This is a genomic window from Photobacterium sp. HL06, assembly GCF_059552575.1.
Window position 1 is genome coordinate 804059 of the sequence record NZ_CM183914.1, and the last position, 230686, is coordinate 1034744.

202 protein-coding genes, 7 tRNA genes, 1 other RNA gene and 1 riboswitch (2 of these 211 cut by a window edge) are annotated in these 230686 nt (G+C 47.2%); of the genes, 115 read left to right on the forward strand and 95 right to left on the reverse strand.

Annotated features, from left to right (window positions below):
• On the forward strand, positions 1 to 2204 hold the 3' portion of the coding sequence (locus AC51G0_RS04080; RefSeq protein WP_496300784.1) for an ABC transporter permease. 247 nt of this gene lie to the left of the window's left edge; 2204 of the gene's 2451 nt are visible here — the last part of the coding sequence; the start codon falls outside the window, past its left edge; the stop codon is at positions 2202 to 2204.
• 269 nt (positions 2205 to 2473) lie between these two features.
• Here the strand turns inward: AC51G0_RS04080 and AC51G0_RS04085 are convergent, their stop codons facing one another.
• Positions 2474 to 3367, reverse strand: a complete 894-nt coding sequence (locus tag AC51G0_RS04085; RefSeq protein ID WP_496300785.1) for a TIGR01777 family oxidoreductase — start codon at positions 3365 to 3367, stop codon at positions 2474 to 2476.
• Between the two features lie 274 nt (positions 3368 to 3641).
• Between AC51G0_RS04085 and AC51G0_RS04090 the strand changes: the two genes are divergently transcribed.
• The 5 genes from AC51G0_RS04090 (at position 3642) to yfcE (ending at position 6583) form a co-directional block, all read left to right on the forward strand.
• Entirely contained in the window at positions 3642 to 4376 is a 735-nt protein-coding gene (locus AC51G0_RS04090; RefSeq protein ID WP_496300786.1) for a DUF1538 family protein, read from the forward strand.
• A gap of 11 nt (positions 4377 to 4387) precedes the next feature.
• A complete protein-coding gene (locus AC51G0_RS04095) occupies positions 4388 to 5173 on the forward strand; it encodes a DUF1538 domain-containing protein (RefSeq protein ID WP_496300787.1) in 786 nt (261 codons plus the stop codon).
• The gene (locus tag AC51G0_RS04100; RefSeq protein WP_496300788.1) at positions 5173 to 5523 is read left to right on the forward strand and encodes a P-II family nitrogen regulator; all 351 of its coding nucleotides are present in this window, start codon (positions 5173 to 5175) and stop codon (positions 5521 to 5523) included. The genes AC51G0_RS04095 and AC51G0_RS04100 overlap by 1 nt, the downstream gene beginning before the upstream one ends.
• On the forward strand, positions 5520 to 5924 hold the full coding sequence (locus AC51G0_RS04105; RefSeq protein ID WP_496300789.1) for a CBS domain-containing protein: 405 nt from the start codon (positions 5520 to 5522) through the stop codon (positions 5922 to 5924). The genes AC51G0_RS04100 and AC51G0_RS04105 overlap by 4 nt, the downstream gene beginning before the upstream one ends.
• A gap of 110 nt (positions 5925 to 6034) precedes the next feature.
• A complete protein-coding gene (gene yfcE, locus AC51G0_RS04110; RefSeq protein ID WP_496300790.1) occupies positions 6035 to 6583 on the forward strand; it encodes a phosphodiesterase in 549 nt (182 codons plus the stop codon).
• 63 nt (positions 6584 to 6646) lie between these two features.
• Here the strand turns inward: yfcE and AC51G0_RS04115 are convergent, their stop codons facing one another.
• Together AC51G0_RS04115 and AC51G0_RS04120 are read right to left on the reverse strand one after the other, a co-directional pair.
• Positions 6647 to 6922, reverse strand: coding sequence for an Rdx family protein (locus AC51G0_RS04115; protein WP_496301865.1), 276 nt, complete (start codon positions 6920 to 6922; stop codon positions 6647 to 6649).
• Between the two features lie 34 nt (positions 6923 to 6956).
• A complete protein-coding gene (locus AC51G0_RS04120) occupies positions 6957 to 7718 on the reverse strand; it encodes a sulfite exporter TauE/SafE family protein (RefSeq protein WP_496300791.1) in 762 nt (253 codons plus the stop codon).
• A gap of 387 nt (positions 7719 to 8105) precedes the next feature.
• Here AC51G0_RS04120 and focA (AC51G0_RS04125) point away from each other — a divergent pair, with 387 nt between their 5' ends.
• Positions 8106 to 8951 carry a formate transporter FocA gene (gene focA, locus AC51G0_RS04125; RefSeq protein WP_496300792.1) on the forward strand — a complete coding sequence of 282 codons (846 nt, stop codon included), beginning with the start codon at positions 8106 to 8108 and terminating at the stop codon, positions 8949 to 8951.
• 270 nt (positions 8952 to 9221) lie between these two features.
• Here the strand turns inward: focA (AC51G0_RS04125) and AC51G0_RS04130 are convergent, their stop codons facing one another.
• From AC51G0_RS04130 to AC51G0_RS04140, 3 genes are all read right to left on the reverse strand, one after another.
• Positions 9222 to 9968, reverse strand: a complete 747-nt coding sequence (locus tag AC51G0_RS04130) for a hypothetical protein (protein ID WP_496300794.1) — start codon at positions 9966 to 9968, stop codon at positions 9222 to 9224.
• A 229-nt stretch (positions 9969 to 10197) separates the two neighbouring features.
• Positions 10198 to 12336 carry a phosphate acetyltransferase gene (gene pta / locus AC51G0_RS04135; protein WP_496301866.1) on the reverse strand — a complete coding sequence of 713 codons (2139 nt, stop codon included), beginning with the start codon at positions 12334 to 12336 and terminating at the stop codon, positions 10198 to 10200.
• Between the two features lie 191 nt (positions 12337 to 12527).
• Positions 12528 to 13724: an acetate kinase gene (locus tag AC51G0_RS04140; RefSeq protein WP_496300795.1), complete on the reverse strand. Its 1197-nt coding sequence runs from the start codon at positions 13722 to 13724 to the stop codon at positions 12528 to 12530.
• A gap of 335 nt (positions 13725 to 14059) precedes the next feature.
• Here AC51G0_RS04140 and yfbV point away from each other — a divergent pair, with 335 nt between their 5' ends.
• A complete protein-coding gene (gene yfbV, locus AC51G0_RS04145; RefSeq protein WP_496300796.1) occupies positions 14060 to 14512 on the forward strand; it encodes a terminus macrodomain insulation protein YfbV in 453 nt (150 codons plus the stop codon).
• Positions 14513 to 14699: 187 nt separating this feature from the next.
• Here the strand turns inward: yfbV and AC51G0_RS04150 are convergent, their stop codons facing one another.
• The 5 genes from AC51G0_RS04150 to rlmA form a co-directional block, all read right to left on the reverse strand.
• Positions 14700 to 15494: an ABC transporter ATP-binding protein gene (locus AC51G0_RS04150; protein WP_496300797.1), complete on the reverse strand. Its 795-nt coding sequence runs from the start codon at positions 15492 to 15494 to the stop codon at positions 14700 to 14702.
• 24 nt (positions 15495 to 15518) lie between these two features.
• Positions 15519 to 16445: an ABC transporter permease gene (locus AC51G0_RS04155; protein ID WP_496300798.1), complete on the reverse strand. Its 927-nt coding sequence runs from the start codon at positions 16443 to 16445 to the stop codon at positions 15519 to 15521.
• A 71-nt stretch (positions 16446 to 16516) separates the two neighbouring features.
• Entirely contained in the window at positions 16517 to 17485 is a 969-nt protein-coding gene (locus AC51G0_RS04160) for an ABC transporter substrate-binding protein (RefSeq protein WP_496301867.1), read from the reverse strand.
• A 436-nt stretch (positions 17486 to 17921) separates the two neighbouring features.
• Positions 17922 to 18872 (reverse strand): ChaN family lipoprotein, encoded by a 951-nt coding sequence (locus tag AC51G0_RS04165; RefSeq protein WP_496300799.1) that lies wholly within the window; start codon positions 18870 to 18872, stop codon positions 17922 to 17924.
• A 283-nt stretch (positions 18873 to 19155) separates the two neighbouring features.
• Positions 19156 to 19971: a 23S rRNA (guanine(745)-N(1))-methyltransferase gene (gene rlmA / locus AC51G0_RS04170; RefSeq protein ID WP_496300801.1), complete on the reverse strand. Its 816-nt coding sequence runs from the start codon at positions 19969 to 19971 to the stop codon at positions 19156 to 19158.
• A gap of 429 nt (positions 19972 to 20400) precedes the next feature.
• Here rlmA and AC51G0_RS04175 point away from each other — a divergent pair, with 429 nt between their 5' ends.
• Positions 20401 to 21039, forward strand: a complete 639-nt coding sequence (locus AC51G0_RS04175) for an oligogalacturonate-specific porin KdgM family protein (protein WP_496300802.1) — start codon at positions 20401 to 20403, stop codon at positions 21037 to 21039.
• Between the two features lie 58 nt (positions 21040 to 21097).
• On the opposite strand, the gene AC51G0_RS04180 is transcribed toward AC51G0_RS04175, so the two are convergent.
• The 4 genes from AC51G0_RS04180 to AC51G0_RS04195 form a co-directional block, all read right to left on the reverse strand.
• Positions 21098 to 22372, reverse strand: a complete 1275-nt coding sequence (locus AC51G0_RS04180; protein WP_496300803.1) for a sigma-54-dependent transcriptional regulator — start codon at positions 22370 to 22372, stop codon at positions 21098 to 21100.
• Complete coding sequence (locus AC51G0_RS04185) at positions 22359 to 24722, reverse strand: ATP-binding protein (protein ID WP_496300804.1); 2364 nt, start codon at positions 24720 to 24722, stop codon at positions 22359 to 22361. The genes AC51G0_RS04180 and AC51G0_RS04185 overlap by 14 nt, the downstream gene beginning before the upstream one ends.
• Positions 24722 to 25978, reverse strand: a complete 1257-nt coding sequence (locus tag AC51G0_RS04190; protein WP_496300805.1) for an ABC transporter substrate-binding protein — start codon at positions 25976 to 25978, stop codon at positions 24722 to 24724. Before AC51G0_RS04190 ends, AC51G0_RS04185 begins: the two co-directional genes overlap by 1 nt.
• A gap of 366 nt (positions 25979 to 26344) precedes the next feature.
• Positions 26345 to 26845 carry a YfbU family protein gene (locus tag AC51G0_RS04195; protein WP_496300806.1) on the reverse strand — a complete coding sequence of 167 codons (501 nt, stop codon included), beginning with the start codon at positions 26843 to 26845 and terminating at the stop codon, positions 26345 to 26347.
• A gap of 243 nt (positions 26846 to 27088) precedes the next feature.
• On the opposite strand from AC51G0_RS04195, the gene AC51G0_RS04200 reads away from it, so the two are divergent.
• Positions 27089 to 27748 (forward strand): hypothetical protein, encoded by a 660-nt coding sequence (locus tag AC51G0_RS04200; protein ID WP_496300807.1) that lies wholly within the window; start codon positions 27089 to 27091, stop codon positions 27746 to 27748.
• A gap of 396 nt (positions 27749 to 28144) precedes the next feature.
• Entirely contained in the window at positions 28145 to 29398 is a 1254-nt protein-coding gene (locus AC51G0_RS04205; protein WP_496300808.1) for a NupC/NupG family nucleoside CNT transporter, read from the forward strand.
• Between the two features lie 85 nt (positions 29399 to 29483).
• Here AC51G0_RS04205 and AC51G0_RS04210 read toward each other — a convergent pair whose 3' ends face one another.
• Complete coding sequence (locus AC51G0_RS04210; RefSeq protein WP_496301868.1) at positions 29484 to 31238, reverse strand: formate--tetrahydrofolate ligase; 1755 nt, start codon at positions 31236 to 31238, stop codon at positions 29484 to 29486.
• A 249-nt stretch (positions 31239 to 31487) separates the two neighbouring features.
• Positions 31488 to 32960: a formate transporter FocA gene (gene focA / locus AC51G0_RS04215; RefSeq protein ID WP_496300809.1), complete on the reverse strand. Its 1473-nt coding sequence runs from the start codon at positions 32958 to 32960 to the stop codon at positions 31488 to 31490.
• Between the two features lie 218 nt (positions 32961 to 33178).
• Between focA (AC51G0_RS04215) and AC51G0_RS04220 the strand changes: the two genes are divergently transcribed.
• Complete coding sequence (locus AC51G0_RS04220; protein WP_496300810.1) at positions 33179 to 34084, forward strand: LysR family transcriptional regulator; 906 nt, start codon at positions 33179 to 33181, stop codon at positions 34082 to 34084.
• Between the two features lie 555 nt (positions 34085 to 34639).
• Positions 34640 to 35599, forward strand: a complete 960-nt coding sequence (locus AC51G0_RS04225; RefSeq protein ID WP_496300811.1) for a hypothetical protein — start codon at positions 34640 to 34642, stop codon at positions 35597 to 35599.
• Between the two features lie 89 nt (positions 35600 to 35688).
• Here AC51G0_RS04225 and pflA read toward each other — a convergent pair whose 3' ends face one another.
• Positions 35689 to 36429: a pyruvate formate lyase 1-activating protein gene (pflA, locus tag AC51G0_RS04230; RefSeq protein WP_496300812.1), complete on the reverse strand. Its 741-nt coding sequence runs from the start codon at positions 36427 to 36429 to the stop codon at positions 35689 to 35691.
• Positions 36430 to 36852: 423 nt separating this feature from the next.
• On the opposite strand from pflA, the gene AC51G0_RS04235 reads away from it, so the two are divergent.
• Positions 36853 to 38472: a methyl-accepting chemotaxis protein gene (locus AC51G0_RS04235; RefSeq protein WP_496300813.1), complete on the forward strand. Its 1620-nt coding sequence runs from the start codon at positions 36853 to 36855 to the stop codon at positions 38470 to 38472.
• A gap of 118 nt (positions 38473 to 38590) precedes the next feature.
• On the opposite strand, the gene pflB is transcribed toward AC51G0_RS04235, so the two are convergent.
• The 3 genes from pflB to ycaO all read right to left on the reverse strand — a co-directional run bounded on the left by pflB (position 38591) and on the right by ycaO (position 44845).
• On the reverse strand, positions 38591 to 40867 hold the full coding sequence (pflB, locus tag AC51G0_RS04240) for a formate C-acetyltransferase (RefSeq protein WP_496300814.1): 2277 nt from the start codon (positions 40865 to 40867) through the stop codon (positions 38591 to 38593).
• A 210-nt stretch (positions 40868 to 41077) separates the two neighbouring features.
• A complete protein-coding gene (locus tag AC51G0_RS04245) occupies positions 41078 to 42592 on the reverse strand; it encodes a DUF3360 family protein (protein WP_496300815.1) in 1515 nt (504 codons plus the stop codon).
• Between the two features lie 507 nt (positions 42593 to 43099).
• Positions 43100 to 44845, reverse strand: a complete 1746-nt coding sequence (gene ycaO, locus AC51G0_RS04250; RefSeq protein ID WP_496300816.1) for a 30S ribosomal protein S12 methylthiotransferase accessory factor YcaO — start codon at positions 44843 to 44845, stop codon at positions 43100 to 43102.
• 483 nt (positions 44846 to 45328) lie between these two features.
• Between ycaO and AC51G0_RS04255 the strand changes: the two genes are divergently transcribed.
• On the forward strand, positions 45329 to 46684 hold the full coding sequence (locus tag AC51G0_RS04255; RefSeq protein WP_496300818.1) for a M20 family metallopeptidase: 1356 nt from the start codon (positions 45329 to 45331) through the stop codon (positions 46682 to 46684).
• Positions 46681 to 48162, forward strand: coding sequence for a YfcC family protein (locus AC51G0_RS04260; protein ID WP_496300819.1), 1482 nt, complete (start codon positions 46681 to 46683; stop codon positions 48160 to 48162). Before AC51G0_RS04255 ends, AC51G0_RS04260 begins: the two co-directional genes overlap by 4 nt.
• A 115-nt stretch (positions 48163 to 48277) precedes the next feature.
• Here AC51G0_RS04260 and AC51G0_RS04265 read toward each other — a convergent pair whose 3' ends face one another.
• Complete coding sequence (locus AC51G0_RS04265) at positions 48278 to 49198, reverse strand: permease (RefSeq protein ID WP_496300820.1); 921 nt, start codon at positions 49196 to 49198, stop codon at positions 48278 to 48280.
• Between the two features lie 140 nt (positions 49199 to 49338).
• On the opposite strand from AC51G0_RS04265, the gene AC51G0_RS04270 reads away from it, so the two are divergent.
• The 5 genes from AC51G0_RS04270 to AC51G0_RS04290 all read left to right on the forward strand — a co-directional run bounded on the left by AC51G0_RS04270 (position 49339) and on the right by AC51G0_RS04290 (position 53747).
• Complete coding sequence (locus AC51G0_RS04270; RefSeq protein ID WP_496300821.1) at positions 49339 to 49641, forward strand: ArsR/SmtB family transcription factor; 303 nt, start codon at positions 49339 to 49341, stop codon at positions 49639 to 49641.
• Positions 49642 to 50532: 891 nt separating this feature from the next.
• Positions 50533 to 51303, forward strand: a complete 771-nt coding sequence (locus tag AC51G0_RS04275; RefSeq protein ID WP_496300822.1) for an ABC transporter ATP-binding protein — start codon at positions 50533 to 50535, stop codon at positions 51301 to 51303.
• Positions 51304 to 51386: 83 nt separating this feature from the next.
• Positions 51387 to 52163, forward strand: a complete 777-nt coding sequence (locus AC51G0_RS04280; RefSeq protein WP_496300823.1) for an ABC transporter substrate-binding protein — start codon at positions 51387 to 51389, stop codon at positions 52161 to 52163.
• A 162-nt stretch (positions 52164 to 52325) separates the two neighbouring features.
• Positions 52326 to 53066 (forward strand): ABC transporter permease, encoded by a 741-nt coding sequence (locus AC51G0_RS04285; protein ID WP_496300824.1) that lies wholly within the window; start codon positions 52326 to 52328, stop codon positions 53064 to 53066.
• Between the two features lie 3 nt (positions 53067 to 53069).
• Positions 53070 to 53747, forward strand: coding sequence for an ABC transporter permease (locus tag AC51G0_RS04290; protein ID WP_496300825.1), 678 nt, complete (start codon positions 53070 to 53072; stop codon positions 53745 to 53747).
• A 180-nt stretch (positions 53748 to 53927) separates the two neighbouring features.
• Here the strand turns inward: AC51G0_RS04290 and grxB are convergent, their stop codons facing one another.
• Entirely contained in the window at positions 53928 to 54578 is a 651-nt protein-coding gene (gene grxB, locus AC51G0_RS04295; RefSeq protein WP_496300826.1) for a glutaredoxin 2, read from the reverse strand.
• A 27-nt stretch (positions 54579 to 54605) separates the two neighbouring features.
• Positions 54606 to 55412, reverse strand: a complete 807-nt coding sequence (gene xthA / locus AC51G0_RS04300) for an exodeoxyribonuclease III (protein ID WP_496300827.1) — start codon at positions 55410 to 55412, stop codon at positions 54606 to 54608.
• 171 nt (positions 55413 to 55583) lie between these two features.
• On the opposite strand from xthA, the gene AC51G0_RS04305 reads away from it, so the two are divergent.
• The 3 genes from AC51G0_RS04305 (at position 55584) to AC51G0_RS04315 (ending at position 58939) form a co-directional block, all read left to right on the forward strand.
• Complete coding sequence (locus tag AC51G0_RS04305; protein WP_496300828.1) at positions 55584 to 56576, forward strand: LysR family transcriptional regulator; 993 nt, start codon at positions 55584 to 55586, stop codon at positions 56574 to 56576.
• A gap of 198 nt (positions 56577 to 56774) precedes the next feature.
• Positions 56775 to 57839, forward strand: coding sequence for an alanine racemase (locus AC51G0_RS04310; RefSeq protein WP_496300829.1), 1065 nt, complete (start codon positions 56775 to 56777; stop codon positions 57837 to 57839).
• Positions 57840 to 57976: 137 nt separating this feature from the next.
• Positions 57977 to 58939 (forward strand): glutathione S-transferase family protein, encoded by a 963-nt coding sequence (locus AC51G0_RS04315; protein ID WP_496300830.1) that lies wholly within the window; start codon positions 57977 to 57979, stop codon positions 58937 to 58939.
• Between the two features lie 12 nt (positions 58940 to 58951).
• Here AC51G0_RS04315 and AC51G0_RS04320 read toward each other — a convergent pair whose 3' ends face one another.
• The 8 genes from AC51G0_RS04320 to AC51G0_RS04355 form a co-directional block, all read right to left on the reverse strand.
• Complete coding sequence (locus tag AC51G0_RS04320; protein ID WP_496300831.1) at positions 58952 to 60682, reverse strand: response regulator; 1731 nt, start codon at positions 60680 to 60682, stop codon at positions 58952 to 58954.
• A 160-nt stretch (positions 60683 to 60842) separates the two neighbouring features.
• Positions 60843 to 60927, reverse strand: a tRNA-Tyr gene (locus AC51G0_RS04325).
• A gap of 80 nt (positions 60928 to 61007) precedes the next feature.
• Positions 61008 to 61092, reverse strand: a tRNA-Tyr gene (locus tag AC51G0_RS04330).
• An 80-nt stretch (positions 61093 to 61172) separates the two neighbouring features.
• Positions 61173 to 61257 (reverse strand) — tRNA-Tyr (locus tag AC51G0_RS04335).
• 80 nt (positions 61258 to 61337) lie between these two features.
• Positions 61338 to 61422, reverse strand: a tRNA-Tyr gene (locus tag AC51G0_RS04340).
• Positions 61423 to 61502: 80 nt separating this feature from the next.
• Positions 61503 to 61587: transfer RNA gene (locus AC51G0_RS04345), tRNA-Tyr, on the reverse strand.
• 80 nt (positions 61588 to 61667) lie between these two features.
• Positions 61668 to 61752, reverse strand: a tRNA-Tyr gene (locus tag AC51G0_RS04350).
• 87 nt (positions 61753 to 61839) lie between these two features.
• Positions 61840 to 61924, reverse strand: a tRNA-Tyr gene (locus AC51G0_RS04355).
• Positions 61925 to 62160: 236 nt separating this feature from the next.
• On the opposite strand from AC51G0_RS04355, the gene AC51G0_RS04360 reads away from it, so the two are divergent.
• The 4 genes from AC51G0_RS04360 (at position 62161) to aroC (ending at position 69085) form a co-directional block, all read left to right on the forward strand.
• Entirely contained in the window at positions 62161 to 63246 is a 1086-nt protein-coding gene (locus AC51G0_RS04360) for an efflux RND transporter periplasmic adaptor subunit (protein WP_496300832.1), read from the forward strand.
• A complete protein-coding gene (locus AC51G0_RS04365) occupies positions 63246 to 66383 on the forward strand; it encodes a multidrug efflux RND transporter permease subunit (RefSeq protein WP_496300833.1) in 3138 nt (1045 codons plus the stop codon). Before AC51G0_RS04360 ends, AC51G0_RS04365 begins: the two co-directional genes overlap by 1 nt.
• 222 nt (positions 66384 to 66605) lie before the next feature.
• A complete protein-coding gene (gene rluF, locus AC51G0_RS04370; protein ID WP_496300834.1) occupies positions 66606 to 67691 on the forward strand; it encodes a 23S rRNA pseudouridine(2604) synthase RluF in 1086 nt (361 codons plus the stop codon).
• 308 nt (positions 67692 to 67999) lie between these two features.
• A complete protein-coding gene (gene aroC / locus AC51G0_RS04375) occupies positions 68000 to 69085 on the forward strand; it encodes a chorismate synthase (protein ID WP_496300835.1) in 1086 nt (361 codons plus the stop codon).
• Between the two features lie 444 nt (positions 69086 to 69529).
• On the opposite strand, the gene AC51G0_RS04380 is transcribed toward aroC, so the two are convergent.
• From AC51G0_RS04380 to AC51G0_RS04400, 5 genes are all read right to left on the reverse strand, one after another.
• Entirely contained in the window at positions 69530 to 70174 is a 645-nt protein-coding gene (locus AC51G0_RS04380) for a trimeric intracellular cation channel family protein (RefSeq protein ID WP_496300836.1), read from the reverse strand.
• Positions 70175 to 70407: 233 nt separating this feature from the next.
• Positions 70408 to 71664, reverse strand: coding sequence for an outer membrane protein transport protein (locus tag AC51G0_RS04385; RefSeq protein WP_496300837.1), 1257 nt, complete (start codon positions 71662 to 71664; stop codon positions 70408 to 70410).
• Positions 71665 to 72008: 344 nt separating this feature from the next.
• Complete coding sequence (locus tag AC51G0_RS04390) at positions 72009 to 73262, reverse strand: outer membrane protein transport protein (protein ID WP_496300838.1); 1254 nt, start codon at positions 73260 to 73262, stop codon at positions 72009 to 72011.
• 296 nt (positions 73263 to 73558) lie between these two features.
• Positions 73559 to 74272, reverse strand: coding sequence for a DUF3379 domain-containing protein (locus tag AC51G0_RS04395; protein WP_496300839.1), 714 nt, complete (start codon positions 74270 to 74272; stop codon positions 73559 to 73561).
• Positions 74259 to 74831 carry a sigma-70 family RNA polymerase sigma factor gene (locus AC51G0_RS04400; RefSeq protein ID WP_496300840.1) on the reverse strand — a complete coding sequence of 191 codons (573 nt, stop codon included), beginning with the start codon at positions 74829 to 74831 and terminating at the stop codon, positions 74259 to 74261. The genes AC51G0_RS04395 and AC51G0_RS04400 overlap by 14 nt, the downstream gene beginning before the upstream one ends.
• A gap of 662 nt (positions 74832 to 75493) precedes the next feature.
• On the opposite strand from AC51G0_RS04400, the gene fadI reads away from it, so the two are divergent.
• Both fadI and fadJ read left to right on the forward strand, forming a co-directional pair.
• The gene (gene fadI, locus AC51G0_RS04405) at positions 75494 to 76804 is read left to right on the forward strand and encodes an acetyl-CoA C-acyltransferase FadI (RefSeq protein ID WP_496300841.1); all 1311 of its coding nucleotides are present in this window, start codon (positions 75494 to 75496) and stop codon (positions 76802 to 76804) included.
• Positions 76804 to 78918, forward strand: a complete 2115-nt coding sequence (gene fadJ / locus AC51G0_RS04410; RefSeq protein ID WP_496300842.1) for a fatty acid oxidation complex subunit alpha FadJ — start codon at positions 76804 to 76806, stop codon at positions 78916 to 78918. Before fadI ends, fadJ begins: the two co-directional genes overlap by 1 nt.
• A 69-nt stretch (positions 78919 to 78987) precedes the next feature.
• Here the strand turns inward: fadJ and AC51G0_RS04415 are convergent, their stop codons facing one another.
• Positions 78988 to 81753: an insulinase family protein gene (locus tag AC51G0_RS04415; RefSeq protein WP_496300843.1), complete on the reverse strand. Its 2766-nt coding sequence runs from the start codon at positions 81751 to 81753 to the stop codon at positions 78988 to 78990.
• A gap of 366 nt (positions 81754 to 82119) precedes the next feature.
• On the opposite strand from AC51G0_RS04415, the gene sixA reads away from it, so the two are divergent.
• The 3 genes from sixA to AC51G0_RS04430 all read left to right on the forward strand — a co-directional run bounded on the left by sixA (position 82120) and on the right by AC51G0_RS04430 (position 83673).
• Entirely contained in the window at positions 82120 to 82593 is a 474-nt protein-coding gene (sixA, locus tag AC51G0_RS04420; RefSeq protein ID WP_496300844.1) for a phosphohistidine phosphatase SixA, read from the forward strand.
• 146 nt (positions 82594 to 82739) lie between these two features.
• Entirely contained in the window at positions 82740 to 83099 is a 360-nt protein-coding gene (locus tag AC51G0_RS04425; RefSeq protein WP_496300845.1) for a hypothetical protein, read from the forward strand.
• Positions 83100 to 83316: 217 nt separating this feature from the next.
• Positions 83317 to 83673, forward strand: a complete 357-nt coding sequence (locus AC51G0_RS04430) for a four helix bundle protein (protein ID WP_496300846.1) — start codon at positions 83317 to 83319, stop codon at positions 83671 to 83673.
• An 87-nt stretch (positions 83674 to 83760) separates the two neighbouring features.
• Here AC51G0_RS04430 and smrB read toward each other — a convergent pair whose 3' ends face one another.
• Positions 83761 to 84291 (reverse strand): endonuclease SmrB, encoded by a 531-nt coding sequence (gene smrB, locus AC51G0_RS04435; RefSeq protein WP_496300847.1) that lies wholly within the window; start codon positions 84289 to 84291, stop codon positions 83761 to 83763.
• A gap of 53 nt (positions 84292 to 84344) precedes the next feature.
• Between smrB and prmB the strand changes: the two genes are divergently transcribed.
• Complete coding sequence (gene prmB, locus AC51G0_RS04440) at positions 84345 to 85277, forward strand: 50S ribosomal protein L3 N(5)-glutamine methyltransferase (protein WP_496300848.1); 933 nt, start codon at positions 84345 to 84347, stop codon at positions 85275 to 85277.
• Between the two features lie 91 nt (positions 85278 to 85368).
• Here the strand turns inward: prmB and queC are convergent, their stop codons facing one another.
• Positions 85369 to 86067: a 7-cyano-7-deazaguanine synthase QueC gene (gene queC, locus AC51G0_RS04445; RefSeq protein WP_496300849.1), complete on the reverse strand. Its 699-nt coding sequence runs from the start codon at positions 86065 to 86067 to the stop codon at positions 85369 to 85371.
• Positions 86068 to 86272: 205 nt separating this feature from the next.
• Entirely contained in the window at positions 86273 to 87337 is a 1065-nt protein-coding gene (locus AC51G0_RS04450) for a PLP-dependent cysteine synthase family protein (protein WP_496300850.1), read from the reverse strand.
• 169 nt (positions 87338 to 87506) lie between these two features.
• Here AC51G0_RS04450 and AC51G0_RS04455 point away from each other — a divergent pair, with 169 nt between their 5' ends.
• The 3 genes from AC51G0_RS04455 to AC51G0_RS04465 all read left to right on the forward strand — a co-directional run bounded on the left by AC51G0_RS04455 (position 87507) and on the right by AC51G0_RS04465 (position 91784).
• Complete coding sequence (locus AC51G0_RS04455) at positions 87507 to 87968, forward strand: Lrp/AsnC family transcriptional regulator (RefSeq protein WP_496300851.1); 462 nt, start codon at positions 87507 to 87509, stop codon at positions 87966 to 87968.
• 283 nt (positions 87969 to 88251) lie between these two features.
• The gene (locus tag AC51G0_RS04460; protein WP_496300852.1) at positions 88252 to 89994 is read left to right on the forward strand and encodes an ABC transporter transmembrane domain-containing protein; all 1743 of its coding nucleotides are present in this window, start codon (positions 88252 to 88254) and stop codon (positions 89992 to 89994) included.
• Entirely contained in the window at positions 89991 to 91784 is a 1794-nt protein-coding gene (locus tag AC51G0_RS04465; protein WP_496300853.1) for a SmdB family multidrug efflux ABC transporter permease/ATP-binding protein, read from the forward strand. The genes AC51G0_RS04460 and AC51G0_RS04465 overlap by 4 nt, the downstream gene beginning before the upstream one ends.
• A gap of 114 nt (positions 91785 to 91898) precedes the next feature.
• On the opposite strand, the gene tesB is transcribed toward AC51G0_RS04465, so the two are convergent.
• Positions 91899 to 92759 carry an acyl-CoA thioesterase II gene (tesB, locus tag AC51G0_RS04470; protein ID WP_496300854.1) on the reverse strand — a complete coding sequence of 287 codons (861 nt, stop codon included), beginning with the start codon at positions 92757 to 92759 and terminating at the stop codon, positions 91899 to 91901.
• Positions 92760 to 92881: 122 nt separating this feature from the next.
• Here tesB and AC51G0_RS04475 point away from each other — a divergent pair, with 122 nt between their 5' ends.
• Positions 92882 to 93301 carry a YbaY family lipoprotein gene (locus tag AC51G0_RS04475; protein WP_496300855.1) on the forward strand — a complete coding sequence of 140 codons (420 nt, stop codon included), beginning with the start codon at positions 92882 to 92884 and terminating at the stop codon, positions 93299 to 93301.
• A 47-nt stretch (positions 93302 to 93348) separates the two neighbouring features.
• Here AC51G0_RS04475 and AC51G0_RS04480 read toward each other — a convergent pair whose 3' ends face one another.
• On the reverse strand, positions 93349 to 93654 hold the full coding sequence (locus AC51G0_RS04480) for an MGMT family protein (protein ID WP_496300856.1): 306 nt from the start codon (positions 93652 to 93654) through the stop codon (positions 93349 to 93351).
• A 90-nt stretch (positions 93655 to 93744) separates the two neighbouring features.
• Between AC51G0_RS04480 and AC51G0_RS04485 the strand changes: the two genes are divergently transcribed.
• The 3 genes from AC51G0_RS04485 to AC51G0_RS04495 all read left to right on the forward strand — a co-directional run bounded on the left by AC51G0_RS04485 (position 93745) and on the right by AC51G0_RS04495 (position 97417).
• Positions 93745 to 94479, forward strand: coding sequence for a VP0952 family biofilm-associated protein (locus AC51G0_RS04485; protein WP_496300857.1), 735 nt, complete (start codon positions 93745 to 93747; stop codon positions 94477 to 94479).
• 170 nt (positions 94480 to 94649) lie between these two features.
• Positions 94650 to 94746, forward strand: an RNA gene (ffs, locus tag AC51G0_RS04490) — signal recognition particle sRNA small type.
• A 1054-nt stretch (positions 94747 to 95800) separates the two neighbouring features.
• Entirely contained in the window at positions 95801 to 97417 is a 1617-nt protein-coding gene (locus AC51G0_RS04495) for a lipase family alpha/beta hydrolase (RefSeq protein ID WP_496300858.1), read from the forward strand.
• 738 nt (positions 97418 to 98155) lie between these two features.
• Here the strand turns inward: AC51G0_RS04495 and AC51G0_RS04500 are convergent.
• On the reverse strand, positions 98156 to 99052 hold the full coding sequence (locus AC51G0_RS04500) for a KpsF/GutQ family sugar-phosphate isomerase (RefSeq protein ID WP_496300859.1): 897 nt from the start codon (positions 99050 to 99052) through the stop codon (positions 98156 to 98158).
• Between the two features lie 321 nt (positions 99053 to 99373).
• Here AC51G0_RS04500 and srlA (AC51G0_RS04505) point away from each other — a divergent pair, with 321 nt between their 5' ends.
• The 13 genes from srlA (AC51G0_RS04505) (at position 99374) to AC51G0_RS04565 (ending at position 110208) form a co-directional block, all read left to right on the forward strand.
• A complete protein-coding gene (gene srlA / locus AC51G0_RS04505; protein ID WP_496300860.1) occupies positions 99374 to 99922 on the forward strand; it encodes a PTS glucitol/sorbitol transporter subunit IIC in 549 nt (182 codons plus the stop codon).
• Positions 99923 to 99933: 11 nt separating this feature from the next.
• Complete coding sequence (gene srlE / locus AC51G0_RS04510; protein ID WP_496300861.1) at positions 99934 to 100938, forward strand: PTS glucitol/sorbitol transporter subunit IIB; 1005 nt, start codon at positions 99934 to 99936, stop codon at positions 100936 to 100938.
• 33 nt (positions 100939 to 100971) lie between these two features.
• The gene (locus tag AC51G0_RS04515; protein WP_496300862.1) at positions 100972 to 101328 is read left to right on the forward strand and encodes a PTS glucitol/sorbitol transporter subunit IIA; all 357 of its coding nucleotides are present in this window, start codon (positions 100972 to 100974) and stop codon (positions 101326 to 101328) included.
• Positions 101329 to 101425: 97 nt separating this feature from the next.
• Positions 101426 to 102199, forward strand: coding sequence for a sorbitol-6-phosphate dehydrogenase (gene srlD / locus AC51G0_RS04520; protein WP_496300863.1), 774 nt, complete (start codon positions 101426 to 101428; stop codon positions 102197 to 102199).
• Positions 102200 to 102245: 46 nt separating this feature from the next.
• Positions 102246 to 102602, forward strand: a complete 357-nt coding sequence (locus AC51G0_RS04525; RefSeq protein WP_496300864.1) for a transcriptional regulator GutM — start codon at positions 102246 to 102248, stop codon at positions 102600 to 102602.
• Positions 102603 to 102634: 32 nt separating this feature from the next.
• A complete protein-coding gene (locus AC51G0_RS04530; protein ID WP_496300865.1) occupies positions 102635 to 103393 on the forward strand; it encodes a DeoR family transcriptional regulator in 759 nt (252 codons plus the stop codon).
• A gap of 414 nt (positions 103394 to 103807) precedes the next feature.
• Positions 103808 to 104161, forward strand: coding sequence for a transcriptional regulator GutM (locus AC51G0_RS04535; protein WP_496300866.1), 354 nt, complete (start codon positions 103808 to 103810; stop codon positions 104159 to 104161).
• A gap of 83 nt (positions 104162 to 104244) precedes the next feature.
• A complete protein-coding gene (srlR, locus tag AC51G0_RS04540) occupies positions 104245 to 105015 on the forward strand; it encodes a glucitol operon DNA-binding transcriptional repressor SrlR (protein ID WP_496300867.1) in 771 nt (256 codons plus the stop codon).
• Positions 105016 to 105199: 184 nt separating this feature from the next.
• Positions 105200 to 105757, forward strand: coding sequence for a PTS glucitol/sorbitol transporter subunit IIC (gene srlA / locus AC51G0_RS04545; protein WP_496301869.1), 558 nt, complete (start codon positions 105200 to 105202; stop codon positions 105755 to 105757).
• Positions 105758 to 105762: 5 nt separating this feature from the next.
• The gene (gene srlE, locus AC51G0_RS04550) at positions 105763 to 106734 is read left to right on the forward strand and encodes a PTS glucitol/sorbitol transporter subunit IIB (protein ID WP_496300868.1); all 972 of its coding nucleotides are present in this window, start codon (positions 105763 to 105765) and stop codon (positions 106732 to 106734) included.
• A 9-nt stretch (positions 106735 to 106743) separates the two neighbouring features.
• Complete coding sequence (locus tag AC51G0_RS04555; protein WP_496300870.1) at positions 106744 to 107103, forward strand: PTS glucitol/sorbitol transporter subunit IIA; 360 nt, start codon at positions 106744 to 106746, stop codon at positions 107101 to 107103.
• 1335 nt (positions 107104 to 108438) lie between these two features.
• The gene (locus tag AC51G0_RS04560; protein ID WP_496300871.1) at positions 108439 to 109113 is read left to right on the forward strand and encodes a hypothetical protein; all 675 of its coding nucleotides are present in this window, start codon (positions 108439 to 108441) and stop codon (positions 109111 to 109113) included.
• A gap of 630 nt (positions 109114 to 109743) precedes the next feature.
• Positions 109744 to 110208: a hypothetical protein gene (locus tag AC51G0_RS04565; RefSeq protein WP_496300872.1), complete on the forward strand. Its 465-nt coding sequence runs from the start codon at positions 109744 to 109746 to the stop codon at positions 110206 to 110208.
• Between the two features lie 179 nt (positions 110209 to 110387).
• Here AC51G0_RS04565 and AC51G0_RS04570 read toward each other — a convergent pair whose 3' ends face one another.
• Together AC51G0_RS04570 and AC51G0_RS04575 are read right to left on the reverse strand one after the other, a co-directional pair.
• On the reverse strand, positions 110388 to 110558 hold the full coding sequence (locus AC51G0_RS04570) for a hypothetical protein (protein WP_496300873.1): 171 nt from the start codon (positions 110556 to 110558) through the stop codon (positions 110388 to 110390).
• A complete protein-coding gene (locus AC51G0_RS04575; protein WP_496300874.1) occupies positions 110558 to 111106 on the reverse strand; it encodes a hypothetical protein in 549 nt (182 codons plus the stop codon). The genes AC51G0_RS04570 and AC51G0_RS04575 overlap by 1 nt, the downstream gene beginning before the upstream one ends.
• Before the next feature lie 241 nt (positions 111107 to 111347).
• Here AC51G0_RS04575 and AC51G0_RS04580 point away from each other — a divergent pair, with 241 nt between their 5' ends.
• From AC51G0_RS04580 to AC51G0_RS04600, 5 genes are all read left to right on the forward strand, one after another.
• A complete protein-coding gene (locus tag AC51G0_RS04580; RefSeq protein WP_496300875.1) occupies positions 111348 to 112193 on the forward strand; it encodes an MBL fold metallo-hydrolase in 846 nt (281 codons plus the stop codon).
• Between the two features lie 132 nt (positions 112194 to 112325).
• Positions 112326 to 113213 (forward strand): hypothetical protein, encoded by an 888-nt coding sequence (locus AC51G0_RS04585; RefSeq protein WP_496300876.1) that lies wholly within the window; start codon positions 112326 to 112328, stop codon positions 113211 to 113213.
• Between the two features lie 109 nt (positions 113214 to 113322).
• On the forward strand, positions 113323 to 113814 hold the full coding sequence (locus AC51G0_RS04590) for a DUF1993 family protein (RefSeq protein WP_496300877.1): 492 nt from the start codon (positions 113323 to 113325) through the stop codon (positions 113812 to 113814).
• Positions 113815 to 113940: 126 nt separating this feature from the next.
• Entirely contained in the window at positions 113941 to 114357 is a 417-nt protein-coding gene (locus tag AC51G0_RS04595; RefSeq protein ID WP_496300878.1) for a GFA family protein, read from the forward strand.
• A gap of 208 nt (positions 114358 to 114565) precedes the next feature.
• A complete protein-coding gene (locus tag AC51G0_RS04600) occupies positions 114566 to 115351 on the forward strand; it encodes an alpha/beta hydrolase family protein (protein WP_496300879.1) in 786 nt (261 codons plus the stop codon).
• 371 nt (positions 115352 to 115722) lie between these two features.
• Here AC51G0_RS04600 and AC51G0_RS04605 read toward each other — a convergent pair whose 3' ends face one another.
• Positions 115723 to 116031 carry a DUF1330 domain-containing protein gene (locus AC51G0_RS04605; protein ID WP_496300881.1) on the reverse strand — a complete coding sequence of 103 codons (309 nt, stop codon included), beginning with the start codon at positions 116029 to 116031 and terminating at the stop codon, positions 115723 to 115725.
• 578 nt (positions 116032 to 116609) lie between these two features.
• Here AC51G0_RS04605 and AC51G0_RS04610 point away from each other — a divergent pair.
• Complete coding sequence (locus tag AC51G0_RS04610) at positions 116610 to 117497, forward strand: LysR family transcriptional regulator (protein WP_496300882.1); 888 nt, start codon at positions 116610 to 116612, stop codon at positions 117495 to 117497.
• A 126-nt stretch (positions 117498 to 117623) separates the two neighbouring features.
• Here AC51G0_RS04610 and AC51G0_RS04615 read toward each other — a convergent pair whose 3' ends face one another.
• Positions 117624 to 119468 (reverse strand): YbhB/YbcL family Raf kinase inhibitor-like protein, encoded by a 1845-nt coding sequence (locus AC51G0_RS04615; RefSeq protein WP_496300883.1) that lies wholly within the window; start codon positions 119466 to 119468, stop codon positions 117624 to 117626.
• Positions 119469 to 119963: 495 nt separating this feature from the next.
• On the opposite strand from AC51G0_RS04615, the gene AC51G0_RS04620 reads away from it, so the two are divergent.
• The gene (locus tag AC51G0_RS04620; protein WP_496300884.1) at positions 119964 to 120452 is read left to right on the forward strand and encodes a hypothetical protein; all 489 of its coding nucleotides are present in this window, start codon (positions 119964 to 119966) and stop codon (positions 120450 to 120452) included.
• Positions 120453 to 120632: 180 nt separating this feature from the next.
• On the opposite strand, the gene AC51G0_RS04625 is transcribed toward AC51G0_RS04620, so the two are convergent.
• A complete protein-coding gene (locus AC51G0_RS04625; protein ID WP_496300885.1) occupies positions 120633 to 122015 on the reverse strand; it encodes a radical SAM protein in 1383 nt (460 codons plus the stop codon).
• A gap of 366 nt (positions 122016 to 122381) precedes the next feature.
• Between AC51G0_RS04625 and AC51G0_RS04630 the strand changes: the two genes are divergently transcribed.
• Entirely contained in the window at positions 122382 to 122990 is a 609-nt protein-coding gene (locus tag AC51G0_RS04630) for a hypothetical protein (protein WP_496300886.1), read from the forward strand.
• 102 nt (positions 122991 to 123092) lie between these two features.
• On the opposite strand, the gene AC51G0_RS04635 is transcribed toward AC51G0_RS04630, so the two are convergent.
• From AC51G0_RS04635 to AC51G0_RS04655, 5 genes are all read right to left on the reverse strand, one after another.
• On the reverse strand, positions 123093 to 124496 hold the full coding sequence (locus tag AC51G0_RS04635) for a methyl-accepting chemotaxis protein (RefSeq protein WP_496300887.1): 1404 nt from the start codon (positions 124494 to 124496) through the stop codon (positions 123093 to 123095).
• 238 nt (positions 124497 to 124734) lie between these two features.
• Complete coding sequence (locus AC51G0_RS04640; protein WP_496300888.1) at positions 124735 to 126393, reverse strand: ferric reductase family protein; 1659 nt, start codon at positions 126391 to 126393, stop codon at positions 124735 to 124737.
• Between the two features lie 57 nt (positions 126394 to 126450).
• The gene (locus AC51G0_RS04645; protein WP_496300889.1) at positions 126451 to 127497 is read right to left on the reverse strand and encodes an ethylbenzene dehydrogenase-related protein; all 1047 of its coding nucleotides are present in this window, start codon (positions 127495 to 127497) and stop codon (positions 126451 to 126453) included.
• Between the two features lie 183 nt (positions 127498 to 127680).
• The gene (locus AC51G0_RS04650) at positions 127681 to 129219 is read right to left on the reverse strand and encodes an MFS transporter (RefSeq protein ID WP_496300890.1); all 1539 of its coding nucleotides are present in this window, start codon (positions 129217 to 129219) and stop codon (positions 127681 to 127683) included.
• Between the two features lie 2 nt (positions 129220 to 129221).
• Complete coding sequence (locus AC51G0_RS04655) at positions 129222 to 130271, reverse strand: HlyD family secretion protein (protein ID WP_496300891.1); 1050 nt, start codon at positions 130269 to 130271, stop codon at positions 129222 to 129224.
• Positions 130272 to 130489: 218 nt separating this feature from the next.
• On the opposite strand from AC51G0_RS04655, the gene AC51G0_RS04660 reads away from it, so the two are divergent.
• From AC51G0_RS04660 to AC51G0_RS04670, 3 genes are all read left to right on the forward strand, one after another.
• Positions 130490 to 131089, forward strand: a complete 600-nt coding sequence (locus tag AC51G0_RS04660) for a TetR/AcrR family transcriptional regulator (RefSeq protein ID WP_496300892.1) — start codon at positions 130490 to 130492, stop codon at positions 131087 to 131089.
• 288 nt (positions 131090 to 131377) lie between these two features.
• Complete coding sequence (locus AC51G0_RS04665; RefSeq protein WP_496300893.1) at positions 131378 to 132841, forward strand: methyl-accepting chemotaxis protein; 1464 nt, start codon at positions 131378 to 131380, stop codon at positions 132839 to 132841.
• Positions 132842 to 133114: 273 nt separating this feature from the next.
• Positions 133115 to 133621, forward strand: a complete 507-nt coding sequence (locus AC51G0_RS04670) for a glycine cleavage system transcriptional repressor (RefSeq protein ID WP_496300894.1) — start codon at positions 133115 to 133117, stop codon at positions 133619 to 133621.
• Positions 133622 to 133695: 74 nt separating this feature from the next.
• On the opposite strand, the gene lpxM is transcribed toward AC51G0_RS04670, so the two are convergent.
• Positions 133696 to 134634: a lauroyl-Kdo(2)-lipid IV(A) myristoyltransferase gene (gene lpxM, locus AC51G0_RS04675; RefSeq protein WP_496300895.1), complete on the reverse strand. Its 939-nt coding sequence runs from the start codon at positions 134632 to 134634 to the stop codon at positions 133696 to 133698.
• A 351-nt stretch (positions 134635 to 134985) separates the two neighbouring features.
• Here lpxM and AC51G0_RS04680 point away from each other — a divergent pair, with 351 nt between their 5' ends.
• On the forward strand, positions 134986 to 135726 hold the full coding sequence (locus AC51G0_RS04680; protein ID WP_496300896.1) for a glycerophosphodiester phosphodiesterase family protein: 741 nt from the start codon (positions 134986 to 134988) through the stop codon (positions 135724 to 135726).
• A gap of 120 nt (positions 135727 to 135846) precedes the next feature.
• Here AC51G0_RS04680 and AC51G0_RS04685 read toward each other — a convergent pair whose 3' ends face one another.
• Positions 135847 to 136263, reverse strand: a complete 417-nt coding sequence (locus tag AC51G0_RS04685) for a MarR family winged helix-turn-helix transcriptional regulator (protein WP_496300897.1) — start codon at positions 136261 to 136263, stop codon at positions 135847 to 135849.
• A 14-nt stretch (positions 136264 to 136277) separates the two neighbouring features.
• Entirely contained in the window at positions 136278 to 137225 is a 948-nt protein-coding gene (gene dmeF / locus AC51G0_RS04690) for a CDF family Co(II)/Ni(II) efflux transporter DmeF (RefSeq protein WP_496300899.1), read from the reverse strand.
• A 150-nt stretch (positions 137226 to 137375) separates the two neighbouring features.
• Here dmeF and AC51G0_RS04695 point away from each other — a divergent pair, with 150 nt between their 5' ends.
• The gene (locus tag AC51G0_RS04695) at positions 137376 to 137594 is read left to right on the forward strand and encodes a hypothetical protein (RefSeq protein WP_496300900.1); all 219 of its coding nucleotides are present in this window, start codon (positions 137376 to 137378) and stop codon (positions 137592 to 137594) included.
• 79 nt (positions 137595 to 137673) lie between these two features.
• Here AC51G0_RS04695 and AC51G0_RS04700 read toward each other — a convergent pair whose 3' ends face one another.
• From AC51G0_RS04700 to dinG, 11 genes are all read right to left on the reverse strand, one after another.
• Positions 137674 to 138210, reverse strand: coding sequence for a cupredoxin family protein (locus AC51G0_RS04700; protein ID WP_496300901.1), 537 nt, complete (start codon positions 138208 to 138210; stop codon positions 137674 to 137676).
• A 97-nt stretch (positions 138211 to 138307) separates the two neighbouring features.
• Positions 138308 to 141436 carry an efflux RND transporter permease subunit gene (locus AC51G0_RS04705; RefSeq protein ID WP_496300902.1) on the reverse strand — a complete coding sequence of 1043 codons (3129 nt, stop codon included), beginning with the start codon at positions 141434 to 141436 and terminating at the stop codon, positions 138308 to 138310.
• Positions 141433 to 142950, reverse strand: coding sequence for an efflux RND transporter periplasmic adaptor subunit (locus tag AC51G0_RS04710; RefSeq protein ID WP_496300903.1), 1518 nt, complete (start codon positions 142948 to 142950; stop codon positions 141433 to 141435). The genes AC51G0_RS04705 and AC51G0_RS04710 overlap by 4 nt, the downstream gene beginning before the upstream one ends.
• Positions 142951 to 142958: 8 nt before the next feature.
• Positions 142959 to 144227 carry a TolC family protein gene (locus tag AC51G0_RS04715; protein ID WP_496300904.1) on the reverse strand — a complete coding sequence of 423 codons (1269 nt, stop codon included), beginning with the start codon at positions 144225 to 144227 and terminating at the stop codon, positions 142959 to 142961.
• Positions 144228 to 144344: 117 nt separating this feature from the next.
• Positions 144345 to 144752: a hypothetical protein gene (locus AC51G0_RS04720; protein WP_496300905.1), complete on the reverse strand. Its 408-nt coding sequence runs from the start codon at positions 144750 to 144752 to the stop codon at positions 144345 to 144347.
• 262 nt (positions 144753 to 145014) lie between these two features.
• Positions 145015 to 146238 carry a hypothetical protein gene (locus AC51G0_RS04725; protein ID WP_496300906.1) on the reverse strand — a complete coding sequence of 408 codons (1224 nt, stop codon included), beginning with the start codon at positions 146236 to 146238 and terminating at the stop codon, positions 145015 to 145017.
• 343 nt (positions 146239 to 146581) lie between these two features.
• Positions 146582 to 146752: a pleiotropic regulatory protein RsmS gene (rsmS, locus tag AC51G0_RS04730; protein WP_496301870.1), complete on the reverse strand. Its 171-nt coding sequence runs from the start codon at positions 146750 to 146752 to the stop codon at positions 146582 to 146584.
• Positions 146753 to 146842: 90 nt separating this feature from the next.
• Positions 146843 to 147763, reverse strand: a complete 921-nt coding sequence (locus tag AC51G0_RS04735; protein WP_496300907.1) for a histone deacetylase family protein — start codon at positions 147761 to 147763, stop codon at positions 146843 to 146845.
• A 3-nt stretch (positions 147764 to 147766) separates the two neighbouring features.
• On the reverse strand, positions 147767 to 148318 hold the full coding sequence (gene priC, locus AC51G0_RS04740; RefSeq protein ID WP_496300908.1) for a primosomal replication protein PriC: 552 nt from the start codon (positions 148316 to 148318) through the stop codon (positions 147767 to 147769).
• 13 nt (positions 148319 to 148331) lie between these two features.
• Positions 148332 to 149105 carry a sulfite exporter TauE/SafE family protein gene (locus AC51G0_RS04745; RefSeq protein ID WP_496300909.1) on the reverse strand — a complete coding sequence of 258 codons (774 nt, stop codon included), beginning with the start codon at positions 149103 to 149105 and terminating at the stop codon, positions 148332 to 148334.
• A 30-nt stretch (positions 149106 to 149135) separates the two neighbouring features.
• The gene (gene dinG, locus AC51G0_RS04750) at positions 149136 to 151214 is read right to left on the reverse strand and encodes an ATP-dependent DNA helicase DinG (protein ID WP_496300910.1); all 2079 of its coding nucleotides are present in this window, start codon (positions 151212 to 151214) and stop codon (positions 149136 to 149138) included.
• A 536-nt stretch (positions 151215 to 151750) separates the two neighbouring features.
• Here dinG and AC51G0_RS04755 point away from each other — a divergent pair.
• Both AC51G0_RS04755 and AC51G0_RS04760 read left to right on the forward strand, forming a co-directional pair.
• Positions 151751 to 152728 carry a porin gene (locus AC51G0_RS04755; protein ID WP_496300911.1) on the forward strand — a complete coding sequence of 326 codons (978 nt, stop codon included), beginning with the start codon at positions 151751 to 151753 and terminating at the stop codon, positions 152726 to 152728.
• Positions 152729 to 152832: 104 nt separating this feature from the next.
• Positions 152833 to 153471: a YccT family protein gene (locus tag AC51G0_RS04760; RefSeq protein WP_496300912.1), complete on the forward strand. Its 639-nt coding sequence runs from the start codon at positions 152833 to 152835 to the stop codon at positions 153469 to 153471.
• A 96-nt stretch (positions 153472 to 153567) separates the two neighbouring features.
• Here AC51G0_RS04760 and AC51G0_RS04765 read toward each other — a convergent pair whose 3' ends face one another.
• Positions 153568 to 153930, reverse strand: a complete 363-nt coding sequence (locus AC51G0_RS04765; protein WP_496300913.1) for a beta/gamma crystallin family protein — start codon at positions 153928 to 153930, stop codon at positions 153568 to 153570.
• 401 nt (positions 153931 to 154331) lie between these two features.
• Here AC51G0_RS04765 and AC51G0_RS04770 point away from each other — a divergent pair, with 401 nt between their 5' ends.
• The 6 genes from AC51G0_RS04770 (at position 154332) to AC51G0_RS04795 (ending at position 160253) form a co-directional block, all read left to right on the forward strand.
• Positions 154332 to 154739 carry a YbaN family protein gene (locus tag AC51G0_RS04770; protein ID WP_496300914.1) on the forward strand — a complete coding sequence of 136 codons (408 nt, stop codon included), beginning with the start codon at positions 154332 to 154334 and terminating at the stop codon, positions 154737 to 154739.
• A gap of 202 nt (positions 154740 to 154941) precedes the next feature.
• A complete protein-coding gene (apt, locus tag AC51G0_RS04775; protein ID WP_496300915.1) occupies positions 154942 to 155487 on the forward strand; it encodes an adenine phosphoribosyltransferase in 546 nt (181 codons plus the stop codon).
• A 114-nt stretch (positions 155488 to 155601) separates the two neighbouring features.
• Positions 155602 to 157830: a DNA polymerase III subunit gamma/tau gene (gene dnaX, locus AC51G0_RS04780; protein WP_496300916.1), complete on the forward strand. Its 2229-nt coding sequence runs from the start codon at positions 155602 to 155604 to the stop codon at positions 157828 to 157830.
• Positions 157831 to 157894: 64 nt separating this feature from the next.
• The gene (locus AC51G0_RS04785; protein ID WP_128783987.1) at positions 157895 to 158224 is read left to right on the forward strand and encodes a YbaB/EbfC family nucleoid-associated protein; all 330 of its coding nucleotides are present in this window, start codon (positions 157895 to 157897) and stop codon (positions 158222 to 158224) included.
• A gap of 3 nt (positions 158225 to 158227) precedes the next feature.
• The gene (gene recR, locus AC51G0_RS04790; RefSeq protein ID WP_496300917.1) at positions 158228 to 158830 is read left to right on the forward strand and encodes a recombination mediator RecR; all 603 of its coding nucleotides are present in this window, start codon (positions 158228 to 158230) and stop codon (positions 158828 to 158830) included.
• A gap of 415 nt (positions 158831 to 159245) precedes the next feature.
• On the forward strand, positions 159246 to 160253 hold the full coding sequence (locus AC51G0_RS04795) for a porin (protein WP_496300918.1): 1008 nt from the start codon (positions 159246 to 159248) through the stop codon (positions 160251 to 160253).
• Positions 160254 to 160425: 172 nt separating this feature from the next.
• Here AC51G0_RS04795 and AC51G0_RS04800 read toward each other — a convergent pair whose 3' ends face one another.
• Together AC51G0_RS04800 and AC51G0_RS04805 are read right to left on the reverse strand one after the other, a co-directional pair.
• Positions 160426 to 160974 carry a regulatory protein ToxS gene (locus tag AC51G0_RS04800; protein ID WP_496300919.1) on the reverse strand — a complete coding sequence of 183 codons (549 nt, stop codon included), beginning with the start codon at positions 160972 to 160974 and terminating at the stop codon, positions 160426 to 160428.
• Complete coding sequence (locus AC51G0_RS04805; RefSeq protein WP_496300920.1) at positions 160965 to 161825, reverse strand: winged helix-turn-helix domain-containing protein; 861 nt, start codon at positions 161823 to 161825, stop codon at positions 160965 to 160967. Before AC51G0_RS04805 ends, AC51G0_RS04800 begins: the two co-directional genes overlap by 10 nt.
• A gap of 201 nt (positions 161826 to 162026) precedes the next feature.
• Between AC51G0_RS04805 and htpG the strand changes: the two genes are divergently transcribed.
• The 4 genes from htpG to AC51G0_RS04825 all read left to right on the forward strand — a co-directional run bounded on the left by htpG (position 162027) and on the right by AC51G0_RS04825 (position 167291).
• Entirely contained in the window at positions 162027 to 163925 is a 1899-nt protein-coding gene (gene htpG / locus AC51G0_RS04810) for a molecular chaperone HtpG (protein ID WP_496300921.1), read from the forward strand.
• Between the two features lie 178 nt (positions 163926 to 164103).
• Positions 164104 to 164748, forward strand: a complete 645-nt coding sequence (gene adk / locus AC51G0_RS04815; RefSeq protein WP_496300922.1) for an adenylate kinase — start codon at positions 164104 to 164106, stop codon at positions 164746 to 164748.
• A gap of 130 nt (positions 164749 to 164878) precedes the next feature.
• Positions 164879 to 165853 (forward strand): ferrochelatase, encoded by a 975-nt coding sequence (gene hemH, locus AC51G0_RS04820; RefSeq protein WP_496300923.1) that lies wholly within the window; start codon positions 164879 to 164881, stop codon positions 165851 to 165853.
• 133 nt (positions 165854 to 165986) lie between these two features.
• On the forward strand, positions 165987 to 167291 hold the full coding sequence (locus AC51G0_RS04825) for an inosine/guanosine kinase (RefSeq protein ID WP_496300924.1): 1305 nt from the start codon (positions 165987 to 165989) through the stop codon (positions 167289 to 167291).
• Between the two features lie 532 nt (positions 167292 to 167823).
• Here AC51G0_RS04825 and asnB read toward each other — a convergent pair.
• The 5 genes from asnB to nagB all read right to left on the reverse strand — a co-directional run bounded on the left by asnB (position 167824) and on the right by nagB (position 174786).
• Positions 167824 to 169500, reverse strand: coding sequence for an asparagine synthase B (asnB, locus tag AC51G0_RS04830; protein WP_496300925.1), 1677 nt, complete (start codon positions 169498 to 169500; stop codon positions 167824 to 167826).
• 322 nt (positions 169501 to 169822) lie between these two features.
• Positions 169823 to 171409, reverse strand: a complete 1587-nt coding sequence (locus AC51G0_RS04835) for a cation:proton antiporter domain-containing protein (RefSeq protein ID WP_496300926.1) — start codon at positions 171407 to 171409, stop codon at positions 169823 to 169825.
• A 206-nt stretch (positions 171410 to 171615) separates the two neighbouring features.
• Complete coding sequence (gene nagC, locus AC51G0_RS04840; protein ID WP_496300927.1) at positions 171616 to 172830, reverse strand: DNA-binding transcriptional regulator NagC; 1215 nt, start codon at positions 172828 to 172830, stop codon at positions 171616 to 171618.
• A 2-nt stretch (positions 172831 to 172832) separates the two neighbouring features.
• Positions 172833 to 173969: an N-acetylglucosamine-6-phosphate deacetylase gene (nagA, locus tag AC51G0_RS04845; protein ID WP_496300928.1), complete on the reverse strand. Its 1137-nt coding sequence runs from the start codon at positions 173967 to 173969 to the stop codon at positions 172833 to 172835.
• Between the two features lie 16 nt (positions 173970 to 173985).
• Positions 173986 to 174786, reverse strand: a complete 801-nt coding sequence (gene nagB, locus AC51G0_RS04850) for a glucosamine-6-phosphate deaminase (protein WP_496300929.1) — start codon at positions 174784 to 174786, stop codon at positions 173986 to 173988.
• A 254-nt stretch (positions 174787 to 175040) separates the two neighbouring features.
• On the opposite strand from nagB, the gene nagE reads away from it, so the two are divergent.
• Together nagE and glnS are read left to right on the forward strand one after the other, a co-directional pair.
• Complete coding sequence (gene nagE, locus AC51G0_RS04855; protein ID WP_496300930.1) at positions 175041 to 176531, forward strand: N-acetylglucosamine-specific PTS transporter subunit IIBC; 1491 nt, start codon at positions 175041 to 175043, stop codon at positions 176529 to 176531.
• Positions 176532 to 176882: 351 nt separating this feature from the next.
• Positions 176883 to 178547, forward strand: a complete 1665-nt coding sequence (gene glnS, locus AC51G0_RS04860) for a glutamine--tRNA ligase (protein ID WP_496300931.1) — start codon at positions 176883 to 176885, stop codon at positions 178545 to 178547.
• A gap of 130 nt (positions 178548 to 178677) precedes the next feature.
• Here the strand turns inward: glnS and fcrX are convergent, their stop codons facing one another.
• The gene (fcrX, locus tag AC51G0_RS04865; RefSeq protein ID WP_496300932.1) at positions 178678 to 179124 is read right to left on the reverse strand and encodes a ferric iron uptake transcriptional regulator FcrX; all 447 of its coding nucleotides are present in this window, start codon (positions 179122 to 179124) and stop codon (positions 178678 to 178680) included.
• Positions 179125 to 179321: 197 nt separating this feature from the next.
• On the opposite strand from fcrX, the gene AC51G0_RS04870 reads away from it, so the two are divergent.
• Positions 179322 to 179861 carry a DUF4442 domain-containing protein gene (locus AC51G0_RS04870; RefSeq protein ID WP_496300933.1) on the forward strand — a complete coding sequence of 180 codons (540 nt, stop codon included), beginning with the start codon at positions 179322 to 179324 and terminating at the stop codon, positions 179859 to 179861.
• A 47-nt stretch (positions 179862 to 179908) separates the two neighbouring features.
• On the opposite strand, the gene fldA is transcribed toward AC51G0_RS04870, so the two are convergent.
• From fldA to AC51G0_RS04885, 3 genes are all read right to left on the reverse strand, one after another.
• On the reverse strand, positions 179909 to 180436 hold the full coding sequence (gene fldA / locus AC51G0_RS04875; RefSeq protein WP_496300934.1) for a flavodoxin FldA: 528 nt from the start codon (positions 180434 to 180436) through the stop codon (positions 179909 to 179911).
• Between the two features lie 255 nt (positions 180437 to 180691).
• On the reverse strand, positions 180692 to 180913 hold the full coding sequence (locus AC51G0_RS04880) for a DUF2788 domain-containing protein (protein WP_496300935.1): 222 nt from the start codon (positions 180911 to 180913) through the stop codon (positions 180692 to 180694).
• Between the two features lie 74 nt (positions 180914 to 180987).
• The gene (locus tag AC51G0_RS04885) at positions 180988 to 181752 is read right to left on the reverse strand and encodes an alpha/beta fold hydrolase (protein ID WP_496300936.1); all 765 of its coding nucleotides are present in this window, start codon (positions 181750 to 181752) and stop codon (positions 180988 to 180990) included.
• Positions 181753 to 181854: 102 nt separating this feature from the next.
• On the opposite strand from AC51G0_RS04885, the gene seqA reads away from it, so the two are divergent.
• Entirely contained in the window at positions 181855 to 182397 is a 543-nt protein-coding gene (seqA, locus tag AC51G0_RS04890) for a replication initiation negative regulator SeqA (protein WP_496301871.1), read from the forward strand.
• Positions 182398 to 182435: 38 nt separating this feature from the next.
• Positions 182436 to 184082 carry a phosphoglucomutase (alpha-D-glucose-1,6-bisphosphate-dependent) gene (gene pgm / locus AC51G0_RS04895; protein ID WP_496300937.1) on the forward strand — a complete coding sequence of 549 codons (1647 nt, stop codon included), beginning with the start codon at positions 182436 to 182438 and terminating at the stop codon, positions 184080 to 184082.
• A gap of 92 nt (positions 184083 to 184174) precedes the next feature.
• On the opposite strand, the gene AC51G0_RS04900 is transcribed toward pgm, so the two are convergent.
• A complete protein-coding gene (locus AC51G0_RS04900) occupies positions 184175 to 184966 on the reverse strand; it encodes a DUF1853 family protein (protein WP_496300938.1) in 792 nt (263 codons plus the stop codon).
• A 134-nt stretch (positions 184967 to 185100) separates the two neighbouring features.
• Here AC51G0_RS04900 and AC51G0_RS04905 point away from each other — a divergent pair, with 134 nt between their 5' ends.
• Both AC51G0_RS04905 and AC51G0_RS04910 read left to right on the forward strand, forming a co-directional pair.
• The gene (locus AC51G0_RS04905; RefSeq protein WP_496300939.1) at positions 185101 to 185307 is read left to right on the forward strand and encodes a DUF2517 family protein; all 207 of its coding nucleotides are present in this window, start codon (positions 185101 to 185103) and stop codon (positions 185305 to 185307) included.
• A gap of 49 nt (positions 185308 to 185356) precedes the next feature.
• Positions 185357 to 186115 carry a Nif3-like dinuclear metal center hexameric protein gene (locus AC51G0_RS04910; protein WP_496300941.1) on the forward strand — a complete coding sequence of 253 codons (759 nt, stop codon included), beginning with the start codon at positions 185357 to 185359 and terminating at the stop codon, positions 186113 to 186115.
• A gap of 80 nt (positions 186116 to 186195) precedes the next feature.
• Here the strand turns inward: AC51G0_RS04910 and AC51G0_RS04915 are convergent, their stop codons facing one another.
• Positions 186196 to 187485: a citrate synthase gene (locus AC51G0_RS04915; RefSeq protein ID WP_496300942.1), complete on the reverse strand. Its 1290-nt coding sequence runs from the start codon at positions 187483 to 187485 to the stop codon at positions 186196 to 186198.
• A 410-nt stretch (positions 187486 to 187895) separates the two neighbouring features.
• On the opposite strand from AC51G0_RS04915, the gene sdhC reads away from it, so the two are divergent.
• The 9 genes from sdhC to AC51G0_RS04960 all read left to right on the forward strand — a co-directional run bounded on the left by sdhC (position 187896) and on the right by AC51G0_RS04960 (position 197961).
• Entirely contained in the window at positions 187896 to 188276 is a 381-nt protein-coding gene (gene sdhC, locus AC51G0_RS04920) for a succinate dehydrogenase cytochrome b556 subunit (protein ID WP_496300943.1), read from the forward strand.
• Positions 188270 to 188617, forward strand: coding sequence for a succinate dehydrogenase, hydrophobic membrane anchor protein (gene sdhD / locus AC51G0_RS04925; RefSeq protein ID WP_128784013.1), 348 nt, complete (start codon positions 188270 to 188272; stop codon positions 188615 to 188617). Before sdhC ends, sdhD begins: the two co-directional genes overlap by 7 nt.
• A complete protein-coding gene (gene sdhA, locus AC51G0_RS04930; protein WP_496300944.1) occupies positions 188618 to 190384 on the forward strand; it encodes a succinate dehydrogenase flavoprotein subunit in 1767 nt (588 codons plus the stop codon). It begins immediately after the preceding gene.
• 16 nt (positions 190385 to 190400) lie between these two features.
• Positions 190401 to 191114, forward strand: coding sequence for a succinate dehydrogenase iron-sulfur subunit (locus tag AC51G0_RS04935; protein ID WP_496300945.1), 714 nt, complete (start codon positions 190401 to 190403; stop codon positions 191112 to 191114).
• Between the two features lie 112 nt (positions 191115 to 191226).
• The gene (gene sucA / locus AC51G0_RS04940) at positions 191227 to 194037 is read left to right on the forward strand and encodes a 2-oxoglutarate dehydrogenase E1 component (RefSeq protein ID WP_496300946.1); all 2811 of its coding nucleotides are present in this window, start codon (positions 191227 to 191229) and stop codon (positions 194035 to 194037) included.
• Between the two features lie 31 nt (positions 194038 to 194068).
• Positions 194069 to 195289: a 2-oxoglutarate dehydrogenase complex dihydrolipoyllysine-residue succinyltransferase gene (gene odhB / locus AC51G0_RS04945; protein WP_496300947.1), complete on the forward strand. Its 1221-nt coding sequence runs from the start codon at positions 194069 to 194071 to the stop codon at positions 195287 to 195289.
• A 151-nt stretch (positions 195290 to 195440) separates the two neighbouring features.
• Positions 195441 to 196607 carry an ADP-forming succinate--CoA ligase subunit beta gene (sucC, locus tag AC51G0_RS04950; protein ID WP_075768302.1) on the forward strand — a complete coding sequence of 389 codons (1167 nt, stop codon included), beginning with the start codon at positions 195441 to 195443 and terminating at the stop codon, positions 196605 to 196607.
• A complete protein-coding gene (gene sucD / locus AC51G0_RS04955; RefSeq protein WP_496300948.1) occupies positions 196607 to 197479 on the forward strand; it encodes a succinate--CoA ligase subunit alpha in 873 nt (290 codons plus the stop codon). Before sucC ends, sucD begins: the two co-directional genes overlap by 1 nt.
• Before the next feature lie 170 nt (positions 197480 to 197649).
• Positions 197650 to 197961, forward strand: a complete 312-nt coding sequence (locus tag AC51G0_RS04960; RefSeq protein ID WP_496300949.1) for a VF_A0006 family four-cysteine protein — start codon at positions 197650 to 197652, stop codon at positions 197959 to 197961.
• A gap of 58 nt (positions 197962 to 198019) precedes the next feature.
• Here AC51G0_RS04960 and znuB read toward each other — a convergent pair whose 3' ends face one another.
• Both znuB and znuC read right to left on the reverse strand, forming a co-directional pair.
• Positions 198020 to 198805: a zinc ABC transporter permease subunit ZnuB gene (gene znuB, locus AC51G0_RS04965; RefSeq protein ID WP_496300950.1), complete on the reverse strand. Its 786-nt coding sequence runs from the start codon at positions 198803 to 198805 to the stop codon at positions 198020 to 198022.
• Entirely contained in the window at positions 198798 to 199574 is a 777-nt protein-coding gene (znuC, locus tag AC51G0_RS04970) for a zinc ABC transporter ATP-binding protein ZnuC (protein WP_496300951.1), read from the reverse strand. The genes znuB and znuC overlap by 8 nt, the downstream gene beginning before the upstream one ends.
• 92 nt (positions 199575 to 199666) lie before the next feature.
• Between znuC and znuA the strand changes: the two genes are divergently transcribed.
• The 6 genes from znuA (at position 199667) to AC51G0_RS05000 (ending at position 206949) form a co-directional block, all read left to right on the forward strand.
• The gene (gene znuA, locus AC51G0_RS04975) at positions 199667 to 200560 is read left to right on the forward strand and encodes a zinc ABC transporter substrate-binding protein ZnuA (protein ID WP_496300953.1); all 894 of its coding nucleotides are present in this window, start codon (positions 199667 to 199669) and stop codon (positions 200558 to 200560) included.
• 2 nt (positions 200561 to 200562) lie between these two features.
• Positions 200563 to 201918: a murein DD-endopeptidase MepM gene (mepM, locus tag AC51G0_RS04980; protein WP_496300955.1), complete on the forward strand. Its 1356-nt coding sequence runs from the start codon at positions 200563 to 200565 to the stop codon at positions 201916 to 201918.
• A 152-nt stretch (positions 201919 to 202070) separates the two neighbouring features.
• Positions 202071 to 203975, forward strand: coding sequence for a hybrid sensor histidine kinase/response regulator transcription factor (locus AC51G0_RS04985; protein WP_496300956.1), 1905 nt, complete (start codon positions 202071 to 202073; stop codon positions 203973 to 203975).
• A 234-nt stretch (positions 203976 to 204209) separates the two neighbouring features.
• On the forward strand, positions 204210 to 204437 hold the full coding sequence (locus AC51G0_RS04990; protein WP_496300957.1) for a FeoA family protein: 228 nt from the start codon (positions 204210 to 204212) through the stop codon (positions 204435 to 204437).
• Entirely contained in the window at positions 204437 to 206710 is a 2274-nt protein-coding gene (gene feoB, locus AC51G0_RS04995; protein WP_496300958.1) for a Fe(2+) transporter permease subunit FeoB, read from the forward strand. Before AC51G0_RS04990 ends, feoB begins: the two co-directional genes overlap by 1 nt.
• A complete protein-coding gene (locus AC51G0_RS05000) occupies positions 206707 to 206949 on the forward strand; it encodes a FeoC-like transcriptional regulator (RefSeq protein ID WP_496300960.1) in 243 nt (80 codons plus the stop codon). The genes feoB and AC51G0_RS05000 overlap by 4 nt, the downstream gene beginning before the upstream one ends.
• A 62-nt stretch (positions 206950 to 207011) precedes the next feature.
• Here AC51G0_RS05000 and AC51G0_RS05005 read toward each other — a convergent pair whose 3' ends face one another.
• The gene (locus tag AC51G0_RS05005) at positions 207012 to 207440 is read right to left on the reverse strand and encodes an HIT domain-containing protein (protein ID WP_496300961.1); all 429 of its coding nucleotides are present in this window, start codon (positions 207438 to 207440) and stop codon (positions 207012 to 207014) included.
• 239 nt (positions 207441 to 207679) lie between these two features.
• On the opposite strand from AC51G0_RS05005, the gene AC51G0_RS05010 reads away from it, so the two are divergent.
• Entirely contained in the window at positions 207680 to 208285 is a 606-nt protein-coding gene (locus tag AC51G0_RS05010) for a DUF924 family protein (RefSeq protein ID WP_496300962.1), read from the forward strand.
• A 107-nt stretch (positions 208286 to 208392) separates the two neighbouring features.
• Here AC51G0_RS05010 and AC51G0_RS05015 read toward each other — a convergent pair whose 3' ends face one another.
• Positions 208393 to 209412, reverse strand: coding sequence for a GGDEF domain-containing protein (locus AC51G0_RS05015; protein WP_496300963.1), 1020 nt, complete (start codon positions 209410 to 209412; stop codon positions 208393 to 208395).
• Between the two features lie 193 nt (positions 209413 to 209605).
• Positions 209606 to 211336, reverse strand: a complete 1731-nt coding sequence (gene argS, locus AC51G0_RS05020; RefSeq protein WP_496300964.1) for an arginine--tRNA ligase — start codon at positions 211334 to 211336, stop codon at positions 209606 to 209608.
• Positions 211337 to 211771: 435 nt separating this feature from the next.
• Here argS and AC51G0_RS05025 point away from each other — a divergent pair, with 435 nt between their 5' ends.
• Positions 211772 to 212353, forward strand: a complete 582-nt coding sequence (locus AC51G0_RS05025) for a VOC family protein (protein ID WP_496300967.1) — start codon at positions 211772 to 211774, stop codon at positions 212351 to 212353.
• A 196-nt stretch (positions 212354 to 212549) separates the two neighbouring features.
• Here AC51G0_RS05025 and purU read toward each other — a convergent pair whose 3' ends face one another.
• Positions 212550 to 213383 carry a formyltetrahydrofolate deformylase gene (gene purU, locus AC51G0_RS05030; protein WP_496300968.1) on the reverse strand — a complete coding sequence of 278 codons (834 nt, stop codon included), beginning with the start codon at positions 213381 to 213383 and terminating at the stop codon, positions 212550 to 212552.
• A 153-nt stretch (positions 213384 to 213536) separates the two neighbouring features.
• On the opposite strand from purU, the gene AC51G0_RS05035 reads away from it, so the two are divergent.
• The 8 genes from AC51G0_RS05035 to rnd all read left to right on the forward strand — a co-directional run bounded on the left by AC51G0_RS05035 (position 213537) and on the right by rnd (position 221722).
• On the forward strand, positions 213537 to 214013 hold the full coding sequence (locus AC51G0_RS05035) for a group I truncated hemoglobin (protein WP_496300969.1): 477 nt from the start codon (positions 213537 to 213539) through the stop codon (positions 214011 to 214013).
• 108 nt (positions 214014 to 214121) lie between these two features.
• Positions 214122 to 216080, forward strand: a complete 1959-nt coding sequence (yoaA, locus tag AC51G0_RS05040; protein ID WP_496300970.1) for a DNA repair helicase YoaA — start codon at positions 214122 to 214124, stop codon at positions 216078 to 216080.
• Entirely contained in the window at positions 216081 to 216782 is a 702-nt protein-coding gene (tsaB, locus tag AC51G0_RS05045) for a tRNA (adenosine(37)-N6)-threonylcarbamoyltransferase complex dimerization subunit type 1 TsaB (RefSeq protein ID WP_496300971.1), read from the forward strand.
• Between the two features lie 80 nt (positions 216783 to 216862).
• Positions 216863 to 217144, forward strand: coding sequence for a hypothetical protein (locus tag AC51G0_RS05050; RefSeq protein ID WP_496300972.1), 282 nt, complete (start codon positions 216863 to 216865; stop codon positions 217142 to 217144).
• 57 nt (positions 217145 to 217201) lie between these two features.
• Positions 217202 to 217756: a Slp family lipoprotein gene (locus AC51G0_RS05055; RefSeq protein ID WP_496300973.1), complete on the forward strand. Its 555-nt coding sequence runs from the start codon at positions 217202 to 217204 to the stop codon at positions 217754 to 217756.
• A 12-nt stretch (positions 217757 to 217768) separates the two neighbouring features.
• Positions 217769 to 218686 (forward strand): alpha/beta fold hydrolase, encoded by a 918-nt coding sequence (locus AC51G0_RS05060; protein ID WP_496300974.1) that lies wholly within the window; start codon positions 217769 to 217771, stop codon positions 218684 to 218686.
• 129 nt (positions 218687 to 218815) lie between these two features.
• Positions 218816 to 220501 carry a long-chain-fatty-acid--CoA ligase FadD gene (fadD, locus tag AC51G0_RS05065; protein WP_496300976.1) on the forward strand — a complete coding sequence of 562 codons (1686 nt, stop codon included), beginning with the start codon at positions 218816 to 218818 and terminating at the stop codon, positions 220499 to 220501.
• A gap of 99 nt (positions 220502 to 220600) precedes the next feature.
• Entirely contained in the window at positions 220601 to 221722 is a 1122-nt protein-coding gene (gene rnd / locus AC51G0_RS05070) for a ribonuclease D (protein ID WP_496300977.1), read from the forward strand.
• A 74-nt stretch (positions 221723 to 221796) separates the two neighbouring features.
• On the opposite strand, the gene minE is transcribed toward rnd, so the two are convergent.
• Genes minE through minC form a run of 3 tightly spaced genes read right to left on the reverse strand, consistent with a single transcriptional unit; the run spans position 221797 to position 223563 of the window.
• The gene (gene minE / locus AC51G0_RS05075; protein WP_496300978.1) at positions 221797 to 222060 is read right to left on the reverse strand and encodes a cell division topological specificity factor MinE; all 264 of its coding nucleotides are present in this window, start codon (positions 222058 to 222060) and stop codon (positions 221797 to 221799) included.
• Positions 222061 to 222066: 6 nt separating this feature from the next.
• Positions 222067 to 222879 carry a septum site-determining protein MinD gene (gene minD, locus AC51G0_RS05080; protein WP_496300979.1) on the reverse strand — a complete coding sequence of 271 codons (813 nt, stop codon included), beginning with the start codon at positions 222877 to 222879 and terminating at the stop codon, positions 222067 to 222069.
• A 21-nt stretch (positions 222880 to 222900) separates the two neighbouring features.
• Complete coding sequence (minC, locus tag AC51G0_RS05085; RefSeq protein WP_496300980.1) at positions 222901 to 223563, reverse strand: septum site-determining protein MinC; 663 nt, start codon at positions 223561 to 223563, stop codon at positions 222901 to 222903.
• A gap of 223 nt (positions 223564 to 223786) precedes the next feature.
• Here minC and AC51G0_RS05090 point away from each other — a divergent pair, with 223 nt between their 5' ends.
• Complete coding sequence (locus AC51G0_RS05090; protein ID WP_496301872.1) at positions 223787 to 224074, forward strand: YcgL domain-containing protein; 288 nt, start codon at positions 223787 to 223789, stop codon at positions 224072 to 224074.
• A gap of 2 nt (positions 224075 to 224076) precedes the next feature.
• Positions 224077 to 225048 (forward strand): lytic murein transglycosylase, encoded by a 972-nt coding sequence (locus AC51G0_RS05095; RefSeq protein ID WP_496300981.1) that lies wholly within the window; start codon positions 224077 to 224079, stop codon positions 225046 to 225048.
• A 428-nt stretch (positions 225049 to 225476) separates the two neighbouring features.
• Here AC51G0_RS05095 and AC51G0_RS05100 read toward each other — a convergent pair whose 3' ends face one another.
• Positions 225477 to 225875 carry an H-NS family histone-like protein gene (locus AC51G0_RS05100; protein WP_496300982.1) on the reverse strand — a complete coding sequence of 133 codons (399 nt, stop codon included), beginning with the start codon at positions 225873 to 225875 and terminating at the stop codon, positions 225477 to 225479.
• A gap of 371 nt (positions 225876 to 226246) precedes the next feature.
• A riboswitch (Lysine riboswitch) is annotated at positions 226247 to 226429 on the forward strand.
• 95 nt (positions 226430 to 226524) lie between these two features.
• On the opposite strand from AC51G0_RS05100, the gene AC51G0_RS05105 reads away from it, so the two are divergent.
• Positions 226525 to 228126 (forward strand): Na+/H+ antiporter NhaC family protein, encoded by a 1602-nt coding sequence (locus AC51G0_RS05105; protein ID WP_496300983.1) that lies wholly within the window; start codon positions 226525 to 226527, stop codon positions 228124 to 228126.
• 167 nt (positions 228127 to 228293) lie between these two features.
• Positions 228294 to 228872 carry a thymidine kinase gene (locus tag AC51G0_RS05110; protein ID WP_496300984.1) on the forward strand — a complete coding sequence of 193 codons (579 nt, stop codon included), beginning with the start codon at positions 228294 to 228296 and terminating at the stop codon, positions 228870 to 228872.
• Positions 228873 to 228978: 106 nt separating this feature from the next.
• On the opposite strand, the gene hisIE is transcribed toward AC51G0_RS05110, so the two are convergent.
• The 3 genes in view from hisIE to hisA are tightly spaced (at most 18 nt apart) and all read right to left on the reverse strand, a layout consistent with a single transcriptional unit that may run on beyond the window.
• A complete protein-coding gene (gene hisIE, locus AC51G0_RS05115; protein WP_496300985.1) occupies positions 228979 to 229605 on the reverse strand; it encodes a bifunctional phosphoribosyl-AMP cyclohydrolase/phosphoribosyl-ATP diphosphatase HisIE in 627 nt (208 codons plus the stop codon).
• A complete protein-coding gene (gene hisF, locus AC51G0_RS05120; RefSeq protein WP_496300986.1) occupies positions 229602 to 230375 on the reverse strand; it encodes an imidazole glycerol phosphate synthase subunit HisF in 774 nt (257 codons plus the stop codon). Before hisF ends, hisIE begins: the two co-directional genes overlap by 4 nt.
• An 18-nt stretch (positions 230376 to 230393) precedes the next feature.
• Positions 230394 to 230686 carry the final stretch of a 1-(5-phosphoribosyl)-5-[(5-phosphoribosylamino)methylideneamino]imidazole-4-carboxamide isomerase gene (gene hisA / locus AC51G0_RS05125; RefSeq protein WP_496300987.1) on the reverse strand. 442 nt of this gene lie beyond the right edge of the window, so only the last 293 of its 735 coding nucleotides appear in the window; its start codon lies off the right edge, out of view; its stop codon occupies positions 230394 to 230396.

A 230686-nucleotide genomic window follows, 5' to 3' on the forward strand; every position in this document is an offset into this window, starting at 1 on the left:
CCTTGCTCTCTCAGGCGCGGGAGCTGGGGTTAACCGTCTCACAGCAGACCCGTTTTGGCACCATGGCTTTTAGCGAGCAGGAAATGCAGCTGGTCAGTGTGAAAGCGGTGGGGAGTGATTTCCCGTTGCGTGGTGAGTTGGTACTGCGGGGAGCGGAAGTTCAGCACCGGGTTCAGCCGGGTGAGCTGTGGCTGGCTGACCGCCTGTTCTCTTTGCTGGCTGTACAACGGGGAGATGTGATTGCCATTGGTGATGCCGAGCTTAAGGTCGCGGGAAAAATTGCCCAGGAGCCGGAACTCTCTTTCAACCCATTCAGTCAGATGCCTGCGGTATTGATCCATAACAGCGACCTAGCCAAAACCGGTGCGATACAGCCGGGCAGCCGGGTACAGTTTCGCGCTTATTTCAGTGGCTCCGATGACAAACTGAACCAACTGCAGCAGAGCGTTAGATTACAGCCCGGCCAGCGTTGGATCAGTGAAACAACCCAGGGGCGAACTGGTGACTTGATTGAGCGAGCTAGGCAATACCTTTCCTTGACTCTTATTTTAGTGATCCTGATGGCGACGGCAACATTGGTGCTGACCTGCTTGCATTACACCTCGACCCGGGTCGAGACGGTTGCCATGATGAAAAGCCTCGGCGCCAGCAAACGCTGGCTGTGGCGCTGGCTGGCCAGGCAGTTAACCATGCTGTTTGCCATCGCGGCGGTGGCTGGATTAACCATTGGCTGGCTGCTCGAGTTTTTATTGAGGCTCCCTCTAGCTGATGTGCTACCCGAGCCCTTACCGGAAATAGGCATCACTCCCCTGGCAGTTAGCTTGATGGTGGCATTATTGGTGGCCATCCCCGGGGTGGGTATTTCTTTATTGCGTTTAGTTGATGCACCTGCAATATCGGTGATCCAGCAGCAGGTTGACTGGCCGGCCAAACGACATGGTTATGCCTTGGTGCTGTTACCTGTTTTCGCGGCCTTGATTTGGTTTGGCGGAAACAAATTCATGTGGTTGACCCTTGCCGGGCTGGCTGCCTTGCTGGGCATACTGGCGTTGTTGGGATTACTGGTTGTCGCCTTGCTTAAACGGGGAAAATGGGGAGCCGCTATCAAACTGGCGCTGAGCCGGATCAGTCGCAGCCCATTGGCTACCGGAGCCCAGTTGGCAGCCCTGACCAGCTCCTTGATGCTGCTGGCAGTGATCTGGCTGCTGAGAACCGATTTGCTGGCAGATTGGAAGCAAACCCTGCCGGTTGATGCTCCTAATGTGTTTGCACTGAATATTAGCCCTGAGCAGCAGCAGGGCTATTTGGCTGAGCTGGACCGCAATCAGGTTGTACGCTCAGAAAGCTACCCGGTGATCCGTGGGCGACTGACCGCTATCAACCAGCAAGATTTGTTGGCGGAAAGGAGAAAAGGTGAAGAGCGGGATGAGTCGCTCCGAAGGGAGCTTAACTTTACCTGGCGCGACACCATACCGGTACATAATGAGCTTCTTGAGGGCGAATGGTCTAAGTTGTCCGGTGTCTCGGTTGAGTCTGGTATCGCTGAACGGTTGGGGATCAGATTGGGCGATGAGCTGACATTCAATGTCAGCAGCCAGCCATTTAGTGCCATCGTAACCAGTATCCGCCAGGTAGAATGGCGTAATATGCGGCCGAATTTTTACTTTATTTTTACGCCAGATATCATGGCAGATCTGCCCGCAACCTGGCTGGTGAGTTACCGGATTGAAGCCGACCGGAATGCATTGGTTAACCAGCTTGGGCGTGACTTCCCGACGGTAACGTTGTTGGATCTTCGAACCATGGCAACCCGGATCCAGGCAATCTTACAGCAGGTGTCCCTGTCACTTTCGGTACTGGCTGTCCTTGGGGTCAGCAGTGGCCTGCTGCTGGTACTTACCTTGCTAAGGCTCAGCTTGTCACAGCGTGAAACGGAAATTAAGCTCTACCGCACACTGGGTGCGAGCCGCAAGCGTATTTCCGCCACCGTATGGGGGGAGTATGGGATCATGGCATTGATCGCAGGTGTCATGGCGGCGGCTGGTGCAGAAACGGTGGTGGCTGCCTTGGTGAAATGGGGCTTTGAGCTGCCGGTGCAAGGGCACCCGTGGCTGTGGGCTATTCTCCCCCTATTGTCGCTGGCGCTGGTGGTGGTGATTATCCGCTCGATGATCAAGCAGCTGTTATTGCCGTTGAAAGGGTAAAAGCAGTAGCTAGAACCTAGAACCTGGATCCTGGATATAGAGCAGGAGTGGGTTCCTTGAATCTAGTTCCTAGAGCAAGAGCTTGATTTAGCTTTTAGGCTCGACGAGTCTGCCTTGCAGGAACCAGGAACCAGGAACCAGGAACCAGGAACCAGGAACCAGGAACCAGGAACCAGGAACCAGGAACCAGGAACCAGGAACCAGGAACCAGGAACCAGGAACCAGGAACCAGGAACCAGGAACCAGGAACCAGGAACCAATTTCTCGCTTTATCCTAGCGTCTCTTCCAGCGCATGTTCCAGCTTAGGAAAGCTAAAATGGAATCCTTGTTCTTGTAGACGGGAAGGCAGTGCACGCTGGCTGTCGAGCAACAGTGACGAGGATTCGCCCAACCCCACCTTGAGCAACCAGGCTGGTGTTTTGAAAATATGGGGGCGGTGCAGTACCCGCGCCAGCGTTTGGCTGAACTCTTTATTGGTGACCGGGTTGGGGGCGGTAAAGTTGTAGGCGCCGCTGGCTTCGGGATGTTTGAGCAAGAATAGGATCCCTTTCACCATATCTTGCATATGGATCCACGGGAAATATTGCTCGCCGTTGCCGAGGGGCCCACCTAGCCCTAGCTGGTAGGCGGGCAGCATGCGTGCCAAGGCGCCACCTTGCTTGGCGAGTACGATACCGGTTCGGAGCAGGCAGACCCGGGTGCGATCGGATTGCGCAGCGAGCGCTTCTTCTTCCCACTTCCGACAGACAAGGTGAGCAAAATCCGTATTTTTGACTTCCAGGCTTTCATCAAAGCTGGCTGACTTTTGGTCCCCGTAAATGCCAACCGCCGAACCACTGATAAAGGTGTGAGGCGGGTTGGTACTGGCCTTTATTTTTTCTACCAGCTTACGGGTGATCTCCCAGCGGCTCTGGCAGATAACTTTCTTTTGCTTGTCACTCCAGCGTTTGTTGACGATAGGTTCGCCTGCCAAGTTGATAACAATATCAATGTCATTGAAGTCAGGTAGTTCATCCAGGCAACTAATGACTTTGATATGGTGTCCTAGCTGCTGGTAGGCTCGGTTGGGGGTTCGGCTGAGTACCGTTAAATGCTCATGGTTAAAATGCGGTAGGAGTGCTTTTCCGATAAATCCCGTGCCACCAGTAACTAATATATTCATTCCATCCATTGTCCTGTACCAAGCAATCAGAGCAAAACACAACCTAGCTGAATAGGTTCAACGTAATACTAGTATAAACGATCAATAGAATATTCCTTCAATCAAAGGGTTGTGATTAATCGGACAACCTTTTCTATCCACGGTAATTGCAAGGTTTTTTATTGCGAATATTCAATAATGTGCCTAGCTTCTCGACTTGTGCAATAAAGTTTGTTTCTAAATGTGAATGACCATTACTGTTATAGATAACAATGGAAGTGGCGCAGGAGGCAGCATGACATCGATTCTGGCAATGCTCAAAGCAATGCTTTCTAGCCTGCGTGACTTGCTGCCTATTATTGTGGTCATTGGCTTTTTTCAGCTAGTGGTATTGCAACAGCCCTTACCGCACTTGGGGTCGATTTTGCTTGGCCTTGTATTGGTGGTGATGGGGCTGACTTTCTTTATTTTTGGGTTGGAAATGGGACTGTTTCCGATCGGAGAGTCGATGGCCCGATCCTTTGCCAGTAAGGGGAGTGTGGTTTGGTTGCTGATCTTTGCTTTTTGCCTGGGATTCGGCACGACCGTTGCGGAGCCTGCGTTAACGGCAGTGGCAGCCGAGGCGGCTGAAGTGGCGGCTGAAGGCGGGCTGATTTCAGCCGACGAAGAAATGCAGGATGATTATGCCAATGGGTTACGGCTGACGGTGGCTTTTTCGGTCGGGATTGCGATTATGCTCGGGGTGACTCGGATACTGAAGGGCTGGCCAATCCACTGGATGATCATTAGCGGCTACGTACTCGTGATGATAATGACCTGGTTTGCGCCACCAAGTATCGTCGGTATTGCCTATGATTCAGGTGGGGTGACGACATCAACCATTACCGTCCCATTGGTGACGGCGCTTGGGGTCGGGCTCGCCTCCTCAATCAAAGGCCGTAACCCTATGGTGGACGGCTTTGGCCTCATTGCCTTTGCCTCGCTGACTCCGATGATTTTTGTTATGGGTTACGGCATGCTGGTGCATTAAGTGAAGGGTGCATGATCGAGTTATCGTCAGTATTAATACATTTTTACAATACCCTAGGAACAACAGTGCGCGATGTGCTGCCGATCGTGATCATTATTTTTGGCTTTCAGCTTGCGGTACTGCGACGCCCCGTAGCCCATTGGCATAAGGTTCTGCTGGGGTTTGTCTATGTGGTTCTCGGGCTATCGCTGTTCTTGATGGGGCTGGAGCTGGCACTGTTTCCGCTCGGTGAGTCGATGGCCGCTCAGCTGACCGCGCTTGATTTCCTGTTTAGTGAAGGGGAAACCATTCCGGCCCAGGTGCCCTGGGAAGAATATTATTGGGTGTACCTGTTTTCAGCCGCAATAGGGTTTAGTACCACGGTGGCCGAGCCATCGTTGATTGCGGTTGCCATTAAGGCCAATCAGGTTTCTGGTGGCACGATAAAGGTCAACGGATTGCGGATCTCGGTGGCTTTGGGCGTCGCGTTTGGCATTGCATTGGGTAGCTACCGAATTGTTGCCGGTGATCCGCTGCACTATTACATTATGGCGGGCTATATCGTGGTAGTTGTCCAAACCTATTTTGCCCCCAAGACGATTGTCCCGCTGGCCTACGATTCGGGTGGAGTGACTACCTCTACCGTGACGGTACCGATTGTGACTGCGCTGGGGCTGGGGCTGGCATCTACCGTACCGGGGCGCAACCCGGTGTTGGATGGATTTGGTTTGATAGCATTTGCCAGCTTATTTCCGATGATCACGGTAATGGGCTATGCCCAATTGTCGATATGGCAAGGCCATAAGGAGATAGACTAATGCGATTTAAGTTGTTAGTTGCTTTTGTGGAAGATACAAAAACGGATGCCGTCCTGGATGCGGCACGCGAGGCCGGCGCAACCGGTGCCACCGTTATCAATAATGCTCGGGGAGAAGGGTTACACAAGAAGAAAACCTTTTTCGGGCTGAGCCTGGAAGTCCAGCGTGATGTGCTGCTGTTTGTCGTGGAGGAGCACCTGGCACGCTCGATTTTGGAAACGATAGAAAGAGTCGGTGAGTTTGATTCTGGCCCCGGGCAGGGGATTGCCGTTCAGTTGGATGTCGAGGATGCGATTGGGGTAGCCCACCAGGTAGAGACATTGACGAAGGTTGTGGAGGATAAGCTATGAGCCCTGAAACGGTGGTCAGAGTAAGAGATGTGATGATGAATACCTACGCTATTGTGGAAGGCTTAACCACGGTAGCCGAGGCGGTGGAGATTGCCAAACATCGTCAGGTAAAGGCCCTGATTGTCAACAAGCGCAATGACGATGACGAATATGGCATTGTGCTGATGAATGACATTGCTAAGAAAGTACTGGCTATCGATCGTTCGCCGCGGCGGACAAACGTATACGAGATCATGACAAAACCCGCATTGTCTGTCAGTGCCACCATGGATGTCCGTTATTGCGCCCGATTGTTTGAACGTTTTGGCATTAGCCGGGCTCCTGTGATTGAAGACGGGAAAGTACTGGGAATGGTGAGCTATAACAATATTGTGCTAAACGGTATGCTGCGGGACGATTAATGCTTGTTCGGTAGCCATATAACAGAACGGCATTGCGGTTAGAAATGTTTAACTGATAAGTGTAATATCTTGGCATCCTGTTGTAGTAAGTTCTGGTAAGTAATCATCCTATGAAACTGTTTTTTGCCTCTGATATCCATGGCTGTGCCGAGAGTACCCAAGCCATGTTGGCAGCCTTCGCACAAAGTGGTGCAGAGCATCTGATCCTGCTTGGTGACGTGCTTAATCACGGCCCGAGAAATGCCCTGCCTGCGGGGTATGCACCGATTGAGGTTGCTGAGCAGCTTAATCAATACGCCGATCGTATTACTGCTGTTCGTGGCAACTGTGACAGTGACGTTGATCAGATGCTACTCGATTTCCCGATGATGGCTGATTATAACCTGGTACTGCTAGCCAATGGCCGCCGCCTGTTCCTGACCCATGGCCACCTGTATAACGGAGGCAAACATCCGCGTTTGCGTGCTGGCGATGTGATTGTGTCTGGCCACACCCACCTGCCTGTCGCGGAACAAAAGGATGAGCTGTACCTGTTCAACCCGGGCTCTATTACCATTCCTCGCGGAGAGCATCAGGCGAGCTATGGCCTGCTTGAAGACAATACTTTGAAGGTTATTGCTTTTTCTGGCGAGGTCATTTGCCAGGTCGAGCTAGTGTAAAGGGGCTTGCCCTTGCTGATTGAAACAAGGTGGCTATTGGCCGCCTTGTGCATTCCTGCCATTTTATCGGTCTACATGACCTAGATCCCGCTCAGGATCGATGACATCTCTGACTCGCTGCTTTAGTTGCTTGGCATCAGGAAAGCCACCCTCTGCCTTGCGTTCCCAAATCAGTTGCTGATTGCAGTACACCTCAAAGCGACCGCCGGTATCGGGGTGAAGGCTGAGGGTATCAATCTCTTCGCTGAAAGTATGGAGCAGCTCTTGTGCCATCCAGCTCGAACGTAGCATCCAATTGCATTGGCGGCAGTAATAAATGTCGATTTTCGCTTTTTCCATCATCGTGTGATCCCCAAATTATTGAAGTGCTCGGTTAAAAGCCTAGCAACAGCTTAAAGCCGATGAGAAAGGTTAACACCTCAAAGCAGCGCTTGATAAGGGCATTGCTTTTCTGGGCGGCCAGGTGAGCACCAAGGTAGCCGCCAAGGAGGGAGCCGAGTAACAATGCCGGGATCCAGGGCCAGTATATATCAGCCCCGGCCAGATACATGGTGGCAGCCCCAATACCATTCCAAAATAGCCCGACGCTCACCAAGGTAAGGGCGACGGCCTGCTTGTAGTCAAAGCCAAACCAGCGGATCAGAAACAAGGTAACGAACAATCCCGTGCCAGCGGTGAGTGAACCGTTTAATATGCCAATCAAGGTCAGTCCGATCCCGCCAATAACCATACCTTGCCAGTGGCGGTTGCGAGGCTGATCTTGCTGGCCAAGCTCCGCCTTGGTGAGAGAGTAGATCCCAAGCCCCAAGATCAGTAACCCGAGCATCGCTTCAGCCGCTCTGCCGGGGACAAATAAAATAATATTGGCCCCAAGGATGACACCTAGCATGCCGGCCACAATGACATATAGGGTCAATGTCCAGTTCAGGCTCCCGGCTCGAATGTGCTTGATAGCGGCACCTAACCCTAAGGCCACACTGGCAACTTTGTGGGTAGCGAGCGCAATACCAAATGGCAGGCCAAGGAAAATAAGCAGCGGAAACTGGATCAGGCCAGCGCCCCCTCCAGAGAGAGAGGCAAGTGTGTTGGAAAATAATGAGCCGAGAAACAGTCCGAAGGTATTTAATATATCCATGAAATGTAGGTGATTCCGTTTACCTGCAAGTGTATTGCATCTTAACAACTTCACCTATTATATGCACCAAGGTATTCAGCGGCCATTAGTCACTCGAAGATAGCTGCCATAGGCTGAATCCTTATTGAACTGGCTGCTCAATAGCTATGGTGTACAGGCAGGCTGAACTGCTTTTGGAAGGCTGTTGTGAGGTTTTTTTGAATGAATTGATCAATAGGATTACTGAAATGTTGAATGATGTTTACCAAATCTGTTGATTCGGAAAACTCGAGGTATACACTCGTTTTTATCGAGTTTTTGTCAGGTTCGAGCCTTGTATTTCCGCTGATTTAGGTTCACTATCCGGCATCGCTTTTTATGTGTTTCAGTATGTTCGGGTGCAGAATTATGAGTCAGGGTCAGTTCGATTCTCTATTACCGCCGCAGATGGCCGAGAAGGCTGCTGAGGTAGGGGTTGGCAAAGCCACAAAAGATCCAGTGAAGTCGCTTTTGCTGGCCATTACGGCTGGTATGCATATCGGCATTGCATTTGTATTTTACACGACGGTAACCACTGGCACGGGTGACATGGCGTGGGGGATGGCCCGCTTTGTCGGTGGCCTGGCATTCAGCCTGGGGCTAATCCTGGTTGTAATTACGGGTGGTGAACTATTTACCAGCTCTGTGCTGACGCTGGTTGCCCGCGCCAGCGGTAAAATTAGCTGGAAGAGCCTCTGTTTGAACTGGGGCGTGGTATATATCGGTAATCTCATCGGTGCTTTGCTGCTGGTGGGTATTATGCTGATTAGCAAACAGTATCTGTCCGCTGATGGCGCACTGGGGATCAACACGATGCAGATTGCCCAGCACAAGCTTCATCATGGTTTCTTCCAGGCGGTGGCGCTGGGGATCATGTGTAATGTATTGGTTTGCGTGGCGGTATGGATGACATTCAGCGGTCGTACCCTGACGGACAAAATTATCGTGATGGTTTTGCCAGTAGCAATGTTCGTATCTGCCGGTTTTGAGCACTGTATTGCGAATATGTTCCAGGTACCAATGGCGATTGGTATTAAAACGGTGGCATCACCTGAATTCTGGCAAATGAGCGGGATGAACCCGGCTGATTTTGCTGATTTGACGATGAGTAATTTTATTATCAATAACCTTATCCCGGTGACTATCGGTAACATCATCGGTGGTGGGGTGTTTGTGGGGATGGGTTACTGGATTATTTATTTGCGCGGTAAGTAAATTTGACCCCCGCCATACACGTTCTACGTTTACTCACGTATATTTCTTGTTAGATATTCGAGTCTGACACTGGCCGTCGCAGGTTACTGTGGCGGTCTTTTTTATTTATATTTGTTTGGATTGGACTAACGCTGTGGTTGGCTTATTGCCTAATGATAGATTTCAGGAAGAAATAAGCATCAACTCACTATAATAGAAGAGATATAAACCAATTTATTCTGCTCATACATGATGCAGTATTTGCTAAATAAAACGTGAATATATAATCACTTAGACAAAGCACTCAATAGCCGTTGAGTATGCGTCATTGATTTTATCCATATCTAATAGCTCTAATAATTCCTGTCCCTGCGCATTTATAGGTGTTGATTTCAATATTTTACCAGCTTTAATATTATTTGATGTATCACCAAGACCACCTTTACCAGTATCACTATAAACATCATACCCCTCGGTAAGAGGTTTCGACAGAGATAAGAACTCAGAAACTTCAAGTAATAAGTCACTTGTATTTTCAACCAGCTGTTCCGAAGATATAAATATCTTTTCTCCTTTTAATTCAATCCAGTATTTTATCATGGCATCTATACGATTCAGATAGTAATCTTCAAGCTTATAAATTGTGTCTTTCGTATTTTTGTTCCCTAGATGCATTTTTATCATACTACTCATTGTACGCTCAGGATTTCGTAAGAGAAAAATATACTTAGGTGGTGTATTAAAAATATCCTCATTAATTATAAGCTGATTGTGCAATAGCTTATCTAATAAGTAATCAGCCTGTTCGTAGCTTTCTTTTTCTACGTATAATGCTGCTCTGGTTTTAATAAGATGCTTACGATCTGTATAAGAAGAATGAAGCTCATTGTGCCCACATATTTGTTCATGTGACGATAACACATGGCTTAAGAGCGAGCTTGTGGAACGCATATGACTTAATATAAAGACATTTTTTTTAGGAGCTAATGATTTTGGAGTGTTGATAAAAAAACTGAAGTAACGTTTGAACTTTTTCATAGCTTTCTCTTCCTTAAGAGCGCTCCGGGGGCTTGTATATCCCATATAAAGGTGATTGAGTGTCCAATTAACACACATAGTATAGAATAAGTTACACTCTTCGTAGCATGATTATATTGAATAAAGAAAGTAGAAAGCAGTGATTGAACGAGTTGCTACTTTATTAAGCTTCGCATAAAAAAACGCCCCCGCAAAGCGGAGGTGTTTGATGTTTTGAGCTAATCAGTGATTACTTGCTAGCATCTTCAGCTTGTTTCGCCTGAATAGCAGTTAGTGCAACGGTGTAGACGATATCGTCAACCAGTGCGCCACGAGACAGGTCATTAACCGGCTTGCGCATGCCCTGAAGCATTGGACCGATTGAAACTAGATCTGCTGAACGCTGTACCGCTTTGTACGTCGTGTTACCCGTGTTTAGATCAGGGAATACGAATACAGTCGCTTTACCTGCTACTGGAGAGTTTGGCGCTTTAGAAGCCGCTACGTTTTCCATGATTGCAGCATCGTACTGTAGAGGGCCATCGATGATTAGATCAGGACGTTTCTCTTGAGCGATCTTAGTTGCTTCACGTACTTTATCTACGTCTGCACCTTTACCAGAAGTACCGGTAGAGTAAGAGATCATAGCAACGCGAGGTTCGATACCGAACGCTTTTGCAGAATCTGCAGACTGAATAGCGATTTCAGCTAGCTGCTCAGCGTTTGGATCCGGGTTGATTGCACAGTCACCGTATACCAGTACTTGATCAGGCAGAAGCATGAAGAATACTGAAGATACGATAGAGGCATCAGGTGCCGTCTTGATGATCTGGAACGGCGGTACGATTGTGTTAGCCGTTGTGTGTACAGCACCAGAAACAAGGCCATCAACTTCGTTGTTTTCTAGCATCATTGTGCCAAGGAAAACAGAATCTTGTAGCTTTTCACGAGCAACAACATCAGTCATGCCCTTCGCGCCACGAAGCTCAACCAGGCGGGCTACGTAGTTTTCACGTACTGCTGCAGAATCGATGATCTTAACGCCAGCACCTAGTGTAACGCCTTGCTGCTCTGCAACACGCTTGATTTCTTCTGGGTTACCAAGAAGCACACATTCAGCAATACCACGCTCTGCACAGATAGCTGCCGCTTTAACGGTACGTGGTTCGTCACCTTCAGGTAGAACAACGCGCTTAGCTGCTTTACGTGCAAGCTCAGTTAGCTCGTAACGGAATGCTGGTGGGCTTAGGCGACGCTCTTTGGTTGAACCTTCAGTGAGTGATTCAATCCACTGGCCGTCGATGTGGCTTGCCATGTATTCGTTAACTAGCTCTACACGCTCTTTATCGTCTGCTGGTACTTCTAGGCTGAAGCTCTGAAGGTTCAGAGATGTCTGCCAAGTGTTACCAAGTGCCGTCATTACAGGTAGGCCTGTTTCGAATGCACGATCACATAGATCCATGACTGGCTTAGGAAGCTCGTAACCGCCAGTAAGCAGTAGGGCACCGATTTCAACGCCGTTCATCGCTGCAAGACATGCTGCAACGATTACGTCTGGGCGGTCTGCAGAAGTAACTAGCAGAGAACCAGGACGGAAGTGTTCAACCATGTGCGGGATAGAACGTGCACAGAACGTGATGCTCTTGATACGGCGAGTAGCGACTTCACCTTCGTTGATGATTTCAGCGTTTAGGTGCTTCGCAATGTCAGTTGAACGTGTCGCGATCAGCTCTGAGCTCCATGGTGCACAGCCTAGTACACGGATTGGGCTTGAGTTGAATACCTGCATCACTTCAACGTTTGAAGGTACCGTTGCTTCTGCATCGTCAAAGATTTCAGACAGATCAGGACGAGTACGGCCTTCAGCATCTACAGGCGCGTTTAGTTTGTTAACGATAACGCCAGAGATTTGCTTGTTTTTGATGCCGCCGAAGTTAGAACATGCTACTTCGATACGCTCTTTAAGCTGTGCTGGGTTATCTGTGCCCGGCGCAACAACGAATACGATTTCCGCATCCAGCGTTTTAGCGATTTCATAGTTAATCTGGTTCGCGAACGGGTGCTTGCGAGTTGGAACCAGACCTTCGATCAGCGCAACTTCAGCATCAGCCGTTGCATCTTTGAAGCGAGCAACGATGTCTTCTAGCAGTACATCGCTCTTATCATTACGGATAAGCTCTTCGGCACGAGCCATTGAGAATGGTTCTGCAACCTGCATATTGCTATTAGCGGTAATGATAGTGGTTGTCAGATCTGGCTGCTCACCGCCGTGGCGTGGCTGAGCGATTGGCTTGAAGAAAGAAACGCGAACACCTTTGCGTTCCATTGCGCGTAGCACACCAAGGCTAACGCTCGTAAGACCAACTCCGGCACCAACCGGAATAAGCATAATAGTACGGGACACTATGGATTCCTCAACTATTGAACACGAAAGCACTGTTCGATAACGATTTGGTAACCGGTATTGAACAGCACCACAAAAAGGTCATAAACATTGAAACACCAACGTTTATGAAAAAACGGCTGGCCTAAGCCAGCCGTTATTTGCTGTGCCGAAGGGCACAGCAGAGTATCGCCAGATTAGATTTCAGCTAGACGCGCTGTATCTTCTGCGATTACTAGTTCTTCGTTAGTTGAAACAACCATTGCAGGAACACGGCTGTTTGCAGCAGTGATCACACCTTCTTTACCGAAGCGTGCTTTCAGGTTTGCTTCGCTATCAACTTCAACACCTAGGATAGCTAGACGGTTAAGAACCATCTCACGGATAGGTGCTGAGTTTTCACCGATACCACCAGTGAACGTGATTGCGTCTAGACGACCTTCAAGAGAAGCTGTGTAGCCAGCAACGTACTTAGCTAGACGGTGACAGAATACGTCCATAGCACGAGTAGCTTCTTCTTTCTCACCGTAGTTGTCTTCAACGAAACGGCAGTCAGAAGTCACTTGGGTTAGACCTTGAAGACCTGACTCTTTAGTTAGCATAGTGTTGATTTGCTCAACAGAGTAACCAAGGTTGTCGTGTAGGTGGAAGATGATAGCCGGATCGATATCACCACAACGCGTACCCATTACTAGGCCTTCAAGTGGAGTCAGACCCATAGATGTATCTACAGACTTACCGTTTTTGATTGCACAAACAGAGGCACCGTTACCTAGGTGACAGTTGATGATGTTTAGTTCATCTTCTGGCTTGTCTAGTAGGGTAGCTGTTTCACGAGTGATGAACAGGTGAGAAGTACCGTGCATACCGTAACGACGGATCGCGTGGTCTGTGTATAGGTTGTACGGAAGTGCGTATAGGTACGCTTCTTCAGGCATAGTCTGGTGGAAAGCAGTATCGAATACAGCAACATTTTTAAGTGCTGGGAATGCTTTTTGAGCCGCTTTAATACCGATGATGTGAGCAGGGTTGTGAAGAGGTGCAAGTGTTGCACAGTCTTCGATACCTTTAAGTACTGCTTCGTCGATAAGTGCAGACTGAGTGAACTTCTCACCACCGTGAACAACACGGTGACCGATTGCTGCTAGGTTTTCAGATAGTTCTGGCTTAGAAGCAAGAATAGTGTCAACCATGAACGCTAGCGCTTCTTCGTGAGCTGCGCCGTTACCTAGTTGAGCTTCGTGCTTGCCGTCAAGTTTCCACTTGATACGTGCTTCTGGAAGGTGCAGACATTCTGCAAGACCTGTCAGGTGCTCTTCACCTGATACCGCGTCAACAACAGCGAACTTAAGAGAAGAACTACCGCAGTTAAGAACTAAAACCAGCTTAGACATGAGAGTGACTACCTATAATCTGTCTGAAAGTTGATATTCAACTGAATAAAAATTACCCATAGGATAGACGACTTTTGATTGGGTCGATCTAATCTGGGTCAAATTCGTATTACGTCCGTATACTAGAGAATTGAGGAACCCACAATTCTGGGCCATCCCTGGAGGCTGCCTTAGGTTGCCAGAACGATGATTACAGGCAACAATTACTTTAGGCGCGCTTAGGATAGCGATTGTTACGCAATATAACAAAAAGATTTTTAGAAAAATTTAATTTGAATCAAGTTTATTATTGCTAAATTTGAATTTTTACTGTTTTTTTTGAAGTTTGGTGCTTTATGAGTCAAAAAAAATCGATCTGGCAGTCTTTCCAAAATGGCCAGCAGTACATGGCGACATGGCCGATGAGAAAAGAGCTGACAATGATGTTCCCGGAGCCGCGCTACATCAAGGCGACGAAATTTGCGACCCGAGTAATGCCTGCTGTTGCAGTAATGAGCGTATTGAGTCAGATGGCATTTAACAACTACGATGCTTTGCCCCAGGCGATAGCCGTAGCGTTTTTTGCATTGAGTATGCCGCTGCAGGGGCTATGGTGGCTGGGCAAACGTAGCCGGACTGTTCTGCCGCCCTCACTGGCGAGCTGGTACCGCGAAATTCATGACAAGATCACCAGTGAAGGCTATGCGCTGCAGCCGTTGAAATCACGACCGCGCTATCTTGAACTGGCCCAAGTGTTGAATCGGGCGTTCAAGCAGCTGGACAAGACGTCGCTGGAGCGGTGGTTCTAGGACACTTCGTGTGGAGGCGGGTTACGCTTCGCTTTGGGAAGCGAGGAAAAGCGGTATAAGTACTGTGGAGGAGCAAGAATTGCTCCTTCATCATATTTTTGCAAAACCCTATAGCAGGACCTCAGAAATCAAAAAAAGCGCCGGAGTGATCCCCGGCGCTTTTTTAATGAGCATTTCAAATAACGCGCTAGCCTAACAAAAGGCTATCATCCGCCAGTTCTTCGCCGCGTACCTTGCTGAACATCTCGAGCAGATCCTTGACTCCCATCTGGGCTCGCTCTTGCCCATCAACATCAAGGACAATTTCGCCCTGGTGCAACATCACGGTGCGGTCGCCATAGGCGAGGGCGTCTTTCATTGAGTGGGTGACCATCATGACGGTGAGATCAAATTCTTCGACCACTTTCTTGGTCAAGGCCAAGACAAAGGCTGCCATGCGGGGATCAAGGGCAGCAGTGTGCTCGTCGAGCAGCAGTAATTTGCTGTCGGCCAGTGAGGCCATAACTAAGCTGACGGCTTGACGCTGGCCTCCGGATAGCAGGCCGATGTTATCACCGAGGCGATCTTCCAGGCCGAGGCCAAGAATACTGATGCGCTCCTGAAACAGCTTGCGCCGTTGTGATGACAGGGCAAGCTTCCAGCTTCGCTTGCTGCCGCGTTTGTAGGCCAATGCCATGTTTTCCTCGATAGTCAGCGAGGCACAGGTGCCAGCAAGCGGATCCTGAAATACCCGTGCAGCGTATTGCGCACGCTCATGTACCGATTTCTGGGTGACATTGATATCATCGATGATCACCTGGCCACCTACCATCGGTGTTTCACCGCTGACAGCTCCCAGCAAGGTCGATTTGCCGGCCCCATTAGAGCCGATAACAGTGACAAACTGTTTTTCAGGTACTGTCAACGATACGTCCCGAAGCGCCTGGTTTTCCAGAATCGTGCCTTCATTGAAGGTAACGCGGATGTCATTTAATTCAATCATCTTTTATTTTACCCTCTGAACCGCTTAGGCTAGCTTTTTTGCAGCAACCGCTTGTTTTTTCTTACGCTGAATGGTGGTTTTCATCTTCGGCGCGATAAGTGCGACCGCTACCAATAGCGCGGTGATCAAGTTCAAATCCGAGGCCTGCAAGCCGAACATACCGCTGCTTAACGCAAAGGCGACTGCTAGGCGATACAGTACCGAGCCGAGGATAACGGCGACGACAGCCACCCAGATCTTGCGCCCCGGGATCAGTGTCTGGCCAAGGATCACCGCTGCCAGGCCGACCACAATGGTACCGACCCCTGAAGTGACATCGGCGAAACTGTTGGTTTGGGCAAAAAGTGCACCGGAGAAACCGACCAGCCCGTTGGAGAGTGCCAAGCCAAAATAGGTGTACAGCGCGGTGTTGCCACCTTGGGCGCTGACCATCCGGCTGTTGACCCCGGTCGCCCGCAACCCTAGCCCGAAGTCACTGGCAAGCAGGCGGGTAATGAACCAGGCACTGAAGACGACGAGCAATAACACAACAGCTAGGCGTACGATTCCGGAATCAATGCCGAGATCCATTGCCAGCAATTCGAATGGGGTCAGAATGGTATCTTCTCCCAGTAGGGCCAGGTTTGGACGACCCATAATACGAATGTTGATTGAGAAAGCGGCAATCATGGTCAGGATACTGGCCAGCAGGTGAAGAATACCGCAGCGGATCGCCAGGAAAGCGGTGACTAAACCACACAGGCCGCCGGCAAAAATAGCCAGCAAGGTTGCTATCCAAGGGTTTACACCGGCAACAATGGCAGTGGCAGCTACGGCGGCCCCCATTGGGAAGCTACCGTCGACGGTTAGGTCGGGGAAATCAAGCACCCGGAAAGTCAGATAAACGCCCAGGGCGACTAGGCCATAGACCAAACCGATTTCCAGTGTTCCCAGAAAGGCAAAGAAAGACATCCAAAACACTCCTTGTCTTATGTCGAGGAGGCGAGAATTAAAAAACTAGTTCATTCTCGCCACTTTAATAATTACTTCGCTACTGACGTCGCGCGTTCAAGTACAGATTGCGGGAAGGTGATCCCCAGTTTTTTGGCGGCTTTTTGGTTAAGCGCAAGATCAGAGCCTTTTGCGATTTTAACCGGAAGCTCGGCGACTTTTTTTCCTTTCAGCAGGGCATCAACATAATCTGCTGTTTGTACGCCGACCTGGTAGTAATCAAAGCCCAGTGCTGCCAGGGCGCCGTTTTCAATATAAGTTGTTGAGGCGCCAACAATCGGCTTATTCGCCTGATTCGCAGCGTTAACCAGGCCATCAATGGCACTGGCAACCGTGTTATCGGTTGGGGCATAAATCACGTCAGCCTTCGAGGCAACAATTTGTGCGGCAGACTGTACGTCAGCACTCTTGAGAGCGGTTCCTTCGATGACGTTCAACCCTTTGGCATTCGCTGCTTCTCGAAGCAGTTCAACCAGCGCAACGGCGTTCGCTTCGCCAGGATTGAATACCACTCCAATATTTTTGACATTAGGAAGAAGCTCTTGCATCAGTTCAACATGCTGGGCAACAGGAGAGAGATCAGACAGGCCAGTGACATTTCGGGCTGGCTTATCCATATTTTTAACCAGCTTTGCACCTACAGGATCGGTAACCGCGGTAAATACAACTGGAATCGAGCGAGTAGAAGCTGCAAGCGCTTGAGCGGTAGGCGTTGCGATACCGACCAATACATCCGGGCGCTCACCGACGAACTGTTTGGCAATCTGAACAGCAATCGCAGGGTTGCCCTGGGCTGTCTGGTAGGTGAATTCTAGGTTTTCACCTTCGACATAGCCTTTTTCCTTCAGGCCATCTAGCAGGCCCTGGCGGGCAGCATCAAGTGCAGGGTGCTCAACAATTTGTGACACTGCGACTTTGGCGACATCAGCGAAGACTGAAGGTGAAGATAGAGCCAGAGAGGCAGCAACACAGGCTGCGGTAAGCAGTTTATTTTTTTTGATTTTCTTGAATTCCATATCACAAGCTCCTTGCCTATTAATTATGTTCAATGAGAGAGCAGCAAGCTGGGTACTGTTTACTCTCTGGAATAATGTTTTAGCGCAATGAGGAAAGAAAGAACATCTATATTTTAACAATTATGAAACAATGCGAAGGTGATATATGTTGGTTTTGGTTTGATGTGTAGAGTTAATTGCTGATCTAGAAGGTTTGCGTAGATTGAATTTCGATCGGTTGGATTCTGGATGGCATTATATTCTTAATTCGAATTATGCTGGTTATGAACGCGTCAGTTTGTCTAATGATGGAATTATAAAGCACAGCGTTCAGCCTGCAGACAGATATTGGCAGATAGTATGCGCTTAAGGAGATATTAGCTGTATCTCTCCCTTTAGAACCCCACAAGCTTGGCCGCCGGTGGGGTTCTGTTCTATCTGCCTATGGGTAACATTTCAACGTATTGTTCCTGCCATGAATTCTACTCATCGCCGCCATCATTTTGTCATTGTCGACATAGCTTGTAGGTAGCGCCATGACTTGTACGCGATAGTCTGGTGCTGATTCGGCAAGATCAGCCCCATCGGTGATCGGGGTGACCATCATTACCTTTAAATTTGGGTTCCGCGAAGTAATGCGTGAGGCCGTCCCCAGCCCCTCTGCAACATGGAACCGGCCAGCAACGTGAATGATCTGCTTGGTTGGGTACAGAGCGAGATAATTCACCATGCTCTCGGCCATCGTATCGTCCCAGGCTGTCTGGGCGGCAAACTGACGCTGGGTTTTGGCTTCGTCACCGTGGTGCATGGATGCAATGAATTGCTTTTGATAGGCATCGTTGGTTAGTGTCAGTGACTCGGCTACCCACTGACGTTCGACATTAGGCAGGCGGTCGAGGTATTCGGCACCATTTTTTCCGATACAACGTACAATGGATTTGGGTGCATTGGCAGCAATAACGTCTAACTGGTGCTGCTTGGCAAGTTCAACAAGCGGACGGTAGTCACTACTGTAATTTGGCCAGGCATTACCTTCCTTGATCAGGGTTTTTTCACCAATTTCCCCTGCAAGATACTGGTTAACCACGTGTTGCTTGTCACGGGTAAACTGCTCCATTGACAGGGCTATGTTTGAATTGAGGCTATATAGCTGGGCAAAGAGTTGCGCTTGCATCAGGTGGGCACCGGGGTGGCCATGCCACTCGCCGACCAGAATGATATCGGCTTCCTGCAATGCTTGGGCTAGCTCGGTCAGACTCAAGGGCGTGCCTTGAGGCGAGGTGACCGAATAATCATAGAACGTCTGAGGGAGTGGTTCTGATAGCGTTGTGGCTGGCTGGGTAGCGCATCCCATTAGTAAGCTTACCAACCCTAGGGAAAGCCAATTCTTCATTATTTTCACCACTATGGTTTGAAAAGCACCAAGCTTGCAGTGATAGGCAAATATCACTTCAGGGCATAGATACTTGATATTGATATAACTGTAGACGGTGCAAAATGATAAGAGAGATGAAATCACCATGCAATGGTAATGATAATTAATTTCATTTTAGTGTGTGGGTTGAGTTAGACGCCCTTGACGTCGTCATGTTTGGCGATAAGAGGGCTAACTAGCTGTTGTATGGAACGACCACAGGCTTTGGCTTGAATCGTTCCATACTAATTTCGCGAGGAAATTAAAGCTTACGGTATACTCGGATTGAAAAGTCGGCCTCACAGCCGAATTCACGGGTACTGCGAAGTTTTTGCCACACTTCTTCGGAGGTCTTCCAGGCAAAAGGGGTCATCTGCATCAATGCCGTGGCTTCCTCGCCTGACAGGTTCATTTCATAATGCAGCTGCTGGTCGGCGATCAGCTCAAAACCTTCAATGTCTTCCGCTGCCATTTCATGCAGGCGTACACCGTCGTAGATAAGTTCTTTGAGTTGGTACAAGTGGCGAGCCGCAGGGGTTACCGTCAGCAATATCCCTCCAGTTTTCACTGCTCGGTTTAACTCGTCGTCTTTACAAGGTGCGTAGATGCGTACTACACCATCGAGAAGGTTGTCGCCAAATGGCAGTCGATGGCTGGAGGCGACGCAGAAGTGGCACTCCGGATAACGTTTAGCCGCATAGCGTATAGCCACTTTCGAGATATCTAGACCATGCACAGAGAGAGCTGGATATACTTGATTTAATTTAGCAAATTCAGATGTGTAATAGCCTTCGCCGCAACCTATGTCGAGCAGATTTTTCGATTGTTCTGGTAGGTACTTAGTTAGTTGTTCGACAACATGGTGGCGCAGGGGCTGATAATGCTCGGTGTTGAGAAACAGGCGGCGTGCCTGCATCATTTCCTTATTATCCCCCGGGTTTTTTGACCCTTTGTGTTGGGCCGGCATGAGGTTCACATAACCTTCTTTGGCCTGATCAAACTGGTGATTATTTTCACAGCGCCACGAGTTAGCTTGAAGGCTAAGCGCTGAATGACAAAGTGGGCATTGGTAAGACATGGTGTAAACCGGACGATTTAAGAGACAGCGGGTATTGTAAACATCCCTATATACGCCTGCAAGCAAGCAGTGTGAAGGAGATTGATCACATATTTCGCCTCTCGAAAATAGAGCCGGTTCACAGTTAATATTTAAACAATTAACTCTGTTTTTTGTTCAGCTTATGTTCAGCCTCTCAGGATATTTTGTGACTCAAAGGAAGATTGCTTTATATTGCTATCTCTTTGTTTTATGGGTTTATTTGCTGTCATTTGTTTCATGTATGGTTTGTTATTTTGCTGCTGAATGATTTTGGTGTGTTGGCCTAAATAATAATGACCTTTGTTATTCTAGGTGACTGGAATGGTTGTTTTTTTGAGTTGTGAAAAATGAACGCTGAGGAAAAATGATGGCAGGTGCCACTTTGAATTACACATTTAGGAATGTTAGATGAAACGTTTAGTACTAGGTTCGGTTGCTCTACTAATGGCTCAAAGCGCTTTTGCTTCTTCTTATGTAACCGGTAATGTTCAGTTCCACGACAGCGAACTGCATGGCTCAAGCGCGACGTCTACACTGGAGGCAGGCCATACTTTTACTAACTCTTTTGGTGGCTTGACGGTTTATACTGAATTTGACGGTATCCAGATTGGCGATATTGACCGCATTGATTCTGCTTATGTTACTGTGGGCGGGGAGCAAGCATTCAGCCTTACAGATAACCTATGGGTTGCTGCGGGTTACCAGCACCTTCTGCATCAAGGTTCTACGCTACAGTATCGCCCTTTGGTTAAAATTGGCTACAACATGGACAAGGTGTCAATCTCTCACCGTTCCCGTTTCCAGTTTGATGACGAGGGTGATTACGGCTCAACACGTACTGACACCAATGTTGCTTATCAGCTAAATGAAAATGTAAACCTGAAATATAACCTGGTCTATACCATTGTAGATGAAGGTGACAATTCACAGGATCACGAGCTACGTGCAACCTGGACTCGCAACGGTGTGCAGCCATATTTTGAGTACCGTAACCAAGCCGATAACGAAAACAATGCCATTGTGTTTGGTGCTTCTTACGGTTTCTAATTGAACCAATAAGTGGCTAGGAACAAGGGAGGCAATAGCCTCCCTTTTGTTTTAGCGTTTAATTGAGGCTAACTTTATATTCCGCCTTATCAAGGCTGTGTTTTTTCATTCTCAGGTAGAGTTTTTTGCGAGGGATTTGCAGATAGTTTGATACTTCATTGATCCGCCCTGCAAACAGGTAAAGGGCATCTTCGATGACCTGCTTTTCGTAGCTGTCGACAAGATCATCAAGAGGACTACTCATCTGATCGAGTGGTTTTGTCCTCTCCTGGCCGGTGAGCTTTACTATACCGATAGCATAGAGTTCTGCTACATTTTTCAGTTCTAGCACATTGCCGGGCCATTCGTGGCGGTTTAGAGTATTGATGTACGCTTTGTCGACGGCTGGTATGATCTTATTGAGCTTTAGGCAGCTACTCTTAAGGAAATGGCGGAATAGCGGGGTGATATCGCAATTACGCTGCTTTAACGTGGGAAGGCTGAAACGTATCTGGCTGAGGAAGTAGAATAGCTCTGGTAGCAGCTTATCTTGTTCAACTTGGGTTTCAGGTGAGCCAGTAATTACAGCCAGGACACGGACTTCTTTTTTCCCCTGACGTTCCTGTTCGAGCAGAAAACGACACAACCATTGCTGGGCTTCTATCGGCATATCTTGCGGGTTACTCAGGCACAGGCTTCCGCCGCGAGCGGAAATCATACTTCTTTGCAAATCAGCAGTGCAGTTGATGGCTTGGCCTAATGCATTGGCATAGGGCCCCTCGCATAGTTGGCTATTTTGATGCAGCAGCTTGGCAACCGTGTGGCGACCTGTGCCATTTTCCCCTTCAAGCAGTACATCCTTGGTTGTTTGGGCTATTTGGGTTAACTGTTCCCGAATTTTACAGATCAGCGGGCTTTCGCCCAGAAGCACTTCAGCCGTAGAGTGGGTTAGGTTGGTACGCTGTTGAATTTTATGCTTCCGTAGTGGCAGGTGTTTTTCAAGCAGAGTAAGTAGCTCTGCAGGCTGGAGAGGTTTCTGCAAGAAATCAAGAGCGCCTTTTTTGACGGCATCTACTGCCATAGGGATATCCCCGTGGCCCGTGATCATGATAACAGGCAGTTCAGGATCCAGAGCTTTGACTCTCTCAAGTAGCTCCATGCCACTCAATCCCGGCATGTACATATCCGTTACCACAACCCCCGGCCAATTTTTATGCAGCATAGAGATTGCTACCGTAGGATCTGTGGCGGTATAGGCTTTATAGCCTGATATTTCAATAAGATGCTGATAGGCATCGAGAACATCTTTATCATCATCGATGATTACAACTTCAATCTCATCATTCATTATCATAATTGTTTAACTCCAATACGACCATTGCACCTCCTTGAAGGTTTGAGGCAAGAAAAATATCACCATCAAAGCGGGTCATAATTGAACGACAGATGCTTAGCCCCAGACCAAGTCCGACGTCCTTTGTTGTGGTAAAAGGAATAAAAAGCTTCTCGATAATATCGGTAGCAAATCCACTACCGCTGTCGCTAACAGCGATACGCAAGCGGCTGCTGTTGCTATCAAGTGCACTAATCGTGATTACGCGCTGTTCACTTCCTGCGACAGCATCACAGCTATTTACCAGTAAGTTGACGAGTACCTGTTCTAACTGCACTTGATCGGCAAGGGCATTCAGCTGGCAATCAATCTGACTGGTGATGGTTGTTTTTTGGACTTTAGCCCGGCTTTCAACAATGAGCATTGCTTGATGGAACGATGCTTGGATATCAACGGGGATGAGCGGGCTATTGGCTGATTGTTTCTTTGAAAAACTACGTAGGCTGGCAATAATGCTTCCCATGCGGGAAGTTAGGCTATTAATTTTATCCAGGCTAGCTGGGAGCTGGGTGTAGTCATCTTTGCCGATGGCTATTTGGGTCGCAAATACATGGGTTGAAATCGCCGAGAGAGGCTGGTTGAGCTCATGGGCTAACGAGGTCATCGTCTGGCCAACGATGGCCATTTTGGCTGCCTGGATCAAGTCATCCTGCGCAGCCAGTAAGTCGGCTTCTACCCGTTTGCGATCGTCGATCTCGGCTTTTAATTGACGGTTCCGGCTGGTGAGTGACTGGGTTTTTTCTCTGACCATATTTTCTAGCCAGCGTGCAGCGTTTTCTTGCTCGGTAATATCCGTCATCGTGATGATGACCTTGTCGTGGTTCCCTTGTTTGAACAGGCGAAAATCCAGCCGTAGATAGAGGCTATTCTCCTGATCCTGCCTGTGTTTTAGCGTCAGGTTGCAGGCCCGGTTATTGAATAGCTGGCTGCTGCCTGAGAATAGAGATTGTAGTCTCTGTTGCATATTGTCGCTAAATAACGTCCATATCGTTTGCTGGACAGGGGATATGTCATAGCTGAAAAGGGTCTGCGCACTGGGGTTGACCGATTCAACTACGCCCTTCAAGTCGCAGGTGATAATACAGGCCTGGGTGTTATTGATCAGGTTGAGTGCGTTGCTTTGTTGCATTTCTTGCATTTGACGGCAGAAGTAGCGCAAATTATCGCCCAGCATACCGATTTCGTCATTTCCCGAGACCTGAATATTGGCGTTGTGCTGATTATTGGCGACGGCATATAAATCTTGTGATAGCAAGTTGAGTCGTTTGACAATACCGCGCCCGACCAGATAAATAGAGAGCACGATGGTCAGGAAAATAGACAGGATCACCACACCAATCAGGATGATATTACTGAGCCGGATCGACTTGCTGGTTTGTTCGTTGAGCAGTTTAAGTGAGGCGTTTTCCTGCTCAACCATGGTTTGAATTAACTCTTCTTGGTATTTCAGGCGGGTCTGGATCTGCTCTTTGTACAGTTTGATCGCATTATGCAATTCGACAGCAAGCCTTAACTGCTGTTCCAATATCCCCTCAGGCTCAACAATGGTGATCAGCTCCTGTAGCAGCTGGCGGTACGAGATGGTCGATGGGTAATGGTTCAGGTTCTGGCTCATTTTGCTGACTTCTTCGGTTTTGTAGCCAATGAAGTAAAACGCATTGCCAAGATCCCGGTTTTGTCGCTGCTGGATAATCTCATGTACTAACTGATTCAGCTCATTTTCCTTCACGGTAATAGATTGGATAAAGGAAAACTCGGTCATCACGTCCGTAATTGCCTCTGTATTAATGGCATTGGGCAGCATCCGGGTTAATTGCCATTCAACTTCTTGGAGCAGAGGGGTCAGTTCATCAACCAGATCCTGATGCAACCACTTGATGGTGTTTTCTGTTTGAGTTAGAGAGTACCCGTGGGTATTACGTCGATATAGCAAGTTGGTATAGACAGAGATATCTGTCAGCAATGTCTGATGTTCATTTTTGATCGCTGGGTGAAACTTTAAACTGGCTGTGTCCGAAATCGCGGGTGTGATTTGATCCAGCTTGGTGGTAAGGGTTTGCATGAGTCTTGCGTGCTGAATCGGGTCGGTATTATCGCTTAGCATGTTTAGAGCTGCTTGCAGCCCTGCCGTATTCCGTTCCAGCTGATAGCTAATTCGCAACGTTGGCATATTCTTTTCGATAATCGTATTAACCTGGCTATCAAGGGTTTCCCAGTTAACCACGGCAATCAGGCTTACACTGATGGTGAGTAAAGCCATAAAGCCGATGGATGCTATCAGGCGATTACCGATGGTGTTCCAGCGCCGCATTATTTCGCCCCTTTGTTGTCGGCAAGGATCTGCTCACTGATGAGAATCGATCTTTCCAGCTGCCTGCTCATGGCATAGCGCCAGTTATCAAGGCGTTTCGCGGTATGAATATCAGTTCGGGATAGGGTCAGTGCTTGGGTATCATCGGCATTATCAGCTTGGACCTCAGTAACCGGCGGGGTTGAAGCCAGCTCGATAGCGAGGTTGTACAGCTCTTGCTGGGCGTTACTCAGGTGTGTTTTTGTGCCGATTTGGTGGATTAGCTGCCATGCCTGGTTCAGTAAAACCAGTTGATGGTTGATCACTTGTTCAAATAACTGTTTGATTAAGATAGCACGGTGTTGCATTAGGGAGTGATTGATTGGCAGTATTGAATAGGGTTGGCTGGTTTTCTGGTGTAGGCCATATTTGTTCAATGAGCTGGTAGATAGGTTGTGTTGTACCTTGCCTGATAGCAAATACTCAATAAAAGCTTGGCTGTGAGTTGCCTGGTTAATATTTTTGACGGCGGCGATATAGCTGGGCAGCAGCGGGCTTTGGTTTTGATAGTGAAACCCAATGAAAGGAAATTGTTTTTGGTCTTCATAGGCAAAACTATCAATGACAGGCCCGATCCCGGCAAGGCCGCGAGAAATTGCATCACTGACACCAAAGCTTCGAGCCGAAATGGATGCGAGGTTGCCACCAATCTGGAGCAGTAATTTCCAGCCTTCTTTCCAGCCATACTGTTGCAAAATATTTTCTACCATCAGATGAGTGGTTCCTGAGCGGGCTGGGCTACTCATAATGATATGGCGGAAATATTGTGGTTGTACCAGGCTTTCCCATGTTGCGGGAATATCAAGTTGATGTTTTGCCAGATAGTTTTTGTTCCACATTAGGCCGTAGCCAGAATACCCGAAGATAGCGACATTTTCTGGGGCCTCTAGCAGAAAGGCTTGCTGCTGGGCATTTAAGTCATGGCTTAGCTGACTCAAAGGCAGCAGCCTGTTTTGCCTGATGAGAGGTAAAAATAAGGAACGTGAGGAAGAAATTACAATGTCAATATCATGATCATTCTTACTCAGCAGCCGGAGCCCTGATTCCTCCCGTCGATGAAGCACTTTGATTGTCGCGTGAGGAAACTGTTGTTGGAATTGTTTCGTGATCGGTGTAATTGAGGGTTCTGGAAAGGTGGTTAATATAATCAACTTATTCGTAGGTGCTGCAATACAAGCTGACGAAAATAGTAGAATTACTAGAATAAATCGAATCATGATCTTTTAAAATTACCTTGTATTGACAGTTCTTATATACAAGGTTGCTCCGCAGGATTGTAGTTAATTAAATTAAGCTTTTATGAACTTATAAGATGCTAGCGCTTTTATACTTAGAGAAATTCACTATCGGACAAAAGTGACCCATTGCGATATTGAAGCCCGTTTAATATCACATTTTATCGTTGCAGAGTAGAAGGGGAAAGTGGTGTGAGGAAAATAATAAGGAAAAGGGATTATTATTTGGAAGTGGAATAACAGGTATGGGAATAACAAATATCTTTGCTTTGATTTATGCGGGGGAGTGATGGTACGGGATAAAAACCGGAGCTGTTGCTCCGGCTTCATGTTCTCAATATTTACGACCTAGGCATTTTGAATTTGCTGAATTTCAGTCGCTGACAAATGGTATTGGCGTGGGCAGTTGCGCCAAGTTTGCAGCATACGCTGGTATTTTTCCTGCATTGGAACCTGGCTGTTGAACATATGCTCAGACTTGTCAAATTGAGGGTACAGGCCCTCTTCTTCTGTTAGGAAACGAACGTAATGTACTAGCTGGGATTCTGTTGCAGCATCAAAACCCAGGAACTGAAGGCGGCGCGGATCAACTTGGTTCTGGTTGTCTTCGCTTAGCATTTTGAATGACTCCTGCATCGCGTGATACATTTCCATGAAATCAATCACATTGCGGCAATCTTCTTCAGCTAGGCAACCAAAGTCTTTATCTAGTTCACGCATCTGCAGGCCGTAGCCGCGCTCGACAATGGTTTGCAGGCGACGGTATTTCGCGGCATTCTCTGGGTTCATCTGAGACATCAGGTAGTACTGGTTAGAAAGAATAAGACGTTGTGCGTTAGTCATTTCCATAATGATTGGCCTTTAATATTGTATTGAGCTGGCATTGAGATTATCAGGTTGGTTACAAAAAAACTTGATCTGACGCCGTCTTGCTGGCGATTTATTGTTAATTGAAATTGACAGGCTAAAGCTTGTGCAACCAGGTTTGCAGGTGCTGATTTAACAAAAATAGTCCTTGTTCTTTACAAGGTTATTGGTGAGCTATCCTATTGATATAAGTTTAGCTTATTTGGCATAGAAGGCGGTGCACGGATGACGATGTTACAGTGGGTAGGCTATCTAATTTGGTTAGCTATTTTGGTTGTTAGCTTTCCACGTGAATTTTGGCCTAAATTCAAATTAGAGAAAGATTACCAACACCTGGTATTGGCAAGTGTTGTGGTGTTGTTTCTGCTCTGGAGCTTAAGGGCCGGGATCGCTGAGGGATTGCAGGTCCATTTTTTGGCGTTAACTGTGCTGGTTTTATCCCACGGCTGGCAGATTGCAGGGATAATTGGTTCAATACCTGTTGTGCTGTTAATGGCTATTGGTGTCGTGAACTGGCCTGATGGGGGGATGTATGCGTTAACCGGGCTCATTATTCCCGCAATGTTTAGCTTTGCGGTATTTCTATTTAGCTATCGATTTATGGCAAGACACCTGTTTATCTATATATTTGTCGCCGCATTTCTAAATGGTGCGCTGACCATGATAGCCCACTTGTTATTGACCAGTGCCTGGATGTATATGGGTAATCATTACTCGTGGATATATATTGTTGACAATTATTTGGTGCTGCTTCCTTTATTACTATTTCCTGAAGCCCTAATCAATGGAATGGCAATCACTTTGCTGGTGGTTTATAAACCTGAATGGGTAAGAACTTTCGCTGATCGTGATTATATTTATTCCTCCAATAAAAAAGATGAATAGTTTCTTTATTGTTTATTTATCCGTGTTGTTGTTTAAATTCATTTGCGAGATCGGGCTGTTTCATATTTCTCCACCTTGCCAGTAAAGCCAGCGGTTGAGCGGCTTTTGCTTGCGATATGTTTGTAAACTTTCTACTCTTTGCGCGATTTATTACACGGCGTGATCGTGTCCACTCGCATATTGCGCGAGAATCCCCGTTTTTATTCAGAAAAGAGCACTCGATGAGATGACGTTCTCCTTTTTTGACTGATATAAGCAAACGATTGCCAGGAGGCGTGGATTCAAAGCAGAGGGAAACCGAGTGCATTTGGTGTCGGCAGCAGGGCTGCCAGGCAGAGGTGTACCAGAAAGTAGCGATGCTAATTAGGCTACTTTCATTGTTCTTATGAGTTTGAAATGCAAATTGTTTCTGGTGTGATCGGTATTCTAGTACTGATCGTGATTGCTTACTTCCTTTCTGAAAAACGTGCTCACATTAACTGGCGTACGGTATTAGGTGCACTGGCTATTCAAATCAGCTTTGCGGCTTTGGTGCTGTACAGTGATGTTGGGCGTAGTGCGCTGGGTGCGTTCTCCGGCGGCGTACAAAATGTGATTAACTTCAGCAATGACGGGATCGGCTTCCTGTTTGGCGGCTTGGTCTCCGATAAGATGTTTGAAGTGTTTGGCGGTGGCGGTTTTATTATGGCGCTGCGCGTATTGCCTGTGGTGGTGTTCTTCTCGGCACTGGTGTCGGTGCTTTACTACCTGGGGATCATGCAGCTGTTGGTAAACACGCTAGGCAAGGCGCTGTCGAAAGCGTTAGGGACGAGCCGTGCCGAGTCGATTTCAGCGACAGCCAATATTTTCCTCGGTATTTCTGAGGCGCCGCTAACGGTTCGCCCATTCATTGCCAAGATGACCCGTTCGGAGTTATTTGCCGTAATGGTAGGGGGAATGGCCTCGGTAGCGGGTTCGGTGTTAGTGGGATATTCACAAATGGGCATTCCATTGGAGTATCTATTGGCAGCCTCGTTTATGGCGGCACCTGCTGGGCTGATGATGGCTAAGCTGCTGATCCCGGAAACCGATACGCCGCAGTCTGTGGCTGATGCGGAGGTAGACGCTCAAGACAAGCCTGTCAATATTATCGATGCTGCTGCACAGGGGGCGATACAGGGAATGCAGCTGGCGCTGAATATTGGTGCTATGTTGCTGGCATATGTGGGGTTGATCGCGCTGATCAATGGCGCGTTGGGTGGTGTCGGCCAATGGTTTGGTATGGAGAACCTAAGCCTGGATTTGATCTTTGGTTATTTGTTCCTGCCTTTTGCCTATATTGCCGGGATCTGGGACTTCGATGCTGCGCAGCAGATGGCTGTTATTTTTGGTACTAAAACCACGATCAATGAATTTGTGGCTTTCTCTCAGCTGGCTCCGTTGATCAGCAGCGGGGCACTGGAGCCTCGGGTGGAAGCGATTATTGCTTTTGCTCTGTGTGGTTTTGCCAACTTTGGCTCGATTGCCGTGCTACTCGGTGGTGTTGGACTGATGGCGCCAAGCCGTTATAACGAAATAGCCAAGCTGGGGATGAAGTCCTTGGTAGCAGCGACGCTGGCTAACCTACTCAATGCGACGGTTGCTGGCCTGTTTATTTCACTAGCTATGTAACGTCAGTGAGCGGTAGGATTATCGCCAAATAAAAAGCGCCGGCTATTTGTCGGCGCTTTTTTGTTTGGAGCTATGTTAGCGATAGCTAGCTGAGTCCGACGATATTCCCGTCAGCGTCAATATCCAGTGCCATGTAAGCGGGTTTTTCTGGTAAGCCAGGCATTGTCATGACATTGCCACATAGGGCATAGACAAATCCGGCACCGGCACACAGCTTGAGTTCACGGACTGGAACAATGAAGTCTGTTGGTGCACCTTTCTGGCTTGGATCGTGAGTAATAGAAAGCGGTGTTTTGGCCATGCAAACTGCTAAGTTGTCATGCCCTTGTGCCTTTAGTTCCATGAGCTGTTGCTTTGCTTGTTCTGATAGCTCCACTCCGCGTCCGCCATAGCCCACTTCGGCCACGGTCATCAGCTTTTCTTCCAGGCTTTGTTCTAGTTGGTAGAGCGGCTTGAAGTTGGCAGGTTGCTTACATGCATCGACCACAGCCTGAGCTAGCTCAGTTGCCCCTTCACCACCTTTGCCGAAAGCTTCGCTGATCGCAACATTCACATAGCTACCGAAGTTTTCCGCGGTGATCATGGCTTTCAGTTGGTTTAGCTCAGCCTCTGTGTCTTGAGGGAAACGGTTGATGGCAACCACAACCGGGATCCCGTATTTGGCAGCATTACGGATATGCCACTTCAGGTTCGCAAAACCACCCAGCAGTGCTTTTTCATCCGGCGCAAAGATAGCATCTGGCAGGGCTTGTCCCGGCCTTAGGTCATAGAGACCGGAGTTGGCTTTAAGACCGCGCAGAGTCGCAACGACAACGGCACAATCAGGGCCGCGATCTGCTTGTTGTGCCTTGATATTACATGCTTTTTCAAACCCCATATCTGAACCGAAGCCGCCCTCGGTGATCGTATAGTCACTCAGTCTTAACGCAATTCGATCAGCAATAATCGAGGAGTTTCCATGGGCGATGTTGGCAAACGGCCCTGCATGGATAAGGGTAGGAACCCCTTCTAGGGTTTGCATCAGGGTCGGTTCGATAGCTTCGCACATCGTGACGGCCATCGCTCCCGCAACCTGGAGATCTTCGGCGGTGACAGGCTGGCCATCCAAGTTATAGGCCAGGACAACGCGGCCAAGGCGCTGGCGCATATCGGCCAGATCTTTAGAGAGGGCTAAAATCGCCATTAACTCGGAGGCGGCTGAAATATCAAAGCCGTCGTCACGGGCAACGCCGTTAATTGTCTTACCTGGCTCATTGTTACCAACGGTGATCATCCGCAGGGCACGATCATTATGGTCCATGACCCGTTTCCAGCAGATACGATTAATATCAATCCGCAGAGCAGTGAGGCCAGTTTTTTCTGCAAATGCCTCATAGCCATGGCGTTCTTCATGATACAAGCGTGCGTCCAGTGCCGCTGCCGCAAGATTATGGGCTGCGGTGACGGCATGGATATCACCCGTTAAATGCAGGTTGAGCTTTTCCATCGGTGCAACTTGGCTGTAGCCACCACCGGCGGCACCGCCTTTCACCCCAAATACCGGCCCCATCGATGGCTGGCGGATACATGCCATTACGCTTTGGTTGATTTTGGCCAGCCCTTGCGACAGGCCGATAGTCGTGACGGTTTTGCCTTCGCCCAATGGGGTTGGGGTAATGGCTGTTACCAGCACCAGTTTTCCTTCTGGCCGGTCATTCAGGCGTTTGAGAATTGAGGGTTTAACTTTCGCTTTTAGAGTGCCTTGTGGGGTTAGATCGTCCGGCAGTATGCCGGCTTGTTGAGCGATTTGATCAATTGGGGTGAGTTGGGTATCACGACAAATTTGAATATCACTGTTCATGGGCGGCCATAACCTCGCATCGGTAGCAATAAAGATATACTGCATAGAGCTGCATTTGCAGGTCACGCAATCGTTTGCGCTTGGTTTATACCACAATTTTATCATGTATATGTAGAAAAAATCCGAGATATGTGTGGTTATTTTGCTATTTGTCAGGAGAGGGGCAACAGCGGTGAATCGGTTGAAAGGCGACAGACTTGGTATGAATACAAGGAAACCTGCCAGCTAGACTGGCAGGTTATTGATTAGTTAAGCAATTTCAACTGCTGGTTGGCTATTGTCAATCTCTGTAACAGAAACAAGGCTGCCATATACTGGGCGAAGCGCTTTGACAATTTCGTGGCGGCTGATCATCCCAACCAGCTGGTTGTCTTTTACGACAGGGAAGCTGTGAGGGCGGTTTACTACCATGGTACGTGCACGTTCATTCAGTGAAAGTGTGGTTAGCTGAGTGGCAATCCCCCCGCTGGTGACAGGGTACAGGATGTTCTTGTCGATGCTCATGTATTCGGCAATTTCAAGGATTGAGTTATCTGGGCTGACGGTTTGAATTTCATGCTTCATCAAGTCTTGCACCTTGCACTCGGCATCAGGCATGTAGTCAGTGCACCAAAGATCAACCAGCGTATCGTGGATGGAGAAGAAGCCGACCAGGCGCTGGTCGCTTGATAGGACAGGCGCCCCTGTAAGTTCTTCTTTGATAAGGATATCAAGCGCTTCAGCGACAGGCATACCAGGCTGGAGTGTGGTGGTCGCCGGGCGCATGTAGTCGTTTACAAGTAGGTTTTCCTGAAGCATGGTGTTGTCCTTATAGATAGTGTTAGTCATTGAAAAGTCAGGTGTAATGATAGTTGCCGTTGGGTGTTGCACTTTAGGTGTGCTAAAAATTGCCCAGTAGCTCAGCCCGACAAGCACCCCGCCGCCAACGATGTTGCCTAGCGTGACGGGAATAAGGTTGGCAAAGATAAAGTTATGGATATTGAGATCGGCGTATTGCTCTGGCGATACGCCGAGGCCTAGCCAAAATGACTCCGGTGCGATGTTCTGGATGGTGATGCCCAGCGGCACCATAAACATGTTGGCAACGCTGTGCTCGAAGCCTGTACTGACAAACATCGCGACAGGCAGCACCATCATCGCCATTTTGGTCATCATGTTGGTTGAGCAGAAAGTCATCCAGATAGCCAGGCATACAAGCAAGTTACAAAGAATACCCAAGGCGAAGGCTTCCAGCGGCTGGTGGTGTAGTTTGTGCTGGGCGATGTTGAGTGCATTGAGCCCCCACTGGCCGCCGTCAAGCTGGTACAGGCTGGCCATTGAAACCAGTGCCAATAGCAGCATTGCGCCTAGGAAGTTGCCGAAATAAACTTTGGCCCAGGTGCCAAGCATACGGCCGGTAGTAATGTGCTTATTGGCCCTGGCGATTGAAGACAGCACTGTGCTGGTAAATAGTTCACCGCCACAGATCACAACAAGGATCAAGCCAAGGCTGAATGCCAATCCACCAAATAAGCGATTGATCCCCCAGCTCATATTGCCGCCACCGGTTGTCACGGTGATGTAAAACACAAAGGCCAGGCCAATGAATACACCTGCTGTAATGGCCAGTGCAATGGTAGTACGGGTGGTTTTGGATGCCTTGCCAACTGCATAAGTTTCCGCTTGCTTCATCATCTCCTTCGGAGTGAAGTTGCTGCTAGTGGGGGACGTTGCCGAAGCCATTTATAAGCCTCCTCTCTGTTGGCCGACGCGTTGGCCGGTAGGGGTGAATAGGTAAGGGATTGATAACGTCATATTTCCTCCTCGTCGTGATTGGTAACTGACATCCAGAATAAGGCTGGGAAAAGTGTTGAGTAAAATTGATAATTTTTTTAACCCTCATCACAAAAGTTGATATTATTGGCGTTAGGAACCAAATTGCATTTATCGGGGAGTATTTAATGCGTTATTCGCTGAAGCAGCTTGCTGTTTTTGAAGAGGTGGCAAGCACACGCAGCGTGAGTAAAGCCGCGGAAAACCTAGCTTTAACCCAGTCAGCTGCCAGCATGGCGCTATCACAGCTGGAGAAGCTGCTGGGCCGCCCTCTGTTTGAACGCCAAGGTAAGCAAATGGCACTGACCTACTGGGGAGCCTGGCTTAGGCCAAGGGCCAAGCAGTTGTTATTTGATGCTCAGCAGATAGAGCTAGGATTTTATGATCAGCATTTAGTGAGCGGCGAGCTCAGCCTGGCCGCTAGCCAGACGGCAGCAGAGCACCTTTTACCAGAGCTCATCAGTATTATTGATAAAGATTTTCCTGAATTACGTATCCAACTCATCGTAAAGAATGCCCAAAAAGTCATTGATCGGGTCAGAAACTATGAGTGTGAGCTAGGAATTATTGAGGGGCGTTGTGATGATAGCCGGTTAGAGCAGGAAGTATGGTGTCACGATCACCTTGTGATTATCGCTTCCAAACACCATCCTTATGCCAACCTAGACACTGTTAGTTTTGCCCAGCTTGAACAGGCTAAATGGGTCCTCCGCGAGCAGGGGGCTGGGACGCGAAAGAGCTTCGAAAGTGCTTTGCATGGGATTATCGAGGACTTAGATGTATGGCGAGAGTATGAGCAAATACCCGTTCTTCGCGCCTTAGTGACTAACGGTCCTTACTTGAGCTGCCTGCCATACCTTGATGTGGTGAAGCATATCGAGCGAGGGGAGCTGGTGGCACTGAATGTACCTGAGCTTAATATGAAGCGTACCCTGTCCTTTATCTGGCGGGCTGATTCGATTGAAAACCCGCTTCGCGACTGTATTCGACGTGAAGCGATACGGATGATAAAAGACAGAAAAATGGAGATGTAGTCTAGCTATAAAAAAAATTGATTACTGGAAGTGGTTTTATAGATATGTAACTACACACCTATAAGTATTTTCTTGTATGCAAAATAGAATCAACATTGATTAAATGAATTAAAAATATGATGTTTAACTGGAGTATTCGACTTTTTACTACAAAAGTCAGTCGTTATTGCTAAAAGAGATACTTATCAAGACTGCTTTCTTATTTTTTTCCTCATCAATAATGTTTATTACCATAAGCAGCAAAAGCAATACGCATTTTGTTGCTTATCTTTTCCCTTATGACATGTGGTATGGCTAGTTTGGTATGAAAACGGTCTTCCCCAAAGTAGTGCTTTTCCTGTATATGAATATGACATTTTGTCTATTGGCGGCCTAAATTGCTGGAAAAGTCAGGGAAAAAGAGGTTGCTCCCAAAGACGGAAAAAAAGTGAAATACATCTATTTGATTTCATTTGCGACATCAATAACTGCGCAAAAAGCGAGCGGTTGATCTATAGACAAGGGTATCATTATCCTTAAAATCCGGCCGTAGTAGATATTGCTAGGGACGATAAAATGATCATCAAAGGAAAGCCGGTAAGGGATTTTTCCCTCAAGCTTAATACACTATTTCGTGGGTTAGGGTGCCTGCTGTTACTGCTATTTTTGATTAACTTACATACGCTTACGGAAACACTTTCTAACTCTGCCGTTGCTCTTCAGCAGTTGGTCTTACCGACAAGCTCTGATGAAGATGTATTGCCAGCACCACAAGAGCCGCTACCAGCGCCTTCAGTCGTGGTGGTTCAACCTGAAGTGACGGCGGCACCCGTTAACGATGAGATCGCCGAGCTTAAACAAGCGGCGCTAGTGCGTTTTGCCAATAAGTTTAATTTCCCTAACTCGGTTGAGTTCTATAGCCTGGCCAGTAGTGAAAACTGGATGTACAGCCCTGCGACGGTGAAGGAGAAAGACAATGTCCTTAACCTCACCACCTGCGGTTATTATGCGGCAAAAAATGCCATGGGCCTGGCGCGTGAAAGGGTGCCATTCATTGTTGACCTGGTGTATGACTTTTTAAACCAGAAATACAGCGTTCATGGTTATTTCAAAGATGACCGTTCTCAATATTATCAATTTGACAGCCATAAAAAACCGGTTGAGCTAGGCCGTAGTCGCTTCAATAACAAATGGGATGTTGCCTGCAAGCCACTGAATGTTGAAAAGTTTGACGACATTCTTTCGGTGGCTACCGTCGGGCGTTTTAAGCCTAATGAGGATACGGCTTTCAAGCGACAGCTTAATGCGTTTGATGGCAATGTACAGAATGAAATTATGAGCTGCGTAAAAGATGAGGAGCTCAGCGCATTAGTGCCAGGTTTAGCCGATCGTAAAAACCTTTGTCTGATCAATGCCCAGTGTAATGTCTTGGATGGGATTGCAAAGGGTCAGTGCGAGTTGGTCAACAAGACCTGCTCTGGTGACGATAAATCGCTGCTTTGCAAAACGACAACTAAGGATCTGGTTGCCAGTTAATAGGAAGTGGGTTAACTCGGATGCAGGAGCAAATAAGGATGCTGTTTTGCTCCTGCGCTCCTGCATTGATGGTCTACAAGGTTACCGTGTTAGTACATCACTTTGTGTCCATAGCTGGCAATGATGCCTTTCACTTTTTCCATGGTTTCTTTTGATGGCGGCTTCACATCTGTCAGTTGGTATTCAAAGCCCAGGGCTTCCCACTTGTGTTCACCCAACTGGTGATACGGCAGCAGTTCGATCTTCTCGATGTTGTCCATATCTTTGATAAAGTCACCGAGTAGGTGAGCAGATTTCTCATCGTCAGTGAAACCAGGAACAATGACATAGCGGATCCAGGTTTTCTGGCCGCGCTGATGCAGATAACGGGCAAAGTCCAATACACGCTTGTTTGGCACCCCAACCAGATCCTGGTGAATGCTGTCATCGAGTTGCTTGAGATCCAGCATGACCAAGTCTGTGCTATCAAGCACTTCATCTACCACGTCAGTATGCTTGCGGATATAGCCGTTAGTATCAAGGCAGGTGTGAATGCCTTCGGCTTGCGCGGCGCGGAAAAAATCGCGGACAAACTCAGGTTGCAACATCGCCTCACCACCGGAAGCCGTAACCCCACCACCTGATGCATTCATAAAGTGACGGTAAGACAGTGCATCCTTCATAATTTCTTCGACAGTCACTTCACGCCCGTCGTGGAGATCCCACGTATCACGGTTGTGGCAGTACTGACAACGCATTAAGCAGCCTTGCATAAAAACGATGAAACGGATGCCGGGTCCATCCACGGTACCGCAGGATTCAAAAGAGTGAATACGGCCTTTTACTGACATTGCTTAACTTCTCCGCATGGTGCGTGTTTACTTGTTATTTTATTACAAATTGACAGGCTAAAATAGCGAAAAAAGCGCTAAAAATGTAAGGGTAATACAATATTTACCAAGTCCGCTGCAGCATTTATGCAGTGTTCTGTTTTGCTCTGCCACCCCTTCCTCCTTTTTACTGATGTGTTTCATACCTATAACCTAAACGGTTTAAAAAATATGCATACGTACCACTAAATTATTACATTTGGTGCTTGAAGTGGGGTATGAATCTCAGCATTATGCGCGCTAAAGTGCTTATGCAATTCTTGTTTAATCAATTTCTTTCATTTGCTTAACAACTTGGCTTTTCTTTAAGTCACTCTGCAAACAGAAAGATAGGGGGAAGTGCATGGGGACAGGAAGCCTATATAAGAAGAAAAAGGGAGATTTATGTTCAGTTTAAGCAACTTGACCGTCAGGAAGAAGTTGATAGCCTTTGTTGTTACTGCTATTGGCCTGCTTGTCTGTGTCAGTGCATATAATGTACTGGAACAGAAAAAAACGGCTTATCTTGAGCGAAAAGCATCACTGCAAAGCCAGGTCGAGCTGGTTGTCAGCACTATTGGCTTCTATGCGTCACAGCAGGATTTGTTGGGTCAGCAGCGGGCACAACAGCAAGCGATTGCAATGATTAATGCAGCTCGCTATGACAACAACAATTACTTTTGGATCACAACGCCAGAGCTCGACATTATTACTCACCCTCTCAAACCCAAACTAAATGGCACCAATGCCCGCCAGTTAAAAGATGCCAACGGGAAATACCATTGGCAAGAGATGGTGACAATCAGCCAACAGACTGGCGCTGGCTACCTAGAGTACAGCTGGCGTTCACCCGATGGTGAAATCAAGCCTAAGATCTCTTTCGTGCAGCGCTTTCCACAATGGAATTGGATCATAGGTACTGGCGTGCATGTTAAAGATATTGAAGATGATTTTATGGCTTCTTCTATGAAAATAGGGGGGATGGCTGCGGTTGCAATGCTGGTACTACTTGCTGCCGGGTATTTCATCAGTCGTAATATTTCTGAGCCCTTAGGGGAATTGGTTGAAAAGTTTGATGCGATTGCTAGTGGTGATTTGAGGGTCCGATGCCCTTCAGAGCGACATGATGAAATTGGTAAACTATCGCGCCGGATGGATACCTCGATCAGTAGTATCCGGGAGGCATTGAAGGCGGCAAATACATCAGCCCACCAGTCTACGCTGATGGCGAGTAGTATTGCATCTGCCAGTGAAGAAAGCGCCCAGAGTACCCAGTCGCAGCATATGCAGTTAGAACAGCTTGCCACGGCAATGAATGAAATGACCGCGACTGTGGCTGATGTGGCTCATAATGCAGAGCAAACGGCAACAATGACGAAAGGCATTTCGCACAAAGCAACGGCCAGTAACGATAGGCTTGAAGAAACAACCCGTAATATCCAGCAAGTGGCGGAGCAGATCGCCGAGGCCGATCAACGGGTTGAGGAACTCAAGCAAGGTGTGTTGCAGATCAGCGAAGTCGCGGAGGTGATCAAAGGCATTTCTGAGCAAACGAACCTTCTGGCGTTGAATGCGGCTATCGAGGCGGCACGTGCCGGTGAGCAGGGGCGGGGATTTGCCGTGGTGGCTGATGAGGTACGTAACCTAGCCCAGCGGACTCAGAAATCCACAGAAGAAATCCAGGTGACGGTAGATGCATTGACCCGCGGGGCGCTGGAAGCTGCAACAGCAATGAAAGCGAGCCATAACAGTAGCCGCAGCAGTGTCGAGAGTGCGCAGGACAGCCAGCTTGAACTACAGAATATGGTTGAAGCACTGTATCAGTCCAATGATCGGGTCGACCAGATAGCGGCGGCTGCCGATCAGCAGGGGACGGTATCGGAAGATATCAACCGCAATGTCAGCAGCATTCATTTATCTGCCAATGAAGTGAATGAGGCCGCCCAGCACCTGGCTAACCAGAGTCAAACATTAGCTGAAACTTCAGAGGAGCTGGCCCACCAGCTACAACACTTTAAGGTTTAGCGGGTTGGCAATGCCAAACAACACGCAATAAAAAAGCCGGTCATCAGACCGGCTTTCTATTCAATGAGATAACTAGTGACTATTTCTAGCCGCTAGCTTCTTGTCACTCGATTCTCAATTATAGAGACTCAGTGAAAGTACGTGCGATAACGTCTTTCTGCTGTTCAGCAGTCAGAGAGTTGAAACGTACAGCGTAGCCCGATACACGGATAGTTAGCTGTGGGTATTTCTCTGGGTGCTTAACGGCGTCTTCAAGCGTGTCACGGTTAAGAACGTTAACGTTCAGGTGCTGACCGCCTTCGATGCCAGCTTCATGGTGGAAGTAACCATCCATTAGGCCTGCAAGGTTAGCTTTTTGAGTATCAACTTCTTTACCTAGTGCATTAGGCACGATAGAGAAAGTATAAGAGATACCATCTTTCGCATCAGCAAACGGTAGTTTACCTACAGAAGTCAGTGAAGCTACAGCGCCTTTCTCGTCACGACCGTGCATTGGGTTAGCACCAGGAGCGAAAGGAGCACCAGCACGACGACCGTCTGGCGTGTTACCTGTCTTCTTACCGTATACCACGTTTGAAGTGATAGTCAGGATAGACTGAGTCGGCACTGCATCACGGTAAGTCTTAAGCTTACGGATTTTCTCCATGAACGTTGTAACAAGTTCACAAGCGATGTCATCAACGCGAGCATCGTTGTTACCGAACTTAGGATAGTCGCCTTCGATTTCGAAGTCGATTGCGATGCCGTCTTCGTCACGAACTGGTTTAACCGTTGCGTACTTGATAGCAGACAGTGAATCAGCTGCAACAGACAGACCAGCGATACCACAAGCCATTGTGCGATAAACGTCACGGTCGTGTAGAGCCATTAGAGACGCTTCGTAGCTGTACTTGTCGTGCATGAAGTGAATGCTGTTTAGTGCAGTCACATATTGCGTAGCAAGCCAGTCCATTAGCGTATCCATGCTTGCCATTACTTTATCGTAATCAAGCACGTCGTCAGTCATTGGAGCCGCTTTAGGCGCAACCTGAAGCTTCATTTTCTCATCAACACCGCCGTTGATAGAGTAAAGCATCGTTTTCGCAAGGTTAGCACGTGCACCGAAGAACTGCATTTGCTTACCAACAACCATTGGCGATACACAACAAGCGATTGCGTAGTCATCTGAATCCATGTCTGGACGCATTAGATCATCGTTTTCGTACTGGATTGAAGACGTATCGATAGATACTTTCGCACAGAAACGCTTGAAGCCGTCAGGTAGCTGCTCAGACCAAAGAACAGTGATGTTCGGCTCTGGAGAAGGACCCATAGTGTACAGGCTGTTTAGGAAACGGAAGTTAGAACGCGTTACTAGCGTACGACCGTCAAGACCCATACCACCCATTGATTCTGTTGCCCAGATTGGGTCACCAGAGAATAGCTCATCGTACTCAGGCGTACGTAGGAAACGAACCATACGTAGCTTCATGACGAAGTGGTCGATCATTTCCTGAGCTTGTGCTTCAGTGATAGTACCAGCAGCGATATCACGCTCGATGTAGATATCCAAGAACGTAGAAGTACGGCCTAGAGACATTGCCGCGCCGTTCTGTGATTTAACTGCAGCCAGGTAGCCGAAGTAAGTCCACTGAATAGCTTCTTGCGCTGTAGTTGCAGGACCAGAAATATCACAGCCGTATTTAGCGGCCATAGTTTTGATCTGACCTAGTGCACGGTGTTGCTCTGCAATTTCTTCACGAAGTTGCATCGTCATTTGAAGGTCTTCGCCTTTCTCGAAACGCTCTTGTAGAGACGTAAACTGAGCGAACTTGTCCTTCATCAGGAAGTCGATACCGTATAGAGCAACACGACGGTAGTCACCAATGATACGACCACGGCCGTATGCATCTGGAAGACCAGTCAGAACACCAGTCTTACGGCATTTCATGATATCTGGCGTATAGATATCGAAAACGCCTTGGTTGTGAGTTTTACGTAACTCAGAGTAGATTTTAGATACTGCAGGATCTAGCTCGCGATCGTACGCTTTGCAAGAACCTTCTACCATACGGATACCACCGTTAGGGATGATTGCACGCTTAAGCGGAGCTTCAGTCTGCAAACCTACGATAGTTTCAAGATCTTTGTTGATGTAACCTGCATCATGCGCAGTGATGGTAGAGATAACAGAAGTATCAAAATCAACAGGAGCATGAGTGCTGTTTTCCTGCTTGATACCTTCCATAACCTGATCCCAAAGCTTGTTTGTCGCTTCAGTACCTTCAGAGACTAGGAAAGACTCATCACCTTCAAATGGGGTGTAGTTCTTCTGGATGAAGTCGCGAACGTTAACATCGTTCTGCCATTCGCCAGCGGCGAAACCTTCCCAAGCTTTAGCAAATTGCTCTGCCATGACATACCTACCTTTTTAGTAGAAAAAACACGTACTGATTAAATCGCTGTTGAGCTCATCACCACCAGTTGATGGTGAACAGTACACTTAAATTAACAATAATACGGATAATCAAACCATTTGTTTCAATGAAATAACGATTTCATTATTCGTATTAGCATTAACAGTTAAGGTTAATGAAGGGCAGTGCATCGCACTGCCCCAATTCAATTATAGTAACGCTGGGATGCCGTATTTGCCTTCTAACATACCTACCGCAAGCATTGCTAACAGGCAGATGACAAGCACAGAGCCAGGGATGATAACACGGTCCATGAGCGAGAGTTTTTTCGCACGCTCTTTGTCACCAATAAGGCCGTTGTTATCTAGCAGCATGGTTAGTGCCCATGCCAATACCGGGTTAGCAACCGCTGAAGCAAAGATACAGATACCAGCAGATTGTGAATCTTTGGTGTCTTTAACCATTTGCATACCGGCTTCCAGTAGTGGCAAGAATACACCCACTAGAAGAGCAATACGCATGACTGGTGGCCATACTGCAACATCCATCGGGAAACCAAGGATTGCAATAAGCATAACTAAACTACCAAGAACAATCGCACCAGCAGGGATAGGACGTTTAGCAATTGCTGCCGGGATCATGTACGTACCCCAAGAAGATGTGATGTTACCACCACCGACAGCAGTACCTACCATCTGACGGATAGAACACATAGTCATGGTGTCATCAACATCCATCAGTACTTTGTCAGTACCTTTAGGGTAGTTAAGTTCTTGGAAGATACGGTGACCCAGGAAGTCAGGTGACCACATTGCTACCGCCAGAATGGCAAATGGCAATGATGCAATAAAGTGCTGCAGGTTTGGCAGGCCAAGCATCCAACCTTCTTCAGTGCTGCCCCACCAGTATACAGGGTTCAGGTTTGGCAGACCCATTTCGGTTTCGAAAGTAAGGTCAAAGCCGGCACCAAATGCAAGAGCAACAAGTAGTCCTGTTATCGCACAAGCCGGGATAGCTAACCAACGCTTGTTGATGCGGGCAAGGAAAGCATAAAGAACGATGTTAACCGCCAGTACAACCAGGCCAACATAACCTAGGCTGCCTTTGGCAATTTCGGCTGTTTCCAGGCCGGTTGCCCAAGTTTGGATCTGGCCAATCTGGCTCATTGCCCCGGTGAAACCAAGGAAGACGAGCAAGCCACCAGCAACGCCCTCACCGGTTAGGTTGACCAGTTTCGAGCCACCTTTAAAGTAGCTAAGTAGTAGACCGAATACACCAAGAAGGATTGCAAGAGCAAGAGGGTGTGCACCAGCCAGGGCAATGGTACCGATCAATGGAATCATTGGACCGTGGTTACCTGCCAGGTTGGCGCGGGGATTGATAAATCCGGATGCTAAAATACAGAAAAGAAATGCAGGAATGAGCATTTCAACTCGTGCAACTTCAATGGCGAACTCTTTGCCAAGATTTATATGATCCCAGGCTTGAGTTAGACCGTCAGCCCAAGACATCATTACCGCTGAATACATAGCGATAATACCGATAGTACCGGCTAAAGCGGGAACCAGATCTTCCCATTCAAAGCGGAAATCACGGCCTGGCAGGTTTAAGCCAAAGCGGCGTGGTTTCATTATCTTGAGTTCGTTGTCAAGATAGTCCGATCGACTAGAGAAGTCAGAGGCAGGGCGGTGCAGCTCCTGGTAACTTCTTTCTTCAGATGACATAAGTGCCTCGTTCTACGTTTAAAATAATTCTTGTATTTAGTGGATGTAAATGTAGCGCAAGCCTGGAAATAAAACCCTCATCAGGCGAAAGCTGTCATTAAGTGTAATTATATTTCACCAAATTTTACTGAAGTGTACCGCTTGGCCTGTTTAAGGGAATTGATCTTGATCACTACGCTTAAAAAAATATAGGAAAAAAACCAAAAAAAATTGAGTGGGAAGTCCAGTTGTTATAAAAAATGAAAGAAATTATTTAATTAAAGTAAAACTGTGAATGCGCTCAAAAAAGGCGATTTTCCATTTAAGTATCTATTTTATAATGGCTTTAGCTATTGTAGCTCGAATTTAGTGGTTTACAAAGGTGGCTACACCAAAAGTAGCAGGGATCAGTACTTTATTTGAGCAGGGCGCTTAGGCTGAAAAAATAGTCATAAAAAAATGCCAGCAAATGATTTACTGGCATTTTTGTTAAGTAGGTTGCAATTTTGTAATTAAATTACAGGTTTTTTACTTTATTAGCAGCCTGAGCTTGTGGTATGACGCTAGCAGTTTCTGGTGGGCCGGGAACTGGCTCATGGTCAAATCACCGGCCGTAAGGCCATGGAAGCGAACAGTGCCTTCAATTGAGCCCCATGCTGCTGCGACGATTTCAACGCCGTACATACGTTCAAATTCTGGTTTGTGCTGTGCCGGATCGCATTCTTCATCCAGCGCCAGCTTGAGGCTTGCAACCAGACAACGGAAGAAATGCATACGATCTTTGCTATAAATAGGCTCGTTGTAATCGACGCACCAGTTAGCAAACTCCAGTGCCAGATCCAGATCGCCGCCTGCCAGTGCTAACAAACACTTCAGCTCACCAATACGTAGTGTCTGCCAGGCATCACCAGCTTGTGGAGCCAGGCCAAGGATTTCATACAGGCGGACACTGTCGTCAAAGCCTTCTTCTTCCAGAATAGAGTACATTTCAGCATATTGATCGCTGTCCCACTCCACTAGGGGTATGGCCAACAGTGTTTCACGTAGTTCCAGCGCGACATTATTGTTGGCTTCGATCAGCACCTCTACCGGATAGATTTCAGACCAACCAGGAACAATGATGCGGCAGCAGTCGACACCAAGGTGATCGTAGTCTGCGATATAGACATCAGCGCTTTCTTCGGCGAGGACGGCCATCAGGTGTGCGAATTCTTCTTCGGCTGTACCGCTGAAGTTCCAGTCGACAAAATCATAGTCAGCTTCGGCTGTTAACAGCTCCCAAGCTTTCAGGCCGGAAGAATCAATAAAGAGGGTTTCTAGGTTACGGTGACTGCTGATTGCTTCATTACTAAAAGAGGGTTCTGGGAAAGCACCCTGATCTTTCAGGTTGCAACCCTGCAGCAGTGCGGTGATCGACTGCTCTAGCGCGATCTCAAAGCGTGGGTGGGCACCAAATGAGGCAAAACAGGTATTGTTCTGCGGGTTTAGCAAGATCACACCGATCACCGGATACTTGCCACCCAGTGAGGCATCGTAGCAATGGATCGGGAACCCATTAGCTTCGAGGGCGTCGATTGACTCTTGAATGCTCGGATAGCGGCTGATCACGTGAGCTGGAATTTCCGGAAGGTTGATTTGCTCAGCCACAACGCGGTTTCTAATGGTACGCTCGAAGACTTCAGACAGACCTTTGGTACGAGCTTCAGCCATGCTGTTACCTGCCGACATACCGTGTGATCCATAGAGGTTACCGATAATATTTACCGGGATATATACCGTTTCTTTATCACTCTGACGCTCGAAAGGCAGGCAGCAGACCCCACGCTCCATGTTGCTAGATTGCAGATCAACAAGATCGGTACCCAGTAGTTCCAATGTTGGGTCGTAGAACTGGGTCAGGCGATCGTCTAGGAGCTCTTCTGGCGGCAAGTTCTCTTCCAGATCAATTGGGAACCATTTTTCATTCGGGTAGTGAACGAATTCACCTTCTGCAATGTCTTTCCCCAGATAGTAATCAGCAAAAAAGTCGTTGGTTGATAGACGCTCGAAGTATTCACCCAGTGCTGATGCCAACGCGGCTTGCTTGGTTACACCTTTACCGTAGGTAAAGTTCATTGGCGCATCAGCGTCACGAATATGGACTGACCAGACATTTGGCACAGGGTTTAGCCATGAGGCCTCTTCAATGTTAAAGCCCAGCTGTTTGAGCTGGGTTTGAAAGCGCTTGATAGACGCTTCTAGCGCGGCATCTTTACCAGGGATAAATGTTTTCATTACGGTTCCGTCAGGAGTGTAGAGTGGCGCGGAGTATACCTAATCCGGGCCCATAAGCCTAAGCACGGCAGAGGCTTCGATATCAAATCATCATTATTGGCATTAACTACTTGAGATCTTGTTTTGTGGCTATGGCAGAAGCCATAGCGCAAAATTTAGAACGGCTCTGAGATGGACAATTACTTTTCTTACTTATAGTCCGATATGGCATATGCATGGATTGTATTTAGTTGTTTTCGGCCATTTTTTGAGCCAGAGATTGTTGATTGTGAATTAGATAATGCTGACTTTTTGACCGCCATCCCATATTGAAATGACATCGAGTGAAAGTAGTCACAGTTCAATATCTCACGCTGTAGCAGAATGAATTGGCCAGATGAGGCGGAGGTGATCGTTTGTTCTGGCATTTAATTATAACTCATCATTTTAGTCCGAAATTTCTTAATGAATCAGACTAATTTGGATGTGAATAAGAGGGATACGATGAAAGCAACAATAGCATCAAAGATAGACGCTATGCGTGATGACTATATTGCCGCAGTGAAGCGTTTAGTTGCCATACCCAGTGTGTATCAGGATGACGATAGCGGTAAGCCGTTTGGCCAGCCGATTGATGATTGCCTGACAGAAACCCTGAAGCTCTGTCATGAACTGGGTTTTGCCGTCTATAAAGATCATAAAGGTTACTACGGCTACGCTGAAATTGGTGACGGTGAGCAGATGATCGGTGTGCTGGGCCACTTGGATGTTGTGCCTACCGGCGAGCCTTCTGCTTGGGATTCTGCCCCGTTTGAACCGGAAATCCGAGATGGCAGACTCTATGGTCGAGGCACTCAGGATGATAAGGGGCCAACGCTGGCTGCCATATTTGCCGTCAAGGCATTGATTGATAGTGGGATAAAACTGAACAAGCGCATCCGATTCATTTTCGGTACCGATGAAGAAACGTTATGGCGCTGTATTGACCGTTACCTAGAAAAAGAAGAAACCCCGCAATGCGGCTTTACGCCGGACTCCGCTTTTCCATTGATCCATGCTGAAAAAATGCTGATCCAGTCCTGGCTTCATGGCCCGGGTGATGATCTGCTGCAACTGGATTGTGGCGGAGCCCTGAATGCGGTACCGGAGCTGGCAAAGTACGAAGGGCCGCTTTGGGAAGAGCTAGCAGCAAAACTCGACGAACTGGGCTTTGACTTTACAGCCGAGGATGCTGAGGTCACGGTATTTGGCAAAGCCGCCCATTCAGCCGCCGCGGATATGAAAGGTGTCAATGCTATTGCCCGCCTGTGTATTGCCCTGCGCGAACTGGGCGTAACTCACCCGGCAATACGCTTTGTGGCCGAGCAGGTTGGCCAAGACGCCAATGCCAAAGAGATTTTTGGCCCGGTTGAGGATGTTAGCGGCAGATTGACCTTTAATGTCGCCCAGCTTTGCATTAACGAGCAAAGCAGTAAGCTAGGCATTGATATTCGGGTGCCAGTTACCTTTAGCAAGGACAATTTTGACAGCGATATAAAGGCTGTCACTGAGCAGTATGATCTTCAATATGAAGAATTTGATGTATTGCCATCTCTGTATATGCCAGCAGAAAGCCCGGTTATTCAGACTCTGATGGCAGCCTATCAGGACGTGAGCGGTGATCTGGAAAGCCAGCCTATGACCTCTGGGGGAGCAACCTATGCGCGCGCTATCCCTAACTGTGTTGCCTATGGGGCTATTTTTCCCGGTCGTGACAAAGTTGAGCATATGCCCAACGAGTACCTAATTATTGATGACATGCTCAGAGCGATGAACGTGTATGCAAATGCGATCTATCAATTGCAGGGAGTAAAGCTATGACGACAGCAACTGAAGCTGGCAAAGTGAAGAAATCCTTCAAGATGCCAACGGTTTACACCATTCTCTTTATTATCATTGGCCTGGTGGCATTGCTGACCTGGGTTATGCCTGCCGGTAAGTATGACTATATCGTCAACGGTACCGATCTGGTGATCCCGGCGGCGGAAGTGCTTGATTATGATGGCGGTGAGCGACTGTTGCCAATCCCTGGTTCTTACAAGGAGCTGGAATCTTCGCCGCAAGGATTTATTGATGTGCTGATGGCACCGATCAAAGGTTTCCATAAAGCGGTAGATGTTGCGCTGTTTGTCTTGGTGATCGGTGGATTCCTGGCTGTGACTATGCGCTCCGGTGCGATGGATTCAGGCGTGGCGGCTATTGTGCGTAAATTCCGTGGTCGTGAGCAAATGATGATCCCGGTATTGATCACCCTGTTCGCTATCGGTGGTTCCACGTATGGCATGGCAGAAGAAACTGTGGCTTTCTGGGCGGTGATCCTGCCGGTTATGGCTGTTGCGGGTTATGACCGTATGGTGGCTGCCGGTATTATATTATTAGGCTCAGGGGTCGGGGTACTGTCTTCAACCGTTAACCCATTTGCAACGGGTATCGCATCTGGTTTTGCTGGTTTGCCGATTGGAGATGGTATTGGTCTGCGTCTGATACAACTCGTTATATTGATCGCGATGGCTTCTTGGTATGTGATGCGTTATGCCGCGAAAGTTAAAGCAGACAAAGCCAATTCAGTATTGAGTGATATTGAGTTTGATGATGAGTTCTCTCACATAAATGAAGATACTGGTGAGTTCACCACCAAGCAGAAGCTCACCATGTCAGTTTTCTTTGGCGCTTTCATGGTGATGATTTACGGCGTGATCCCATGGGAAGATATGGGCATTACGGCGATTCCAACCTTGTGGTGGTGGTTTGATGAGCTGTCGACACTATTCCTCGCTTCAGCCATCTTGATTGCACTTATCAACCGCATGTCTGAAGGGGACTTCATTAAAACCTTCTTAGAAGGTGCCAAAGATCTGATTGGTGTGGCGTTGGTTGTCGCGGTTGCCCGTGGTATCTACGTGGTGATGGATAATGGTGTGATCATCGATACTATCCTCAACTGGGCTGAAGGGATGGTCACCGGATTGTCATCGGGTGTGTTTGTCGTGGTGACTTACTTTGTTCACATTGTATTGAGCTTCTTCATCCCATCAACATCTGGTTTGGCTACGGTCTCTATGCCGCTTATGGCACCATTGGCAGACTTCTCTGGTATTGGCCGCGACTTGATCATTACTGCCTATCAGTCTGCAAGTGGCTGGATTAACATCTTTGCTCCAACGGCAGGTCACCTTGTTGCTGGCCTAGCATTAGCGAAGATCCCTTATGAGCGTTTCTTGAAATGGGTAATGCCGTTTGTGATCATGGTGTTGGTGGTAACCGTCGTGATCCTGTTCGCTGGAGCGGCGATGGTTTAAGTTTACACTTGGTGTAGGAAGCGGGTTACGCTTCGCTTCGTGAAGTGAGAAGAAAAAGCGAGAGTTGTTGTTGACTCTCGCTTTTGTATTTCTACAATCGCCGCTTCTTCCCGCTTTACCCAAACATCACCATATATAAGTAACCTGCGCTCATTGCCATTCCCAGAATGACCACCAGAAAGGCGGCGATCATCTGATTTTTGAAAATGGATTTGAGCAAAATCACTTCCGTTAGGCTGGCACCTGCGCTACCGATGATCAGAGCCATGACAGCCCCAAGGCCCATCCCTTTTGCTGCAAGCGCTGCACTTAGAGGAATGACGGCTTCGGCGCGGATGTACAGGGGAATACCAATGACCGCAGCTACCGGAATCGCAAACCAGTTTTCATCACTGGCTACGCTGGCGACAAATTCTGTCGGCATGAAGCCGTAGATCATTGAGCCGAGCGCAATACCACCGATCAGGTACGGCAGTACTTTTTTGAAGTCAGCCCATGTTGATAGCCAGACTTTTTTCCACTTATTGACAGGGGTGGCCGTGGCGCTGCAGCTGCTGCCGCACCCACTGGTTTTTGGCGCCTCGTAAGCCTCGGGCTTGACATGTTTTTCAAACCCTATTTTTTCCAAAATATAGCCTGCAAGCACAGAGACACCCATTGCAATCACAAAGTAGAACAGGGTGACCTTAGTACCGAAGGTAACGGCGAACAGGCCAATGATAACCGGGTTCAGCAGCGGGCTGGCAAATAGAAACACCATCATGGTTCCAAATCCGGCTTTGGCTCTTAATAGCCCTTTCAGGAAAGGGATAGTCGAGCAAGAGCAAAAGGGAGTAATAGCACCTAGAAATGCTGCAATCACATACCCTTTGCCATTTTGAGAGCTCAGAATATTTTTGATCCTGGTCGGTGAAATGTACTCCTGCAGCATGCCGACCAGGTAACTGATCAGCAAAAAGAGGATGGTCAACTCTGCTGCCAGGAAGGCAAACATGCCTGCGGTTTCTTCTATCATCGTCATTATTTGAGGGGTCATACGCTTACCTGTTTTTCTTCTGTTAGACACTTAAGTGCCAAATCTATATTTCTAGAATAATCGAAATATAATCCTGGGCTCTGTGGCTGTCAATTTATTTCTACTATTATCGAAATATAAAAATCCGACGGAATTAATTTATGAAACTGGAAATTGTGGCTAAGGCCCTGAAAGAGTTAGGTCATCCAACGCGGTTGCGGGTGTATAAACATTTAGTGAAATCAGGTTATAACGGGTTGCCTGTTGGTAAGTTGCAAGAAGAGCTAGGTATTCCTGGTTCGACATTGTCACACCATATTTCTGGGCTTGTCTCTGCCGGGTTGGTTCAGCAACGACGTGAGGGCCGAACTCTGTATTGCATCCCTCAATATGACATGCTGGAAGGTGTCGTGGGCTTTCTGCAGGATGAGTGTTGTAGCGTTGAATCAACTGACGATATCTAACCGAGAAAGCGAGGGCACTTCATTTCGAGAAGCGGAAAGGAAACGTGCTGATTGGGTATACACAATGTGTATGCCACTTGTGCATTAGGTCGGTTGGGTGTGAAATACACATCACCGAATTTATGTTTGCCAGCACTTTTTACCCATTGATTTATGCCATATCAATCAAGTTTTGGGTATTTTTGTGCTGGTGAAAATGAAAAAACAACATCATTCGTGATGCATGGTTTTCCAATAAGGCTGAGTAACTTTGCCCTGAGGAGAAAAGTGATACCTTTGAGATCGTTGCCCAATCGGTTACGGGTAGTAAATCGGTACCTAGGCTTGCTGTTTTGCCGAGTATTAAAAACTTACAGCAGCTCAAAGATGAGTTCGAGTATTATTGGCATGGTTGCCGTTGAGTAATGGGCAAAGTTGGCAATGATTTTATCTATATAGTCCCACAACACTATCAGAAGACTACTCTTTATTGGTTTTGGCTTCCAAATGCCAAAATCGGATGAAAATAGTTTTAAAACAATAGGTAACAGCTTAGTTGCTCAATGGGTAATTAACTAAGAAATGATTCTAAATATATACCTATCTGCTACGCCTTACGCTATGACAATTTTAGCGCGCTAACCTACCGTAAATTGCTTCTATTCTTAAATTACTTAAAAGGGTTGATAACTGACTAATTATGCACGATATTTAACTGTTGATTCCTGGGTGTTTTAAGTTAACAAAATGTTGCCAATTGTTGTTGGTGGTGATACCTTCGATGAAGTGCTCGGAAAACAGACAATAGCTCTATAATTGATTTCATGTGCCAGATGGGCAAAACAGGCAGTTATAAGAGCGTCGTTGAAGAGCTTAATTTCCCGATTCACGGAGCAACAGGAGTTAGCGCGCATGGCAGATGTAGTGGCGCTTGATGTAAAGGAACTGCATAAGTCTTTTGGTCAGAACGAGGTCCTGAAGGGGATTTCGCTGACGGCTCATCGTGGCGATGTCATTTCAATAATTGGCTCTTCCGGCTCAGGAAAGAGTACATTCCTTCGCTGCATCAACCTATTGGAAACGCCGACTCAGGGTGAAATCTGGGTGAATGGTGAGCTGATAAAAATGAAAAATAATCGCCGGGGAGAGTTTTTACCGGTGGATGAAAAGCAGGTACAGCGGATTCGATCTAGACTTGCCATGGTATTTCAGGGCTTCAACCTTTGGTCTCATATGACGGTATTGGGTAACGTCATTGAAGCTCCCATTCATGTATTGGGCGTGCCAAAGGCCGAGGCGATTGAAAAAGCCGAAGCAATACTAAAAAAAGTCGGCTTGTACGAGCGACGTAATTATTACCCGGGCCACCTTTCAGGCGGTCAGCAGCAACGAGCTGCGATTGCCAGGGCATTGGCTGTTGATCCGGAAGTGATGCTATTTGACGAACCGACATCGGCGCTTGACCCAGAATTGGTGGGTGAGGTGTTGGGGGTAATGCAGGATTTGGCTCAGGAAGGCCGAACGATGCTGGTGGTGACCCATGAAATGGCGTTTGCTCGTGATGTTTCAAATCAAGTGATGTTTTTACATCAGGGGTTGGTTGAAGAGCAGGGGCATCCTGACAAATTATTCACGAACCCTGAATCAGAAAGGTTACAGCAATTTATTTCTTCGATTTACTAAACTGAGAGTTCGATATTTTAATTATTGCATTGGCTTTGTTTGGGGACAGGCTGATGCAGATGCAAACACAACAGGAGTAGAAGATGAAAAAATGGATTTTGGCAGCTGCCGTAGTATCAGCACTTGGAGCAACATCGGTGCAGGCAAAAGACTGGAAAGTTGTACGTTTCGGTATTGAAGGTGCCTATCCTCCATTTAGCTGGACAGAGCCGAATGGCGAGCTGAAAGGGTTCGATGTTGATATGGCAAATGCCTTGTGTAAAGAGCTGCAGGCAAAATGTAAGATCGTTGCCCAGGATTGGGATGGCATCATTCCTTCACTACTGGCACGTAAATATGATGCCATTATTGCAGCAATGTCTATTACTGAAGAGCGCAAGAAGAAAGTTGACTTTACTGGCAAATACGCCCTTATTCCAAACAAGTTTGTTGCCAAGAAAGGAACTGAAATCGAATTCACCAAAGCAGGCCTGAAAGGCGTGAAGGTGGGTGTTCAGCGTGCGACGACTCACGATAAGTACCTGACTGATAATTTCGGTGGTTCAGTCTCTATTGTTCGTTACGGCTCATTTGATGACGCTTATCTGGATCTGAAAGCTGGCCGTATTGTCACTATCTTGGGTGATGCTTCTGCCCTGGAAGAAGGTTTGCTGAATAAGACAGGCGGTGATGACTATGGGTTTATTGGCCCGTCGCTAACAGATCCGCAGTGGTTCGGTGACGGCTTCGGCATCGCGGTACGCAAGCAAGACAAAGACCTCACCAAGCAGCTGGATGAAGCTATCAAGTCTCTGCGTGAAAAAGGTGTTTACCAAGAGATCGCAGCGAAATACTTTGCTTACGATGTTTACGGTAAGTAAAACCCTTCGGGGGTAAGAGCGAGGGCCTAGGTTGCTAGGTCCTAGGAAGAGCGGTAGAGAGTGGTCCTGTGGAAAAGTTTGATAGTTATTAGAACTGTTCAAACGTTGCAGGACCCAGGACCCAGGGCCGCTCTGACCTTTGCAGTATAAAGGAGCAACCTTTTGTTAGATTTAAAAGGATATGAATGGTCACTGGCTGAAGGGGCATGGATTACCCTGCAGGTAGCTTTGCTATCGCTAGTACTGGCCATGATCTTAGGTATGCTTGGCGCTTTGGCGAAGCTTTCTCCGTATCGCTGGGCGAGGGTAATAGCCACACTTTATACCACAGTGATCCGCGGGATCCCGGATCTGGTACTGATGATGCTGATTTTCTTCGGTGGCCAGATGTTGCTCAATGACAGTCTGTATAGTGTCAATGAGTGGCTCAACAACTATTTCACTTCATCAGATCCTAATCATGAATGGACGGCTTATCTACCGGACTATATTGAAATCAGTCCGTTTTTAGCGGGTATTCTAACGATTGGTTTTATCTTCGGTGCCTATATGGCGGAAACGTTCAGAGGCGCGATTTTATCTGTCGATAAAGGCGAGCTGGAAGCCGGTAAGGCTTATGGCATGAGTGGATTTCTTTCTTTCCGCCGTATCCTGCTGCCTCAGATGATCCGTCATGCATTGCCTGGATTTGGTAACAACTGGTTGGTCTTGCTAAAAACGACCGCGCTAGTGTCGATCATTGGTCTCGATGACATGGTACGTAAAGGCGCATTGGCCGCAGGTACCACACAGATGCCATTTACCTTTTATATGACGATTGCTGTCATTTTCTTAATTTTTACCTCTTTCTCCACGTCGATACTGAAGTGGGTAGAGCGTAAATTCAGTATTCATGCGAGGTAAGTGATGGACTTTAGTATTCTGATTGAGAGCTGGCCACTTTACCTTGAAGGTTTCTATACCACAGTATGGATGGTGTTTGTTGCCTTGATTGCCGGGCTACTGATAGCGGTACCGATTGGTATTGCCAGAAACAGCAAGCTTCCGGTGGTATCAGGACCGGCATGGGCCTTTATCTACTTTTTCCGTGGTACGCCACTGCTGATACAGCTGTACCTGATTTATTATGGGCTAAGCCAGCTGATAGTGGTACAGGGGACCTTGTGGCAGGAAGCCTGGTTCTGCGCACTGGTAGCCTTTGTTCTGAACACAGCCGCGTATACGGCAGAAATTATTCGTGGTGCAATCAATAGTATGCCGAAAGGCGAAATTGAAGCGGCTAAGGCTTATGGTATGAGTACGCCACAGGCATTTCGCCGGGTGATCCTACCGAGTTCTTTACGACGAGCGCTGCCAGCCTACAGTAATGAAGTGATTTTTATGGTTCATGGCTCGGCTGTTGCCGGTATTGTCACCATCGTTGATTTGACGGGGGCAGCCCGAATTGTCAACTCACGCTACTATGCACCGTTTGAATCTTTCTTGTTTGCCGGTATGTGCTACATGGCCCTGACGTTTGTCATTATCTGGGGCTTCAGAAAGCTGGAAGGGCACTGGATGAGGCATCTAAGGCCGTTGACATAGGTTTTAGGGGGGCGAGTTCCTAGATCCTAGGCTGCTGGGAAGATCAAGTGCTGACTTGACTGTGTAGCCAGTTGAATCAGCCTTGCAGGACCCAGGCCCCTAAAAAAGCGCCGAAGATGATGACACCTTCGGCGCTTTTGATTTTTTAGGAACTAGATTCTCGTCACTCGTTTCTTTTGCTTATACCGCTACATCATCATACAGCGTGATATTTGTCAGTGTTGCTACCTCATCGATGTACTGGCGAACACGAGATGGGAATACCAGGCCTTTGATAACCGTGTAGTTGCGCAGGGTTGGGAACAGGTTTACATCATCATAGCTAAGCGTATTGCCGCGCTCTGATGGCAGAGTGAGCCAATCTAGCTGTTCTAGTACGGCATTTAACTGATTAATGTATTGCGCTGAGTTTTCAAATGCCTGTTCGAAGCTCTCATCAATCATGGCTGATTTTTTTGAATAGAACCAATCTTTTGCTTCCTGGCACTGGAATTCAGGCAAGTCTATTTTAAGCCAGCGAGGGTACAGCAGCAGTGAACCATATGGACGTGTTGTTTCAGCCCAAGCTGCGATTTTCTCCCCTTCGGTTGCTTCACCCAATACCGTTTGGCCTTCGGCATCATCGAGGTAAGCGGCTATATCCAGGCTTTCTGCCATGTAGCTACCATCCGGCTTTTGCAGGATTGGCACTAGGTTAGCACCGACTTTCTCAATCCGTGCATCGATATCGTGGTTCTGCAAGTAAACCAGCTCAACGTCCATTTTTTTCAGGCCAGCGACCATCATTGCCTTGATACAGAATGGGCAGTGATCAAAAACAAATAGCTTCATTATCATTCCTTGTAGGTGCTTCGTCTCTTACTCGAACGTCGACCAAATTGGCGCATGATCAGACGGTTTCTCGATCCCGCGCAGCTCGTAGTCGATCCCCGCTTCCACACAGCGCTCGGCCAGTGATGGCGTTGCCAGAACCACATCGATGCGCAGGCCGCGGTTATCGACAAAGCCTTTAGATCGGTAGTCAAACCACGAGAACTTGTCGTCAGCTTCTGGGTGAAGCTGGCGGAAGGTGTCGACAAAACCCCAGTCAAGCAGCGTTTTCAGCCACTCGCGTTCAATTGGCTGGAAAGAGCACTTACCCGTTTTCAGCCAGCGTTTGGCATTGGCCGGGCCGATGCCAATATCCAGATCGATTGGGCTGATGTTGATATCACCCATCACAATCACTTCTTCTTCGCTATTGTGGTGATTATTCAGGTAGGCCATCAAATCGGCATAGAATTTTTCTTTTGCTGGAAACTTGGTTTCATGGCTGATGTTTTCACCTTGCGGGAAATAGCCATTGAGTACGGTCACTTTCTTACCGTTCTCCTGCTCGAAAGTTGCCATGATCATACGGCGCTGGGCATCTTCGTCATCAGTCGGGAAGCCCTTGCGAACTTCAACGGGCTCTTGTTTGCACAGCATAGCAACACCGTAGTGTGCCTTCTGGCCATGGTGGTAGACTTTATAGCCCATCGCTTCGACATCTTCGAGCGGAAAGGCTTCATCGTGAACTTTGATTTCCTGCAGGCCAATCACATCTGGCTGGTGTTTGTCGATCAGGGCTTGAAGTTGGTGAAGGCGGGCTCGAAGGCCGTTGATATTGAAGGAGATGACTTTCATTCTATTTATTCCTAAAGATTATCAGGCTGTTAACTGGCAGTGGCCGGATTTTATCATACAACCAATGAGGCGGTGAAAGAACTGCGCTTGGGGAATCGATTTAACGTCAGGGGATATGGTGTATAAGAGTCATGTTATTTGTAATAAAGAACATGCTTTTAATGTATTTATATGTGTGATAGTTTTCGTTTTTTCTATTCATCAAACCCAATAATAATGAAACCAATTGATGACTTTGATATTCGGCTATTAAAGCTCTTTCTGATTATTGTCGATAGTGGTGGGTTTTCTGCTGCTCAATATCAATTAAATATGCACCAGTCTAGCATAAGTAAAAAAATGAGTGATTTAGAAACTCGTTTGGGTATGACATTATGCCAACGTGGAAGAGGTGGTTTTAATTTAACCAGTGATGGTTTGAAGGTTTATGAGATAAGCAAAAAGTTATTTCAACATATCAATGATTTTCAAGAAGAAATTAATGATATACGTAATGTTTCGAGTGGTAGTGTCCAGATTGGCTTTACGGATAATTTAGCGACGAACAAAAACTGTCATATACAAACCGCACTCAGTAATTTTTGTAGGAAGTATTCAAAGGTTAATATCAACACTCATATTTTTGATTCTTCCCTGATTGAAAAAAACTTACTAGAAAATAAATTTGATATTGGGATTACTTCACCAGAAGTGTTCAAGGGCGGCCTAAAATATATCTACATTTTTAATGAGCAACAGTATTTATATTGCACCCCCTTGCACCCGATACTGGCGCTAAGGCGCACAGTCACAGCAGAGGATATCCTGGCCCATCCTGTTGTTGACCGCGGGTTGGCCCATCCTGTCACACCGCTGAGCGATGCCCGTGAACATTTGTATAAATCAAAAACAACGAATATGGAAGCCACTGCACATATGATCCTTTCTGGATACTTTATCGGCTACCTTCCGGAGCATTATGCACAGATATGGATTGATCGAAAGGAGATGGTAAAAATTCCGACGACAGTAGATCTAGAGTATAAACCGAACTTTTATTTGACGGTGAATGAAAAACAGGATTTATCACGTGCAGCAGGGGCCTTGGTCTCGGCAATAATTGACGCGCATGATGTGAAAGGCTGTAGTGAGTTGGAATATCTATTAAAAAGTGTTAGCGGATAATTAAATATTCTGACTGCTAATATTAAACTAGTTGTATTTGAGTTTGAGAAATAACCATTTAATATTCTGACAGGATCGGCAATTATGTATTACTTAATTAAATCGCCAAGTAGATATTATAAAATTGCTATTTAATTATGAGGTTAAAAATATATAACTACACACTCTTTGATTGTGGTTATTTAGAGGCTGCCTCATATGCAACATCCTTCTTTGTCGGTTAACCTTAGAATAATCGAAGATAATAGTCGTATGCTGGTTCGTCTTTGTTGCGATAAAGGGGTTATTCCAGTCGGGATATCCAGCCTGGTGGAAGGTTCTGAGTCAATTGCCCGTGCGATGATATCTGGTGGGATCCAAACCATTGGGGATACGCAATTGCAAAACCTGATGAAGTTAGCCGATCTTCCGCTGCGAAGAATGTTACTTAGGCAAGTGTTACTCTCAGAAGTCGACAATGTGGTAAAGCACACTGATGTCTCTCTTCACACTGATCGTGTCGTTCTGGAGGCTTTGTCTCAGGCGGCAGTTATGAGTGGTAAGCATCATGAGGTGGTGATTATGCATGACTTGAACTACTTGTCTGCAGCCGGGCTTGATGACGCTGAGACGGAAAATCTTGCCGAGTTGGTGTTGACACTTCCAGGGCTAACACTGATTGGGATTGCTAGCCATCTGGCTTGTTACGGTGAGGTTGAGGCTGCGACCGGCAACGACAATTTGCTTGGTGAGCCGAGGCAACAAGCTGACTGGGTAAGTTGCCGCAACGTAGAAAACCTATCGGGTGCAGGTGTTGCAGGTGTTGTCTTGATGGTACCGAGAAATGGGGCGCCGCGCCTGACGCAGTTACGCTTGGGGAGCTCGTTAATTATGGGAATTGGGCTAAATGCAGCCTCAATTCCGGATATGCCCCAGTCGGCAATGAGCCTGCAGGCTGAAATTATTGAAATAAAAGAAAAGTCTTCTGTTTATGTTTATTCCATTCACGCCGACAGATTTGATGATGAACTTCAGTTTAACGATCGTGGTACCAGGCTAAGAGCACTGTGTGCGATAGGTAAACAAGAGGTCGATATTAGCCAGCTGACTCCTGCTGATGATGGCATTATGATCATTGGTGCGACAGATAACGTATTAATCCTCGACATCACAGATGCGGATCATCGCTATCAAGTTGGCGAGCCGCTGAGCTTCCACCTCTCATATCACGCTGTTTTGCAATGTATGACCTCAGGCTCGGTATCTAAACATTATCGATATTAATCCAGAACGCCTGGCCGCTGACAGTTGTGGCCAGCTTATTCAGAAACTTCGAATAATACCATCAAATCATTGGTACCGACCTTCCTGATAGAACCGCATATACTCAAAGGCAATTGAAGATATGTGAGGTGGTTGCAATGGGTAAGTTAGTCAAAGGGGTTTGGCAGGACGTCTGGTACGATACGGGTTCTAATGATGGTGAATTTGTCCGGGAAGATGCCGGGTTTCGCCATTGGCTTACTGCGGATGGTGGGCCGGGGCCAGGCGGCCAGCAAGGGTTCAAAGCCGAATCTGGACGTTACCATTTATATGTATCACTCGCCTGTCCCTGGGCGCACCGGGCCTTGATTTTCCGTCAGCTGAAGGATTTGGTTCCCCATGTTGGTGTCACGGTTGTCAGCCCGGATATGGCAGAGAAAGGATGGACTTTCAGTGAGCCTGAGCCAGTAAACGGGTTTCAGTATATGCATCAGTTATATACCAAAGCCAAACCAGACTACACAGGCCGGGTGACAGTACCAGTTCTGTGGGACAAACAGACCCAGACCATTGTCAGCAACGAGTCCTCCGAAATTATCAGGATGTTCAATACTGCATTTAACGATCTCACTGGCAACCATGAGGATTACTACCCGCAAGCATTACGGGCCGGGGTTGATGAGTGGAACGACTATATCTACCCGACCATTAATAACGGTGTGTACCGATGCGGCTTTGCGACCACACAGGAAGCCTATGAGGCTGCTTTTGGCGAGTTGTTTACAGCACTGGACAAGGTAGAAAAACATTTGGCAGGCAGCCGCTACTTAGCCGGAGAGTCGCTGACTGAAGCGGATTGGCGGCTCTTTACTACACTGGTACGTTTTGATGCTGTCTATGTTGGACATTTTAAATGTAATCTCAAGCGGATTGCCGATTACCCTAATATCCAGGGGTACCTGAAGGAGTTGTACCAATATCCAGGGGTAGCTGACACGGTGGATTTCCACCATATCAAAAGGCATTACTATTTCAGCCATACCATGATCAACCCGACGGGAGTTGTCCCGCTTGGGCCTGAGCTGGATTTGTTGTCAGCACATGGCCGTGACAGTTTGTGATTCAGCTTGGTATCAGCTGGCCAGCGCTGCCGTATCACTGGTGAGCAGAGACTTGTTGGCTCTGCGTTTATAGGCCAATGCGAGATGCATCTGGCGGGGGGAGCTTGACGGAGCACTCATCTGTGTTAGCAGTCGATCACGCCATTGTGCAAGCTCATCAGGCAGTGGCATTGATGTCACTGCCTGTAGGCTTTGTCGTATTTTCGGCTCGCTAAACAATTTCGCTTGGTATAGACACTGTAGCCGACCAATATGGGCCTCACTGCAGTAGGGATAATCGATGAGAACCTGTTCATAGAGAACCAGTGCTTGGCCTGCTTGCTGGGTATTGAGCAGCTGGTAGCAATGGGCCAGGGTTTTTTCTAGGTTTTTGACTGACTGCATTAGCGTTTCATTCGTGCTAAGTGCGTTAAGGCGATTCTGGCTATGGCCGTCAAAGCTATCTCTAAGCTTCAGAGCACGGTAGATTTCACCAATGATCCTTGTTTCTCCTAGGTGTGCCAAGGCTGGTAACACATCGGCGAGGATCACAGAAGGCAGCTTGGTGATGGCGTCAAAGTAGGTCGACAACCCAAGCATCAACCGACGTTTGGCCTTGAGTGGCTGCTCTTGGGCCAGAAAAAGTCTTGCCAGGGTGATATGGCCAAAGCTGGTCAAAAACGGCTGCTGAGTTGGCAGGAGCCTGATGTGGGCACGATGATGAATGGCTTTCAGCTCTTGCCTGAGGTGCCGGCGATTTTTGTTTGAGTGCAGAGAGAAGTAAAGCTGTTCAAAAATGGCAGTGAATTCGGCAAAACAGATAATCCAGCCAATATCAATAATTGGCAGCCTTGCTGCTAATGTTTTTCCTGCCGTAATAAGGCTGTCTTCTTTATTGAGATCGGCGGCTAACTGGGCTACGGTCAGTGACCGCTGACTGATACTTGGCGTGAAGTGCAAGGCAGTTTCAGCCGTCGCCAGCGCGTCATAGTATTGTTTGTTTTCTTCCTGGTAAATAGATAAACAGTCATAGGCGTCCATGATTAGTGGAGAGCGTTGGATCAACAGTTCGAGTACCGCGATGGCTTCTGTTACTTTGCCTTTGTGGTGTAGCAGGCGAGCTTCAATCAGGCTGACTTTATGGGTGGGATTTTCCTTTTTTAGAATATCGGTAATACGCTCAGCTTGCTCCCACTGATTGGATTCAATGAGTAGATCCAGCAACAATGCTTCGATTCTATGGTTATGCCCCAATAACCGGAGTTGTTTCTTACATTCATCAATAGCCTTGGGGATCCCGTGAACTTCAAGTGCTTCGTAGATAGGCTTGCGCTCTATGCAGGCGGTACGTACTTCAAGCAGTTTTTTCTTTAATATCGCCGGTGTAATAGGCTTGGTCATAAAGCTATCGGGCTCTACAGCCATGGAGGTCAGGATCACTTCGGTGGACGTGTCGCCGGAGATCATAATGATGCCACAGTCTGCAGAGACATATTTGCGCCGCCGGAGTAGGCAAAGCAGCTCAAAACCATTAAGAGTGGTATCTAGGTGATAGTCGGTCAGCAAGAGGTGGTAGTGATTTTTTTTGCAGCTTTCGATAGCGTCCTGATGGGTCAGTGAAATATCAATATCGTTAATATCAAGTTTGTGCAGGAGGCTTTTTAACATCAACGCAGCAGTACGTTGATCGTCAACAATCAATACCTTTAACTTGTTGAAATCAACATCAACGGGTTGCTGGCTATTGCTCTGGCTCCGGGACATTTCACATCCTTGCGTTCGTGTTAAATATGCATCTGGTTTTACTCTAGTTGTTTTCTCAAGATAGTCTGTCTCAAAAAAGAGATTCTTATTAATAGGGTAGTCTTTTTTTGATAAGGACAAAACAAAAAAAGCCAGCTGCTTTCGCAACTGGCTTGAAGAATGGTGGAGGGAGATGGATTCGAACCATCGAAGGCGGAGCCGTCAGATTTACAGTCTGATCCCTTTGGCCACTCGGGAACCCCTCCACGGGGTATTGCTAATTGTTTGGCTTTCAAAGCCAGAAAACTGTTGGCCACTCTTACGAGTTAAACAATTTTCAAAATGATGGTGGAGGGAGATGGATTCGAACCATCGAAGGCGGAGCCGTCAGATTTACAGTCTGATCCCTTTGGCCACTCGGGAACCCCTCCACGGGGTGTTGCTAGTTGTTTGGCTTTCAAAGCCAGAAAACTGTTGGCCACTCTTACGAGTTAAACAATTTTCAAAATGATGGTGGAGGGAGATGGATTCGAACCATCGAAGGCGGAGCCGTCAGATTTACAGTCTGATCCCTTTGGCCACTCGGGAACCCCTCCACGGGGTGTTGCTAGTTGTTTGGCTTTCAAAGCCAGAAAACTGTTGGCCACTCTTACGAGTTAAACAATTTTCAAAATGATGGTGGAGGGAGATGGATTCGAACCATCGAAGGCGGAGCCGTCAGATTTACAGTCTGATCCCTTTGGCCACTCGGGAACCCCTCCACGGGGTGTTGCTAGTTGTTTGGCTTTCAAAGCCAGAAAACTGTTGGCCACTCTTACGAGTTAAACAATTTTCAAAATGATGGTGGAGGGAGATGGATTCGAACCATCGAAGGCGGAGCCGTCAGATTTACAGTCTGATCCCTTTGGCCACTCGGGAACCCCTCCACGGGGTGTTGCTAGTTGTTTGGCTTTCAAAGCCAGAAAACTGTTGGCCACTCTTACGAGTTAAACAATTTTCAAAATGATGGTGGAGGGAGATGGATTCGAACCATCGAAGGCAGAGCCGTCAGATTTACAGTCTGATCCCTTTGGCCACTCGGGAACCCCTCCACGGGTTTTTTTGCCACAAGTAAATATAACTTGTTTTGGCCTGAAAGATGTACCTTACAACAAAAAAGGAACAGCTTTCAAGAATAATGGTGGAGGGGGAAGGATTCGAACCTTCGAAGGCGGAGCCGTCAGATTTACAGTCTGATCCCTTTGGCCACTCGGGAACCCCTCCACAAGTGCGGAGCGGATAATAGCAAACATTGCGTTACTGTAAACCCTTTTCCTGCGAAATTTTGTCTGCATGCTGCTATTTTCATCATATTGTTGATTGTCAGGACATTACACCACGTTTGTTAGCGCCACCTTCGCAACATATAAACGGATTATTGCTTAACTTTACATTTCTTTACCCCGTTTAAGGTTTGGTTTCGATATTATTCAATCAGTTTTCTTTAAGCGGTTTTTATCATGAAAAAAATCCTTGTAGCAGCACTGGTAACGGCTGCTCTTTCTGGTGGCGGTTTTTTGTATTTTCAGGGCGAATCCCACGCGGCAGAAAAAAAAGCAGCGCCGGGGGCTAGTCGGCTTATTCCGGTGACGACGGGAGAAGTGTCTTCACACCCTGTTGCTCAGTCGTTGGCACTGGTCGGTAAATTAGAGGCGCAGCGTTCGGTGAATGTCGCGACTCAGGTGGCAGCCAAGGTCGAGAGTATTGTGGCTGGCGTAAATAGCCAGGTTACCAAAGGGGAACTACTGGTTCAGCTTGATGATGCCAAAGCGCGTGCAGCTTACGAGGAAGCACTGGCGTATTTAAATGATGAAAAGCGTAAATACCGTGAGTATAAGAGCCTGGTTAATCGCGGCGCTATTACTCAGACTGAGCTCGATGCCCAGCTGGCCAGTGTGAGTATTGCCGATGCCAGGCTGAAGGCTGCAAAGGCCGAATTGGATGACCATGCCATTCATGCCCCTTTTGCCGGCACGGTAGGATTGATTGATATCAGTCCGGGCCACATGCTAACCGTTGGTAGTGAGCTATTCTCTCTCGATGATCTGTCATCAATGCGCTTGGATATTCAGGTTCCCGAGCAGTATCTCTCTTTTCTGATAGAAGGTATGTCGGTAACGGCAACCAGCCAGGCATGGCCGGGACGGGAATTTGTGGGCGAAATTCAGGCCATTGATTCCCGGGTTCAGGCTGATTCCCTCAATATTAAAGTCCGGGTGAATTTCAACAATATCGATAACAAGCTAAAGCCAGGAATGCTGATGGCGGCCACGATTGGTTTTGTGCCTCAGGATGCCGCGATCATTCCTGTGCAGGCACTGGAATATTCCGGCACCAAGCGTTTCGTCTACTTGGTTGATGAGCAGAATATTGCCCGCCGTACTGAAGTAACACTGGGGGCCCGGGTTGAGAATGAAGTGGTGATTGAATCGGGTATTAATATTGGTGATCGTCTCGTTGTGCAGGGGCTGGTAAACATGCGCGACGGGAGTAAGATCAATGATCTCACTGCTAAGAAGCAACTTGCATCGGGAGACAGTGCCTAATGTGGTTATCAGATGTCTCCGTTAAGCGCCCGGTTGTTGCAATTGTTTTAAGCTTGCTGCTGTGCGTATTCGGTATTGTCTCTTTTACTAAGCTGTCTGTCAGGGAAATGCCAGACGTCGAAAACCCGGTAGTTAGCATATCGACCCGCTATGAGGGCGCATCCGCGACGATTATGGAGAGCCGGGTGACCACGGTACTTGAAGATCAGTTATCGGGGATCAGCGGGATCGACAGTATAACCTCGACAACCCGCAATGGCTCCTCCCGGATCAAAATTGAGTTCGAGATGGGTTGGAACCTGACCGAAGGCGTCAGTGATGTGCGTGATGCCGTTTCCCGGGCCCAGCGTAGCCTGCCTGATGAAGCCGATGATCCCGTGGTATCAAAAGACAATGGTTCTGACGAGCCTGCGCTTTATATCAACTTGACATCAAATACCATGGATAGGACTCAGCTGACGGATTATGCCGAGCGGGTACTGATGGACCGCTTCAGCCTGATCAACGGTGTCAGCTCGGTGCAATTAAGCGGTGCCCTGTACCGGGTGATGTACGTGAAGCTGCTACCGGAGCAGATGGCAGGTCGTGGGGTAACCACCAAAGATATCGTGGATGCGCTCAATGACGAGAATGTTGAGCTGCCGGGGGGGGAAGTGCGTAATGATACGACCACCATGTCGGTACGAACCGCGCGCCTGTACCGGACGCCTGATGATTTTGCTTATCTGGTTGTGCGTACTGCCGATGATGGAACCCCGATTTACCTAAAAGATGTCGCGAAGGTGTCTATTGGGGCTCAGAACGAGAACGCCACTTTCAAAAATAACGGTGTCTCCAACCTTAGCCTTGGCATGGTAACCATGACCGATGCCAACCCGTTGAATGTTGCAACAGAGGTTCATGCAGAAGTTGAGCGTATGCAGCGGTTTGTTCCTGAAGGGACTTCACTGTATGTCGACTATGACTCTACCGTGTTTATCGACCGATCGATCAGCGAAGTTTACAGTACCTTATTTGTGACTGGTTTGCTGGTGGTGTTGGTGTTGTATATCTTTATCGGCCAGGCACGGGCAACGTTGATCCCAGCAATTACTGTACCGGTTTCATTGATTTCAGCTTTCATGGTGGCGTACTTCCTGGGCTTTTCGATCAACCTGCTTACCCTGATGGCACTGATCCTGGCTATAGGCCTGGTGGTCGATGACGCCATCGTGGTGGTGGAGAATATCTACCACCATATCGAAAAAGGTGAGCCTCCGCTGTTGGCGGCCTATAAAGGAACGCGAGAAGTTGGATTTGCTGTTGTGGCGACAACCGTCGTACTGGTGATGGTCTTTCTGCCGATCTCTTTCATGGACGGTATGGTTGGTCCGTTATTTACCGAGTTCTCTGTACTGCTGGCGGTGTCGGTGATCTTCTCGTCACTGGTGGCCCTGACGTTAAGCCCGGTACTCGGTAGCAAGTTGCTGAAGGCGAATGTAAAGCCGAGCAAATTCAACCAGTGGGTTGATAGCATGTTCGGTAAACTGGAGGCACGTTACCGTCAAGTTGTGACCTTTTCGGTGCGATATCGATATGCTGCGCCACTGATTGTTATAGCTTTCATTGGCCTCAGTGCCGTGTTGATGAAATCAGTACCTTCTCAGTTGGCACCGCAGGAAGATCGCGGGGTGATTTTTGCCTTTGTCAAAGGCGCCGAGGGGACTAGCTATAACCGGATGGTCGGCAATGTCGAAGAAGTCGAGCGTCGGTTGCTGCCGATGGTTGGTGAAGGAGTGATCAAATCGCTATCTATTCAGACTCCAGCTTTTGGCGGTAATGCTGGCGATCAGACCGGTTTTGTCATCATGCCGCTGGAGAACTGGGAAGATCGTAGTGTATCGGCTTCCGAGGCGCTGGGGATGGTACGCAAGGCATTGCAAGGGATCCCCGATGTACGGGTGTGGCCGTTTATGCCAGGCTTTCGCGGCGGATCGTCAGAGCCGATACAGTTTGTTCTTAACGGGGCTGACTACGACGAGCTGTTTCAGTGGGCAAGTCAGCTGATGGATATCGCAGAGGCCAGCCCGATGATGGAAGGGGTTGATCTGGACTATGCAGAAACAACCCCTGAGCTGGTGGTCACCGTGAATCGCCAGCGTGCTGCTGAGCTGGGTATACCGGTTTCTGACATTGCCGAGACCTTGGAAATCATGCTAGGCGGCCGCAGTGAAACCACTTTTGTTGATCGCGGTGAAGAGTATGACGTTTACCTGCGAGGTGATGAGAACAGCTTTAATAATGCAACGGATCTGAGCCAGATTTATGTCAGGGCTCGTTCCGGCCAGCTGATCACTTTGGAATCTGTCGCAGAAGTCGAGGAGGTAGCGTCGGCGCAGAAGCTGAGCCATAACCAGAAACAAAAATCGATCACGTTGAAAGCAAACCTGGTGCCTGGCTATACCCTGGGTGAGGCGCTGGAATTTCTTGATGCCAAGGCATTGGACATGCTGCCTAGTGATATCGTGATTGACTATGCCGGAGAATCAAAGGATTTCCGTGAGAACCAGAGCAGTATTCTGTTGGTATTCGGTTTGGCATTGCTGGTGGCGTATTTGGTACTGGCCGCTCAGTTTGAGAGCTTCATTAACCCGATGGTAGTGATGCTGACGGTGCCAATGGGGATATTCGGTGGCCTGGCGGGCTTGTTGATCTTGAACCAGAGCCTGAATATTTTTAGCCAGATAGGGATGATTATGCTGATCGGGATGGTAACCAAGAACGGTATTCTGATCGTCGAGTTTGCCAATCAGCTCCGCGATAAAGGTGTGGCCTTCGAGCAAGCCATTATTGATGCTTCTGAGCGTCGCTTGCGCCCGATTTTGATGACCGCGTTTACGACCTTGTTCGGTTCGGTGCCATTGATCCTGTCGACAGGGGCAGGGGCGGAAAGCCGGGTTGCCGTTGGTACGGTAGTGTTCTTCGGGATGGCCTTTGCGACTTTTGTGACGTTATTGGTGATCCCTGCGATGTACCGTTTGATGTCGGAGAAAACCGCCTCGCCAGGTCATGTTGCCGAGCAGCTGGAAAAAGCCCTGCAGCATGATTATATCGGTCGTACCAGCCACGGTGAGCTGCCGGAAGCCAGGGAAAGTTAGTCTTGGTGAAAGACTGAAGTTTTTCTTAACTAGAAACCGCCTATTTGGGCGGTTTTTTTCATTATTCCTTTTCCAGTACCCGGCGGGGTTGGTAGAATTAGGGAGTAATACCAAACTGAACAATTATCTGATCCAATCAGGCCAGATAATTATTCAGTTTGGTATAAAGCCAATTTAACTGACCTTGATCGCGTTGCGAAACGCTCATTAAAGAAGAACATCATGTCTCAGAACCAGCCTCAGAATTCAACTGACAATGCCGACCAGAATCAGGCAAAAGCAGTACGTTTAAATAAATTTATCAGTGATACGGGCTTTTGCTCACGCCGTGAGGCGGACAAGCTAATTGATCAAGGCCGAGTGACCATCAACGGCCAGGTGCCGGAAATGGGCATGAAAGTACAGCCGGGTGACGAGGTGCTGGTGGACGACAAGCCCCTGCGCGCCAAAGAGAAGCCAATCTATATCGCGCTGAACAAGCCGACCGGCATTACCTGTACCACTGAGCGCCATGTGAAAGATAACATTGTTGACTTCATTGGCCACCGTAAGCGTATTTTCCCAATTGGCCGTCTGGATAAGCCATCTGATGGCCTGATCTTCCTGACCAATGACGGTGATATCGTCAACAAAATCTTGCGTGCGGGCAACTCGCATGAAAAAGAGTATGTGGTCCGTGTTGATAAGCCGATCACCCAGGAATTTATCGACAAGATGGCTTCAGGCGTTGAAATCCTCGATACCGTGACTTTGCCATGTAAAGTCACTAAGGAAACGACGTATTCATTCCGTATCGTGTTGACGCAGGGCCTGAACCGCCAGATCCGTCGTATGTGTGAGACGCTGGGCTATGACGTATTCAAGCTGCGCCGCGTTCGCATCATGAACATCAGTATCGATGGATTGCCTAATGGTAAATGGCGCTACCTGACAGATGCCGAAATTGCTGAAATTCACAGCCTGATTTCGGCTTCCAGCGGTACGGAAGAAGCGTCGCAGGTTGATGGCAAAGGTTCATCAATCAAGAAAGCCACCGATGCCAAGCTATTTGACAGTCGCCAGCAAGATGCCGAACAGCGTAATAGCGATAAGGTGCAGTACAAAACCTATAAAGGTAAAGGTGAGTTCAATCGTAAGCGCCGCTCTGGTGAGCGCGATGAGTCGCGTTCTGATGATCGCCGTGGTTCTCGTCCTAATCGTGGTAACAAACCTGGCCACAGTAAGCCTAGCCGCGATAATGATTTCTCTCGTAGCCAGAATTCAGGTTCGAGCGGTATCAAGAAGTGGAAATCTAAAAAAAGCTCGTAATTTTGCTCAAGGCCTCTGCTAGAGTCCCTGACAGGTATTGTGACATACGATGATCAAGTAGCGAGAGATGCTTCTCTCGCTATCATCATAGTTACATCAATACTCCTGCTCCCATGTTTTCGCCTTCCTGCTCAACTGAACCCAGCAGGCTCCAATTCTTTCTCAAATATTAAGATAATTCCCCCCTTGCATTCCCTGCGACTAATTTGCACTATGTACTCATTAACGAAGTCATAATTATGAGCATACCAACTAGAAAAACACATTGAGTTGGTATCAAGAAGCATCAGAAAAACACAGAGGAAGTAATGGCAGGCAATACGATAGGACAACTTTTTCGCGTCACTACCTTTGGTGAAAGTCATGGCCTGGCACTAGGGTGCATCATTGATGGCTGTCCTCCGGGATTAGCGCTGACTGAAGCTGACATGCAGCATGATTTGGACCGTCGCCGTCCTGGTACTTCCAAGTACACGACGCAGCGCCGTGAACCTGATGAAGTGAAAATTCTATCAGGTGTCTTTGAAGGGCAGACAACCGGTACCTCGATTGGCCTGTTGATCGAAAATACTGATCAGCGCTCAAAAGACTATTCAAACATCAAAGATAAGTTCCGTCCGGGACATGCTGATTACACTTACCACCAGAAATATGGCGTGCGTGATTATCGTGGCGGTGGCCGTTCATCGGCTCGTGAAACGGCAATGCGTGTGGCCGCTGGTGCTGTAGCCAAGAAATACCTCAAGCAAGTGCATGGTATTGAAGTACGTGCCTACCTGTCCCAGATGGGCGATGTCACGATTGATAAAGTCGACTGGGATCAGATTGAGCAGAATGCATTTTTCTGTCCTGATGCTGATAAAGTTGATGCATTTGACGAGCTGATCCGCAAGCTAAAGAAAGAAGGCGATTCCATCGGAGCCAAGCTGACTGTCGTAGCCAGCAATGTACCTGTTGGTCTGGGAGAACCTGTTTTTGATCGCCTTGATGCAGATATTGCCCATTCATTGATGAGTATCAACGCAGTGAAAGGCGTTGAGATTGGTGATGGTTTCGATGTGGTTGAGCAACGTGGCAGCGAGCATCGCGATGCAATGACGCCAGAAGGCTTCAAAACCAACCATGCTGGCGGCATCTTGGGTGGGATCTCTTCCGGTCAGGATGTGGTAGCGCATATTGCCCTGAAGCCGACTTCAAGTATTACCGTACCGGGTGAAACAATTAACCGCCAGGGTGAGAGCGCAGAAGTGATCACTAAAGGCCGCCATGATCCATGCGTAGGTATCCGCGCGGTGCCGATTGCCGAAGCAATGCTAGCCATTACCTTGATGGATCATCTGCTGCGTAACCGTGGACAGAATGCAGATGTGGTCACAGAGACACCGAAGATTTGATTTTTAGGCCCTAGGGCCTAAAAAGAAGCGGGGGAAGGCTCCGCCTTGGAAGCGAGATTGCGGGTTACGCTTCGCTCCGTGAAGCGAGAAAAAGCGAGAGTTGTTGTTGACTCTCGCTTTTTGCTTTTATCATCTGCGACGCTTCACGCTTCACGCTTCACGCTTCACGCTTCACGCTTCACGCTTCACGCTTCACGCTTCACGCTTCACGCTTCACGCTTCACGCTTCACGCTTCACGCTTCACGCTTCACGCTTCACGCTTCACGCTTCACGCTTCACGCTTCACGCTTCACGCTTCACGCTTCACGCTTCACGCTTCACGCTTCACGCTTCACGCTTCACGCTTCACGCTTCACGCTTCACGCTTCACGCTTCACGCTTCACGCTTCACGCTTCACGCTTCACGCTTCACGCTTCACGCTTCACGCTTCACGCTTCACGCTTCACGCTTCACGCTTCAGCTCTTCGTTGACCTTGCCGACATCCTCAAACTTAAATACCGGCAGACTCCAGCCAAACTGAACCGCGGCAACACGTACTGCAAAGCCAAGCACCAAAGTCGTAATGGTGGTGATCGTCTCGGGCACAGCAAAGTACATCATCGCGTAGTACATTCCCCCGGCCATGAAGGCAACTGATGCATACAGCTCTTTATGCAGCACCATTGGCGGACGGCGACAAATCAAATCTCGTAACAAACCGCCAAAGACCCCGGTGACGACAGCCGCCACAATACAGATCAGCGGCGACAGGTTCATATCCATGGCAACACGGCAGCCGATGATACTAAATACAATGAGCCCCAGAGAATCGAGCAGGACAAAGATTTTATGAAAGCGAACAACCTGTGGAGCCACCATGGTGGTAAACAGGCCAGCCAGGCAAGTAATAGCAAGGTACTGAGGGTTCGCTACCCAACCGAGCGGGTAGTGCCCCAGCAGTATATCACGCACTGTACCGCCGCCAATTGCTGTGGCGCTGGCAACCAGCATGACACCAAACCAGTCCATATGGCGTTTGCCAGCAGCCAGGGCGCCAGTCATTGCTTCGGCAGTTATACCGATAATATATAGTATTGTTAAAAGCATGAGAAAAATTGATGAATTAATAAGAATGCAAAAGAAAATACGATTTTAGGTGGCAATTTTTGTGACGTCGAATGAATTGTTTTTCCTAATAGATGAATTCAATTCATGCTAATTGGTAAATTAAATAAAAAAGAGAGTGCATATCAATGCACTCTCTTTATAAACTGGTTCCTGGTTCCTGGTTCCTGGTTCCTGGTTCGAGGATCTAGGTTCTCGTCACTCGCTCCTAAGTATTAGAAACGGTAGTTTGCCTGTACGCCGACTAGCCAGATGTTACCTGTGGTTTCACCTTCGAAAGAGCCTAGTTGGTCGTCTGTTTCTTGCATTGAGGCGTCTTTAGCAAAAATGTAGGTAAAGCCTGCATCAAAGTCTAGATTATTAGACCACTTATAACCCGCTCCCAAGCTTAGCCATAAACGATCGGTTTCAGGGATTGTTTGTGTACGGTGCTCCTCGCTGACAGCTGAAGTATCGTAAGCAACGCCTGTGCGAAGTGCTATTTTATTTGAGTATTGGTAGGTTGTACCCACGGCAAAGCGGTAGTTATCTTCCCAGTTTTCTTCTTTGATCAGATCTGGGCTGCTTAAAAGTGATGGAATATTTGCTTCAAGCTTGTTAAAGCTACTCCAGTCGGTCCAGTTAAAGCTTGCATGAACGGCGACTTTGTCTGTTAGCTGGTGAAAGCTGGCAATTTCAGCGGTTGCAGGAAGTGTTAAATCCATGCTACCTGGATAATTTTTGCTGGGTGTTTTGCCTTGCATCGCAGCCGCTTTATCATAAGCAAGGCCAGACGCTTCGCCTTCAAGAGTCAGATCAACAGCGGAGCGATAGTTTACACCAATGCGGTTGTTCTCATTGATCTGCCAAGCTGCACCTAGCTGCCAACCCCAAGCAGTATCATCACCTTCCATGTATTTGAGATCAGAGCCACCCATTGCTTTAGGAAGAGCTGCGCCAAAGTGTCCTTCACCAATTACATAGCGAACACCGCCACCAATACTAAATTGGTCATTGATCTTGTAAGCAATGTTCGGGTTGATCTCCATAGACGTTACTTTCGCTTGATTACCGAAACTTGTAGCAAGGTAATCGCCACCCAGCTCAGTTTCCATGCCGTAGTTAGTTGCAAGCGCAAGCCCTAGAAACCACTGGTCATTGACTTGGTGAGAAAGGTAGAAGTTAGGGATAACCGCAGAGCTGGCAATATCTTCAGCTTTGGTCGGCATACCATTGGTTTGTCCTTCGACATCAATGTTCGGATCAACATAAATAGCACCCAAAGACACTTGCGTGCCTTTAAGGTATGTCATCATCGCTGGGTTGCGGAACTGGGTGCTGGCATTGTCAGCCATGGCGGCTTCACCGGCAAAGGCACGGCCAAGGCCTGTTGCTGAGTATTCTGCCAGCTGGAAGCCTGCTGCCATTGCATTGGCACTCATGCCCAGTGTTAACGCTGCTGCCAAAGAAAGAGTAATTTTGTTTTTATTCATCAGTCTGATTGTTCGCTGAAATGTAATGCCGCGAATCATACGCTTTAGAGTAAAAGCTTTAAGTAAATCTTTGTCTGACTCGATAGTTAAGTTTTTTATACTTTAATGGTTGGTCTTTGTGGTGGTATCTCTGGTATAAAGTAATCACACCATTCTGGTCGGATGAGATTTCAGCGTACACATGTATATCAATAAAGAGGTTTCAGCGACGTAGTGTTCACTGAAAATAGCGAAGGGAAGTTATCTTTTTTGCTAATCATCATTTATAGCAGCACATTAGCACCAAAATAAAAAAAGGAGCCAGAGGCTCCTTTTTGTTAACTCAAGCGAAATAGTTCGCTGAATTAGAATGAACGGCTGTACTGGATGCCGTATAGCCATGCGTTAGCACGGGTAGTTGCAGTTACGGTACCTAGCGCCGGATTGTTTTCTTCAACAGATACATCTTTACCTAATAGGTAAGTCACACCGACATCGATGTTGGATTTCGAATCTAGGTGGTAACTAAAGCCGCCTGAGAACCATTGACGATCTGAATCTGGCACAGAGATCGACGTTTTTTCGTCTTGTGCGCTGGTGTCATACATATAACCTGCGCGCAGTGTCCAGTCGTTGTTTAGGTAGTAAGTACCGCCCAGTGCGTAGTGCCAGCCGTCTTTCCACTCATAGCTGTTAAGGTTTGCACCGTTTGTGGTTTCTAGCTTGTCAAAGACGCTCCAGCCAATCCACTGAACGCTATAATGAACAGCAAACTGTTGATTCAGTTTGTGGAAACCAGAGAATTCAACCATATCTGGTAGAGGGATCTTCAGCTTACTATTAGAGATATCTGAAACGGCATAGCTCATATCGCCATCCACTTCTAGCTCAGGGCTGTAGCGGTATGAAAGACCAAAACGGTTATCTTCATCTAGCTCGTAAACTGTACCTAGGTTGAAGCCATAGCCAATACCGTCGGCATCGATATCTACTAGGTCAACACGAGGAGTTGTCATACCGCCTGAGTTCGGGATCTCCGCTTCAGGCATATAACGTTGCAGCTTACCTTCGCCATAAATGACATCTAAACCACCACCAACACTCCACTGCTGGTTAATGCGATAAGAGGCACTTAGGGCAAAGTTAACGCTTTTAACGTCAGTCAAGCCACCGAAGCCATTGGCTTCGTAGTCGCTGCTAAATTCAGTTTTGGTACCGAAGTTAGAATAGATGCCTGCACCAACAGTCCACTTGTCGTTGACTGGGTGGATGTAATAGATATTTGGTACGTAAGACGTGTCACCAACTTGCTGATCTTCCAAGTTACCATTTAGAAATGGGTTTGGAGAGTTGGTATAAGTGCCATCTTGAACCTTGATATCAGTATCAATTGCGTTGATACCTAGCGAGATTGCAGGCGCATCAAACAGCGACATTGCCGCTGCGTTACGTGCCATTGCCGATGCGTTATCAGCGATAACAGCATCACCCGCAAATGCACGGCCAAGACCGGTTGCAGACTGGGCGTTTAGCTGGAAACCAGCAGCCAGTGCTTGCTGTGATGCCATGGTGATTGCTACAGCAACCATAGATTTTGTAAACAGACGCTTCTTGTTCATATTTTTTTATTATTCCTAATCATATACAGCTTTTTATCTGCTATTTCCTGCAGATTGCGCACGATTGTAGGTGGGGTGTCTGAAGTATCAAATCAGACCAGTTGCTAACTCTTTGGTTGTAATTGCGAAGTTAACAACATGGCGGGCAGTGTAACGAATAATAGTGCAGTGAAGGGATGGTAAAATGCAAAATATGCAACCAAGGTAACACTTTGAATTGCATTATATTTATGGGGAATTAAAGCGACCATTAGTATTGATTTTACCAATGATCGCCGGGTTTTTGGGTTAAATTGTTAAATTTCCCAGTTTAGACCAGATTTCAGCCCCTGGGCGATAGGTGTGACGTCCTGGCCTTTTTCACCAACAACAATCAAGCTTGCGTTCTGAATCGGCATGACAACACCCTGCTTGCTATTGTCGCTAAATGAAGACATATTCGGGCTGTGTTCCGGCACAACAAAAACAGTGACTTTTCCACCGTCAGTGGCCATTACCATGTGCAGTGCATTCTTATCACCAAAACCGCAATGGTTTACATAGTAAACATGGCCAGGGAGATCATTGAGCTCTGATCCAAATGGCGTTAATTTGGCGTTAACTTGGCGCAGTGAAACTGACTCATCAATGCCATTTATAAAGGGGGCTTCAGCATAGACATGATCCAAAGCGACCTGGGCAATTTCACTGGTAGCGCTTGCTGGCACTATTTGAGAATTAAACTGGCCGACAAACAAACCGAATACAAAAGCGATAGAGGCAGCGATAGCAAGGTGGAATCGCATTTTACTTCGATTTTGTTCAGGTTGGCCTGATTGATGGAACAAGATCCGATCAGCCAGATCATCGGGTACGTCGACCTTTAATATACTTTCTAATTTGGTATCGAGCTGCAGTAGCTCATCAGATAACTTTCGGTTGGTTAGTGATGCATTTTTCGCAGCGATCATTTCCTGACTGTTGTCGTTAGGATCTGCCAGGATACGACGACGGAATTCAAGATCGTCCATTTTGTTGGCCCCTCCGCTCGGATTGCTTTTCAATTTGCTCTTTTAATTGATTTCTGGCGCGGAACAAGCGTGTCATTACGGTATTGCGGTTCAAGCTGAGGATTTCGGCTATTTCATCGCCGTTAAACCCAGCCATAACCTGCAAAACCAATGGCTCTCGGTACTCTGGTGCCAGTTTCATGATCTGCTTATGCAGGATCTGTTGCTCGACATCCATTTCGGAGCCCTGATGCTTGGTATCTGCGATGGCATAGTCATCAATGTCTACTAAATCCAGCTGCTTACGCTCAAAACGCCGTGCGTTTTCCCTGCGTAGGATAGTGATCAGCCAGGATTTGGCGGCTTTGTCATCTTGCAGGCTGTCGAGAGAGCGCCATGCCCGTAAACAGGTTTCCTGTACGAGATCTTCAGCAATGTGAGGATCATGGCACAACCAGTAGGCGTAGCGATATAAGTCTCGATGCCAGGCCCTGACAAGGGCTTCGTACCGTCTTTGCTTATTCATGTCTACAGAGACCGAGGCATCCGTCTTTTTCTTACGAAAAAATTGCTTAATCATAAATTTGCCCATCAAAAGAGAAATCGCTGTGTCGTTTTTGGGTTCGTTTTATTCAGCGATTGCATGATTCATCGGATTATCAGCACTAAAATTGATCTGGTTCAAATTGTGTCTTCGTGAGGAAGCTATAGTAGTTCACGTCATCTGATGGTAAGCATTGATTTCGGTTCTGTGGAACAGGTCTGTTTTTTGTGATTACTATCTGTTGAGCAAGATGACAACTTCCTTTTGAAGGCTGACTTTACTTTCTCCTATCAGGCTCTGCCTGATTTGCAATTGGCTTTATGTTAATTGACTTATACCTTGCATGGATTGTTATCCGTGTAAATTATAACCATACCATATCGGTATGGTTTTTTTTTGCAATTTTTACAGCTTAGGCAACAAGTTGCGTTATGCATAAATCCAGTTAAAAAAGCTTGCCTTCCTACATCTTCACATCCACACTGCGCCGCTTCCCGCTTCCCGCTTCCCGCTTCCCGCTTCCCGCTTCCCGCTTCCCGCTTCCCGCTTCCCGCTTCCCGCTTCCCGCTTCCCGCTTCTCACTTCTCGTAAATACTTAAAACAATTGTTTGAAATAAATAACAACTTGATTACAATTGATGTGGTCAGACCTCTATTGTGCACACTGAGTGCCCTGCAAATCATAATAAGGAGTAGCGATGACACGTCTCCAGAATCTCACCACTCATCAGGGTGAGCGCATCGCCGTTGTAAGTGGATTACGTACCCCGTTTGCCCGTCAGGCCACCGCCTTTAATGGTGTCCCTGCATTGGATATGGGGAAAATGGTGGTCAATGAAATGCTGCAACAGATTGATTTTGACCCGAAATTGATCGAACAGGTGGTATTTGGCCAGGTTGTTCAAATGCCTGAAGCACCAAATATTGCGCGTGAAATTGTGCTCGGTACCGGTATGAATATCGGTACAGATGCCTACAGTGTAACCCGAGCCTGTGCGACCAGCTTCCAGGCTGCAGCTAATGTTGCCGAAAGCATTATTTCGGGCACTATCGATATCGGTATTGCTGGTGGTGCTGATTCGTCCTCGGTACTGCCTATTGGGGTATCGAAGAAAATGGCGGCCACCTTATTGGCGCTGAGCAAGGCGAAAACGATGAGCAAGCGTTTAAAACTACTCAGTAAACTCAGTGTGAAAGATCTGATGCCAGTTCCACCGGCTGTTGCCGAGTATTCGACAGGCATAAGCATGGGGCAAACTGCTGAACAGATGGCGAAGAGCCATGGCATTACCCGCCAGGAACAGGATGCACTGGCCCATCGTTCTCATACCCTAGCCGCGCAGGCGTGGAAAGATGGCCTGATCCAAGACGAGGTTATTACAGCCTTCCCTGAACCTTACCGCCAGTGGATCGATAAAGATAACAACATTCGCGAAGAATCTACCCTCGAGTCCTATGCCAAGCTGCGTCCGGCATTTGACCGTAAGTTCGGCTCGGTGACCGCCGCTAATGCGACACCGCTAACCGATGGGGCCGCGGCTATTTTGCTAATGCGAGAAGGCAGGGCGAAAGAGCTTGGGCTAAAACCACTCGGCTATATCCGCTCTTATGCATTTTCTGCCATTGGTGTAGAGAAAGACATGCTAATGGGGCCATCTTACGCAACGCCAATGGCGCTTGACCGTGCCGGTTTGAGCCTGTCTGACTTAACCCTGATTGATATGCATGAAGCTTTTGCCGCCCAGACGCTGGCGAATGTGAAGATGTTCGGCTCACAGAAGTTCGCCGAAGAAAAACTGGGGCGTAGCCAGGCAATCGGTGAGATCGATATGGATAAGTTTAATGTACTGGGGGGCTCTATTGCCTATGGTCACCCGTTTGCCGCAACAGGTGCGCGAATGATCACCCAGACATTGCGTGAGCTGCAGCGCCGAGGTGGCGGCTTTGCATTGAATACCGCTTGTGCGGCTGGTGGTTTAGGCGCAGCAATGATCCTGGAGGCAGAATAATGACCCAACAAGTATCCGCATTTTCTTTATCTTACGGTGATAACGGTGTTGCTTGGCTAAAGATCGACGTGCCGGAAGAAAAAATGAATACGCTACAGTCAGCGTTTGTCGAACAAGTTTCCGATGTGCTGACTGAATTAAAAAACAAACAAGGCATTAAAGGCCTGGTTGTCTATTCAGGCAAGCCAGATAACTTTATTGCTGGGGCAGATATCCGCATGCTAGCGGCCTGCACGACAGCAGAAGAAGCACAGCAGCTGGCTGCCAAGGGACAGGAGTTGTTTGCTGAGTTGGAAGCCTTGCCATTCCATGTGGTGGCAGCTATCCATGGGCCATGCCTTGGCGGCGGGATGGAGCTCGCATTGGCTTGCCATAGCCGAGTCTGTTCGGATGATGACAAAACCCGTCTGGGTTTACCTGAAGTTCAACTAGGCTTGCTGCCAGGCTCAGGTGGCACCCAGCGCCTGCCGCGTCTTATCGGTGTGGCGAATGCACTGGACATGATCTTGACCGGGAAACAGCTGCGGGCGAAGAAAGCGAAAAAAATGGGTGTGGTAGATGAAGCCGTACCGCAGAGTATTTTACTCGATATCGCAGAGCAGCAGGCATTAAAAGCCAAGCCAAGCCGCAAGCATACCTTCCAGGACTGGGCGATGGGCGGCAATGCCCTGGGCCGCTCTTTGGTGTTTGACCAGGCTTCGAAGAAAACCAACGAAAAAACGCGCGGTAATTACCCGGCGGCAGATGCCATTCTTGAAGTCATTAAATTTGGCTTGCAGTTTGGTATGGAAAAGGGATTACAGCAAGAAGCCAAGCGTTTTGGTGAGCTGGTTATGTCACCAGAATCAGCAGCGCTGCGCAGCATCTTTTTTGCCACGACGGCGATGAAGAAAGAAGCCGGCTCTGATGCCAAGCCCGGCGAGATCAAGCAAGTTGGTGTATTGGGTGGCGGCTTGATGGGTGGCGGTATTAGCCATGTGACTGCGACCAAAGCAGGTTATCCGGTGCGGATCAAAGATATCTCGAATGACGGTATTTTGAATGCAATGGCTTATAACTATAAGCTGCTGGATAAAAAGCGTAAGCGCCGCATCATCAGCAAAGCCGAGCTGCAAAAGCAGATGATGGATATTACCGGAGGAACAGATTATACCGGCTTTAACCGTGCCGATGTGGTGGTAGAAGCGGTGTTTGAAGATCTGAAGCTGAAACACCAGATGGTGAAAGAGATTGAGGAAAACGCAAAAGCGGACACAATCTTTGCCACTAATACCTCTTCGCTACCGATACACCAGATCGCGGAAGGTGCACAGCGTCCGGAAAATGTTGTTGGCCTCCACTATTTCAGCCCGGTTGAGAAAATGCCGCTGGTAGAGGTGATCCCTCATGCCGGCACATCGCCTGAGACGGTCGCGACCGTTGTTGCTTTGGCGAAGAAACAAGGGAAAACACCGATAGTCGTCGGGGACAAAGCGGGCTTCTATGTTAACCGTATCCTTGCGCCATACATGAACGAGGCCGCATCAGTGTTGCTCAGCGGCGAGCCGATTGAGCACCTAGATAATGCGTTGCTTGATTTCGGTTTCCCTGTCGGGCCAATTACCTTGCTCGATGAGGTCGGTGTCGATATCGGTGCCAAGATCATGCCGATTATGGTCGAGGAGCTGGGAGAGCGCTTCAAAGGCCCGGATGTGTTTGACGTGCTGCTCAACGATGGCCGAAAAGGGCGCAAGAGCGGTAAAGGCTTCTACCTTTATGACAGTAAGAAAAAAGCGGTTGATAAGAGTGTCTACAAGCTGCTGAATATTAAACCGGAGAAAAAAGCGCAAGGCCTGGATTTGGCGATGCGCTGTAGCTTGATGATGCTAAATGAGGCGGCTCGTTGCTTGGATGAAGGCGTGATCCAGTCGCCGCGTGATGGTGATATTGGTGCGATCTTTGGTATCGGCTTCCCGCCATTCCTCGGTGGTCCTTTCCGTTATATGGATCAGCTGGGGATCAAGCGTGTTGTTGAGCTGCTTGATGAGCATACGAATAAGTACGGAGAGCGCTTCAAGCCTTGTGACAAGCTGGTTGCGATGGCAAATGAAGGTCAGTGCTTCTATCCTGCCTAGTTATGATGAAATGAGAAATGGCCTGCTGATGCAGGCCATTTTTTTATCTTAGCTACCTTTGTTTCTTTTTTATCGGGCGCTCTTCTGAAACTCGTCGACTGACTCAATCGGTTGGCCGATACAAAGAGGCTCGAGGTTGCTATGGGCCTGGCCTTGGCAATGCATGACTAACCGATTTGAGGTACGGGGCTTGATGATGTCGACAATGAACCGCACCATATCGGCACGGTTGAGGTTTTGCAGTTCTTCGATGACTTTCTGGCGTTGGTTAAACTCAGCATCTTTATTGCCGATACTGACCCAGAACCGCTGTGCACGAGCACGCAAGTTGGTATCCGGCTCAGAAACCTGAGCAATCAGCCCTTGTTTGCTGGCCTGCCATTGCGCTTCGTTCAGCTCCAGTAAGACGAGGGCAAAAGCATTGGTGAAGTCATCAATCGCTTCAGATAGCTGAGCGGGAGCCGCTACTGGCGACTGGATATATAAAATCAGCCCGGGGTGTCGATTAAGTGGTAGGTTTGCTGTTCCTACCATATACCCTAATTGCTGACGGGTACGAAGCTCATGGAAAAAAGTTGTCGACATCAGGTGATTAGCCAAAGTGTAAACGGCAATTTTCCGAGGTGTCGTTTTCCTTGATTGGTAGTACATCAAAATTGCCGAGTCAGCATGGTTGCAGTTTACCTCATGGCGCAGGGTGCCGATTTGGCCCAACCGAACCAGCGGTCGCTGCGACTCACCGTAAAGTTGATCTGTGACTCGGAAAGCATCTTTAAGAATTTCGGCCAATGCGAGGGCATCATCTTTTAGCCAGTTGCCGTAGATAAAGGTGTCGATGTGCAACTCTGCAAACATCGCCTCAACAAATTCAGGCAGTTCATCGACCTCGATTGACTCCAGTGCTTCGATGAGTACCGGATACGGCGGGTTATTGGGTTGCAATACCCCGGTCAGTTCATTGAAAAGCTGAGATATCGGTTTGTCTTCAGCGGCATTGCGCCAGTTACGAAGCATCTGTGCCTTGATGTTCTGAAACCTTTCTGGGTTAAACGTCCGGCCTGCGAAGCGGTCCAGGATCAGTTTCATCAATAGTGGTTGTTTCTCGCTAAACCCTGATAGCTGTAGGGTTACGCCACCTTGGTGAGCATAGAGGTTGTATGACATCCCTGCGATTTCAGCCGGATAGGCCGATTCATTAATTGCTTCTAGCAACATCTCGACGCAGAGGCGGGTTTTTACAATATTACGAGGCGTATCGACAGCATGCGGGCTATCAATGGCGACATAAACGACGCCTTTGGGAACGCGGAACTCATGTTCCTGTTTGTACCACAGGCGGAACCCAGGAAGATCTTGGATCAGTTGAGGTGGTTGCTCGGCTTCCGATGTCAGTGGATGTGGGTCAAGCTGGTCACAAATATAGGGGTTTTCCTCGGGCAGGAAAAGTTCCGGTTCTACTTCAACCTGTTGCCAACGCTTTAGCTGCTCGTCAGAGAAGGGAGTGACAGAGTACGGTGTATGATACCACTGCGCTATCTGGTCATACTCCTGTTCCTTAGCAACCAGAACCAACCGCATGTTTCCTGGTGTGAGGTAACCAAGGAGCTCATGTAATAGTGCCTCATCATAGCCTGCCATCATGTAGTCACCGTAGATAACATCTTCCGGTGCGTAGTGAAACAGGTTCATAACCAGGTAGCTGACGGTATCTAATGGGCGGCTTTTTTCCTGGTAACGGAAGGCCAGCTCCAGCACTGCTTTTTTCTCTTTGTAGCGCCACTCATCTAACCCATGCTGTTTGATGAGTTCGATATATTGAAAAACAGCTGTGACGATATCATCAATATGATCTAGCCCCTTTGGTGTTAGGTTCAGACTGATTGTGAACTCGCGGAAATTGCTGCCGTTGACCCCACCACCGGCTGCCAGGGTATTGATCAATCCTCGATTTTTCAGCATTGACATCAGGCTGCCGCTGCCTTCATTTCCCAGCAGGTGAGCGATATAAGAGAGTGGTTTCTGGCGGTAATATTGCTCAACAGAAGGCATGGAAAAAGACAGGGTGAGCTTGCGGACTTCCTTGATCGGTTCAATTTTAATGAACTGTGCATTCTCGTTGGCTGTAACCAGAGGAGCGGCGATGGCAGGCTTGGTGTTATCCGTATTGGGAACGTGGTCGAAAAATGTTGTCGCAAAGGTTTCAAGTTCGTCCAGTGATTGCGGCCCGAGCAGTACCAGACTCATTAGGTCGGCAGAATAATGAGTTTGATAAAAGGCAATCAATTCTTCGCGTATCGACGTGTCGTTACGGTCATCTAGCGTGGTCAGATCGCCGACAGAAAACTTAGCAAAAGGGTGGGATGGGTTAATGGTCTCCTTATGGACCTGGTAGAGACGGCGGACATCGTCCTTGATCTTCAGCCTATATTCGGAATCGACAGCCTGACGCTCTTTATCTACCGCCTCTTCGTTAAATAGCGGGGCTGTAAAAAATTGACCGAAGCGATCAAGCCCTTCGCGAAAGGCATGGGGGCTGACTTCAAAAAAGTATGTCGTGTTTTCTGTCCCGGTCCAGGCATTGTTGCTCCCACCGCTTTGGTTGATAAATGTCTGGAAATCACCGACTTTTGGATACTTTTCCGTGCCGAGAAACAGCATATGCTCTAGGAAGTGTGCCATACCCTGTCGCTCAATAGGATCATCAAAGTGTCCGACATTGACGGACAATGCTGCGGCAGAGCGAGGAGCGTCAGCATCATGTACCAGCAGAACCTTAAGCTTATTGTCTAAAGTCAGGTAGCGGTACTGCTTAGGATCATTAGGACTAATATGCACGTGAAGAGCCTATTTTCTAAGGAAATTAAGCTAATTATGACGCTCAATATAGAGGGTGGCAAATTAACTTCTCATTGATTCTTACTCTCATCAATCCTCCTGCGGTATTGTGGATAAAGGGTTGTTGAACCTGCCAGGGTGTTGCAGGATTTTTTTGTTCAGGCGTTTCATGGGTCACGGAACGGTAACAGAGTGTGCGGAATGGCTATTCAGCACCGGAAGGACTTGCTAGCATAGCCGCATATTAGAAGCACACTCTTGTCGTATTAACTCACAGCCGTTGTGATGACTGTTCATGCTTTCAGCAATATATTTTGGCGCTGACGGTCCGGTTAGTTAATAGGATTGGTTTATTGGAAAGGCAATATGCGAATTTATATCATGCGTCATGGTGAGGCGCAGAACTTCGCTCCCAGTGATGCGGAGCGACCTCTGACAGCGCGTGGTGAATCTCACTCCGAGCAAATGGCGACCCAACTAGCAAGCCAGTTAACAACTGGACTTGATATGGTTTGGGTGAGCCCTTATTTGCGTGCCCAACAAACCTGGCAGGCGATGGCTCAGCACCTGCCAGAGCCTAAACGCTTGATGACCATCGATGAAATAACACCTTACGGGGAAGCTGAAGAGGTTACTGCTTACTTGAAGGCGGTAATCACTGTGGAGCGCCCTGAGACGGTCTTGGTGGTCTCGCATCTGCCATTAGTTGGCTACCTAACGGCGGAAATGGTACCGGGGCTTCAGCCTCCGATGTTCCGCACTTCAGCCATTGCAGCGATTGATTATCAGCCTGATGATGAACAGGTTGAGTTTTTGTGGCAAGCCAATCCAGAAGGATAATTGTGACATCCGTCGCTAAGGAAATCGCCACAACGGCCGATACCATTCTAGAGCGCTGACTCAGGGCTCATTTTTAATCTATCAAGGTTTAACTCCCTGTTGGGTTTAGTATCATTCATCGAACGAGAATTAACAAAGTTACTGTTATGAAAGGTAAAATTTTTGCAATCTTCGCTGTTGTGCTATTAGCTGGTTGTATCCAGGGACCAAGGGCTCCTAGCATCAATGCCAATGGCGCGATTAAATGGGCAAACGGTATCAGTGAAGAAATGCACATCTCTGCATCTGGCAGTACTTTGACGTTTGCTTCCCCGCAAGGCCTCTTATCACCAGGCGGGATCACGATTTTTTCACGCATCGACAGTGCCCGTAACGGTAACTGCGAGCACTATTATAGTGAAGGCGCGGTAAAAACCCGTATGCAGATCTGTGACAGTGGGGAAGTGACGCTGATTGTGGAAGGCCAGGTGATCAACGTCGGCTCGCTGGCGAAATACGTCTACTAAAAAGAAGCGTAAGGGTGACGTTTCACTTCGGGAAGTGAGAAGCGTGAGGCGACGTTATTGATAGAGCAGTAAGGTGCTTAGGGCACTGTGCTGCTTTTTTGTTTGGAAATGCAATTAAGCAAAAGCATAATTTTGAACCCATTCTAAAAGCTCTGAAGCTATCTCAAGCTCACAATTTTCTCATGTTATTTTGGGGTTTTGATGAGTGGGTAGTGGTATGCAGTTTCAATTTGAACAGCTTGTTGTATGGCAGGAAGGTTGCGCAATAGCGAAGCAAGTCTATCAAGTATTTGGTGCTATGAAAGATTTCGGCTTTCGCGATCAGATAACTCGTTCATCAGTTTCGATTGCTTCAAATATTGCCGAAGGGGAAGAGCGGCAGTCACTGAAAGAATCTATCCATTTTCTATATATAGCGAAGGGCTCAGTAGGAGAGCTTTATACTCAACTATGTATTGCGGAGCAGCTTGGCTATATAACACCAAATGCAGCTGCTGAGCTAAAGCAACAATCCCGTCGAATCGCTTTTATGCTCGGCAAACTGATAAATGCTAAAAAGAAAAAACTCAATTAATTGCCTTTATTGACAACTTATTGGTGAGATAGAAAATTTCCCGCTTCCCGCTTCCCGCTTCCCGCTTCCCGCTTCCCGCTTCCCGCTTCACCGCTCCGGTATATCAATCAACACCAATAACGCACCCGCACCACCAAACTCCAGCGGTGCCTGGTGAAAAGCCATCACGTCCGGATGCTGTGCCAGCCATAGCGGGGCCTTCTGCTTCAGGATGTGCTTGCCAATACCGTGCATCACGCAGGCGCAGGACACACTTTCTTTAATACAGGCAGCAATCATTGCGGCCAGCTCACGCTTGGCTTCTTGTTGCGTCATGCCATGCATGTCTAGGTACATATCGGGCACATAGACCCCGCGGCGTAGCTTTTTGACTTCATATTTGGACACACCGGTGCGTGCATATTGGGTCGGGCCATGCTCGTTGAGGTGGGGTTCGAACTCGTCCGAGAAGTAAAACTCGTGGTTTTGGGTCTCTTTTTCCGAGACTTTGGGCTTAACAGCCTTTGGGCTCTGTCGGCGTGGCGCGATTATGGTATCATGCGACAACTTTTTTACGCCTTTAACCGCATCCTGAAAGAGTGTCAGGTCATCTTCCAGGGTAAGATTTTTTTTACTCATAATGAAATTCCAACCACTCTATAGCGGTATTGTAGCGTCATCCGGAGGCTATTTTGGATAAGATTTTTGTCGACGAAGCCGTCAACGAACTTCACACTTTGCAGGACATGCTACGTTGGACGGTAAGCCGTTTCAATGCTGCAGGTCTTTTTTATGGTCACGGTACAGATAATGCGTGGGACGAAGCTGTACAGCTGGTTCTGCCAACCTTGTACCTGCCGTTAGATATTCCGTCAGAAGTTCGCTTCTCGCGACTAACCAGCAGTGAGCGCCTACGCATTGTCGAACGCGTGATCCGTCGGATTAATGAGCGCACTCCTGTGTCCTACCTGACCAACAAAGCGTGGTTCTGTGGCATGGAGTTCTTTGTTGACGAGCGCGTACTGGTGCCACGTTCACCGATTGGCGAGCTGATCGAGAACGGTTTTGAACCTTTCTTGACCGAGCGCCCGACTCGCATCATGGATCTGTGTACTGGCAGCGGCTGTATCGGTATTGCTTGCGCGCATGCCTTCCCTGAAGCCGAAGTGGATCTGGTGGATATCTCTACTGATGCCCTGGAAGTTGCCGAGCAGAACATTCAGGATCATGGCCTGGAGCAGCAGGTGACTCCGCTTCGTTCTGATCTATTGCGCGATGTACCGAAAGATCAGTATGACTTGATTGTTACCAATCCGCCGTATGTTGATCAGGAAGATATGAACAGCCTGCCGGATGAGTTCCGTCACGAGCCTGAGCTTGGCTTGGCTGCGGGTACGGATGGCCTGAAGCTGGTTCGTCGTATTCTTGCTAACGCACCGGACTATCTGAAAGAGAACGGCGTGCTGATCTGCGAGGTCGGTAACTCAATGATCCATATGGAAGAGCAATACCCGCATATTCCATTTACCTGGATTGAGTTTGAAAACGGTGGCCACGGCGTGTTCATGATGACGCGTGAGCAGTTGCTTGAATACCAGGAAGAGTTCGCACTATATCGTGACTAAGCGGACTGACTGAAGTGAAGTATAAAAAACCGGAGTATGACTCCGGTTTTTTTATGGGTCTAACATTATAGCCTAAACATCGATTTGACGATTAAGCGTTGCCTTTGGCTTGTTTGCCCTGCAGCTCAGCCATGATCGTATCTTTATTACTTAGATAATCTTCCAAACCGGCACGGCGCAGATCGCACGATGGGCAATCACCACAGCCGTCACCGATGATGCCGTTATAGCAGGTGAGGGTATTCTCGCGAACGTAATTGAGCTTGCCGTACTGATCGGCAAGGGCCCAGGTTTCTGCTTTGTTTAGCCACATCAAAGGGGTTTCGATGTTCAGCGGACGATCCATACCCAGTACCAGTGACTGGTTGAGTGATTTGACGAACTCGTCACGACAGTCCGGATAACCGGAGAAGTCAGTTTCACAGACACCGGTGATCACCGCTTCTGCCCCAATTTGGTAGGCGTAAATTCCTGCCAGGGTCAGGAACAAGATGTTTCGGCCGGGAACAAATGAATTCGGCAGGCCGTTCTCCTGTAGCTCATGAGAGACGGCAATGTTGTCACGGGTCAGGGAGCTGATAGCCAGCTCATTGAGCAAACCGACATCCATCACTTTATGTGCCGCTACGCCTAGCTCTTTGGCGACAGATTGTGCTACTTCAATTTCCAGCTTGTGGCGCTGGCCATAATCGAAAGTGATGCAGTGTACTTCATCGTAGTTGGCGATAGCCTGGATCAGGCAGGTAGTGGAGTCTTGGCCGCCACTAAATACGACTACGGCTTTACGCATGTTTTTATTCCTTTGTCATTATCGTACCGAAAAACAGTCGGTAGGGACTATCTTGCCTTCACAAGATAGACCAATAGCAGGTTCTCTATTGGTAGAGCAATGCTACCGCAGAGCTGCGTGCGATAAAAGTTTCTATGGCCGGAAGATAAAAAAAGCCGCAGGCAAGCTGCGGCAAAGATGTGTAGAGAGTGGATAGGGTGACAGCTTACAGCGAACCCGTTTGCTCGAAGGCTTCTAGCTGGCTGAGATAGGCAGAGATGTCGCCAATATTGTCGGCAACCCACTGCGGGTTGAAATAGGTATCTAAGTAGCGTTCGCCACTGTCACAGAGCAGAGTCACAATTGAGCCCTTCTCGCCACGCACTTTCATTTCGTAGGCAAGTTGTAGTACGCCATATAGATTTGTGCCTGTAGAAGCGCCGGCTTTGCGTCCGAGCAGCTTTTCCAGCCAGTGTACGGTAGCGATACTGGCAGCATCAGCAATAGTGCGCATTTCATCAACTACATCAGGAATAAAGCTTGGTTCTACCCGCGGTCGGCCAATCCCCTCGATACGGCTGCCGACATTACTGGTCAGATTGAGATCACGGGATTTGAAATAGTCATGGAAGACTGAGTTTTCGGGATCGACAACGCAGAGTTTTGTCTGGTGCATTTGATAGCGGATATAGCGGCCAATGGTGGCTGATGTGCCGCCTGTTCCAGGACTCATTACTACCCAACTCGGGATCGGATGCTCTTCAAGCTGCATCTGCTCGAAGATGCTGTTGGCAATGTTGTTGTTGCCACGCCAGTCCGTCGCACGCTCGGCAAAGGTGAATTGATCCATGTAGTGGCCGTTTAGCTCTTTGGCCAGGCGGCGTGACTCGTCATAGATTTCGCTAGGGCTGTCTACGAAATGGGCGCGTCCGCCATAGAATTCAATCTGCTCAATTTTCTTGCGGGCGGTTTTACGTGGTACTACCGCAATAAACGGCAGGCCAAGCAGGCGGGCAAAGTAGGCTTCGGAAACGGCTGTGCTGCCAGATGATGACTCGATAACGGTTGTGTCCTGGCCAATCCAGCCATTACACAGGGCATACAAGAACAGAGAACGTGCCAAGCGGTGCTTCAGGCTACCGGTTGGATGGGTGCTCTCGTCTTTCAGATAGATATCGATGCCTTCAAGACAAGGAAGTTCCAGCTTGATTAAGTGGGTATCGGCAGAGCGCTGAAAGTCCGCTTCTATCTTACGGATGGCATTGTTAATCCACTGTGGGTCACGGCTCATGTTTCTTCCTTATATATCAGGCTGTTTGACAGGGAAACCCCGTCGGTAACTTTCTCGCTGGAATACTAAGCATAGTACTGGAAGCTGCAGAAAAATCTTTGCTTTGTTTGCTGCTATATCGGTAATATGGGGAAAATTTTTCTCCATATTGCGACTAAGGGGTAATTAAGTGGCTGAGTTGGATAATACAGACAGAACATTACTACGGTTGCTGCAACAAGACGGCACCTTGGCGCTGGCTGAGCTGGCGGAAGCGGTAAACCTGACGACGACACCCTGCTGGAAACGCCTCAAACGGCTGGAAGAAAACGGGATCCTCAGGCAGCGGGTAGCCTTACTTGATCCGGTGAAACTCGGGTTGTCATTTACCGCTTTTGTTCAGATCAAAACCAGTAACCACTCCAAAGAGTGGTATCACTGTTTTGTTGAAACAGTGTCGGACTTCCCTGAAGTGATGGAATTCTACCGTATGGCCGGAGAATATGATTACATGATGAAGGTGCAGGTGGCCGATATGGCAGCATTTGATAAGTTCTACAAAAAGCTGGTGAACAGTATAGAGGGGCTGACCAATGTGACTTCGACTTTTGCAATGGAGCCACTGAAATATACGACTGCCCTACCGGTATAAATAGTGCCGTAAAGGAGCGTCTATTGCTGTTTTATATACAGTTATAGTCAATGTGATTGTTTTAATTTCAATCACCGATATTTAGTTGATTTATTAACCAGCCTTCAGATAATGGCTTTGTTTACAAGGTATTTCGTAACAAAGCCAGAATGATAAACCAGCCTTTCTTTTCGCTTTGATGCGCGATCACTTCTTCCGCTAGTTGCACCGGTGGTGCAATTGCTTCTCTGACTGACTTTAATTCGTCATAAACTTTGGCTATGCCTGCTGTTGTGGAGGGGATATGCAGATTTTCTGGCAACTGAGATGGTATTTCCGCCAGCAGTGGCGCCGTTATGGCGGTGCGATATTAATATTGATCCTGGTCTCTCTGTTTGAGCTATTGCCTCCGCGGGCAATTGGCTGGATTGTCGATGGTGTCGTGACGGGGGAGATCAGCCTGCCAGTTATGCTGAGCTGGCTGGCCGGTATTGCTGTGCTGTGGTTTGTTATTTATATCCTGCGTATTATCTGGCGCGTATGGCTGTTTGGCGCAGCGGCAGAACTAGGGACGGTGCTGCGTAATCGCCTCTACCGCCACTTTTCTTCTCACCCTCCGGTATTTTTTGAGCGTTATAAAACAGGCGATCTGATGGCTCGCTCCACCAATGATGTCAACGCTGTCGTAATGACGGCCGGGGAAGGGGTACTGACAGCTGCTGATTCGCTGATTATGGGGATCGCCGTTTTGTTTGTGATGACGACGATGCTGAGTTGGGAATTAACCATTCTGGCATTGTTGCCGATGCCCTTTATGGCGGTGGCTGTGTTCCGTTTTGGGCGTCAGCTCCATACCTGTTTTTCACAATCGCAGGCGGCATTTTCTGATCTTACCGATAAAACACAGGAAACCCTCAATGGCGTGAGAATGATCCGTGCTTTTGGCCTGGAGCAGCGTCAGCAAGCCGACTTTTCCAAGGTGGTTGATAGAGCCGGGGAAAAGAATCTTGCCGTGGAGAAAGTGGATGCCAAATTCGATCCGGTGATCCAGCTGACGATTGGTATGTCTTTCTTTCTGAGTATTGCTGGTGGTGGGTATATGGTTTCGCAGGGGCGCCTGACGTTGGGGGATCTCACCGCATTTGCCCTGTACCAAGGATTGATGATCTGGCCGATGTTGGCAATGGCCTGGCTGTTTAACATTCTGGAACGGGGATCGGCTGCTTGGAAACGACTACAGCATATTTTTGATGAAGCGCCTGAAATCGTCAGTGGTGATGCGGCGCTGGAAGCAACGCAGCAGGCTTTGCAGATCAATATTGAAGAGTTTCGCTGGAACGGACAGATGCAGGCGGCGCTGACTGACGTGAATTTTACCTTGCGGGCCGGACAGATGCTTGGTATTGCCGGGCCTATTGGCAGCGGTAAGTCAACTTTGTTGTCACTGCTGCTGCGTCAGCAGGAACTAGAGCAGGGGAGCATCAGCTATGGCGGGATCAGCATTACAGAAGCCAACCTTAATCACTGGCGTAGCCGGTTTGCGGTAGTTAGCCAAAGTCCGTTTCTGTTCTCCCGTTCGATTGCCGACAATATTGCCCTTGGGATGCCGGATGCCACCTTGGAGCAAATTCGTGAGGCGGCGAAAGCGGCCTGTATCGATGAGGATATCATCCAGTTTCCGGAAGGCTATGACACCTTGGTCGGTGAGAAGGGGATCACGTTGTCAGGGGGGCAAAAGCAGCGAATTTCGATTGCTCGTGCATTGTTGCTGGAGGCGGAAATTCTGGTATTGGATGATGCTCTTTCGGCCGTTGATGGCAAAACTGAGCACCGGATCTTGGCAAACCTGAGACAGCAACAGAAGCAAACAGTGATAGTTATTGCCCACCGCCTGACCGCGCTGGAACAAGCCGATAATATTCTGGTTCTGCAGCATGGCCAGATTGCCGAGCAAGGTGATCACCAGCTGTTAATCGGAGCGGGTAGCTGGTACGCCGAAATGTACCGTTACCAGAAGCTGGAACAAGCGATTGAGGGGGCTAAATGACAGGAAAAGCCGTAAATAAAGCGGTACTCAAGCGGTTGTTGGGCTATGCGTTACATGACAAGAAGAAGCTAGCCATTGCCATCAGTCTGCTCTTGGTGGCTTCGCTGGCGGATGTTTCCGGTCCCTGGCTGATCCAGCTCTTTATTGACAACCATATCACCAAGAATGACTATCCGTTTGGGCTAGTGACAGGGCTGGCACTGGCCTATATCGGATTGATGTGCATTGCAGCCTGGTTTAAGTACATTCAGGCACTGCGGTTCAATGAAATAGCGATTGGTGTTGTCCAAACGGTCCGCAAGCAGTTGTTTGGCAAAGTACTTAACCAGCCGTTATCGGCTTTTGATTATATGCCGACCGGCAGGCTGATCTCCCGGATCACCAACGATACCGAATCCATCAAAGACTTTTACGTTTTAGTGATAGGGACGGTACTGAAGAATGTTATTTTGATCAGCGTAATGCTGGTGGTAATGAGCCTGTTGAGCTGGCGCTTGACCATGGTAGTTTTAATTTTGCTGCCAATTGTTGTTGCTGTCATGGTGTTTTATCAGCGCAAAAGTGCTGATGCATACCGCAAAATGCGTGATTTGCTGGCTGATATCAATGCCTCGATGAGTGAGTCGATTCAGGGAATGAGCCTGATCCAGCTAATGCGTCAGGAGCGGGCATTTAGCCAGCAGTTTTCAGCTCTGACCCGCCGTCATCTTGATTCTCAGATCGGGGTGATGAAACTCAATGGTTTATTGCTGAGGCCGTTGATTGATTTTCTCTCAGGGGTTGCTTTGCTGTCGATTGTCGCCTTGTTTGGTATCAGTGGAACTGAGCTGGTTGGTGTCGGGGTGCTGTATGCGTTTATTAGTTATCTCGGCCGGGTAACTGAGCCATTGATCGAGCTTACCCAGCAGCTTTCCCTACTTCAGCAGGCGCTGGTTGCCAGTGAGCGGATCTTTGGATTCATCGATGCCAAACAGCAGAGTTATGGTGATGACGATCGGCCTCTGCTAGAGGGGAGGCTTGAGTGCCATGATGTGGCGTTTAGTTATGATGGCAAACAACAAGTGCTGAAGGGGATCAATGTTGATCTGCCGCACCGGGGATTCTTGGCGTTGGTAGGCCATACAGGTAGCGGCAAAAGTACCCTGGCTTCTTTGATGATGGGGTTCTATCCGGTCAGCCAAGGTGATCTTCAACTGGACGGTAGGCCACTGGCATCCCTTGAACAGTCGGTATTGCGGGAGGGGATTGCAATGGTACAGCAAGATCCGCACGTACTTAGCGATACGGTCAGAGAAAATGTTTGTCTGGGGCGAAATGTCAGCGACGATATTATCTGGCAGGTCTTGGTGAAAGTAGGGCTGGACGGGCAGATACTCGCTTATCAACAGGGGCTGGATACCCGTTTGGGAAGTGGCGAAGCCAACTTGTCAGCAGGACAGAAACAGCTGCTGGCGATGGCGAGAGTACTGGTTGCCCAGCCTAAAATTCTGATCCTCGATGAAGCCACCGCGAATATTGATTCGGGTACCGAGCATCAGATCCAAAAAGCTCTCCATACTTTGCGTCAAGATATGAGTATCGTGGTGATAGCCCATCGCCTGTCGACCATCATGGAGGCGGATGAAATATTGGTGCTTAATCACGGAATGGTGACAGAGCGGGGTAATCACCAGCAGTTGCTCGCCCACCAGGGACATTACTGGCAAATGTACCAGCTGCAACAGGCTGGCGAGCATTTACATTTGCTAGAAGGCTCCGCTCCTGTCGAGCCTGCAGTATCGGAAAGTTGACCGGATACTGACAATCTTGAGCCCGCGTTTTTGTATAACATCCCGAAAGAACAGAGCTTTATTATCGAATAACAGAGGTTGAGCGATCAACCTCTGCTGATTAACGCTATTGGATTACAGGCCCTGACGCATTAGGCCTTCTTGAACTGCAGAGGCAACCAGTTCGCCTTTTTGGTTGTAGATTTCACCGCGAACAAGGCCGCGGGCTCCGCTGGCTGACGGGCTATCAATGGCATAGAGCAACCATTCATCCATCCGAAATGGACGGTGATACCACATCGAGTGATCAATGGTGGCTACCTTCATTTTCGGCGTCATCAACGTAACACCATGCGGTTGCAGCGCTGTGACTAGAAACCCCCAGTCAGATGCATAGGCGAGAACATATTGGTGGATGCGAGGATCATCGGGCATTTCGCCATTGGCCTTGATCCATAAATACTGCTTTGGTGCCTCGGGTTTGGGGGCCAACGGATTTACAATAGTAACCGGGCGGACTTCAATCGGTCTTTCCCGGCCAAAGGTATCGACAGCCTTTTGAGGAAGATGCTGGGCAATCGACTGCACCAGGGCTTGTTCTGAGAGCAGGGATTCTGGCGGTGGTACATCAGGCATGGTTGACTGGTGATTCAACCCGGACTCTTCGGCTTGGTAAGACGCTGTCAGGTAGAAAATAGGGCGGCCGTACTGGATGGCTTTTACGCGTCGGGTGCTGAAACTTCTGCCATCTCGAAGGGTTTCAACATCGTAGATGATCGGTTTTTGCGGATCACCTGGGCGTAGGAAGTAGCTATGAAAAGAGTGAACCTGACGGTTTTCGTCGACGGTTTCTTTGGCGGCGGATAGCGATTGGCCAATAACCTGGCCGCCATATACCTGCGGCAGCCCTAAATGCTCACTCTGGCCGCGGAACAAACCTTGCTCCAGTTGCTCTAAGTGTAACAGAGTGAGAAGTTCATTCAGTTCTTTACTCATCGGAGCTCCAAGTTCCATGTTATTATTAGCTGATTTTTACGGGTACTTAGACACAAATTCAAGTGCAATTAACGGGTAATTGCAATCTTATCAGCTCGTGTTTAGGTTGAAAGGGGAGAGGGATGAAAAAGATTTTTGCACTGATTTCAGCTTTAGCTGTGGTATTGGTTATTTCGGCTTGTACGAATTTAGTCCAGCAAGACGCTGATTTGGGTACAGTGGAAGGCTCTTTGACATACCGTGAGCGCATCGCATTGCCGGATAATGCACGTATCACCGTAACACTAGCAGATGTCTCTAAAATGGACGCCCCTGCCGACGTGATCAGCAGCCAGGCCTTTATGGCTGATGGCAAGCAAGTTCCTTTTGATTTCCTTCTGAACTTCATGAAAGAAGAAATAAAACCGAATCATACCTATTCTGTTAGTGCCCGTATCGAAGTAAACGGCAAGCTGGTGTTTATTACTGACACAGCTAACCCTGTGATCACTGGCCCAGCACTTACAACTAAGCTGAATTTAATGCTGGTGAAAGTGCAGTAGGCACTTGTTTCCTCCACTCCCTATAAAGGGGCGTGGAGGGATATTGATTACCTACCGTCCCAGCGGTATTTTGCCAACTTCAGCTTTCCTGATTCTGCCACTTCTATCCCTTCTTCTAGTAAGCAATCGCGCTGGCGATGCAAGTCATGGCCTGAGAGTGATATCATCCCTTTAGCATTTACCACCCGGTGCCAAGGTAGTTTTGAGCCTTCAGGCAAAGTCGCCATTAGGCGTCCTACCTGGCGGGCATAGCCGGGGAACCCCGCAAATATAGCAATATCACCATAAGTTGCCACTTTGCCATAGGGAATTTGGTGAACCTGGCTATAGATTTGACCTGCAAAATCGTCCATATTTATACCTGAGCCGAACAAAACATCCCGATAGTTGCTGAGTTTAGAGTTTCTCCTTTGCACTATCGGTTAACGCAAGGAGGTGCTGCCATGTTGTATGCCGCGTTACTTGTTGTGGTTAGCATTGCGCTGACCGTGTTGGGTGTCAGTGCACTAGGTTACAGCCAAGGAGAGCTCCCCGCACTGGCACTAGCAATTCCTGCCTTATGGTTGCTGCCGCAAGGTGGCCTTCATGCCTGGCTGTTATTGCTTGGCCTGGGTGCTTATGGTGCTGTTTTGCCAGAGCAGCCATTGGCCTTGTCGATCAGTATTTTTATGATGTTACCTGTTTTTGCAGTGAGTTTCTCGCCCAAGAGCGGCTGGCAGCTAGCTGCCTTATTGATCTCTATTGTACTTGCAATGGATGTGGGCCTGATGGCGCTCCAGGGTGAAGGTAAGCTACCCGGTTATGCATCGTATACGGTGATCCAAATCTTGGCTGTTACTTTGATTTGGTATGTCGCCCGAAGCTGGCATCCGGTCAAGGGAAATACCTGGTGGCCCCTGTTCCTGGTTATCCCGTTGTGGGTAGGTGGCATGGAGCATGCCGCGCTGGTGGCCCTGTGTGTAACAGGCCTGATAGCCGCCATGCAGGAGATGATGAAAGGCAAGCTGCGAGATTGGGTGCCGCGTCTAACCTGGATCTTGCCAGCAGTCGGGTTCGCGACTTTGGTTATCGTTCCATATTTTGAAGTGCCCAACCCGGTATTGGTTGCCTGGCTATTAGTCTTGGGCGGCGCATTATTGGGTGAGTTCTTGTTAGAAGAACCAGAAGAAGAGCTATAAACCCGCTTTATTTTCAGCTGGTTATGTCGAATATTCTGCATAAAAGCTGGCTTTTGGGTAATAAAACAGCAGTCAGCTCAATAAGGCGTATTGACCCCTTGCATTGTCGCGGGCGTTAGCGGATAATCTCTCCCGTTCTCGAAACGAGACAAAGAATCTATGGAGGCCCCCATTGGTCCTCCCGCAACACTAACCTGTGAACTCGGCCAGGCCCGGAAGGGAGCAACCGCAGCGGGCGACGTGTGTGCCGGGATGTGGCTGGTGGGGGCTTCCACCCATCTGAAATATGCTTATCTATCAATAAGATACCTAGTCTAACCACTTCCTTGTAACACATTATAGATCACAAAATAGAACACACTAACTTCGCTCCTATCACCTCCAGTCAAAAGTGTAATTCAAATTTCTCTTCTCGGCTCAAATAGGCAACCAGTTTCTCTTTGATACGATGCTAGGCTGTTTTTCATCGCACCCGTAAACCCGAAAGGTGATGAATTTTAATCGGGTAGTGTTCTGCTGGCTGATTTGTGAGGTAACTGCTTAGGTTATTGATAAGTTAGGTTTAGTCTACGTACTCAGATTTGGCAAACCGAGCCTGTGCTAGTGGTTGTTTGACCTTTCGGGGTGGCTTGCTTTTACCTGCGTTTGAATGACTCGAATGCATTGAGTAGATGAAACAATCTTGCAGGAGGGCTTCACCGTCTCACCACCTCGGTTTGCGACCCATATGAGGCCATACAATATGAGGCCATACAAATGAGGCCATACAATCCATATGTCACTTCTGGACATTTGTAAGTCAGTGATATTGCTAATTTAGCACTTTACGGATTAACTCAGATAATGGAAAACATGTTAACTGTTTATATGCAACGGGCCAATCTATCCCATCCACTACAACTCTGCCTGATTTCTTCGATCAATTTGCAGGCCACATTACTCACTCGGATAATGTGTTTATGTACAGCTTATTGGATGGTGATGCGGTGTTTGGGTGAAAAAAGTGTGCTTTAGTCTTTGATATTGGCTCGATTCTCTAGATAAACAAAAAGAAACATGTTACATATCAGCAAGATGGCAATTAAGACCATTGAGATAGTGTGCTAAGGCAGCTTGATGTTTTGAGCTGGCGTGCTTTTCTAAGGGCAATATAGGTACAATCTTAAAATTTTTCATAATAAAACAGGTGCTTACTGATTTAGAGGTCGATTAGCTTCGATAGTACAAACAAGCCAGCAGACTATTAAAAATGTTAGATTGTAGTGTTACCCACATCATATAATCACCTAAATTAGAGACAAAAATATTTGGAGTAGATGGTTTGAATAAGAGTTTTATAACTATTTGTTTATCTTGCCTGCTGTCTTCATGCGCCTACCTGAAATATTCTATCATTCAGGAGGAATATGCCAACATTCAAGATGCTGATCCAAGCCAAGTAAATTTAAAGCATATGATAGATCAGGAAACTTTTTTTATTTGGGGGAAATTGACAGCTGAATCAGAAAATTATTCAAATATACCAATGGTTATTGCTGCTTACTCCAATAAATTCAAAGAGAATGAACAAGTTGATGCGATGTACTTTGAAGGCACTGGAACACATTATGGGTTAAATCTTCCTGAAGGCGTATACACCTTATTAGTATATGCAGATATTAACGAAGACCAGGTATTCCATCAGTCAGAAATAGTCGGGAAACGTGAGCTTGTTGTAAATACGACCGACTTTCCGGAAAAAATTGTTAAAAATATCAACATAGAGATAACGGAAAATCTTGATGTAACTTGGGCAAAAGCTATTTTAATGCCTTCGCCAGTTGAAATTAAACGCCCTATATATTACCCCGCAGGAACCATACGTAGCCTTGATGACCCTATGTTCGATGAGAAAATTTCTACTATGGGCATGTACGATCCGGCTTCTTTTTTAGAGTATGCAAAAACTATGTTTTATGCATTAGAAGAAGGTGTGGCTCATAAAATTCCAGTTGTTTTTGTGCATGGAGTTGGCGGTAGCTCGAGATCGTTTAAAACGATCATTGAACATATGGATAAAGATCGTTATCAAGCATGGTTTTTCTACTACCCTTCTGGCGGAAATCTAAGTCAGTTAGCTGATTTTTTTTACAATATCTTTTTATCGGGAAATGTAATTCCTATGGGAGATATGCCTATGATTGTTGTTGCTCACAGCATGGGTGGCCTTGTAGTTAGAGAAGCATTTAATAAATACCAAGGAAAAGAGCAAGAAAATAACGCTGGACTATTTGTTAGTATAGCAAGTCCTTTTGGAGGTCACCCTGCTGCGGCCTCCGGTGAAAAACATGGATTATTCGTATTACCAGCATGGAAAGATTTAAATCCAACTAGCGATTTTATAAAAGAACTTTATAGAAAATCATTACCTACACTTGTAAACCATCAGCTCTTTTATGCCTATAATAATTCAAGTACGCTAAAGCTAGGTGAAAACAGTGATGGTGTTGTACCGCTTTCAAGTCAATTACACCCCCAAGCACAGAAACAATCTGTAAGCCAGTTCGGTTTTAACAACGGCCATGTCGATATTTTGGAGGATGAAATTATGATCGATCATCTACTAAAAAGCATGGACGAAATAAAAAATATATTTCCAGACTCTCATATGAAATTACTTGTTGACGGTGGTTTTGATATTAAATTACCTGATGATTATAGCCCTGCCGTAAGGCATCTAATTAGCTATGCTGGCAAATACTTGATTCTGCTAATTAATGGGAAAATCCAGCCTATTAACTTACAGCAGGAACACTTTATTCAGGCAGCTAAGGGTGAAATAACTGCTACTAATAAATTAGAAATCGAGTTTATTCGTTTTATGGATGAATATGCTGAATTGACCAATAGTGTTTTAGATGATCAACCTAACAAAACATTGCAGCGGATAAACCGCTGAATGTGACGTTACCTGACTATGCTTTCAGGTTTATGGAATTATTAAAAGTAAGCCAAATTATGCTTCTATGCATTGAGTCACCATTCGGTTGAAACACGTAATGGGGCAAAAACGAGTTGGGCTTCTGTGATTTAACTTGTGATTTAACTTCTGTGATTTAAAGTTTTCACTGTCAGAAATTGATTACGTTTCGATCCCCGATCTGAAGGGTAGGGGGAGGGGTAAGTGCTTGTGTCCACTCCCCCCGAGTGCATTAATGAAAAGTCAACTAGCTATAAGCTTACATAACGTAACGGTTTCTTCTTGCCTTGTGTGAAGTCCCCTCAATGGTCATTTCTTCGAATCATCTAGATAAAAAGGCTTAGTTCTATATCGCCCAGTAAACTGTGTCTAATGGTGTAAACAAAGTTATAAGTTTGTTTGCGCATGCTGAACCATGCCCTGCAATTTAAATTAAGTCCTAATTTTGAGTTCGTTTACAGTGGAGTGTTAACGAATGACTTTGTTTACATTCAAGAGGCGTGAACTTCGGCGCATGGACGGTATCAAGACAACATAGTCTCAAGAATGATGAAACTATGCTTACTTGATTCAATGCTAGAGACTTTTCAACAGCTCACCGACTAAATTTGACACAAGTTCGTATCAGTGACTCAATGCGCATCATTGACATGGACATTGTGATTTTGTCGTTGAGGGAAAGGCACCACTACACCCCATAATTTGTTTCTTCGATGGCTAACGAATTCCTGCTGCATGAATTTGAGCGATATTTACCACGCCCACTAGACGTCTATTTGTGTGTAGCACTGGTAAGGCTGTTATGCTGTGCGTGGACATAGCGTCGAGTGCTTGTGTACACATAGTCGCTGCGTAGACATGGTAGAAATCTCTAGACATGTATTTACTGACACCATCAGTTAAGTTGGCGCCGGATGCAACTGCACGCCGGAAGTCACCATCCGTAAATACCCCTTCGACAACTTTTTTATTAGTAATGGCGATTAATCCTTTTCCACTTAGGCATAAGCTATTTACTGCATCGAGTAATGTCCCTTCCTTTGGACAAGAGAGCCCTTTTAGGTTCCGGTCTATTACCCCACCAACTGTTGTGAGAAGTGCTGCGCCTAAACTTCCTGCTGGATGGCTACGAGCGAAGTCGTCATGACTGAATCCTTTACAGCTCATCACTGTCAGAGCTAATGCATCACCAATCATTAATGTGCAGAGTGCGCTGGATGTTGGGGCTAACCCTAATGGGCAGGCTTCTTTGTTAATCGACACATTTAGTACAGCATCAGAGCCTTTTGCTAGGGTTGAGTCATGCCCACCAGTGATGCTGATGACTTTATTCCCCTGTGTGGCTAATAGAGGCAGTAGAATTCGGAACTCGCTGGCCTCACCGCTGTAACTAATCAGTAGGACGACATCATCCTTGCCGACCATTCCGAAGTCACCGTGCAGTGCCTCTGCGGGATGGATGAAGAATGCTTGTGTTCCTGTACTCGCTAGTGTAGCTGCTATTTTTCGACCGATGTGACCACTTTTGCCAACACCCATCACGATAATTTTGCCAATGGTATTAGAGACCAGATCACAAGCTTCGACAAACCCGTTATCTACTCGTGTCAGCATGTTACTCGCTTCTCTAAGTTCATTTTTTATGAATGTATAACCAAGGCGTCTCAGTTCGTTTTTGTTGTGATTCATGGTGTATCTCCGCTGAAGATTGCTTTCATTGTGAAAGTTGCATTGTGCGTTTTAAAAGTGATTATTGTGTGATTGACCTAATCTATCTCTTATTAAGCAACTTTAATGAATACAAAACGGTTTTCAAGGCTGTTTATTGATATTTGAAAATCATTTTGCTCAATTAGTTGGTATTGTGAAAGCGATCACTTTCAAACTGAAAATTAAGGCGCATACTAAAACCTCCTAACAATGATGAGGTGAAATATGGAAACCATAATTTTTGGTGCTGAATGGTTTATTGGACTATTTCAGAAAGGGGGCGAGGTCTTACTTGGTATGATGTCAGGAATCTTACCGCTACTAATTGCATTACTGTGTGCAATGAACGCGTTGATTGCCTTTGTCGGTGAGCATCGTGTTGAAAAGTTAGCCAGTAAGTGTGCGAATAATCCGGTATCTCGGTACTTAATTCTTCCAGTCGTAGGTACATTCATTTTTTGTAACCCGATGACTCTATCACTAGGAAAGTTTCTTCCTGAGTGTTACAAGCCAAGCTACTACGCGGCAGGTTCATACTCTTGCCACTCGCTTAACGGCCTATTTCCACACGTAAATCCTGGTGAACTTTTTGTATACCTGGGTATTGCGAGCGGGCTGACTACATTAGGCCTACCACTTGCTCCGTTAGCCGTTTCTTATCTGCTTGTAGGGGCTGTCTCTAACTTCTTCCGTGGCTGGGTAACTGACTTTACAACGATGATGGTTGAGAAGCAGCAGGGTATCACTCTAGAACGAACTGTTAAGTTCAGCTAATCGGAGGCGTTATGACTAAGACTATAAAAGTACAAGCCGGTAAAGGCGGCTGGGGCAACGAGTTAGTAATCGATTTCCCGAAAGGTAAAAAGATTATGTACATGGTGGGTGGTACTCGTCCTGCTGTAGTTGACCGTTTGGTTGAGCTGACTGGCTTAGAAGCTGTTGATGGGTTCGCAGAGAGCTGTGATTACGGCGACATGGCGTGTGCTGTTATCGATTGTGGAGGCTCTATGCGTTGTGGCCTATATCCAAAGAATAACGTTCCAACACTGAATGTTATGCCTACGGGTAAGGCAGGTGTAATGGCTAAGTACATCAACGAAGATAACTATGTTTCAAACGTCGATGCTGATTGTATAAGCCTTACTGGTGAAGGTGAAGCAGCAACGGTTCGTGCAGAGAATATTTCAGTTGATGCCGGAGGGGCAGCGATTATGACTGGTAGCGGTGATATTGATACAAACAAGAAGCTAACTGAACAGTCAGATGGCCTACTAGCACGAATTGGCATGGCTATGGGTAACGTAATGGCTACGTTCTTCCAAGCTGGACGCGACACAATTGATACGGTTATTACTACGATCATTCCGTTCATGGCGTTCGTGTCAATGTTAATTGGGGTGATTCTAGCGAGTGGTATTGGCGATTCGATTGCTCATGTGCTTGTACCGTTGGCAACAAACCCTGTTGGTCTAATAGCTCTGGCTCTCATTTGTTCATTCCCGTTTTTGTCTCCATTCTTAGGCCCTGGTGCTGTAATTGCGCAAGTAATCGGTGTTCTTATAGGTACGCAGATTGGTCTGGGCAACATCCCACCACATTTGGCACTGCCAGCTTTGTTCGCGATTAACGCGCAAGCTGCATGTGACTTTATTCCTGTTGGTCTGGGGCTGGCAGAAGCTAAGCCAGAAACCGTTCGTGTTGGTGTTCCATCGGTTCTGTACGGTCGTTTTTTAACAGGTGCTCCAACGGTGTTACTAGCATGGTTTGTTTCAATGTTTATCTACAACTAAACAAAATCACTAATTGAGTTAAGAGAGAAGAGAATGAGTTTGTACAACGTTGAAGTGTTAAAAGTTGGCGAATGCGCTTCTGAGGCACTAGAAGATGGCATGTTGATTCTATTCAATGAAAAAGCGCCAGCAGATGTCGCTGAGTTTTGTTTCATTCACAATCACGACGAGCTTAAGGGCGTAATCGTTGTTGGCGGTAATGTTGTGATTGACGGCATTACATTTCCAGTAACAGCAGTCGGTTCAGCCGTTAACCAAAACTTGGGCAATCTTGGTCACATCACACTTCGATTTGATAGTGCTGATAACGCGGAGTATCCGGGCAGTCTTCACCTTGGCGGTAATCAGCCAAAGCTACTAATCACAGGCTCAACTCTCACATTTAATTGATGAAAGAACGGACTCATGTTGTCGCATGAGTCCATTCGTAAACCACTCATGTTGTCGCATGAGCATATTGTAAAAAACAACATTTGGAATTATACACATGAAAACTGCAGTTGTAATTGGTGGCGGTCAAACGTTAGGCGCTCACCTTTCTAAAGGGCTAGCCGAAGCTGGATACAAAGTAGGTATTGCTGACCTGAATGGCGAGAATGCAAAGAAAGTAGCCGCTGAAATTAACGGCGAGTTTGCTGATGAAGCATTTGGTGTTCAAGTTGACGCTACTAATGAGCAAAGTGTTTCTGATGCCTTCAAAGCAATCAATGACAATCTGGGCAGCATTGATATTCTTGTTTATAGCGCAGGTGTTGCTAAAGCAACTAAAATCACTGATTTCACACTGAGCGATTTTAACTTCAACGTAGCTGTTAACCTTAATGGTTACTTCCTATGTGCTCGAGAAGCCGCTCGATACATGGTTGCTCAAGGCAACGGTGGTCGTATTCTTCAAATCAACAGTAAGTCAGGTAAGGTTGGTAGTAAGCACAATGCTGGCTATAGCTCTGCTAAGTTTGGTACGGTTGGTCTTACTCAGTCAATCGCATTGGATTTAGCTGACGATAACATCACTGTTAATAGCTTGATGCTTGGTAACTTGCTTGAGTCTCCAATGTTCCAGAGTCTTATTCCACAGTACGCCAAGAAACTTGGTATATCAGATGATCAGGTTATGCAGCACTATATTGATAAAGTGCCGCTAAAAGCAGGTTGTGGTTATGACGATGTGCTTCACGTTCTTAAGTTCTACGCAAGCGAAGGTGCAAAGTACTGCACTGGACAGTCAATTAATATTACTGGTGGCCAGGTAATGTTTTAAACAACAAAGGGGGCTGTAATAGCCCTCTTTTTTAATTGGTGATGGTATGGATGAAATTAACACTTTAATTGTAGTTTCTTGCATGGCTTGGATTACGCAAATATTCCTTGGATATATGCAGTTACGGGCTTTTAACCGAATGTTGATGGGGTTGCCTTCTGACAAGACAATAAAAATGGGTCGAACAAAAGGCAGATTTAAGCCCCGTACATTAGTCGCTTTGGTGCTGGATAATGATGAAACTATTATCGAAGCAAAAATAATGAAAGGCTTTACTGTATTCGCTCGACCTAAAGCCTTCGATGAGATTATTGGTTGCAAGTACCCGCTTCCAGCTAGTCTTATTAAAAAATTAGGTAAAAGTGTCAACGAGGCTCTAGAAGTGGCTTTTTTGAAGAAATGATCCGCTCTTTTCATAATAAGTGAAGGTTATTTATGAGCAAACAATCTCGGCAGAGACAAATTATCGAACAGCTTGCTTGCAATGGGAAAACCCGAGTAGATGATCTTGCGTGCTTATGCAAAGCGGCTCCTGCCACAATTCGAAGTGACTTACGTGAATTAGAAAAAAGAGGGACGATTGCTCGATGTTATGGAAGTGCTGAGTTGGTTAATAATGATGATCGCCCACTTGATGAAAAACAGTATTTAAATGTAGTAACTAAGAATGTTATTGCTAAGGCCGCAGCGCAATTCATTGAAGGTGGTGATAGCATTATTCTTGATTGTGGTAGTACGACTCTCTGTATTGTTCCACACCTGTCAGAAATACGACAGCTAACAATAATGACCAACAGCATATATATAGCTGAAGCTATTAGCGAAGTAAATGAAGAGTGCAATGTCATGATGTCTGGCGGCACTTGTCGTAAAAAATCTGCAAGTTTTCATGGCACATTAGCTGAAGAAAATATTCTAAAGTTCACGTTTGATAAGCTGTTTATTGGCGCTGATGGTTTCGATTTGGAACTTGGTCTGACTACTTATAATGAGGCATATCATGTTAGCCAGGTTATGTGTCGTAGCGCTGCTAAAGTATTTGTTGTAATTGACAGTAGTAAGTTAGGCCGTAAAACACCGAACGTGGTTATTCCTAAAGATGGTATTCACACGCTTATTACAGATGGTGGTATCACTAAAGAACAGGCGAAAGTTATTACTAAGAGTGGTATTGAGTTAATTATTGCACCGTGAAGATTTATCCTTTTGAAAGGCTTGTTGAAATTGTCAGATAAGGCTGCTCTATCTAGTGATAAACTTAATTATAATTGAGTGGCGTTTTATAGAGTGCAACTAAAAAAGCAATTATGTCCTTGTTATTTTCCTATAAAGCTAATCATCCTGAATAGCTGTAGGCTCTCTGTTGATGGTTATGGTGAATATTATAAATCAAATTTCATATATTATTTGTTTCATGATCATTTGAATTTTATGAGTATTACTGTTAGAAAGGTTATGTATTTGTAAGCCATTTCGTCAAATGTTATTGGCGTGCAGGTAATGTATCTACTTCTTGGCTAAACAACGGATGGTCAAGATAGTAAACTCTCGGTTGGGCAGAAAATACTGTCCTTTATTATGATAATAGCTAGAGAGATAGAGGAACTTATGGATTCAATAACTATTCTTATTGTCACTGCTATGGTTGCATGGGGGGGGCAGATCGGCCTGACTTTTTTTCAGATCCGTGCTTTTAACCGAATGCTGCAGGCTATGGCCCAAAAAGGCCAGGTGAAAATTGGTCGTACAAATAGCCGCTGGAAGGCTCGAACTATAGTGGTATTGGCTGAATCTGATGATAAGACAATAGTTGATGCAAAGGTTTTTAAAGGTTTAACAGTTTTTGCCAGGCCTAAAGCATTACCCAGCTTAATAGGCGCAAGGTATCCATTTAAGGCTCGTATTATTCAACATTTGGATAGTGGTACACAAGAAGCTCTAAGCGTGGCATTTTCAATATGACCACTTGAAAGGCTTTATTACTTTCAAATTGAAAGTCTTTTCGTGTAAAATTAAAGGCTAAAGGAGACTTGAATTGAGACAATATGAATATAGATAACCGAAGAGATAGGCTCGTTAACTATTTAAGAGAGAACGGGAAAACATCCGTTAATGAGCTTTCCAAAATCTTTGAAACATCTGGCGCAACAATTCGCAGTGATTTACGCAGTCTTGAATTAGAGGGGGTTGTTGTTCGACGATATGGGAGTGCTGAAGCCTGTTCACCATCGGTTGCCACAACTGAAGACCGGACGATGGATGAAAAAAAGACGCTAAATTTAGATACAAAAGTGCGGATTGCCAAGAAAGCCGTTGAGCTTGTTGACGATGGTGACTCGATAATTCTAGATTGTGGCAGTACAACGTTGCAGATGATTCCTGATTTGGAAAATGTTATGTCATTAACTCTTATGACAAATAGCATGGACATTGTAAATGCAATGGCAGATTTAGATTCCGATCACACAGTGATAATGCCTGGTGGAACATTTCGAAAAAAATCAGCGTCTTTTCACGGGAGCCTAGCTGAGAGGGCGTTTAGCCACTTTTCGTTTGACAAGTTGTTTATTGGAGCTGATGGCTTTGACTTAGAACAGGGGATCACTACCTATAATGAAGCATATCAAGTTAGCCAGGCTATGCATAAATCAGCCAATAAAGTCATCGTAATTCTGGATTCTTCAAAATTTGGTCGTAGAAGTCCAAATGTTGTTGTTCCAATAGACAGAATAGATGTCGTTATTACAGATACTAATATTAGCGAAGAGGACCTTACCAGTCTTGAGAAGAAAGGAATTACCGTATATTTGGTCTAATGCTCTAGTTTTCTACGTTACCAGATTGACTATCTATCAATCTGGTCTCTTCCCTATGATAGATTAACCTTTCACTGTGAAAACTTATTCGGTGATTACGCTCACAGAATGAAAGTTTGAGTCTTTTAAAGTAACAAATATAGTTAACAATGATATCAATGTGATTGTTACTATTGTTGGGTTTATGGATGTAGTGATTTCTGGTGCTGAGTGGTTTTTAGGGCTCTTTGAAAAAGGCGGTGAAGTCTTTGTCGGCATGGTAACGGGAATTCTCCCCCTTCTCATATGCTTGTTGGTTGCTATGAACTCCATTATTCGCTTTATTGGCCAGCATAGAATTGAGAGGCTGGCCGAAAAATGTGCCAGCAATCCGGTTTCCCGTTACTTGATCTTGCCGTTTATTGGCACTTTTGTGTTTTGTAATCCGATGACTTTAAGTTTGGGTAAATTTTTACCAGAGCGCTATAAGCCATCTTATTATGCTGCGGCCTCTTATAGCTGCCACTCTATGAATGGTATGTTTCCTCATGTCAATCCAGGCGAACTCTTTATTTATCTAGGCATTGCTAGTGGGATCACTCAACTTGATTTACCGCTAGGGCCGTTAGCTATGAGCTATCTGCTAGTTGGCTTAATTACTAATTTTTTCCGAGGGTGGATTACTGACTTCACTACAGTAATGGTATGCAAACAGCAGGGTAAAACATTGTCTGATTCAGTTGTTTTTTCTACCAAGGAGTAAGTGTGGTGAGCCGAGTATTGAATGTGATCGCTGGTGATGGGGGCTGGGGAGGACCACTCGTCATTCCCATTGTTCCGGGAAAAAAAATTCTATATGTAACGGGTGGTTCTAAACCAGAGGTAGTTGATTACATTAGTCAGTTAACAGGGCTGGAAGCTGTTGACGGCTTCAGCACCATTGTAAAAGACGAAGAAGTTGCAATGGTGGTAATCGATTGCGGAGGAACGCTACGTTGCGGTCTGTATCCTAAGAAAAACATCTTCACTCTCAATATTCATGCAACTGGGAAAAGTGGTCCGTTAGCGCAGTATATTCATGAGGGTATCTATGTATCTTCAGTAAACAAGGCTGGTGTTAGTATTAGCTCTACAAGTAAAGAGCAAGCGCCAACTACTCATCATAAGCTTGGCAGCAAGTTTGATACGACTAAAAAGTTAAGTCAACAAAGTGAGGGCTTGATAGTGAAGGCCGGTGTTGGGATGGGAAATGTCATGTCAATATTCTACCAAGCCGGCCGTGATACGATTGATACTGTACTGAAGACTATACTGCCTTTTATGGCTTTTGTGTCGATGCTTATTGGTGTGATTATGGCGTCAGGAATTGGCGATTTGATAGCACATGCATTAACACCATTAGCGCAAAACCCTTTAGGTTTAGTGACACTGGCATTGATTTGTTCTTTCCCTCTTCTTTCACCATTTCTTGGCCCGGGAGCAGTCATTGCACAGGTAATTGGTGTATTAGTCGGCGTACAGATTGGAATAGGAAATATTCCGCCACATTTAGCTCTCCCTGCTTTATTTGCTATCAATTCACAGGCTGCCTGCGACTTTATTCCTGTTGGGCTTGGTCTAGCAGAGGCGAAACAGGAAACGGTTGAAATTGGTGTACCTTCAGTGCTTTATTCCCGTTTTCTGACTGGAGCTCCAACTGTTTTGTTTGCTTGGTTTATTTCTATGTTTATTTATCAATGAGGGGGGAATATGTCGCTACAATTTAAAGCTACTATTACTCAGATCGGTGAATTTGCACCAGATGCGCTAAAGGAAGGTATGTTGATTTTATTCAACCAAAGTGCACCTGAAGACGCGGCAGAATACTGCTTCATTCATGACCAGGGTACCGCAACTGGATTTATTACAACAGATAGTACCCTACTGATTTCAGACAAGGATTATGTTGTGACTGCGGTTGGATCGGTTGCAAACAATAATCTTATGGAGTTAGGGCATATTACTATTAAGTTTGATGCGCGATTAGAGCCGGAATTTCCCGGTACGATTCATGTCAATGGCCACTGCCCAATTTCAATTAAGCAAGGAGATACTATCATTTTCGGTTGATAGTATCAGGGGAAGGCTAGCGAGGTTATGAGAATTTTCTATTCGTAGTAAGTAGTTTGTTATGAATGATAATTATTATTAAACTTGATGTGTTCCATGTGATTTTTGGCTACTAATAAAATCTTATATCTCTACAGAACTGAACGCCATAACGAATACTCCACTTTAAACTGATTATGTGGGAAGTGTAAGAAAGTTACTTTCTGTTTTATATTGGGTGTCATGTATAGTGGTAGATTATGTCACTTTATGATGCAAAAAATCCCCTAACTGACTGTTGTGTAGTAATGCGCTATGTCAACTTATAGAGTAAGCAACAGTTGCCAAACAATATCAATGCCTTACCTAAAATTGTCTGCTCAGGTGATCCACTTTATGTATATTACTAGAGGCTATGATGACAACAAATCTATGGTTATCCCCGCACGGTATTTGGTACTTCCGTAAAGTATATCTTCTCCCTTCTGGCAAACGAAAAGAAACCAAGAAAAGTCTGCGAACGCGGTGTAAGCGTACTGCCAAAGAGCAAGTACTAAAGTTGTTAGCTTGCGAGCCGTCATCACTTAGTCCTCCTTCTGCACCTACACTTATCAGTCAATAAATGATCCCTCGTGACCTGCCATTATTACGCCTGACTATCTGTCTGAACACTTTGAGCACTAAATTGAGATTAAGGCACGACGCTCAGGAACGTGATAAAGCTCTGATGTAGCTTGACGAACGTGGCTATATCCGACGTGTTGAGACACCAAACCCTGGCTGGCCCCCGGAGCTACCTCACTTTGGTGTACTTAATGACTCAAATGTGCACTTCTTTCTCAACACCCTACAAACCCGAGAAACTATCGTTCATGTCAGTTTGTAAGGTTTATAGGGCTCGTAAGCAGGGGGCCCCATAAACCCGTCCCACAGATTTCCCGCTCCATTCTCAAAGATGTAACCCTTCGATAAGCACCACCTTTGCACCTTGATTCACAGAACGTTGAGCTGCCCCAAGAAATCTAGACATCTAGTGATAAAATTGCCTGCTTTTAGATACGTATGTGGGTTTTGTGTCCAAGGGCGGTAGCGTGGTATTTTTTAGCCATTTCTCTGCATCATTGATGCTTACTTTCATCTAAGCTCGAAAGTGATGAGATATACGAACTCAGCTGACTCAAAAGTTGCCAATAGTCTGTGAACATTTCAGGCCAGAATTTGTTGCTGGTTCAGCTAAAGGACATCATGCGCAGACAGATTTTCGGCCACGTTAGGGAAATTTTAAGAGATGGAGTTCCATACAAAAGTATCAAGGGTTACGAGTAGAATGCGGTGTTATAATGATTAAGGTTATTTATGAAGTTTAAAGAAATAGTTATATTTACAATAGTTTTATTAATCACTGCATGTAATGATAAAAGTGAGCCAATAATCGATATCTGTGGTGATCTAAGCTCTTACCCTACAGAGTTTGATCTCACAGATGTTTCTATTCAGGTATTGGTAGCACCTGAGCCCAAAACTTACCCTACAATGATACTGGGTGATATATATAATGAAAACACAGAAGTTAAATACAATGATATTGTTTTATCAATGGATTCAGAAACACAAATAGTTGCTAAGAAAAGCGAAAAGCTCAAGAACAATTCTTTTTCATTTATAAACTCAGCTTATGCATGCTCACCAGTACTACCAAGCACAAATGAAAAAATAGTCGATATTAAAATCACCTCTTCATCTGCTTTTGATGACTCTCTAACAACTGGAGAATCTTTGAAATCTAAATTTAATGTTATCTATGCTGATTCCAGAACAGATTTTTATGAATATGAAAATGGTGCAGTCGTATATTACAGTTTAAATCACTATCTTGAACAAGCCGATGTTTATGCTGGTAATACAATCCAACTTCAATTAAACGAAGCACCTGCCTTTGTGGATAGTCATATCTTCTTTATTGAGTTTACGTTAAATACCGGTGAAATATTCACTTTAGAAACACCTGAAATTAGCTTCAAAAAATTATAAATTCCATAAGGGTGATACTGGATGCTCGGCTTTTTGGTGTGAAGTTCAGTGTGCTTTGTTGGTTCAGTGGGGCGCACCTTATGCCGCTTTTTTAGTTGGTAACAGCCCTCAGGCTTTATCGCATAGTTACATAATGTCTCCGGCCATTCGTTCTTCGTAAGGCTGTCCAGTTAGTCAGGAGAAATGCCGGTTGATGTGTTCTTTGCAGTCTTTGACATTGGCAATGAACCACCGCATTAAACGTCGTTACTCTGTAGGGAAAGGATTGTCGTTTCCTTTGCCTATCAGTTTGGTGCTGCAGCCCAAGTAAGTCTTCATCAGGATGTCATACAAGTTGGTTTGACTCAAAGTTGCTGGAAGTCAGTGCTTAAATTGATTTTCTAAATTGCTGTAGTTCAGGTGTTTTTGTCGCACTTGGATAGTTGAGTGGCCAAGTTTGGAATGGATTTATGGCTCAGGCAGCATAACAAACCACACCATATCGACCCGTTACATTCGGCATTTTTGGTATTACTTTGCTCTGGTGTAACGGTGTTCACTTTCGGCACCTGTGTTACGGGCGCATGTGCTCAGCGTTATGCCAAGAGCCAAAATTTCATCGAATTATGACTATTAATAAAATGAAAACTTATGATAATTACAATGCTTGATTACACCTTCATGGCTGGTGCTGTTGGGATTTTAATATCTATTGTCTCTTTCATCTTCATGATGATTTTTGTAAAGAGGCTAAATCCTTATATCATACTAGTAATGATAGCAATTTTAATAGTAACCCCGTTGGCTGGAACATTTATTCCAAGTCTAGTGAGGTCAGAGTTACATGAAAAATTAGGTGGCGAAATTATCAGTGTTGTTTCTCAATGTGGAGTTGATAAGGCTAAAGTTCTACATAATCTGAAAAATATGTCTTCTCCAAAGTATAACAATACTCATCCACTTGAACGTTTTGTTTTTAAAGTTAAAACTGCCGAAGAAGAAATACACTTAGAATTGGCAAGAGACTCTAATGATAATGAAGTATATTGGGTTTATTACCCAAAATATTACTACAGTGGAATAAATAATGTAGGTAAGATAAAGCTCTCTAATTAGTTGGTTTTGGAATGCAAAACAATCAAGGTGACCCGTTACACTCGGCGGTTTTGGTATGAAGTTCTGTGTGTTTTGTTGGTTCAGTGCGGGGCACCTTATTGCAGGCGTTAGCCTCAGTCCACATTTAAAATGAGACTTTGCTTATGGAATAAAGAGTACATAATTACTTTGGAGGTGGCTTATTTCTTATTTTTACCCATAAAAGTAAGCCAAATATTTTGGCCTACAAAAGTTGCTAGTAATAAGTAAAATAGTAGGTCTTTTAGCTGCTCATCTGCAGCTTCCCAGTGCCAAATTGTAGCAACTAAAATTGCAATAATACCAAGAACGCCAATTATTCTATTCTTCATTAGAAAAACCTTGAAGTGCTTAGGGTAGAACGATGGTCTTTTTCTTTAGTTGCTTTTTTAAGCTCTCTTATATTGAAATATATACAACCCCAAATAATAAGAGTGATCCAGTTTTTTCGGCTTATTGCCTTGTCTTGTTTTATTTTATTTAACATGTCTTTACCGCTGCTAACGGAGGCTCCAAAACCTAATGTGCCAGCGATTGATGTTAGGTGAGTATGTAGTTCTATATCAGCATTAAGTTCGCTGTTGGTTAATGACCAGATTCCCCATTGAGGGTTAACAAAAGTCGTATCAAGTACACGTTTGATCAACTCCCCCATCAAAGCTCTTTTTTTAACTGAACGAATAGAAGTCATTGCTTTAATTCTAAGGTGTTGACTAAGATGACGGTACAAAATCATGTAGCAGATCGCTTCAACTTCTTTTTCTCCAGCGCCAGTCAGTAAATTTTTTGGAATAGATGTAATTTGAGCTAGTTTTTGTAATTGACCCGCTGTATCTTTTGGCAGTTGATATGGTAAGTCGTTGATGGTTACTGTAGGCATATTATTTTCTCGTATTAAATTTCATCAAGAAAGCATACAGTTAACCTTAATCGCTGTAATTTTATTTTAAAGCTATAGGGTACATGTCTCGTTAAAATGTAATCGATAAAACTATGGCTAACAAATTGCTCAAGCAGATGCTAAAACGTATGGCACTTTTGGCTTGGAGTGCGGTGTGCTTGGTAAAGTTAATCGAAAGTGCTGTTTAGCAAGGCGTTAAGCGCAGAGAAAATAGGTAATTATGATACTTACAGCTTTAGTCGATAACTCTCGGTTGGAAAATAGAACAGACCTTACGGTTGAAAGAGGGTTGTCTCTTCATGTAAATACAATGGGTCGGCAGATACTATTTGATGCAGGTAGCAGCAAAGCCTTTTGTGATAATGCGGCGGCATTAAACATAAAAATCCAAGATATAGATGCCGCCGTTATTTCTCATCGTCACCATGACCATTGTAATGGTGTAACTCATTTCCTTGACCGTAATTCTAAAGCTCAGGTGTATTTTCGTGAGTGTGAGGAAACAGATTATTGCTTCAAGGCTTTTGGTTTTAAAAGTGATATCGGCATTGATAAGGATTTATTAGTTAAAGCGAAGAGACAGCTAAGTTTCGTCAATAAAACAACAGAGATATTTCCTAATGTTTTCCTCGTTACGAATTTAAGCAATAGGTATGAGCAACCGAAGGGAAATAAGTATCTTTATACTGATTCTGGACAAGGCTGCAAACCTGATACATTTGATCATGAGCTTCTTATGGTTATCAAAGAAAGTGATGGATTAATAGTTTTTACAGGCTGTGCCCATAATGGTGTTCTTAATATGGTTGAGACGGCTGTTGAGCTTTTTCCAAACACAAGAATTAAAGCTGTTGTTGGCGGTTTTCACTTGGTTGGTTTACCACTCTTTAACAGTATTGGTGGCAGTAAGGAAGACATTGAGGCTATCGGAAAATTGCTACTAACCTACCCAATAGATAAGTTATATACAGGTCATTGTACCGGCATGAAATCATATGGATTACTGAAAAATGTGCTTGGTGAGCAGCTCGAGCACTTTCCCACAGGACGTAGCGTTGTTATTTAGCTTCGATATGCATACAAGGCCATCAAGGTGATGCGTTACACTCGGCGGTTTTGGTATGGAGTTCAGTGCGCTTTGCTTGTTCAGTGAGGCACACCTTATTGCAGGCGTTACATTTTTTCATTAATACTTGATATGGCATTAATTATAAATAAAGAAGGGTGTGATTTGAAAAGTGTACTAAAAATTGTTGTATGTGGAATACTAGGCGTTATAACTCTTTTTGTTGGTATTTTTTTATACTCTAGTATTAAATCTTCAAGCTATGAAGAGCAATTATTACCATATGTTGAAGATTCCGCTGAGATATTATCTTCATGGGACTATGAAAGAATCCGTCCACTTATGCACCCTTATATCCTTGAGGCAGGTGATGAGGATTCGATGATTAAAACTATAAAAATCTTCTCTAGGCTTGGCGTATTAAAGGTTATGGAAAAACCTAAGTATATTAAGCTTAGCTCTGGATACAATGCTAACATTGGTAAATATACAATAATTACTTACAGGTTAAATGGTTTCTATGAAAATGGTGAAGCTGTCATTGATATAAGTGTTATCGATAATAAAGAAAAAATTAGTATTTATCACTTTGGTGTCAATGTTTCGCCAGAGCTATTCAACACAAACTCGTCAGTTAATGAGAACCTGAAGGACAAAGTTAAAGGTAGTTGGGTTGGAACTTATGAATTCAACAATTTCCAAAGTAGTTGGTGTGCAACACACAAGGATGATGGCCAATTACTTATTTTATTTAGAAATAAGGATTTGATTTCAGGTAAAGATCGTCTTCCCATAATGATAGAAGGAACGTGGTCGATTAGTGGTAATTATATTTTGAATGAAACCAGAACATTAGATCTTGATGGGAATTATATTGATGATGAATATCAACGTGAAAAATATAAAATATTAACGTTGAATGAAGATTATTTTACTTATCAAGGTTTACGTAATGATAAGGTTGTATTTGAAGCAAAACGTGTATCTAACTGTGGGAGCTTTCTGAGCCCAAAAATGTAAAAACATCAAGGTGACGCCTTACACTCGGCGGTTTTGGTATGAAGTTCAATGTGCTTTGTTAGTTATGTGCGGGGCACCTTATTGCAGACGTTAGGACTCAGGAGTAAAAATGGATATAAGTATAAAATCGCTATTCCAGCATTATTTAAAACAGCTAAAGGTGATAGTCACGAAAATCCCACAGGATGATTTTTCAGCATCTTTAACCGATGATATGTTTTCGTTAGCTATGAATGCAAAGATAGCTACAAACTTTGCGTTACGGGGTTATTGCCCTTTATTGGGGCTTGAAGTTGTTTCATTTGATAGCGAAAAAGTTGATAAAGTGGCTGTACTGGAGCAAATCTCGAAAACACTCAATTATCTTAATGAGTCAAGTGAAGTCAAAAGTCTGAATAGCCAGGTAACGGTTACTGACAAAGCGGGTTTTGCTGAGCTGAACCTTTCACAACCAGAGTTTATTCATCAGTATATACTTCCTAATTTTTATTTTCATATCAGTATGGTATACGCGATAGCAAAATCTAAAGGGGTAGTGCTAAGTAAAGCAGATTTTGATGGACTTCATTCTTATCCATCTGGTTTCAGCTTCGTACAATAGCCATGCAAGCAATCAAGGTGACCCGTCTGACTCGGCGGTTTTGGTATGGAGTCCAGTGCGCTTTGTGAGTTTATCGTGGCGCACCTTATGCCCGGCGTTATATTTTTACAAATTAAGGAGTTACTAATGGCACATTCTGAAACGAACTGTCTTTGTGGAGCAGTGAAAATTACCGCGGAAGAAGTTAACCCTAAGTTCACTGTATGCCATTGCCAATCATGCAGAACATGGGGTGGAGCACCATTTTTCGCTGTTAAGTGCGGTACTAAAGTGAAAATTGAAGGTGACGATAAAGTCAAAATGTATGAATCGTCATCGTGGGCATCACGAGGGTTTTGTACTGAGTGTGGAACGCATTTGTTCTATAAATTCAAAGAAACTGGTGAATATAACATGCCAGTTGGTATGTTTTCAGACTTGGATGGTTTGGAAATGGATATGCAGTACTTTAGCGATGTGCGACCTAGCTATTATTGCTTCTCTAATGAAACAAAAGAAATGACAACAGCTGAAATAATGGCGTATTTTGCAGATAAAGTGTAGTCATCATATAACAAAGCGTTCAAGCGGGCTGTTAACGTGCGGTAGTTTTAATTCTAATGTTAAGCTGAGGTGTAATTTTAAGTTTTGATGGTTAGCGTTACTGCCCCTTTACACGGCGTTAGCTGTTTTATTGGTTTAGTCATCAATATTTTTATTTGACAGTGTTTTAAATATATGCAAATGGAAAATATTAAACATAGGGAAATACATGGAAAACATTATAGTAGAAAAAAATAAACTTGGTGAAATCGTATATTTGCTCTACTTTAAAAAAGAGTCAACAAATAAACCTTTAGTAATTATTTCTCATGGTGCTGGGAATGACAAATATGAAGGTTCTAACTTGGCTTTAAATTTAGCTCTTCAAGATTATTGCGTTATCTGTTTTGATGCGGATAAACATGGAGAAAGAGATGATGGTAGCGCTAAAAATGTTAGTAGCCATTCAAGTTTTACTAAAATAATGACAAGTATTATTAAGCAAAATGCGAATGATATTAATGTTTTAGTTAATCATTGCAAGAAAGATGATAGGATTGATCAATCTAGAATTGCAATGTTAGGTATTTCAATGGGAGCAATGTCCACATTTTATACTTTAACTAAGAATAAGGATGTTAAATTAGCGGTAGCAATTATCGGATCTCCTGATTTTGTAGGTTTAGAAAAATATGCTTTAGAAGCTAATTCAGCTAATTCAGCTAATTCAGCTAATAAGGTTCTCAGTGATGATGAGAAGTTAGGAATTAAATATATGGAGGAAATCGATCCATATTTATATTTAATTGAAAACGAGAATCGTCCCATGCTAATTATGAATGGTGAAAAAGATGACTGGGTTCCTGCTAATTTCTCTAAGAGGTTTTATGATAAAGTCAAAGGCAGGTACGAGAAAAACAATACTCAAATAGAGTTTTTCTTATCTAATGAGTCGCACTATTTTTCTAATGGTATGAGAGACCATACTATAACGTGGTTGAATAAAAACCTATAAGTCGTCAAATTGGAAGGTTGGAGAAATGCAGCCAATAAAGCGTTTAAGAGTGACTTCAAACGCGTTCCGGTTTCGCTTCGCTCACAGTATGGCACGTTATGTTTGTCGCACCTTAACACGGCGTTATATTGTATCAAGGAAATGGATAGTCTTATGATAAAAACGGAAAGGTTGCTTCTAATTCCAGTAACATCGGAAGATCTGGATATTTATAAACAGCTCTTTACTTGTCCTGATACTACTCGTTATGAAGTGGCATAGTAAATTTGATCTTCAGCGCTCCATCACCGCGACTTGCTATAGGTGATAAATTCACTATGCCTCTACATTACAATCTAAGCTTCCGCCATTTTCGCCTACGTCAAACCGGCTTAAGATTCACCAGAATCAAAACCTTGTTCAAAGATCGCCATGTCGGCGTCCAGGAATTTTGAACGCAATGCTATCAATGGTTGATAATCAGGATCGGAATAAAAAGCCTCCGCGTGCTCCTTCGACGGAAACTCGACTAACACGACTCGGCCTTCGGGCATTGTTCCTTCATAGACATCGACGTTATCTGTCACAGCTAGAGCCTTGCCGCCGTGCTTCACCAGGATGGAATGCGCCTTGGCAAGGTAGTCACGTTGATGGGCTTCAGGGTCTTGAATACGAACAAAAGTTAACATGTATGCAGGCATAGTAATTTCCTATTTTATTGATTGAGATTTACGCTTTTTAAGCGACACTTATTAGTTAATAAAGCGATGAATCGCTTCGTTCGCATTATCTTGAAAAACCTGGTTGTTCAAAGCAGCAAAAAGAGTTCCTTGATCTACGATAGGGCCAGAGATACCTGATTGACTCCCGTAAAATGCGCCACTCTTGTAAGACTCGTTCATAAGATCGGCTACGAACCTCTTGGCGCCTACGTCTACCTTATGCACCTTTCCGAACAGGGACATGACTTGAAGCATTGCTTGGAACATAAACTTTTTTAATAGAGGGAGGCTGTTTAATGCTTGCGTTCCCTTCGTACCCCCCGGGCTCCTGTGATCAAAATGCTTTTCAACATAACGCCTCGCTTGTAAATGCTCTATTTAATTGATGATTGCACCCATTCACAATTTTGCTGAGGTCGCCCAGCTGGCGATGAAAGGTCCGCTCAATCTGTTATTCCAAGATAGAGCACAGCCTGATAAAAAGATAACTAAATAATCCTTTCAAGATGACAGCTTTTATTTATCATGTTGTTTTTGGATTGGAGCTAGGTGTCGTAATGACGAATGAGCAACTGAAGGCGTTTTTGGCTGTTGTAGAGCAAGGTAGTTTTCGTAAAGCGGCGAAGGCTATCTTCAAAACTCAGGCGGCGGTGAGTTCTTCCATAAAAACTTTAGAAGATGAGTATGACGTATTACTTTTTAACCGTGAGGAGTACCGGCCCACGTTGACAGAAGCCGGTCAGGCTTTTTATCACAATGCAAAACTGACAATGGATCACTTTGATCGATTAGATAAAATTGGTCGTCAGTTGACGAAAGGGATCGAGCCCAAATTTAGCATTGTCGTGAGCATTGCGTTCCCTTTACCACCGTTGTTGAAGAAGATTAAAACGATCATAGACCAATACCCACATACTCAATTCAAGGTGTTTACGGAAGCTCTTAACGGTGTGGTAGAACGGATTGACGATGAAGAAGCAGATTTGGCGTTTGGACCGGAAATAGGGTTGAACGCGACTCACGAACGATTTCCAATAGCCAAAGTTACAGTCGTCAACGTGGCAGCGCCGGGTTATTTTAAGCAAGGGATTAAAGACATGATTAGCCTTGAAGAGATTGGCGAATATGATCAAATCGTCACCCGCGACAGTGCCCAGCATTCTAAAACAGTTTCCTATCACGTCACTCCCAATCGAGAGTCTTGGAACGTCAATGACTTCAGCACCAAAAAAGAACTCATTTTGGCAGGACTTGGGTGGGGAGGAATTCCGGAGCATTTGATTGAAAATGAGCTGGCGGCGGGAACCTTAATTCCGATTGACGTTGAAGGAATACCGGTAAGATCTTCCGGAGATTTATATATGTTCCGAAATAGAAACCATAAGAAGGGGCCCGTTGCTCAAAGATTATGGAACGAATTAATGAGAGCTTACGCGGAGGGCTGAGATGAACTTACCTCAAGATGTACCCCTCCAAAAGGAAAGCCCCCAGATGCTAAATTAGTTCACTCCCCCCTCCATTGACAGGCGTTAAGGCGACTCCTACTAAAGAAGCTTATGTGAAGTGGTCACCTAAAGTCCGAACAGGTAATCGGTATCTGAGATATATGGGGTGAGAACAGTCGTGTCCGTTATCTCGGCTGAGTAGAGGTACGGTGTGGTGATGATGGAAAAATCGAAGGCTGTACCATCGTCATAGGTGCCAGACATGATTGATTCTCTGAGTGCCGTTAAGTTGCTTTTCTGCCCGTCGGTCAACGATGCATAAAGTTGGGCGAAGAAGTTGGCATAGTAGTAATTGTTCTCACCATCTAGTTCTCCGTATATCGCTGACTTTTTGAGAACCTCAACAAGCACCTCGGCCTTGAAAGCATCCGAGGGCTCTGTCGTGGTAAGGAGGCTACGGAGGGCTGTTGATATATCGGTCCTGGCCTTAACGATATTGGAATCTCCGTAATACAGGTTTTCCCGCTGAACATCGACTAGGCTGGAGATCAGCGTTGCCTGGCTTGAAGTGACATACCCTTTGGAACTGTCAATCAGGGCAGCTCCCGCCGTTGCCGTCAATTGTTCGTCGATGTTATAACCTTCAACGCCGATAGCGGGCGCATCTTTGATGAAGAAAGAACCGAAATACGTTCCCTGTCGCTCGGGGCAAAAGTAGATATCCGCTTCCAGCGAGCCAGCGTACCAGCTATAGAGATCTCCGGCGTAGGTCATCACGGCCACTGACTCATCATGGGAAAGATCTTTGGTTTTTTCCTTGATAAGGGCTTCGTCAACGTCTGGCCATGAGTTCCAGCCATTGTCCTTCATGTCGTCGAGGTAACTTGTCTGGGTCCAGTCCATGCTCCTGAAAATTTCAGCAAAAACCACCGCACGGTCATAGCTGATCTGACCGTCCAGCTCATAAAGTTCTCTAGACGCAGCGATGACATCGGAAAGGCTCAAGTCCGTAGTTCCGGCAGGCATGTCTTCTTCCATCAGTCGGCGAAAGGCCTTCATCAGTGGAAAGCGTTTGTAGCCATACTCGTTGATTTGACTTACCTGGCTGCTGGCGAGTGTTGTCAGCATCTCCAGCTGGGAATCATTTAGTATGTACAACACATTGTTGGCGACCCTGGTCAGGAAACTGGTATTGTGTCCCATGCTATCGGGATCATTATCTCGCAGGTACTGGAACCCCCAGTAGTCTGCTACCTTGCCGGGAGGGAAAAAAGACTGAGCTTCTAGGTTGCCAGTGACCATGGCTAGACCGGAGAAGGCGAGTGTTGAACGCTGAGCGCCATCAGACAGGGTCTGCTCCATGGTGAAGGTATCGCCTGTGTTTTCTAAATGCTCGTAGCTAACAACCATATCGGTTGTATCCAGTGTAATTCCTTGGATGGCCGTGAGTAGCGCATCACGATCAGCTAAGCCGGAATCGGTTAGGTTCGGAACGTCGGAGAGTGCATACAGGGTTATTGTATAGCTCTTTTCTCCTGGGCCCTGCGAACAGGGCGGGGTGTATTGCGTTAATCCGTCGACACTGTTTATACCGAACTGCCCGACACTCGATTCACCACTGTCAAGAGAAGAAGCACTGGCCGGAATATTGTACATAACCCAGTAGGAATGGGTGTCACCAGCTTCGGCCTCATGAGACATTTCAAGTGCATAGCTGACAGTATTATCCGGTGCGCCATTCCAGCTTAAAGGTGGGGAGACACTCTCACCATCACAGGTATATGCGATGGGTAATTCACCCCCATCCACCATAACCTGACTTGCTAAGGCAAAATCGTCCGTGTCAACATCCGTGGTTATTAGGTTGTCTTCTGCTGTGTTCGATTCTTTAGTTGTGCTGAAATCAAACCCACAAGCCACTAAGGTTAAGCAGAATAAAATACTCGCCAAATTACTTATTAGTTTTTTCATAATGACGTACTCATATTATTTGTAAAAGGTATGTCTTTAATTTCGGGCAGTATATGAAAACAATGTATAGTAAAAATGAAGATTGCGAATATTTATAATCTGTTGTTTTATATTGATAAATCATATCTGGTTCGTTCTCTGTCGATTTTGTGCGGGTGTTTGGTGATAAAGGGGATAATGTTGTGCCTAAACACCATAGATCTCTGTAATTGTTGCCGTGGTTTATCAGGAAGGCAGTATTGAAAGGCCTCTGACGTGTTTGCAGGATAAAGAACTAGGGGCTGTTGTTTCATATGCCTTGCATACGAAACTTAGTCCTACGCTTATTTCTGGGATGAAAAGGGTATTTGTACCACCTGCAGCCCACCACAATTGTCAAACTTTTGACCTCTGTCACTCTATTTGACTTAAATTTTGATAAAACGCATAGTCCTTGCAGGGCTTAATGCATAATGTCGATGACGTTCCGATTTATTTAAGTAAAAGGTTACAAGTATGTCTGATGTACCAGTGTCTGTTACAGAAGCTGTCGAGGTGGTTCAGCCGGTAGTTGAATCTTCAGGTTCGGTTTGGGGTTATGTAGCAGGCGGGGTTGCCTTGCTGGTTCTTGCTGGTATCTATGGCTATAGGAAAATCAATACGCCTACATTTCTCATCAATCAGGTAAGAAAGAGAAACATGAAGGAGCTGCAAAAGCAGGGTGTAGAGAACTCTGAGTTTGTGGTTGATCTCGATAAGTTGCTTGATTCGGTTCTTGAATATGCCAACAAGAACAAAAAAACGGGTAAGGATGTTGTCAAAATTATCAGCCCGCTAAACGACACTCAGCGGATCAAGACGCCGCGTGATATGTACCAGTCGATGATTTATATCGCCAATGAAATCCAGGATGCGGGATTGGTACGCGAACTCAAGAATAAGGCCAAGCAGGTGAAAGGCAGCTCTGCATTGATGACCGGCTTGTTGAAGCGCGCAGGTATTTAATCAGGCTAGAACAAACCTGATATCTGGGCTGGCAGCGTGATTTAATAAAATTATTGTCTGCCAGCTGTAGCTTTCTTGAGCCTCGAGCAAAAGAAAGCTAACTCACAATGTTCACATTCGGGGTGAATCACCTCTTGCAACTGTATTACTGATATAGTTTCCTCTCCTCCTGTACAAAGCTCACTTCCTAAGATCTTTCGATTGTTTTTTTGCTCTGCCTTTGAGAAATCGTGCTGGCAGCTGGTCGATTGGTAAAACCTCAATGATCTGGGCCGGCGTACATTGTTGCCCGTTAACCGGTGACCAGAGTGTGTCTCTTCCGATTTTGATTGCCTGATGAATATAGTCATCACGTTTTGCATTATGAAGACACATAGATACCGGACCATCTCGGGTCATGGCATTAAACACGCAGCAGGCTATTCTTTCCTGATCTAGCTGGCAGGCATCCATAAAGTTATGGACAAAAAACGAAAGGGTGGTGGCTTTTCCTCTGCTGGCAATCACATCGGCTTTTAGCTGCCATAACTTTTGAGCGCCCCAGGCAAATAGTTTGAATACGATAATTGGGTGTTTTACTAGCCAGCATAAAAAATGCAAGGCAGATCCGACTGGTTTATTGCGTTGCCAGTTTACGGTTTTGCTGGCACGTAACAACTTACCAAAAAATTGATTATCATCGTAAAAGTTGTGTACTCGATGATTGAGGAGCAAGGCTAGGGCATAACGGTTGCAGCTTGGGTGGCCAGCCTGAACCACATCAAAATTAAGCGTTGTTTCACACCCCCGATTAATTTGTTCAAGGGTGTTATCTATAGTGATCGCTTCAGGACGTGTTGCCAGGATACCTCTGCCGGTATCGGCCTGCAGTTGGAAAGAGACTGTACGAAGTTGATCGGCATGATCACAGAAAAAGCGAACCAGCTCTGCCAGTTCATGAAAGTTCTCGTTATGTAATGTGGTGTTGAACATGATGCTAAGAGGCAGCCCTTTTGCACGGTTGATATACTTTTGACGGACCGTGTTTAATTCCTGCTCGGTGTTATATCCATTGCGTTGTTGAGTGATATCTACATGGAAGGCGACATCGGTCAAACCTGCATTACATAACCGTTTTAGCAATTTTCTGCTTGCTAAAATTCCATTGGTCATCAAGGTTGCACGCATGCCTAATTTATTGACCTTGGCAATAATTGCTGCGAGCTCGTCAGGAGCTCTTAATGTTGGCTCCCCTCCGGTGATCTGCACATCGGTGCCTTTACCGTAGTAGCGATAGATTTCATCGATTCGGCGCATTATCTCTTCCAGAGGCAAATCGTGGATCGATTGGGAGTGCTCTGATAGGTAGCAAAGGGTGCAGTCTAAATTGCACTTTTGGGTTATTTCCAGTGCAACGCAGGCAATAGGCCAGCGGCTTCCCATCTGCTGGTTTAGGCCCCATAAGCCATATTTTTTCATTGTTTCTTTAGCCGCTTTCATTGGCTCGGCTGTCCAGGCTATCGGCTGCTGCTCTCTGATTTGTTTTTTGTTTAGCAAGGGCATCTGATCTCCTAGTATCTTCATGCAAGTCACCAGCTTTTCGTTATATTGCTCAATCCGACAAGACTATGGCTGACTTCTACGTATAAATAGACCTTGCCCCATGGTGATTATTTCTTCATCTCCCTACTTCCATATTAATAGGTAAACCGTTCTCCTTTCATATAGGTGTATAGGAACTCAGTTAAGCTGCTGCTAATACAAAGAATCAAACAAGGACGCGCTAAATTACAGTGTGTCATTCTGTAAATGTGGAAGGATGCCCTCTTTTTGTTTATTTATTCAGTATTCAATGATGTGAAATGAGGGCTAATTACCTGATCTATTGAAACAGTTTTTCTCATTTTCGACATGGTCAGTATTTGCATTATTCACTGACGTAGCCTAGGTTTGACTTCATTTCATGATGAATCGAGCTGTATCATTAATAACAGCAAAATCAATGGCTTGTTGCTAGTTTGCTCTGTTTTTACCCCCTTTTATTATTCAACTGTTGGTCATGCTGCTGATTGGCGTATGACGATGGGTGGCCATGATTTTATTGTTGACCAAGCCGATTCCCATACCTTTGGGGCTGGAGTTGGCTTTTATGTTTCGAATACGGCCAAATCTGATATTTTTCTAGACATTGGTTTTGATGCCCAGTCATATACAGTAGGGGCGACGGGATCAGCGGGTTATTATTATTTTGAAATCGATGATGATGTCCCAGAAACGCGAGGCTATGGCCGAAATGATTTAGAAAATAAAACATCGGCAGCCTCTGTGCAGGTCTACACCCGTATTGATGTGAGCCAGAATGTCGAGTTGAGGCTTTCGGCCCAGCAGTGGCATGATGGTGATAGCTGGCTTGAAGGAAGCCAATTTATTGTGGATATTGAACACACCAAATATAACTTGGATCCTTACGACAATATCTCCAAAAACTCCCCTGATTATCAGCCTATTTTACCTTGGACAACGATACGTTCGTCCGAGCTTATATCGATCTCCCTTTGAATTGGTGAGAACAGCCATTCCTGCGTTTGAGAGTAGATACTCTTACCGGATCAGAGGCTGTCCAATAGAGATCTATTCTCAAGCGGGAGCTGGGTCAGGACGTTAAACTTTCAAATCTTTCATCAGGCTTTCCAAAACAGCTGCCTGCTGATTGAGCTGTTCAATTTCAGTGGTAGATTGAGTCACCATGTCTGCAACCCTACGTGATTGCTCGCGCACTTGTTCAACATCAGAGGCAATATTGTCTGCCACTGCGCCTTGCTCTTCGGCCGCTGCGGCGATTTCGATACTCCGGCTGGCAATGGACTGGTTCTTATCTGAGATCAGGCCAATATCCTGGCTAACCGAGCTCATCATCTGCTCACTGGATTCAGCATTACTCACTGTCTGGTGCATGACTTTCATCAGGCCCTGGCTGTTGCTCTGTAGCGCTTCAATCATTTTCTGGATTTCTACCGTGGCATTCTGGGTACGGCCAGCCAGAGTACGGACTTCATCGGCAACCACCGCAAAACCACGTCCTTGCTCACCAGCCCGCGCCGCTTCGATGGCTGCGTTGAGTGCCAGCAGGTTGGTTTGCTCTGAGATGGCATTAATGGTGGTAACCACATCATCAATTTGGGCGGCATTGCTATCTAGCTCAGTGACGGCTTTCGCTGCGGTGTTGATTTCCGTGCCTAGCTGGTTAATTGCCGATAGAGTGGTTGTTACTTGGGTCAGGCCCTGGGTGGTGAGTTGCGTCGCTTCGCTGGTCTGGCTTGATGTATCTTGTGAATGGCTCGCCACTTCACGAACTGAGCTTGCCATTTGCTCTGTGGCGCTGGCCAGAGAATCTATGCGTTCTTGCTGTTGCTGGGTTAAGCCTTCATTTTCATGGCTGCGCTGGCGAAGCTCAGAGCTGATTTGCTGGATTAAAGCAATGGCTTCCTGAGTGGCGATCACCAGTTTATGTTCTCGCTCGGAAACGCGATCTACCGTTCGTGCTATCAAGTTAAAGTCATTACGTGCAGGGGCATGGTTAATACGATAGGTCAAATCGCCGTCGGCTAGGCGTGAAACGGCATCATAGATGTTATACAAGGCACCACCCATAAAGGTCATGATGTAGTACAGGCACAGAATAATGAACAGGCACGCTGCAATAATAATTGCAGAGTGACTAACCGTCAGTGTGGAAAGCAGGCTTGGTTGCTCTTTGGTGCTTACGCTATAACCGGTGTTAATCACTTGAGTGGTGTGCATGCCGTCGGTACCAATTTGGATGTCACTGCCTGCAAGAATACGGCTCACGTCACTCTGGTTTAAATTGGATTGTGAGATAAGGGCGACCACGGTTTCCATTTCTTGCTGTAGCAGCTGGCTTTGCTGGTTTTGCGCGGCATCAACCAGCGTAGCGCTTACAATGATGATGGCAAGGAGTGGGGCAAAAAAGAGGATTAAAAAATTCTCTCTAATGGTCACATGGATTAGATGCTTGTCTATCCATCGGAATGCAATTTCTTTCATTGTTTTATCCTGAGTGGTGCTAGAAATACAACTTGGTAAGTTGAGCGTTATTATGAGAGAAAAAGAATTCCAAATACGTTGAAGGTATAGATCTATGTCACATAAGGGGAGAATTGAGGTGTTCGAGTGGCTATAAAATAGGCTGGATATTTCATGGCTGCTGGCCGAAAAATAGAAGAGAGCAAATACCAGCCTTCTTGATAAATCCCCTCAGGTTGTGCTGGGGGGATAACCCTGGTTAAAAATGCTCTTGAGTCACACGCCAACGTCTTGCATGGCAAGCGATAGCGGCCTGTTTGGCAAAGCTATCTGGTCCACAAATAAAGCTGTCGGGGGCCGGTGATTGCTCGTTGATATGGTCCAATAAGCGGGTCCATTCAGGGCGACCTTGATGCAGGTTTATATCTAGATTACCCGGCAGATTAGCAAACCATTCGGGTAAGTGCTCGGTCGGTGAGGTTAGGTACAGGTGCCAGTGGCAGCGCAGTTCAGGTCGGTTGGCAATCAGTTCGACGATAGGGTGAAGCCAGCTGATCAGGTGAGGCTCTTTTAGCACCCACACCAGGTGGATGTCTCCTGTGGTCGTCGGTGTTTGAAGAATGTTGCGCAGCAAGCCAAGAAAAGGGGTGATACCGATACCACCCGCCAGCATCAGATAACTGCTGCTATGTTTGGCAAGGGTTGCAGGACTGGCGTACGGGCCCCGTAGGTCGACGAGCAGCTTAGAGCCAGCTTGATTTGCAAGCTGTCGAGTCCAGTCTCCCTGGCAACGGATCTTCAGTATCAGTTGACCTCCGGACTCACGAGGGCCCGTTAGGGAGAAAGGGTGCCATTCCTGTCGGTTCAGTGCCGGGATCCGGATCTGCACATAGTGGCCGGCTTTGATATCAAATGATGCCGGGCAATCAATGTTAAGCCGAACAACGTCTTCTCCAACCTCAGTAAGCTGGGCTTCGCAGTTTCTATACAATTTTTTGTAGCGAGAGAGGTAGACCTCCAAGATCAACACCGCAAGGGGGACTTGCAGCCAGATCAAACTGCCCGGTAGGTGGAAGATCAGCAGAGCAGCCAAGGGATAGCCTAGGCGGTGAATTTGTTGGAAACGGTGATAGGCTTTTTGGCGTACCGACCCCAATGCCGTTAGCCAGATCAGCAAGGCTAAGGCCAGCATTAATAGGCCGCTTGCATTGACCCGAAATTGTTTGGAACTGATCCCAGAGTTTGTCCAACCTAAAACCTCGTCATAACGAGCCAGCGGCAGATCTTGGACGGCCCAGGTTTGGCTTGAACTGGTACTGTGGCACTTGGTGCAATCTTCTTTGAGCATCGGCTGTATATGCTTTTCATACTGCTCACGAGGTGCTCCTTGGGCAATCCAGGACGACATCATGTCAATAGATTCATCGTCACTGACAAATTCATACATGGTGGTTTGCATCACACGAACCATGTCGCTTTCGCTCCCTAAAAGGGTGTCTGCGAAAGGAGGCTCCAAGGTGTCGTAATAAAATAGGTATTGGCTGCCATGGATCACTGCCAGGGCCATCATGCCATGGCCTAACCAGCGGTGCAGGTTACGGTTGCGGTTAAGAGGTAGCCATAGGCCAATTCGTTTGCACCTTAGCCAAGTGATTGTATTGCGCATTGCAGGTAGCCACATGACCGACAGTACGACCAACAATGCATAGCTGCTGCCCCGGGCGAGGTTCAGATAGAGGTTGGTGGTTTCGTTCGAGTTGTATTGATAGCCTAGCCAGAATTGGTAGCTGGTGGCTGCAATCAGCGTCATAAGCCAGAGTGCACCGATCCAGAACTTTGGGCTGGTAATGGTACGTAGCAATAAGGGATCGCGATAACTGTGGGATCCACTAGCTTGTGTAACCAAAGCGTTTTTCATCCAGAAACTCCGCAGGATACAGGAGAGGAGCGCCCTCTTGAGGGAGGGCGCTGCAGATTAGTTGAAGGTCAGCTTGATCGGCTTCTTGTGGAAGATGTGATTGATCTGCGAATTGTCGAAGACGGTGACGCCGAAGCGGTAGGCCTTGCCTAGGTCCGCAAACTGTACGTCCTGTGTGTTACTGTTTTCGCCATTGGTTACTAGGGTACGCTTGATCTCAAGGGTCCAGTAGCCGTCCTTCCATTCGCCACGGGCATTAAGGTCGGCACGAGGGCCTTCGAACGGTCCGGTAACGATGCCGCCAATGACATCGCCAGGCTGGAAGTTATCGACAAACTTGGTTTTGTTATCTCCCTTCACCCAGTAACGGTTCTCGTCGCTCGGCTGGCTGTTCATGTAGGCCGGGGCTGTTTTGTCTGCATTGAGGTTGTTTTTGTAACCACCACCGGTTTTGGTATCACCGTGACGGCCCCAGGACTTACTTTCGCTACGATCGGCGTTGATGAACTGATCGTCCATCTGGCCTACAGGGTTGGTACGGGCGCTCTTCCAGTGCCACATGTCAAGGGTTTCACCATGTTTGGTGAAGTGGCGTCCTGCAGAAGTGTCTTTAACGCCGTCGAGCATACCGTCTTCTGTGATGTGGCATGACTTGTCACAGCCTTTCTTGGCAAAGCCTTTTTCGTTGATATCCCAGATCATGGCCACTTTATCTTCGTAATACGTGTTGTCGTGGCCAGTGCTGTCTTTGGCTTTCAGCTGTTTCCAGCTGCCATCTTGCTGTTTGACCCAAGGAAAGCGCTCTAAACTCTTGGTCGGATCCGGGTAGCGCACCAGGAAGTAGATGTGTTTCTGATCGTAGACAGAGCGGATCTCGACGGTTGTTTCCTGCATGCCTTCGTAGCCATTATTAGGCTTATAAGGGGTTTCATTAACGTTAACTTCAAGAGGGGTAGCCTGCTCCCACAGAGATTCTTGTGTGCCATCGATGGCAATCGGCTGCGCAGTGCGAAATGATTCCAGGTGTAATGAAGCGGCATTAGCATTGAATGCCAAGGTACCTAAGCTGATTAGGTTAATTAGTATTGTAGATTTTTTTAACATTTTAATGAATCAGTAGCTGTATGATAAGTGAAAAAGCAAATGATAATGTTATTGATAACCACTATCAATAACGCGGATGGGTAATATCAATGCATGTTATCCATCGTGGGTGATATTTGCGAGGAAGGTCGCAATGGTGCCATTTAATTTCAGAGAGTTGCAGTTTCTTAACCATCAGGGCTATCAAGCCCCTCCGGTATTTTTCCCTGCCCATTTTTTGCCAATGATTAAAATAGGGGCAAGGATACAAATTGAAATGACGAACCACTGGAAGTTGTTGACCCCGGCGATTGCACCTATCTGGGTTTGCAGCTGCCTGCCGATTAAGCTTGCCACCTGAGCCGGAGTGGCTTCTAGCATGCTGTTTTGCAGTGCCTGAGCCATGGCACTTTGGTAGTGAACAAAAGTGCTGTTGGTTGCGTTAATGTTCTCACCGAGTACATTCATGACACCTGAGGCTTCTTTGCTCATCAACCGGGAGAATAAGGCAATCCCGGCAAGACCGCCTAATGTCCTGAATAAATAGAAGAAGCTAATTCCCTGGGGGATGTGTTTTTTATCGAAGCTGGAAAGGATGGAAATCGTCACCGTTACATTGAGCACGCCGACGCCAAAGCCACGTAACAACAGTGCCAACCACATGTCGCTTTCACCGCTATAGGCATTGCTGGTAGAAAGGAAGGCGCTGGAAATCAGGATCATCAGTACCCCGATAGGGATCACAGCATCTGGCTTTAATCGTGGGTGGTTGCTGATCCAAATACTGACCACCAGCCCCAGTAGCATCGTGCCAAAAGCGGGAAGCTGGATCCAGCCCAGCTCACTGTGGCTGTACTTCAATACGCCTGCGAGGTAGCTGCTGATCAGCATCGATGTTCCGAGTACGGCAAACCCTGCCAATGCACCATTGTACATTGAGACTTTGTTTTTATTTGAAGTCAGTACATCTGCTCGGATGTATTCACCGTTGCCCCACTGCTTTTTGAAGGCCATTACGGTGAGCAGGAGTAGGACTGCTGTTATTGAGCTGGCATCAATGATTTCAGGGCTGTCGAACCAGTTATAAAACTGGCCGCGCATCAAAATAAATACCACGCCCGAGATCACCGCTGTTATCAGGCCTGCCTGGAGCAGGTTGAACGAGATAGGCTGTTTTTTCTCGGCATCAGCTGGAAACTGACGTAGCCAGAGCCAGGCGATCAATGCTAGGTAGAAGATAACCTGAATGGCGAAAGAAAATTGCCAAAGGCTGCTTTCAGCCAACTCGGCTAAAATCCATGGATAGACCCCAAAAGGCAAAAGGGTAGTCATAAGCAGCATGCAGCCTTCGGCATAAGCGATGTCTCGTAGTGTTAAGTTCCTTAATACCAGTATTTGTGCGGACACGAGCATGGCACTAGCAGCGATCCCGTGGCCAGCCCAAGCCATATAGTGGGCTGGAATGGAAAGAGTGAAGCTACTTATTACTGTGCTGGTTAGGCCGATAACAGCGCCAGCAATAAAAACCCTGCTTGCCCCGAAGCGATAGCTTAGCCAAGAGGCGAATGGCAGCGTTATCAGCTGAGCAAGGATGTAGAGTATGTTGAACCAGGACGCATCATCGGCTGAGAGACCTAAGCTACCCGCCATCTCTGCAGAGCTAGCGCCATAAATGGCAGATGTAAGGCCGAATGGGATCATGGCCAGCGAGACCAGCAGGATCAGTTCGTAGCGGCGAGCCATGTTTATACCCCTGTATTATGGGTGTTTACTGTATTTTTCGTGTGCACAATCACTTCGGCAGAAAGACCAGGGACGACTCTGCCCTTGAGAGCGGCAGGGATCGCCAGCTGAATTTTGACCGGTACACGCTGAACCACCTTAACGAAGTTACCTGTCGAATTATCAGGGGGAAGCAGGCTAAACTGGGTGCCGGTTGATGGAGAAATTGTCTCTACCGTTCCTTTGAATGGGGTATCAGGAAACATGTCCAATACCACCTCAACACTCTGCCCTGGCTTTATATTGGTTAGCTGGGTCTCTTTGTAATTGGCTTCAAGCCAAATATCATCGACAGGCACGATGGCCAGGATCCCCGCACCGGCTTTGACAAACTTTCCTTCCTGTAGTGAACGATTACCGACGATGCCACCAATAGGCGCAATGATTTTTGTGTCTTCCAGCGCCAGCTCGCTAAGTTCCAGCCCGGCTTTTGCCTGCTGTTGCTGTGCCAGTAATTGAGAGCGCTCGGTATGCAAGGTTTTAAGCTGTTGCTTGGCCGCTGCCAGCTTGAACTTAACGGCCTCTAGGTTGGCGCTGGCTTCGGTCGCTTTGTTTTTTTGTAAGTCGTACTGGGTTTTGCTAACAGCCCCGGTTTTCACCAGCTTGGAGTAACGCTTTAACTCTCTTTGCTGAAGGTTATTGTCGGCTTTGGCAACATCAAGGTAAGCGGATGCTTCTTTGATCTTCACTTGCTGCAGATCAACCCGCGCCAGGTTATTTTCTAGTGTCGAGTGTGCCATTGCCAAGGCGGCCTGAGCCTGATCCCGGCGAGCTACGTAATCGCGATCATCAATGACAGCCAAGACATCTCCCGCTTCAACCATCTGGTTGTCTGTGACAAATATGTTTGTCACCCGGCCTGAGGCCTCAGTGCTGATCTGGGTGATTTCGCTATGGATATAGGCATTGTCGGTTTTTACCTGGCCGGCCTTGGGAGCGAAGGTCCCGTAGATTGCGCATCCGGAAACCGTGAGGGCTAAGGCGATGATGCTCACTTTGATCTTGGATTTCATATCGTATCTTCTCATGACTTATCGTACCGTACTGAACAGTACGATAAGTTATTTATTGTTTTCAGATCAAGTTATATTTAAAGCCTTATCATGAAAATACTGATCCTGAAGGCAGCAATAGTGACGTTGAATTCAATCGATAGACTTAAAAATCAAGGCATTAATTGCGTGAAATGAAGTGAACTGTTCTAATGTAGCCGAGATCAAGAGGTATAGAAATGCGTCCATCAACCCTGAAAAAACAAAAAAAGATCATTGAAGTCGCCACTAAGCTGTTCTTTGAGCAAGGCTATTCTGAAACTAGTTTGGATCAGATCATCGAACAATGCGGTGGCTCCAAGCAGACTCTTTATCGATATTTTGGAGACAAGAAAGGGATCCTGGTTGAGGTGATCACCCACTGCACCGAGGAGATGGAAGCGGCTTTTCAGTTCGACTCTGATGATGAGATCCCGTTGGAGGATGTGCTCACCCAATTTGGCTTTGAGTATATAAAGGCGTTGTGCTCTCCGGAATTACTGAATATGTACCGGATCATGGTAGCTGAATCTCGCCATGACAAAGAGCTGGCTAAATTTTTCTTATCACGCGGCCCGCAACGCATGCTTCTGTTGCTTGTTGATTATATGAACAGTCAGGCTGAACAGGGCAAGCTGAAGCTCGAGGATCCTAAAGTGGCGAGCATACAGTTACTTGGTTTGCTAAAAGGAGATTATTTCCATGAAGCGTTGGTAGGCATGGATATTCCAACCGAGCAGGAAATGAAGCTGCATGCAGTGCAGGCTGTGAAGTGTTTTTTACGGGGCTGCGAAATTTAGGGCTAATTATTTAACATATTCGAACTAGCGAAGGCTCCAGAACCCATTTCACCTGAGTTTTTTATGCCAGCTGGTGGGTGCGCTTGGGGCAATGTATAGCTCTGTTAATGAAAGTGCTGAGAGTGGTCACCATACTTGCTTCTGGTATATTCCCAATGCAAATATTGTGATCTTTATCTATATTTACTGAAAATATTGTTCGTCCTGTCAATAAATTACATGTTGTATATCACAACTATTTCTCGCAACTGTTACCATAACGTTTTGGGCTTATTACATGGAATCACGATGAGAGAAGTTGAATTTAGGACAGTTGATCGCCTGTTTATCAAAATGTCTATCAATGACAAATTCTGGGTATTGTTTTTAGCAATAGCTGCTGTCGTTATTGGTGTATCTGGCAGCCAGTATTATTCTGCAGTGTCCCGCATCGAAGCGGCTTCTGTTCTGCGCGTTCAAGCGCAGGTTGAAGCATCGGTGAATACGTTACTAGCGGCAGGGCTGAATGCTAAGCAGCAAGAGCAGGTGCTGGCGAAGCAGAACATCAAGCTGGTTTCTTATTCGGCTGAATCAACACGTGAAAATGATGTGATCACGGCCTCTGCGCCAATGCAGGGTCGGCAAGGTTACGCAGTATTAAGCCAACCTGTAGATTCGGCTGAAACCGAAGCCAAAGAGCAGGCATTCTCCCATTTTGTTTACTCATTACTGACCTTGGCTCCGATTGCGTTGATCTGTTACTGGCTTGCGACCTTCCTTGGTGGTGCGCTGTGGGTGATGCACCAGGCCACCCGCCGAATCGCCGAAGGTGATTTGACTTCCCGCCTTGGTTTTCATGTTGGCCGTGATGAGTTCGGTATCATCGGTTTTGAGCTTGACCGTACTATGGATACCCTCAGTGAGCTGGTCGAAACAGTCAAAGGCAGCTCGGCTACCTTGCATAATACGGCGTCGACATTCGGCCAGGAAGCGCAGAACTCTGAACAGCAGATCAACCAGCAATATGCCTCGGTAGATTCTGTAGCAACAGCAATGGAAGAAATGACGGCGTCGGCCAAGGATATTGCGAGTATTGCGGTACAGACTACCGAGCAATTTGATGCCGATACCGAGAAGCTTCAGCAAAGTAACGAAAAAGTACAGAGTGCTATTGTGGTTGTTACTAAGCTGTCGGAGCAGACAGATGCCGCATCGGCAACAGTCGCTAGCCTGAATGAGAAAGCGACTGAAATAAATGAAGTGATCACCACAATCAACGCGATTTCCGAGCAGACTAACCTGTTGGCACTGAATGCCGCCATTGAAGCGGCACGAGCAGGTGAACAAGGGCGGGGTTTTGCCGTGGTTGCCGACGAAGTTCGTACCTTGGCTGGACGTACCCAGCAGGCGACGGTCGAGATCCAGGCAATGATCGATAAGCTTCAGGCTGAAACCAATGGGATCTCGCAGATTACCTCAGAGACGCTGGAGCAAGCCTACCAGAGCCGTGAGATGATCACCGAAATTGGTACTGATGTGAATTATATTGCCGAGTCATCGAAACTGGTGATGGATATGAGCGCCCAGATCGCGACGGCAGCAGAGCAACAAACTGCAGTTGCCAATGATATCGCTTCCGAGCTGCACGATATTCGCAATCAATCGAGCGTGATTCGTTCTGCTACTGAGCAGTCTGTTACCAGCGTGCAGGAATTGTCTGATGCTTCTCAGACATTGGGCCGAATTCTGGAAAAATACCGAACAGCTAGTTAAGCTTTCGATTGAGAGCTAACACGATAAGAAATGCCAGCCTGTGGAAACAGGCTGGCATTTTTGTTTTGGCTAGAGAAAACGTCTAGTGTTAATAGCTATTTCAAATCATCCATATGCCAAATTGTCACGTAAAATGTAGGGGTTTATGCATAGTTAGTATGAACTGAGTCACTGCAGGAATTTAGGTTGCTTGCTAGTCTGAATAGGTGACCTACAATTTTTCGTCTGGTTACAGCGCGTTAATACATGATGTATTTACAGAGGGGACGGCTTATGAATATTCAGTTGACAATAACCATTGCGGGTCAGGATCACCCTCAATTGATTAATCAACTTGCAGCTAAAACCCATGAACTGGGAGGTAAGTGGTTAGTCAGTAAAATTAACCGCTTGGATAACCAGATTGTTGGTCTTATCAAGGTTGATATTCCGGCAGAAACGGCGCCAATGCTCAAGCAGGAGTTTAACCGCTTTACTGATCTTAACCCTCGAATTATCGAGGCGCCTCAGCCGGCATCTCCTGGCAAGGTTGAACAGATAAAGTTGAAAATAGAGTCGAACGATCGTCCAGGTATTGTGAATGATATTACTAATATCCTGGATGATATTGGCATTGATATTATAAAAATCGAAAACTACCGGCTAGGTGTTCCGGATCTTGGCCAGACCCTATTTTTTGCTGAGCTGATGGTGGGTGTACCGAGTGGAGTGAATGTCGAGCAGATGCTGGAAGCTGTCCAGCAGGTCGAAGATGGTATGCGGGTTAATGTGGTCGAGTGAGTTGCGGTAGCTTTATTGAAATAGCGTTATAGAAAAGAAAGGCTCACGTGTGGTGAGCCTTTTTGTTGTGAGAATTAATAGCGCCTGCTTCCGTCAGGCAGAGTACGAAGAATACGCATCACCCACATGTATTGCTCAGGCTGCTCTCGGATCATTTCTTCCAGCACCTGATTCATAAAGCAGGCATCGGCGTATTCGTCGCCGGATGGAAAATCGGTCAGCGGTGCCTGGATCTTGATTTCATAGCGCCCTGTTTCCATATTGAAAGACGGGAATACCGGTAGCACCGCGGCATTGGATAGCTTGGCCAGCTTACCGACACCTTTTACTGTTGCTTTCTCGTGGCCAAAGAATGGGGCGAAAACGCTTTGTTTAACCCCATGATCCTCATCGGGTAGGTAATAGGCCAAGTAACCTTCTTTGATTGATTTTAGGTAGGGCTTGATGCCTTGGCTGCGCTGATAGATGCGGCCACCAAACTGCATACGCTGCAGGTTCATCAGCCAGTCGGCGATTGGGTTCTTCTGCGGGCGGATCATTGCGACCATCGGCATTTCTTTCGCTGCAAAGTATAAGGCGGTGAAATCGATAGCCCAGTTGTGCGGCACCAGCATAATAATGTTTTTATTTTGCGCTCTTAGTTCCTGGAGATAGTGCTCACCGGTGACATCATGGTTGTTGAGGACAAAGTTCCGCCCCTTGATAAACGGCTGGGCAAAGCCAAGCAGGACAGTACCGGCTGTTGCGTAAGAGCGTTCAAGCAAGTTCATTTGCTGCTCTTCCGTTAATTCAGGAAAACATAGCTTGATATTGATGAGTGCCCGTCGTCTGGCACGATTGTTTTTGGATATAAAATACTTGGCAAGACGCGTTGCAATAACCGCCTTGATACGATGCGGAAGCACGGACAGCAATAGGGCAAAGGGTAGCCCAAGCCAGGTCAGCCAGTATCTAGGGTGGAGAAATGAAGAGGTAAAAACAGGGTTGTACTCGCTGTACGTTTTGTTGCTCATGCTGATAAATCCAAAGATGCCTTGTGGGTGCCAGCGAAGTATGATCCGCTAATCCTAAATACTATGAATAAGTCCAATTTAACAGTGCAAAGCGATATGCTGTTCAAAAAATAAACCTATCCTGAGTATTATTGGAATTCTATTCGTTAAGGTTGAGTTCGGAATTGTAAGTCTTATCGGGCTGGAATCAAGCCTTACTCAAGGCAATACCCGTTTCTTTGCCATTTTGCGGTCTTGACGGGTTCTATAATGCTATCTGACGTTGTAGATATTTATTGTGTGATAACGTTTAATTCTTACCTTCGGTATATTGCTGAACGACACTATTTGCCAAACTGAGCAGGAACATTGATGAAAACTGTATTTGCCCACCGTGGTATTCCGACTCTGGCTCCAGAAAATACGCTTGCAGCCTTTGCTCTGTGCCAGCAACACGGGATCAAGTGGATTGAGTGTGATGTCGACATTCTGGCTGATGGCACTGTGGTGGTTTCCCATGATGATACTCTCGATCGATGTACCGGCCATAGCGGGAGTTTGTATGAGCTGACAGAAGCGGATTTGGTCGGTATTGATGCGGGGAGCTGGTTTCATGATGATTTTATTGGCGAGCCGATCCCGACCCTTGAGCAGCTAATTCAATTAGTTAATCAACATGAGCTCAATCTTAATGTCGAAATAAAATCATGTAGTGCCGGGTGGGCGATGACAGATACCTTGCTCAATAATGTCATTTCTGCGTTGGAAAAATTGGATGCAGGGCGGGAGTTGATTGTGTCGAGCTTTGACCATTCGGCACTGGCGGAATTTAAGCGTCGCCGTCCGCAAACAGCAGTAGCTTGCCTATTTGAAAGTGACAATATATGGGATGACTGGGAGTCAATGCTGCAGATCTGCGAAGCTGACTATATCCACCCGGCGGACAAAGGGCTGAGCCAGGATATGGTTGCACGGTTTAAAGCTGCTGGTTACAAGATCAATGTTTATACCGTGAATGATTTAGCCCGCGCCAATCAACTGTTTAACTGGGGAGTCGATGGTGTCTTTACTGATATTGCCCACCGTTTTCCGTCCAAATATAAGCAGCGGTAAGCGGGTAAAAAAACGGCATTGCGACAATAACGGCTGCAAGTCAAAACTGGCTAAATAGCTAGTGGTGATTGTTATCATGAATGGTAGAGAAAGCGCAGGTATTGACCTGCGCTTTTTTGATCAAAACTCTTTGTTCATTTTTACTAGATAGCTGAGCAGGTTTTGGCGCTCCGTTTCATCTAAGCCGGCAGTAATATCCTGGGTTAGGGCAAGATGCAGGTTATCGTGCTCCTGGTACATTTCTGTCCCTTTGCCCGTTAACTCGACAAGAATTGAACGGCGGTCTGATTCATGCGGGCGACGCTGAATCAATCCGGCATTGACCATTTTATCAACCTGAACAGTTAAAGTGCCGGTGGTTACACCTATTTTGTCTGCCAGCTCTTTCATGCGCATGGCACCATGTACACCAAGAATTTCAACGATATGTACCTGGGGCAGGGTAAAGCCCTTGCCGCGGACGACAGATTGTTCCCAGGATGACAGCTTTTCGTAAAATTCGATAATTGTATGGTTTAACTGTTCAATATCTTTCATTCAATAATCCGTTGTCAGTGCAAGTCCTGACACCTGTTCACTTCAATGGTCAGGTGACTGAGTTTATCGAAATTTTCCAGTAATTGCTTGTAATCCTGTGCAGGTTTCGGGGTATGGGTAACCAGCGAGATCAAGGCCGCGTAGTGGTTGGCGCTGACTTTCCAAATATGAATGTCACTGACTTTGTTGCCTGCATCGGCTTCAAGGGTATCAATAACTTGTTGTTGGTAAGCGTCATCAATATTGCCATCAAGCAAAATCGGGCTGGTTTGTTTCATTAACCCCCAGGCCCAGCGGGTAATGATGACGGCACCGACGATCCCCATAATGGCATCAAGCCAGTGGAGGCCGTAATACTTACCAAATAACAGTGCGATGATGGCCAGCAAAGAGGTCAGCGCATCGGCCAAGACGTGGAAGTAGGCGGCTTTTAGGTTGTGGTCATGATGATGGTGATCATGGCCATGGTGATGGCTGTGACCGTGATGGTGGTCATGATCATGGTGGTGATCGTCTTTTAGCAGGAACACGCTGGCGATATTCACGGCTAGGCCGATTACGGCAACTAAAATAGCTTCATTGAATTGAATAGATTCTGGAGAGAATAGCCGCTGTACAGATTCGATTAGCATCAGCAAAGCGACCAACCCTAAGGCGATAGCGCTGGTGAACCCGCCTAATACGCTGACTTTTCCTGTACCAAATGAAAACGCCCTGTTGTCGGCATGCTTACGTGCATAACGGTAGGCAAAAATGGTGATCATAAAAGCGGCGGCATGGGTGCCCATGTGCCAGCCGTCGGCCAGTAACGCCATAGAACCAAACAGGCTACCGGCCGTTATTTCAGCCACCATCGTGATAATGGTGAGCCATAATACCCATAGAGTGCGTTTTTCTCCCTTGGGGTTTGTTGATACAAAATTATGTGAATGTTGCCACTGGCTTAGAGTCTGGGAATGCACGTATTGCCTCGAGTGAAGTAGTTTGAGTTTATTGTAGTTTGGTGTTCAAACTATAATTTCACCATATAGTTTGGATATCAAGGTAAATTTTACAATGTCATGCGCACAGCAAGATAAAATGATCGATATTGGCTATGTTGGTGAGAGAAAATGAACATGCATGATGATCAGGTTGGGAACATCTCTGCAGTCGCTGGTACGCCAATGGACTATTCCGAAGGTTTATATCAGGTCTATTTTGAAGTCGGTGAATATGAAGATATGGCGCTGAAGATATTGCTCCCTATCCAGGTGATCCCTGAAGTGGTGAGGGCGTTGGTCGCTGCTAATATTGCTGTGTACCAGGTGGTGCGGCAAAGCAAGGCGTGAGGCGTGATGTTAGGTTTGAACTAATAAAGGGAGCCAAAGTCGTGGCTCCCTTTAAATCTATTATTTCAGTTTATTATAGCTAGCGCAGGATCGTGTTCATTTTCATTCCGGCTTCGGCATGGCCTGGAATGTTGCAAGAAAGTTCAACAAAGTTCTGCCCCATGAAATGCCAACCTAGCTCCGCTGTTTCACCCGCTTGCAGCGTAATAGTGGTGCCGTCTGAGTGTTCCATATTCGGCATTGAGCGCATCATGGCACGGTGCTTGTCCTGCTCATCAATACTGCCAACTGAAAATTCGTGGGGCATTTGGCCATTATTAGAAACAACGAAGCGGATTATTTCGCCTTGTTTGATATTCAATGCTGGTGAGAAATGCATTCTCATGTCGTCAGTCAGGCTGACATTGATAGTTTGTGTTGCCTGCTCTACAGGTACAGGCATGCCAACCGCAGAGGCCATTTTCCCGTGATGCTGCATGTTACCGTGATCCATTTGACTATGGTCGACTTGAGCCTGGCTCATTTGGCTGTGATCCATTCCCGCGTGTTGGCCAGAGGCTAATGCAGCTGTAGCTGTAAACAGTAACCCTATTGGTAGAAGTTGGTATTTATTCATTTTGTGTTCCTTTCGATTGTTTTATTCGAGTAATAACTTGCGATGGCGAAGACCAAACGGCGGAGCAAGTAACTGAATATACCGCTCAGACTGACTCTTATTGTTTCAGCTGATGACTGACTTCTTTCCATAGCTTGAATACGGCTGGCAGTACAACGAGTGTTAGCAGCAACGCTGAGGCCATCCCCCCAATCATTGGTGCGGCAATACGCTGCATCACTTCGGAGCCGGTACCTGAGCCATACATTATCGGGATAAGGCCGATGATCACTGTTGCTACCGTCATCATGACTGGCCGTACACGCATGCCGGCCCCTTCTTTGATTGCTTCAGCCAGATCTGCCTGGGTGAGTGATTTTTGCTGTTGTTCGGCCTCAAGCTGTCTGTAGTGCCAGGCTTGGTTGAGGTATACCAGCATGATCACTCCGATTTCGACGGCAACCCCTGCCAAGGCAATAAAGCCGACCCCGACGGCAATCGAGAAGTTGTAACCGAGGATTTCCATCAACCATAGGCCACCGACCATCGCAAGCGGTAGGGTACCCATGATCATCAGTACTTCACCCATTCGACGGAAGCTCATGTACAGCAGCATCATGATGATGGCGATTGTGGCTGGCACGACGACGCTTAGGCGTGCTTTCGCACGTTCCATATACTCGTATTGCCCAGACCAAACCAGTGAGTATCCAGCAGGAAGTATCAATTCTTGGGCGACTTTTTGCTGAGCGTCTTTAACATAAGAGCCTAAGTCACGGCCATCAATATCGATGAAAACCCAGCCGTTGGGACGAGCATTTTCGGTCTTGATCATTGGTGGTCCGTCTTCAAAGCGAACATCGGCGACATCCGCTAAGGCAATGCGTGCACCATTTGGTGTTACCAGCGGCAAGTTTTGCAGTTTGACCAGCGAATCACGGTAACTCTGCGGGTAGCGGACGTTAATTGGGTAACGTTCCAGCCCTTCCACTGACTCCCCGACATTCATACCGCCAATAGCCGTACTGATCACCTGTTGGATATCTTTGATACTTAGCCCGTAACGTGCCGCTTCTCGGCGTTTGATATCCATAGTGATATAACGGCCGCCGGCAACACGTTCGGCGTATACAGAGGCCGTGCCCTCAACGTCTTTGAGCAGAGTTTCCAGTTGGGCACCGATCCCTTCGATTTGTTTGAGCTCAGGTCCGGCGATTTTGATCCCAATCGGCGTCTTGATACCCGTTGCCAGCATGTCGATACGGGTTTTGATCGGCATTACCCAGGCATTGGTCAGTCCCGGGAACTGGATCAGCTGATCCAGTTCCCGACGAAGGCTCTCACTCGTGACACCTTCCCGCCACTCTTCCTGAGGTTTAAACTGGATAAGGGTTTCAATCATAGTCAGCGGTGCCGGATCGGTTGCGGTATCCGCTCGGCCAATCTTGCCCCATACCGTTTTTACCTCCGGGATTGTTTTGATGAGCTTGTCCGTTTGCTGCAGCAGCTCACGGGCCTTGCCAATCGAAATACCCGGGTAGGTGGTCGGCATATACATCAGATCGCCTTCATCCAATGGCGGAATGAACTCGTTGCCCATTTTTTGCACCGGGTAGTAGGCTGAGGCCATGAGCGCGAAAGCAATCACGATGATGATTTTTGGGAACCTCATGCTTAGGTTCAGCAAAGGGCGGTATAGACCAACAACGGCACGGTTGACCGGGTTTTTATGCTCGGGTAACACCTTACCCCTGATAAAGTAGCCCATCAAAACAGGGACTAGTGTGATAGCCAATCCTGCCGAAGCTGCCATGGCGTAGGTTTTGGTAAAGGCCAGTGGCGAGAACATTTTGCCTTCCTGGCCCTCAAGGGCAAAGACAGGGATGAAGCTCAAGGTGATAATGATCAGCGAGAAGAATAGAGGAGTGCCGACTTCTTCTGCCGCTTTTCCTATCACCTGCCAGCGATTTTTATCGGTCAGCGGGGTGCGTTCGATGTGCTTGTGAACGTTTTCTATCATTACAATAGCACCATCGACCATGGCACCAATGGCAATCGCGATCCCGCCCAGAGACATGATATTGGCGTTAATGCCCTGCCAGTGCATCACGATGAAAGCGCTGAGGATACCAATGGGCAGGCTGATCATGACCACCAGTGATGAACGGAAATGGAACAGGAACAGGGCACACACCACGGCGACCACAATGAACTCTTCCAGCAGTTTTTCGTACAGGTTTTCTACAGCGCGATCGATCAGGCCTGAGCGGTCATAGGTTGTTACAATTTCAACACCTTCAGGCAGGCTGCGTTGGAGCTCTGCCAGTTTGATTTTCACATTCTCGATGACTTCACGGGCGTTTTCGCCAAATCGCATCACGATCACGCCCCCGACAGCTTCTCCTTCGCCGTTAAGCTCCGAGATCCCGCGGCGCATTTGCGGGCCGAGGTTGATATCAGCGATATCACCCAGTAGCAGCGGGGTACCTTTTGCGGTCACTTTCAATGGCAGGTTTTTGAGATCGTCGATTTCAGAGATATAGCCGGTTGCACGAACCATATGTTCGGCTTCGGCCACTTCTACCACTGATGCCCCGGCTTCTTGGTTGCCTGCCTGGATGGCCATATTGATCTGTTGCAATGTCAGATCATAGGCACGCAGTTTGGCCGGATCGATTTGTACCTGATATTGCTTTACCATCCCACCGACGGTGGCGATCTCGGAAACCCCCTCAACCGTTTGCAGCTCATATTTCAAGAACCAGTCCTGCAGGCTGCGCAGTTCGCTCAGATCGTGCTGGCCTGTCTTGTCGGTTAGCACATAGTTGTAAATCCAGCCCACACCCGTTGCATCTGGCCCCAGTGTCGGTTTGGCACTCGAAGGCAGGTTCGGTGCAACCTGGCTAAGGTACTCCAGAACCCGCGAGCGAGCCCAGTACATGTCGGTATCGTCATTGAAGATAATGTAGACGTAGGAATCACCAAAGAACGAATAACCACGGACCGTTTCAGCGCCCGGGACGGCCAGCATGGCGGTGGTCAGTGGGTAGGTGACCTGATCTTCTACTACTTGGGGAGCCTGCCCCGGGTAGCTGGTCTTGATGATTACCTGGACATCAGACAAATCTGGAATTGCATCAATAGGGGTTTTCTTGACGCTATACAGGCCGGCTGCGACCAGAAATACGGTGGCGATCAGAACCAGAAAGCGGTTTTTGATTGACCAGCGGATAATCGCTCCGATCATTGTGCACCTTCCTTAGTGTCATGATCCATGGTGCTGTGATCAACGGCTTTGGGTGAAGATTCGGGGGTTATCCGACTGACGGTGTACTGGCCGTCATCGTTTTTTTCCATCAGAAATCGTATAGCCTGGCCGCTGACAAGCTGGGTCAGATCACTGTCATCACTGACGGTAAAATCCATGGTCATTGTCGGCCAGCCCCAGGCATCGACAGGTGCATGCTCGATGGTCAGCATGTTGTGGTTAAGCATGACGCTGCGTACAGTGCCGGTTGCAGCGACTTGATTCATTGCTGCAGCTGGTTGAGTTCCCGCGATACGGCTCAAGTCGGCACTCTGGCTTGATTCGGAATCAAGCATGAAGTGAGCAGACGTAACAACGCTATCTTGTGCTGACAACCCTTGGGTTACTTCTACCATGCCACCGGCAACACGGCCTGTTTCAATTCGGGCTGAGCGGAACTTACCTTCACCAAGCGCCAGTACGACACGGGTCATATTGCCTGCGCGGATCACCGCCTGATTAGGTACGGCTATGACGGTTTCATCACTACGTGGTGTCATGATCAGGCTCGCGAACATATTAGGCTTGAGCTCACCATTTGGGTTGGGGAATTTTAGCCGAACCCGAAGCGTACGGGTTTTGGGATCCAAAATCGGGTAGATGTAATCGACCTTGCCTTGCCAGGCTTTCCCTGGCAGGGCATCAATTTTCATGTCGGCCTCAGTGCCAGGCTTGATCCAGAGAGCCTGGCGTTCAAAGACTTCTGCATCCACCCAGACTTCGTCGAGTGATCCGCCACTAATGACAGTTTGCTGTGGTGACAGGTAGGCACCGTTGCGGACATTTAGTGTAGCGATGACACCATCAGCCGGGGCTTTAATTGCAATATTTTGTCTCGCTTTGCCACGGCGTAGCACATCATTGATCTGGCTGTTATCAACGCCAAGAGATATGAGACGGTCTTTGGCCCCTTTAACCAACACGGCTTTACCTATGCGTTTAGCATTAAGCAGCTCTTCCTGGGCTCGTACTAAATCGGGCGAATAAATCTCAAACAGGACATCGCCTTTTTTGACCTTTTCACCGATAGCATCCACATTGAGCTTTTGGATCCAGCCACTGATCCGGCTGTTGATCTGCCACAGCTGGCTTTCGTCAAAAGCGATGTAACCGACAGTATCAATTTCAGGTGTCAGGTTTTGCAGGCTGACTTTAGTGGTTTTAACGCCAAGGCTATTTTCGACCGCTGGTGATACCGAAACCGTACCAGCATCATCTTGGCTTCCTCCGGCCAAATCCTCTTCATACACCGGGATCAAGTCCATACCCATTGGCGATTTACCGGGTTTGTCCCGTTGGTAATTCGGATCCATGGGCGCAACCCAATAAAGGGGCTCATTGCTGCTGGAGCTAGCTGTTTGGCCATTGCTCGAGCCAGTTATCGTTGCGCCGTAATAACCCAAGACGCCGCCAACGGCGAGTGCCAATACGGCAACAGTCAGTGATTGTTTCATAATATTCCCTAAAATTTGTTCAGCATGTAGGCAAGGTTGCTATTGGCCAGTTGCAGGTCAGCATTGAGGCGTGCCTGCTCCAGTTCGATAGTGAGCTCTTCACTGGCTGCGCGGATATACTCATCCAGCTGGCTGGTATTGTTCTGATAGCCACGCTCAATTGCGTGGGTTTTTTCTTTAGCCTGGCGGAGCAGTGAACCTTGGTAACGAGCCAAACGTTGTTCGATGTTGCTGCGGTCAATTAATAGTGCACTTACCTTGGCATTCATTTGTTTGAGCATTAGGTCACGCTGTGATTTGGCTGCACCTAGCTGGTGCTGGGCAGAAGACAGCTTTTTATCTTGGCGCTTGTCGGTAAAGAGGGGCAGATCCAGTGTCAGGTATGCACTGACCAGATCAGAAGCGGGCCGCCCGTTCATGCCATTTGCCTGACGGTAGCCGTACATGACCTCGACACCAAACTGAGGCTGGTAGGATTCGTTGGCAATATCGACCCCGGTTTCGGAGCTTTTAATTAGCTCATCGACCACTTTTACCGAGGGATGACTGGCTAGAGCCTGGTAGTTATCACCCTGTGCAGTCGAAAGGTAAGCACTAAGGGCTGACCATTGAGGGTAGCCATCGGCCTTTACAGCCATTGCCCGGCTTCCTAGCCATTCTGAAAGCTGGGCATGGAGGCGTTGCTGCATTTGCTCGTTGGCCTGCAGTTTTTCGTCCATACGGCTGATCTGCAATTGTGCCTGGATGATATCTTGTGCCTGGTTGGCACCGACCCCATAGTTAGTCCCAAGGTAGTGCTCCAGTTCTTTAAATAGTGTTTGGTTCTGGAGCAATAGTTGACGGGCCTGTTGCTGATATGCGAGCTCGACCCACAGGGTCGTAATGGCATTTTTGATGTCCAGCTCGCGGACACCCATTTTCTCGCGCAGGCTATTGGCCCGCTGGGTGCTTTGTTTTTGTTGCAGCGCCAAGGTATCGCCTCGGCCGAATTGCTGCATCAGCCCGACAGAAATATTGGTCATGGGATCGTCGTCGAAGGCAAAGCTGTCAACCGGTAGCCCACCGACACCGACCTTGAGCTTTGGATCCATCCACTGGCTGGAAGCGACACCCATATCGACCATCGCATCGGCTTGGTACTGAAGTTGTTGTTTACCGGCGTCGTGCTCGATAGCCCAGTTTATTAGGCTGTTAAGCTCTGGTGTTGCCGCGGCAGTTGGTGCCCACGCGGTGATCAGAACCATGCCCAGCACAAGGGGCAGTATGCTTTTATGCATAAATACATCCACTACAAAGAGTAAGAATTGATTGGCTGGTTAACTGGCAGTGAGAGGGCTATGAATTAGCCGACCATCAGGCCAGGAAACAGCGTGTATTCACTTGCGGAGGTGTATTTACAGAATGGGTGGGCGAAACAGCGTTTCTGTTCGGGATACAGGATGAACGGAAGTCAGAAGAGGAATGAGGCGATTGCGCGGAAAGTCGGTAAAGGCGTCAATTCCAATTGGCAAATAGCTACTGTAAGGCTGGCAATGGGCGGAACTGCAGTCAGAACAGAATGATGACACTGTATCCGTTTGAGAGCAGCACTCAGATTGTGGTTCTGATAACAGATGTGCCGGCTGGTGGCATTTTTGGCTCGCAATATCTTCGCTTGTTAGCGTCATTTGATGCGCCGAAGCAGATATTGCAACCATGTTCATCTGATGAGTAGGCATACCAAAAACTGGCTTGGTGATCAGGCTGATCATCAGAACCAGGATGAAAGCGAGCAGATTGTCTGTGCTTCTTAGGTATGTCATTGCAACCATTGCTATTACATTGAGGTACGGTGAAAACTTTAAACCTTTCCCTTGGGGGAAGGTCAAGCTTCATTGTTAGTAAAGATAATCTTAGCAACCAAGCATCAGGAGAAATGTTCAATTGTGCAACAAAAAGAAATGGGAAATGGAAGTGGGTTGGTCGCAGGACAATATTGAATAGATGTTGAAAAGGCGATAAGAAGAAACGCCTCCCTTTTGAGGGAGGCGTTATTGCATTGGAATATCCTACGAAGAGTGAGGATTAACTTTCTTCGTTTGTGGTCACAACAGCATCTGTTGTGGCTTCAGCCTCTGGAGCAACGGTTGCACTTTTTACCGGCGTCGTTTTTTCAACGGTCGCGGCTGCTGGCGCCTGCTCGGCAGCAAGAAGCTGGGCAGATAGCTTGGCGACTTTTTGCTCAAGCATTGCAGTGCGTGCTTTCTCATCAATCAGCTCGCTACGAACTTTCTTCTGGGCAAGCATTGACTCTTGTTCACCCTGAAGGTTGTCTTTGATGTGTTTGACCAGGTTTTTACCCTGCTTACTGATAGCTTGGTCACGCATATCTTCAGCGCCAACGGCAAGGGTGATTTCTAGCAAAATCTTCTCGTAACTTAGCACATGGCGCTCATAATCCTTTTGAGGCATAGCTTTGAGCTTTTTAACCACGTTTGCGATTTGCTGGGCGTGCTTAAGCGAGAACATCGCTTCGTCGGCTTTGTCGATGATTTGGGCTGTTGCACGTGGTTCGGAAGCAATGAAGGCTTTTGCTGCCGTTACAGCGGCTGCGGCACTTGCCAGCGTTTCAGGCGCATGCATGCCCACTTTTGCTGTTTTCAGGCGTTTCAGTTCTTTTTGTGCGTCAGCCAGGTAGATTTTGGTAACCGTTCTGACTTCCAGCGCTCGCTGTTTGCGAACTAATTCTGGCTGGGCACTGATGGCTTTTTCTGAATTATCATTAGCCACATAGTCGACAAGCTTTTTAAGGCCTTGCTCTAACTGCTTAGCTGTTCTTGGATAATGTTTAGCGGCCTCGATAGTTTCTAGCTGATCACGATAATCGAAAGCATCTTCTAAAATGGTTAATACTTCAGCACGAATTGTTTCAGCTTTGCTGATGTGGGTATTGAATTTATCGATACCTTCTTGTGTAACCTGAAGGTTGGTTTTTGAACTAAAGAAACCACTGCTGCTATTGGCTTCTTCTGGGTCTAGCTCAAACTCAGCATAATATTCTTTGGCTTCAGCAAGTGCTTTCTTCGCTTCTCGCATTTGAACCGTGGCAAACCAATCTAGCTCGGCCTCTTTGGATGCTTCAAAAGTTTTTTCTGCAGATTCAATTGATTGCTTGATGCTATCAATTTGTATTGCAGTTTGAGATTGGTTGGTTTCCAAAGGAAGGCTAGCCGTTGAATCTGAGTCTGACGCACAACCTGACAGTGCAATGGCAGTAGCAAGTGCAGCGACTTTAAATTCCCTCTTCATGAGATACTCCTTGATGGTGGAATTAAACAATGACAATGAAAAAGCAGTTAGAGATCTAATAATAATATAAGCAGTCAGTATTCTAGATATATTTATACGTAAATTAAATCTTATAGCTCAATTATATGATTATTTTTTTTGAATGAGGGATAATTGATATTTAATTGACGAGAACATCAATTAAATGGTCATTATTTTGACGGGTTTTAGAGGGAGTAGGTAATGTGGGTGATGACACTTGCTTTAATTCATTATGCAATCACCAATATAACCATGAATATCTTCAGCAGCCTGAAACACAAGCTGCTGAGAGGGATGGTATCGGATTCTGTTGCTGGAAGAGCTAGCCATTATTGAGTTTTGCTTTGAGATCCTGAGTGACTATCTCTAATGCAGATATTGCAACTTCTGGTGATATTTCATTGCTCTCAAGTAGGTAAATAAGATCAACCGCGAGCTTAATGTCTTCCGGGGCTTCATCTAATGGGGTTGGGGATTTATTGTCTGTCATAATGACCTTTCACAATTTATTTGGAGTTAACGATGGATCTGGACAATATGTCTTTAGATAACCGAAGCTTAGCATAGTTTGTTTGATTGCAGCTTATGTGGGCTGATACACCGCTATAGCAGCGTGAAGCAGCTGGGCATGGAGTTCTACAAGTTGCTGGTGGTCTTGCCGATATCCGCCTCCAACGACAGCTGCAATAGGGATCTCGGCTTGCTGGCAGCGGCTGAGTACTAGGTGATCACGCTGAAATATGCCATCTAAACAGACATCAAAGTAGCCTAGCTCGTCACTTTGGTGAATATCGACACCGGCATCATAGAGGACGAAGTCAGGTTGGTGCTGGGCCATGGCCAGATTCAAAATAGCATCAAATGCCGTGAGGTATTCATCGGTTTTTGTATGTTTGGGCAGCGCCAAATCAATATCAGAATCGGGTTTGCGGGCAGGGAAGTTCTTATCGCAGTGAACCGAGAAAGTGATGATGTTGTCATCATTACTCAGTAGTGTTGCGGTACCATCGCCCTGATGAACATCACAGTCGATGATCATGACTTTATCGATATTATCGAGGGTAAGGGCATGCCTGGCAGCAAAAGCTAGATCGTTGATCAGGCAAAATCCACTGCCAAAATCGTGATGCGCATGATGATATCCGCCACTGAGGTGGATCCCCACCCCATATTTATTTGCCAGATCGACAGCCAGTCGGGTACCGGCAGTCGACATCAGTGTGCGGTCGATCAATTGCTGGCTCCACGGAAAGCCGATACGGCGCATCTTCGCGGCGGGCAAAGAGTTGTTAAACAGAGCGTCAATATAATCCGGGTGATGCAGGCCTTTTAGCTCATCGGCGCTAAGCGCCTCAGGTTGGCAGACCATGATCCCGGCTTGTTGATCTAGCTTTAGTTCGTCGATCAGATATTGGTACAGGCGACGATATTTGGAGATGGGATAGCGATGGCCGGCTGGCAGCTCTAGCTGAGAATAAATAGGGTGATAAACCAGAGGCAGCATCAGTTATCCTTTACGTTCCCGGAGGCTAATATCTTTTTCAATTTTGGCGAGTGCTGTACGGCAGCGAGATAAGCGTCCTTCAACTGCCAGAACCTCTTTTTGCAGCTTTTGCTGCTCAGCCAGGGTCGAGCAACGGCTCAGTAGCATTTCTTTATCTCTTTGCATCGCAGCGAGCCGTCGCTCCCAGTCTTGGTGCTGGGCCAAGTCTTGATACATTTCATGGATTGGACGTCGCCAGCCTAGCTTGCGCTTAGGTTCATTTTTACGTATCTGCTGGGTGGCTAACTCACGTTGTATTGCCTGGATCTGGGCGATAATTTTTTCGCAGATATGCAGAGTGCGTGATGCTTGCAGTTTCCCTGCTTTACGCTCGTTTCTCAGGGCCTTAATTTCACTGCGCACTTCTGTCACACAAGGGGTCAGCAGTTTACTGCGGCAGAAAAACAGTTGTTCATCAAACAGTGGGCGCGAAGCCTCACCGCGTTTTCGGTCGGTCTGCGCTGCATCCAGTGCTAATTGGTCGAGTATATTTTCTAAACGTTTTAGATCAGGCATTGTTTTTCTCGGATCAGAACCAGGCCTGCCAGGCCAGTTTTACGGCCAGCACAATCACTACGGTGACAAAAACAGGACGGATAAATTTAGCCCCGAAGCGAATGGCTGAATGGGCCCCAATATAGGCACCCAGCATTAAGCATATGCCCATTGTGAAGCCCAGGGCGAAATTAATATGGCCTAGAATGGCAAAGGTGATCAGCGACGTCATGTTACTGGTAAAATTCATTGCCTTGGAAAGCCCTGATGCCCTCAGAATATCTAACTTGTATAGGGCCATATTCGAGACTGTCCAAAATGCCCCCGTTCCCGGCCCTGCTACTCCATCGTAAAAACCCAGTGAGGTCCCTTGTAGCCATTGCTTTCGTACAAGTTTGCGGCAGGGGGTGGGTAGCCGGTGCGAATTACCTTTTGGGTGCGGGTGCCAGATGGTGTACACAGCGACAGTCAAAATGACCAGCGGCAGAACTTTTTCGAGCCAACTCGTACTGATGAGATCAACCACCAAGGTGCCGAGAATAGCCCCAATGAGTGTCGCGATGAAAGACTTACGCCAGAAATAGGGAGAAAATAACTGTTTTCTGTAGTAAGTCCAGGCAGCCGTTGATGACGCAAATGTTGCCGCCAGTTTATTGGTTCCCAGAGCAATATGTGGCGGCAGCCCAATAGAGAGCAGAGCAGGAACGGTTAGCATTCCTCCTCCCCCGGCAACGGCATCAATAAACCCGGCAGCTAAAGCAACAAGACCAAGTATGATGAGCATACTTGGTTCAATCATTTCTATCATTTATCGTTATTCTTAGTAATTCGTTTTGGGTCAGGAATATTCAATGACACGTTTAAAAGGTGGTAACGAGTCGAGTAATGCTTTGCCGTAACGGCGGCTGATCACCCGGCGGTCGAGCAGCACGACTCTACCAGAATCTTGCTCTTTTCGCAGTAAGCGGCCCGCGGATTGGATCAGTTTTTTACTGGCCTCAGGAACGGAAATCTGAAGGAATGGGTTTCCGCCCCGGCTCTCGATATACTCGGCATGGGCCTCTTCGACGGGAGAGGTAGGAACCGCAAAAGGAATTTTGGTAATAATCAGATTTGTGAGTAAATTACCCGGTAAATCAAGGCCTTCAGAAAAGCTTCCGGTGCCGAAAAGAATGCTCGCTTTACCTTTTTGGCAGTTCTCTTGATGTTTTTTTAGGGTAAGGTTTCTCGATTCTTCCCCTTGAATTAGTAGTTCCCACTTGTTTTTCTTTATTAGCGGGCGTAATTCTTCGGCAACCTTGTTCATTTGCCAATAGGATGAAAACAACACCAAGCTGGCTTTCTCGCCCTCGAGATATTCCGGTAAGGTTTTGATCAGTAGCTCGGTAAATTTATCAGCCTGGGGTTCTAACGGCATGGCCGGGATCACCAAGCGGGCGTTGTTTTGGTAGTCAAACGGTGAGGCCAGGGCAAGAAAGCGGGTGCTGTCTTTTTCATAGATCCCAGCCTGGCGGCAGAAGTAATCAAACTGATTCAAGGCCCGAAGGGTCGCTGATACCAAAATAGAGCCGGCAGCCCGGCTCCAAAGCAGTTGATCCAATCGATAGCCGACCTCGAGCGGGGAAACCTCAATAATATAGTCGCCTTCGCGGTCGGGATTTTTTTCTATCCAGCGGGCCAGTGGGGCACCTTTATCTTTATTGGGCTGGGCCATCAAGGTCCAGACTTTCTCAAGGTTTTCAAGTCGCTGTAAATAAAAGCCTGATTCTGCAAGAGCTTGTTCTCCCAGCCGAGGCAGGATCTCGTTTTCTTTTGTCCGCTCAGAGATCAGATCATGGATTTTCCCGAGGGACTGCAAGGCCTTCTTGCTTGCCTCTTTACAGCTTTTTGCTTCCTCGACCAACCAGTCGGGGAGCTCGCCATGCTCAAACCGATAAATGCCGTCTTGGCTAAACTGGGCAGGATCGATATTGGCCGCAATTTGCCGAAACGACGGTATCAAATGGGTGATGGTTTCACTGAGAGCCGTTTGAAAGCGACCGGCCTTTTTGTAATCTGCCAATTCTGCCAGCTTGCTTACCGACTGGTTCAGTTTTTCTAGCCAGTTGGCAGCCCCTTTAAGGCTGGCGGCCGCTGATGAGAAGTCTCGTGCTACCTGGGGCAGGTGGTGGGCTTCGTCAATGATATAAATTGTTTGCTCTGGCTCCGGTAGGATAATACCGCCGCCGAGTTCAATATCTGCCATCAGCAGCGCATGGTTGGCCACGATGACATCGGCCTTTTCAAGGTGTTCACGGGCTTTGGCAAAGGGGCAGCTGCGGTGTTTGGGCAGCCCGGCATGGCAGCTGTGCTTATCGGCAACGATTTGCTGCCAGACGCGATTGGGTATCGCGGTTGGCCAGCTATCGCGGTCCCCGTCCCACTTTTGAGCTTCACAGGCCTTCAGCATGCGCTTCAAAAGTTCTAAATCTGACTTTTTAGGTTTTTCCTCCCACAGCGCAACTTGTTGATCGGTATCTGTTACACAACACGCTTCCAGCTTATGTGTACAGCAGTAGCGCTGCCTGCCCTTCGCGAGGATAAAACTGAACTCTTTAGGAAAAATTTGATTAAACAGGGGTAAATCTTTGTTGATCAGCTGTTCCTGCAGCGCCACGGTTGCCGTTGAGATCAAGATTTTTTTGTTGTTGAACAAAGCAAAGGGGATCCCGCCGAGCAGGTATGAAAGCGATTTACCAATCCCTGTACCGGCCTCTGCGACCAGCATACGGTGTTTTGGATGGTATTCGCCAGCCAGGGTTTTGGCGATTTCGGCTACCAGATAGTTCTGCGCGCGCCTGGGAATAAAGTTGTCTAACTGGGCTCCCAGGTTCTCATAGCATTGTTTGATATCACGTTTTATCTGGCTGTGTAACATAACTGAAACTTCATAAGGGCAGGGAACGGCATTATAGCACGAACATCTAAATGTGAGCGGTAGCGTGTTCTGAACAATTTAATGGTGAAAATGAGATTTTGGTCACGAAATAAGATTGAACCTAACCTTAACAGCTTTGTGAGTTGTTTAGAAACAAGGGATTAACCATACAACCCGTCAAACCCTAGTGATTTATCCTGTGCGATGTGATTTTTTTGTCATTTTTAGGTTTTTTGTGTTGTCTTGTGTGATATTTAAAAATGCGAATGAATACTATTACGGGTGAAGTCTATGGTGGGTAAACATCCACCAGCTTTGGTAAGTTATTGAAATTAATTGCTTTTGAGTTTTTTTGAGGTGGTTTTTAGATGATTTGACATAGGGATAATTGTTCTGTCAGGATGAGCTCACAAGTTACTTACCTTCGGTTTTTATCTTTCTTTATGTTTTAAAGGGATTTAGAACCGGGGGAATATAAAGAACAGGAATTCTGGAAACAGGAATTCCAGTCTAAATAAGAAAAGGCAGTGGATATCATGAAAAAGACACTTCTAGCACTAGCAGTACTAGCAGCAGGTTCAGCGCAAGCAGGCGTTAACCTATATGACTCTGAAGGCGTACTTGTTGACGTTGCAGGCGCAGCTGAAGTTCAGTACTTCCAGGGTTACGCAGCTGACAGCGATGCAGCATTACGTTTGGACGATGGTGACCTAGCGTTTAGCACTACGGTTCCAGTTTCTAGCAGCCTGAACGCTGTTGCAACTGTTGCCTACTTCTTCGAAGATGGTAACGTTCAGAACGATGAGCTATGGGTTGGTTTCCAGGGTGATTTCGGTACGTTCACTTTCGGTCGCCAATACCTAATCGCAGATGATTCTGGCATCGGTAAAGATATCGAGCTAGGCGGCGACGGTATTGACTTCGTTCAGGCTGACGGTGACCAGACTGTTAAGTACGTGTTCGACAACGGTCAGTTCTACGCTGGTGTTTCTGCGCTACTAACTGAAACACAACAAGCTGAAGACGAAGCTCAGGTTATCGACGGCCGTCTAGGTGCGCGTTTCGGTGACTTCGATGCACGTGTATACCTATACTCTGGCTCTGACATCAGCTCTGATAAGTTCGATCTGTTTGTTGCTGGTGATACGATTGATATCGATGGCTTCAACCTTGAGGGTGAATACATCATGGGCGCATATGCATTCGCAGCATCTTACGGCCAGCTTGAGTATGAAGATGCAGGCGCAGCAAACAAAGGTAAAGTAGAAGGTACTAACATTGCGCTAGCAGGTTCTTACACTATGGACAAAACTACGTTTGCTGCGGGTTACACATACTGGGACGTTGAAGAGAAACCAACTGGTGCTGCTTCTTCTTCAGACGATGTAGGCTCTTTCTACGTGAACGTTACTCAGCAGCTTCACTCTAACGTGAAAGTATACGGTGAAATCGGTTCTACTGATGCTGACGATTCAGAGTTCGGTTACCTAGCTGGTATGGAAGTAACATTCTAAGATTGGTTTAATCTAAGAAGTCTTCTTGAAAAAGCCGCCTATTTTGGGCGGCTTTTTGCTATCTTGTTGTTGTCATATATGTTGTTGCCAATACAAGGAATGAAATGAAAAAGTTAGTTGGTTTATCACTAGTATTGCTTTCGAGCGGCCTTCAGGCTGCCACTCTCTCAAGCGGTAAAAACATTGAGCTGCTTGTTGTTGATGGCAAAAAAGTCCAGTCATCTTTTTGGTCACCAACAGAAACGGTTGAGCTGCAGCCGGGTAGGCACCAGATAGTGTTGCGTTTTGATGGTGAGCTGAAAAATGGGTCTAAAAAGACGATGTATACCACTCGTCCCTACCTGTTTGAGATGGATGTGCCTGATGATGATGCCACGATTACATTGCCTCGCCTGGCAAGCCTGTCCCAGGCCAAAGCCCATTTTGCCCGTGGGGCGCAGTGGCAGCTCGAGCTTAGTGACGGCTCAACTCAAGCACTGTCTTATGTTGAGTTGCACGGTAAAGGGATGGGAGCATTTAAGGATATGGAAGCCTTGGTAGCAGACTATAACCGCCAGCAGGGGATCACTTTCGAGCAAGGCTATGCTGTTGACCTTAAACAGGCAGCGGTTGAAGTTACCGAACAGGGTGAGGTGACAATTTCCGGTGATGCATTGGCGCAGCTGAAACTCTGGTACAGCAAGGCAAATGCCGAACAAAAAGCGGCTTTCAAGCAGTGGTCAAAAGCCCAAGACGCACAATGATTGATGACTATCCGGAACTAGCTATCTGGATTATGGCGGGACGATAAACTTTAGTCATGAACTACAGTAATGCTTTGTCCCGCTTCTATTAATAACCTAGTCATGGTGATAGCGGCTGTGGACCCGGCACGAGTGGCATCGTGGCTGGGCAGGATCCGCTTGCAGCTCATCGATATCAATTTCATCTTCGCAATCCACACACAATCCGTACATGCCCAGCTTGATTGAGCAGACAGCGGCATCGACTTTTTCCATTCTCATCGCCAAATCGAATAAGTTCGGAATGAACGATGATTTTGCCATCATGATCAGATCATTGAGGTCGGCATTTTCAATCGCGGTAGCCGATGGAACAAGGGTGTTGAGCAGCATTTCATGCTTGAGCTCTTTGGCCAGTGTGCCATGTTCCTGCTCCAAGTGGCCTTTAAGTTGTTGGTAGGTGCGTTCTGACGTTGTCATATCTCTGTATTATGTTTATAAGTGATAAATTTAGTCTAAGACGGTTTGATTGTTTGATTGTGATTTGAATCAAACCTTTATAGAGTAATAGGCGGAATAACCGTAATTTTCATCGGTTTTTGTCGCTTTCCTGATCCGATATAGTAGCACTCGCTCACGATCCGCGGCCAAAGAAGCTGCGGGCAACAAGCAAGTCAGTCGAATAAAACACCCTATAAAGGAAGCGTACCATGGATCACGGTTTTAAAGACCCGTATAATTTTAAGTATTTTGTTGGTTTTCTGATTGCATTGGCACTACCAACGTTACCGGCAAGTTTAACCTGGTTTGGGATACTGGGCCTGTAGTCGCTATATTGTAACTCAGGCTAGTACCTTGTCCCGACCAGTAAGGAAGGGAATGTGAAAAACTTCATCAAGCGAGCCTTACTGTTAAGCTTCGGCTGGCTGTGTGTTGCCTTAGGTATCCTAGGCATATTTTTGCCTCTGCTACCGACTACCCCTTTCTTGTTGCTAGCCAGCGCCTGTTTTATGCGTGGTTCCCCCCGCCTCAGCCGCTGGCTACATCAGCACCCGCACTTTGGCCCTATTTTGCAGAACTGGCATGAGAACGGGGCTGTCTCTTACACCGTCAAGCGCCGAGCCAATATCACTATTGTGGCCAGCTTCCTGCTCTCTATCTTCCTGGTGCCTTTGCTGTGGCATAAAGCGATGCTGATTGCGATGGCAACCCTGTTGCTGGTGTGGTTTAACCGCTTGCCCGTGGTTGATAATCCCAAGCTGCCTGACACGCCGATAAGCTATAAATAAGTTATGGTTAACTGATCACTGCTTGAGGCAAACGGTATCTTTTGATTCATGACAAAGATCCCTTGGTATTAGTTGCTCCAGACGGCGAAAATCAATACTATTTGCAGCGGAATTTATTTGCCTGCTGTTGAGGTCTATTACCGCAGCAGGCTTTTTATTTAGCTCTACAGCACTTGCGTAAAATGGTGCACGGAAAACGATTATGACTCAAGAAAAACTAGCTTTGATCAAGAGCAGCATTAAATCTATCCCGGACTACCCGAAGCCTGGTATTTTGTTCCGCGATATTACTAGCCTGATGGAAAACCCATTGGCATATAGTGCAACCATGCAAGTTTTGATCGAGCAATACCAAGACAAAGGTATTACCAAAGTGATCGGTACCGAAGCACGCGGCTTTTTGTTTGGTGCACCATTAGCGCTGGAGCTGGGTGTCGGTTTTGTCCCTGTTCGTAAGCCTGGCAAACTGCCCCGTGAAGTGATCGGTGAAAGCTATGAGCTTGAATACGGTCAAGATACCCTAGAGATCCATGTCGATGCGATTGTCGAGGGTGACAAGGTGCTTCTGGTTGATGATTTGCTGGCAACCGGCGGCACTATTGAAGCTACCACGAAACTGGTTCGTCGCCTTGGCGGTGTTGTTGAAGATGCCGCATTCGTGATCAACCTGCCAGAGCTGGGTGGTGAAGAGCGCCTGAAAGACATTGGCCTCAATGTTTACAGTATTTGCGACTTCGACGGCCATTAATTTTCTTAGCTGGTCTCTATCTGGCTAATCATTGGGCGCTCGCTGTGGCGCCCTCTCGCTCAAAAATCCTCCCTGTGCTAGCATTGAGTTCTTGATTCTGTAAGGTTAGTTAACATGAGTTATCAGGTTCTGGCACGGAAATGGCGACCACATCAATTTGAGGATGTTGTCGGCCAGTCCCATGTATTGACGGCATTGGCCAATGCGCTTGCGCATAATCGTCTTCATCACGCCTATCTGTTCAGCGGCACCCGAGGGGTGGGTAAAACAACCATCGCCCGTATTTTTGCCAAAGGGTTGAACTGTGAGCAGGGTGTGACGGCAACCCCATGCGGCCAGTGCGAGACCTGCCGCGAGATAGATGAAGGTCGCTTCGTCGATTTGCTTGAGATCGATGCGGCATCACGGACAAAAGTAGAAGATACCCGTGAGCTGCTTGATAACGTTCAGTACAAGCCTGCCCGTGGCCGTTATAAGGTCTATCTGATTGACGAAGTGCATATGCTGTCTCGTCATAGTTTCAATGCCTTACTGAAGACACTTGAAGAGCCACCGGAATACGTCAAGTTTATTCTGGCCACAACGGATCCTCAAAAGCTGCCGGTTACGATTTTATCGCGCTGCTTACAGTTCCACCTGAAGCACCTTGATCATACCCAGATCCAGTCTCAGTTGGAGAATGTGCTGACTCAGGAGAACGTTGACCATGAGCCAAGGGCGCTGAGCTTGTTGGCACGTGCAGCTGAAGGCAGTATGCGTGATGCGCTGAGCCTTACAGATCAGGCGATAGCGCTGGGTAATGGCCAGGTTCAGGCTGATTCTGTTTCAGCTATGTTAGGTACGTTGAATACCGAGCAGGCGCTGTATTTGTTGGAATCGATGGCTCAAGGCGAAGCGCAACCAGCGATGGCCTGCCTAGAAGAGCTGGCGGGCGTCGGTGTCGAGTGGGATAGCCTATTGCGAGAGCTAGCCGCTCAGCTGCACCGTGTTGCTATGTATCAGGCATTGCCAGCCTCTTTGGATGAGGCCGCGCCCGATGCGGAGCGAATTACCGCGTTGAGTCAGTTAGTGTCGCCGCAGGAAGTACAGCTTTGCTATCAAATCGCGCTTCAAGGTCGCCAGGATTTAACCTATGCGCCAGATGGCCGTACAGGGCTGGAAATGGTGTTGCTGAGGATGCTGGCGTTTCGACCTGTATCCGGCCAGGGGATCACTCCTCAGGCAATTAATGTTCCGGCAACAGAGCCTGCGGCCCAACCGCAACATCGACCGCAGCAAGGTCAGCAAGGCATGCAGCGTGTGCAGGCACTCAAAGCTCAGATGAACGGTGGGCAGCAGCATGCCCCCGCTCAACCTGTTGCGCCGACGCAGCAGTTGCCACAAGCCGTATCACAGCCGATGCAGCATGCACAGCCACCCCAACACCCTCAGGATAGCTATTCACAAAGTAACCATCCACAAAGTAGCAGTCAGCCTTCAGCTCCTGCACCTATGCCTGAGCAGGTTCCTCAAGGCTATGGCGCGTCGTCTCAGCCGCCGCAGCAAGCGGTACCGACGGCTCAGCCAGCTGCTCAGCCAATGGCACATTCTCAGCCGGCATCAGCTGCCTCAGGCCTGCTGGCCGCAAGGAATAAGCTGCGTAGCCAGGGCAAGCGCGGCCACGAGGAGCATCCCACTGCAAAAAAGACTGAATCGGCGCCAGCTAAAAAAGTCGCAACCAATGTGCTAGACCGAATTGCTACCAAGCATAAGGGTCAGCCAGCTTCGGTTTCCGGAGCCTCTGCGATGCCAGCGCCGGGAACCTCTGCGATGCAGGAAAACAAGTCGGATGATGAATACCGGTGGAAGCCGATGATGATTCAGCCTGACTCTGAAGATGTTAAGCAGGAAGTAGCACCGGGTACGCTGAAGCGGGCCCTAGAGCATGAAAAAACGCCAGAGATGGCGAAATTGCTTGTCAAAGAAGCGGCAAATCAGGATAGTTGGTCAGATTTAGTGACTAAGCTAAATGTAGGGCGAATGGTCCAACAATTAGCATTAAATTCAGCGTTTGAACAAAACAATCATCAAGTAACTTTGTTCTTACGCCAGTCTCAGAGTCACTTAGATAACCCGAAAGCCAGAGAGCAGCTGGCACAAGCAATCAGCGAATTGCTTGGAATGGACGTCGAATTATCGATTGAGCTGAGTGATAAAGGCCGATCCCCCTTAGAGTGGCGAGAAGGGCTTTATCAACAGAAGCTTAATCAAGCAAAACAAAGCTTAAATAGTGATCCTAATGTGACCTTTATCTGCCAGCGTTTTGCTGCTGTACTTGATGAAGAGAGTGTTAGGCCATTGTAATGCTGTGATTTAGCATTACTGTAAAGCAAAATGAATTTCAACCAGACCAATAGAGAGAGAGTATATGTTTGGTAAAGGCGGTATGGGCAACATGATGAAGCAGGCGCAGCAGATGCAAGAGCGCATGCAAAAGATGCAAGAAGAAATCGCAAACATGGAAGTAACTGGCGAGTCTGGTGCTGGCCTGGTGAAAGTGACTCTGACTGGTAGCCACAGTGTACGTCGCGTTGAGCTGGATGACAGCCTGATGGAAGACGACAAAGACATGTTGGAAGATCTGATTGCAGCCGCATTTAATGATGCAGCACGTCGTATTGAAGAAGCGCAGAAAGAAAAAATGGCTGGCGTAACAGGTGGTATGAACCTACCTGCTGGCTTTAAGATGCCATTCTAATCAATGCGTACCAGTCAATTACTGGAACAACTAATGGAGGCCTTACGTTGTCTGCCTGGGGTTGGCCCCAAGTCAGCACAGCGTATGGCCTTCAGTTTGTTGCAGCGTAATCGCCAGGGCGGCCTGCAGCTAGCAGATGCCCTCAGCAAGGCGATGACGGAAATTGGTCACTGCCAAAGCTGCCGTACCTTTACGGAAGAGGAGATCTGCGCGATCTGCGCCAATCCTCGCCGTCAGGAAAACGGTCAAATCTGCGTGGTAGAAAGCCCGGCAGATATTGTCGCGGTTGAATCTACCGGTCAGTTTTCCGGGCGCTATTTTGTGTTGATGGGCCACCTGTCACCGCTTGATGGTATTGGGCCGTCAGATATCGGCTTGGATGTCCTGGAGTTTCGTTTGCAGAACGAACAGATTGCCGAGCTTATTTTGGCGACCAACCCGACGGTAGAAGGGGAGGCGACGGCCCATTATATTGCCGAGCTGTGTAGTGAGTATGAGATCCCCGCTACCCGTATTGCCCATGGTGTTCCGGTAGGCGGAGAGCTGGAGTTGGTTGATGGGACGACCCTGTCTCACTCAATTGCCGGACGGCATAAGCTCTACTAAAATAAGATACTGATTTTATATCAATTAAGTTTGATAAAATGCCAACCGACAGGTTTCCCTGAACGTTGGTATTTTTTTTGTCTTTAATAATTAAAGTCCTTTAGATTCATTCTTTTAACTGCTTTCTTTTGGCTATTTTAGTTATTTGCAGTCGCTTTTAGTTTTTACCTCAGGTTATTTTCTAACAATAACTATATAAATAACATTTAAGGCTGTTTTTCTTCATAACTCATTGTTATTCGGTATTTAATATTGCCATCTCGGACAGAGCAGAAATGCCAGGGACGTTATTTGAGCAACCTTTTATTACATTGGTAAGTGGTTTTAGGGCAGCTCTTCTAATTAAGGCAATGAATAAAAAAATACCATTACCTGACATACCAACAAGGCGTATGCAGGTCATCAGGAGTTGAAGATGAAAAAGACAGTAGTAGCAGTTATTGGTTCAATTGTTGCCAGCGCATCAGCAATGGCAGCAGAAGTCTATAAGTCAGATGAGCTTTCAGTAAGTGCCTACGGTAACCTGCGTGCTCGTTATGAAACGACTGACAATGGCCATATGGGTGCGGATAGCACTTTTACCGGTGAAGGTACTGAGCTTGGCTTAGGTGTGACATATTTTCTGGATAACAACATGTACGTGAATGGTGATGTACTGACTGAAATGAACATCATTCCTGAAGACGGTGATGGCAATGACGATGACAGCTTCCTGAAGTTTGGCTCGGTTGCGATTGGGGGCGACTTTGGTGAGTTCCGCATGGGCCGTATGTCAGCCGTTCAGGATAGCCTGGCAGGCCAGTACGACATCACTTGGGAATATGGTGGTACTGCCAATATCAAGAATGACTGGTCAGCGACAGATCGCCTGACCAACGGTATTCAGTACAAAACGGATGTTAACGGCCTGACAGTGATGGCGCAGTACCATACTGGCCAGGAATTTGATGACGAACCGACCATTGGCGAAGTTGAAATCGATCAGGCATACGCTGCAGGTGTGGCTTGGGAATCTGATTTCGGCCTGGGCCTATCGGGTACGTACACCCGCTCTGAGCGTACAGAGAAGAGCATCCATAACGAAGATACCGATACATCCTGGACGCTGAACGCAACATACCAGATCCAGGGGCTATCAGTAGCGGCAATGTACTCTGACTATGATTTTGCGGGAGATGAACAAACCGGTATCGGTGCGATGGCCCGCTATGACTTGCCTGTCGGTGTCGGTCTCTACGGTGTCTATGACTATGTAGACTACGATACCCAAAACGATAAATTAAACCAGTACACTATCGGTGCGGACTACTGGCTAAATGACAGTGTCGTATCTTACGCCGAATACGCTGACCAGAGCTTTGATGATGAGCTCGCAGGTAGCGATGACAGTGCATTTACCCTTGGTATGCGAGTGTACTTCTAAACCATTCAGTAGATAGGAACGTTCATCGTTTTGGGGGGAAGAGCAGGGACGAGATCCTAGTTCTTAGTTCCTAGAAAGAGCTAAAGCGAGAGCCCATGTAGGCTCTCGCTATTTTTATTATCCCGCTTCCCGAAACGAAGTGCACTCGTAGCGAAGCGCCCCGCCTCGGTTTTTATAACGAATAAAGAATATTCGACCCGTATGTCAGGCTAGTAAGCAGCAGTGACTTTTCATTAATAATATCAATACGACGGCTTTGCTGGGCATCCATGCGGAACACCTGCTTCACAATCGTCAGGTGACGCTTCTGGAAGTCTTCGTTTTGGCCTGAGGTAATGTCCTTGAACTCCAGTGGTTCGGTGAGCAGGTAGCCACCGCTGATATCCCACTTGCCTGACTCGGAGATATGCAGGGTAAGTGGTTGTTCACTTTCGCTAAATAGCTTTAACAAGGTAATGCGCGAATAGGTTTGGTTGGGCAGGTAGACCACATGGCTGCTTTGCTCTACACGGCGTAGCATGCCTAACTCATCCAGCTGCATCGGTTCAATGCGGCTGACCGACGTTGACTGCCACTCACGGGACATCAGCAATTGCTCTTGCTTGTAGTCACTAGAGAAATAGAGCCAAGTACTAAAAATGGCAGACAGTGCCAAAATAATAAATGCCCAGTACCGCTTAAGCAACTGAGGCATATGGCCTGGTTTATTTTTTACTGGCATAGCTTGGTATTATCCTCTTGGCTAGTTAGCAAACGTAGAGTGACGTTTTCACCCGGCATTGAGGTTCCGTGAATATAGTTCAGCCATAGCTGGTTGTTCTGGCCGCCTGTCGCAATCACTTCCAGCGGGCGCGCGTCACCCTGATGGTACTCAAGGTAGGTTTCCACGCAGCTAGAAATCATCGGGTTCCATTGCAAAATATCGGGATGGTTTTTAGGCGTTAGCACCTGAACACCACCAACGGTCAATAGGTGTTTAAACGCCTCCGATTTAGGAGGGAAACTCAAATTAACCAGCACAGGCAAGAGGCAGGCAACCACAATAGCCAGCAGGCTGAATAGAGGCTTTTTTGATTTTTTGTCACTGACTTCAGGTTTGCTTTCTGCTTTGAATGAGCTGGCGCTGGAAGTATGCGATTTTAGTTGCTTCTCAGTACTGTTGGGCTCTGGCATCACAGTGACAAGGTCGGCATTGCTCATCGGCTCAGTGGCAACCGCTGGCTTTTCGGCAAACTCATCGACGGCAGCAATCATTTGGTAACCGCGTTTTGGCACTGTTTTGATAAATTCTGGCGACTTTGTCGAGTCTTTCAGTGCTTTTCGCAGCGTTGAGATAGCTTGAGTCAGGCTAGAGTCATCAACCTCAAAACCTTGCTCGCGCCATACATAATCGTGCAGGCGGGTTCGGGTGATGATGGCACCAGGCTCTTCAATTAGCAGGCTCAGTGCTCGGCTTTCATTACTACCAAGGCGTGTGAGCTCATCGTTTTCCGTTTGGTCGATCAAGCTATTGTCGTATGGGTCAAAGAGGAATCTTTGGCCAATCAAATATTTATTTGATGTTTTATTCATTTTTAGCACCAATGGTACAGTTGAGCTGTTTATATAGCATGATTAGCCTGAATCATGTCTGAATATAAAATTATAAAAATAATAGGCTGAAAATATCTAAAGCATATAAAAGCGCCATTTTAGGTTGAAAACCCGTAGTTTGACCATATCTATATAATGAATTGTTGTGAATTACGTAATACTACGAGTTACGGAGTTGAAATGAGCGAGCAAAATACCCATAAAAATAAGGAAACACGTGGCTTCCAATCGGAAGTGAAGCAACTGTTACATCTGATGATCCACTCACTGTATTCAAACAAAGAGATTTTTTTGCGTGAGTTGATTTCTAATGCCTCTGATGCGGCCGATAAGCTACGCTTTCGCGCGCTGTCACAGCCTGATTTATATGAGAATGATGCTGAACTGGGCGTAAAACTGTCATTTAATGCAGATGCCGGCACTCTGACCATTCATGATAATGGTATCGGTATGACCCGTGACGATGTGATTGAGCATCTGGGGACGATTGCAAAATCAGGCACCAAAGATTTTTTTGCCAAGCTAAGTGAAGATCAGTCAAAAGACTCACAGCTGATCGGCCAGTTTGGTGTTGGTTTCTATTCTTCGTTTATCGTGGCAGATTCGGTTACGGTAAATACCCGTGCGGCAGGTGTCGCAGCGGATCAGGCGGTACGTTGGCACTCTGGTGGTGAAGGCGATTATTCGGTAGAAGATATTGAAAAGGCGAGCCGTGGTACCGAAATTATCCTGCACTTGCGTGAGGATGAAAAAGAGTTCCTGAGCGAGCATCGCCTGCGTGACATTATTGGCAAGTACTCGGATCATATCGGTATTCCAGTCCATATCCAGACCGTAGAGCGTGACGAGGAAGGCAAGGAAACCGGTACTAAGTGGGAGCAGGTCAACAAGGCCCAGGCACTTTGGACGCGTAATAAATCCGAGATCACTGACGAAGAATATAAAGAATTCTATAACCACGTCTCGCATGATTTCGCCGAGCCGCTGGCATGGAGCCATAACCGCGTCGAAGGTAATCAGGACTATACTAGCCTGCTTTATATCCCGTCTAAAGCACCGTGGGATATGAATAACCGTGATAGCAAGCATGGCCTGAAACTGTATGTTCAGCGTGTCTTTATTATGGACGATGCCCAGCAGTTTATGCCTTCTTACCTGCGTTTCATGCGTGGCCTGATTGATTCCAATGATCTGCCATTGAACGTATCGCGTGAGATCCTGCAGGACAACAAGGTGACCCAGGCACTGCGTAAGGCATGTACCAAACGTGCGCTGACGATGATGGAGCGCTTGGCGAAGAACGATGCTGATAAATTCCAGACATTGTGGAACGAATTTGGCCAGGTGCTAAAAGAAGGGCCGGCCGAAGATTTTGCCAACCGTGAGAAAGTCGCTAACCTACTGCGCTTTAGCTCGACACACAACGAGACAGTTGAGCAGACGGTGTCGCTGGCAGATTATGTTGAGCGTATGAAAGAAGGCCAGGATAAGATTTACTTCCTGACTGCTGATAGCTTCAGCGCCGCGAAGAACAGCCCGCACCTTGAGCAGTTCCGCGCTAAAGGCCTGGAAGTTATTTTGATGCACGACCGTATCGACGAGTGGCTGATGGGCCACCTGCCAGAGTTTGACGGTAAGCAATTCCAGGCGATCACCAAAGCGGATCTGGATCTGTCCAAGTTTGAAAACGAGGAAGAGAAAGAGAAGCACAAGGAAACGGAAGAAGCGTTCAAGTCTGTGGTTGAGCGAACAAAAACCTATCTTGGCGATCGCGTGAAAGATGTACGTACAACATTCAAGCTACAGGACACACCTGCAGTTGTTGTCACTGACGAGAATGAGATGGGCACGCAAATGGCCAAATTGCTGGCTGCTGCCGGTCATGATGCGCCAGAAGTGAAATATATTCTTGAGCTTAACCCGGATCATGCGTTGGTTAACAAGATGGCAGATGAGCCTGATGAAGAAGCCTTCGGCCGCTGGGTTGAAATGCTGCTAGGTCAGGCGATGCTGGCAGAACGTGGTTCGATGGAAGACCCATCTCAGTTCCTGGCAGCTGTCAACAAGTTGCTTGCATAAATCTGCATATAAGAATCGGTTTGACTAAGGTCTAATCGATTCTATTGTCAGCTTCAAATAGTATTCTGATAACGTATGTAATCCAGGCCCGGTCGCAGCACCGGGCTTGCGACTATGGGCTAATCAGTGTATTTTTCTTTTTTTTTGCAAAACTCCATTTTATATAAAGGGGATCAAGATGCGCATCATTCTTCTGGGCGCTCCAGGTGCAGGTAAAGGTACTCAGGCACAATTCATCATGGAGAAATTTGGTATTCCTCAAATTTCAACGGGTGACATGCTACGTGCGGCGATCAAAGCTGGTACTGAGCTAGGTAAACAAGCGAAATCAGTAATTGACGCTGGACAGTTGGTGTCTGACGATATCATCCTAGGTCTGGTTAAAGAGCGTATTGCTGAAGACGATTGTGCAAAAGGCTTCCTACTAGATGGCTTCCCTCGCACAATTCCTCAGGCTGACGGCCTGAAAGAAGTTGGTGTAGCCGTTGATTATGTCATTGAATTTGACGTTGCTGACGATGTTATCGTTGAGCGTATGGCGGGCCGTCGTGCTCACCTAGCTTCTGGTCGTACTTACCACGCAGTTTACAACCCACCAAAGGTTGAAGGTAAAGATGACGTAACGGGTGAAGATCTTGTTGTTCGTGATGACGACAAAGAAGAAACAGTACGTGCACGTCTAGGCGTTTACCATGAGCAAACAGCACCACTGATTGCTTACTACGGTAAAGAAGCCGAAGCCGGTAACACTAAGTACCTGAAATTTGATGGTACTCAGCCTGTTGCGGCAGTAAGTGCAGAGCTGGAAAAAGCACTGGCTTAATCGCAGCTTAGTACCGCAAAGAACATAACAGACGGGTTAGCTTTCGAGCTAACCCGTTTTTTATATGCATGTTTTTTGAAAGCTGATAAAGTTGACCCGTCAGCGCACTACAAAAAACGCGAAGGAAAGTATGAGCGAAAAAAATAATAAATATGGCGTATTACTGGTTAACCTCGGGACCCCAGATGAAGCCTCGCCTGCCGCAGTAAAACGTTTTTTATCCGAGTTTTTGCATGATCAGCGAGTGGTCGATATGACTCGCTGGCTATGGTGTCCCATTCTCCATGGTGTGATCTTGCCTGTCCGATCTCCTAAAGTGGCCAAGTTGTACCAGTCGGTCTGGATGGAAGAGGGGTCGCCACTGATGGTGTACTCCCGTCGCCAGCAACAGCAACTGGCTGATACCCTCAATGTACCTGTTGAACTGGGTATGACTTATGGCTCCCCCGATATTCTGTCAGGGCTTGATAGCCTGAAACAGCAAGGCTGTGACAAAGTGCTGGTACTGCCGCTTTATCCGCAATATTCACGAACCACAACGGCAGCTGTTTTCGACAAAGTGGCGAAGGTACTTAAGCCGCAGGCAGAGATCCCTGAATTGCGTTTTGTGAATCACTATTTTGACCACCCGGACTATATTGCGGCGCTGGCGGAGTCAGTCACTGATTTTTGGGATTCGCACGGTAAGCCGGATTACCTATTGTGTTCGTACCATGGCATTCCTAAACGCTATGCAGATAATGGCGATCCGTACCCACAGCATTGTAACGGCACGACGGCATTGCTAGCTGAAAAACTGGACATGCCACGCGAGCAGATGAGCATGAGCTACCAGTCAATCTTTGGCCGGGAAGAGTGGTTAAAACCTTATACTGAGCAAACCATCTCGGAGTTGGCTCAAAAAGGAGTGAAGCGACTGGATGTAATGTGCCCGGCTTTCTCCGTTGATTGCCTTGAAACGCTGGAAGAGATCGCCGAACAGTGCAAGGAAACCTTCATCGAGGCGGGAGGGAGGGAGTTTAACCTGATCCCATGCCTCAATGACAACCCGGCGCATATTTCGATGATGGCACAGCTTGTCAGGCAGCATAGCCAAGGCTGGTAAAGCCCTGTAAAGGTGTACCCAAAACTTTCCTATTTAATAGTTAAAGCTCTCAAAAACTGTGAGAGCTTTTTCTTTTATGTTCTATATTCTGTGATAGAATTCGCAAAAATTTCTCAACAGACAGCTCATTGACATGAAATTTCCAGGCCAACGAAAATCAAAGCATTACTTTCCCGTACATGCGCGCGATCCCCTTCTGAGTCAAGCTAAACAAGAAAAGCGTCTAACGCGTACCCATGTTGTGGGTATAGACCAGACTCTGGTGGATATTGAAGCATGTGTTGATGATGAGTTCCTGGAACGCTATGAGCTAAGTAAAGGCCACTCACTGGTTATTACTGATGAAAAAGCGGAAGCGCTGTATCAAGAGCTGAAAGAAAATGACCTGATCAGCCACGAGTTTGCTGGTGGTACGATTGGCAACACCCTGCACAACTATTCCGTATTGGCCGATGATAAATCGGTTCTGCTAGGCGTCATGAGTAAAGATATCGAAATTGGTAGCTATGCCTACCGTTATCTTTGCAATACTTCTAGCCGTATGGATATGAACCACCTTCAGCCAGTACATGGCCCTATTGGTCGTTGTTTCGCACTGATTTCGAAAGAAGGCGAGCGTACGTTTGCCATCAATGAAGGTCGTATGAACCAGTTGGATCCGAGCAGCATCCCTGAAGCGGTATTTGAGAATGCTTCAGCGTTGGTACTGACTGCCTACTTGGTTCGTTGCAAAGAAGGCGATCCGATGCCGGAAGCAACGATGCGCGCGATTGAATATGCGAAAAAGCATGATGTGCCAGTAGTACTGACATTGGGTACAAAATTCGTGATTGAGGACGATCCTCAGTGGTGGCGTGATTTCTTGCGCGATCATGTGACGGTTGTTGCGATGAACGAAGATGAAGCCGAAGCCCTGACCGGCGAAGCCGATCCGCTAGTTGCTTCTGAGAAAACCCTAGAATGGGTTGACCTGGTGCTTTGCACTGCAGGCCCTGTCGGTCTGTACACGGCAGGTTACACAGAAGACGACGCGAAGCGTGAAACAAGCTTGCCGCTGCTGCCGGGTGATATTCCAGAGTTCAACCGCTATGAATTCAGCCGCCCGATGCTGAAAAATCAGTGTGAGAACCCACTGAAGGTGTATTCTCACATTGCCCCTTACATGGGTGGCCCTGAGCGTATTAAAAATACCAATGGTGCGGGTGACGGCGCACTGTCTGCACTACTGCATGATATGTCAGCCAACCGCTACCACAAAGAGAACGTGCCGAAGTCAAGCAAGCACCAGCATAACTTCCTGACTTACTCGTCGTTCTCGCAAGTTTGCCTGTACTCAAACCGTGTGAGCTATGAAGTACTGGCACAGCACTCTCCACGCCTGTCTCGCGGCTTGCCAGAGCGCGAAGATAGCTTGGAAGAAGCATACTGGGAACGTTAATCCCAGTTTTCTTTGCCAGTTCGCCCGATAGCAGTATCGAAAGTGCTCACTTATGTTTATAAGCTCCGCGCTTTCTCTTTGCTCTAGAACGAACTGGCGTTGAAAATAGCGATTAAATGAATCTGTTATAGAGAAACCGCCGAAAGGCGGTTTTTTTATATCTCACTTTGTTCGAGGAAACATATTTGCACTTCGTGCAAGAGGCGAGGGCGCTGCGCTTCGGGAAGCGGGGGGAAGGCTTCGCCTTGGAAGCTAGACTGCGGGTTACGCTTCGCTCCGTGAAGCGAGAAAAAGCGAGAGTTTTTATTGACTCTCGCTTTTTGCATTTATCATTTGCGACGCTTCACGCTTCACGCTTCACGCTTCACGCTTCACGCTTCACGCTTCACGCTTCACGCTTCACGCTTCACGCTTCACGCTTCACGCTTCACGCTTCACGCTTCACGCTTCACGCTTCACGCTTCACGCTTCACGCTTCACGCTTCACGCTTCACGCTTCACGCTTCACGCTTCACGCTTCACGCTTCACGCTTCACGCTTTTTGCTCATACGCTTCGTTGTGAACCGCAGCTACAGCACGGCCAGATGGGTCGGCACTGTTCTTGAAGCTTTCATCCCACTCAATTGCTTTGGCACTTGAACAGGCGATAGACGGGCCGCCCGGTACACATTTTGCGGCATCTTCAAGCGGGAACAGCTCTTCGAAGATCTCACGGTACATATAGCCTTCTTTGGTCGTTGGCGTGTTGTACGGGAAGCGGAATTTCGCGGTTTCAAGTTGCTGCTCGGTGACCTTGGCTTCGGCAACTTCCCTTAGAGAATCAATCCAGCTGTAGCCGACACCATCAGAGAACTGCTCTTTCTGACGCCATGCAACAGATTCTGGCAAATAGTGGCCGAAACATTCACGAAGGATGTGTTTTTCCATTTTACCGTTACCACACATCTTGTCTTCCGGGTTCAGGCGCATTGCCACTTCCAGGAACTCTTTGTCGAGGAATGGAACACGTGCTTCGATCCCCCAGGCCGCCATCGATTTGTTGGCACGGGCACAGTCGAACATGTTCAGAGCCAGTAGCTTACGTACTGTTTCTTCATGGAATTCTTTTGCGTTTGGCGCTTTGTGGAAGTACAGGTAGCCGCCGAAGACTTCATCGGCCCCCTCGCCAGAAAGTACCATCTTGATCCCCATCGCACGGATTTTACGTGACATCAGGTACATTGGCGTTGAGGCGCGAATGGTGGTGACGTCATAGGTTTCGATGTGGTAAATCACATCACGGATGGCATCCAGGCCTTCTTGCACCGTGTAGGTTAGTTCATGGTGAACGGTGCCAATACTGTCTGCAACTACTTTAGCCGCTTTGAGATCGGGTGCACCTTCTAGGCCGATGGCAAATGAGTGTAGTGTTGGCCACCAAGCTTGTGATTGCTCGTCATCTTCGATACGACGCGCCGCGAATTTTTTGGTGATAGCGGAAATAACCGAGGAATCCAGGCCGCCTGATAATAGTACGCCGTATGGAACATCAGTCATGAGCTGGCGCTTCACAGCACTTTCTAGTGCATCTGACAGTGCAACTTTGTCAGTTTTTGCATCGGCAACCGTGTCAAATTCCATCCAGTCGCGCTTGTAGTAACGAACTGGCTCGCCTTTTTTGCTCCACAAGAAGTGGCCTGGAGGGAACTCGCTGATCGTTTTACAAACAGGAACCAGTGACTTCATTTCAGAAGCTACATAGTAGTTACCGTGTTCATCATAGCCATGGAAAAGCGGGATAATCCCGATGTGGTCACGGCCGATCAGGTAAGCATCTTCCTGCTCGTCATAGAGGATGAAGCCAAAAATACCGTTTAGGTAATCTAGCAGTTCAGGGCCTTTTTCTTTGTATAGCGCCAGGATGATTTCACAGTCTGATTCAGTCTGGAAAGGATAGTCGGGCGCAAACTCAGCCTGGAGTTCTTTGTGGTTGTAGATCTCGCCATTAACAGCAAGTGCATGTGTTTTGTCTTCGTTATACAGAGGCTGTTCACCGCTATTCAGATCAACGATAGCCAGGCGCTCATGCACCAGAATAGCTTTGTCTGAAGAATAGATACCTGACCAGTCAGGACCGCGATGACGCATTTTTTTGGACATTTCCAGCGCAGTTTCGCGCAACGCTGTTGCATCACTCTTTATGTCTAAAATACCGAATACTGAACACATACTTCTGACTCCAACTTCAAATTGCTTGTTGCTATCCATAATTTTTGGGAGTAGGGCAAGAATCGAGTGTCTCAATCCTAGTCTAGAGGCTCGTTTCTCGCGCTTTGCTGCTAACGTCTCCCGTTCTTAATTGTTAAAATTGCGTATTCAGTAATGAAATGCAACTAATAATCTTAATTCAATTGAAGAAAAGGCTTGTCGCTGAATCATATTTAATAAAAATGGACTTTACTGAATAAAATCCAATATTGGCTGGTTTTTTGAACGAAAAAACGAACGGCAGCCGAAGCTGCCGTTAAGGAGATGAGTGAGGGAAGGTACTTTATCGTGGTGTTATATTGGGTGACAGGTGCTCGCAAACGTGGCGTGCAAACCCACTACCGGCTTCATTGTAGATATTGAACGCTGCATCAACACCCAGTTCATTGAGAAGCGCTTCGTCATCATTGTATTTGGCAATGGCGGCAATTTTCCCTTCATAATGGCGTTCACGAATTTGCTCTAGGGCAAAGCTGTTGGCCTGGCTGTGCGGCATTGCCAACAAAATCAGCTCAGTGTTGTGACGAGAGATGGCACGAGCCCAGAAATCAGGATCGGTAGCATCGCCATGAATGACATTGCGGCCTTCGGCCTGGTGGCTGTGTACTGAATCTTCACGGGTTTCGATACCGATAACTTGTTCGCCATAGCGTTCAACCAGTTCATCGTAAGCGCCAGAGCCAATACGGCCCATCCCCAGGATCATGATTTTCTTGTCACCCAGATCAATCAATTTATCACTCGAATTAAGTTTTTCCGGTTCAAATTCTCGCAGCCATTTAGAAGCATCTTTGTAAAGGCGGTGGCCAATGCTATTCAGTGGGGCGGCAATGAGGAAAGAAAGTGATACCGCGATGGCGATAGCAACCAGAAAGTTACCTGGCAGCATACCCATGCTGTAAGCAAGGCCACCAACAATCAGGCCGAATTCACTGTAGTTGAACAGGGTGAGGGTACCGAGCAGGGAGGTTCGAACCCGGTAGCGGAACAGGTTAAAGATAACGTAGTACAGGATCCCTTTTATCGGCAGCAATAGCAGCAGCAAGACAGCCATCAGGAAGCCATCGAGGGTTGGCTCCTCTGATAAGCCAATGTTGAGAAAGAAGCACACCAGCAGCAGCTCTTTTAAGTTAAACAGGGACTTGGACATTTCTGAGGCTTTTGGATGGGCCGCTAGCATCATACCCAGAATAAGTGCGCCAAGATCGGCTTTCATCCCAACAGCTTCAAACAGCCCCGCGCCTGCAACCAGCGCGAGGAATATTCCGTAGAGCACCAGCATTTCACCGTGTCCGGCTTTATCAAGGATTTTAAATAACGAGGGGCGCAGTAGCGGTAAGGCGAATAAGACCAATGCGGTGAGCTCGGGGATCTTACCGGTAGATACCGTTAGGAAAATAACAGCAAAGATATCCTGCATGACCAGTATACCTATTGCCAAGGTACCGTAGGTTGCATTGAGCTCACCTTTTTCCTGCAGGGCTTTGATTGCAAAAACGGTACTGGAGAAAGAGAGCGCGAAAGCGAAGAGGGCGAGCTGCATGACATCGAGATCGCTGAGCATGCCAAGGCCAAGTTGCTTCAGGGCGAGCAGGGCAAGGGTAAATAGGCCTGTTGATAGCAAGTTGTGCAGGGTCGCACCGCCCCAGATCTCTTTGGTGAGTAGGGTTTTGACATCGAGTTTGAGGCCAATCGAGAACAGCAGCAGGGTTACACCGAGATCAGCGAGCACGCTGAGAACTTCTGTCGACTGGTATCCTGCGCTATTGAGGGCAAAACCTGCGACAAGAAAACCAACCAGTGGAGGCAGCTTGCACCGTAAGGCGATAAAGCCAGCCAAGAAAGCGGCAATAATAAAAATGAGTTCCATGTTGAGACGACCAATCCTTTCTTATTGTGTGCCCAATTGCATCATACGCAGCCTATAGGTTAGCGGATATCCATGTGGTATTGAGCCTTAATTTTTGAGCGCAATATACCACAAGGGGCATGCACCTGTCCGGCACATGCCCCTTTTATGTGTTACGAATTAAATCGCTACAAAATGGAAACGCTGTATCTATTTGCTCTGTATTATTAGTCTTCCAGCAAACGCTGCAGCAATACACCGTTGAGCATTGCACGCTTAATCATTGAAAATGCACCGATGGTAGGCTGGCTGTACAGCTCTGACACAACAATAGGCAGATCTTTATGGAAGGTCGACAATGACTGGGTTTCTACGCAGCGGCGAATCGCTGGGAAGATGATATCTTGCGCCTGGGTGATGTTACCCGCAACCACGATTTTTTGCGGGTTGAATAGGTTAATTGTCATTGCCAGCGCTTTGCCGAGCTGGTTCCCCACCTTGATCAGAGCCTGGCTGGCCAGTTCGTCACCTTTGTTGGCTGCTTCACAGATGGCAGGCATCGTGACCTCTTCCAGCTCCTGCAGGCTACTTGGGTAGCCTTGGTCAAGCAGTGCCTGTACGTGCTTGATGATTGCAGGATCGGCAGCAACCGTTTCTAGGCAGCCGAAGTTCCCGCATTGGCATTTATCACCGAGTGGGTCAATTTGGATATGGCCAATCTCACCGACGTTACGGTTAAAGCCAAGGAACACCTGGCCGTTTACGATGATCCCGGCACCAGTCCCGTGATGGACACTGACCAGAATCGAGTCTCTGCAGTCCTGGCTGGCACCAAAATAGTGCTCGGCCAGTGCCAGGCCCCGGATGTCGTTGCCGACAAAGCAGGAAACACCAAACTTTTCGCTGATGATCTCCGATAGCGGGAAGTTGTCCACCTCGATATGCGGCATGTATTCGATGATGCCATTTTCAGGATCAATCAAGCCGGGTAGGGTGATACCGAAAGCAACCAGTTCACGCATTACGCCCTGGTTATCAGCGATAAACTGTCGGATATGGCCAAGCAAGCCATCGGTAAGCTCTTGCTGGGTGGCGTAGTTAAAGTTATGAGCTGCGCTGGCAATGTGTTTGCCGCTCAGATCAAAAAGGGTCAATTCAATGTAATCACGCCCAAGGCGGATCGCGATCGAATGGAAAGGTGCTGACTCTGTCGTCAGCGATATGGCACGTCGACCACCGGTGGAAGCTTGTTGCGCGACCTCTTTAATTAGGCCGCGCTCAAGCAATTGGCGGGTGATTTTAGTAACGCTTGCAGGAGCAAGCTGACTTACGTCTGCAACCTGGATACGCGAAATAGGGCCTTGCAAGTCTATGAGTCTGTAAACAGCTGCACTGTTAAGCTGCTTTACCAGATCTACATTACCAATTTGTCCGCCTGTCATAGTTAGTTCTGCTCGTATTCACCGTTAACAACAGTCGCCCGAACATTGTACTCGCGATCAAAAATAGCCAGGTTAGCAACCATACCTTTTTTGATGGTACCCAGTGTCTTATCCGCACCAATAGCACGTGCAGGATACAGAGTAGCCATACGAACCGCTTCGTCCAGGGCGATACCTGCATGCTCGACACTGTTTTGAACTGCTTCAATCATCGTTAGTGCCGAGCCACCAAGTGTGCCGTTTTCATCAACACACTTGCCATCTCGGTAATATACTTTCTTACCGACAAAAATAAAGTGATCAATGTCTGCTCCTGCAGGTGCAGTTGCATCGGTGACCAAAACAAGTTTCTCGCCTTTCATCCTGTGAGCCATACGAATATTGGCATAATCAACGTGGAATCCATCGGCAATAACACCTGTGTATACCTCCGGCGTATCGTAAATAGCGCCAACCATACCCGGTTCACGGCCCGCAATTGGGGTCATCGCATTGAACAGGTGGGTGGCAAAGCTGATACCCGCTTCAAAGCCCTTGCGCGCTTCGGCATACGTTGCATTGGTGTGCCCGGCAGATACCACAATCCCGGCATGTGCAAGTTGCTCGATATGTTCATGGGCGTTCTGCTCTGGTGCCAATGTTACTTTGGCGATGATATCGGCATTGTCACAGATCGTCTGGATCATGGAATCATCTGAGCGGCGGATATGGTCGACGCTGTGGATCCCTTTCTTCATCACGTTCAGGTACGGGCCTTCGAGGTGTAGGCCGAGAGAGTGATTCTGATATTTGCCATGATACTCACGGGCCGCAGCAATGACGGCTTTCATATCTTCGTCAGATGACGTGATCAGGGTTGGCAGAAAACTGGTACAGCCTGATTTAAGGTTGGCACGGTGCATGGTATGGATAGTGTCGGCATTGATCTCATCATTAAGCATCACTCCGCCACAACCGTTGAGTTGCAGGTCAATGAAGCCAGGCACCAGGTTGGCACCATCCAAATCCAGGGTTTTAATATTTTGTGGCAGCTCGGCAACAGGGCAAACAGCGTGAATGTTCACGCCGTCAATAATGACGGCGTGGTTATTCAGCACATCGCTACCGGTAAAAATACGGCAATTGGTAAGCGCGTACATGAACAAGTCCTTTTGGTTAAAGGTTATTAATATTTTTAGCTTCCAGCTCTTGGAAGTACTTAACAGTCTTAACTTTCAGCTCTTGTGTTGATGGCTCGTCACATACAATCAGTGATTTAGGGTGTAGCTGAAGGGCAGATACTGTCCATAGGTGGTTCACCGAGCCTTCAACAGCAGCTTCTAGAGCAAGAGCCTTGTTGTGGCCGGTAACCAGGATCATGATTTCATGAGAATCCAGAAGTGTACCAACACCAATGGTTAGCGCGTATTTAGGTACCTGGTTCATGTCACCGTCGAAGAAACGCGAGTTGGCAATACGTGTATCTTCGGTCAGTGTCTTGATGCGTGTACGTGATGCGAGAGAAGAGGCTGGTTCGTTGAACGCAATATGGCCATCATTGCCTACACCACCCATGAACAGGTCGATTTTGCCGTAAGACTTAATTTTATCTTCATAACGCTGACATTCAGCATCGTGATCATCAGTGTTACCATTCAGGAGATTGATGTTTTCTTCTTGAATATCAATGAACTTGAAGAAATTGTTGTACATGAAGCTGCGGTAAGACTCAGGGTGATCGGCTGAGATACCGATATACTCATCCATGTTGAAGGTAACAACATGCTTGAAACTTACTTCTCCAGCTTCATAAAGCTCGATTAAGCGCTTGTATGTTGCCAGTGGAGTGCCACCTGTCGGTAGACCTAATACGAAAGGACGATCTGCTGTTGGCTGAAATTTGTTAATACGATCAGCAATATAGCGCGCAGACCACAAACCTACATCTTTAGCTTTATTCAGCGGGATTAGTCTCACAGTGACACCTCATTCCAAGTAGAAAATACAATAAAATCTTAGCGGCTTGCCGCCTTTGTTTTGAATAATAAAATAAGTTTTATGATCGGGCTAGCAAAATCGCTCTATTGTTAACTAATCAGGTGATAAAGATCACAATTGATGAGGTTTTAATTTGCGGGGCGAAATTATTCTCTTAAACTGCAGGTGACTTAATCGGATAGCTAAAATAAGTTATCTACACGAATCTAAGAAAACCATAGGGGGAACTAAGGGTGAATATTCTTGGATATTTTCAAAAAGTAGGTAAAGCATTGATGGTGCCTGTCGCCACACTGCCTGCCGCCGCAATTTTAATGGGTGTTGGTTACTGGATTGATCCGGCTGGCTGGGGTGCAAACAGTGCACTTGCGGCTTTCCTGATCAAAGCAGGCTCTGCAATTATCGATAATATGTCTGTACTGTTCGCTGTAGGTGTGGCGTATGGTATGTCTAAAGATAAGGACGGTGCAGCAGCATTGTCTGGTTTTGTCGGTTTCCTTGTAGTTACTACGCTACTTTCTCCGGGCACGGTTGCTCAGATCCAAGGTATTGACGCAAGTGCAGTTCCTGCTGCATTTGGCAAAATCAATAACCAGTTTGTTGGTATTCTGGTTGGTATCGTTGCTGCTGAAATCTACAACCGCTACTCAACAGTTGAACTGCACAAGGCACTGGCGTTCTTCTCGGGCAAGCGTCTGGTACCTATCCTGATGTCCATTGCCGGTATTCTGATTGCTTTTGTACTGATGTACATCTGGCCTGCAGTATACGGTGGCCTGGTGAGCTTCGGTGAAGGTATCCAGAGCCTAGGCGAGCTGGGTGCGGGTATCTACGCGTTCTTCAACCGTCTTCTTATCCCTGTTGGTCTGCACCACGCACTGAACTCTGTATTCTGGTTTGATGTAGCTGGTATCAACGACCTTCCTAACTTCCTTGGTGGTCAGGCTTCAATCGATTCAGGTGTCGCTACTCCAGGTGTTACCGGTATCTACATGGGTGGTTTCTTCCCAATCATGATGTTCGGTCTGCCAGGTGCAGCATTGGCTATGTACCACACAGCTAAAGCGAAGAACAAAGAAAAAGTAGCATCTATTATGATTGCTGCAGGTTTCGCATCGTTCTTCACCGGTGTCACCGAGCCGCTAGAATTCGCCTTCATGTTCTTGGCACCAGGTCTGTATGTACTGCACGCATTGCTAACAGGTCTTTCTGTCTACATCGCAGCATCTATGCAGTGGATTTCAGGCTTCGGCTTCTCTGCTGGCTTCGTAGATATGTTCCTGCAGACTCGTAACCCATTGGCAACAAACTGGTACATGCTAGTTGTTCAGGGTCTGGTATTCTTCGGCTTGTACTACGCAATCTTCCGTACAGTTATCCTTAAGTTCAACCTGAAAACGCCTGGTCGTGAAGACGACGATGTTGAAGAGAGTGGTGTTGCAGGTTCAGCTGAAACGGGTGAACTAGCGAAGCAGTACCTGAAAGCCCTAGGCGGCCACGGTAACCTGGAAAACATCGATGCATGTATCACGCGTCTACGTCTTACTCTGAAAGACAGCAGTCTGGCTAACGAGAAGACACTGAAAGCGTTAGGTGCAATGGGTGTTGTTAAGCTTGGTTCAAATAACCTACAGGTTATCCTTGGCCCACTAGCTGAAATTGTTGCTGGCGAAATGAAGAAAATCCCAGCGTCAGAAGACCTATCTTCTGTAAAACTACCTTAATTACTTAGCCTCTAAGTAATCGATATAAGAACCGGCCTCTCGTGAGGCCGGTTAATTTTTGTTTGAATCATTATTGGTCTCTGCTTGCCGGTTTCTAAATACGCTTTCCCTGAAGTGTATTCAGAAGCTGCCCTGGTAGTTTCAAATTCAGGTAATCCTTCTTCCGTGTGGTTTCCTGAGTGGAATGTTGTTATTGGTACCTCATTTGGAGGCTATCCGTTTATATTGCCCCGCGATAGCGGGGTTTTTTTATACATATCGACAAACAATGCATACTATTTGTTGAGTCGTGCCCCATATTTATGGATCATAGAGAGTTCTAAAATCCTGTAAGCACACGAGGTGTAATTGATGAGTGAATCTGAAGCTCGTCCAACTAACTTTATCCGCCAGATCATTGATGCGGATTTAGCAAGTGGCAAACATACAAGCGTACATACCCGGTTTCCGCCGGAGCCGAATGGCTACCTGCACATCGGTCATGCGAAATCAATTTGTTTGAACTTCGGTATTGCTCAGGACTATCAGGGTCAATGTAACTTACGTTTCGACGATACAAACCCTGAGAAAGAAGACATCGAATACGTTGACTCTATTAAGAACGATGTTAACTGGTTGGGCTTCGAGTGGAGTGGTGAGATTTGTTACTCATCAAACTACTTCGACAAGCTATACGGGTTTGCTATTGAATTAATTAATAAAGGCTTAGCGTATGTTGATGAGCTAAGTCCAGAGCAAATGCGTGCATACCGTGGCACACTGACCGAGCCGGGTAAGCACAGCCCATACCGCGATCGTAGCGTTGAAGAAAACCTTGAGCTGTTCGATAAAATGAAGAACGGCGAAGTGGAAGAAGGCAAGATGTGCCTGCGCGCGAAAATCGATATGGCATCACCATTTATGGTAATGCGTGATCCAGTTATCTACCGTGTGCGTTTTGCCACTCACCACCAGACAGGTGATAAGTGGTGCATTTACCCAATGTATGACTTCACTCACTGTATCTCGGATGCGCTGGAAGGTATTACCCACTCGATCTGTACTCTGGAGTTCATGGATAACCGTCGCCTGTACGATTGGGTGCTGGATAACATCACCATTGACTGCCAGCCTCGCCAGTACGAGTTCAGCCGCCTGAACCTTGAATACACCGTGATGTCGAAGCGTAAGCTGAACCAGCTGGTTACTGAAAACCTGGTTTCTGGTTGGGACGACCCACGGATGCCGACTATTTCTGGCCTGCGCCGCCGTGGCTTCACATCGGCCTCTATTCGTGAATTCTGTAAGCGTATTGGTGTTACCAAGCAAGACAACACCATCGAAATGGGCTCTCTGGAATCTTGTATTCGTGATGATCTGAACGAAAATGCACCACGTGCGATGGCGGTTCTGGATCCAATCAAAGTTGTTATTGAAAACTTTGATGATGAAACTGAAATCCTGAACGTTGCTAATCACCCGAACAAGCCTGAGATGGGAACTCGTGAAGTACCTTTCACCCGTGAGCTTTACATCGAGCGTGAAGATTTCCGCGAAGAAGCGAACAAGAAGTACAAGCGCCTGGTATTAGGCAAAGAAGTACGATTACGCGGTGCGTATGTGATCAAAGCTGAACGTATCGAGAAAGACGAAGAAGGTAACATTACCACTATCTTCTGTACTTACGATAACGAAACGCTTGGCCAGAACCCGGCTGACGGCCGTAAGGTTAAGGGTGTGATCCATTGGGTTTCTGCCCAGGCGGGTATCCCTGCTGAGATCCGCTTGTACGATAGACTGTTCACCGTGCCTAACCCTGGTGCTGAGGATGATTTCGTATCGGTGATCAACCCAGACTCTTTGACTGTGATGCAAGGTTTTGTCGAGCCTGCACTGGTATCGGCTGAAGCTGAAAAAGCATTCCAGTTTGAGCGTACCGGCTACTTCTGTGCTGATAGCAAAGACTCAACAGCAGATAGCCTGGTATTTAACCGTACGGTTGGCCTGCGTGATACCTGGGCGAAAATCGGCGATTAATGCCATAAGCTAGAGCCAGCCTAGGGTTGGCTTTAAAAGCCAATAAAAAACCAGCCTAGGGCTGGTTTTTTTTATGCTTAGTGTTGAGCGACTAAGCGAGAATTCAACAATAGCGAAGGCTTATAATTGTTTATTTTTGGTCATGCAGGGTTGGGTCTTCGCTGCAGTTACCTTCTATGCAGTGGCCATAGAGATATAAGCTGTGGTTAGTCAGGCGGACATTGAAGCTTGCGGCAATCTCTTTCTGGCGCTGTTCAATAATTTCATCTGAAAACTCAATAACTTTTCCACAATCAAGGCAAACCAAGTGGTCATGGTGGTGCTGGGTGGCTAGCTCAAACACGGACTTGCCCCCTTCAAAGTGGTGGCGGGTAACAATGCCTGCATCGTCAAATTGGTTCAAAACGCGGTAAACCGTTGCCAGACCAATCTCTTCACCAATGTCGATGAGTTTCTTATACAAGTCTTCGGCACTAATGTGTTGGCAGTCAGGCTGCTGCAGTACTTCCAGAATCTTAAGACGCGGAAGCGTAACTTTTAAGCCTGCTTGTTTAAGTGCTTGGTTATTATCTGACATCCGGGTTTCCTATTGGCTAGCCGCAACAACATGATGCGGTAGTCTTTCTCATATCTATTCATTATAAGTGACGGCAAGGTAACAATAAACCTTAAAAAGCGATGAATCTACCTGATATGTAACTTTTCTTTACTTTGCAGGCTTGTTAAAAAAATGTACATTATGCTCATCGTACCAGTTTAGAGGGGCAGCAAACTGTGAGTCAGTTTTTTAGGCCGGGCATAGTGAGGTTTGCCCTGAATATATGGCCACCATTTTGGGGGGCGGGTATCCGGATCGTGAACATTTCCGACGATTACCGCCAGGTTAAAATTCGTTTAAAATTAAGGTGGTGGAATAAAAATGCCAATCGCACGCAATACGGTGGCAGTATTTTTTCGCTGACCGATCCAGTATATGCACTTATGTTAATGGGGATTTTAGGTAGGGAGTACTATATCTGGGATAAACAAGCGGAGATCAATTTCATCAAGCCGGGCGACTCTGATCTTACTGGTGAGTTTGTTATCTCAGATGAACGGGTGCAGGAAATTCGGCAGGCAACGCTGGCTGGAGAGAAGTATTTTCCAGAGTTTGTGGTCAACGTGACGAATGATAAAGGGGAGGTGGTCTCCCAGGTTAAGCGGGTTTTGTATATTCGTAAAAAGCCTCAGTTCCGTGATCAACAACCTCACGACAAGCAGGAGATGGCGAGTCTTGATAATAGAGAGCCTGCGATTGGTGGCCCGTTGTCTTAGGAATAAAAAACGCGCCGTAAGGCGCGTTTTTAGTAACAGAGGTAATATTAGTCTGCCAACTCAGCCAGGCACATCTCATCGTAGATTTGCTTAACCCACTTTTCTACACGCTCGTCAGTCAGCTCTGGTTGGCGATCTTCATCGATGCAAAGGCCAATAAAGTGGTTGTCATCAACCAGTGCCTTTGATGCTTCGAATTCAAAGCCTTCGGTAGAAAAGTGGCCAACGATAGTTGCACCGCGGCCTTCTACGATGTCACGTACTGTACCCATTGCATCACAGAAGTACTCGGCATAATCTTCTTGGTCACCACAACCGAAAATAGCAACAAGCTTGGTAGAGAAGTCGATATTTTCAAGTTCAGGGAAGAAGTCATCCCAGTCGCACTGCGCTTCGCCGTAGTACCAGGTAGGGATACCTAGTAGTAGCAGATCAAAATTGTCGATATCTTCTTTGCTGCTTTTAGCGATATCTTTTACTTCAACCAGGTTTTTGCCTAGTTGTTTTTGGATCATTTTAGCGACAGCTTCTGTGTTACCTGTGTCGCTACCAAAGAAGAGTCCTACACTCGCCATAGTAGAGATTACCCGTATATTAATTGTTGACCGTTATCGCTGATGATAACGATATACTTAAATCTGATCAGGGTGTTAACCCTGAGTTTCAGTGATAATTATTGCGAATTTTATCACTGTGCAAGCTTGAAAGCGTACCACTGAACATCATTTGTCCATAGCCTGAGCTTTTCTGACATCAATCATGCGCTGAGATATAGCGCCAGGCTTGTTAGTATGACAGTGTCAGAAGCCCGGTGATGTCAGGAATGAAATTTATCCTATGCCGGCACCTTCCCAACTGAGCTGGATAAGGCCTTTGGTCACAAAGCCGGCACAGCCCAAACACAGGACAAGCCAGACGATTTTGCGCCCAAATGGCGGCACATTGCCCTGCTTCAAAACATCTTTAATGGCCATACCAATAAAGAAAAAAATTGCGGCGAACAGCAAGTCCAGCCCAATCGATTCAAGCAGATCCATGTGCTCATATAACATTCCTGTCTCCTTACAGCAGTTGAAGCCGAGCTAGGCGCGCACTATAACACAGACAGTGGGCGCCTGTTAACGGTCTAGGCTGATAGTAAGAAGTTCAGAATAATACGGTTTACCGTGTCTGGTTTTTCGGCATGCAGCCAGTGCCCGGTATTGGCGACCATATGGGCCTTGGCTGAAGGGAACTGCTTTGCAATGGACTCACGGTGTTCCGGCAAAATATACTCAGAATCTTGGCCTTTGATGAAGAGGGTCTTGCCTGTGAATGCGGGTACTTCCTGCCAACCCATGATGGTATCGTAGTTGGCAATCAGCCCCTCGACATTGAAACGCCAATTGTAGCCTGAGTCTGTTTTGGCAAATGATTTGAGCAAGAACTGTCGTACTCCCGGCTCAAGCACATGCTGAGCCAGGTAAGTTTCGGCTTCACTACGCTTGCTGACGGTATGCTTTGAGACTTCTTGCAGGCCGGCAAATACATTCTGGTGGCGGTGAACGTGGTAGTGTACCGGTGCCATATCGAGCACGATCAAATGATTGAACCTATGTGCGGCCAGCTCGGTCATCGCCATCGCGACTTTTCCGCCCATAGAATGACCAATCAGGGAAAAGCTCTCGATGTCACATTGATCGATGACGGTGAGGACGTCGGTAGCCATCTCAAGGTAGGTAAAGCTGTCTGAATGAGGGGATCGGCCATGGTTTCGAAGATCAATACTGATCACTTTATATTTATCTTTCAATGCTCTGGCAAGCAACCCCAGATTGTCGGCACTGCCAAAAAGGCCGTGGATCAAAATGATCGCTTCACCTTGCCCGTCCACTTGGTAATGAAGATTCACTGACTATTTTCTCTTGTTGATAACGCTTTACCGTAGAGTATAACCTCGGATCACGTTATAATCTCACGGTGATTTTCAAACGGAACGATAATGAACACTACGATGAAGAGTATTGAGGTAGACGAAGAGCTATATCGTTATATTGCCAGTCAAACCCAGCATATTGGTGAAAGCGCATCGGATATCTTGCGCCGCCTGCTTATGGTGCCAAATCAGACAGTACAACAATCAGATATTGTTATGCCTGTTCGTCCAAAAGGCATCGTGGTTAGTAAAGACGCGGGTAACGTAGCAAAAATGGATCGCGTGAAAGAAATGCGAACTCTGCTGATTTCTGATGAATTTGCCGTCCAGGAAAAAGCCATTGGCAGATTCATGATGATCCTGTCCTCGCTTTATCGTATCGATCCAAAAGGCTTTGCAGAAGCTGCGGCAATCAAAGGTCGTACACGCGTCTATTTTGCTGAGAGCGAAGAGACACTCCTTGCTAGTGGTAAAACGACCAAGCCAAAAGCTATACCCGAGACGCCGTTCTGGGTCATTACGAATACAAATACTGATCGCAAACGTCAGATGGTTGAGCAGTTGATGGGTAAGATGAACTTCGGTGTTGATATCATCGATAAAGTTTGCGGTGAAATTTAACAGGGGCTTTACGCCTCTTTTTTTACAAGGATAAGTTAATGGCGATCCATCCTCGTGCAGGGCAGCGTGCCCAGCAAGAAGATATGCATAACATCCCAGCGTTAGTGGCTAACTACTTTCTGATCGAGCCGAGTGCTTCTGAACCACAGCAGCAAGTTGCCTTTGGTACTTCTGGTCACCGTGGTACGGCTGATAAGGGAACGTTTAACCAGCATCACATTTGGGCAATCGCCCAGGCGGTTGCTGAAGTACGTGCTGAAAATGGTGTAACAGGCCCGCTGTTCCTAGGCAAAGATACTCACGCTTTGTCTGAACCCGCTTTTACTTCGACCCTTGAAGTGCTGGTGGCTAACAATGTGAAGGTGGTGATTCAAGAAGGCCGTGGTTATACTCCGACACCGGGTGTTTCCCATGCTATTTTGTGTCATAACAAAGCAAATGCTGATAAAGCAGACGGCATTGTGATCACTCCGTCTCATAACCCTCCTCAGGATGGTGGCATTAAGTACAACCCTGTACATGGTGGCCCTGCTGAAGGTGAGCTGACATCCGCTATCGAAAAGCGTGCCAACGAAATCATTGCCAACGGCATGGCTGATGTTAAACGCGTCTCGATTCAGCAAGCATTTTCCAGCGAACTGGTAGCAGAGCAAGAGCTGGTAGCACCGTATGTTGATGATCTGGTAAACGTTATCGACATGGCCGCTATCCAGAAAGCGAACCTGAAAATTGGTGTTGATCCACTTGGTGGCTCTGGCATCGAGTACTGGCGCCAGATCGCCAGCCATTATGGCTTAGATCTGACGTTGGTGGATGAGTCAATTGATCCGTCTTTCCGCTTTATGTCACTCGACAAAGACGGTGTTGTCCGTATGGACTGTTCATCGCCGTATGCGATGGCTGGCCTGCTGGCACATAAAGACAACTATGATTTGGCCTTCGGTAACGACCCTGATTATGACCGCCACGGTATCGTGACGCCTGCAGGTCTGATGAACCCGAACCACTTCTTGGCTGTGTGTATCGATTACTTGTACCGTCACCGTCCTGACTGGGGTCAGGATGTTGCCGTTGGTAAAACATTGGTATCGAGTGCACTGATTGATCGTGTTGTTGCCGATCTGGGCCGTGAGCTATGTGAAGTACCAGTTGGCTTCAAGTGGTTTGTGGATGGCCTGTATTCTGGCAAGCTAGGCTTCGGTGGCGAAGAAAGTGCGGGTGCGTCATTCCTGCGCATGGATGGTACGCCGTGGTCTACCGATAAAGACGGTATTTTGCTATGCCTTCTGGCGGCAGAGATCACAGCAGTTACAGGCAAGAATCCGCAGCAGTACTATGAAGAGCTGGCTACTAAGCACGGTGCTTCTGAGTATAACCGCCTGCAGGCTGTTGCCAACGGTGAGCAGAAAGCGGTACTGAGCAAGCTGTCTCCGGAAATGGTTGCGGCTGAAACTTTGGCTGGCGATGCCATTACTGCTCGCCTGACGCATGCTCCGGGTAACGGTGCCGCAATCGGTGGTCTGAAAGTGACAACTGAAAATGGCTGGTTTGCAGCCCGCCCATCAGGTACTGAAGATATTTACAAGATTTACTGTGAAAGCTTCAAAGGTAAGGAGCACCTTGCCCTTATCGAAAAAGAAGCGCAGGAAATTGTGAGTAAGGTATTTGCTGACGCAGGCCTGTAATTCGCGCTGACAGAATATTCTGTGATGAAACGCCCGGCTTTGCCGGGCGTTTTTTTATGATTTTTTTATGGATGATATTTACGGGTGCAGCTTTAGCGGTTGGGCCACTCTTGGGGCATCACAAACCAGATCTGGTTATCCGGTGCGACGGCCATCGTCGGGTTGCTAACCTCTGCTAGCGGCGGCTCTTGCTCAAGCCATTCAAATAGCGGCGGAGCAATCCATTCCGGCTTGGCAATTCGGCGTAAATTCAACGCTTGTGCTTGAGCGGAATAACACCAGAGCCCTTTGGCAGCATTGGGGTTGAGCTGAATACCTGAACCCATATCATCCGTATCCGCGGGATAGAATAAACGGCCTTGCATAATTAACCGCCTGACATCAGGCTGGCCATACAGTGGCTGGAGTGTTGTTTTAAACGCGGGGTGCTGGGATAACATAAGCTGGTGGGTAAGCATTCGTTTTGCCTTTTTATCCAGGCTATCCCGCGCATTTGGACCTGGCCAGCTTTGCTCATAGGCCAAGTAGAACTTGATAGCAACTTCCCAGTGCTCAATTTTCTGGCTTTGATTGTTTTTCACCAGAAAATCAATGGCACCAATAGTTTGCTTGTCGACAGTCAGCTGGATCTCTTCGGCGATCAGTTCGTAGTGCGGGTGGTTGATGATCAGTTGTTGCCAGAGCCACTGATAGTAAAAACCCAGTCGACGCCCACCCGTATAGTTCAGGTTTTGGGGGAGGTGGGCATCGGTACGGAAGTGATCAAGCCAAGCCTGGTCAGCGATAAAAGGGTGCCCAGCGAGCAGGGGAGGGAGGCGTAAAATAGCACGTGCAGTGTTAAATGCATGTTCCTCTATAGTTGTTTTATTGTAAATCAACGACATATGGTTCTAAAACCCTTCTATTTATAATGATTAAGCCTAAAGAACATGCGAATTTAGGTAGTGTCGCCTAATGGATTTCCATACATTGGTTTGAGGTAAGACCAGTTATCCTTAGACAGTTACAAGGAGGCGACATGTATACCCCTTACCCTCTGCCGTATATTATTCTGCGCCGCACTTTTGTTGTACTTGCAGGCGTGATCACTTTTCCAGTGATGGTTTTCACTTCCATGTCTACCCGCTCTCGCTTCTATAGCTATTTGCATCGGTACTGGCTAAAAACTAGCACTAAGCCAGTCTGGCTGGAAGAGTCTGAGCATGGCTCGCAGGAATTATATTAATTTATGCTACCTGGTATAGAATAGTGCTAACCGTAAGAAGGAAGCGCTAATGAATAATTTAAAACTGGAAGCGGTGCTAAACCAGCTGCTGAGCCCGCACCTGATCAAAGATTACTGCCCAAACGGCCTGCAGGTTGAAGGCAAGCCAGAAGTAAAGAAAATCATCACAGGTGTGACGGCCTGCCAGGCATTGATTGACCGTGCCGTCGAAGAACAAGCCGATGCGATCCTCGTTCACCATGGTTTCTTCTGGAAAGGGGAGCCATCAGAAATTCGCGGTATGAAATTTCGCCGTATAAAAGCCCTGATTGAAAATGGCATCAACTTATATGCCTACCATTTGCCATTAGATGTGCACCCTGAGCTTGGCAATAATGCCAAGTTGGCTGAACTGTTAGAAATAGAAGTGCTGGGTGGTATGGAAGACGGTAATCCTCAATCAGTCTCAATTTTTGGTCAGTTTGAGCAACCTATAACGGGTGAAGATTTGGCATCCCGTTTGTCTATTGCCCTTCACCGGGAGCCACTTCATATTGGTGACAATGCGCCGGCTGAGATTAAAACCATTGGCTGGTGTACCGGCGGTGGCCAAGACTTTATTGAGCTGGCTGCACAGAAAGGCTTGGATGCGTTTATTTCGGGTGAAATTTCAGAGCGCACTGTTCATACGGCAAGAGAGCTGGGTATCCACTATTTCAGCGCTGGCCATCATGCAACAGAACGTTACGGAATCAAATCACTGGGCGAGTGGCTGGTTGACGAGCATAACCTGGATGTCGCCTATATTGATATCGACAATCCGGTATAACCATTCCAACGATTGATAAAACAAAAGGTTGAGCAGAGATGCTCAACCTTTTGTTATTTCTGCCTAGATTCTAGATCTGATCACTCTCGCTCATGGATCGGGCTGAACTCACGCTGAGTGTAACCCGTATAAAGCTGACGAGGACGGCCGATACGATTTCCTGGATCGGCTTGCATTTCGTTCCAGTGGGCAATCCAGCCAATCGTACGAGACATGGCGAAGATCACGGTGAACATAGAAACAGGAATGCCGATAGCTTTCAGGATAATGCCTGAGTAGAAATCAACGTTCGGGTACAGTTTCTTATCAATGAAGTATTCGTCAGAAAGTGCAATACGCTCAAGCTCCATTGCAACGTCTAGCAGCGGATCCTGAATATTCAGCTCTTCAAGGACTTCGTGGCACGCTTCACGCATGACGGTTGCACGAGGATCGTAGTTCTTGTAAACACGGTGACCAAAGCCCATCAGACGGAATGGGTCTTCTTTGTCTTTCGCACGTTCAACAAATTCAGGGATCTTGTCGACACTGCCAATTTCTTCTAGCATCTTCAGGCAAGCTTCGTTGGCGCCACCGTGAGCCGGGCCCCAAAGTGAAGCGATACCAGCCGCAATACAGGCAAATGGGTTCGCACCAGAAGAACCTGCCAGACGAACTGTTGAAGTCGAGGCATTTTGTTCATGGTCTGCATGCAGGGTAAAGATCTTATCCATTGCACGCGCGACAACAGGGCTTACTGTATATTCTTCACATGGTGTTGCAAACATCATATGCAGGAAGTTTTCTGCATAATCAAGATCGTTGCGTGGGAAGATAAACGGCTGGCCAATTGAGTACTTGTAACACATTGACGCCAGCGTTGGCATTTTCGACAACAGACGGAATGCCGTGATCTCACGGTGTGTATCATTATTGATATCCAGTGAGTCATGGTAGAACGCCGCTAGGGCACCAACAACACCACACATTACCGCCATAGGGTGAGCATCGCGACGGAAGCCGTGGAAGAAGCTGGCAATTTGCTCATGGACCATAGTGTGGCGAGTAACCGTGGTACGGAATGTTTCGTACTGTGCTCGCGTAGGGACTTCGCCGTACAGAAGAATATAACAAACTTCTAAATAATCAGCATTATTTGCTAATTGGTCGATAGGGTAACCACGGTGAAGCAGGATACCTTTATCGCCATCAATATACGTAATTTGAGATTCACATGATGCAGTGGCTAGAAAACCAGGGTCGAATGTGAAGTAACCGGTAGCGCCAAGTTTGCGTACATCAATTACATCTGGCCCTTGTGAGCCCCCGATAATCGGCAGTTCGACTGGTGCTTTCCCTTCGATGTGAAGAGTAGCTTTCTTGTCTGCCATAACAATCTCCTTTGCTTTTTTATAATCCTAATCCAAAGCGGATGTGCTTTTGTTGTACCGATCAAGACGCCATTTGTCAATTTTTGTGCCTGTTTGTGTGCGCTTGTTAATAACTTTAGGTAAAAACGTGCAAAATTCTCAAACCGTGTTAGAGGTCATGTAACGGGGTTTGTAATTGGTTGTTACGAGGCGTATACTCGCCGCAGGTCTCTGGTTCTGCAGCCGCCAGAAACGAATGCTTAAGTTATCAACAATATTAGTCACTTAGGTTAAATTATGTTTTAGGTCCCCGTTAAAACATAATTGCAACCAAAGGTTACGAGAATGTTGCACTTAGTTGTCTAGCTTAAGCGGAATCGGAGAGTTCTATAAAAATAAAATGCTTCAATGGAGCTGAGTGGGCAAACACCGTGAAAGTAAATAAGCCAAGACCTGTCAACCTCGACCTACAGACGATTCGCTTTCCTGTGACGGCGATTGCGTCAATCCTACACCGCGTATCAGGCGTGATCACATTTGTTTCTGTTGCAATCCTACTTTGGTTATTAGGCCTTTCCCTTTCCTCCCCTGAAGGTTTCACAAGCGCTGCCAACATTGTTGACAGTTTTTTTGTGAAATTTGTTTTGTGGGGTGTACTGACTGCATTGTTCTACCACATTGTGCTGGGCGTGCGTCACTTAATGATGGACATGGGATATTTTGAAGAAATGGAAACCGGCATTGCGAGCACCAAAGTGAGTTTCGCAATTGTAGCGGTTCTAGCTATCTTCGCTGGAGGCCTAGTATGGTAAACAATGTATCGACAATCGGCCGTAATGGTATACACGATTTTATTCTGATTCGCGCAACTGCAATCATCCTAACCCTTTACACCATCTACATGGTCGGATTCTTCGCCTTTGGCCCGGATCTCAGCTATGAAACCTGGACGGCTTTCTTCGGTAAGCTAAGTACCAAGGTCTTCACAATGCTGGCGCTGCTATCGATTCTGATCCACGCCTGGATTGGCCTATGGCAAGTATTAACCGACTATATTAAACCTGCCGCACTACGAGCAGGTATCCAGTTTGGTGTTGTAGCTGTACTTTTTGTCTACCTGTTTTCAGGTTTCTTCATTGTGTGGGGTGCGTAAGTGAGCATTGCAGTTCGTGAGTTTGATGCCGTAGTAATCGGTGCTGGTGGTGCAGGTATGCGTGCCGCACTACAAATTTCTGAACAAGGCCTGAGTTGTGCTTTGTTGTCTAAAGTTTTCCCTACCCGTTCCCATACGGTGTCCGCACAGGGCGGGATTACCGTCGCGCTAGGTAACTCGCATCCGGATGACTGGCAGTGGCACATGTATGACACAGTAAAAGGTTCTGATTACATTGGTGATCAGAATGCGATTGAATACATGTGTAAGAACGGTCCTAAATCTGTTATTGAACTAGAAAAAATGGGTCTGCCATTTTCTCGTTTTGAAGACGGTACTATTTACCAGCGCCCATTTGGTGGCCAGTCTAAAGCATTTGGTGGTGAGCAGGCAGCCCGTACCGCAGCGGCTGCTGACCGTACTGGACATGCGCTGCTTCATACGCTGTACCAGCAGAATATTAAGCACAAAACAACCATCTTCTCTGAGTGGTATGCGCTTGATTTAGTGAAAAACCAAGATGGTGCGATCTTAGGCTGTACGGCACTTTGCATGGAAACGGGCGAGATTTGTTACTTCAAATCGAAAGCGACAATTCTTGCAACGGGTGGTGCAGGTCGAATCTATGCGTCGACGACAAACGCATTTATTAATACCGGTGATGGTGTCGGTATGGCACTTCGTGCTGGTGTACCGATGCAAGATATCGAAATGTGGCAGTTCCACCCTACAGGTATTGCTGGAGCGGGTGTTTTGGTCACGGAAGGCTGTCGTGGTGAAGGTGGCTACCTGCTGAACAAAGACGGTGAGCGCTTCATGGAACGCTATGCGCCTAATGCCAAAGACCTTGCCGGCCGTGACGTTGTTGCCCGCTCGATGATGGTTGAAATCCGCGAAGGTCGTGGTTGCGATGGCCCATGGGGTCCACATATTAAACTGAAATTGGATCACCTTGGTAAAGATGTACTTGAATCTCGTCTACCGGGGATCTGTGAACTGTCTCGTACCTTTGCTCATATTGACCCTGTTAAAGAGCCAATCCCTGTCATCCCAACCTGTCACTACATGATGGGCGGTGTCCCTACCCAGGTTTCTGGCCAAGCAATTAAACAAAACAGCGCCGGTCAGGACGAAGAAATTCAAGGCTTGTTTGCCTGTGGTGAAATTGCCTCTGTTTCTGTTCATGGTGCCAACCGCCTAGGCGGTAACTCACTACTTGACCTTGTGGTGTTTGGCCGAGCAACTGGCCTGCACCTTGGTGAGACGTTAGCTGCGCAGGCAGAAGCCCGCCCGGCATCGGAATCTGACATTGAAGCGTCTCTAGCGCGAGTCAACCGCTGGAACAACACCCAGAAAGGTGAAGACCCAGTTCAGATCCGTAAAGATCTACAGTCGTGCATGCAAAATAACTTCTCGGTATTCCGCGAAGGTGAAGCGATGGCGACAGGTTTGGAAGAGCTGAAAGTGATCCGTGAGCGCCTGAAAGAAGCGCGCCTAGACGATACTTCAACTGAATTCAACACCCAGCGTATCGAGTGCCTAGAACTTGATAACTTAATGGAAACTGCCTACGCAACAGCGGTTGCAGCAAACTTCCGTACAGAAAGTCGTGGTGCTCACGCCCGTTTCGACTTCCCTGAGCGTGATGATGCGAATTGGTTGTGCCATTCAATTTACAACCCTGAGACAGAAGAGATGTCGAAGCGTGCTGTAAATATGGAGCCGACAAGTCGTGAAGCGTTCCCACCGAAAGCGCGTACTTACTAAGGGGGAGGGGAAGAAAATGAAACTGAATTTCTCAATTTACCGTTACAACCCAGATGTCGACAATGCACCACACATGAAGGGTTATACTCTTGATGTGCCTGAAGGCTCAGACATGATGGTACTGGATGCGTTAATCCTGCTTAAAGAGCAAGACCCAACGCTAGCTTTCCGCCGTTCTTGCCGTGAAGGTGTGTGCGGGTCAGATGGCGTTAATATGAATGGTACAAACGGTCTGGCATGTATCACGCCTCTGTCTGCGCTAACTGGCGAAAACACGATTGTGATCCGCCCGTTGCCGGGATTGCCTGTCATTCGCGACCTGATCATCGATATGGAACAGTTCTATACTAACTATGCGAAGGTGAAGCCATTCCTGATTGATGATGGCGCTCTACCTCCCGCACGAGAGAACCTTCAGTCTCCTGAAGACCGTGCGCATCTAGATGGCTTATACGACTGTATCATGTGTGCATGTTGTTCAACCTCCTGTCCGTCATTCTGGTGGAACCCGGATAAATTCATCGGACCAGCAGGCCTATTGGCAGCGTACCGTTGGCTAATTGATAGTCGTGATACTGCAACAGATGAACGATTATCTGATCTTGACGACGCTTTTAGCGTTTTCCGTTGCCATGGCATCATGAACTGTGTAAATGTTTGTCCTAAGGGATTAAATCCAACGAAAGCGATTGGCCACATTAAATCAATGTTGCTAAAACGCGCGGTATAATTAAGTCGAATTATCGATATGCTGGCTTCTTGATTCGCTATCTGAAGCCAGCCTTAAAGCCCGGCCTTGAGACCGGCGCAAAATGGCGATAACTAGTGGTTAAGGGAAAACAATGCAGAACGGCGTTATGAAGGCATGGCTTGAGTCTTCACACCTGGCTGGCGCCAATGCAACTTATGTAGAAGACCTCTACGAGTTGTATCTTAGCGACCCAGATTTAGTTGACGAAAAATGGCGTCACGTATTTAGTGACTTGCCTGTTGTGAGTGAAGCCGCTGTTGAGCAGCCACACTCGCGTGTTCGTGATTATTTCCGGCGTCTGGCTAAAGAGACAACCCATCTAAGTGCTACCGTCAGCGACCCAGATGTTGATGCTAAACAGGTTAAGGTATTGCAGCTTATCAATGCATACCGTTTCCGTGGCCATCAGCATGCAAACTTAGACCCGTTAGGGCTATGGCAGCAGGAACGAGTGCCTGATCTTGAACCTGAATTCCATAACCTGACAGCAGATGATTTTAACGAAACCTTCAATGTCGGTTCTTTTGCCGTTGGCAAAGAAACGATGAAGCTTTCAGAGATTTACGATGCGCTGAAAAAAACCTATTGTGGTTCGATTGGTGCAGAGTACATGCATATTACCAACACTGACGAAAAACGCTGGCTTCAGCAGCGCCTGGAATCAGTGGTTGGCCAAGGTGCATTCTCAACCGATGAAAAACTAACCTTCCTTGATGAGCTAACGGCTGCTGAAGGGTTGGAACGTTATTTAGGTGCTAAATTCCCAGGCGCCAAGCGTTTCTCACTTGAAGGTGGTGATGCGCTGATCCCCATGGTTAAAGAGCTGATCCGTTATGCCGGTACAAGCGGCGTCCGCGAAGTTGTCGTTGGTATGGCACACCGTGGTCGTTTGAATATGCTGGTTAATGTGTTGGGTAAAAAGCCGCAGGACTTGTTTGACGAGTTTGCGGGTAAGCATGGTGAATCCTGGGGTACCGGTGATGTGAAATATCACCAGGGCTTCTCAGCTGACTTCGCAACGCCAGGTGGTGATGTACATTTAGTTTTGGCATTCAACCCATCACACCTTGAAATTGTTAACCCTGTGGTTGTGGGCTCTGTACGTGCCCGTCAGGATCGCCTAGGCGACAAAGACGGCTCACAAGTACTGCCAATTACCGTTCACGGAGACTCAGCGATTGCAGGGCAGGGCGTGGTTGCTGAAACATTCAATATGTCTCAGTCACGTGGTTACCGGGTCGGTGGTACGGTTCGTATTGTTGTGAACAACCAGATTGGTTTCACAACGTCAAACCCCAATGATACCCGCTCGACGCAGTACTGTACCGATATAGCGAAGATGGTCCAGGCGCCTATTTTCCATGTCAACGCTGATGATCCAGAAGCAGTTGCATTTGTTACCCGCATTGCCCTGGATTTCAGAAATACCTTTAAACGTGATGTTGTTATTGATTTGGTGTGTTACCGCCGCCATGGTCACAACGAAGCTGATGAGCCGAATGCAACTCAGCCGTTGATGTACCAGAAAATCAAAAAACACCCGACGCCACGTAAGATCTATGCCGATGCGCTGACTGATAACGACACTGTCGATTTGGAGACGGCGACGTCTTTGATCAATGAATATCGTGATGCGCTGGATCGTGGTGAGTGTGTGGTCAAAGAGTGGCGCCCGATGAAGCTCCATTCTGTGGACTGGGCTCCGTATCTGGGCCACGACTGGACAGTTGAATGGCCTAACACGATTGAGACCTCACGCCTGAATGACTTGGCCCAGCGCGTTTGTCAGTTCCCAGAAAGCCATAAGCTGCAAAGCCGGGTACAGAAACTGTACAACGACCGCCAGGCAATGATTGCTGGCGAAAAGGCTGTTGACTGGGGAATGGCTGAGACACTTGCATACGCCACCTTGGTTGATGACGGTAACCGTATCCGTATTACCGGGCAGGATTCTGGCCGAGGTACATTCTTCCACCGTCATGCAGTACTGCACAATCAAAGTGATGCCAGCACCTATATTCCGCTTGCCAATATCCACGACAAGCAGGGTACATTCCAGGTGTTTGACTCAGTGCTGTCAGAAGCGGCTGTACTGGCATTTGAATACGGTTATGCAACGGCTGAACCAGGCGGTTTGACCATCTGGGAAGCCCAGTTTGGTGATTTTGCCAACGGTGCCCAGGTGGTGATTGACCAGTTCATCAGTTCTGGTGAGCAGAAGTGGGGCCGTATGTGTGGCCTGACAATGCTGCTACCACACGGTTATGAAGGGCAGGGTCCTGAGCACTCATCTGCGCGCTTGGAACGCTACCTGCAGCTTTGTGCTGAACAGAATATGCAGGTCATCATTCCATCTACGCCGGCACAGGTTTACCATATGATCCGCCGTCAGGTGCTTCGTCCGATGCGCCGTCCGCTGATTGTGATGTCGCCGAAGTCTCTATTGCGCCACCCTCTGTGTGTCTCGACGATGGATGACTTGGCTAGCGGTAATTTCCAGCCAGCTATTCCAGAAATCGATGATCTGGATCCGAAGCAAGTTAAGCGCGTGGTGTTCTGCTCCGGTAAGGTTTACTACGATATTCTAGAGCAACGTCGTAAGAACGAGCAGACCGATGTGGCTATTGTTCGTATCGAACAGCTATACCCATTCCCTAAAGAAGATGTTGAAGCCGCTCTGGCTGATTACCAGCACGTAAAAGACTTTATTTGGTGTCAGGAAGAGCCGCAAAACCAAGGCGCTTGGTATTCGAGCCAGCATAACTTCCGCTCTGCACTGCCTCAAGGTGCAAGCCTGAATTATGCAGGTCGTCCAGCATCTGCTTCACCGGCTGTAGGTTACATGTCGGTTCACTTGAAACAACAAAAAGCGCTAATCGAATCAGCGTTGACACTAGATTAATAAGAACTGGAACAAAAAGGACAAAGCCGATATGACGATCGAAATTCTGGTTCCCGATTTACCTGAATCAGTTGCAGATGCGACAGTGGCAACTTGGCACAAGCAGCCAGGTGATGCCGTTACACGTGATGAAGTTCTGGTTGATATCGAAACAGACAAAGTGGTGCTGGAAGTGCCTGCACCTGAAGATGGCGTTCTAGAAGCAATTCTAGAAACAGAAGGTACCACTGTTTTAACTAAACAATTGATTGGTAAGATTAAAGCTGGCGCTGTGGCTGGTGAGCCTACCGCTGATGTACCGGCTGAAGCTGAAGCTTCACCCAATAAACGCAATACAGCCTCTTTGAGTGAAGAGACTAACGAAGCATTGAGTCCTGCTGTACGCCGCCTGCTTGGTGAACACAGCATCAATGCTGCAGATGTTAAAGGTACCGGTGTTGGTGGCCGTATCACTCGCGAAGATGTTGAAGCGTTCGTTAAAGAAGGCAAGACACCGGCACCTGCTGCTCCGGCACCGGCTGTCGAAGCGAAGGTTGAAGCACCACTTGCGCACCGCAGTGAAAAACGCGTGCCGATGACACGTTTGCGTAAGCGTGTGGCGGAGCGTCTGCTTGAAGCGAAAAACAGCACAGCAATGCTGACAACGTTCAACGAAGTTAACATGAAGCCAATCATGGATCTTCGCAAGCAGTACAAAGACATCTTTGAAGAGCGCCACGGTATTCGCCTCGGCTTCATGTCTTTCTACGTCAAGGCTGTGGTTGAAGCGTTGAAACGCTACCCTGAAGTGAATGCATCGATTGACGGTGATGACATTGTCTACCACAACTTCTTCGATGTGAGCATTGCGGTATCAACACCACGTGGTTTGGTAACACCGGTTCTGCGTGATTGCGATCAGCTTAGCTTGGCTGAAATCGAGAAGGGTATCCGTGAACTCGCTATCAAAGGTCGTGACGGCAAGCTAACCGTTGATGAGCTAATTGGCGGTAATTTCACTATCACAAACGGCGGTGTCTTCGGCTCACTGATGTCGACACCAATTATTAACCCACCGCAATCAGCTATCTTGGGCATGCATAAAATTGCTGACCGCCCAATGGCTGTTGACGGCAAGGTTGAAATCTTACCAATGATGTACCTGGCACTTTCTTATGACCACCGTCTTGTTGATGGTCGTGAGTCTGTTGGTTATCTGGTAACGATTAAAGAACTGCTAGAAGACCCGACACGTCTGCTACTAGACGTTTAATACCTTAAGCTAGGCCGGGCAGGCTCGACGTCCGGCTTAATTCTGGCTTTTGGTATCACTGACGAAGGAATACCCAAGAGTATTTCAAATGGATATAACAGTCTCAAATGGATATAACAGTCCAAAGGGATATGAAAACGGATAGAACATCATGAATCTGCATGAATACCAGGCAAAACAGCTATTTGCTGAGTACGGTCTGCCAGTTCCAGAAGGTTATGCTTGCGATACACCACAAGAGGCAGCTGAAGCTGCGGGTAAGATCAGTGGCGACAAGTGGGTTGTAAAATGCCAGGTCCACGCTGGTGGCCGCGGTAAAGCGGGCGGTGTTGAACTGCATGATACCAAAGAAGGCATCAAAGAATTTGCACAGAAGTGGCTAGGTAAAAACCTGGTTACTTACCAGACAGATGCCAATGGCCAGCCAGTAACCAAAATCCTGGTTGAAGAAGCGTCAAACATCGCCAATGAACTATACCTAGGTGCTGTTGTTGACCGTGGTACTCGCCGAATCGTTTTCATGGCATCGACTGAAGGTGGTGTGGAAATTGAGAAAGTTGCGGAAGAAACGCCGGAGCTGATCCACAAAGCCGCGATTGATCCGTTGGTAGGCCCTCAGCCATACCAAGGCCGTGAGCTGGCATTCAAACTTGGTCTTAAAGGCGACCAAATCAAGCAGTTCACTAAAATTTTCCTAGGTCTAGGCAACATGTTTGCTGACTACGACTTGGCACTGCTTGAGATCAACCCGCTGGTTATCACGGGTGATGACAACCTACTTTGCCTAGATGGCAAGATCAACATTGATTCAAACGCCATGTACCGCCAGCCAAAACTGCGTGAGATGCACGATCCTTCTCAGGAAGATGAGCGTGAAGCCCATGCGGCGCAGTGGGAGCTAAACTACGTAGCTCTAGACGGCAGCATTGGCTGTATGGTTAACGGTGCAGGCCTTGCAATGGGTACGATGGATATCGTTAACCTGCACGGCGGCCAGCCAGCAAACTTCCTTGATGTAGGTGGCGGCGCGACGAAAGAGCGTGTTACCGAAGCATTCAAAATCATCCTGTCTGACAGCAACGTGAAAGCCGTGCTGGTCAATATCTTCGGTGGCATCGTTCGTTGTGATCTGATTGCTGAAGGTATTATCGGTGCCGTTGAAGAAGTGGGTGTCGAAGTACCGGTTGTTGTACGCCTTGAGGGTAACAACGCTGTACTGGGTGCAGAAACACTGGCTAAAAGTGGTCTGAATATTATTGCTGCGACTTCCCTAACTGAAGCAGCGGAAAAAGTAGTTGCTGCAGCGGAGGGTAAATAATGTCAGTTCTAATCAATAAAGATACCAAGGTAATTTGTCAGGGATTCACGGGCGGCCAGGGGACTTTCCACTCTGAGCAAGCGATTGAATACGGAACACAAATGGTTGGTGGTGTATCGCCTGGTAAAGGTGGCACAACTCACCTTGGTCTGCCGGTATTCAACACAGTACGTGAAGCCGTTGAAGCCACGGGTGCGACAGCTACAGTTATCTATGTACCGGCGCCATTCTGTAAAGATGCGATCCTTGAAGCGATTGATGCAGGTATCGAGCTGATTGTAACGATCACTGAAGGTATCCCAACGCTTGATATGCTGGATGTTAAGGTTCGTCTGGACGAAGCTGGCGTTCGTATGATCGGTCCTAACTGTCCGGGTGTTATTACCCCTGACGAGTGTAAGATCGGTATCATGCCTGGCCACATTCACAAGGCGGGTAAAGTTGGCATCGTATCACGTTCTGGTACGCTGACTTATGAAGCGGTTAAGCAGACCACAGATGAAGGTTTCGGCCAGTCAACCTGTGTTGGTATCGGTGGTGACCCAATTCCTGGCGCTAACTTTATCGACGTTTTGGAAATGTTCGAAAAAGATCCTGCGACAGAAGCCATCGTAATGATTGGTGAAATCGGTGGTACTGCTGAAGAAGAAGCTGCTGCATACATTAAAGCAAACGTAACCAAGCCAGTCGTTTCTTACATCGCTGGTGTTACGGCGCCTCCGGGCAAGCGTATGGGCCACGCTGGTGCAATTATCTCTGGTGGTAAAGGTACCGCTGACGATAAGTTCCAAGCACTTGAGTCTGCGGGTGTTAAAACCGTGAAGAGCCTAGCTGATATCGGTAAGGCACTGCGCGAAGTCACTGGCTGGTAATCCAGTGTTGTGAAAAATAATGAAAACCCGCCATCTGGCGGGTTTTTTCATTTGGTATTAATCCCAATGGGGATTGGGCGCTATCAACGGCGAAAACAGCATTCGCATCATTACCTACTAGTATTAAGCCATGCACCGCCGAACAATTGCACGTGTATGGGCGAGCTAAGATGAAGCGAAAGATGACGTTGGCATTGAGTGTTGCCATCTTTTTAACCAGCTTGCAGCTATTGGCGAAAGAAGATAAAGCGGGTTATGAAGACTGTATTCTCGAGCATGTGTCCGGCACGGAAGATACATTGGCGGCCAATATGATGAGTTATGCTTGTCACCGCCTGTATATCGACAATTTTATGTTGAATGAGAAAGACAAAGGTTACTTCCAGTGCCTGCTGGACTATATGCCGGAGGCCAAGAAACCCGAGATTACCATTCAGATCAGGCGTACCTGCAATGACAAATACCGCAGTTTTTTTCGTTGAATTAAATAGCCAGCCGGGGGGATTTCGGCTGGCAAAAGATAAGGGCTTGAGGTAGACCTTAGGCCTCGGTGCGCTTGAACTGGCTGAGCATAAACATTGCGGCTGCGGCAACCACGACAGAAGGGCCAGCCGGCGTGTCATAATGCCATGACATGGCCAAACCGAGTACCACGGCAATAGAACCTATCACTGATGCTAATCCGGCCATAAACTCCGGGCTTTGGGCAAAGCGGCGGGCCGTTGCCGCTGGAATGATCAGCAGTGAGGTGATGATCAGGGCGCCAACGAACTTCATTGCCACAGCGATAACCAGGCCAACCATAAGCATTAGCAATAGGCGCATCAGATCGACATTGACGCCTTCAACCTGGGCCAACTCTTCATTGATCGTCATCGACAGCAACGGGCGCCATAACGTAATGAGAAGGCCCATCACAATCACGCCACCGCCGTAGATCCATAACAGATCAGTGGTCGTTACTGCCAGCAGATCGCCAAAAAGATAGGCCATTAAGTCGATACGGACGTGGTCGAGAAAGCTGACAGCCACCAAGCCAAGGGATAAGGCACTATGGGCGAGAATACCCAGCAGTGTATCTGTGGCGACATATTTTTGTTTCTGAAGGCTAACCAGGATCACCGCAAGGGCCAGACAACAGATCACCAGGGCGAGGTTGAGGTTGATATTGAACAGAAACCCAAGGGCAATCCCCAGCAAAGAGGCATGGGAAAGCGTATCGCCAAAATAGGCCATTTTTCGCCAGACGACAAAGGAGCCCAGCGGCCCAGCCAAGGCGGCAATCCCGATGCCAGCAATAAGCGCAGGCAGAATAAAATCAAGCATTGTGGTTCTCTTGTTGCTCGTGATGGTGCTGACATGGGCCTACCGGACTGCCGGCAAGATCATGTTCGTGGTTGTGGTGGTGGTGGTATAGCGCCAGCTGCTCACTTTGTTGGTTACCAAACAGCGCCACATATGACGGATGACTGGTGATAGCCTCCGGTGCTCCTGAGCAGCATATATGGTGATGCAGGCAGATCACGTTATCAGTCTTTGCCATCACCAGATGCAAGTCGTGTGAAACCATTAAAATGGCACAGTTAAGCTTATCGCGAAGCGATTGGATCAGGCTGTATAGTTCAAGTTGGCCATTGACATCCACGCCTTGTACGGGCTCATCGAGTACCAATAGGTCGGGGCGCTGGAGCAGTGCCCGTGCTAACAGGACACGCTGCATTTCACCCCCTGAGAGGGAATGCATATTGCTGTGGTGCAAGTGAGCGCCGCTAACCAGTTTTAGCGCTTCGACTCTGTCGGCATTGGTATAGCGGCCAGCCAGCCGCATGAAGCGGTCAACACTGAGTGGCAGTGATGAGTTTAGCTGCAATTTTTGTGGTACATAACCGATCCGGAGTCCTTTCTGACGGATAACCTTTCCTGTAGTTGGTTTGCGCAGGCCCGTGATAACTTTCACCAGCGTCGACTTGCCCGCGCCATTGGGACCAATCAATGTCGTGATCTGGCCTCGCTCAAGTTTGATTGAAACTTGATCAAGCACGTGCCGTTCCGAAAAAGTAACGGTAACAGTCTGTAATTCAACTAAGGTTGCCATAAAAAAGTGCTTCAAGATATTTGCCAAAGTGAGATGTTATAATATAACATTTCAGTTCTGGTTTGTAATCAATAATTATTTCGGAAAACACTATGCCCCGTTTATTCCTATACATCAGCTCTATTGCTCTATTGTTCTCGCCTTTTCTTTCTGCCAGTGAATTTAAGGTAGTGACAACGGTAAAACCCCTGAGTTTGATCGTACAGGAGCTCACTGATGGGGCTGCTGACAGTGAAACCTTGTTGCCACCAGGGACCTCTCCGCATGATTATGCATTGCGTCCATCGGATGTGAAAAAACTGCGTGATGCTGATTTGGTTGTTTGGGTAGGCCCAGAACTGGAATTGTTTCTAACTAAGATGCTGGCCGATAGTGGCAACAGTTTGGCACTGACTGAGCAGCATACAATTGACCTTCGCCATTATGACGAAGGCGTTGAAATTGATCACGATGATCACAGTCATAACCATGATGGTGTCGATCCGCATTTTTGGCTAGGGCCGAAGCAAGCGATTCAAGCAGCGAAGGTGATTTCTGAGGCGCTTATCAAGTTTGATCCATTGCATAAAAATAGATATGAAGATAATCTTTCTCAGTTCGTTTATGAGGTCGAACAGGCCATCAATGAATTGAACACGGAACTTAAACCACTAGCCGATCGCGGCTACTATGTTTTTCATGATGGCTATGGCTATTTTGAAGAGCAGTTCGGGCTAAATAACCTCGGGCATTTTACTGTCGATCCTGATCGCCGTCCCGGGGCGAAAACACTGGTATCTATCCGTCGCTCATTACAAGATAAACAGGCACAATGTGTATTCAGCGAGCCTCAGTTCTCTCCGGCGGTAGTAAAAAGTGTAGTTAGTGGCACTGAGGTCAATATTGGAACCCTTGATCCGATGGCAACGGAGATTGCCGAGGAAAAGGGTGGTTACGTCCGATTTTTGCAAGAATTGGGGCAAAGTTTTACCAAGTGTCTTAAATAATAATGAAAATACTCAAGGCTACGGCCTTAACAATTAAACAATTACCTCGTCAGCATCGGATAGCTCTTGCCTCAGCCTCATTGCTTGTCGCGGCGGCCCTTGTGTGGCAGCCATCATCAAAGCTTCAGCAGGCTGTTACGTATCAATCCGATCAGCGGATTGATATTGAGCTCCCAATTGCAGAACTAGATGTCCTATCCGAGCAACATAGTGAGCCGCTAGGAGCGGTTCTCGATCCTCAGGATCCTGAATTCTCGGTGCCGAAAGATGAGCTAGAACAACAGCTGGAAGAAGTGATTGATGTTGCCCATACCCACAAGGTGGCGTCTGGTGAGACATTGGGGGCGATTTTTTCGCAATATGCACTACCGATAGCTGATATGTACCGCTTAATAAAGGTGAACAAAACGGTTCAAAAGCTCGGTGTTGGCCAGATGATCGAGTGGTCGGTATCTGAAGAAGGCCGAGTAAAAGAGTTCAGTATTAAGCGCAGTGCTAAAACGACCGACATCTATACGCTGACTGGGCAAGGTTACGAGTTCAAACAGCTGGAAGAGAACGGCGAAATCAAACCGGTAATGCTGACCGGGCGGATCTCAGGCAGTTTTTATCAATCAGCGCGCTCGGCGGGGCTTTCGCCAAACCAGATCCAAACCTTGGTCCAGGCACTGCAGTGGCGCTTTGACTTTGGCCGTGAGGCAAGAAAGGGGGACCGTTTTGCGGTATCGGTTGAGCGAGAGTTTATTGACGGTAAAGCGGTTAATCGCGGTGACGTGAAAGCCCTGTATTATCTCAGCGGTAACCGCGAAGTGTTCGTCATGCGTCACGATGATGGTCAGTTTTATGATGAGAACGGTAAAAGCTTGAACCGAGCGTTGCGCCGGATACCATTGGCTAAGCGTTACCGGATCAGTTCGTCATTTAATCCAAGGCGCAAACACCCAGTTACTGGACGGATTTCGCCACATAACGGTACTGACTTTGCGACACCAATAGGTACGTCGGTGATTGCCGCTGGGGATGGTGTAGTGGTTAAAGCGAGGAAACATCCGCTTGCTGGCAATTATGTGGTGATTAAGCATGGCCGGGAGTATATGACCCGTTATCTGCATTTGCACAAGTTGCTAGTGAAGGTGGGAGATAAGGTTTCGATGGGGCAGCGTATTGCATTAAGTGGCAATACAGGTCGCTCGACGGGACCACACCTTCATTACGAGCTGATCAAGAAGAACCGTGCTGTTAACGCGATGAAAGTTCCCTTGCCACAGGCCGACCCCATTTCTTCGAAACAGCGTGGTCTGTTTACCCAGCTTGCTAGTGATGAGAGGCAGAAATTACTGGCAGTTATGCCAGGATGATGGGAAAGCGCACTAAGGTGCGCTTTTTTTATAGCCTAAAATGAATTTTATAAAATATTACTTATATTCAATTTTTCCATATTGCATAATGACGGCTGCATGTATGGAAAGTTGTACTATTGTGTGGTGTTTTTTAGTTTTCTCTGTTCACTATGATTAAAGCCCTATTATTGTCTTTTCACTTATTGGTGCTGTTCAACGGCGGTGTTGTGGCTGCTAGCCATGTTTTTTATCCGTTTCCTCCCCAGGACGATGGGATCGTTGTGACGGCGGCCAAAACGATTGATTACACCAAGGATAGCCAACTAATGGGGCATCATTTGTACCTGGATCAGAAGGTAACTGCGGTATATAAAGACAGCAACCAGCTATGGTTTGGTACGTCAAATGGGTTGTATTTATCGTACCGGCTGGTAACGCTGCTTGCTATTTTGTTTCTCGTTATGCTTTCACTGTTCATTGCCTGGCGGGCTCGTGTTTCTAATGATAAAAATTTACGCCTTAAGCAGTCGATATTCCGCAAAACAGCCAAAATTGAGTTACAGAAAATGCAGCTGTATGCCAGTAATACCCATATGCAGCGGATATTGCACATCCGGCAAAACTATATGGCGCAACTTTCCCATGAATTACGGACACCCTTGATGCTTATTCTTGGGCCGGTGCAAAAAATGCTGGCAACGAGTCAAGGAGAGAGCACCGAGCTGCTCCAAATTGTAACCAAGAATGTTGATCGGTCTTTACACTTAGCTGAGCAGTTGTTGATACGCGATGCATTGGCCTTTGTTGATCCGGGTAAGCCCTGTGAGCAGCTGGTGAGTCCGATTATTCAGGCTTGTTGTATGAGTTGGCAGATAGAGGCTGATCAGAAAGAGGTTGTGCTTTGTTTTGAAGATGAAGCAAGTAGGGGGAGCGTGAAGATGGCCCCATACCACCTTGAGATCATGATAGGAAACTTGTTATCTAATGCCTTGAAATATACTCCTAGCCAGGGTTGTATTAGTGTGTCGTTCAAATGCATCAACCACCAGCTAGTAGTATCGGTGAGTGATACAGGCAAAGGTATGTCAATAGATGTCAGGAAGAACATCTTTGATAGTTACTTCAAAGAAGACGCCGACTTTACCCTAGAAGCGGGGTTTGGCCTTGGTTTGAGTACCGTCAAGCAGCTGGTTGACTTATATGCGGGCGATATTTCAGTTATCAGCTACCAAGGTGTCGGGAGTGAGTTTATTCTTACCCTGCCGCTGTACCGTGAAGGTGGCACCAAAGCGGCCGCAGATGAAGAGAGTGTTGAGCGGCAAGATGATATACCGCAGCTATTAGTGGCATCGACAGATGATGAGCTGGTGTCGTGCTTGACCGCCTTACTTGCCGACTATCGCCTGACCGTAGCATATGACGGTTATGAGGCCGTGATCTTAGCGAAAGAAATAAAACCTGATATCGTGCTGTGTGACATGGACCTACCCGGCTTGGATGGCTGGCAGGTACGTGGACGGTTGCAAGAAGTACCGGTAGAGTGTCAACCTGCTATTGTCCTGATGGCAGACGCCAAGAGTTGTCAAGATTGTGTTGATATTGCGGTTGATTCATTGCTCAGCAAACCTCTGGATCCTGATTTGACCCTTAGCCATATCCAATTCCTGTTAAATCGTGAGAAGTCACCTTTTTCAGAACATGCGATTGATTGTGGCAAGGTTTCACAGCCAGCGGCGGGAAATATGCCCTGGCGAAAGCGTGTGATGGTTTTGGTCGAAGAGCACTTCCATCATGCGAATTTTGATACGGTCGTCGCAGCGAAAGCCCTGTATATGTCAGAACGCACTTTACAGCATAAATTTAAACAAGAGTTTGGTATGTCGTTTAAAGACTATGTTAGTCAGTTTCGCTTTGAGCAGGCTAAATTGATGCTGAAACAAGGGGATCGCATTTCTGATGTAGCCCTCGCCTGTGGCTTTAATGAACCTTCTTATTTCAGTGCTCATTTTAAGAGCCGCTTTGGAATAACCCCTTCTCAGTATGCCGCAAAATACCAGAAACAATATGTACACTAACTATTGGTTAAACGAACCTTTGTTTTCCCTACCGCCCCCCCCCCACAGTCGTTAAATTTGCCTAAATTGCTGACTTTAGCCCTAAAGACGAATGTTATTTCAGGCTTGCATAAATGGAACCAATAAACCCATAAATGGAAGGGTTTTTATTGATTTAAAACAATGCGCAATGTGTTTCAGCCTGTAATATTGCAAGTATAAATGCTAATAATTCTTATTAAGGTGTCGATTAAGATGAAACTGTCAGAGTTATCGTGCGGTGCGAATGGAGTTGTGACCAGTATGTCTGAACTTCCTTCAGCAACCCGTAAAAAGCTAATGGTTATGGGGTTGTTGCCTAACACTCAGGTTTCGGTTGTTCGTTTGGCGCCCTTAGGCGATCCGCTTCAAGTGCGTGTTCGTGGTGTTGATATTGCACTGCGTAAACAGATTGCAGCCAATATTGATGTGGAGGTGTGCTAATGCAATACAACATTCTTACTGTCGGTAATCCTAACAGTGGCAAAACAACATTATTTAACGGACTGACAGGCGCCAAGCAGCAAGTCGGCAACTGGGCCGGTGTCACCGTTGAAAAGAAAACCGGTAACTACCAGTGTGCGGGTGATGACTTTGCTTTGACCGACTTGCCGGGGATCTACAACCTAGATAGTGCCAATGATGCGAATAGCCTTGATGAAGCGATAGCTTCTCGCGCCATTCTGACGATGCCTGCAGATGTGATCATCAACGTCGTTGATGCTTCTTGCCTGGAACGTAGCTTATATATGACATTGCAGCTGCGTGAGCTTGGCCGTCCGATGATAGTGGTACTCAACAAGATGGATGTGCTGGGACGCCAGCGCCAGGTGCTGGATGTTAAAGCGCTAGAAAAGGCGCTGGGCTGCCCGGTAATGTGCCTTTCTGCGAATAACCTTAACCAGGTTGCCGAGTTCAAAACAAAGCTGCACAAAATGCTGGCCCAGGGTGTGGCCGTTGGTGATATCGAGCTGGACTATGGCAAACACTTTGAAGCGGCCATTACTGAGCTTGAAGGTCTGTTTTCAGACGATCAGCTAAAGGCTCGCTCTCAGGCGATTCGCGTACTAGAAAACGATACATTGGTGATTAATGGCCTGTCGGATGTAGACAAGGGCCAAGCCTGTAATGTTCGTAACAAACTGATGGTTGATATCGACCCGGATGTTCAAGTTGCTGATGTGCGTTATACACACCTTCACCAGCTATGTCAGAAGGTTCGACGTCAGGAAGGCAAGCTCAGCCGTAGCCTGAGTGACAAAATTGACCGAGTATTGCTGCATCGTGCTTTTGGTATCCCATTCTTTTTCATCGTGATGTACCTGATGTTTATGTTCTCCATTAACATTGGTAGTTCATTCATTGATTTCTTTGATATAAGTGCCGGTGCCCTTCTGGTGGATGGGGGGCATCACCTTCTGGATGATCACTTACCGGTCTGGCTGGTTACTGTTATTGCAGATGGTATTGGTGGTGGTATCCAGACGGTAGCAACCTTTATTCCGGTTATTGCCTGTCTGTATCTGTTCCTTGCGATGCTGGAAAGTTCTGGCTACATGGCCCGTGCGGCGTTTGTTCTAGATAAAGTGATGCAGAAGGTCGGCCTACCGGGTAAAGCATTTGTTCCATTGGTTCTTGGCTTTGGTTGTAACGTGCCGTCTATCATGGCTACCCGTACCCTGGAGCAAGAACGTGAGCGTAAACTGGCAGCAGCCATGGCGCCGTTCATGTCATGCGGCGCGCGCCTGCCGGTATATGCACTGTTTGCGGCTGCGTTCTTCCCTGAAAGTGGTCAGAATGTGGTCTTCGGACTGTACCTACTGGGTATTGTTGCCGCTGTCATGACGGGGCTGATTCTGCGCAATACCCTGTATCCGGGTAGCAGCGATAGCTTCATCATGGAAATGCCAGACTATGAATTGCCGACGATGCGAAATGTAGGTATCAAAACATGGCAGAAGCTGAAGAAATTTGTTCTGGGTGCAGGTAAGACAATTGTGGTGGTTGTTGCAATCCTCAGCTTCTTCAACTCGTTGGGCACGGATGGCACATTCGGCAATGAAGATACTCAAAACTCAGTGCTTTCAAGAGCGGCTCAGGTCGTAACACCGGTACTTTCACCTATCGGTATCAAGGAAGATAACTGGCCTGCGACGGTGGGTATCATTACTGGTATTTTCGCTAAAGAGGCCGTTGTTGGTACATTAAATAGCCTATATGCGCCTTCTGAAGGTGAAGAGTCAGAGTATGACTTGCTGGCAAGCCTACAAGAAGCGGTAGAGACGATCCCTGCCAACCTTGCTGATTTGAGCTACTCTGATCCGTTAGGGATCACCGTGGGCGAGCTTGATAATTTAGACGCCGCAGCAGCAGAGCAAGACGTTGACCAATCTATCTTTGGTAATATTCAAGCGCACTTTGTGAGCTCTGCAGCAGCGATGGCTTACTTGATTTTCATCCTGTTATATACGCCTTGTGCAGCCGCTATGGGGGCTTATGTTCGTGAGTTTGGCCAGAAGTTCTCGGTATTCATTGCCGGCTGGACAATGCTATTGGCGTACACGTTTGCAACTATTTTCTACCAAGTGGCACACTTTACCGACCATCCTGTTACCAGCATGGCGTGGATTGCCTTCTTTGTGCTGATTAACGCTGGCCTATTCGTGGCGTTTAAGCGCCAAGGGCAGAAACAACAAAAAGAGTTAGCCTTAGTATGATCCTTCAACAGCTGAAGCAGTATATTGAGCAGCATGGCCGTGTGAGCAGAAAGAGCCTGGCGCACCATTTTGGTATGAGTGAAGACGGTGTCGATGCGATGCTGGATGTCTGGGTGCGCAAAGGCGCACTAGGCAAAGAGCTCATTGGCTGTGACAACGACTCCTGTTGTCAGAGCGCTGAGGATGTCTGGTACCGTTGGCTGCAGGCCGATGAGTTGTCAGTTACTGTGTTACGCTGACGAAGCAATGAAAAAGCAGCCCCCGGGCTGCTTTTTTCTCACCTGCTAGGTTGTCACCGAGTTTAAATAGCTGCAAACCCTTCAATGTTGCTTAGTTCTGCGCGAAGCTCTTCTGCCAGTGCCTGCTGAACAGCTTCTTCCCGCTGCGTCCCATCGGTATTTCCCCATACAGGGCCAGGCCAGGCAATATCAGACTGGAATCTTGCAATGTGGTGGATATGTAGTTGTGGGACGAGATTACCCAGGGCACCGACGTTGATTTTATCTGCCTGGTAATCTGTTTCTAGCAGGGCAGCAACGGCGCTGGACTCGCGCATCAGCTGGTACTGCTCATCTTGGGGGAGGTGGTGAATTTCCGTTAACGCTTCCTTTCGTGGTACTAAAATCAGCCATGGGCCTAATGCTTCTTTCGACAGTAATACCCGGCATAATGGTAAGTCACCTAATACAGTAGTATCTGCTTGTAGTCGCGGATGGAGTGTAAAATGCATTGTCGTATTCCTTAAATGTATTGTGCGGCTCACATGCTGGAACATTGCTCATTATTATCAGTGAGGGCTGCGGTATGCTGGTAATACCACTGTAGGATAAACAGTTTTGTCTAGCTATGTCATGGTAATACCAATTGAGATAAAGGCCAGCATAGATCATCGTTGATTGGTGATTTCAGTGGACAATTGTGGCGATTGCTTACACTTTGAGCCCGCGGTAACCGTGTGGGGGGAAATATATGGTAGCGGAATATCAAGAAATCTTGGATTTTTGGTTTGGTGAACTCGGTGAGGAAGTGCCAGCAACCAACCGAAATACATTGTGGTTTCAGGGCGGTGAGGATACGGACAGGCTTATTGCTGAGCGTTTTCAGCCTTTAGTTAGCCGGGCAGGGCTGGGCGAGCTGAGCCACTGGGCGGAAGAGCCTAAGGGGGCGTTGGCCCTGATCATCTTGCTGGATCAGTTTTCCCGTAATATCTATCGCGGTCTGAGCGCGGCATTTCGCTATGACTCTTTGGCCTTGGCGATTTGCAAACGAGGCCTGGCAAATAACCAAGATGAAATATTGAGCCCAATTGAACGCGTCTTTTTTTACTTACCGCTAGAGCACTCTGAAACGGTCGAAGATCAGGAAGAGTGTGTATTTCGTTTTGATCGCCTGCGCCAGTCTGTTTCACCTGCACATGCGGTGGTTTTTGAGGGTTTCTATCAGTACGCTGTCAGCCATCATGATGTTGTTAAGCGTTTCGGCCGTTTCCCGCATCGTAATGCCGTGCACGGGCGTTTGTCGACCCAAGAAGAGTTGGATTGGTTGCATGGCGGAGGTCAGCGGTTCGGCCAATGAGCAAGGTGGTCTAAGTCGTTCTTGTTGAAGTTAAAAGCCACCTTCTTAGTCTGTATCTTTGGGTGGTGGCTTTCATATGTACTTGACGAGGGTAAGTGCAGAGGGCATCAATTCAAAGGTAGCACTCTGTTTCGTCCTAATCGCTTGGCTTTGTTGAGGTAGCTATCGGCACGTTCAATAACCTGGGCAGCAGTTTCGTTTTCTTGCTTGGTCGCTATGCCAAATGAGGCCGTGACAGAATTGATCCGTTGGCCGGACTTTTTATCCAAGACTGAAATTTTTTCTATCGCCCGACGGAGTGTTTCTGCCTGCTGGCGAGCTGAAAACAGAGTTTTATGCGGTAAAATAACAATAAACTCTTCGCCACCAAAGCGGTAGGGCTGCGCATAGTCTCGGCTGCACTCTATGAGCCTGCGAGCTACAATTTTTAAGACCTGATCACCGAGCAAGTGGCCGTAGTTATCGTTAAATTCCTTAAATTTATCAATATCCATCATGATAAGGCTAAACGGTATATTGCTGACTTCATAGCTTTGGATATCCCGTTCAAACGCCCGCCGGTTATGGAGCTGGGTTAGCGCATCTTGATTAGCTTCTTTTTGGCTTTCGGTTAATGCCTCGCGCAGGGCGGAGATCTCCTGCTGAGCATTGCTGAGCTGGCCTTTAAAGGTACCGGTGGTTTGTTGTATTTGGCGCGACTCACGGATCAGGTTCCGGACCAATGTCATGGTGTCTTCTAGTGATAACCCTTCTTGCTCAGCAGTTTCAAGCTTGGTAAAAGTGTTGCTGAGTGCCCCCTGGAAGGTTTCCGCGTTGGAGAGTGTATCTGACATGGTATGTGACAGCTCCTGCATCATTGCCGTCAGGCTCTGCTTGAGTTGCTTCATGTCTTTGTCGGTTTGGCTGGCCAGGTGCTCTTGGTAAAGGTTTTCGCACAACGTAGGCGTACAGTGCCCTAGGGCTTCTATTTCCTGGTCGATTGCGAGGTTGAGTTCCGGTTGCTGCTGAGTCGCATAGGTGTACCAGAGCGCATAGTTGGTCGGGGTGGTTGGTACTTTGTGTTTGATCATCAGGGGAACCGTTTTTTTCAACGTTTCCGTCGATTCCACAAAGCTGTCTTTGCTCATACTTTGAATTCCATTCTTGTCGCAAATACGTAAGCAAAATGATTACAGCGCAAATAGCATTCAATATTGATACCTTGAAGCGCCAGTAGACTTAAAATCTTATTAAGAATAAAAAAGCCTTCTAAGGATACCCTAGAAGGCTTTGAATTTTTAGTCTGTAATTTATTATTTCTTTGAATGAAACAGCAAAAAATTACATACGTTCAAGTGTTTCGATACCTAGAAGATCCAAACCTTGCTTGATAGTGTTCGCTGTCAGTAGTGCTAGCTTCAGACGGCTCTGCTTCACGTCTTCTTCTGCATTTAGGATCGGGCAGGCTTCGTAGAAGCTAGAGAATTTACCCGCTAGATCGAACAGGTAGCTACACATTACGTGTGGGTGACCTTCACGAGCGACTGTCTGTACGGCTTCTTCAAACTGAAGAAGGGCTGATAGCAGGGCTTGCTCTTTCTCGTCGTTGATCACAACAGGGTGAGTCAGGTCAGCAAGCTCAACATTGGCACGCTTGAAGATAGAGGCTACACGGGTGTATGCGTACTGCATGTACGGTGCGGTGTTGCCTTCGAATGCCAGCATGTTGTCCCAGTCGAAGATGTAGTCAGTTGTACGGTGCTTGGAAAGATCCGCATACTTAACTGCCGCCATCGCAACCGTTTTTGCAATGTTTGCTTTTTCAGCCGCATCTAGCTCTGGGTTTTTATCTTCGATCAGTTTTGTTGCACGTTCTTCTGCTTCATCAAGCAGATCTGCAAGACGAACAGTACCGCCAGCACGGGTCTTGAACGGACGGCCGTCCTTGCCTAGCATCATGCCGAATGCGTGGTGCTCAAGGGTTACCTCTTCTGGAACATAGCCCGCCTTGCGAACAATTGTCCATGCTTGCATCAGGTGCTGGTGCTGACGTGAATCGATGAAATAAAGCACGCGGTCGGCGTTTAGCTGCTCGTAGCGGTATTTAGCACATGCGATATCGGTAGTTGTATACAGGAAACCGCCGTCACGCTTCTGGATGATCACACCCATAGGCTCGCCGTCTTTGTTCTTGTACTCGTCAAGGAACACAACCTGCGCGCCGTCATCTTCAACAGCCAGGCCTTTTTCTTTTAGGTCGGCAACAATGCCAGGCAGCATGTCGTTGTACATTGACTCACCCATGACGTTATCACGGGAAAGTGATACGTTCAGGCGATCGTAGTTGTGCTGGTTTTGAACCATTGTTACGTCAACCAGCTTTTTCCACATCTCAGCGCAGTACTCGTCGCCGCTTTGTAGCTTAACGACGTAGTTGCGCGCGCGTTTTGCGAATTCTTCATCTTCGTCGTATAGCTTTTTAGATTCACGGTAGAATGCTTCCAGATCTGAGAGTTCCATTGAAACTTCGCCAGATTCTTTTTGAACACGCTCAAGGTTAGCGATAAGCATGCCGAACTGGGTACCCCAGTCACCGATATGATTAGCACGGATAACGTTGTGGCCCAGGAATTCAAGTGTACGGACTACCGCATCACCAATGATGGTTGAACGCAGGTGACCCACGTGCATTTCTTTGGCAACGTTTGGTGCCGAGTAGTCAACAACGATGTTTTTCTGCGTTTCAGCAGCAACGCCCAGGCGCTCGTCTGTTAGCGCTTCTTCAGCACGAGCGGCAAGCCAAGATTTGCTTAGGAAAATATTGATAAAGCCAGGGCCAGCGATTTCAACTTTTTCAGCAATACCGTCTAGATCCAGTACGTCGATAACTTTTTGTGCGAACTCGCGAGGGTTGGTGCCGAGTTTCTTTGCAACGCCCATGACACCGTTAGCCTGGTAATCACCAAACTGTGCTTTCGCAGACTGACGAACGGCTGCTGGGCTACCTGCTGGTGCGCCTGCGGCTTCTAGTGCCTGAGATACTTTATCGTTAATTAGTGCTTGAATGTTCACACGCTTATCCTTTAAATCATTTGGTTCGCTAATCGCCAAGTCGTATTAGCGAGGCAAAAACGTTACGCTATTCAAGAGTCGCTATAAGCAAAAACCGTCAAAAATAGTCACGCAAGCTGGCTTCATTAATTGAAGCATAATGAATGCTGATTGGGATCGCGTGAGTATTTTTGACGGGGCACCCTCTAGAGTTAGAGGTGATATCTTGAATACGTACATTGCATTGCCTTAATAATACCCACAAAGTTAGGTGTTTTGGCAACCCGAAAAAGGCATTGTTTGCGATTTTTTTTTCGTTCTGGGTAGAACGTGAAAATTATGCACAAATCAAGCAGCAACAAGGCCTGTCGTCACCCCAACCGGGGTTTTTATAAACATAAAACTATGGATAATTATGCGTTCGTTTCCCGATGCGGTAATAACTGGAGAAAAAACATGCAGAAGTTGACTGATGCCGGCCTTCATCCCGAGCAAATGCTAGCGGGGCTGCCCGTCTTTGTAGAGCGAATTGAGGCCCTGGCGCAAGAGATGAATGTTTCCCTGTCGGGTTATCAGGCCGATCATATTGCATTGCGGGTAAATGACCGTGATATGGCTGAGGCTTTGCACCAGGCCTGGTTGGCTTATGGCGAGGAGTGGTCGAACAATGAAATCAATGGCCGTCCGATTATTGTTATCGGCTTTAACCAGCCGCTACAGGTTGGCCGTTGGCGTATTGAAGCGCTAGAGTTGCCGTATCCAGGCAGTAAGTCATATCCCCAGGAAGGCTGGGAGCATATCGAGTTCGTTATTCCGGCTAAGGCTAAAGACACCGATGAGCTAAAAACAAAGCTGGATGAGGCCTTTCCGCTTCTTCCGTGGGACCAATTGGCGGAAAAAGGCATTAAGGTGAAAGCCAGCACGCCATCCGGCGAAAAAGAGCGTCTGCCAAACCCGACTTATGCTTTTAAAAAGCAAGGGGTGTGTATCAAGCTGCATCCGTGTTCGCTGAAGGATGTGATTGAAAGCGAAGCATAGGCATGCTGCGCATGGGAAGCGCTGATGGGCGTTGCCCATGAGGCGTAAAGGGGCGCTTCGCTGAGTATCTATGCTGTGCATAGGAAGCGGGACAGAGCTAACAAAAAGCGAGAGCCAGCCAGCTCTCGCTTTTTTCTTGCCTCACAAAGCGAAGCGCACTCGAAACGAAGTGTCACCCGTTTCCAAGGCGCAGCCTTTAAAGGATGACCGTCCTGTTCCCATGCACAAACACTTTATCATCAAGCACAAGGCCCAGCGCCTTGCTCAGTACCGACTTTTCAACATCACGGCCAGAGCGGGCCATATCGGTAGCACTAAAGTTGTGATCAACATTGATGACATTCTGGGTGATGATCGGGCCTTCATCTAAATCGTTGGTGACAAAGTGGGCGGTGGCACCGATGATCTTCACCCCGCGTTCAAATGCTTGCAGATACGGCTTGGCACCGATAAAGGCAGGCAGGAAGCTGTGGTGGATATTGATGATCTGGTGTGGGAACTGGGCGATAAAGTTTGGCGTCAGGATCCGCATATACTTGGCCAGCACGACATAGTCAGGGCTGTATTGCTGGACGGCTTCCAGTAGCTTCGCTTCGTGCTCTTCCCGGCTTAGCCCTTCATGGCAGACATGGTGGAACGGGATATCAAATTTCTCGGTTAAATGCGCCAGTGTATCGTAATTGCCAACAACCGCTGCGATTTCAACATCCAATGTGCCATCAAAGGCCTTGACGAGAATATCCCCCAGGCAGTGGGCCTCTTTGGTAACCATAATGACAATACGTTTGCGAGCTGAACTGACGAGGCGGCGGTAACTGCCTTCGGGCAAGGCTCGGTCAAGATCGAAAAGAAACGTTTCGTCATTGAAAACCCCTTCCAGTTCGGTACGCATAAAGAACTGGTTATGGGAGTGATCAACAAATTCATTGTTGTGAACAATGTTGAGTTGGTGCTTGTAACAGATGTTGGTGATTTTAGATATCAAACCCATTGCATCTGGGCAGTCGGTAAGGAGGGTTTTCGTTTCCATGATCTTCCTTGAGCTACAATATTTATATTTCCACTGCCTTTTATTTACCGTGTATTTATTTCGAGGTCAAAACAAAAATACAGATTAGTACTGGTGATAGTTGCAATTCATTTAGAAACCTAATCAATTATCTTTACTTTCGAGGAGAGAGGTATGTTGTCACAACGGCTGAAATTTTTATCTACGGCTCTCATTTTTACCATGTTGGTAGCCGGCACTGGGTTAGCCTATGCCGATAGTCATGCTCAGGATACCAAGTCGCTCTATAGCCGGCTGGGGGGGCTACAACCCATTTCGGTTGTCGTCAGTGATTTTATTGATGTGATTGTGGTTGATAATACCCTTAATGCGAATCCTGCGATTGATGCGGCGAGAAAAGTTGTACCGGCAGCCTACCTTAAATACCATGTCACGGCGATGGTATGTCAGGTCACCGGAGGCCCATGCAAGTACCATGGGCGGACTATGAAGGATTCTCATGCCCACCTCAATATTAGCGAGAAAGATTGGCAGCAAATGGTGGTATTGTTTGAAAGTGTGCTGGATAAGCATGGTGTGGCGGAAACAGAGCAGCAAGAGCTGATGACGGTTGTTGGTTCGACGAAAGCGGACATTGTTACCGCCCCTTAATCGTTGCTATTGCGAGTGGTGAACCGATAAATAACCATAGTCGTAGGCAGGCAAACTTGGCATAATGGACAGTCTTTTACTGTATAAATAACCAATAAATTTATCAGAATGATAGCCAAGTTTTTCGCCTCCGGGGGCGCGCTCGACAAAGCCATACCGGGTTTCCAAGCTCGTCAGCCACAAATAGATATGGCCCAAGCTGTTGATGATGCAATTTGCGAACAGACCCAGCTAGTGGTTGAGGCGGGCACGGGTACCGGTAAGACATTTGCTTACCTGGTACCAGCTTTGGTACGTGGCAAAAAAACCATTATCAGCACGGGTTCCAAGAACCTGCAAGAGCAGCTTTTTCACCGTGATTTACCCTTGATGGCGGATGCCCTCGGGTTTACCGGGCGGGTCTCTTTGCTAAAAGGGCGGGCAAACTACTTGTGCCTAGACCGTTTGAGCCGCCAGATCACCGAAAGCCACGGCACACATGTTGATCCAACCTTGCTTAGCCAATTGGTCAAAGTTCGCAGCTGGGCTTCAACCACCCATACTGGTGATCTGGGGGAGTGCGAAACGGTTGCCGAAGATAGCCCGGCGATCCCGATGATCACATCGACCAATGACAATTGTATTGGTCGGGAATGCCCTTCCTATGAAGATTGCTTTGTAGTGAAAGCCCGCCGCAAGGCGATGGAAGCCGATGTGGTCGTGGTGAACCATCACCTGTTCTTGGCGGATTTAGCCATCAAGGAAACAGGCTTTGGCGAGCTGATCCCTGAAGCGGAAGTGTTTATTTTTGATGAAGCCCATCAGATGCCAGATATTGCCAGCCAGTATTTCGGCCAGAGCCTGACCAGCCGCCAGGTTCATGAGTTGGCGAAAGATGTCGAGATTGGTTACCGCACTGAGGCGAAAGATATGCGTCAGTTGCAAAAGACCGCGGACCGCCTGGCTCAGGCCGCCTCTGATCTGCGTATTGTGCTAGGAGAGCCTGGTTTCCGGGGTAACTGGCGAGATGCTGCTACCAGCCCGGCTATCCAGCGCGAGCTTACCCGGCTAAACGATGCCCTCGACCTGACCCATGAAGTTCTTAAGCTGGCCTTAGGGCGCAGCCAGCTACTCGATACGGCGTTTGAGCGGGCAACCTTGCTAAAGGCCCGGTTGGCAAGGTTATGTGATACGTCAATTACTGGCTATTCCTACTGGTATGAGTGCACTCCTCGTCATTTTAGCCTCAATATCACGCCGCTGTCGGTAGCCGAAAAATTCCACGAGCAGATGCAGTTGCAGCCGGGAGCTTGGATATTTACCTCTGCAACCCTGGCGGTTGATGATGATTTCAGCCATTTTAGCCATCGCCTTGGGTTAACACCCAAGCAGCAGTTTTCGCTGGAAAGTCCGTTTGACTACCAGCAGCAGGCCTTGCTGTGTGTGCCCCGTTTTCTTCCCGAGCCAAACAGTTTTGGCGTTGCTGATCGGCTGGTGGAAATGCTAGCCCCGGTGATAGAGGGCAATGATGGCCGCTGTTTTTTCCTCTGTACCTCACACCAAATGGTCCGCGAGCTGGCTGAAGGGTTTCGGTCGGTACTGGATTTGCCAGTATTGGTCCAAGGGGAAACGACCAAGCAGAAACTACTGGCTGAGTACCTGGAGCGTGGCAATGCTTTGTTGGTTGCCACCGGTGCATTCTGGGAAGGGGTCGATGTTAGAGGACAAGCCCTTAGCTGTGTTATCATTGATAAATTGCCTTTTACAGCACCGGATGATCCGTTGTTGAAAGCGCGAATTGAAGATTGTCGCTTGCGTGGCGGGGATCCTTTTTCGCAAGTTCAAATACCCGATGCCGTGATCACCCTGAAACAGGGGGTCGGGCGCCTTATTCGCGATAAGCAGGATAAAGGTGTTCTGGTTATTTGTGATAATCGTTTGGTAACGCGCCCGTATGGCGCGGTATTTCTAAGAAGCCTGCCACCAATTCCACGTACGCGGGATGTTAATGGTGTCGGGCAGTTTTTGTCCAAGGTGAATGGTGGCGAGAGCCTTGTTCACAGTGACGATCAGCATTCAGAGGCTTGAATGAGCACCAAAATCCTTGCAGTCGATACTGCAACCGAAAATTGTTCTGTTGCCTTAATGGTAGGTGATGATGTCATTTCACGTTGCGAATATGCGCCGCGTGAACATACCACTAAAATTTTGCCAATGGTGGATACCGTTCTGGCTGAAGGTGGCCTCAAGCTCAACCAGTTAGACGCACTGGCCTTTGGCCGGGGGCCAGGGAGCTTTACCGGTGTCCGTATAGGTATTGGTATTGCCCAGGGGTTGGCTTTCGGCGCTGATTTGCCGATGCTTGGTGTCTCAACACTGGCGGCAATGGCTCAGGGAACCTACCGGGTACACCAGTCAGAGCAGGTGTTGACGGCGATTGATGCCCGAATGGGTGAGATATACTGGGGTCAGTACCAGCGACAGGTTGACGGAGACTGGCAAGTTGTCGATAGTGAATTGGTTATCAAGCCTGATGCGCTCATTGAGCAGTTCAGCGCCGACAACGGTATTTGGTTAACAGCCGGTACAGGTTGGGAAAGTTATGCTGAACCTCTTGCTCAACTGAAGGTCAGAATGGAAAAAGGAACGGTTCTATATCCTGACTCTCAGGACATGGTGTACTTGGCTAAGTATGCTCTGGCGCGAGGTGAAGCGGTTGACGCTGAGCATGCCAGCCCAGTTTACTTGCGTGATACGGTAACCTGGAAAAAGCTGCCTGGCCGGGAGTAAATTAATAAAGGTCCTTGGTACTGGGAAAAGCAGGACCGAGGACCCAGGATCTTGCTTCACCCCTCGATAGGTATTGCATTATGGTCTCAATTCAACGTTTACCAACATCAATACACTCCCCCCAGCAGCCCCGGGCTAATAAACCGGTGCAGGCCCCTGTTACAACTGAGCCGTCAGTTGTTGCGAAGGCGGTCGCAAAGTCTGTTCGTGATCCAGAGCTGATCCAAGATGCCCACGCAAAAATTCAGTATGATCAGCCAGAGGGAAAACACCGCCAGGCACTGGATTCCTATATGGGCGTTATGTACCAGAACCGTAAGGATGAACTTTCCTCATTGGTTGGGGTAGATGTTTACGTTTGAGGTGTTTTTCAGCCAGATAAGTTGGCTGGATCTTAAGCGTTTGTCTTGGAGAACCAGATGTTTAGAGTGCTATTTCTTGGGCTGCTAATGCTCTTTATGGTAGGCTGTGCCGGCGTGCCTGAAAGCTTACAAACCCAATCAGAGAGCCCTGTCACCAACTTTCAGCTGATCCGCGAAAACCCAGCGTTGGTTCAGGATCAGGAGGTCCGGATTGGGGGGATCATCGCGGCGATCCATAATGAGAAACAACGCACCCGAATTGAAATAGTCAGCTTGCCGTTGACCAGTGATGGCAGGCCCAAGCTTGATGCTAAACCACAAGGGCGCTTTGTCGGATATGTTGACGGCTTTATCGAGCCCTTGGAATATCGTCCCGGCCGACTTGTGACCATCGTTGGCCGAGTCAATGGCCATGAACAAGGTTCGGTGGGCGAGTTTGAATACCGATTCCCTGTCGTTATTATCTCTGGCCATCAGTTGTGGCAGGTTAAGCAGGAAATTCGAATTGATGATTTTGCGCGCTACCATGACTGTATCGGCACCCGGTGCTCGTTCATGAGTTACGGGGTAGGGTTTACCCGGGGTGAAGTGACGAAGCGGGTAACCAAATAGATTGAGAATTTTGTGTCGAGTGTAATGTTCAATACACACTTCCAACTGGCGGAGATAGAGCTGGCTGGGCTGTGTTCATTTCAGCATCAAGGTGGGGTGGTGACATCATCTGCACCTTTGTCTTACTTGGATGCCCAAAAACCGATATTGCTGTTTTTGCATGGCTGGCAAGATAACGCAGCCAGCTTTGACGGCCTGTTTTCGATGTTGGCGGCAAACTATCACCTGATTGCGATCGATTGGCCCGGTCACGGTTATTCGCAGCCGCGTAGCAACGACAATTATTATCACTTCGTTGACTATATTGATGATCTTAATCAGTTGGTGAAATTGCTGCCAGATACCCAGGTGTATTTGGTCGGGCATTCCCTGGGGGCTTTGGTGGCAAGCAGTTACGCGGCAGTATTTCCAGCGGACATTGCTGGGCTGGTGTTGATTGAAGGTCTGTCACCGCTCTATGAGTCACCGGAAAATGTGGTGAAACGCCTGCGTAACGGTATCGATAGTCGGCAGCGTTATCGCCAACGGGCTGAACGGCGAGCGGCTCGACGAATGCTGTCTTTTCAAGACGCCCTTGATCTGCGATGTGCAGTGAACCAGCTTTCGGCTGCACAATTAGTACCGCTGGTGGAGCGGGCAACGTACCAGGAAGGTCAATATTGGTTTTGGCGCCATGACAACAGGCTACGCTGTGATTCACTGTACCGAATGGCCAAAGAGCATGCAGAAGCATTGACATCACAGATCCAGTGCCCGGTCTTGTTGATTCTTGGTCGGAGCGGATTTAGTGAACTTAAGCGACCGGAGGCGGGCAGCCTTTGGTTGCAGCACGGCATCCAGGTTGAGGTTGACGGTGGCCATCACTGTCATATCGAAAGCCCGCGTGCTGTTAGTGGGCATATAATGGTGTTCACTTCAAAGTTCAAGTAACTGGTCCAATCAGTTATTGTTAATCATTTGTTAATTGTGTTGTAATGGTGGTTATAAACAGTTGTTTAAATTATTCCCCTACAGCAAATTGTTGGCGTATACGCCAGATTAGAATAAGGAGAGTGCAAAGTGGATAAGGTTTGGCTTAACCGCTATCCGGAAGATGTACCGGCAGAAATCAACCCGGATTTATATCCGTCGCTGGTTGAGATGTTTGAACAATCTGTACAGAAATACGCAGATCAGACGGCATTTATCAACATGGGGCAGGTGATGACTTTCCGTAAGCTGGAAGAGCGCAGCCGTGCTTTTGCTGCTTATCTGCAAAATGATCTCAAGCTGAAGAAAGGTGACCGTGTTGCCGTTATGATGCCGAACTTGCTGCAATATCCCATTGCGCTGTTTGGTATTCTTCGTGCTGGTTGTGTTGTGGTTAACGTCAATCCTCTGTATACCCCACGAGAACTGGAACACCAGTTAAATGATTCTGGTGCAAAGGCGATTGTTATCGTTTCGAACTTTGCGCACACGCTAGAGACAGTGGTGAAAAACACCGGTGTCCAGCACGTCGTCTTGACCCGCCTTGGTGATCAGCTTTCTCGCCCGAAAGGCACGCTGGTTAACTTTGTGGTGAAATACATTAAGAAGATGGTGCCGAAGTACCACCTTCCTCATGCGACCTCAATGCGCGCAGCGCTGAGCAAAGGTCGCCGGATGCAGTATGTGAAGCCGTTTATGTCCGGTGATGATACCGCCTTCCTGCAGTATACCGGTGGGACGACTGGCGTCGCGAAAGGGGCGATACTGACTCACCGCAATATGCTGGCCAATGTGATGCAGGCCAAGGGTGCCTATGGCCCGGTTCTGACGGAAGGGCGCGAGCTGATTGTGACTGCCTTGCCGTTGTACCATGTATTTGCTTTGACGGTAAATTGCCTGCTGTTTGTTGAAATGGGCGGAAGAAACCTGCTTATCACCAACCCGCGCGATATTCCGACCTTTGTCAAAGAGCTCCAGCGTTATCCGTTTACCGCGATCACCGGGGTGAATACGCTGTTTAATGCACTGGTCAACAACGAAGATTTCCACGAGCTGGATTTCAGCAACTTGCGCCTATCGGTAGGCGGGGGGATGGCCGTGCAGCGTGCAGTGGCTGACAAGTGGAAACAGATCACCAATAATTACTTACTGGAAGGTTATGGTCTGACCGAGTGCTCGCCGTTGGTTGCCGCTTATCCGTATGATCTTGTCGACTACAATGGTTCCATCGGCCTACCAGTACCTTCCACGGATGTTCGCATTGTCGATGACGAGGGCAATGTACTCGGAAACGATCAGACGGGTGAGCTGCAGGTTCGTGGCCCTCAGGTTATGCAGGGTTATTGGCAGCGTCCGGAAGCGACTAAAGAAGTCCTGACAGAGGATGGTTGGCTTTCTACCGGTGATATCGTGCGTTTTGACGATGAAGGCTTTTTGCACATTGTTGACCGTAAGAAAGACATGATCTTGGTATCGGGTTTCAACGTCTACCCGAATGAGATTGAAGATGTTGTCGCGCTGAACACCAAAGTGCTGGAGGTTGCCGCGATTGGGCTTCCGCATGAAGTGTCGGGTGAGGTGGTGAAAGTTTGCGTGGTCAAGCGTGACCCAAGCCTGACGCGTGATGAGCTCTTGATGCATTGCCGCGAGCACCTGACGGGTTATAAAGTCCCTAAGGTGGTGGAGTTCCGTGAAGAGCTGCCGAAAACCAATGTCGGTAAAATCTTGCGTCGGGCGTTGCGAGAGGAATCTGACAAGCAGGCACAAGAAGCATAACCTGTAAATTCAGGTTACAATGAGATTAATTTGAGTGCCGGCTACCATGCCGGCACTTTCTTTCGGTTATCTATAACTGATGTTAATTAAAGGTTTGCTGTGAATTTTGAAATCATAACAACAACTGAACGGCTGGAAGTAGTATGTGAGCATGCCCGCAACCAGACGGCTGTCATGCTTGATACGGAATTTGTCCGCACCCGCACCCTTTATCCCAAGCTGGGTTTGATCCAGCTGTTTGATGGGGATAGCCTGGCTTTGATTGATCCGCTTGAGATTGATGATTTAGAGCCATTATGGGCGCTGCTTCAGGACCAGTCTGTCACCAAGGTATTGCATGCCTGTGGAGAAGATCTTGAAGTGTTCCAGCATTACGCCGGGTGCCTACCGGTTCCGATGATCGATACCCAGGTTATGGCATCTTTTCTTGGTTATGGTGTTTCTGCTGGCTTTGGTACCTTGGTGAATGATTTCTTGGGTATTGAGCTGGACAAAGGCGAAGCACGGACTAACTGGCTGGCCCGCCCGCTGACAGCAAAACAGCTAGACTACGCCGCTGCAGACGTTTTTTATCTGTTACCGCTGTATCAGAAGCTGTTGAAGCAGGTTGAAGAGAAAGACTGGCTGGAAGCATTAGAGCAGGAATGTGCCTCACTGATGCTTAAACGGATGAAATCAGTTGACCCGGATAAGGTGTACCTAGATATAAAAAATGCTTGGCAGCTAGAGCCTAAGCAGCTGGCAGTGTTGCAAAAAGTGGCGAAGTGGCGGTTACTTGAAGCCCGCAAGCGTGATTTGGCCCTGAACTTTGTGGTGAAAGAACTGCACCTTTGGAAGCTGGCTCGCTATAACATTAAGTCAAAAGCCGTGATGGCCAAAGAAGGCTTCGATAACATGGAGATCCAGCGCCATGCTAGCCGTTTGCTAAAAATGGTTTATGACGTTGAAGATATGTCTCCCCAGGATTATCCGGATAAAATTGTCCGTCTTGTTGATTTGGCTGGCTACAAGCAGTTGGTGAAGCGAATCAAAGACGAGGTCAGTAAAGTCGAAGCGGAAACTGGCTTGGCGCCAGAGTTTCTGGCATCCAAAAAACAAGTTAACCAATTGATTTCATGGGCCTGGAAGAAGCAAAGGCCTGTCGATGAACTACCGGATATGCTAAAAAACTGGCGCAAGGCATTATTTGAAGAACGCGTGTTGCCGTTATTGGATAGATAATATCTTCAGAAGCAGGTTTAAATAATAAAACGCCCCGGTTTCTCAACCGGGGCGTTTTTATAAAGGGCGGTAGGCTACTTCTCTTCGTCCGGCAGCGTGACATTGAGCTCAAGAACAGATAAATCTTCTTCTTTCTGATCCAGGTTCACACTCACTTGCTCGGGGGTGATTTCGACATATTTTCGGATCACCTCAAGAATGTCCTGCTTTAGCTGTGGCAGGTAACTAGGCGTGCCTTGGTTGGCAGTACGCCTTTCGGCAACGATAATTTGCAGCCTTTCTTTCGCCACACTCGCTGTCGTCGGTTTTTTGGGGCGGAAGAACTCTAGCAAAGCCATAGTGAATTAGCCTCCAAATAAGCGTTTAAGGAAGCCTTTTTTCTCTTCCTCTAAGAAACGGAATGGACGTTCTTCGCCCATCAAGCGGCCAACAGTATCTTCATAGGCGATACCTGCGTCAGATTCTTTATCGAAAATAACGGGCTCACCCTTATTTGAGGCGTTGAGTACAGCCTGGCTTTCAGGGATCACACCTAATAGTGGAATATGCAAGATTTCCTCAACATCACCGACGCTCAGCATTTCGCCCAAGGTAACTCGAGCTGGGTTGTAGCGGGTAAGCAGCAAGTGTGTTTTCACTGGCTCTAGCGAATTTTCTGCTCGGCGTGATTTAGAATCGAGAATACCCAGGATACGGTCAGAATCGCGTACTGAAGAGACTTCCGGGTTGGTTGTCACAATAGCTTCATCAGCAAAGTAAAGTGCCATGAGTGCACCGGTTTCGATACCGGCTGGTGAGTCACAGATGATAAACTCAAAACCCATTTCATCCAGATCACTTAATATACGTTCTACACCGTCTCGGCTCAGTGCATCTTTGTCACGCGTTTGTGAAGCAGGCAGAACGTATAAATTATCAACGCGCTTGTCTTTGATCAGCGCCTGATTAAGGTTGGCTTCACCATTAATCACATTGACAAAATCATATACGACACGGCGCTCGCAACCCATGATCAGGTCAAGGTTACGCAGGCCGATGTCAAAATCAATTACTGCAGTTTTTTTGCCGCTTAAGGCGAGGCCTGATGCGATAGCTGCACTGGAAGTTGTTTTACCAACGCCACCTTTCCCCGAGGTAACAACGATAATACGCGCCATCTATAAATTCCTTATCAAACGTTATAAAGCCAAATGCTCTATGTTTAAATTATTTTCAGCAAGTGAGATAACGACACTTTTACCCCAGAACTCAGCTTCGATTTTATCACTTAGCCAGTAGTTTCCGGCAATGGAAATTAGTTCAGACTGTAAATTATGGCAAAAAATACGCGCCTGTTGCTGGCCGCTGGCCCCTGCAATCGCACGGCCACGCATTGTGCCGTATATATGGATGCAGCCATCAGCAATAATCTCTGCTCCGGCACTGACATGGTTCATGACAACCAGGTCACAATTTTTGGCATAAATCTGCTGGCCTGAGCGAACCGGTGTACGAATGATTTTGGTCGGCTCCATAACGGGCTTTGCCGGTTTGGTTTGCCTTGCCGCATTCATAATAGCAAACCCGGCGCGCTTTGCCTGAGTTTGGTGATGAGTATCCTTACAGCCGCTGATCCCCACAGGGATCATTCCCGCATTTTGGACTTCTGTTTTCAGCAAGCTGAAGTCGATACTGTCTCCAGCTTGGCTGATGTCGATAACGACAGGCGCAGCGGCGAAAAAATTAGGCGCTTGATTGACTTTCTCTTTTAAGAAGTCTGTCGCCTTTTCGATGTCCCCGTCAACGAGATGCAGGGCCGAGAGCGTGAAAGAGCTCCCTTTTAGTTCTGCTGGTTTTGTCATACTCATTCAATGACTGTCGCTTAATTAGCCGTTAAGGTACGTTATCACATAGATACTTGCATGTTATATTCCCAAGGGTATATCAGCAAGCTATCCTTGCTTTAGCGTTGGAAATTCAGACAAGCGTCTCATCTGCGTGGCTCAGTAGTGGCTATCGGAGGGAATGATTTCGCAATATTGCGGTCTGAATTAGGTGAAAGCTTTAACTTACAGGCTATTTTTGATGTTTTGTGCAATTTACAAAAGTCCTAAAAAAGAAAACACATATTTATATATCAACACCAAAGACGACTTTTCAGAGGTTCCTGATAGTCTGATGGCAACTTTTGGAGCTCCTCAGTTTGTGATGGTGCTGAAGCTCGATAATGGACGTAAATTAGCGCTGGCTGATGTGGACAAGGTGAAAGAAGCACTAGGAACGGTTGGCTATTACCTTCAGGTTCCACCACCAGTGACAAATTTGCTGGAACAATATAAGGCTGACAAAGCCGAAAAAATGCATAAAGGGTAACTATGCGCAAGCGATTGATATCGGCCCTTGTGGCTTTAGGTTTAGGGATCTCGTCTTCGGTATTGGCCGCTGACGTAGGGTTTGACGAATATGTTCTCGGGCTCAAAGCTGAGGCCCGTGAAAATGGAATTTCAGAGTCGATAATCAACTCTGCTTTCGAAGGTATTAAATTTACTGAACGTGCGGTAAAGGCTGACAAGAATCAGCCAGAAAGAAAGTTGACCTTAGACGAATATATCCCTCGAGCAGTACCAGACTGGAAAGTAGAGCAAGCTAACCAGCTATATCGGAAGCATAAAACGGCTTTGGATAAAATTGGTCGGCAATTAGGTGTTCAACCGAGGTTTGTTGTCGCCCTGTGGGGGGTCGAAAGTAACTTTGGACGCCTGATGGGTAATTACAATGTCATTGAAGCCTTATCGACATTGGCTTATGAAGGTCGTCGAGAGGCTTTTTTCCGCAAGCAGGTTATGGCGGCCTTAGAAATTTTGAATGAAGGTCATATTAGTCCTGAGAAGATGAAAGGTTCTTGGGCTGGGGCGATGGGTCAGCCACAGTTTATGCCAACTTCATTTTTATCTTATGCCGTAGACGGTAATAATGATGGCCGGATCGATATTTGGAGCACTGAGGCTGATGTGTTTGCCTCAGCAGCCAATTACCTGAATAAGTCGGGTTGGGATGACAAATATACCTGGGGAAGGCAAGTAAAATTACCGAGTAGTATGAATGACTCGGTAATGGGAGTGGAAAAGGAAAAAGGTCGTCCTCTGTCGGAATGGCAAAAACTAGGCGTAAGAAGATTGAATGGACAGCGGTTACCTGATGTAGATATTCAGGCTTGGCTTATTCAACCTGATGATAGTCATGGAAGGGCATATTTGGTTTATGGAAATTACCAAGCCTTGTTAAAGTGGAATAGATCGCATTATTTTGCCCTTGCTGTTAGCCATCTAGCAGACCGAATTCGGTAACAGTTAGACAAGGAAAAGCCAGACATTAAGTCTGGCTTTTTTTGTTTGTACTTTTCTCTGGCTTATAGAGTAAATATTACGTCTCAACTGAATTATTCACATCTGTCGTGTAAGCATTCTTGGGCAGGTAAGATTGAATAAGCGAAGTTATTGTCATCGGTGAAGCCAATGCATCGATGTAGGCCCAAGATGGGCTGAAGCAGCGTTGGGAGTGCATTGTGAGTGGTCTGTACTGGGATCCATTTATCGTATTGCTATCAATCTGTATATCAATCTATATGACGAATGGGTACGACACAGTGTTACTTTTTAATGTGGGGTTAAAGGATTTACAGCTACTTTAGTTGTTTGTTTTATTACTCTTTAGGATTATAGATATAAAAAAGCCCGGTATTTTACCAGGCTTTTGTTCAGCTTATATTCAGCAATTATTCGATTTCGAATTCTTCCAGAGCTTTGCCTTCATCAAGTGCTTTCTTCAGTGCACTTGGAGTACGGCCTTGACCAGTCCAGGTCTTTTCTTCGCCGTTTTCATCAATGAATTTATATTTAGCAGGACGAGCAGCGCGTTTTGCTTTAGGTGCTTTGCTCAGGCTCGCTAGTAATTCTTCTGGATCGATGCCGTCAGCTAGAAGCATTTCACGGTACTGAGCCAGTTTCTCATTACGCTCACTTTCTTTTGCGCGCTCTTCAGCTTCAGATTCTTCACGTTCAGTCACTACAGTTTGTAGTTTCTCAAGAGCTTCTTGAAGTTGTTCCAGAGTATATTCACGAGAAAGTGCGCGAAGGCTACGAAGGTTTAACAGCGCTTTCATTGCATCAGACATTTTAAATTTCCTGTTGGCTTAAAACTATTTTAAATAATAATAGCAGTCACGAATCAATAATTGCAATAATAATACTTTTAATAGCCTGATGCCAAATAAAATATCTGTCCTGATATTAAATTTTTCCTAATTAGGTTCATAAAATCTCATTTGTAATAATTGTTATCCATGCCTTTCGTGCAATTAATCGGGATACAATGACAGCATACTGATTATGTCGGTGCGTTCTGTTTCATATTAAAAGGTATAGAATAGTAGGGTTTTTGTTTATTTTTCCAGCACCTGAGCAAGATTATTCACTATTTCTGTTAAAGTTTTCATCGTAACTTGTTGCAAATGAATCGCTATCCCGTAGAATTAGCCATTCCTTGACTAAGGGTAGAGGCGCATTGTCTATAAGTAGCAGATTGGAGGGTGATTCCTTTGATGGTCTGCAAAAGGAGCCAATGCCGAAGTAAGTAAGGCTTATCATTCCTTCTTGCTGGGGTTGTCACCGAATAGGGGCAGCACTGCCATAGTATTAATTACATTAACTATGGAGCGCTACTGTGGGGTCGGAATAGGGGTCATCCTTTTCTTATGCTCTTCTCTCGCGACGATGTCGTGTTCAGCAGTAGATCTCCAACCAGGATCGGTTGTAGTAGAGATCATGAATATTGTAGATTTTTCCCATTCATCCATTTCACTTTTGCCGCCACTTGTGGCATTAGGTTTAGCGATTCTGACACGTCGCGTATTGGTTTCATTAGGCGTTGGTGTCCTTCTAGGTTCATTGTTACTGACAGATTTTTCGTTTGGTGCAACTGCAGAATATGTAGGTAGTACGGCGAAAGGACTTTTCATTGATGATGGCGCAATCAACAGCTGGAATATGAGCATTGTCGCTTTCCTTATATTATTAGGAATGACCACAGCACTGCTGACCCTTTCAGGTGGTACTCGTGCATTTGCAGAGTGGGCGCAAACAAAAATCAAAAGTAAGCGTGGTGCAAAGCTACTGGCTGCTTTTCTGGGTGTGTTTATCTTTGTCGATGACTATTTTAATAGCTTGGCAGTAGGATCTATTTCTCGTCCGGTAACCGACCGCTTTTATGTCTCCCGAGCAAAACTTGCCTATATTCTCGATTCAACCGCAGCACCAATGTGTGTGCTGATGCCAGCTTCAAGCTGGGGCGCATACATTATTACGCTTATTGGCGGGATCTTGGTATCACACGGCGTAACGGAATATTCAGCGCTAAGTGCCTTTATCCAATTAGCACCAATGAACTTCTATGCTGTCTTTGCTTTATTAATGGTATTTGTTGTTGCCTGGTTCCAGCTAGATATTGGTGCAATGAAAAAGCATGAACTGCAGGCTAGCCATGGCCGTGGTTTCGATGAAGGCGATGATGATAGCTTGGCGAAAGATCTAAACGACGAGCTGGAAATTGAAGAAAGCGATAACGGTCGAGTTTCTGATCTGATCATGCCGATTGTTGCCCTGATCTTCTCAACCTTCTTCTTTATGATTTTTACTGGGTCCCAGGCGCTGGCTGCTGATGGTATTGCCTTTAACATTCTAGGTGCGTTCGAGAATACCGATGTGGGTATGTCACTGGTATATGGTGGCTTGGTGGGTCTGTTCGGTGCGATGATCCCGGTATTACGCCAGCGTCTGCCAATGGCGGATGTGGTTCAAACGCTGTGGATTGGTGCGAAGTCAATGTTTGGTGCAATCCTGATCCTACTGTTTGCCTGGAGCATCGGTAGCGTGATCAGTGATATGGCTACAGGTAAGTACCTGTCTACGCTTGTGCAGGGTAATATCAATCCAATGCTGCTACCGGCAATTTTGTTCTTGCTGGCTGGCCTGATGGCGTTCTCAACCGGTACCTCTTGGGGCACATTCGGTATCATGCTGCCAATTGCGGGTGATCTGGCTGCTGCGACGGAAATTGCACTGATGCTACCAATGCTGGGTGCGGTATTGGCAGGTTCAGTGTTCGGTGATCACTGCTCACCGATTTCAGATACCACTATTCTGTCTTCGACCGGGGCTCGCTGCCACCATATTGATCACGTCGCTACTCAGCTGCCATACGCAGTGTCTGTTGCGTTTGTATCTACGGTTGGTTTCTTGGTTCTGGGTTTGACAAGCTCAATGGCTGTGGCGTTTATGGCCGCGACGATCACCTTTATTCTGGTGTGCCTGCTGCTGATGTGGCTATCTCGCCGTCCGACAGCACTTGCTGCGAAGATGAAAAGCTAGTCATTCGCCGCTTCTATGTTGATAAAAAGCCTGCAATCTGATTGCAGGCTTTTTTGCATCAACGGCGAGCCAGTATTTGTTACTGTTTGATTGATCCGGGTGCTTTCAATTCGGCCCTATTTTCTGTAGCATTTCGGCAGTTTTTTTGCGCTTGGACGGGGAGCCTTATGGCCCAGATGTATTTCTATTACTCGGCAATGAATGCGGGTAAGTCGACGACGTTACTACAGTCATCTTTTAACTATCGTGAGCGTGGCATGACACCGGTAATTTTTACCGCAGCTATTGATAATCGATATGGCAAAGGAAAGGTGAGTTCGCGTATAGGTCTACAAGAAGACGCTGAGCTATTTAATGCGAAAGACGACCTTTACCGCAAGCTTCAGGATATACATGCGACGGGTAAGGTTGATTGTGTCCTGATAGATGAGTGTCAGTTCTTAACCAAAGAGCAGGTTTACCAGCTGACTGAAGTGGTTGATAAAATGCATATTCCTGTCTTGTGCTATGGCCTGCGCAGCGACTTCCGAGGTGAATTGTTTGAAGGCAGTAAATACTTGCTGTCGTGGGCCGATAAGTTGGTTGAGCTGAAAACAATTTGCCATTGTGGCCGTAAAGCAAACATGGTGATCCGCCAAGACGAGACGGGCCGGGCTATTGCTGATGGCGATCAGGTAGAAATCGGTGGCAATGACCGCTATGTCTCTGTTTGCCGCAAGCATTATAAAGAAGCGCTAGGACGTTAATACCCATAGAATGTGTATTGGCCATGAAACAAAAAGCCTGAGTAAATTCACTCAGGCTTTGTTGTATTTATACCAATCGATTTATCCAGATTGATATCTTTCCGGTTTATTTATGGCGCTCTTGTAATTTGGCGGTGATATCGGATAGGGATAGGCCCTGATCCTGGAGCAGCACGATCAAGTGATAGATCAAATCTGCAGACTCACAGACTAGCTCCTCCTTGTCACCCGACGTTGCCGCAAGCGCGACTTCAACGCCTTCTTCGCCCACTTTCTGCGAAATCCGCTTGGTACCACGGGCGTAGAGGCTGGCTGTGTAAGAGGATTCTGGATCGGCATCTTTACGAGCAGCCAGGATCTGCTCAAGTTGATGAAGGAACACCAAGGCAGGTTGCTCATCCTGTCCTTCGATTGTGCTGTCGCTGTCAAAGCAGGTTGTCGTGCCCAGGTGGCATGTTGGACCGATAGGGTTGACCTTGACCAGCAGCGTATCCTGATCGCAATCTAGCTTGATGCTTTTAAGCTGCAGTACGTTGCCAGAGGTTTCCCCTTTGGTCCAGAGGCGGCTCTTGGTGCGCGACCAGAAGGTGACCTGCTTGGTTTCCAGGGTCTTATTCAGCGCTTCATCATTCATATATCCCAGCATCAGGACCTGGCCGCTAGTGTTGTCCTGAACGATGGCTGGTACCAACCCGTCGACTTTTTCCCAGTTAATGTTTGTTATCAGGCTCATAGTCGGATCTCCACATCCTGTTGTTTCAAATACTGCTTAAGCTCACCGATATTGATGATTTGCTTGTGGAAGACAGAAGCGGCTAGGGCGCCGTCTACATTGGCTTGGTTAAAGGCATCGGCAAAGTGGACCATTTTACCCGCCCCACCTGAGGCAATCAGCGGGACATGGCATACTTCGCGCACCATGTTAAGTTGCTTGAGGTCGTAACCATTGCGTACCCCGTCCTGGTTCATCATATTGAGAACAATCTCACCGGCACCGCGTCGTTGCACCTCTTGTACCCAGTCTCGGGTTTCCCACTGGGTGGCTTTGGTACGCGCCTCGTCACCGGTAAACTGGTAAACCTGGTACTTACCGGTATCGGCATCGAAGTAGGAATCGATACCGACAACAATACACTGCACACCAAATTTATCGGCAAGCTCGGTGATCAGTGCCGGATTGGCCAGCGCCGGTGAGTTGATAGAGACTTTGTCGGCCCCAAACTGCAAGATCCGGCTAGCATCTTCAGCAGACTTAATGCCACCAGCGACACAAAATGGAATGTCGATAACTTCTGCCACCCTGGCAACCCAGCTTTTATCAACGACACGGCCATCGCTTGATGCAGTGATGTCGTAGAACACCAGCTCATCGGCGCCTTCTTCGGCGTAACGTTTTGCCAGTGGAACGATATCACCGATGATTTCGTGGTTTCGGAACTGAACACCTTTTACGACCTGTCCGTCACGGACGTCTAAACAAGGAACGATTCGTCTTGCTAACATGCTATTACTCCTTGCTTCTTAGCTATTCCAGCACTGAAAAGCTTCTTCAGCGCTAAATTTACCGTCGAGCAGTGCCCGGCCGACAATAACACCGGCTACACCACTGCCCTTGAGGGCTTCGATATCTTTCAAGCCGCCAATACCGCCAGAAGATTGGAATTGTACTTGCGGATACTGTGCACATAGATCGAGATACAGTTCCACATTAGAGCCTGCCAATGTGCCGTCGCGAGAGATGTCGGTACAGAGGACATGTTTCAAGCCCACGGTTAAAAAGTCATCCAGCAGGGCCTCTATGCTAACGCCAGAAT

Excerpts from the sequence above, each read along its gene's own strand:
- AC51G0_RS04085 (WP_496300785.1), bottom strand. The coding sequence starts at position 3,367 with ATGAATATATTAGTTACTGGTGGCACGGGATTTATCGGAAAAGCACTC.
- AC51G0_RS04090 (WP_496300786.1), top strand. The coding sequence starts at position 3,642 with ATGACATCGATTCTGGCAATGCTCAAAGCAATGCTTTCTAGCCTGCGT.
- AC51G0_RS04095 (WP_496300787.1), top strand. The coding sequence starts at position 4,388 with ATGATCGAGTTATCGTCAGTATTAATACATTTTTACAATACCCTAGGA.
- AC51G0_RS04100 (WP_496300788.1), top strand. The coding sequence starts at position 5,173 with ATGCGATTTAAGTTGTTAGTTGCTTTTGTGGAAGATACAAAAACGGAT.
- AC51G0_RS04105 (WP_496300789.1), top strand. The coding sequence starts at position 5,520 with ATGAGCCCTGAAACGGTGGTCAGAGTAAGAGATGTGATGATGAATACC.
- yfcE (WP_496300790.1), top strand. The coding sequence starts at position 6,035 with ATGAAACTGTTTTTTGCCTCTGATATCCATGGCTGTGCCGAGAGTACC.
- AC51G0_RS04115 (WP_496301865.1), bottom strand. The coding sequence starts at position 6,922 with ATGGAAAAAGCGAAAATCGACATTTATTACTGCCGCCAATGCAATTGG.
- AC51G0_RS04120 (WP_496300791.1), bottom strand. The coding sequence starts at position 7,718 with ATGGATATATTAAATACCTTCGGACTGTTTCTCGGCTCATTATTTTCC.
- focA (WP_496300792.1), top strand. The coding sequence starts at position 8,106 with ATGAGTCAGGGTCAGTTCGATTCTCTATTACCGCCGCAGATGGCCGAG.
- AC51G0_RS04130 (WP_496300794.1), bottom strand. The coding sequence starts at position 9,968 with ATGAAAAAGTTCAAACGTTACTTCAGTTTTTTTATCAACACTCCAAAA.
- pta (WP_496301866.1), bottom strand. The coding sequence starts at position 12,336 with ATGCTTATTCCGGTTGGTGCCGGAGTTGGTCTTACGAGCGTTAGCCTT.
- AC51G0_RS04140 (WP_496300795.1), bottom strand. The coding sequence starts at position 13,724 with ATGTCTAAGCTGGTTTTAGTTCTTAACTGCGGTAGTTCTTCTCTTAAG.
- yfbV (WP_496300796.1), top strand. The coding sequence starts at position 14,060 with ATGAGTCAAAAAAAATCGATCTGGCAGTCTTTCCAAAATGGCCAGCAG.
- AC51G0_RS04150 (WP_496300797.1), bottom strand. The coding sequence starts at position 15,494 with ATGATTGAATTAAATGACATCCGCGTTACCTTCAATGAAGGCACGATT.
- AC51G0_RS04155 (WP_496300798.1), bottom strand. The coding sequence starts at position 16,445 with ATGTCTTTCTTTGCCTTTCTGGGAACACTGGAAATCGGTTTGGTCTAT.
- AC51G0_RS04165 (WP_496300799.1), bottom strand. The coding sequence starts at position 18,872 with ATGAAGAATTGGCTTTCCCTAGGGTTGGTAAGCTTACTAATGGGATGC.
- rlmA (WP_496300801.1), bottom strand. The coding sequence starts at position 19,971 with ATGTCTTACCAATGCCCACTTTGTCATTCAGCGCTTAGCCTTCAAGCT.
- AC51G0_RS04175 (WP_496300802.1), top strand. The coding sequence starts at position 20,401 with ATGAAACGTTTAGTACTAGGTTCGGTTGCTCTACTAATGGCTCAAAGC.
- AC51G0_RS04180 (WP_496300803.1), bottom strand. The coding sequence starts at position 22,372 with ATGATAATGAATGATGAGATTGAAGTTGTAATCATCGATGATGATAAA.
- AC51G0_RS04185 (WP_496300804.1), bottom strand. The coding sequence starts at position 24,722 with ATGCGGCGCTGGAACACCATCGGTAATCGCCTGATAGCATCCATCGGC.
- AC51G0_RS04190 (WP_496300805.1), bottom strand. The coding sequence starts at position 25,978 with ATGATTCGATTTATTCTAGTAATTCTACTATTTTCGTCAGCTTGTATT.
- AC51G0_RS04195 (WP_496300806.1), bottom strand. The coding sequence starts at position 26,845 with ATGGAAATGACTAACGCACAACGTCTTATTCTTTCTAACCAGTACTAC.
- AC51G0_RS04200 (WP_496300807.1), top strand. The coding sequence starts at position 27,089 with ATGACGATGTTACAGTGGGTAGGCTATCTAATTTGGTTAGCTATTTTG.
- AC51G0_RS04205 (WP_496300808.1), top strand. The coding sequence starts at position 28,145 with ATGCAAATTGTTTCTGGTGTGATCGGTATTCTAGTACTGATCGTGATT.
- AC51G0_RS04210 (WP_496301868.1), bottom strand. The coding sequence starts at position 31,238 with ATGAACAGTGATATTCAAATTTGTCGTGATACCCAACTCACCCCAATT.
- focA (WP_496300809.1), bottom strand. The coding sequence starts at position 32,960 with ATGGCTTCGGCAACGTCCCCCACTAGCAGCAACTTCACTCCGAAGGAG.
- AC51G0_RS04220 (WP_496300810.1), top strand. The coding sequence starts at position 33,179 with ATGCGTTATTCGCTGAAGCAGCTTGCTGTTTTTGAAGAGGTGGCAAGC.
- AC51G0_RS04225 (WP_496300811.1), top strand. The coding sequence starts at position 34,640 with ATGATCATCAAAGGAAAGCCGGTAAGGGATTTTTCCCTCAAGCTTAAT.
- pflA (WP_496300812.1), bottom strand. The coding sequence starts at position 36,429 with ATGTCAGTAAAAGGCCGTATTCACTCTTTTGAATCCTGCGGTACCGTG.
- AC51G0_RS04235 (WP_496300813.1), top strand. The coding sequence starts at position 36,853 with ATGTTCAGTTTAAGCAACTTGACCGTCAGGAAGAAGTTGATAGCCTTT.
- pflB (WP_496300814.1), bottom strand. The coding sequence starts at position 40,867 with ATGGCAGAGCAATTTGCTAAAGCTTGGGAAGGTTTCGCCGCTGGCGAA.
- AC51G0_RS04245 (WP_496300815.1), bottom strand. The coding sequence starts at position 42,592 with ATGTCATCTGAAGAAAGAAGTTACCAGGAGCTGCACCGCCCTGCCTCT.
- ycaO (WP_496300816.1), bottom strand. The coding sequence starts at position 44,845 with ATGAAAACATTTATCCCTGGTAAAGATGCCGCGCTAGAAGCGTCTATC.
- AC51G0_RS04255 (WP_496300818.1), top strand. The coding sequence starts at position 45,329 with ATGAAAGCAACAATAGCATCAAAGATAGACGCTATGCGTGATGACTAT.
- AC51G0_RS04260 (WP_496300819.1), top strand. The coding sequence starts at position 46,681 with ATGACGACAGCAACTGAAGCTGGCAAAGTGAAGAAATCCTTCAAGATG.
- AC51G0_RS04265 (WP_496300820.1), bottom strand. The coding sequence starts at position 49,198 with ATGACCCCTCAAATAATGACGATGATAGAAGAAACCGCAGGCATGTTT.
- AC51G0_RS04270 (WP_496300821.1), top strand. The coding sequence starts at position 49,339 with ATGAAACTGGAAATTGTGGCTAAGGCCCTGAAAGAGTTAGGTCATCCA.
- AC51G0_RS04275 (WP_496300822.1), top strand. The coding sequence starts at position 50,533 with ATGGCAGATGTAGTGGCGCTTGATGTAAAGGAACTGCATAAGTCTTTT.
- AC51G0_RS04280 (WP_496300823.1), top strand. The coding sequence starts at position 51,387 with ATGAAAAAATGGATTTTGGCAGCTGCCGTAGTATCAGCACTTGGAGCA.
- AC51G0_RS04290 (WP_496300825.1), top strand. The coding sequence starts at position 53,070 with ATGGACTTTAGTATTCTGATTGAGAGCTGGCCACTTTACCTTGAAGGT.
- grxB (WP_496300826.1), bottom strand. The coding sequence starts at position 54,578 with ATGAAGCTATTTGTTTTTGATCACTGCCCATTCTGTATCAAGGCAATG.
- xthA (WP_496300827.1), bottom strand. The coding sequence starts at position 55,412 with ATGAAAGTCATCTCCTTCAATATCAACGGCCTTCGAGCCCGCCTTCAC.
- AC51G0_RS04305 (WP_496300828.1), top strand. The coding sequence starts at position 55,584 with ATGTGTGATAGTTTTCGTTTTTTCTATTCATCAAACCCAATAATAATG.
- AC51G0_RS04310 (WP_496300829.1), top strand. The coding sequence starts at position 56,775 with ATGCAACATCCTTCTTTGTCGGTTAACCTTAGAATAATCGAAGATAAT.
- AC51G0_RS04315 (WP_496300830.1), top strand. The coding sequence starts at position 57,977 with ATGGGTAAGTTAGTCAAAGGGGTTTGGCAGGACGTCTGGTACGATACG.
- AC51G0_RS04320 (WP_496300831.1), bottom strand. The coding sequence starts at position 60,682 with ATGTCCCGGAGCCAGAGCAATAGCCAGCAACCCGTTGATGTTGATTTC.
- AC51G0_RS04360 (WP_496300832.1), top strand. The coding sequence starts at position 62,161 with ATGAAAAAAATCCTTGTAGCAGCACTGGTAACGGCTGCTCTTTCTGGT.
- AC51G0_RS04365 (WP_496300833.1), top strand. The coding sequence starts at position 63,246 with ATGTGGTTATCAGATGTCTCCGTTAAGCGCCCGGTTGTTGCAATTGTT.
- rluF (WP_496300834.1), top strand. The coding sequence starts at position 66,606 with ATGTCTCAGAACCAGCCTCAGAATTCAACTGACAATGCCGACCAGAAT.
- aroC (WP_496300835.1), top strand. The coding sequence starts at position 68,000 with ATGGCAGGCAATACGATAGGACAACTTTTTCGCGTCACTACCTTTGGT.
- AC51G0_RS04380 (WP_496300836.1), bottom strand. The coding sequence starts at position 70,174 with ATGCTTTTAACAATACTATATATTATCGGTATAACTGCCGAAGCAATG.
- AC51G0_RS04385 (WP_496300837.1), bottom strand. The coding sequence starts at position 71,664 with ATGAATAAAAACAAAATTACTCTTTCTTTGGCAGCAGCGTTAACACTG.
- AC51G0_RS04390 (WP_496300838.1), bottom strand. The coding sequence starts at position 73,262 with ATGAACAAGAAGCGTCTGTTTACAAAATCTATGGTTGCTGTAGCAATC.
- AC51G0_RS04395 (WP_496300839.1), bottom strand. The coding sequence starts at position 74,272 with ATGGACGATCTTGAATTCCGTCGTCGTATCCTGGCAGATCCTAACGAC.
- AC51G0_RS04400 (WP_496300840.1), bottom strand. The coding sequence starts at position 74,831 with ATGATTAAGCAATTTTTTCGTAAGAAAAAGACGGATGCCTCGGTCTCT.
- fadI (WP_496300841.1), top strand. The coding sequence starts at position 75,494 with ATGACACGTCTCCAGAATCTCACCACTCATCAGGGTGAGCGCATCGCC.
- fadJ (WP_496300842.1), top strand. The coding sequence starts at position 76,804 with ATGACCCAACAAGTATCCGCATTTTCTTTATCTTACGGTGATAACGGT.
- sixA (WP_496300844.1), top strand. The coding sequence starts at position 82,120 with ATGCGAATTTATATCATGCGTCATGGTGAGGCGCAGAACTTCGCTCCC.
- AC51G0_RS04425 (WP_496300845.1), top strand. The coding sequence starts at position 82,740 with ATGAAAGGTAAAATTTTTGCAATCTTCGCTGTTGTGCTATTAGCTGGT.
- AC51G0_RS04430 (WP_496300846.1), top strand. The coding sequence starts at position 83,317 with ATGCAGTTTCAATTTGAACAGCTTGTTGTATGGCAGGAAGGTTGCGCA.
- smrB (WP_496300847.1), bottom strand. The coding sequence starts at position 84,291 with ATGAGTAAAAAAAATCTTACCCTGGAAGATGACCTGACACTCTTTCAG.
- queC (WP_496300849.1), bottom strand. The coding sequence starts at position 86,067 with ATGCGTAAAGCCGTAGTCGTATTTAGTGGCGGCCAAGACTCCACTACC.
- AC51G0_RS04450 (WP_496300850.1), bottom strand. The coding sequence starts at position 87,337 with ATGAGCCGTGACCCACAGTGGATTAACAATGCCATCCGTAAGATAGAA.
- AC51G0_RS04460 (WP_496300852.1), top strand. The coding sequence starts at position 88,252 with ATGCAGATTTTCTGGCAACTGAGATGGTATTTCCGCCAGCAGTGGCGC.
- AC51G0_RS04465 (WP_496300853.1), top strand. The coding sequence starts at position 89,991 with ATGACAGGAAAAGCCGTAAATAAAGCGGTACTCAAGCGGTTGTTGGGC.
- tesB (WP_496300854.1), bottom strand. The coding sequence starts at position 92,759 with ATGAGTAAAGAACTGAATGAACTTCTCACTCTGTTACACTTAGAGCAA.
- AC51G0_RS04475 (WP_496300855.1), top strand. The coding sequence starts at position 92,882 with ATGAAAAAGATTTTTGCACTGATTTCAGCTTTAGCTGTGGTATTGGTT.
- AC51G0_RS04480 (WP_496300856.1), bottom strand. The coding sequence starts at position 93,654 with ATGGACGATTTTGCAGGTCAAATCTATAGCCAGGTTCACCAAATTCCC.
- AC51G0_RS04485 (WP_496300857.1), top strand. The coding sequence starts at position 93,745 with ATGTTGTATGCCGCGTTACTTGTTGTGGTTAGCATTGCGCTGACCGTG.
- AC51G0_RS04500 (WP_496300859.1), bottom strand. The coding sequence starts at position 99,052 with ATGCTGACACGAGTAGATAACGGGTTTGTCGAAGCTTGTGATCTGGTC.
- srlA (WP_496300860.1), top strand. The coding sequence starts at position 99,374 with ATGGAAACCATAATTTTTGGTGCTGAATGGTTTATTGGACTATTTCAG.
- srlE (WP_496300861.1), top strand. The coding sequence starts at position 99,934 with ATGACTAAGACTATAAAAGTACAAGCCGGTAAAGGCGGCTGGGGCAAC.
- AC51G0_RS04515 (WP_496300862.1), top strand. The coding sequence starts at position 100,972 with ATGAGTTTGTACAACGTTGAAGTGTTAAAAGTTGGCGAATGCGCTTCT.
- srlD (WP_496300863.1), top strand. The coding sequence starts at position 101,426 with ATGAAAACTGCAGTTGTAATTGGTGGCGGTCAAACGTTAGGCGCTCAC.
- AC51G0_RS04525 (WP_496300864.1), top strand. The coding sequence starts at position 102,246 with ATGGATGAAATTAACACTTTAATTGTAGTTTCTTGCATGGCTTGGATT.
- AC51G0_RS04530 (WP_496300865.1), top strand. The coding sequence starts at position 102,635 with ATGAGCAAACAATCTCGGCAGAGACAAATTATCGAACAGCTTGCTTGC.
- AC51G0_RS04535 (WP_496300866.1), top strand. The coding sequence starts at position 103,808 with ATGGATTCAATAACTATTCTTATTGTCACTGCTATGGTTGCATGGGGG.
- srlR (WP_496300867.1), top strand. The coding sequence starts at position 104,245 with ATGAATATAGATAACCGAAGAGATAGGCTCGTTAACTATTTAAGAGAG.
- srlA (WP_496301869.1), top strand. The coding sequence starts at position 105,200 with ATGGATGTAGTGATTTCTGGTGCTGAGTGGTTTTTAGGGCTCTTTGAA.
- AC51G0_RS04555 (WP_496300870.1), top strand. The coding sequence starts at position 106,744 with ATGTCGCTACAATTTAAAGCTACTATTACTCAGATCGGTGAATTTGCA.
- AC51G0_RS04560 (WP_496300871.1), top strand. The coding sequence starts at position 108,439 with ATGAAGTTTAAAGAAATAGTTATATTTACAATAGTTTTATTAATCACT.
- AC51G0_RS04565 (WP_496300872.1), top strand. The coding sequence starts at position 109,744 with ATGATAATTACAATGCTTGATTACACCTTCATGGCTGGTGCTGTTGGG.
- AC51G0_RS04570 (WP_496300873.1), bottom strand. The coding sequence starts at position 110,558 with ATGAAGAATAGAATAATTGGCGTTCTTGGTATTATTGCAATTTTAGTT.
- AC51G0_RS04575 (WP_496300874.1), bottom strand. The coding sequence starts at position 111,106 with ATGCCTACAGTAACCATCAACGACTTACCATATCAACTGCCAAAAGAT.
- AC51G0_RS04580 (WP_496300875.1), top strand. The coding sequence starts at position 111,348 with ATGATACTTACAGCTTTAGTCGATAACTCTCGGTTGGAAAATAGAACA.
- AC51G0_RS04585 (WP_496300876.1), top strand. The coding sequence starts at position 112,326 with ATGGCATTAATTATAAATAAAGAAGGGTGTGATTTGAAAAGTGTACTA.
- AC51G0_RS04590 (WP_496300877.1), top strand. The coding sequence starts at position 113,323 with ATGGATATAAGTATAAAATCGCTATTCCAGCATTATTTAAAACAGCTA.
- AC51G0_RS04595 (WP_496300878.1), top strand. The coding sequence starts at position 113,941 with ATGGCACATTCTGAAACGAACTGTCTTTGTGGAGCAGTGAAAATTACC.
- AC51G0_RS04600 (WP_496300879.1), top strand. The coding sequence starts at position 114,566 with ATGGAAAACATTATAGTAGAAAAAAATAAACTTGGTGAAATCGTATAT.
- AC51G0_RS04605 (WP_496300881.1), bottom strand. The coding sequence starts at position 116,031 with ATGCCTGCATACATGTTAACTTTTGTTCGTATTCAAGACCCTGAAGCC.
- AC51G0_RS04610 (WP_496300882.1), top strand. The coding sequence starts at position 116,610 with ATGACGAATGAGCAACTGAAGGCGTTTTTGGCTGTTGTAGAGCAAGGT.
- AC51G0_RS04615 (WP_496300883.1), bottom strand. The coding sequence starts at position 119,468 with ATGAAAAAACTAATAAGTAATTTGGCGAGTATTTTATTCTGCTTAACC.
- AC51G0_RS04620 (WP_496300884.1), top strand. The coding sequence starts at position 119,964 with ATGTCTGATGTACCAGTGTCTGTTACAGAAGCTGTCGAGGTGGTTCAG.
- AC51G0_RS04625 (WP_496300885.1), bottom strand. The coding sequence starts at position 122,015 with ATGAAGATACTAGGAGATCAGATGCCCTTGCTAAACAAAAAACAAATC.
- AC51G0_RS04635 (WP_496300887.1), bottom strand. The coding sequence starts at position 124,496 with ATGAAAGAAATTGCATTCCGATGGATAGACAAGCATCTAATCCATGTG.
- AC51G0_RS04640 (WP_496300888.1), bottom strand. The coding sequence starts at position 126,393 with ATGAAAAACGCTTTGGTTACACAAGCTAGTGGATCCCACAGTTATCGC.
- AC51G0_RS04645 (WP_496300889.1), bottom strand. The coding sequence starts at position 127,497 with ATGTTAAAAAAATCTACAATACTAATTAACCTAATCAGCTTAGGTACC.
- AC51G0_RS04650 (WP_496300890.1), bottom strand. The coding sequence starts at position 129,219 with ATGGCTCGCCGCTACGAACTGATCCTGCTGGTCTCGCTGGCCATGATC.
- AC51G0_RS04655 (WP_496300891.1), bottom strand. The coding sequence starts at position 130,271 with ATGAAATCCAAGATCAAAGTGAGCATCATCGCCTTAGCCCTCACGGTT.
- AC51G0_RS04660 (WP_496300892.1), top strand. The coding sequence starts at position 130,490 with ATGCGTCCATCAACCCTGAAAAAACAAAAAAAGATCATTGAAGTCGCC.
- AC51G0_RS04665 (WP_496300893.1), top strand. The coding sequence starts at position 131,378 with ATGAGAGAAGTTGAATTTAGGACAGTTGATCGCCTGTTTATCAAAATG.
- AC51G0_RS04670 (WP_496300894.1), top strand. The coding sequence starts at position 133,115 with ATGAATATTCAGTTGACAATAACCATTGCGGGTCAGGATCACCCTCAA.
- lpxM (WP_496300895.1), bottom strand. The coding sequence starts at position 134,634 with ATGAGCAACAAAACGTACAGCGAGTACAACCCTGTTTTTACCTCTTCA.
- AC51G0_RS04680 (WP_496300896.1), top strand. The coding sequence starts at position 134,986 with ATGAAAACTGTATTTGCCCACCGTGGTATTCCGACTCTGGCTCCAGAA.
- AC51G0_RS04685 (WP_496300897.1), bottom strand. The coding sequence starts at position 136,263 with ATGAAAGATATTGAACAGTTAAACCATACAATTATCGAATTTTACGAA.
- AC51G0_RS04695 (WP_496300900.1), top strand. The coding sequence starts at position 137,376 with ATGAACATGCATGATGATCAGGTTGGGAACATCTCTGCAGTCGCTGGT.
- AC51G0_RS04700 (WP_496300901.1), bottom strand. The coding sequence starts at position 138,210 with ATGAATAAATACCAACTTCTACCAATAGGGTTACTGTTTACAGCTACA.
- AC51G0_RS04705 (WP_496300902.1), bottom strand. The coding sequence starts at position 141,436 with ATGATCGGAGCGATTATCCGCTGGTCAATCAAAAACCGCTTTCTGGTT.
- AC51G0_RS04710 (WP_496300903.1), bottom strand. The coding sequence starts at position 142,950 with ATGAAACAATCACTGACTGTTGCCGTATTGGCACTCGCCGTTGGCGGC.
- AC51G0_RS04715 (WP_496300904.1), bottom strand. The coding sequence starts at position 144,227 with ATGCATAAAAGCATACTGCCCCTTGTGCTGGGCATGGTTCTGATCACC.
- AC51G0_RS04720 (WP_496300905.1), bottom strand. The coding sequence starts at position 144,752 with ATGACATACCTAAGAAGCACAGACAATCTGCTCGCTTTCATCCTGGTT.
- AC51G0_RS04725 (WP_496300906.1), bottom strand. The coding sequence starts at position 146,238 with ATGAAGAGGGAATTTAAAGTCGCTGCACTTGCTACTGCCATTGCACTG.
- AC51G0_RS04735 (WP_496300907.1), bottom strand. The coding sequence starts at position 147,763 with ATGCTGCCTCTGGTTTATCACCCTATTTATTCTCAGCTAGAGCTGCCA.
- priC (WP_496300908.1), bottom strand. The coding sequence starts at position 148,318 with ATGCCTGATCTAAAACGTTTAGAAAATATACTCGACCAATTAGCACTG.
- AC51G0_RS04745 (WP_496300909.1), bottom strand. The coding sequence starts at position 149,105 with ATGATAGAAATGATTGAACCAAGTATGCTCATCATACTTGGTCTTGTT.
- dinG (WP_496300910.1), bottom strand. The coding sequence starts at position 151,214 with ATGTTACACAGCCAGATAAAACGTGATATCAAACAATGCTATGAGAAC.
- AC51G0_RS04755 (WP_496300911.1), top strand. The coding sequence starts at position 151,751 with ATGAAAAAGACACTTCTAGCACTAGCAGTACTAGCAGCAGGTTCAGCG.
- AC51G0_RS04760 (WP_496300912.1), top strand. The coding sequence starts at position 152,833 with ATGAAAAAGTTAGTTGGTTTATCACTAGTATTGCTTTCGAGCGGCCTT.
- AC51G0_RS04765 (WP_496300913.1), bottom strand. The coding sequence starts at position 153,930 with ATGACAACGTCAGAACGCACCTACCAACAACTTAAAGGCCACTTGGAG.
- apt (WP_496300915.1), top strand. The coding sequence starts at position 154,942 with ATGACTCAAGAAAAACTAGCTTTGATCAAGAGCAGCATTAAATCTATC.
- dnaX (WP_496300916.1), top strand. The coding sequence starts at position 155,602 with ATGAGTTATCAGGTTCTGGCACGGAAATGGCGACCACATCAATTTGAG.
- AC51G0_RS04785 (WP_128783987.1), top strand. The coding sequence starts at position 157,895 with ATGTTTGGTAAAGGCGGTATGGGCAACATGATGAAGCAGGCGCAGCAG.
- recR (WP_496300917.1), top strand. The coding sequence starts at position 158,228 with ATGCGTACCAGTCAATTACTGGAACAACTAATGGAGGCCTTACGTTGT.
- AC51G0_RS04795 (WP_496300918.1), top strand. The coding sequence starts at position 159,246 with ATGAAAAAGACAGTAGTAGCAGTTATTGGTTCAATTGTTGCCAGCGCA.
- AC51G0_RS04800 (WP_496300919.1), bottom strand. The coding sequence starts at position 160,974 with ATGCCAGTAAAAAATAAACCAGGCCATATGCCTCAGTTGCTTAAGCGG.
- AC51G0_RS04805 (WP_496300920.1), bottom strand. The coding sequence starts at position 161,825 with ATGAATAAAACATCAAATAAATATTTGATTGGCCAAAGATTCCTCTTT.
- htpG (WP_496300921.1), top strand. The coding sequence starts at position 162,027 with ATGAGCGAGCAAAATACCCATAAAAATAAGGAAACACGTGGCTTCCAA.
- adk (WP_496300922.1), top strand. The coding sequence starts at position 164,104 with ATGCGCATCATTCTTCTGGGCGCTCCAGGTGCAGGTAAAGGTACTCAG.
- hemH (WP_496300923.1), top strand. The coding sequence starts at position 164,879 with ATGAGCGAAAAAAATAATAAATATGGCGTATTACTGGTTAACCTCGGG.
- AC51G0_RS04825 (WP_496300924.1), top strand. The coding sequence starts at position 165,987 with ATGAAATTTCCAGGCCAACGAAAATCAAAGCATTACTTTCCCGTACAT.
- asnB (WP_496300925.1), bottom strand. The coding sequence starts at position 169,500 with ATGTGTTCAGTATTCGGTATTTTAGACATAAAGAGTGATGCAACAGCG.
- AC51G0_RS04835 (WP_496300926.1), bottom strand. The coding sequence starts at position 171,409 with ATGGAACTCATTTTTATTATTGCCGCTTTCTTGGCTGGCTTTATCGCC.
- nagC (WP_496300927.1), bottom strand. The coding sequence starts at position 172,830 with ATGACAGGCGGACAAATTGGTAATGTAGATCTGGTAAAGCAGCTTAAC.
- nagA (WP_496300928.1), bottom strand. The coding sequence starts at position 173,969 with ATGTACGCGCTTACCAATTGCCGTATTTTTACCGGTAGCGATGTGCTG.
- glnS (WP_496300931.1), top strand. The coding sequence starts at position 176,883 with ATGAGTGAATCTGAAGCTCGTCCAACTAACTTTATCCGCCAGATCATT.
- fcrX (WP_496300932.1), bottom strand. The coding sequence starts at position 179,124 with ATGTCAGATAATAACCAAGCACTTAAACAAGCAGGCTTAAAAGTTACG.
- fldA (WP_496300934.1), bottom strand. The coding sequence starts at position 180,436 with ATGGCGAGTGTAGGACTCTTCTTTGGTAGCGACACAGGTAACACAGAA.
- AC51G0_RS04880 (WP_496300935.1), bottom strand. The coding sequence starts at position 180,913 with ATGTTATATGAGCACATGGATCTGCTTGAATCGATTGGGCTGGACTTG.
- seqA (WP_496301871.1), top strand. The coding sequence starts at position 181,855 with ATGAAGAGTATTGAGGTAGACGAAGAGCTATATCGTTATATTGCCAGT.
- pgm (WP_496300937.1), top strand. The coding sequence starts at position 182,436 with ATGGCGATCCATCCTCGTGCAGGGCAGCGTGCCCAGCAAGAAGATATG.
- AC51G0_RS04900 (WP_496300938.1), bottom strand. The coding sequence starts at position 184,966 with ATGTCGTTGATTTACAATAAAACAACTATAGAGGAACATGCATTTAAC.
- AC51G0_RS04905 (WP_496300939.1), top strand. The coding sequence starts at position 185,101 with ATGTATACCCCTTACCCTCTGCCGTATATTATTCTGCGCCGCACTTTT.
- AC51G0_RS04910 (WP_496300941.1), top strand. The coding sequence starts at position 185,357 with ATGAATAATTTAAAACTGGAAGCGGTGCTAAACCAGCTGCTGAGCCCG.
- AC51G0_RS04915 (WP_496300942.1), bottom strand. The coding sequence starts at position 187,485 with ATGGCAGACAAGAAAGCTACTCTTCACATCGAAGGGAAAGCACCAGTC.
- sdhD (WP_128784013.1), top strand. The coding sequence starts at position 188,270 with ATGGTAAACAATGTATCGACAATCGGCCGTAATGGTATACACGATTTT.
- AC51G0_RS04935 (WP_496300945.1), top strand. The coding sequence starts at position 190,401 with ATGAAACTGAATTTCTCAATTTACCGTTACAACCCAGATGTCGACAAT.
- sucA (WP_496300946.1), top strand. The coding sequence starts at position 191,227 with ATGCAGAACGGCGTTATGAAGGCATGGCTTGAGTCTTCACACCTGGCT.
- odhB (WP_496300947.1), top strand. The coding sequence starts at position 194,069 with ATGACGATCGAAATTCTGGTTCCCGATTTACCTGAATCAGTTGCAGAT.
- sucC (WP_075768302.1), top strand. The coding sequence starts at position 195,441 with ATGAATCTGCATGAATACCAGGCAAAACAGCTATTTGCTGAGTACGGT.
- sucD (WP_496300948.1), top strand. The coding sequence starts at position 196,607 with ATGTCAGTTCTAATCAATAAAGATACCAAGGTAATTTGTCAGGGATTC.
- AC51G0_RS04960 (WP_496300949.1), top strand. The coding sequence starts at position 197,650 with ATGAAGCGAAAGATGACGTTGGCATTGAGTGTTGCCATCTTTTTAACC.
- znuB (WP_496300950.1), bottom strand. The coding sequence starts at position 198,805 with ATGCTTGATTTTATTCTGCCTGCGCTTATTGCTGGCATCGGGATTGCC.
- znuC (WP_496300951.1), bottom strand. The coding sequence starts at position 199,574 with ATGGCAACCTTAGTTGAATTACAGACTGTTACCGTTACTTTTTCGGAA.
- znuA (WP_496300953.1), top strand. The coding sequence starts at position 199,667 with ATGCCCCGTTTATTCCTATACATCAGCTCTATTGCTCTATTGTTCTCG.
- mepM (WP_496300955.1), top strand. The coding sequence starts at position 200,563 with ATGAAAATACTCAAGGCTACGGCCTTAACAATTAAACAATTACCTCGT.
- AC51G0_RS04985 (WP_496300956.1), top strand. The coding sequence starts at position 202,071 with ATGATTAAAGCCCTATTATTGTCTTTTCACTTATTGGTGCTGTTCAAC.
- AC51G0_RS04990 (WP_496300957.1), top strand. The coding sequence starts at position 204,210 with ATGAAACTGTCAGAGTTATCGTGCGGTGCGAATGGAGTTGTGACCAGT.
- feoB (WP_496300958.1), top strand. The coding sequence starts at position 204,437 with ATGCAATACAACATTCTTACTGTCGGTAATCCTAACAGTGGCAAAACA.
- AC51G0_RS05000 (WP_496300960.1), top strand. The coding sequence starts at position 206,707 with ATGATCCTTCAACAGCTGAAGCAGTATATTGAGCAGCATGGCCGTGTG.
- AC51G0_RS05005 (WP_496300961.1), bottom strand. The coding sequence starts at position 207,440 with ATGCATTTTACACTCCATCCGCGACTACAAGCAGATACTACTGTATTA.
- AC51G0_RS05010 (WP_496300962.1), top strand. The coding sequence starts at position 207,680 with ATGGTAGCGGAATATCAAGAAATCTTGGATTTTTGGTTTGGTGAACTC.
- AC51G0_RS05015 (WP_496300963.1), bottom strand. The coding sequence starts at position 209,412 with ATGAGCAAAGACAGCTTTGTGGAATCGACGGAAACGTTGAAAAAAACG.
- AC51G0_RS05025 (WP_496300967.1), top strand. The coding sequence starts at position 211,772 with ATGCAGAAGTTGACTGATGCCGGCCTTCATCCCGAGCAAATGCTAGCG.
- purU (WP_496300968.1), bottom strand. The coding sequence starts at position 213,383 with ATGGAAACGAAAACCCTCCTTACCGACTGCCCAGATGCAATGGGTTTG.
- AC51G0_RS05035 (WP_496300969.1), top strand. The coding sequence starts at position 213,537 with ATGTTGTCACAACGGCTGAAATTTTTATCTACGGCTCTCATTTTTACC.
- yoaA (WP_496300970.1), top strand. The coding sequence starts at position 214,122 with ATGATAGCCAAGTTTTTCGCCTCCGGGGGCGCGCTCGACAAAGCCATA.
- tsaB (WP_496300971.1), top strand. The coding sequence starts at position 216,081 with ATGAGCACCAAAATCCTTGCAGTCGATACTGCAACCGAAAATTGTTCT.
- AC51G0_RS05050 (WP_496300972.1), top strand. The coding sequence starts at position 216,863 with ATGGTCTCAATTCAACGTTTACCAACATCAATACACTCCCCCCAGCAG.
- AC51G0_RS05055 (WP_496300973.1), top strand. The coding sequence starts at position 217,202 with ATGTTTAGAGTGCTATTTCTTGGGCTGCTAATGCTCTTTATGGTAGGC.
- minE (WP_496300978.1), bottom strand. The coding sequence starts at position 222,060 with ATGGCTTTGCTAGAGTTCTTCCGCCCCAAAAAACCGACGACAGCGAGT.
- minD (WP_496300979.1), bottom strand. The coding sequence starts at position 222,879 with ATGGCGCGTATTATCGTTGTTACCTCGGGGAAAGGTGGCGTTGGTAAA.
- minC (WP_496300980.1), bottom strand. The coding sequence starts at position 223,563 with ATGACAAAACCAGCAGAACTAAAAGGGAGCTCTTTCACGCTCTCGGCC.
- AC51G0_RS05090 (WP_496301872.1), top strand. The coding sequence starts at position 223,787 with ATGTTTTGTGCAATTTACAAAAGTCCTAAAAAAGAAAACACATATTTA.
- AC51G0_RS05095 (WP_496300981.1), top strand. The coding sequence starts at position 224,077 with ATGCGCAAGCGATTGATATCGGCCCTTGTGGCTTTAGGTTTAGGGATC.
- AC51G0_RS05100 (WP_496300982.1), bottom strand. The coding sequence starts at position 225,875 with ATGTCTGATGCAATGAAAGCGCTGTTAAACCTTCGTAGCCTTCGCGCA.
- AC51G0_RS05105 (WP_496300983.1), top strand. The coding sequence starts at position 226,525 with ATGAATATTGTAGATTTTTCCCATTCATCCATTTCACTTTTGCCGCCA.
- AC51G0_RS05110 (WP_496300984.1), top strand. The coding sequence starts at position 228,294 with ATGGCCCAGATGTATTTCTATTACTCGGCAATGAATGCGGGTAAGTCG.
- hisIE (WP_496300985.1), bottom strand. The coding sequence starts at position 229,605 with ATGAGCCTGATAACAAACATTAACTGGGAAAAAGTCGACGGGTTGGTA.
- hisF (WP_496300986.1), bottom strand. The coding sequence starts at position 230,375 with ATGTTAGCAAGACGAATCGTTCCTTGTTTAGACGTCCGTGACGGACAG.